At 68.6% G+C, this 230686-nt stretch carries 200 protein-coding genes, 6 tRNA genes and 1 riboswitch (2 of these 207 cut by a window edge); of the genes, 88 read left to right on the top strand and 118 right to left on the bottom strand.

All coding sequences use genetic code 11. From position 1 onward, the window contains the following. The 3 genes from ACZK4S_RS06690 to ACZK4S_RS06680 all read left to right on the top strand — a co-directional run. Positions 1-1500, top strand: partial view of an ABC transporter ATP-binding protein gene (locus ACZK4S_RS06690; protein ID WP_076062312.1) — the 3' portion only. Its footprint begins 81 nt before the window's first position; only the last 1500 of its 1581 coding nucleotides appear in the window; its start codon lies off the left edge, out of view; its stop codon occupies positions 1498-1500. Next, on the top strand, positions 1487-2323 hold the full coding sequence (locus ACZK4S_RS06685; protein WP_076062314.1) for an ECF transporter S component: 837 nt from the start codon (positions 1487-1489) through the stop codon (positions 2321-2323). The genes ACZK4S_RS06690 and ACZK4S_RS06685 overlap by 14 nt, the downstream gene beginning before the upstream one ends. A 142-nt stretch (positions 2324-2465) precedes the next feature. Beyond that, positions 2466-4025, top strand: coding sequence for a prenyltransferase/squalene oxidase repeat-containing protein (locus tag ACZK4S_RS06680; protein WP_463643784.1), 1560 nt, complete (start codon positions 2466-2468; stop codon positions 4023-4025). A gap of 62 nt (positions 4026-4087) precedes the next feature. Here the strand turns inward: ACZK4S_RS06680 and dprA are convergent, their stop codons facing one another. The 16 genes from dprA to ACZK4S_RS06600 all read right to left on the bottom strand — a co-directional run bounded on the left by dprA (position 4088) and on the right by ACZK4S_RS06600 (position 22843). Then, positions 4088-5188, bottom strand: coding sequence for a DNA-processing protein DprA (gene dprA, locus ACZK4S_RS06675; protein WP_463643783.1), 1101 nt, complete (start codon positions 5186-5188; stop codon positions 4088-4090). After that, entirely contained in the window at positions 5188-6720 is a 1533-nt protein-coding gene (locus tag ACZK4S_RS06670; protein WP_463643782.1) for a YifB family Mg chelatase-like AAA ATPase, read from the bottom strand. Before ACZK4S_RS06670 ends, dprA begins: the two co-directional genes overlap by 1 nt. Further along, complete coding sequence (locus tag ACZK4S_RS06665) at positions 6717-7085, bottom strand: YraN family protein (RefSeq protein WP_076062322.1); 369 nt, start codon at positions 7083-7085, stop codon at positions 6717-6719. Before ACZK4S_RS06665 ends, ACZK4S_RS06670 begins: the two co-directional genes overlap by 4 nt. Before the next feature lie 91 nt (positions 7086-7176). Continuing rightward, a complete protein-coding gene (locus ACZK4S_RS06660; protein ID WP_076062324.1) occupies positions 7177-7491 on the bottom strand; it encodes a DUF2469 domain-containing protein in 315 nt (104 codons plus the stop codon). Between the two features lie 12 nt (positions 7492-7503). Beyond that, positions 7504-8154 (bottom strand): ribonuclease HII, encoded by a 651-nt coding sequence (locus tag ACZK4S_RS06655; RefSeq protein ID WP_076062326.1) that lies wholly within the window; start codon positions 8152-8154, stop codon positions 7504-7506. Then, a complete protein-coding gene (gene lepB / locus ACZK4S_RS06650) occupies positions 8154-8963 on the bottom strand; it encodes a signal peptidase I (protein WP_083665562.1) in 810 nt (269 codons plus the stop codon). Before lepB ends, ACZK4S_RS06655 begins: the two co-directional genes overlap by 1 nt. Positions 8964-9086: 123 nt before the next feature. Next, a complete protein-coding gene (gene rplS / locus ACZK4S_RS06645; RefSeq protein WP_076062328.1) occupies positions 9087-9434 on the bottom strand; it encodes a 50S ribosomal protein L19 in 348 nt (115 codons plus the stop codon). Positions 9435-9655: 221 nt separating this feature from the next. After that, complete coding sequence (locus ACZK4S_RS06640; protein WP_076062330.1) at positions 9656-10411, bottom strand: succinate dehydrogenase/fumarate reductase iron-sulfur subunit; 756 nt, start codon at positions 10409-10411, stop codon at positions 9656-9658. Next, on the bottom strand, positions 10408-12426 hold the full coding sequence (locus ACZK4S_RS06635; RefSeq protein ID WP_463643842.1) for a fumarate reductase/succinate dehydrogenase flavoprotein subunit: 2019 nt from the start codon (positions 12424-12426) through the stop codon (positions 10408-10410). Before ACZK4S_RS06635 ends, ACZK4S_RS06640 begins: the two co-directional genes overlap by 4 nt. A gap of 23 nt (positions 12427-12449) precedes the next feature. Continuing rightward, on the bottom strand, positions 12450-13112 hold the full coding sequence (locus ACZK4S_RS06630) for a succinate dehydrogenase cytochrome b subunit (RefSeq protein WP_083665568.1): 663 nt from the start codon (positions 13110-13112) through the stop codon (positions 12450-12452). Between the two features lie 189 nt (positions 13113-13301). After that, positions 13302-14000, bottom strand: coding sequence for a tRNA (guanosine(37)-N1)-methyltransferase TrmD (trmD, locus tag ACZK4S_RS06625; protein WP_076062335.1), 699 nt, complete (start codon positions 13998-14000; stop codon positions 13302-13304). Further along, entirely contained in the window at positions 13997-14515 is a 519-nt protein-coding gene (gene rimM, locus ACZK4S_RS06620) for a ribosome maturation factor RimM (protein WP_463643781.1), read from the bottom strand. Before rimM ends, trmD begins: the two co-directional genes overlap by 4 nt. Positions 14516-14592: 77 nt before the next feature. Further along, positions 14593-14841: an RNA-binding protein gene (locus ACZK4S_RS06615; RefSeq protein WP_076062339.1), complete on the bottom strand. Its 249-nt coding sequence runs from the start codon at positions 14839-14841 to the stop codon at positions 14593-14595. Positions 14842-14843: 2 nt separating this feature from the next. Beyond that, positions 14844-15332 carry a 30S ribosomal protein S16 gene (rpsP, locus tag ACZK4S_RS06610; RefSeq protein WP_182764336.1) on the bottom strand — a complete coding sequence of 163 codons (489 nt, stop codon included), beginning with the start codon at positions 15330-15332 and terminating at the stop codon, positions 14844-14846. Between the two features lie 213 nt (positions 15333-15545). Then, positions 15546-16256: an FAD-dependent oxidoreductase gene (locus ACZK4S_RS06605; RefSeq protein WP_463643779.1), complete on the bottom strand. Its 711-nt coding sequence runs from the start codon at positions 16254-16256 to the stop codon at positions 15546-15548. 137 nt (positions 16257-16393) lie between these two features. Beyond that, on the bottom strand, positions 16394-22843 hold the full coding sequence (locus ACZK4S_RS06600; protein WP_463643778.1) for a discoidin domain-containing protein: 6450 nt from the start codon (positions 22841-22843) through the stop codon (positions 16394-16396). A 127-nt stretch (positions 22844-22970) separates the two neighbouring features. On the opposite strand from ACZK4S_RS06600, the gene ACZK4S_RS06595 reads away from it, so the two are divergent. Further along, complete coding sequence (locus ACZK4S_RS06595) at positions 22971-23318, top strand: metallopeptidase family protein (RefSeq protein WP_198928283.1); 348 nt, start codon at positions 22971-22973, stop codon at positions 23316-23318. On the opposite strand, the gene ACZK4S_RS06590 is transcribed toward ACZK4S_RS06595, so the two are convergent. Next, positions 23315-24526: a S49 family peptidase gene (locus ACZK4S_RS06590; RefSeq protein ID WP_463643777.1), complete on the bottom strand. Its 1212-nt coding sequence runs from the start codon at positions 24524-24526 to the stop codon at positions 23315-23317. The two genes, ACZK4S_RS06595 and ACZK4S_RS06590, sit on opposite strands and share 4 nt — an antisense overlap. Before the next feature lie 109 nt (positions 24527-24635). Here ACZK4S_RS06590 and ACZK4S_RS06585 point away from each other — a divergent pair, with 109 nt between their 5' ends. Next, positions 24636-25568 carry a hypothetical protein gene (locus ACZK4S_RS06585; protein ID WP_463643776.1) on the top strand — a complete coding sequence of 311 codons (933 nt, stop codon included), beginning with the start codon at positions 24636-24638 and terminating at the stop codon, positions 25566-25568. Here the strand turns inward: ACZK4S_RS06585 and ACZK4S_RS06580 are convergent. Together ACZK4S_RS06580 and ffh are read right to left on the bottom strand one after the other, a co-directional pair. Beyond that, entirely contained in the window at positions 25561-26634 is a 1074-nt protein-coding gene (locus tag ACZK4S_RS06580) for an amidohydrolase family protein (RefSeq protein ID WP_463643775.1), read from the bottom strand. The two genes, ACZK4S_RS06585 and ACZK4S_RS06580, sit on opposite strands and share 8 nt — an antisense overlap. 34 nt (positions 26635-26668) lie before the next feature. Then, positions 26669-28213: a signal recognition particle protein gene (gene ffh / locus ACZK4S_RS06575; protein WP_076062351.1), complete on the bottom strand. Its 1545-nt coding sequence runs from the start codon at positions 28211-28213 to the stop codon at positions 26669-26671. Positions 28214-28353: 140 nt separating this feature from the next. Here ffh and ACZK4S_RS06570 point away from each other — a divergent pair, with 140 nt between their 5' ends. The 3 genes from ACZK4S_RS06570 (at position 28354) to ACZK4S_RS06560 (ending at position 33569) form a co-directional block, all read left to right on the top strand. Further along, positions 28354-30495: a RecQ family ATP-dependent DNA helicase gene (locus tag ACZK4S_RS06570; protein ID WP_463643841.1), complete on the top strand. Its 2142-nt coding sequence runs from the start codon at positions 28354-28356 to the stop codon at positions 30493-30495. A 118-nt stretch (positions 30496-30613) separates the two neighbouring features. Beyond that, entirely contained in the window at positions 30614-32149 is a 1536-nt protein-coding gene (locus ACZK4S_RS06565; protein ID WP_463643774.1) for a Re/Si-specific NAD(P)(+) transhydrogenase subunit alpha, read from the top strand. A gap of 1 nt (position 32150) precedes the next feature. Next, complete coding sequence (locus tag ACZK4S_RS06560; protein WP_463643773.1) at positions 32151-33569, top strand: NAD(P)(+) transhydrogenase (Re/Si-specific) subunit beta; 1419 nt, start codon at positions 32151-32153, stop codon at positions 33567-33569. Here the strand turns inward: ACZK4S_RS06560 and ftsY are convergent, their stop codons facing one another. The 10 genes from ftsY to ACZK4S_RS06510 all read right to left on the bottom strand — a co-directional run bounded on the left by ftsY (position 33570) and on the right by ACZK4S_RS06510 (position 44595). Beyond that, positions 33570-34733 carry a signal recognition particle-docking protein FtsY gene (ftsY, locus tag ACZK4S_RS06555; protein ID WP_463643771.1) on the bottom strand — a complete coding sequence of 388 codons (1164 nt, stop codon included), beginning with the start codon at positions 34731-34733 and terminating at the stop codon, positions 33570-33572. Between the two features lie 57 nt (positions 34734-34790). Continuing rightward, the gene (gene smc, locus ACZK4S_RS06550) at positions 34791-38351 is read right to left on the bottom strand and encodes a chromosome segregation protein SMC (RefSeq protein ID WP_463643770.1); all 3561 of its coding nucleotides are present in this window, start codon (positions 38349-38351) and stop codon (positions 34791-34793) included. 1 nt (position 38352) lies between these two features. Beyond that, entirely contained in the window at positions 38353-38925 is a 573-nt protein-coding gene (locus ACZK4S_RS06545) for a GtrA family protein (protein WP_076062364.1), read from the bottom strand. Then, positions 38922-39761, bottom strand: a complete 840-nt coding sequence (gene mutM / locus ACZK4S_RS06540) for a bifunctional DNA-formamidopyrimidine glycosylase/DNA-(apurinic or apyrimidinic site) lyase (RefSeq protein ID WP_463643769.1) — start codon at positions 39759-39761, stop codon at positions 38922-38924. The genes ACZK4S_RS06545 and mutM overlap by 4 nt, the downstream gene beginning before the upstream one ends. Then, complete coding sequence (rnc, locus tag ACZK4S_RS06535; RefSeq protein ID WP_083665565.1) at positions 39754-40431, bottom strand: ribonuclease III; 678 nt, start codon at positions 40429-40431, stop codon at positions 39754-39756. The genes mutM and rnc overlap by 8 nt, the downstream gene beginning before the upstream one ends. A 23-nt stretch (positions 40432-40454) precedes the next feature. Continuing rightward, a complete protein-coding gene (gene rpmF / locus ACZK4S_RS06530; protein WP_076062368.1) occupies positions 40455-40646 on the bottom strand; it encodes a 50S ribosomal protein L32 in 192 nt (63 codons plus the stop codon). 26 nt (positions 40647-40672) lie between these two features. Continuing rightward, a complete protein-coding gene (locus ACZK4S_RS06525; protein ID WP_076062370.1) occupies positions 40673-41221 on the bottom strand; it encodes a YceD family protein in 549 nt (182 codons plus the stop codon). Positions 41222-41302: 81 nt separating this feature from the next. Beyond that, positions 41303-41776: a pantetheine-phosphate adenylyltransferase gene (coaD, locus tag ACZK4S_RS06520; protein WP_076062372.1), complete on the bottom strand. Its 474-nt coding sequence runs from the start codon at positions 41774-41776 to the stop codon at positions 41303-41305. 30 nt (positions 41777-41806) lie between these two features. Then, positions 41807-42382: a 16S rRNA (guanine(966)-N(2))-methyltransferase RsmD gene (gene rsmD, locus ACZK4S_RS06515; RefSeq protein WP_076062374.1), complete on the bottom strand. Its 576-nt coding sequence runs from the start codon at positions 42380-42382 to the stop codon at positions 41807-41809. Beyond that, on the bottom strand, positions 42379-44595 hold the full coding sequence (locus ACZK4S_RS06510; RefSeq protein ID WP_076062377.1) for an ATP-dependent DNA helicase RecG: 2217 nt from the start codon (positions 44593-44595) through the stop codon (positions 42379-42381). Before ACZK4S_RS06510 ends, rsmD begins: the two co-directional genes overlap by 4 nt. Before the next feature lie 38 nt (positions 44596-44633). Between ACZK4S_RS06510 and ACZK4S_RS06505 the strand changes: the two genes are divergently transcribed. Beyond that, positions 44634-45833, top strand: coding sequence for an MFS transporter (locus tag ACZK4S_RS06505; protein ID WP_463643768.1), 1200 nt, complete (start codon positions 44634-44636; stop codon positions 45831-45833). Positions 45834-45882: 49 nt separating this feature from the next. On the opposite strand, the gene rpmB is transcribed toward ACZK4S_RS06505, so the two are convergent. From rpmB to ACZK4S_RS06480, 5 genes are all read right to left on the bottom strand, one after another. Continuing rightward, on the bottom strand, positions 45883-46068 hold the full coding sequence (rpmB, locus tag ACZK4S_RS06500) for a 50S ribosomal protein L28 (RefSeq protein ID WP_076062379.1): 186 nt from the start codon (positions 46066-46068) through the stop codon (positions 45883-45885). Positions 46069-46163: 95 nt separating this feature from the next. Continuing rightward, a complete protein-coding gene (locus tag ACZK4S_RS06495) occupies positions 46164-47156 on the bottom strand; it encodes a ribonucleotide-diphosphate reductase subunit beta (RefSeq protein WP_076062381.1) in 993 nt (330 codons plus the stop codon). 28 nt (positions 47157-47184) lie between these two features. Next, positions 47185-49698, bottom strand: a complete 2514-nt coding sequence (locus tag ACZK4S_RS06490) for a ribonucleoside-diphosphate reductase subunit alpha (protein WP_463643767.1) — start codon at positions 49696-49698, stop codon at positions 47185-47187. A 95-nt stretch (positions 49699-49793) separates the two neighbouring features. Continuing rightward, positions 49794-49984, bottom strand: a riboswitch (cobalamin riboswitch). An 88-nt stretch (positions 49985-50072) separates the two neighbouring features. After that, positions 50073-53039: an Rne/Rng family ribonuclease gene (locus ACZK4S_RS06485; RefSeq protein ID WP_463643766.1), complete on the bottom strand. Its 2967-nt coding sequence runs from the start codon at positions 53037-53039 to the stop codon at positions 50073-50075. A 203-nt stretch (positions 53040-53242) separates the two neighbouring features. Beyond that, complete coding sequence (locus ACZK4S_RS06480; protein ID WP_076064208.1) at positions 53243-53947, bottom strand: TIGR03936 family radical SAM-associated protein; 705 nt, start codon at positions 53945-53947, stop codon at positions 53243-53245. Positions 53948-53966: 19 nt separating this feature from the next. Between ACZK4S_RS06480 and ACZK4S_RS06475 the strand changes: the two genes are divergently transcribed. The 6 genes from ACZK4S_RS06475 to ACZK4S_RS06450 all read left to right on the top strand — a co-directional run bounded on the left by ACZK4S_RS06475 (position 53967) and on the right by ACZK4S_RS06450 (position 60311). Beyond that, the gene (locus ACZK4S_RS06475) at positions 53967-55175 is read left to right on the top strand and encodes an AGE family epimerase/isomerase (protein ID WP_463643765.1); all 1209 of its coding nucleotides are present in this window, start codon (positions 53967-53969) and stop codon (positions 55173-55175) included. Further along, positions 55172-56359 (top strand): MFS transporter, encoded by a 1188-nt coding sequence (locus ACZK4S_RS06470; RefSeq protein ID WP_463643764.1) that lies wholly within the window; start codon positions 55172-55174, stop codon positions 56357-56359. Before ACZK4S_RS06475 ends, ACZK4S_RS06470 begins: the two co-directional genes overlap by 4 nt. A 73-nt stretch (positions 56360-56432) precedes the next feature. Beyond that, the gene (locus ACZK4S_RS06465) at positions 56433-57473 is read left to right on the top strand and encodes a glycosyltransferase family protein (protein WP_463643763.1); all 1041 of its coding nucleotides are present in this window, start codon (positions 56433-56435) and stop codon (positions 57471-57473) included. Next, the gene (locus tag ACZK4S_RS06460) at positions 57470-58513 is read left to right on the top strand and encodes a glycosyltransferase (RefSeq protein ID WP_463643762.1); all 1044 of its coding nucleotides are present in this window, start codon (positions 57470-57472) and stop codon (positions 58511-58513) included. Before ACZK4S_RS06465 ends, ACZK4S_RS06460 begins: the two co-directional genes overlap by 4 nt. Next, on the top strand, positions 58510-59484 hold the full coding sequence (locus ACZK4S_RS06455; RefSeq protein WP_463643761.1) for a glycosyltransferase: 975 nt from the start codon (positions 58510-58512) through the stop codon (positions 59482-59484). Before ACZK4S_RS06460 ends, ACZK4S_RS06455 begins: the two co-directional genes overlap by 4 nt. Further along, positions 59484-60311 (top strand): glycosyltransferase family 2 protein, encoded by an 828-nt coding sequence (locus ACZK4S_RS06450; protein ID WP_463643840.1) that lies wholly within the window; start codon positions 59484-59486, stop codon positions 60309-60311. Before ACZK4S_RS06455 ends, ACZK4S_RS06450 begins: the two co-directional genes overlap by 1 nt. A 14-nt stretch (positions 60312-60325) precedes the next feature. Here ACZK4S_RS06450 and ACZK4S_RS06445 read toward each other — a convergent pair whose 3' ends face one another. Then, complete coding sequence (locus ACZK4S_RS06445; protein WP_463643760.1) at positions 60326-61828, bottom strand: DUF1846 domain-containing protein; 1503 nt, start codon at positions 61826-61828, stop codon at positions 60326-60328. 62 nt (positions 61829-61890) lie between these two features. Here ACZK4S_RS06445 and ACZK4S_RS06440 point away from each other — a divergent pair, with 62 nt between their 5' ends. Beyond that, positions 61891-62649 carry an alpha/beta fold hydrolase gene (locus tag ACZK4S_RS06440; protein ID WP_463643759.1) on the top strand — a complete coding sequence of 253 codons (759 nt, stop codon included), beginning with the start codon at positions 61891-61893 and terminating at the stop codon, positions 62647-62649. A 33-nt stretch (positions 62650-62682) separates the two neighbouring features. On the opposite strand, the gene ACZK4S_RS06435 is transcribed toward ACZK4S_RS06440, so the two are convergent. The 5 genes from ACZK4S_RS06435 to ACZK4S_RS06415 are packed head-to-tail and all read right to left on the bottom strand — an operon-like array spanning position 62683 to position 67828. After that, on the bottom strand, positions 62683-64629 hold the full coding sequence (locus ACZK4S_RS06435; RefSeq protein ID WP_463643839.1) for a TIGR03960 family B12-binding radical SAM protein: 1947 nt from the start codon (positions 64627-64629) through the stop codon (positions 62683-62685). Positions 64630-64674: 45 nt separating this feature from the next. Next, entirely contained in the window at positions 64675-65709 is a 1035-nt protein-coding gene (locus tag ACZK4S_RS06430) for a CPBP family intramembrane glutamic endopeptidase (protein WP_463643758.1), read from the bottom strand. A 30-nt stretch (positions 65710-65739) separates the two neighbouring features. Further along, complete coding sequence (gene ndk, locus ACZK4S_RS06425; RefSeq protein ID WP_459397400.1) at positions 65740-66147, bottom strand: nucleoside-diphosphate kinase; 408 nt, start codon at positions 66145-66147, stop codon at positions 65740-65742. Continuing rightward, complete coding sequence (locus ACZK4S_RS06420) at positions 66144-66497, bottom strand: DUF4233 domain-containing protein (protein WP_076060610.1); 354 nt, start codon at positions 66495-66497, stop codon at positions 66144-66146. The genes ndk and ACZK4S_RS06420 overlap by 4 nt, the downstream gene beginning before the upstream one ends. Next, a complete protein-coding gene (locus ACZK4S_RS06415) occupies positions 66494-67828 on the bottom strand; it encodes a bifunctional folylpolyglutamate synthase/dihydrofolate synthase (protein WP_463643757.1) in 1335 nt (444 codons plus the stop codon). Before ACZK4S_RS06415 ends, ACZK4S_RS06420 begins: the two co-directional genes overlap by 4 nt. A gap of 159 nt (positions 67829-67987) precedes the next feature. Between ACZK4S_RS06415 and ACZK4S_RS06410 the strand changes: the two genes are divergently transcribed. Beyond that, a complete protein-coding gene (locus ACZK4S_RS06410; RefSeq protein ID WP_463643756.1) occupies positions 67988-68791 on the top strand; it encodes a DsbA family protein in 804 nt (267 codons plus the stop codon). Between the two features lie 109 nt (positions 68792-68900). Then, complete coding sequence (gene valS / locus ACZK4S_RS06405) at positions 68901-71459, top strand: valine--tRNA ligase (protein ID WP_463643755.1); 2559 nt, start codon at positions 68901-68903, stop codon at positions 71457-71459. 63 nt (positions 71460-71522) lie between these two features. Here the strand turns inward: valS and ACZK4S_RS06400 are convergent, their stop codons facing one another. From ACZK4S_RS06400 to tig, 6 genes are all read right to left on the bottom strand, one after another. Next, positions 71523-74750 (bottom strand): S41 family peptidase, encoded by a 3228-nt coding sequence (locus ACZK4S_RS06400; RefSeq protein WP_463643753.1) that lies wholly within the window; start codon positions 74748-74750, stop codon positions 71523-71525. Between the two features lie 10 nt (positions 74751-74760). After that, positions 74761-77604, bottom strand: coding sequence for an FG-GAP repeat domain-containing protein (locus tag ACZK4S_RS06395; RefSeq protein WP_463643752.1), 2844 nt, complete (start codon positions 77602-77604; stop codon positions 74761-74763). Positions 77605-77715: 111 nt separating this feature from the next. Continuing rightward, positions 77716-78996, bottom strand: a complete 1281-nt coding sequence (gene clpX / locus ACZK4S_RS06390; protein ID WP_463643751.1) for an ATP-dependent Clp protease ATP-binding subunit ClpX — start codon at positions 78994-78996, stop codon at positions 77716-77718. 140 nt (positions 78997-79136) lie between these two features. Then, complete coding sequence (locus ACZK4S_RS06385; RefSeq protein WP_369819256.1) at positions 79137-79787, bottom strand: ATP-dependent Clp protease proteolytic subunit; 651 nt, start codon at positions 79785-79787, stop codon at positions 79137-79139. Beyond that, a complete protein-coding gene (locus tag ACZK4S_RS06380; RefSeq protein WP_076060599.1) occupies positions 79784-80380 on the bottom strand; it encodes an ATP-dependent Clp protease proteolytic subunit in 597 nt (198 codons plus the stop codon). The genes ACZK4S_RS06385 and ACZK4S_RS06380 overlap by 4 nt, the downstream gene beginning before the upstream one ends. Positions 80381-80554: 174 nt before the next feature. Then, complete coding sequence (gene tig, locus ACZK4S_RS06375) at positions 80555-81907, bottom strand: trigger factor (protein WP_076060596.1); 1353 nt, start codon at positions 81905-81907, stop codon at positions 80555-80557. 103 nt (positions 81908-82010) lie between these two features. Here tig and ACZK4S_RS06370 point away from each other — a divergent pair, with 103 nt between their 5' ends. From ACZK4S_RS06370 to ACZK4S_RS06355, 4 genes are all read left to right on the top strand, one after another. Continuing rightward, positions 82011-82922, top strand: a complete 912-nt coding sequence (locus tag ACZK4S_RS06370; RefSeq protein WP_463643750.1) for a patatin-like phospholipase family protein — start codon at positions 82011-82013, stop codon at positions 82920-82922. Positions 82923-82972: 50 nt separating this feature from the next. Further along, a tRNA-Gly gene (locus ACZK4S_RS06365) sits at positions 82973-83043 on the top strand. 53 nt (positions 83044-83096) lie between these two features. Beyond that, a tRNA-Pro gene (locus ACZK4S_RS06360) sits at positions 83097-83172 on the top strand. Between the two features lie 169 nt (positions 83173-83341). Further along, positions 83342-83833, top strand: a complete 492-nt coding sequence (locus tag ACZK4S_RS06355; RefSeq protein WP_463643749.1) for a TspO/MBR family protein — start codon at positions 83342-83344, stop codon at positions 83831-83833. A gap of 1 nt (position 83834) precedes the next feature. Here the strand turns inward: ACZK4S_RS06355 and ACZK4S_RS06350 are convergent, their stop codons facing one another. Both ACZK4S_RS06350 and ACZK4S_RS06345 read right to left on the bottom strand, forming a co-directional pair. Continuing rightward, the gene (locus tag ACZK4S_RS06350) at positions 83835-86045 is read right to left on the bottom strand and encodes an MMPL family transporter (RefSeq protein WP_083665440.1); all 2211 of its coding nucleotides are present in this window, start codon (positions 86043-86045) and stop codon (positions 83835-83837) included. 50 nt (positions 86046-86095) lie between these two features. Beyond that, positions 86096-86566 (bottom strand): MarR family winged helix-turn-helix transcriptional regulator, encoded by a 471-nt coding sequence (locus tag ACZK4S_RS06345; protein WP_463643748.1) that lies wholly within the window; start codon positions 86564-86566, stop codon positions 86096-86098. 207 nt (positions 86567-86773) lie between these two features. Here ACZK4S_RS06345 and ACZK4S_RS06340 point away from each other — a divergent pair, with 207 nt between their 5' ends. Further along, positions 86774-87259, top strand: a complete 486-nt coding sequence (locus tag ACZK4S_RS06340) for a VOC family protein (protein ID WP_463643747.1) — start codon at positions 86774-86776, stop codon at positions 87257-87259. Positions 87260-87263: 4 nt separating this feature from the next. Here ACZK4S_RS06340 and ACZK4S_RS06335 read toward each other — a convergent pair whose 3' ends face one another. Further along, a complete protein-coding gene (locus ACZK4S_RS06335) occupies positions 87264-88367 on the bottom strand; it encodes a YihY/virulence factor BrkB family protein (RefSeq protein WP_463643745.1) in 1104 nt (367 codons plus the stop codon). A 389-nt stretch (positions 88368-88756) separates the two neighbouring features. Between ACZK4S_RS06335 and ACZK4S_RS06330 the strand changes: the two genes are divergently transcribed. Beyond that, positions 88757-89635 (top strand): cupredoxin domain-containing protein, encoded by an 879-nt coding sequence (locus ACZK4S_RS06330; protein WP_463643744.1) that lies wholly within the window; start codon positions 88757-88759, stop codon positions 89633-89635. A 425-nt stretch (positions 89636-90060) separates the two neighbouring features. Here ACZK4S_RS06330 and ACZK4S_RS06325 read toward each other — a convergent pair whose 3' ends face one another. The 7 genes from ACZK4S_RS06325 to ACZK4S_RS06295 form a co-directional block, all read right to left on the bottom strand. Next, positions 90061-90804 (bottom strand): SDR family oxidoreductase, encoded by a 744-nt coding sequence (locus ACZK4S_RS06325; RefSeq protein WP_463643743.1) that lies wholly within the window; start codon positions 90802-90804, stop codon positions 90061-90063. Between the two features lie 44 nt (positions 90805-90848). Beyond that, positions 90849-91469, bottom strand: a complete 621-nt coding sequence (locus ACZK4S_RS06320) for a response regulator (protein ID WP_463643742.1) — start codon at positions 91467-91469, stop codon at positions 90849-90851. Next, the gene (locus tag ACZK4S_RS06315; RefSeq protein ID WP_463643741.1) at positions 91466-92692 is read right to left on the bottom strand and encodes a sensor histidine kinase; all 1227 of its coding nucleotides are present in this window, start codon (positions 92690-92692) and stop codon (positions 91466-91468) included. The genes ACZK4S_RS06320 and ACZK4S_RS06315 overlap by 4 nt, the downstream gene beginning before the upstream one ends. Before the next feature lie 224 nt (positions 92693-92916). After that, entirely contained in the window at positions 92917-94212 is a 1296-nt protein-coding gene (locus tag ACZK4S_RS06310; RefSeq protein ID WP_463643740.1) for a hypothetical protein, read from the bottom strand. Then, a complete protein-coding gene (locus ACZK4S_RS06305; protein WP_463643838.1) occupies positions 94209-96686 on the bottom strand; it encodes a glycoside hydrolase family 65 protein in 2478 nt (825 codons plus the stop codon). Before ACZK4S_RS06305 ends, ACZK4S_RS06310 begins: the two co-directional genes overlap by 4 nt. Positions 96687-96712: 26 nt before the next feature. Continuing rightward, positions 96713-97426: an HAD family hydrolase gene (locus tag ACZK4S_RS06300; RefSeq protein ID WP_463643739.1), complete on the bottom strand. Its 714-nt coding sequence runs from the start codon at positions 97424-97426 to the stop codon at positions 96713-96715. Between the two features lie 73 nt (positions 97427-97499). After that, a complete protein-coding gene (locus ACZK4S_RS06295) occupies positions 97500-98312 on the bottom strand; it encodes an Fpg/Nei family DNA glycosylase (RefSeq protein ID WP_463643738.1) in 813 nt (270 codons plus the stop codon). Between the two features lie 32 nt (positions 98313-98344). Here ACZK4S_RS06295 and ACZK4S_RS06290 point away from each other — a divergent pair, with 32 nt between their 5' ends. Together ACZK4S_RS06290 and ACZK4S_RS06285 are read left to right on the top strand one after the other, a co-directional pair. Then, positions 98345-98506, top strand: coding sequence for a hypothetical protein (locus ACZK4S_RS06290; RefSeq protein WP_158069051.1), 162 nt, complete (start codon positions 98345-98347; stop codon positions 98504-98506). Positions 98507-98584: 78 nt separating this feature from the next. Continuing rightward, positions 98585-98758, top strand: a complete 174-nt coding sequence (locus ACZK4S_RS06285; protein WP_158069050.1) for a hypothetical protein — start codon at positions 98585-98587, stop codon at positions 98756-98758. Here ACZK4S_RS06285 and ACZK4S_RS06280 read toward each other — a convergent pair. Together ACZK4S_RS06280 and ligA are read right to left on the bottom strand one after the other, a co-directional pair. Then, a complete protein-coding gene (locus tag ACZK4S_RS06280; protein ID WP_463643737.1) occupies positions 98733-99179 on the bottom strand; it encodes a ribose-5-phosphate isomerase in 447 nt (148 codons plus the stop codon). The two genes, ACZK4S_RS06285 and ACZK4S_RS06280, sit on opposite strands and share 26 nt — an antisense overlap. Before the next feature lie 7 nt (positions 99180-99186). Continuing rightward, complete coding sequence (ligA, locus tag ACZK4S_RS06275) at positions 99187-101271, bottom strand: NAD-dependent DNA ligase LigA (protein ID WP_463643736.1); 2085 nt, start codon at positions 101269-101271, stop codon at positions 99187-99189. Positions 101272-101435: 164 nt separating this feature from the next. On the opposite strand from ligA, the gene pepN reads away from it, so the two are divergent. Next, positions 101436-104030, top strand: a complete 2595-nt coding sequence (gene pepN, locus ACZK4S_RS06270; RefSeq protein WP_463643734.1) for an aminopeptidase N — start codon at positions 101436-101438, stop codon at positions 104028-104030. A gap of 61 nt (positions 104031-104091) precedes the next feature. On the opposite strand, the gene ACZK4S_RS06265 is transcribed toward pepN, so the two are convergent. Then, positions 104092-104301, bottom strand: a complete 210-nt coding sequence (locus tag ACZK4S_RS06265; protein ID WP_076060554.1) for a hypothetical protein — start codon at positions 104299-104301, stop codon at positions 104092-104094. A 78-nt stretch (positions 104302-104379) separates the two neighbouring features. Between ACZK4S_RS06265 and pyrR the strand changes: the two genes are divergently transcribed. From pyrR to ACZK4S_RS06245, 4 genes are all read left to right on the top strand, one after another. Continuing rightward, positions 104380-104913 (top strand): bifunctional pyr operon transcriptional regulator/uracil phosphoribosyltransferase PyrR, encoded by a 534-nt coding sequence (pyrR, locus tag ACZK4S_RS06260; RefSeq protein ID WP_076060552.1) that lies wholly within the window; start codon positions 104380-104382, stop codon positions 104911-104913. Then, positions 104910-105839 (top strand): aspartate carbamoyltransferase catalytic subunit, encoded by a 930-nt coding sequence (locus ACZK4S_RS06255; RefSeq protein WP_463643733.1) that lies wholly within the window; start codon positions 104910-104912, stop codon positions 105837-105839. The genes pyrR and ACZK4S_RS06255 overlap by 4 nt, the downstream gene beginning before the upstream one ends. Before the next feature lie 3 nt (positions 105840-105842). Next, on the top strand, positions 105843-107117 hold the full coding sequence (locus ACZK4S_RS06250; RefSeq protein WP_463643732.1) for a dihydroorotase: 1275 nt from the start codon (positions 105843-105845) through the stop codon (positions 107115-107117). Positions 107118-107263: 146 nt separating this feature from the next. After that, positions 107264-112882 carry a beta-galactosidase gene (locus tag ACZK4S_RS06245; protein ID WP_463643731.1) on the top strand — a complete coding sequence of 1873 codons (5619 nt, stop codon included), beginning with the start codon at positions 107264-107266 and terminating at the stop codon, positions 112880-112882. A gap of 473 nt (positions 112883-113355) precedes the next feature. On the opposite strand, the gene ACZK4S_RS06240 is transcribed toward ACZK4S_RS06245, so the two are convergent. The 3 genes from ACZK4S_RS06240 to ACZK4S_RS06230 form a co-directional block, all read right to left on the bottom strand. Next, the gene (locus ACZK4S_RS06240) at positions 113356-114282 is read right to left on the bottom strand and encodes a carbohydrate ABC transporter permease (RefSeq protein ID WP_076060543.1); all 927 of its coding nucleotides are present in this window, start codon (positions 114280-114282) and stop codon (positions 113356-113358) included. Continuing rightward, positions 114282-115229 (bottom strand): carbohydrate ABC transporter permease, encoded by a 948-nt coding sequence (locus tag ACZK4S_RS06235; protein ID WP_076060541.1) that lies wholly within the window; start codon positions 115227-115229, stop codon positions 114282-114284. The genes ACZK4S_RS06240 and ACZK4S_RS06235 overlap by 1 nt, the downstream gene beginning before the upstream one ends. Positions 115230-115318: 89 nt before the next feature. Next, positions 115319-116659, bottom strand: coding sequence for an ABC transporter substrate-binding protein (locus ACZK4S_RS06230; protein ID WP_463643837.1), 1341 nt, complete (start codon positions 116657-116659; stop codon positions 115319-115321). 327 nt (positions 116660-116986) lie between these two features. Here ACZK4S_RS06230 and gnd point away from each other — a divergent pair, with 327 nt between their 5' ends. The 4 genes from gnd (at position 116987) to ACZK4S_RS06210 (ending at position 124956) form a co-directional block, all read left to right on the top strand. After that, positions 116987-118429: an NADP-dependent phosphogluconate dehydrogenase gene (gene gnd / locus ACZK4S_RS06225; protein ID WP_463643730.1), complete on the top strand. Its 1443-nt coding sequence runs from the start codon at positions 116987-116989 to the stop codon at positions 118427-118429. Beyond that, on the top strand, positions 118429-122994 hold the full coding sequence (locus tag ACZK4S_RS06220) for a DEAD/DEAH box helicase (RefSeq protein WP_463643729.1): 4566 nt from the start codon (positions 118429-118431) through the stop codon (positions 122992-122994). The genes gnd and ACZK4S_RS06220 overlap by 1 nt, the downstream gene beginning before the upstream one ends. Beyond that, positions 122987-123862 (top strand): DNA-formamidopyrimidine glycosylase family protein, encoded by an 876-nt coding sequence (locus ACZK4S_RS06215; protein ID WP_463643728.1) that lies wholly within the window; start codon positions 122987-122989, stop codon positions 123860-123862. The genes ACZK4S_RS06220 and ACZK4S_RS06215 overlap by 8 nt, the downstream gene beginning before the upstream one ends. Positions 123863-123933: 71 nt before the next feature. Further along, positions 123934-124956, top strand: coding sequence for a LacI family DNA-binding transcriptional regulator (locus ACZK4S_RS06210; protein WP_463643727.1), 1023 nt, complete (start codon positions 123934-123936; stop codon positions 124954-124956). Here ACZK4S_RS06210 and ACZK4S_RS06205 read toward each other — a convergent pair. The 5 genes from ACZK4S_RS06205 to ACZK4S_RS06185 are packed head-to-tail and all read right to left on the bottom strand — an operon-like array spanning position 124899 to position 129990. Further along, entirely contained in the window at positions 124899-125576 is a 678-nt protein-coding gene (locus ACZK4S_RS06205) for a YesL family protein (RefSeq protein WP_463643726.1), read from the bottom strand. The genes ACZK4S_RS06210 and ACZK4S_RS06205 overlap by 58 nt on opposite strands. After that, a complete protein-coding gene (locus ACZK4S_RS06200) occupies positions 125573-126805 on the bottom strand; it encodes an arabinan endo-1,5-alpha-L-arabinosidase (protein WP_463643725.1) in 1233 nt (410 codons plus the stop codon). The genes ACZK4S_RS06205 and ACZK4S_RS06200 overlap by 4 nt, the downstream gene beginning before the upstream one ends. Position 126806: 1 nt before the next feature. Next, positions 126807-127655, bottom strand: a complete 849-nt coding sequence (locus tag ACZK4S_RS06195; protein ID WP_076060522.1) for a carbohydrate ABC transporter permease — start codon at positions 127653-127655, stop codon at positions 126807-126809. A 1-nt stretch (position 127656) separates the two neighbouring features. Beyond that, positions 127657-128586 carry a carbohydrate ABC transporter permease gene (locus tag ACZK4S_RS06190; RefSeq protein ID WP_182765838.1) on the bottom strand — a complete coding sequence of 310 codons (930 nt, stop codon included), beginning with the start codon at positions 128584-128586 and terminating at the stop codon, positions 127657-127659. 60 nt (positions 128587-128646) lie between these two features. Then, positions 128647-129990 (bottom strand): ABC transporter substrate-binding protein, encoded by a 1344-nt coding sequence (locus tag ACZK4S_RS06185; protein WP_463643724.1) that lies wholly within the window; start codon positions 129988-129990, stop codon positions 128647-128649. A gap of 258 nt (positions 129991-130248) precedes the next feature. On the opposite strand from ACZK4S_RS06185, the gene arfA reads away from it, so the two are divergent. From arfA to ACZK4S_RS06165, 4 genes are read left to right on the top strand one after another with little or no spacing between them, the layout of a single operon-like run. Beyond that, positions 130249-131745 (top strand): arabinosylfuranosidase ArfA, encoded by a 1497-nt coding sequence (gene arfA, locus ACZK4S_RS06180; RefSeq protein ID WP_463643722.1) that lies wholly within the window; start codon positions 130249-130251, stop codon positions 131743-131745. Further along, positions 131742-132749, top strand: a complete 1008-nt coding sequence (locus ACZK4S_RS06175; protein ID WP_463643720.1) for an arabinan endo-1,5-alpha-L-arabinosidase — start codon at positions 131742-131744, stop codon at positions 132747-132749. Before arfA ends, ACZK4S_RS06175 begins: the two co-directional genes overlap by 4 nt. A gap of 8 nt (positions 132750-132757) precedes the next feature. Continuing rightward, complete coding sequence (locus tag ACZK4S_RS06170) at positions 132758-134269, top strand: alpha-N-arabinofuranosidase (RefSeq protein ID WP_076060510.1); 1512 nt, start codon at positions 132758-132760, stop codon at positions 134267-134269. A gap of 20 nt (positions 134270-134289) precedes the next feature. Then, on the top strand, positions 134290-136647 hold the full coding sequence (locus ACZK4S_RS06165) for a LamG-like jellyroll fold domain-containing protein (protein WP_463643719.1): 2358 nt from the start codon (positions 134290-134292) through the stop codon (positions 136645-136647). Positions 136648-136695: 48 nt separating this feature from the next. Here the strand turns inward: ACZK4S_RS06165 and ACZK4S_RS06160 are convergent, their stop codons facing one another. Further along, positions 136696-137544: an acyl-CoA thioesterase gene (locus ACZK4S_RS06160; protein WP_463643717.1), complete on the bottom strand. Its 849-nt coding sequence runs from the start codon at positions 137542-137544 to the stop codon at positions 136696-136698. Between the two features lie 4 nt (positions 137545-137548). Further along, positions 137549-139384, bottom strand: coding sequence for an AMP-dependent synthetase/ligase (locus ACZK4S_RS06155; RefSeq protein WP_463643716.1), 1836 nt, complete (start codon positions 139382-139384; stop codon positions 137549-137551). 109 nt (positions 139385-139493) lie between these two features. Here ACZK4S_RS06155 and ACZK4S_RS06150 point away from each other — a divergent pair, with 109 nt between their 5' ends. The 4 genes from ACZK4S_RS06150 to ACZK4S_RS06135 all read left to right on the top strand — a co-directional run bounded on the left by ACZK4S_RS06150 (position 139494) and on the right by ACZK4S_RS06135 (position 144328). Further along, positions 139494-139949, top strand: coding sequence for a MarR family winged helix-turn-helix transcriptional regulator (locus tag ACZK4S_RS06150; RefSeq protein WP_076060502.1), 456 nt, complete (start codon positions 139494-139496; stop codon positions 139947-139949). A gap of 63 nt (positions 139950-140012) precedes the next feature. Further along, positions 140013-142799 (top strand): FAD-binding and (Fe-S)-binding domain-containing protein, encoded by a 2787-nt coding sequence (locus ACZK4S_RS06145; protein WP_463643715.1) that lies wholly within the window; start codon positions 140013-140015, stop codon positions 142797-142799. 79 nt (positions 142800-142878) lie between these two features. Next, positions 142879-143370 carry an RNA polymerase sigma factor gene (locus tag ACZK4S_RS06140; protein ID WP_463643714.1) on the top strand — a complete coding sequence of 164 codons (492 nt, stop codon included), beginning with the start codon at positions 142879-142881 and terminating at the stop codon, positions 143368-143370. Then, on the top strand, positions 143363-144328 hold the full coding sequence (locus ACZK4S_RS06135) for a hypothetical protein (protein WP_463643713.1): 966 nt from the start codon (positions 143363-143365) through the stop codon (positions 144326-144328). The genes ACZK4S_RS06140 and ACZK4S_RS06135 overlap by 8 nt, the downstream gene beginning before the upstream one ends. 73 nt (positions 144329-144401) lie before the next feature. Here ACZK4S_RS06135 and ACZK4S_RS06130 read toward each other — a convergent pair whose 3' ends face one another. Continuing rightward, positions 144402-144890, bottom strand: coding sequence for a hypothetical protein (locus ACZK4S_RS06130; RefSeq protein WP_463643712.1), 489 nt, complete (start codon positions 144888-144890; stop codon positions 144402-144404). A 287-nt stretch (positions 144891-145177) separates the two neighbouring features. On the opposite strand from ACZK4S_RS06130, the gene pstC reads away from it, so the two are divergent. The 12 genes from pstC to ACZK4S_RS06070 all read left to right on the top strand — a co-directional run bounded on the left by pstC (position 145178) and on the right by ACZK4S_RS06070 (position 160703). Beyond that, positions 145178-146263, top strand: coding sequence for a phosphate ABC transporter permease subunit PstC (pstC, locus tag ACZK4S_RS06125; RefSeq protein ID WP_463643711.1), 1086 nt, complete (start codon positions 145178-145180; stop codon positions 146261-146263). Then, entirely contained in the window at positions 146256-147512 is a 1257-nt protein-coding gene (gene pstA, locus ACZK4S_RS06120; protein ID WP_463643710.1) for a phosphate ABC transporter permease PstA, read from the top strand. Before pstC ends, pstA begins: the two co-directional genes overlap by 8 nt. Next, positions 147509-149272 carry a phosphate ABC transporter substrate-binding protein PstS gene (gene pstS / locus ACZK4S_RS06115; RefSeq protein ID WP_463643709.1) on the top strand — a complete coding sequence of 588 codons (1764 nt, stop codon included), beginning with the start codon at positions 147509-147511 and terminating at the stop codon, positions 149270-149272. Before pstA ends, pstS begins: the two co-directional genes overlap by 4 nt. Then, positions 149259-152000 carry a type 2 periplasmic-binding domain-containing protein gene (locus tag ACZK4S_RS06110; protein WP_463643708.1) on the top strand — a complete coding sequence of 914 codons (2742 nt, stop codon included), beginning with the start codon at positions 149259-149261 and terminating at the stop codon, positions 151998-152000. Before pstS ends, ACZK4S_RS06110 begins: the two co-directional genes overlap by 14 nt. A 115-nt stretch (positions 152001-152115) precedes the next feature. After that, on the top strand, positions 152116-153234 hold the full coding sequence (locus ACZK4S_RS06105; protein WP_463643707.1) for a hypothetical protein: 1119 nt from the start codon (positions 152116-152118) through the stop codon (positions 153232-153234). Positions 153235-153258: 24 nt separating this feature from the next. Next, entirely contained in the window at positions 153259-154959 is a 1701-nt protein-coding gene (locus ACZK4S_RS06100; RefSeq protein ID WP_463643706.1) for an Ig-like domain-containing protein, read from the top strand. 121 nt (positions 154960-155080) lie between these two features. Next, entirely contained in the window at positions 155081-156184 is a 1104-nt protein-coding gene (locus tag ACZK4S_RS06095; RefSeq protein WP_463643705.1) for a COG1361 family protein, read from the top strand. Next, entirely contained in the window at positions 156181-157113 is a 933-nt protein-coding gene (locus tag ACZK4S_RS06090) for a magnesium and cobalt transport protein CorA (protein ID WP_463643704.1), read from the top strand. Before ACZK4S_RS06095 ends, ACZK4S_RS06090 begins: the two co-directional genes overlap by 4 nt. A 167-nt stretch (positions 157114-157280) precedes the next feature. Further along, positions 157281-158129 (top strand): sortase, encoded by an 849-nt coding sequence (locus ACZK4S_RS06085; RefSeq protein WP_463643703.1) that lies wholly within the window; start codon positions 157281-157283, stop codon positions 158127-158129. 326 nt (positions 158130-158455) lie between these two features. Then, positions 158456-159232, top strand: a complete 777-nt coding sequence (pstB, locus tag ACZK4S_RS06080) for a phosphate ABC transporter ATP-binding protein PstB (RefSeq protein ID WP_463643836.1) — start codon at positions 158456-158458, stop codon at positions 159230-159232. Then, entirely contained in the window at positions 159229-160146 is a 918-nt protein-coding gene (locus ACZK4S_RS06075) for a lytic transglycosylase domain-containing protein (protein ID WP_463643702.1), read from the top strand. The genes pstB and ACZK4S_RS06075 overlap by 4 nt, the downstream gene beginning before the upstream one ends. Positions 160147-160151: 5 nt before the next feature. Then, the gene (locus ACZK4S_RS06070) at positions 160152-160703 is read left to right on the top strand and encodes a hypothetical protein (protein ID WP_463643701.1); all 552 of its coding nucleotides are present in this window, start codon (positions 160152-160154) and stop codon (positions 160701-160703) included. A 41-nt stretch (positions 160704-160744) separates the two neighbouring features. On the opposite strand, the gene ettA is transcribed toward ACZK4S_RS06070, so the two are convergent. The 4 genes from ettA to ACZK4S_RS06050 form a co-directional block, all read right to left on the bottom strand. Then, positions 160745-162424: an energy-dependent translational throttle protein EttA gene (gene ettA / locus ACZK4S_RS06065; RefSeq protein ID WP_076060493.1), complete on the bottom strand. Its 1680-nt coding sequence runs from the start codon at positions 162422-162424 to the stop codon at positions 160745-160747. A 69-nt stretch (positions 162425-162493) separates the two neighbouring features. After that, entirely contained in the window at positions 162494-164104 is a 1611-nt protein-coding gene (locus tag ACZK4S_RS06060) for a GTPase (RefSeq protein WP_463643699.1), read from the bottom strand. Then, a complete protein-coding gene (locus tag ACZK4S_RS06055; protein WP_463643698.1) occupies positions 164104-165825 on the bottom strand; it encodes a GTPase family protein in 1722 nt (573 codons plus the stop codon). The genes ACZK4S_RS06060 and ACZK4S_RS06055 overlap by 1 nt, the downstream gene beginning before the upstream one ends. Beyond that, complete coding sequence (locus tag ACZK4S_RS06050) at positions 165822-167219, bottom strand: PrsW family intramembrane metalloprotease (RefSeq protein WP_463643697.1); 1398 nt, start codon at positions 167217-167219, stop codon at positions 165822-165824. Before ACZK4S_RS06050 ends, ACZK4S_RS06055 begins: the two co-directional genes overlap by 4 nt. Before the next feature lie 76 nt (positions 167220-167295). Between ACZK4S_RS06050 and ACZK4S_RS06045 the strand changes: the two genes are divergently transcribed. The 3 genes from ACZK4S_RS06045 (at position 167296) to ACZK4S_RS06035 (ending at position 169480) form a co-directional block, all read left to right on the top strand. After that, positions 167296-167892 (top strand): 2'-5' RNA ligase family protein, encoded by a 597-nt coding sequence (locus ACZK4S_RS06045; RefSeq protein ID WP_463643696.1) that lies wholly within the window; start codon positions 167296-167298, stop codon positions 167890-167892. A 120-nt stretch (positions 167893-168012) separates the two neighbouring features. Continuing rightward, positions 168013-168909 carry a metallophosphoesterase family protein gene (locus tag ACZK4S_RS06040; RefSeq protein WP_463643695.1) on the top strand — a complete coding sequence of 299 codons (897 nt, stop codon included), beginning with the start codon at positions 168013-168015 and terminating at the stop codon, positions 168907-168909. Between the two features lie 19 nt (positions 168910-168928). Continuing rightward, on the top strand, positions 168929-169480 hold the full coding sequence (locus ACZK4S_RS06035; protein WP_463643835.1) for a DUF1697 domain-containing protein: 552 nt from the start codon (positions 168929-168931) through the stop codon (positions 169478-169480). A gap of 15 nt (positions 169481-169495) precedes the next feature. Here ACZK4S_RS06035 and ACZK4S_RS06030 read toward each other — a convergent pair whose 3' ends face one another. After that, the gene (locus tag ACZK4S_RS06030) at positions 169496-169936 is read right to left on the bottom strand and encodes an alpha/beta fold hydrolase (protein WP_463643694.1); all 441 of its coding nucleotides are present in this window, start codon (positions 169934-169936) and stop codon (positions 169496-169498) included. A gap of 22 nt (positions 169937-169958) precedes the next feature. After that, a complete protein-coding gene (locus ACZK4S_RS06025; protein WP_463643693.1) occupies positions 169959-171029 on the bottom strand; it encodes an NADP-dependent oxidoreductase in 1071 nt (356 codons plus the stop codon). A 99-nt stretch (positions 171030-171128) separates the two neighbouring features. On the opposite strand from ACZK4S_RS06025, the gene ACZK4S_RS06020 reads away from it, so the two are divergent. Next, positions 171129-171551, top strand: a complete 423-nt coding sequence (locus ACZK4S_RS06020) for a winged helix-turn-helix transcriptional regulator (RefSeq protein ID WP_463643692.1) — start codon at positions 171129-171131, stop codon at positions 171549-171551. Between the two features lie 53 nt (positions 171552-171604). On the opposite strand, the gene ACZK4S_RS06015 is transcribed toward ACZK4S_RS06020, so the two are convergent. Next, positions 171605-171677 (bottom strand) — tRNA-Arg (locus ACZK4S_RS06015). A 60-nt stretch (positions 171678-171737) separates the two neighbouring features. Between ACZK4S_RS06015 and orn the strand changes: the two genes are divergently transcribed. Continuing rightward, the gene (gene orn / locus ACZK4S_RS06010; protein WP_463643691.1) at positions 171738-172409 is read left to right on the top strand and encodes an oligoribonuclease; all 672 of its coding nucleotides are present in this window, start codon (positions 171738-171740) and stop codon (positions 172407-172409) included. A 64-nt stretch (positions 172410-172473) separates the two neighbouring features. Further along, positions 172474-172546: transfer RNA gene (locus tag ACZK4S_RS06005), tRNA-His, on the top strand. A 133-nt stretch (positions 172547-172679) separates the two neighbouring features. Here ACZK4S_RS06005 and ACZK4S_RS06000 read toward each other — a convergent pair. After that, entirely contained in the window at positions 172680-173108 is a 429-nt protein-coding gene (locus ACZK4S_RS06000; RefSeq protein WP_463643690.1) for a DUF1801 domain-containing protein, read from the bottom strand. Positions 173109-173148: 40 nt separating this feature from the next. After that, on the bottom strand, positions 173149-173775 hold the full coding sequence (locus ACZK4S_RS05995; protein WP_463643689.1) for a trimeric intracellular cation channel family protein: 627 nt from the start codon (positions 173773-173775) through the stop codon (positions 173149-173151). Between the two features lie 35 nt (positions 173776-173810). On the opposite strand from ACZK4S_RS05995, the gene nadE reads away from it, so the two are divergent. The 4 genes from nadE to treS are packed head-to-tail and all read left to right on the top strand — an operon-like array spanning position 173811 to position 177997. Next, positions 173811-174635 (top strand): NAD(+) synthase, encoded by an 825-nt coding sequence (gene nadE, locus ACZK4S_RS05990; RefSeq protein WP_463643688.1) that lies wholly within the window; start codon positions 173811-173813, stop codon positions 174633-174635. Beyond that, positions 174632-175201: a cysteine hydrolase family protein gene (locus ACZK4S_RS05985; protein ID WP_076060453.1), complete on the top strand. Its 570-nt coding sequence runs from the start codon at positions 174632-174634 to the stop codon at positions 175199-175201. The genes nadE and ACZK4S_RS05985 overlap by 4 nt, the downstream gene beginning before the upstream one ends. Before the next feature lie 7 nt (positions 175202-175208). Further along, complete coding sequence (locus tag ACZK4S_RS05980) at positions 175209-176207, top strand: DNA topoisomerase IB (protein WP_463643687.1); 999 nt, start codon at positions 175209-175211, stop codon at positions 176205-176207. A 17-nt stretch (positions 176208-176224) separates the two neighbouring features. Further along, positions 176225-177997, top strand: coding sequence for a maltose alpha-D-glucosyltransferase (gene treS, locus ACZK4S_RS05975; protein ID WP_463643686.1), 1773 nt, complete (start codon positions 176225-176227; stop codon positions 177995-177997). Here the strand turns inward: treS and ACZK4S_RS05970 are convergent. Next, positions 177972-179411, bottom strand: coding sequence for a dihydrolipoyl dehydrogenase family protein (locus tag ACZK4S_RS05970; protein ID WP_463643685.1), 1440 nt, complete (start codon positions 179409-179411; stop codon positions 177972-177974). The genes treS and ACZK4S_RS05970 overlap by 26 nt on opposite strands. A gap of 80 nt (positions 179412-179491) precedes the next feature. On the opposite strand from ACZK4S_RS05970, the gene ACZK4S_RS05965 reads away from it, so the two are divergent. The 7 genes from ACZK4S_RS05965 to ACZK4S_RS05935 all read left to right on the top strand — a co-directional run bounded on the left by ACZK4S_RS05965 (position 179492) and on the right by ACZK4S_RS05935 (position 184673). Continuing rightward, positions 179492-179824 carry a thioredoxin family protein gene (locus ACZK4S_RS05965; protein WP_463643684.1) on the top strand — a complete coding sequence of 111 codons (333 nt, stop codon included), beginning with the start codon at positions 179492-179494 and terminating at the stop codon, positions 179822-179824. Between the two features lie 81 nt (positions 179825-179905). Next, positions 179906-179981, top strand: a tRNA-Lys gene (locus ACZK4S_RS05960). Positions 179982-180325: 344 nt separating this feature from the next. After that, a complete protein-coding gene (locus ACZK4S_RS05955) occupies positions 180326-181888 on the top strand; it encodes a carboxylesterase family protein (protein ID WP_463643683.1) in 1563 nt (520 codons plus the stop codon). Between the two features lie 112 nt (positions 181889-182000). After that, positions 182001-182243, top strand: coding sequence for a DUF2249 domain-containing protein (locus ACZK4S_RS05950; protein ID WP_076060440.1), 243 nt, complete (start codon positions 182001-182003; stop codon positions 182241-182243). 226 nt (positions 182244-182469) lie between these two features. Next, on the top strand, positions 182470-183357 hold the full coding sequence (locus tag ACZK4S_RS05945) for a serine/threonine-protein kinase (RefSeq protein WP_463643682.1): 888 nt from the start codon (positions 182470-182472) through the stop codon (positions 183355-183357). A 1-nt stretch (position 183358) separates the two neighbouring features. Further along, positions 183359-183787, top strand: a complete 429-nt coding sequence (locus tag ACZK4S_RS05940) for an HIT family protein (protein ID WP_459397338.1) — start codon at positions 183359-183361, stop codon at positions 183785-183787. Between the two features lie 25 nt (positions 183788-183812). Beyond that, on the top strand, positions 183813-184673 hold the full coding sequence (locus ACZK4S_RS05935) for an exodeoxyribonuclease III (protein WP_182765871.1): 861 nt from the start codon (positions 183813-183815) through the stop codon (positions 184671-184673). On the opposite strand, the gene ACZK4S_RS05930 is transcribed toward ACZK4S_RS05935, so the two are convergent. Further along, the gene (locus ACZK4S_RS05930; RefSeq protein ID WP_463643681.1) at positions 184670-185455 is read right to left on the bottom strand and encodes a TspO-related membrane protein; all 786 of its coding nucleotides are present in this window, start codon (positions 185453-185455) and stop codon (positions 184670-184672) included. The two genes, ACZK4S_RS05935 and ACZK4S_RS05930, sit on opposite strands and share 4 nt — an antisense overlap. Before the next feature lie 80 nt (positions 185456-185535). Next, positions 185536-186399 (bottom strand): MerR family transcriptional regulator, encoded by an 864-nt coding sequence (locus ACZK4S_RS05925; RefSeq protein ID WP_463643680.1) that lies wholly within the window; start codon positions 186397-186399, stop codon positions 185536-185538. A 139-nt stretch (positions 186400-186538) separates the two neighbouring features. Here ACZK4S_RS05925 and idi point away from each other — a divergent pair, with 139 nt between their 5' ends. Genes idi through ACZK4S_RS05910 form a run of 3 tightly spaced genes read left to right on the top strand, consistent with a single transcriptional unit; the run spans position 186539 to position 190547 of the window. Beyond that, a complete protein-coding gene (gene idi / locus ACZK4S_RS05920; protein ID WP_463643679.1) occupies positions 186539-188194 on the top strand; it encodes an isopentenyl-diphosphate Delta-isomerase in 1656 nt (551 codons plus the stop codon). Next, entirely contained in the window at positions 188191-189660 is a 1470-nt protein-coding gene (crtI, locus tag ACZK4S_RS05915; RefSeq protein WP_463643678.1) for a phytoene desaturase family protein, read from the top strand. The genes idi and crtI overlap by 4 nt, the downstream gene beginning before the upstream one ends. Then, on the top strand, positions 189660-190547 hold the full coding sequence (locus ACZK4S_RS05910; protein WP_076060422.1) for a phytoene/squalene synthase family protein: 888 nt from the start codon (positions 189660-189662) through the stop codon (positions 190545-190547). Before crtI ends, ACZK4S_RS05910 begins: the two co-directional genes overlap by 1 nt. On the opposite strand, the gene ACZK4S_RS05905 is transcribed toward ACZK4S_RS05910, so the two are convergent. Genes ACZK4S_RS05905 through ACZK4S_RS05875 form a run of 7 tightly spaced genes read right to left on the bottom strand, consistent with a single transcriptional unit; the run spans position 190548 to position 195315 of the window. Then, positions 190548-192056: an FAD-dependent oxidoreductase gene (locus tag ACZK4S_RS05905; protein ID WP_076060420.1), complete on the bottom strand. Its 1509-nt coding sequence runs from the start codon at positions 192054-192056 to the stop codon at positions 190548-190550. Beyond that, positions 192053-192769 (bottom strand): class I SAM-dependent methyltransferase, encoded by a 717-nt coding sequence (locus ACZK4S_RS05900; protein WP_463643677.1) that lies wholly within the window; start codon positions 192767-192769, stop codon positions 192053-192055. The genes ACZK4S_RS05905 and ACZK4S_RS05900 overlap by 4 nt, the downstream gene beginning before the upstream one ends. Then, a complete protein-coding gene (locus ACZK4S_RS05895) occupies positions 192766-193083 on the bottom strand; it encodes a lycopene cyclase domain-containing protein (RefSeq protein ID WP_463643675.1) in 318 nt (105 codons plus the stop codon). The genes ACZK4S_RS05900 and ACZK4S_RS05895 overlap by 4 nt, the downstream gene beginning before the upstream one ends. Continuing rightward, complete coding sequence (locus ACZK4S_RS05890) at positions 193076-193411, bottom strand: lycopene cyclase domain-containing protein (RefSeq protein ID WP_463643674.1); 336 nt, start codon at positions 193409-193411, stop codon at positions 193076-193078. Before ACZK4S_RS05890 ends, ACZK4S_RS05895 begins: the two co-directional genes overlap by 8 nt. A gap of 28 nt (positions 193412-193439) precedes the next feature. Continuing rightward, complete coding sequence (locus tag ACZK4S_RS05885; protein WP_463643673.1) at positions 193440-194621, bottom strand: cytochrome P450; 1182 nt, start codon at positions 194619-194621, stop codon at positions 193440-193442. 50 nt (positions 194622-194671) lie between these two features. Then, the gene (locus ACZK4S_RS05880) at positions 194672-194968 is read right to left on the bottom strand and encodes a GroES family chaperonin (protein WP_463643834.1); all 297 of its coding nucleotides are present in this window, start codon (positions 194966-194968) and stop codon (positions 194672-194674) included. A gap of 23 nt (positions 194969-194991) precedes the next feature. Beyond that, a complete protein-coding gene (locus ACZK4S_RS05875) occupies positions 194992-195315 on the bottom strand; it encodes a DUF3618 domain-containing protein (protein ID WP_463643672.1) in 324 nt (107 codons plus the stop codon). Positions 195316-195422: 107 nt separating this feature from the next. Here ACZK4S_RS05875 and ACZK4S_RS05870 point away from each other — a divergent pair, with 107 nt between their 5' ends. The 6 genes from ACZK4S_RS05870 to ACZK4S_RS05845 all read left to right on the top strand — a co-directional run bounded on the left by ACZK4S_RS05870 (position 195423) and on the right by ACZK4S_RS05845 (position 200017). Then, a complete protein-coding gene (locus ACZK4S_RS05870) occupies positions 195423-195902 on the top strand; it encodes a peroxiredoxin (protein ID WP_463643671.1) in 480 nt (159 codons plus the stop codon). A 7-nt stretch (positions 195903-195909) separates the two neighbouring features. After that, positions 195910-196548, top strand: a complete 639-nt coding sequence (locus tag ACZK4S_RS05865) for an IMPACT family protein (RefSeq protein WP_463643833.1) — start codon at positions 195910-195912, stop codon at positions 196546-196548. Positions 196549-196712: 164 nt separating this feature from the next. Continuing rightward, on the top strand, positions 196713-197486 hold the full coding sequence (locus ACZK4S_RS05860) for an amino acid ABC transporter ATP-binding protein (protein ID WP_463643670.1): 774 nt from the start codon (positions 196713-196715) through the stop codon (positions 197484-197486). Positions 197487-197528: 42 nt separating this feature from the next. Next, positions 197529-198386 carry a glutamate ABC transporter substrate-binding protein gene (locus ACZK4S_RS05855; protein ID WP_459397324.1) on the top strand — a complete coding sequence of 286 codons (858 nt, stop codon included), beginning with the start codon at positions 197529-197531 and terminating at the stop codon, positions 198384-198386. Between the two features lie 72 nt (positions 198387-198458). Next, positions 198459-199139, top strand: a complete 681-nt coding sequence (locus ACZK4S_RS05850) for an amino acid ABC transporter permease (RefSeq protein WP_459397323.1) — start codon at positions 198459-198461, stop codon at positions 199137-199139. Further along, positions 199136-200017 (top strand): amino acid ABC transporter permease, encoded by an 882-nt coding sequence (locus ACZK4S_RS05845; protein ID WP_463643669.1) that lies wholly within the window; start codon positions 199136-199138, stop codon positions 200015-200017. Before ACZK4S_RS05850 ends, ACZK4S_RS05845 begins: the two co-directional genes overlap by 4 nt. On the opposite strand, the gene ACZK4S_RS05840 is transcribed toward ACZK4S_RS05845, so the two are convergent. Further along, positions 199999-200080: transfer RNA gene (locus ACZK4S_RS05840), tRNA-Leu, on the bottom strand. The two genes, ACZK4S_RS05845 and ACZK4S_RS05840, sit on opposite strands and share 19 nt — an antisense overlap. A 21-nt stretch (positions 200081-200101) precedes the next feature. Then, positions 200102-200680, bottom strand: a complete 579-nt coding sequence (thpR, locus tag ACZK4S_RS05835; RefSeq protein ID WP_182765877.1) for an RNA 2',3'-cyclic phosphodiesterase — start codon at positions 200678-200680, stop codon at positions 200102-200104. 72 nt (positions 200681-200752) lie between these two features. On the opposite strand from thpR, the gene ACZK4S_RS05830 reads away from it, so the two are divergent. Together ACZK4S_RS05830 and ACZK4S_RS05825 are read left to right on the top strand one after the other, a co-directional pair. Next, positions 200753-202057: a DUF2254 domain-containing protein gene (locus ACZK4S_RS05830; RefSeq protein WP_463643668.1), complete on the top strand. Its 1305-nt coding sequence runs from the start codon at positions 200753-200755 to the stop codon at positions 202055-202057. Between the two features lie 80 nt (positions 202058-202137). Further along, positions 202138-202536, top strand: a complete 399-nt coding sequence (locus ACZK4S_RS05825) for a VOC family protein (RefSeq protein WP_463643667.1) — start codon at positions 202138-202140, stop codon at positions 202534-202536. Between the two features lie 15 nt (positions 202537-202551). Here the strand turns inward: ACZK4S_RS05825 and ACZK4S_RS05820 are convergent, their stop codons facing one another. The 11 genes from ACZK4S_RS05820 to clpS form a co-directional block, all read right to left on the bottom strand. Beyond that, the gene (locus tag ACZK4S_RS05820) at positions 202552-203919 is read right to left on the bottom strand and encodes a DNA polymerase IV (RefSeq protein WP_463643666.1); all 1368 of its coding nucleotides are present in this window, start codon (positions 203917-203919) and stop codon (positions 202552-202554) included. Between the two features lie 41 nt (positions 203920-203960). After that, positions 203961-204446: a dihydrofolate reductase gene (locus tag ACZK4S_RS05815; protein ID WP_463643665.1), complete on the bottom strand. Its 486-nt coding sequence runs from the start codon at positions 204444-204446 to the stop codon at positions 203961-203963. After that, a complete protein-coding gene (locus tag ACZK4S_RS05810; RefSeq protein ID WP_463643664.1) occupies positions 204443-205258 on the bottom strand; it encodes a DUF1707 SHOCT-like domain-containing protein in 816 nt (271 codons plus the stop codon). The genes ACZK4S_RS05815 and ACZK4S_RS05810 overlap by 4 nt, the downstream gene beginning before the upstream one ends. Before the next feature lie 23 nt (positions 205259-205281). Next, positions 205282-206094 (bottom strand): thymidylate synthase, encoded by an 813-nt coding sequence (locus ACZK4S_RS05805; protein WP_463643663.1) that lies wholly within the window; start codon positions 206092-206094, stop codon positions 205282-205284. A 1-nt stretch (position 206095) separates the two neighbouring features. Then, positions 206096-206704, bottom strand: coding sequence for an RdgB/HAM1 family non-canonical purine NTP pyrophosphatase (rdgB, locus tag ACZK4S_RS05800; RefSeq protein WP_463643662.1), 609 nt, complete (start codon positions 206702-206704; stop codon positions 206096-206098). Beyond that, on the bottom strand, positions 206701-207426 hold the full coding sequence (rph, locus tag ACZK4S_RS05795) for a ribonuclease PH (protein ID WP_076060371.1): 726 nt from the start codon (positions 207424-207426) through the stop codon (positions 206701-206703). The genes rdgB and rph overlap by 4 nt, the downstream gene beginning before the upstream one ends. 23 nt (positions 207427-207449) lie before the next feature. Further along, entirely contained in the window at positions 207450-207563 is a 114-nt protein-coding gene (locus tag ACZK4S_RS15510) for a DUF8730 family Cys-rich protein (protein WP_527252160.1), read from the bottom strand. A gap of 17 nt (positions 207564-207580) precedes the next feature. Beyond that, entirely contained in the window at positions 207581-208390 is an 810-nt protein-coding gene (gene murI, locus ACZK4S_RS05790) for a glutamate racemase (RefSeq protein ID WP_076060368.1), read from the bottom strand. 98 nt (positions 208391-208488) lie between these two features. After that, entirely contained in the window at positions 208489-209916 is a 1428-nt protein-coding gene (locus tag ACZK4S_RS05785; RefSeq protein WP_463643661.1) for a tyrosine phenol-lyase, read from the bottom strand. Between the two features lie 9 nt (positions 209917-209925). Beyond that, the gene (locus tag ACZK4S_RS05780) at positions 209926-210525 is read right to left on the bottom strand and encodes a DUF2017 family protein (protein ID WP_463643660.1); all 600 of its coding nucleotides are present in this window, start codon (positions 210523-210525) and stop codon (positions 209926-209928) included. Further along, positions 210522-210815, bottom strand: coding sequence for an ATP-dependent Clp protease adapter ClpS (clpS, locus tag ACZK4S_RS05775; RefSeq protein ID WP_076060360.1), 294 nt, complete (start codon positions 210813-210815; stop codon positions 210522-210524). Before clpS ends, ACZK4S_RS05780 begins: the two co-directional genes overlap by 4 nt. A gap of 21 nt (positions 210816-210836) precedes the next feature. Here clpS and ACZK4S_RS05770 point away from each other — a divergent pair, with 21 nt between their 5' ends. After that, on the top strand, positions 210837-212198 hold the full coding sequence (locus tag ACZK4S_RS05770) for a nicotinate phosphoribosyltransferase (protein WP_463643832.1): 1362 nt from the start codon (positions 210837-210839) through the stop codon (positions 212196-212198). Positions 212199-212203: 5 nt separating this feature from the next. On the opposite strand, the gene ACZK4S_RS05765 is transcribed toward ACZK4S_RS05770, so the two are convergent. Continuing rightward, a complete protein-coding gene (locus ACZK4S_RS05765; protein WP_463643659.1) occupies positions 212204-213073 on the bottom strand; it encodes a WXG100 family type VII secretion target in 870 nt (289 codons plus the stop codon). Next, a complete protein-coding gene (locus tag ACZK4S_RS05760) occupies positions 213070-213396 on the bottom strand; it encodes a hypothetical protein (protein ID WP_463643658.1) in 327 nt (108 codons plus the stop codon). Before ACZK4S_RS05760 ends, ACZK4S_RS05765 begins: the two co-directional genes overlap by 4 nt. A gap of 53 nt (positions 213397-213449) precedes the next feature. Here ACZK4S_RS05760 and ACZK4S_RS05755 point away from each other — a divergent pair, with 53 nt between their 5' ends. Beyond that, on the top strand, positions 213450-214079 hold the full coding sequence (locus ACZK4S_RS05755) for a YbaB/EbfC family nucleoid-associated protein (RefSeq protein ID WP_143570906.1): 630 nt from the start codon (positions 213450-213452) through the stop codon (positions 214077-214079). 9 nt (positions 214080-214088) lie between these two features. Here ACZK4S_RS05755 and ACZK4S_RS05750 read toward each other — a convergent pair whose 3' ends face one another. The 3 genes from ACZK4S_RS05750 to ACZK4S_RS05740 form a co-directional block, all read right to left on the bottom strand. Further along, positions 214089-214607 carry a hypothetical protein gene (locus ACZK4S_RS05750; RefSeq protein ID WP_076060348.1) on the bottom strand — a complete coding sequence of 173 codons (519 nt, stop codon included), beginning with the start codon at positions 214605-214607 and terminating at the stop codon, positions 214089-214091. A 74-nt stretch (positions 214608-214681) separates the two neighbouring features. Then, entirely contained in the window at positions 214682-216832 is a 2151-nt protein-coding gene (malQ, locus tag ACZK4S_RS05745) for a 4-alpha-glucanotransferase (protein WP_463643657.1), read from the bottom strand. A gap of 10 nt (positions 216833-216842) precedes the next feature. Then, the gene (locus ACZK4S_RS05740) at positions 216843-217694 is read right to left on the bottom strand and encodes an RDD family protein (RefSeq protein ID WP_459397307.1); all 852 of its coding nucleotides are present in this window, start codon (positions 217692-217694) and stop codon (positions 216843-216845) included. Positions 217695-217751: 57 nt separating this feature from the next. On the opposite strand from ACZK4S_RS05740, the gene ACZK4S_RS05735 reads away from it, so the two are divergent. Further along, complete coding sequence (locus ACZK4S_RS05735) at positions 217752-218873, top strand: serine/threonine-protein kinase (RefSeq protein WP_463643656.1); 1122 nt, start codon at positions 217752-217754, stop codon at positions 218871-218873. Here ACZK4S_RS05735 and ACZK4S_RS05730 read toward each other — a convergent pair. Further along, complete coding sequence (locus tag ACZK4S_RS05730; RefSeq protein WP_463643655.1) at positions 218855-220213, bottom strand: MFS transporter; 1359 nt, start codon at positions 220211-220213, stop codon at positions 218855-218857. The genes ACZK4S_RS05735 and ACZK4S_RS05730 overlap by 19 nt on opposite strands. A gap of 66 nt (positions 220214-220279) precedes the next feature. Here ACZK4S_RS05730 and ACZK4S_RS05725 point away from each other — a divergent pair, with 66 nt between their 5' ends. Continuing rightward, positions 220280-220522: a DUF3039 domain-containing protein gene (locus ACZK4S_RS05725; RefSeq protein WP_182764474.1), complete on the top strand. Its 243-nt coding sequence runs from the start codon at positions 220280-220282 to the stop codon at positions 220520-220522. A gap of 72 nt (positions 220523-220594) precedes the next feature. Here the strand turns inward: ACZK4S_RS05725 and ahcY are convergent, their stop codons facing one another. The 6 genes from ahcY to ACZK4S_RS05695 are packed head-to-tail and all read right to left on the bottom strand — an operon-like array spanning position 220595 to position 225464. Then, on the bottom strand, positions 220595-222064 hold the full coding sequence (gene ahcY, locus ACZK4S_RS05720; RefSeq protein ID WP_463643654.1) for an adenosylhomocysteinase: 1470 nt from the start codon (positions 222062-222064) through the stop codon (positions 220595-220597). Continuing rightward, positions 222030-222452, bottom strand: coding sequence for a type II 3-dehydroquinate dehydratase (locus ACZK4S_RS05715; RefSeq protein ID WP_463643653.1), 423 nt, complete (start codon positions 222450-222452; stop codon positions 222030-222032). The genes ahcY and ACZK4S_RS05715 overlap by 35 nt, the downstream gene beginning before the upstream one ends. Before the next feature lie 16 nt (positions 222453-222468). Then, positions 222469-223491 (bottom strand): SIS domain-containing protein, encoded by a 1023-nt coding sequence (locus ACZK4S_RS05710; protein WP_076060331.1) that lies wholly within the window; start codon positions 223489-223491, stop codon positions 222469-222471. Then, positions 223488-223676 (bottom strand): Trm112 family protein, encoded by a 189-nt coding sequence (locus tag ACZK4S_RS05705; protein WP_076060328.1) that lies wholly within the window; start codon positions 223674-223676, stop codon positions 223488-223490. Before ACZK4S_RS05705 ends, ACZK4S_RS05710 begins: the two co-directional genes overlap by 4 nt. A 26-nt stretch (positions 223677-223702) precedes the next feature. Next, complete coding sequence (locus tag ACZK4S_RS05700; protein WP_076060326.1) at positions 223703-225061, bottom strand: phosphohexomutase domain-containing protein; 1359 nt, start codon at positions 225059-225061, stop codon at positions 223703-223705. Positions 225062-225083: 22 nt separating this feature from the next. Further along, positions 225084-225464 carry a DUF3499 domain-containing protein gene (locus ACZK4S_RS05695; RefSeq protein ID WP_255362903.1) on the bottom strand — a complete coding sequence of 127 codons (381 nt, stop codon included), beginning with the start codon at positions 225462-225464 and terminating at the stop codon, positions 225084-225086. A gap of 37 nt (positions 225465-225501) precedes the next feature. On the opposite strand from ACZK4S_RS05695, the gene ACZK4S_RS05690 reads away from it, so the two are divergent. Continuing rightward, on the top strand, positions 225502-225939 hold the full coding sequence (locus ACZK4S_RS05690; RefSeq protein ID WP_463643652.1) for a metallopeptidase family protein: 438 nt from the start codon (positions 225502-225504) through the stop codon (positions 225937-225939). Positions 225940-225960: 21 nt separating this feature from the next. On the opposite strand, the gene ACZK4S_RS05685 is transcribed toward ACZK4S_RS05690, so the two are convergent. The 4 genes from ACZK4S_RS05685 to ACZK4S_RS05670 all read right to left on the bottom strand — a co-directional run. Then, positions 225961-227205 (bottom strand): DUF5719 family protein, encoded by a 1245-nt coding sequence (locus ACZK4S_RS05685; RefSeq protein WP_463643651.1) that lies wholly within the window; start codon positions 227203-227205, stop codon positions 225961-225963. Then, complete coding sequence (locus ACZK4S_RS05680; RefSeq protein WP_463643650.1) at positions 227202-230183, bottom strand: glycosyltransferase family 2 protein; 2982 nt, start codon at positions 230181-230183, stop codon at positions 227202-227204. The genes ACZK4S_RS05685 and ACZK4S_RS05680 overlap by 4 nt, the downstream gene beginning before the upstream one ends. 7 nt (positions 230184-230190) lie before the next feature. Next, complete coding sequence (locus ACZK4S_RS05675) at positions 230191-230445, bottom strand: WhiB family transcriptional regulator (RefSeq protein WP_076060315.1); 255 nt, start codon at positions 230443-230445, stop codon at positions 230191-230193. An 80-nt stretch (positions 230446-230525) separates the two neighbouring features. Further along, positions 230526-230686, bottom strand: the 3' end of a protein-coding gene (locus ACZK4S_RS05670; protein ID WP_463643649.1) for a hypothetical protein. The gene runs 322 nt beyond the window's last position; the window shows 161 of its 483 coding nt (coding positions 323-483); its start codon lies beyond the right edge, outside the window; it ends in the stop codon at positions 230526-230528.

Below are 230686 nucleotides of genomic sequence, written 5' to 3'. Positions count from 1 at the left end.
GAGGGCGAACTCTGCCTCGTGGTGGGGCCCACCGGTAGCGGCAAGTCCACGCTGCTGGGCTGCATCAACAACCTGGTCCCGCGCTTCACCGGCGGCATCCGCACCGGCCGCGTCTTCATCGACGGCGTGGACACCACGCTCCTGCAGCCCCGCGAGCTCGCCACCACCGTCGGCTACGTCGGCCAGGACCCGTTGGCGGGCTTCGTCACGGACACCGTGGAGGAAGAGCTGGCCTATTCGATGGAGCAACTCGGGTTCGCGCCTCCCGAGATGCGACGGCGGGTGGAGGAGACGCTGGACCTGTTGGGCATCGCGGAACTCCGCGACCGGAACCTACGCACGTTGTCGGGCGGCCAACAGCAGCGGGTGGCCATCGGCAGCGTGCTGGCGAGCTCCCCCAAGGTGCTCGTCCTGGATGAGCCGACCTCGGCGCTCGACCCCATCGCGGCTGAGGAGGTGCTGGCGATCATCAGCCGGCTGGTGCGCGACCTCGGCACAACCGTCGTCATCGCCGAACACCGGATGGAGCGCGTCATCGAGTTCGCTGATTCAGTGCTGCTGGTGGGCGATGAGGTGCGCCACGGCGACACCCGCGACATCCTGGCGAAGGCCAGCATCAAGCCGCCGCTCGTCGAGTTGGGCGCCCGCATGAACTGGTCGCCGCTGCCCCTCACCATCCGCGAGGGACGACGGCTTGCCAGCGAGCATCGTCGCGTCTGGGCCGAGGTACCGCCCGTCCTCCCCCTGCCGGCCCCCCGGACGGAGGCGGAACTCACCGCCCGCGACATCATCGTGCGCTACGGCTCGAAGGTGGCGGTGGCCGGCGTCGACCTCACGTTGCACGCGGGCGAGGTCACCGCGCTGATGGGCCGCAACGGGTGCGGCAAGTCCAGCCTCCTGTGGGCCCTGCACGGCGCGGGCAGGCGCGACGGCGGCTCCGTCACCATGGCCGCCCCTGGCCAGGTCTCCGAGGTGCCAGGCATAGCGCTGGTGCCCCAGACCCCATCGGACCTGCTCTACCTCACATCGGTGGCCGCCGAATGTGAGCAGAGCGACCGCAACGCCGGCCTGCCCTCGGGCAGCACCCTGGCGCTGCTGCGCAGGCTGGTGCCGGACATCGAGCCCGACGCGCACCCGCGCGACCTGTCCGAGGGCCAGAAGCTCGCCGTCGTCCTCGCTGTGGAACTGGCAGGCAACCCCCGGGTGGTGCTGCTCGATGAACCCACGCGCGGGCTGGACTACGCAGCCAAGCAGGCGCTCACGGAGATCGTGGCCGGGATGGCCGCCGACGGCCGCGCGGTGCTGATCGCCACCCACGACGTGGAGATGGTGGCCCAGACCTGCGAGCGGGTGGTGGTCATGGCCGAGGGCGAGGTCGTCTCCGACGGCCCAACGCGCGATGTCCTCGCGGGGTCCGCGCTGTTGGCCACCCAGGTGGCGAAGGTGGTCAACCCCGTTCCGCTGCTCACGGTGGAGGAGTTCGTCGATGCGGCCCGCTGACCCCACGTTGGAGATCCCGGCGCCTGTGGTGGGCGTCGCCATCGGCTGGCGCAGTTGGCTGGTCATGGCACTGTCCACCGTGCTGGGCCTGTTCGCCATCGGCTGGCCGCTCCTCATCCCGGCCGTCGGGGTCGCCCCCGAGCATGCCGACGACGCGCCCTTCGTCTTCGCGGCGCTCCTGCCGGTGATCCTGCTGCTCGTGATCGCCCAGGTCACCGAAGGCGGGCTCGACGCCCGCTCCCTGGCGGTGCTCGGAGTGCTCTCGGCCATCAACGCGGCCATCCGCCCTGCCCTGGGCGCGGGTACGGCCGGCATCGAATCGGTCTTCTTCCTGTTGATCCTCGCCGGCAGGGCCTTCGGCCCCGGCTTCGGCTACCTGTTGGGGTTCACGTCGCTCTTCGCGTCCGCGCTGCTGACGGCAGGCGTGGGTCCGTGGCTGCCCTTCCAGATGCTGTGCGCGGGCTGGGTGGGTCTGACGGCCGGCCTGCTACCCAAGCGCGTCAAGGGTGGCTGGGAGATCGCGATGTTGATCGCTCTGGGCATCCTGTCCGCCTACCTCTACGGGGCGCTGATGAACATGTGGTTCTGGCCGTTCATCACGGGTATCAATCTCGACGGCACCGGTGGGAGCCTCGACTACGTGCCCGGCGCCCCCATCCTCGAGAACCTGACCCGCTTCGGCTGGTTCACCCTCCTCACCTCGACGGCGGGCTGGGACACGGGCCGGGCCATCACCACCACCATCGCCCTGCTGATCGTGGGCCGCCCCGTGCTCACGGTGTTGCGCCGGGCCTCGGGGATGGCCAGGGTCCACACCGGTTGATAGGGTCAGGACCGTCGAGCGGAGAACGCCGGTGTGAATCCGGGACTGACGCGCAACCGTAACTCCAGTGGAGAAGTCGGACCGAAGCTCGTGCATGGATCACCCGCACACCGTGTGCGGGTCTTACGCGAAAGGATCCTCAGTGCGTATGCGCACCCGCCTGATGGCGCTCCCCCTGATTGCCGGCCTCACGTTGGGCCTCGGCTCCCTTGCCTCCGCAGACACCAGCAGCGACGCGCTTGCGGCGATGACCTGGGTGTCTGCCCAGAACAATCCTGACGGCACCCTGTCGTCCTATGAGGACTATCCGGACCCGGGCCTCGTGCTCGACGCAGTGCTGGGCGGCGTGGCGGCCGGGCTCCCTGATGCCACCATCGGCGCCTGGCTGTCCGCCATCGAACAGCTCTCCGGCCCGAGCTTCGCGGAGCGTGTCCTCGACGACGCCGAGTTGGGCACCAGCCGGGATCACGGCATGATCGGCAAGGCCCTGGTCGCCACGGCCGCCGCCGGCCACTCCACGTCCAGCTTCGCCGGTATCAACCCGCAGAACCTGGCCGCGGAGTCGTTCACCGACACGACGATGCCCGGCCACGCGGCCGGCACCAACGCGTTCGGTCAGGCCTACATCATGATCGGCCTGGCCCGCACCGGCACGCTGCCCGCCAACACCGTCACCTTCCTCGCCGGCCAGCAGTGCGCCAGCGGCGCCTGGCCCATGTACTTCGACGCCGACCCCGCGAAGCACTGCGACGTCGCGAAGAAGTCGGCGGACCCGGACGGCACGGCGATGATCGTCATGGCTCTGCGGGCTGCACAGGCCAAGGGCATCACGGCGGCCAAGGCTCCGCTCGACAAGGGCGTGTCCTGGCTGAAGTCCCAGCAACTGGAGGATGGCTCGTACACTGGCGCCCTTCCCTTCACGCCCTCGCCGAACACGAACTCCACCGGCCTCGTGGCCGCTGCCCTCGCAGATCTGGAGCCCACAGTGGTGAGCCGGATCGGTAACTGGGTGAAGACCCTGCAGCTGACCGGCGCGAACAACACCGGAGCGGTGGCCTACGACAAGCTGGCCTTCGACCGGGCAGTGGACGGCAACATCTCGGCCGTTGGACGCGGCCAGTGGATCCGCGCCACCTCCCAAGGCGCCTTCGCGCTGGCGCCCGTGGACTTCTACCGGCTCGGTGCCGTCGAGGCACCCGCTCCCACGCCCAGCCCCAAGCCGACGGTGACGCCGAAGCCCTCGCCCGCCCCGGCTGCGAAGTTCGTGCGCACCGCCCCCTACACGCTGGCCGGTGAGCACACCGTCAATGGCCGGCAGTGGAGGACACAGTGCGAGCCGTATTCGCGCACGGACCGCTGCCGCACGGACATCTGGGCGACGGTGGTGTCCATCGAGGACGGCCAGTTCGTCCGCAAGAACGGCTGGGTCTTCAACAACCTCACCTACCTCCCCTACATGACTGAGGCAGCATGGCAGGGCAACCCCCTCGCTGCGGACGATGAGGACGGTTTCACCTCTGGTGGCCGAAAGTGGCGCACTGAGTGCCATACCGCCCAGACCGGCACCGGCGCGTGCCGCTCCTACACCCTGACGACGGTGTACGGCGCCACGGCGAAGGCTGGCGGCGGCTACACGTTCAGCCAGTCCAACCAGTGGGTGTTCAACAACATCGTGATGTTCGGCGGCCCTGAGAAGCGCTGACGCGATCAACTGGACGAGGCCCCGGGCCTGCGGCTCTGCCGCAGCCCCGGGGCCTTGCCCATTCAGCGTCTCGCGGGCAGGGAGAAGAGCCCGCCCTGCTCGTCGAGCCATCCGGATTCCACGAGTTCGGCTGCGTTGGCCAGCGCATCCATCATCGCCTGGCCGGTACGGGCGGACAGTTGGGCGGCGCTCACGTGCTCCTTCGAGCCAACCGCCTCCCGGATCTCCATGAGCGGGAGCGGCAACTGGTCGATGGGCCGGCTCGCTCCACGGCCCGTGGGCTCGGCCACGGCGCCCAACGGGGACAGCACCGCTTGGACGTCCTCTGCACACGTGACGAGGATGGCCTCGCCGTCGCGGATGAGCTTGTGTGGAGTGGACGACAGGGACGACGTGATGGGGCCCGGCACCGCGAGCACCGGGCGGCCCAGCGAGTTGCCCCACGAGGCAGTGTTCTTGGCGCCGGATCGCGCGGCAGCCTCCACCACGATCACCGCGTCAGCCAGCGCCGCGATGATCCGGTTGCGTGCCAGGAAGGCATAGCGGGTGGGGCGGTAACCCGGCGGCAGCTCCGACACGAGCCCGCCTGACTCGATGATCCGATCGGCCAGGCGGCTGTTGGCCGCCGGGTACGGCTCGTCCACACCGCTGGCCAGCACCGCCACCGTGGTGCCACGCACCCCCAGCGCACCCCGGTGCGCGGCAGCGTCCACCCCGAAGGCGAGCCCGCTGATGACGGGACGATCCTGCATCGCCAGGTCTGCCGCCAGCGTCACGGCTGCGTGTTCGCCGTAGGTGGTGCAGGCCCGGGAACCGACGATGGCCACCCCTCCGGCCAGCCCGGTCAGCGGCCGTCCCCTGATCCACAGCCCGATGGGCTCCCCGGTCTGCTTGGCGACCTCCGCCGTTGCGAGGCCGGCCAGGGCGGACGGCCATTCGTCATCTCCCGGGATGATGAACCTGGACCCGCAGCGCTCTGTACTTCGCTGCAGCCCGGGCAGATCGATCGCCTGCGCCCGCCTTCCCCACGACGTATCCGGCTGGGAGAGAAACCCGCGCCAGAGTTCCTCGGCCCCGAACCGGGCGAGCGCCTTCACCACGTTGGGCTGCCCCAGAGGCGTGAGGGCGCACAGCGCCATCCGGGCCTCTCTCTCCGTGACCATCACGCCGCCCTCTCCTGGTCGCCTTGGCGAAGGTGCAGCGCGACGCGCAGCTCCCTGTCCGAGATCCCGCTGCCGCCGGCCAGGTCCGCCAGGGTCCAGGCCAGCTTCAGCACCTTGTCCACGCCGCGTGCGCTGATGGCGCCGCGCTGCAGTGCGCTGTTCAGCAGCCCCAGATCCAGCGGCAGCGGCAGCTTCTTGCGGAGGTAAGGCCCCGCCACTTCGCCGTTGGTGGTCCAGGGGGTACGGCGCAGCCGGTGGCGCTGGCGCTCGCGGGCCTCGAGCACGCGCTGCAGCACGACGGCGCTGGCCTCCGGCGCCGCGACATCTGAATCGAGCAGCACGCGGTTGATGCCCGCCATCTGGTGCCGGATGTCGATGCGGTCGAGGATGGGCCCGCTGAGCCGCTCCTGATATCTGCGCACCTTGACCGACTCGCAGGTGCAGTCCATCCCCGCTACCCCGAACCGTCCGCAGGGGCACGGGTTGGCCGCGAGGACCAGCTGAAAACGGGCTGGAAAGCGGGTGGACATGCGGGCACGGCTGACGTTGATCCAGCCGTTCTCCAGCGGGGTGCGCAGCGCATCCAACTTGCCGCCGAAATCCGGGCACTCGTCCAGGAAGAGCACGCCTCTGTGGGCCAGCGAGATGGCGCCCGGCTTCAGCTCCCCCGAGCCGCCGCCCACGAGCGCCACCTGTGTGGTGGAGTGGTGCGGGTCCGCGAAGGGCGGGCGGGTGATCAGCCCCGAGAGTTCGTGCCCCGCCAGCGAATGGAGCGCCGACACCTCCACCGATTCGTCGGGGTCCAGTTCCGGCAGGATGGAGGGCAGCCGCGACGCCAGCATGGTCTTGCCGACGCCTGGCGCCCCCGTGAGGAACAGGTGGTGCCGGCCCGCAGCCGCCACCTCGAGGGCGAACTTGCCGTCCTCATGCCCCACGACATCCGCGAGATCAGGGACGAAGACGGAGCTGGGTCCGGCCATGGGCTCTGACGGAGGGGCGGCCTCAGAAGGGTTGTCGACAGTGAGCCCGTTGACCAGCCTCACCACCTCGTCGAGGCGGCCCGCTCCGTCCACCGTGATGCCCGGCACCAGGGCAGCCTCCTCCTGCTGGCCGTAAGGGACGATGGCACGCTCGAAGCCGGCTTTCACTGCGGCCAACATGGCGGGCAGGATGCCCCGCACCCTCCGCACCCGCCCGTCGAGCGCCAACTCGCCGATCAGGACCGTACGCGCGGCCCGGCCGGGGCTGATGTAGCTCTGCGTGGCGAGCGCCGCCACGGCGATGGCCAGGTCATAGTGCGTACCCGCCTTGGGGAGGCCCGCCGGCGACAGGTTGATGGTGACCAGTTGCTCCGGCCACTTGAATTCGCACGCCCGCACGGCCGCCTTGACCCGCTCCTTGGCCTCGTTGAGGGCCTTGTCCGCCAGCCCTACGATCTGGGTGCGGGGCAGGCCGCCGCCCTCCGCCGCCTCCACCTCCACGGGATGCCCGTCGATGCCCTGCAGCGCCACTGACCACGACGACAGGCTCACCGCTCCTCGATCCCGCGGGCGTGCACCAGTTCGGAGCCGCCGTTCCGGGGCCACAGGATGCCGATGGCGTCCACCCTGAGCCGTGGCAGCCCCAGCTTGGACTGCCGGGCGTAGATGCCGGCCAGTTGCCGGAGCCGGCGTGCCTTCGCGTACGTGATCGTCTCCAGTGGCGAGCCGAACCCCAGGCCGGCCCGCGTCTTCACTTCGACGACCACCAGGGCCTGCGCGTCGGGGTCTATCGCAATGATGTCGGCCTCGCCCTCCGTGCAGCGCCAGTTGCGCTCAAGGATCTGCCAGCCGCATTCCAGCAGGTAGTCCGTTGCTCGTTGTTCTCCCAGACGCCCGAATGTCTGTTTGTGGTTCATGGGTCATCACCTCGGACCCATTTATGGTCAGAGGAGGTGGGCGATCACCGTTATCCACAGATTCCGGGGAACCGGGTGCAGCAGGAGGGGCTCAGTTCTCGTTGTCGGGCACCTGGAGATCCGAGTGCGCGATCTCCTCGATGGACACGTCACGGAACGTCAGCACCTTCGCCGACTTCACGAAGCGGGCCGGGCGGTACATGTCCCACACCCACGCGTCGCCCATGGAGACCTCGTAGTAGACGTCTCCGCCTTCGGTGCGCACCTTGAGATCCACCGCGTTGCACAGATAGAACCGCCGCTCCGTCTCCACCGCGTAGGTGAAGATGGACACGACGTCCTTGTACTCGCGGTACAGGTCAAGCTCGAGCTTGCTCTCGTACTGTTCAAGATCCTCGGCACTCATGGTTGCTCAACTCTAGCCTGATTCGGCCGCGGTAACATCTGCCCGCCTGGCACTGAGCCGGACGTTCTCGAAGCACCAGCGGTGGATGGGTGACGGCCCGTGCTCGTGCAGGGCGCCCTGGTGCAGCTTGGTGTTGTAGCCCTTGTGGATGGCGAAGCCATAGCTGGGGTAGGTTGCGTCGTATTCGGTCATGATGCGGTCTCTGGTGACCTTCGCGACGATGGACGCGGCGGAGACGCAGGCGGCCACCTTGTCGCCCTTCCACATCGCCAACCCCGGCACACCGAGGCCGTCCACGGGGAAGCCGTCGGTCAGCACGAACCCGGCCGCCACCTCCAGGCGCCCCACCGCTCGGCGAAGGCCGTGCAGGTCTGCCTGGTGCATGCCCAGCTCATCGCACTCCGCCGGCTCCACCAGCGACCACGCGACGGCGACCGCACGCTTGACGATCTCGTCGTAGAGCCGCTCACGGGCTGCGGCGGTGAGGACCTTGGAGTCGTCGAGGCCCTTGATGGGCCTGTCCGGGTTGAGGATGACCGCGGCCGCGACGAGGGGGCCGGCAGATGCCCCGCGCCCGGCCTCGTCGGCACCCGCGACGGGACCCAACCCGGCGCGTACCAACGCTCTTTCATACCCGTAGGGGCCCCGACCCGGCCGAATCATCAGCAGCCAGGCTCCACCCGGATGAGGTCCGGCTTCTCCGGCGCGGGGTCCGCAGGCGCCGGCACGCTCGCATAGGTCTCCGGCACGGTGAAGGTGGAAAGCCTCTGCAGCGGTGCGACGATGGCCACTGATGAACCCACCACCTTGCTGACCGGCACGAAGGCGCGCTCCCCCGGCACCTGCGACACGTCGCCCAGCCGGCAGCGGGAGTCGTTCGAGGCGTTGCGGTGGTCTCCCATCACGAAGATGCGGTCCTTCGGCACGATGATGTCGAACGGGACGGTGAACGGAGCCACCTGGACGCCGTTGGCGGCGTACAGGTACGCCGACTCCTCCAGCTGGTGGCCGTTGACCTCCAGGAAGCCGTCGTCCGTGGTGCGGACGTGGTCTCCCGGCATGCCGATGACGCGCTTGATGAGGTGCTCGGTGCCTGAGTTGGGCAGCACACCGATGAACTCGAGCGACTTCTTGACCGGGTTGTCCGTGGGGGTGCTGGGCGGCAACCAGTTGCCCGGATCCTCGAACACGACGACGTCCCCCCGCTGGAACCCGCCGAACTTGGCCACCAGCACCCGGTCATTGACCTGGAGCGTGTTCTCCATGGATCCCGATGGGATGACGAACATCTGCCCGACGAACGTGCGCAGGAGCGTGGCGATGACGACCGCCCCGACGATGATCAGGATGCCCTCCCCCAACCAGCCGAGCAGGCGACGGCCGAAGCCCGGCGGGGCGGGCTCGACATGCTCTGCCTGCGTCTGGGATGCCCCGACTGCGAACGGTTCGGTGGGCTCGGTGGTGGATGCCACGAATTCAGTCCTTAGAGGTCAGGCGGGGTCGCTCATCTGAGCATACCGCCGCCCACAGACGTGGATAACGCAGAACCGCCGGGCACAGGCCCGGCGGTTCATGCAGCTCTCAGGAGCAGGTGATCAACGCTTCTCGCGGATCTTGGCGGCCTTGCCGCGCAGGCCGCGGAGGTAGTACAGCTTGGCGCGACGAACGTCACCGCGACGCTCGACCTCGATCTTCTCGATGATGGGAGAGTGCAGCGGGAACGTACGCTCCACGCCCACACCGAAGCTCACCTTGCGGACGGTGAACGCCTCCTGCACACCACCGGCGTTGCGGGCGATGACGACACCTGCGAACACCTGGATACGGGAGCGGCTGCCTTCAACGACGCGCACGTGCACCTTGACGGAGTCACCGGCGCGGAACTGCGGCATGTCATCGCGCAGCGACGCCTTGTTGACCTCTTGGATGAGGGGGTTGGTCATGTTCAAACCTTTCCGTCAGCGCCACAGGTCACCGCGGTGTTGTCTGGCCCGGCAAACGCTCAGACGATCCCCCCGTGGCAGGAGCTGGCATTGCTGGGGTTGCCCAGGTGAGGGCAACGGCTACTCATTATGGCACCTTGGGCGCACCGTCGGAAATCAGGGTCCCACACAACGAGAGAGGGGCGGCGCCGAAGCGCCGCCCCTCCCTGTGTGGCAGATGACTACTTGCCGTCGCTCATGAACATCGCCTTGATGAGGTCGCGGTTCAACTGTGAGATCGACTCCAGCGGGATGCCCTTCGGGCAGACAGCGGCGCACTCACCGATGTTGGTGCAGTTGCCGAAGCCCTCTTCATCGTGCTGCGCCACCATCGACTTCACACGGCGGTACCGCTCAGGCTGACCCTGGGGCAGCATCGCCAGGTGCGTGATCTTCGACGAGGTGAAGAGCATGGCGGAGCTGTTCGGGCAGGCCGCCACGCAAGCGCCGCAACCGATGCAGGTGGCGTTGTCGAAGGCCAGATCGGCTTCGCGCTTCGGTGCCGGGGTTGCGTGGGCGTCCGGCGCCGAACCGGTGTTCGACGAGATGAAGCCGCCGGCGGCGATGATGCGGTCGAAGGCGGTGCGATCGACGGCGAGGTCCTTGATCACAGGGAAGGCCCCGGCACGCCAAGGCTCGATGTCGATCGTCGCGCCGTCCTCGAAGGAACGCATGTGCAGCTGGCAGGTGGTGGTGCGGAACTCGCTACCGCCGTGCGCGATGCCGTTGATGACGACGCCACACATGCCGCAGATACCCTCGCGGCAGTCGTGGTCAAAGGCCACCGGCTCTTCGTTGCGCTGCGTGAGCTGCTCGTTGAGAAGGTCAAGCATCTCCAGGAACGACATGTCCTCGGACACGCCGTCGAGGTCGTACTCGACCATCTTGCCGGCCGCCTGCGGACCGGCCTGGCGCCAGATACGTAGCTTGAGTTTCACTTGTAACTCCGTTGCTTCAGTTCGATTGCCTTGTAGATGAGAGGCTCGCGGTGCAGCACGGGCTTGCCGCCCTCGCCACCCCACTCCCAGGCGCCGACATACAGGTACTCGTCGTCGTTGCGCATGGCCTCGCCGTCCTCCGTCTGCGACTCGGCGCGGAAGTGACCGCCACACGATTCGCGACGGTGCAGGGCGTCGACGCACATCAGTTCGCCGAGTTCCATGAAGTCGGCCACGCGGCCGGCGCGCTCGAGGGCCTGGTTGAAGTCCTCGTTGACGCCCGTCACGCGGACGTTGGTCCAGAATTCCTCACGCAGCGCACGGATGAGGCCGATGGCCTTCGTGAGGCCCTCCTCGGTGCGCTCCATGCCGCAGTACTCCCACATGATGTGGCCGAGTTCCTTGTGGAAGGAGTCGACCGAGCGGGTGCCCTGGATGCTGAGCAGCTTCTCGATCCGGCCGCGGGCGGATCCGACGGCCTCGATGACCGCCGGGTGATCCAGTTCGACCTTCTCGAACGGGGCATCAGCCAGGTAGTCGTTGATGGTGTTCGGCAGCACGAAGTAGCCGTCGGCCAGGCCCTGCATGAGGGCCGAGGCACCCAGGCGGTTCGCCCCGTGGTCGGAGAAGTTCGCCTCGCCTGTCACGTACAGGCCGGTGATCGACGACTGGAGGTCGTAGTCCACCCACAGGCCGCCCATGGTGTAGTGCACGGCCGGGTAGATGCGCATCGGGGTCTCGTACGGGTTTTCGCCGGTGATCTGGGCGTACATGTCGAAGAGGTTGCCGTACTTGGTTTCGACGGCCTTCTGACCCAGGCGGTTGATGGCGTCCGAGAAATCGAGGTAGACACCGCGACGCATGTGCCGTTCGTTGCCCTCGGAGTCGCGCTCGGCGACGGCGGGGCCGACGCCGCGGCCCTCGTCGCACATGTTCTTCGCCTGACGCGACGCGATGTCACGAGGCACCAGGTTGCCGAACGCCGGGTAGATGCGCTCCAGGTAGTAGTCGCGATCCTCTTCGGCGATCTCACGGGGATCCTTGCCACAGTCTTCGGCGCGCTTGGGCACCCAGATGCGGCCGTCGTTGCGCAGCGACTCGGACATGAGCGTGAGCTTCGACTGGGTCTCACCGTGCACCGGGATGCAGGTGGGGTGGATCTGCGTGTAGCAGGGGTTGCCGAAGTAGGCACCCTTGCGGTGCGCGCGCCACGTCGCCGTGACATTGCAGCCCATCGCGTTGGTGGACAGGAAGAAGACGTTGCCGTAGCCACCGGTGCCCAAAACGACGGCGTCTGCGGTGAAGGCCTCGATCTTGCCGTTGATCATGTTGCGGGTCACGATGCCGCGCGCCCGGCCGTCGACGACGATCAGTTCGATCATCTCGTGACGGGCGTACATCTTGACCGTGCCCGCGGCGATCTGGCGCTCCAACTGCTGGTAGACGCCGATCAGGAGCTGCTGACCCGTCTGGCCACGCGCGTAGAACGTGCGCTGCACCTGCACGCCGCCGAAGGAGCGGGTGTCGAGCAGGCCGCCGTACTCGCGGGCGAAGGGCACGCCCTGGGCGACGCACTGGTCGATGATGTTGGCCGACACCTCGGCGAGACGGTGGACGTTGGTCTCGCGGGCGCGGTAGTCGCCGCCCTTGACCGTGTCGTAGAACAGGCGGTGCGTCGAGTCGTTGTCATTGCGGTAGTTCTTCGCCGCGTTGATGCCGCCCTGGGCGGCGATCGAGTGGGCCCGACGCGGGCTGTCCTGATAGCAGAAGTTCAGCACGTTGTAGCCGGCCTCACCGAGCGTCGCGGCGGCGGCGCCACCGGCGAGGCCGGTGCCGACGATGATGACGCTGAGCTTGCGGCGGTTGGCGGGGTTGACCAGGCGGGCCTGGAACTGGCGGGTCTTCCAGACCTCGTCGATGGAGACGCCCTGCGGCGCCTTCGTGTCGGAGATGTCCTGGCCGACGGTCCAGAAGTCCGTGGCCGCAGGCGTGGTGACGGCGGGCGCGGTCTCCACAGGAGCGGTTGCAGTGGTCTCGGTCACGAGATGACTCCCATCAGAACGGCGATCGGCATGACCATGAAGCCGATGAACAGGACAGCGGCGACGATGACGGACAGGATGTTCAGCCACTGGCGCGACTTGGCACTGGGGTTGCCGCCGAGGGTCGCGAAGGCGCTCCAGAAGCCGTGCCGGATATGCATGACGATGAGGACCATGCAGATGCCGTAGATGACGACCATCCACCACAGGCTGAAGCTGGCCAGCACCATCTCGTGGGGGTGTTCGCCGCTGCCACCGGCGCCGAGGGAGCCGGGGACGATCGTGAACTGGAGGAGGTGGAAGATCAGGAAGGCCGCGATGATGATGCCGCCCCAGCGCATGGTGCGCGACGAGTAGGTCTGGACCTTCTTCTTCGAGGTCACGTACTTGTCGCCACGCTGCGCGAGGGTCTTGGCGGACAGCGTAGCCGCCGACCAGATGTGCAGTACGACCGAAAGCACCAGGGCGAAGCGGAACACCCAGATGAAGGTACCGGCGGGCATGATCGGGTACAGGATGCCGCCATCGGGCGTCTTGCCCTTGAGCCATTCTGCGTAGTAGTCGAAGGCATGGAAGTTGTCCGCCGTGTAGAACATCTTCAGGTTGCCGTACATGTGCACTAGGAGGAAGGCGATCATGATGAGACCGGTCACCGCCATGATGACCTTCTTCACGACCGTGCTTCGCCTCGCACGTTGATGAATGGTGAGATTTGTTGCCACGGCGACACTCTAGCCAACGCGAATCACCTTGTGGGCCAAGGGGTCAGGTTAACCGACAGCCCGTCCTCATGCACTATTTACGTGCGTTTCAGCTCGCCAAATTCGCTGGAGGGGACCAGGTGGTTGTCAGCCCTCGTGGAGGAGGTCCGGGCGCCGTTCCCGGGTCCGTTCGGTGGCCTGTTCGAGGCGCCATTTCGCGATGTTCGCATGGTGTCCACTGAACAGGATCTCCGGCACTTCGCGGCCGCGCCAGAGCGGGGGCTTGGTGTAATTCGGGTACTCGAGCAACTGGTGCTCGGCAGAGTGGGATTCCTCGACGAGGGACTCGGGGTTACCCACGACGCCCGGCAGAAGGCGCACCACGGCCTCAGTGACGGCGAGCGCGGCCACCTCTCCCCCGTTGAGCACGTAGTCGCCCAGGCTCACCTCGATGACCTCGTAGTGCTCTGTGCAGTGGTCGATGACGCGCTGGTCGATCCCTTCGTAACGGCCGCAGGCGAACACCAGCCGCTCCTTGGCTGTGAGTTCGTAGGCCAGCGCCTGGGTGAACGGCCTGCCTGTCGGGGTGGTGACGATGACGGTCATGGGCCGGGGATCTGATTCCTCCAGCGCGTCGAACGCCTCGCCCCAGGGCTCCGGCTTCATCACCATGCCGGCGCCGCCGCCGTACGGCGTGTCATCGACGGTGTGGTGCCGGTCATGGGTCCAGGTGCGCAAGTCGTGCACGGCGACGTCGATGATGCCGCTCTCGATGGCCTTGCCCACCAGCGAGAGCTGGAGCGGTGCGAAGTAGTCCGGGAAGATCGTGACGTAGTCGAGCCTCATTCGATGTCCTCCAACAGCCCCGGCACATCGGCCAGTTGGACGTAGCCCGCCTCCACCTCGACGGTGGGCACCAGCGCCTCGACGAACGGGACCAGCCGCTCTTCGCCGTCGACGTCCAGCTGCAGCACGTCCTGCGCCGGGAGGTGCAGCACCTCCGTCACGGTTCCGCGTTCCGCGCCCGTGTGATCACGCACGACGAGGCCGACCAGGTGCCGGTCGAAGAACTCCTCGGGTTCGCTGGGTAGCTCGGACTCCGCAACCCGGTCGTAGAGCAACTCTCCGGTGAGCTTCTCGACGGCCGTGCGGTCCGGGGTGTCCGCGAAGCCGACCAGCAGCCTGCCGCGGTTCCAGCGGACGGATGCGAGCTTCACCGGGCGGCGCTTGTCCCCCATCTGCAGCGTGCCGCCGGCGATGAACCGGCGCGCCGGCTCGTCCGTGCGCACGTCGATGAACACCTCGCCCCGGAGGCCGTGGGCGCGGCCGACGCGGCCGACGATGACTTCAATCTCGCTCATGTCTTCATGTCCTAGATAGGCGATGCCCCGGGACTTTCGTCAAGTCCCGGGGCATTGCTCGGCTTGTGAGGCTGCTGTCAGCGGCGGCTGGGCCGGTCCACATCGACGAAGTCGACACGGACGCTCTCTTTGCCCGCCAGCGCACCGACCACGGTGCGCAGGGCCTGGGCGGTGCGGCCCTGACGGCCGATCACCTTGCCCACGTCGTCGGGGTGCACACGCACCTCGAGCAGACGACCACGGCGCAGATCCTTGTCCTTGACAGTCACGTCGTCAGGATTCGACACGATTCCAGCGACGAGGTGCTCCAGGGCTTCAGCAAGCATGCTCAGGCCTCTTCGGCGGGAGCCTCGGCATCTTCGGCCGGGGTGGCCTCTGCGGCCGGGGCCTCAGCGGCGGCGGCTTCTGCAGCAGCCTTCTTGGCAGCCTCCTCGTCGGCCTTCTTCTTGGCCTTCGAGATGGCCGGCGCGGAAGCGTCGGAATCCTCGGCGAGGGCGGCTGCGAACGCGGCGTCGCGGTCGCGCGGCTCACGCTGCGGCAGGACGCCGGACGGCGAGGTGTCGCCGGAGAACTGCTGCCAGTCACCGGTGCGCTTCAGGATGGCCACCACGGCCTCCGTGGGCTGCGCACCGACACCGAGCCAGTACTGCACGCGCTCGGAATCAACGCGGATGAGGCTGGGCTCGTTCTTGGGGTGGTACAGACCGATCTCTTCGATGGCCTGACCGTCGCGCTTGGCGCGCTCGTCGATCACGATGATGCGGTAGTGGGGCGAGCGAATCTTGCCGAGACGCTTCAGACGAATCTTGGTAGCCACGTGTGTGGGGTCTCCTGTTGTATCTGCCTCAGGGAGGCTGTGTCGAAAGGTGCCGCGCGACGTGTGGGGCACGTCGCACGTAAACCAAAGGGTCCTGCCGGGCGCGTGAGAGGGCACGCCTCGACGAGGTGCATCCGCCATTCTGCCAGAAATGATGCCTCTGGCCCAAACACCGCTTCCCGGTGCCCGTGGCCACATTCCCTGCGACGGCGGTCAGTAGCCCGAGAACTCCTCGGTGCGGATGTTGTCTTCGTCAGCGCCCGCTTCCAGAAGCAGGCCGCGCATGGCCTTGACCATACCCGCCGGACCCGACAGATAGTAGATGGGGGCGGCGACGTCTGCGACGTGGCGGCGCACCATCGCGCCGTCGATCCGGCCCACCTCCCCCGGCCAGTCCTCGGTCGGGGTGGAGAGGGCCTGGACGTAGGTGAAGTTGGGGTTCTCGGCCGCGAACCGTTCGAAGTCGGCGACGAACGGCGCCCCGCCGGCGTCCTCGTTCGCGTGGATGAGCAGCAGCTGGTGCCCGGTCCGGTCGTGGGTCGCCTGCGAGATGATGCTGCGCACGGGCGTCACGCCGATGCCGCCGATGAGGAAGACGGCCGGCGTCGACTCCTTCTTGTGCAGCCTGAAGTCACCCCAGGGCCCGTCGAACTTCACTTCGGTGCCGACGGGATATCCCCTGAGCACCCGCTTGAAGGCACTGTCCCGGAGTCTCGTGGCGAGGACCAGCTCGCCCTCATGCGGCGCCTGCACCAGCGAGAAGATGCGGGAGTTTCCCTCCTCGTCGGTTTCCGGAGGATCCAGGAGAGTGAATTCGCCGTATTGACCCGCGCGGAATTCAAAATCCGCGGGCTTCTCGAAATGGAAGGCCATGGTGCCCTCGGCAACCAGTTCCTTGCTCACCAACCTCAACTTTTCGACCATGAAAAGCCTCCGATCTTTGGCACATAGTAGGCCGGGATAAGAGGGTTGAACAGGGGCGCATGTCCCAGGACGGAGCACCGCCGGGAGTGGGGCTTGCCCACTCCCGGCGGTTCTCGTCGAGGATCAACCGGTCAGGGTCAGCGCCAGGACGGGTCTCCGAAGAGGACCATGTTGTTGAACACCCACCTGTTGGTCTGGCTGAAGGTATAGCCACCGCCAGCCTTCGCCGCGGCCGCGTACACCGTCGTCATCGTGTAGCTACGGCACGCGCCGCGACCGGTCGCGGCGGTGTCGCATTCGGTGCGCCACTGCCGTCCGGCTGACGAGAACACCCCGCCCGTGGTGGCGGAAACGTCACCGAGCGGGTTGCCCCGCCACGACTCGCGCGTCATGTACGGGAGGTAGGTGAGGTTGTTGAACGCCCACCCGGACTTCCGCACGAACTGGCCGTCCTCGATGACCACGATGGTCGCCCAGATGTCGGTGCGGCAGCGCTCCGTCTGCGAGTACGCCTCGCAGGTGGTCATCCACTCCCGGTTGTTGACCGTGTGCTTACCTGGTGCCGTGTACGGGGCGGTGCGCTCGTACTTCGGCGGCCTGGGCGGCGTCGTCGGCTTGGCGGACGGCGACGTCGAGGGCTTCGGCGACGTCGAGGGTTCGGGCGACGTTGACGCCGACGGAGTCGGGGATACCGACGGCGACCCCGACGGGGACGGTGAAGGCGAGGCCGACGGTGTCGGCGACGGCGAGGGTGATGGCGAGGCCGACGGCGACGGCGACGGCGAGGCCGACGGCGACGGTGACGGCGACGGCGAGGCCGACGGCGACGGTGACGGCGACGGCTTCGGCGACACTGTCAAGGTGAAGATCCGCGTGGACACATTGCCCGATGCGTCGGTGACCGTGACCGTGAGGGCCGAGGTGCCCACCGTCGTCACCGTGCCCGTGATCAGGCCCGTGGCGCTGATCGACAGTTCACCGTTGCCGGAGAGCGCGTACGTCATGGCCTGACGATCCGCAGCGGCGACCTGGATGGACACCACCGAGCCGGCCTGCACAGAGCGGTCGGTGATCACCGCGATGGCGGGCCCGGTGGTGTCCGACACCGCGATCGTGAACGTCTCCGTGTCGGTCCCCGCCGCATTGCTCGCCGTGACGGTCACGGTGACCGGGGCGGCCGTGACGGCCGTCGGGGTGCCGGCGATGACGGCCGTCGACGCGTTGAATGTCACGCCGACGGGCAGGCCCGTCACCTCGAGGGTGATCGGCGCCGTCCCCGTGGTGGACACGGTCACGGGGAGGATCGACAACCCCAGCTCGATGCTCTGGTCGGCGATCACCCCGATCAACGGCGCGGTCTCCGTAGCGGTCACGGCCACCTCCGCGGTGGCGAACGTGGTGCCGTCGGTGGCGGTCACGGTGGCCGTCCCTCCCGGCTGGTCCGCGGCGACCGACAGCGTGACGGCGATGGTGCCGTCAGCTGCGGCAGTGACGCTCTGGGAAGCGCTCCCCAGCGAGACGGTCACGGTGCCGCCGGCCGCGAAGCCTGCCCCGGTGACGCCCAGCGAAGCGCCGGCCTCCACCGTGGACGGGTCCACCACGAGCTTGGCGCCCAGGGGCACGTCGTCGAGTACCTCGGGCGTCTGGACCGTCGGCCCCGCCACCTTCAGTTCGGCGGCGTGCGCCCACGGCTGGCTGGTGCCGTTGGAGTTGGTGATGGCGGACAGCGACTTCAGCTTGAGGTAGCGCGTGGTGACCGGCTGGTCGAAGACGACCGTCTTGGCCGAATCGTTCGCCACGGAGAAGGTGCCCTCTGCCACCTTCGTGAAGGCGGCATCAGCGGGCTCCGCGAACGTGGTCAGCTTCAGTTCGGCCGGGGTGCGTTCCCCGAACGAACCGGTGCCGGCGTAGATCTCGTAGCCGGCGATCTGGCCGTTGCAGATAGGCGGTGCGACGGAGTTGCTGCACTCCGCGGAGGTGCGGGGCAGGTAGGTGAACGACGCCACTTCCTGCACGCTGCCCAGGTCGATCACCACATGGTGCGGATGGGTGGGGTTCGTCCCGTTCCACTGCGTGTGCCAGAACGTCGTCGGGTTACCGTCGACGGCAGCCGTGATGTAGCCGTTGGGAGACGCGGTGCCACCCTCGGCCGGTTCGGCCGAATCCCAGGCCACCGCACCCCCGATGGTCCGGACGGACGGGTCGTACAACGCGACGGTGAAGTCCACCGTTGAGCTCTTCCCGTCGAGCGCGGTGACCGTGGCGGTGATGACGCCCGACGTACCCGTGGCGGGTGCGCGGAGCGTCACGGTCGTGGAACCGTCACCGGGGGTCAGCCACTGCTCAGAGGGTGAGACCTGCCATCCCTCCGGCACCTCGACGCTCAGCACGCTGAACTCGAGGATGTCGGTGGTGGTGAAGGTGACCTCCGCGTCGCTCGACCACGCCATCGACGACGGCGCACTCTCGACGGCGATCTTCGGAGCCACCCCCACGCTCAGCGTGAAGGAGGCGGTGGACTGGTTACCGTTGGGGTCGGTTGCCGTGACGGTGACCTCGAAGAGGCCCTTCTCCGTCGGGGTGCCGACGATGGTGCCGGTGGTCTCCATCGTCGCGCCGGCCGGGAGGCCGGTGGCGGTGAACGACACCGGGGTGTTGCTGTCCTCGGCGGTGACGAGGATGTCGACCGGGTCGCCGAATTCGATGAATGCGTCAGCCACAGGAGCGATGACCGGGCCGGTCACATCCGTGGACAGTGAGTAGACGGCCAGCTCAGCGGCGTTGCCGAAGAACTTCCCCGAGCTGTCGGCGCGGGTGTGCGATTCCACCACCAGCAGCCTGGCGATGCTGCCCTCCACCGGCTGGTCGAGGGTGACGGTCTTCGTGCCGAAGGTCGCCGGCCAGGCGCCGGACGCCACCGTCGTGAAGGTGGTGCCGTCGGTGGACACCTGCCACTGGTACTTCGTGACGGTGCCGTTGGCCACCTCGGTCGCTCCGGAGATCTGTCGGGGCGTGTACGCGAAGCGCTGCATCTCGACGACCTCCGGCGAGGTCACCTGGATCCAGTGCGGCGGCGCTGCCGGGGCCGGCGAGTAGTCGGTGTGCCAGAAGGTGGCCGGGTTCTCGTCCAGCACAGACTGGGGGCGGCCGTTCGTCGGGAACTGCGACGAGGTCTCCCCGTTCTCCTCATAGCTGGAGGCCTGCGCCGTCCAGCCCGCGGGGGTGAGCTTGGTGCTGACGACCACGTTGAGGGTGAAGGCAGTGGTCGTGACGCCCTCGCGGCCGTCGTCGACGGTCACCGTCACCGGGTACGCACCCTCTGCGAGGGTGGAGCCGGAGATGACGCCGGTGGCCGCGTCGATGGTGACGCCCTCGGGCAGGCCGGTGGCGCTGTAGGTGAGGGTGTCGCCGTCCTGCGCAAGCACCGCGATGTCGACGGCACCGCCCCGCTCCGCGAAGGACGTGGGGATGTCGGTGACGACGGGAGGCACGTTCTCTTCGGTGACGTTGAGCGGTGCCCATCCGATGACGGAGCCGTTCGTGCCGCGCAGCTCGACGGTGTAGTCCCCGGGCGCGACCGCCGTCGGGATCAGCACCCGGCCGGTGATCTGCCCCTCGGCCGGCTTCATCCAGCCGATGTTGGTACGGACATCCGCGTCATCGGTGATGGTGACGTAGCTCCAACCGGCGGGGGCATCGGGCACAGTGAGGTGCCCGCCAGCGGGTGCCGTGAGCGCGTTGCCGTTGAGCAGGTGGTTGAACGTGCCGGCCGTGATGTCGGGCAGGGTGGCCGGGGCCGAGGTGGGCGCGGCGTCGCTGGCCGGGGGCGCGAACACGTTGATGTCGGCGGCCGAGGTGAAGCCTCCGACGCCGCCGGTGGGGGCGTTGAGCCTCAGGTAGCGGGCCGTCACCGGCTCGGTGAGGTTGACGGTCTTGGTGGTGTTGGTAGTGGCCCAGGTGCCGGAGTTGATGGTGGTGAAGTTCGTCCCGTCGTTCGACGTCTGCCACTCGTAGGCCCCCAGCGTTCCATTACCGGCGGACTCCGCGCGGGGCACGTAGTCGATGCGGTTGAAGGCGGTGGCCTCCCCCATGTCGATGGTCAGCCAGTGGGGTGCCGCCGTCTTGCTGGGGGTGTACTGGGTGTGCCACTTGGTGGAGCGGTTGTTGTCGAGCACGTTGCTGGCGCGGCCGTTCTCGCCGCTGACCTCCTGGCTGTTGGTGGTGGCCACCCAGGTGGTGGCATCCAGGCGGCCGTCCGACGGCGGTGGGGTCGCCGTCGACGCGGTGATCGCCTCGTTGGAGGCCTTCGCCTCGAACAGCAGCGTCTGGAACGGCTGCAGTTCGAAGGTGTGGGGGCGGAAGGCGTCAGCGGTGAACGGGGCGGCGTCGCCGTCGCGCTCAGTGAACGTGTAGCGGGTGGCCTGGTTCGAGGGCAGCTCGAAGGCCGTGGCCGGGTTGACGGTGAACGTTTTGGCCGACGCGGTGGGGTTGCGGAGCATCATGACGCCCTCCCCGTTGTTCTTCGGCCACCAGGATGCGGAGCCGTAGACGCCCACCATGGGGTCGGCGCCGATCATGCGCGCAGAGGTGAACAGTTGTTCGTTGTCGCGCGCCCACTTGGCGTAGTCCGCCAGGGTGTCCCACCACTCGACGGCGCCGGCCTTCTTGGCCTCGGTGCCGGTCGTGGGGTCGACCTCTGTGGACCGCACGTAGAGTTCCTGAAGCCCCAGACCCATGGAGAAGTAGGTCTTGATCGCCCGCTTCGCGTCGGCGAGCACCTCAGGCTTGCTGAGGTCGGTGTCGAAGTCGAAGTGCTGGGTGTTGGGGCGCGGCGAGAAGATCAGGCCGTGGTTCATCAGGCTGGTCTCGGGGAAGAGGCGGTTGCGCTTGGTGAAGTTGCGGTACTGCTCCTTGTCCCGGTAGGTCATGTACCTGTCGGTGGAGGATCCCTGCGCGCTGTTCCAATCTGCCGAGCCCTGGATGACGGCGTCGCCGCCGTCGCGCCAGATGGAGTCCACGTACCACAGCCAGTAGGGCGATCCCCAGGTGCCGACGGTGGCGTTGACGAAGACCTCCTGGTTGTGGTCGCGCATGTCGTCGAGCAGTTCCAGCATCGCCTCGTAGTCCGCGAGGTAGTTCATGTTGACGCCGGTCTGGTAGAGACCGCCGCCGATGCCGTCGAACTTGAAGCCCTGGACGCCGTTGTTGTCCATCATGTCGAAGACGACGTCGCGGAAGTGCTGACCGTAGCGGGCGCCGGCCAGCGAGAAGCCGGCTGCGTTGCGCTCCATCTGCTCCGCGACAGGCTTGGAGGCGTTCAGGTCACGTCGGCGCGAGGCGGACGGGTCGTAGCCGCCGAACGGCGACATCCACACCGACATCGACGCGCCGTAGCTGTCGGCGATGGTCTTCTGGGGCGCGAATCCCGTGGGGTACTGGGTGGGGTCGAAGGACCAGACCTTCAGGTTCGTCTCGTCCGCGACCTGTGGGTCACGCAGGTAGTCCCAGCCGTCGTCTACCCAGAACGAGTCCAGCTTGGCGCTGCGGCTGGTGAGCTCGCGGCCGAACAGGTCCATCGACTTCTTGAGGTTCTCGCCGTTGACCATCAGCGGGTTCGCGACGGCGCCGGCGTTGGGCTTGAGGTCGTACCAGGACTGGTAGTGGAGGTAGGTGCGGCGCTCATGGGCCCGCTCACGCTCCACGTAGTACTGGGCGGAGCGACGCAGCTGGCCCGGGTTGCTCACGCCGTAGACGACGGTGCCCTCGATGGTCGGGTTCGTCGTGGCCGAGTAGGTGCGGCGCGAAGGTACGACCTGGCGCACCACGTTGTCGGCGCCGATGGTGGTCTTGGCCATGGGGTGCTCCACCGAGGTGAAGAACGTCTCACGGGTGTTGATGCCCGAGGCCACCGGGGAGCCGTCGACCGGCGAGGTGGTGCGCGCGGCGGGCAGGGTCACCTCGAGCAAGCCGAGGTTGAGCGGATTGGCGCCTGAGGGGCCGACCGAGCCGGCCGTGATGTCCACTTTCAGGTGCTGACGCACATAGTTCGCGTCCTGGCGCAGTTCCGCAGTCCAGGTCACGTTCGCCGCGAAGCCGCTGGTGTTCGTCGCGGTGTAGGTGACGGCCACCTGCTTGCCGGGCAGCGTCTGGGCGATGCGGCTGGAGGTGGCATCTGCAGTGAGATCGGACACTGCGGGGGCCGCAGTCCGCGTCCACGTCAGCGCCCCGAGGTCGGTGGTGCCGTTGGCCGAATGCAGGAGGCGGCCCTGGTCGATGCTCTGAGGTGCGCCGGTGGCCTTGTTCAGGAAGGCGGTGACGTCCGGCACGGCGGAGACATCGAAAACGGCCTTCAGTGCCCCGTTCTCCAGAGTCACCACGTCTCCCGCGGCCGTCACGTTGGCAACGCCGGGCACAGGTCCGATGAACGCGACACCGGAGGCCTCGGCATACGTGGGCAGGGGCTGCAGGGTGGCCGCGATGGGATCTGGGGCCGCTTGGGCGGCCGGCGCGGCGAATCCGCCACCGGCCAGCAGCGCCAACGAGGCCACGATGCTCGTGACCCGGGCGGTGGGTGTGTTCAACTTCACTGGGGCTCCTCCACGGATGGGATCAGCGTTGATCTGCGTGCAACGTAAGGCTGTTAGCGCTAGCAGGGAAGGTTCCAAGCAGTATGAGTGCGCGCTTCCTTGGGCCCGCCCGCCTAGGATCGGGTCCGTGGAGATCAGTGGGGATGCGTTTGAGGGGCTCGTCGAGGAGGCGCTCGAGATGCTGCCCGAGCGTCTCACGGAGCATCTGGACAATCTCGTCTTCGTCATCGAGGACGAACCTGAGGACGGCTCGGACACGCTCGGCTGGTACGAAGGCACCTCGCTGACGGACCGTGGCGAGACCTACGGCTACGGTCAGCTACCCGACCGGATCGTGCTGTTCCAAGGCCCGCTGACCCGCCTCTGCGAGACGGAGGACGATCTCTACGAGGAGATCTGGATCACGCTCGTGCACGAGTTGGGGCACTACCACGGCATCGAAGAGGACTCGCTCCACGAGCTGGGTTGGGGCTAGCCGCAGACGGCGGCCAGTTCACCGGAGAACGCCAGCGGCTGTCCCCCGCCGCACAGGGCGCGGCTCACCGCCGGCACCATGCCTGGCCCCTGCTCGACGGCGGGAGCCTCACCGAAGGCCCGCTGGGCGCCCAGAAACGCTTCCCACGCCGTGGGTTGACGGGTGGCTTCGACGCGGGTGTTGTCCGGGTCCAGACCGGCGGCCTCCGCCGCGTGCCGGAAAAAGGCGTCGCGGCCCATGATGTCGTCGATGAGGCCGTGTTCCTTCGCCGTCTCCGGGTCGAACAGGTACGCCCCCAACTGTCCGGTGATCTTCTCTGCCGGGATGTCGCGATGCGTGGCCACGTGGGAGACGAAGTTGTCGTACTCGACGTCGAGGCCGGCCAGGTAGTGGGCCCTCTCCTCCTCCGTGATGGGGCGGAAGGGGTTGCCGAAATCTTTGCCCTTGCCCGCGGACAGGTATTCCTCGGTGATGCCGCCGGTGGTCGTGACGCCGGATTCGAGGATGGTGCCGGTGGTGGCCACCACGTCGGTGTACTCGCGCAACGGGCCGAAGATCACGCCGATGGAGCCGATGAGCGCGCCGTGGTCCGAGATGATCTCGTCTGCCGAGGCCGTGGCGTAGACGCCGCCGGAAGCAGACATGGAGGTGACGTGCACGAGCACCTTGTGGCCGGTGCGCTCCTGGTAGCGGTCGACGGCGTCGCTGATGGCGCGCGACCCACCGATGCTGCCGCCGGGGGTGTTGACCAGCAGCACCAGCCCAGAGGCGTCCTCCGCCGTCAGTTCGTCGATCTGGGCAGCCACCTCGTTGCCGAAGGTGCCCGCGGAGAGCAGCGCCCCGTCGGAGGCGTCGGACAGGATGGCGCCGGAGACGTTGACGGCGCGCAACGTGTCGGAACCGCTCCCCCACATCGTGGTCAGACCGGTGCTCGCGGAGCCCGCGGCTGACGGGGCGAGCGCCGCGAGGCTCACCACCATCATGAGGGTGGTGACCAGCGAGGTCACCAGCAGCATCCCGCCCAGACCCAGGCCGAGCCCGACCCCGCCGCCGAAGCCCCGTGCGAACGCCCCCTTCGCCGGGGACGGCCCCACCGGGACGGGCGGTGGCCCCTGCGGGCCCTGCCTGGGCGTGAGATGGGGCGACTGGATGTCGGCGCCGCGTTCGTGGGGTGAGGGTGGGGGAAAGTTGTGCCTGTCGTCGTTCACTGCCTGATGCCTCCTGATAAGCCTTGCCCACCCTAGTGGAGCGCCAGTCCGGTAGATTCAAGAACACCCCTCGCCGGCTGTGGTGGAGCCACGGATCAGGAGTAGTCAGATGAAGACCGTCACCCGTTGGGCAGCCGTGATCCTGAGTGCACTCGCGCTGGTCGGAGGTTCCGGCCCGGTGGCTGAGGCCGACTACCCCACCCCCACCTCCTCGGTCGGGCAGCACCTAGTGGACATCGTCAGCGGGTGGAACCAGATTTTCCCGGGCTCGGTCGACGCATGGGAACTCCACGGGTCGGCCGCGCACCTGGCCTACCTCGACAGTTCGGTCCTGACCTGGCCGAGCATGCAGGAGGATCTGCGCCAGAAGATGCGCAAAGCCGGCGCCACCACGGTGGGCTTCACCCCGGTTGCGATACCGTACTCCACCGTCGAGGCGGCCGTGGCGGCGCTCGAGAAGCGGTACTCGGCGGAGTTCACCAGCGGGGCGTTGGCGGCGATCTACCCCACCCCCGGCCTCGCGCAACGGTCCCTGCAGGTGGCTGGGGAAAGCGCCGGAGTCGCGCTGCTGCAGGCACAACTCGGCACCAGCTACCAGGGCCTGCCCGTGGTCTACCGCGTGGGCGCGCAGCCGGCACCCGCAGGCCTGGACGTCTACATCACCCCCGGCATGCACCTGCTGAACGGCAGGGAGTGGCGCACCCGATGCGAGCCCTACTCGCGAACCAAGCGCTGCCGCACCGAGATCAAGGCCACTACCATCCAGAACGCCAGCGGCAGTTACGTCCAGACCACCGGCTGGGTGTTCAACAACCTCACCTACGCCGCGTCGCCGCGTTCGCTGTGGAAGGGCAACCCCCTGGGTTACACCGTGCGCTGGTCCGCCGCCGACAGCCGGCAGTGGCGCACGGAGTGCGACACGGCGCTCACCGGTCGCAACGCGTGCCGCTCGTTCGTGATGTCGACGTTCATCGCGTTGGAGAACGGCCGGTTCGTGCAGAAGACGGACTGGCAGTTCAACAACATGGTGCGCTTCAGCTGAGGGCCACCCCGCGCAGCACCATCGCCAGCGGCCGACGGATGGTTTCGGCGCTGGTGCGCGGGTCCGCATCGAGCACGATGAGGTCTGCGCTGGCCCCCACCTCGATGCCGTCCGCGCCCAGCCATTCGCGGGCCGCCCAGCTGGCGGCGGCCATGGCGAACGCACGGCCCCCCACCTCTGCGAGGGCGTCGATCTCGTCGCGGATGCGGCCGTGTTCGACGACGGTGCCCGCGTCGGTGCCGGCGAAGACGGGCACCCCGGCTTCGATCGCCTTGCCGATGGTCTGCTTGCGGCGCGCGTGGAGGTCGTGCATGTGGGCGTAGTAGCTGGGAAACTTCTCCTGTGCCGGAGCGGCGTACATCGGGAAGTTCTCCAGATTGATCATGGTCGGCACCAGAGCCGTGCCCAGGCCGGCCATCTGCTCGATGCCCTCGTCGCTGAGGCCGGTGCCGTGCTCGATGCAGTCGATGCCGGCGGCAACGAGCTCATGGACGGCCTGCTCGCCGAAGCAGTGGGCGGTCACGCGGGCGCCCTCCTCATGGGCGGCGTCGATGGCCTGCTGCGCGATGTCCGCCGGCCAGAGCGGCGCGAGGTCTCCCACGCCGCGCTCGATCCAGTCGCCGACGAGCTTGATCCAGCCCTCGCCGGAGCGGGCCTCGTGCCGCACCTGTTCGACGAGCTGGTCCGGCTCCACCTCGACGCCGAGATAGCGGATGTAGCGCCGGGGGCGGGCGATGTGGCGGCCGGAGCGGATCAGCCGGGGCAGGTCGTGCTCGCCGTGCACCCACCGGGTATCCGACGGCGACCCCGCGTCGCGCACGAGCATCGTGCCGGAGCGCAGGTCCTCCCTCGCCTGCCGGCGGACCGTCTCCGGGCTGACCGCGCCTTCGACGCCCAGCCCGATGTGGGAGTGGGCGTCCACGTAGCCGGGCACGATGAAAGCGTTCCGGGCGACCATGGTGGAGTCGCGCACCGGTTCGTCGGTGAGGACGCCGTCGACGATCCAGAGGTCGCGGGGCTCCTCCTCAGGGAGGAACGTGCCATGGATGTGCAGGGGCTGGGTCACGGGTCGCTCCTCTGGCTGTCCTCAGGCTCGAGAATCAGAACTTCGGCTTGTTCTCGTTGAACATCTTCTGCAGTTCCGGCGGGAGCTGGAAGTCGTCGATGGTCTGGGGGATCTGCGGTGCGGCGGGATGGGCCGCCGGGCGGTTCGAGCCGGCGGGGCGTGCGGTGCCGCGGCGACCCTTCTTACCCTTCTGGTTCTGCTGCTTCTGCGGCTTGCGGCCACCGGGCATCCCAGGCATGCCGCCCATGCCGGGCATCCCGCCCATGCCCGGGAACTTGCCGCCAGCCATGGATTCCATCATCTTGCGGGCCTCGACGAAGCGGTTGACCAGCTTGTTGACGTCGGAGACCTCGACGCCCGCACCGCGGGCGATCCGGGCCCGTCGCGAGCCGTTGAGGATGGCCACGTCGTCGCGTTCCTTCGGCGTCATGGAGAAAATGATCGCCTCGATGCGGTCGATCTCCCGCTCATCGATCTCGTTGATGGCCTGCTTGAACTGCCCGGCACCGGGCAGCATGCCGAGGATCTTCGACATGGGGCCCATCTTGCGCAACTGCTGCATCTGGGAGAGGAAGTCCTGGAGACCGAACTGGTTCCGGCTCATCAGCTTCTCAGCCGCAGCACGCGACTCTTCGGCGTCGAAGGTCTTCTCCGCCTGCTCGATGAGCGTGAGGACGTCACCCATGCCGAGGATGCGCGAGGCCATCCTGTCCGGGTGGAACATGTCGAAATCTGCCAGCGACTCGCCGTTGGAGGCGAACATGATGGGCTTGCCCAGCACGCGGGCGACCGAGAGCGCGGCGCCACCGCGGGCGTCGCCGTCGAGCTTGGTGAGCACCACGCCGTCGACCCCGACGCCCTCGTCGAACGCCTTGGCGGTGTTGACGGCGTCCTGGCCGATCATCGCGTCGACGACGAACAGCGTCTCGTGCGGGTTCACAGCGGCCTTGATGTCCGCGGCCTGCTGCATCAGCTCCGCGTCGATGCCGAGGCGGCCGGCAGTGTCGACGATGACGACGTCGTAGAGCTTAGCCTCCGCGTGGGCGATGGAGCCCCGGGCGACCGCGATGGGGTCACCGACTCCGTTGCCGGGCTCCGGGGCGTAGACGTGCACTCCCGCGCGTTCGCCGACGATCTGGAGCTGCTGCACGGCGTTCGGCCGCTGGAGGTCAGCCGCCACCAACAGCGGGGTGTGTTTCTCCGACTTCAGCCAGCGGGCGAGCTTGCCCGCGAGCGTGGTCTTGCCGGCGCCCTGGAGGCCGGCGAGCATGATGACGGTGGGCGGCCGCTTCGCGAAGCGGATCGTACGCGCCTCCCCGCCGAGGATGGAGACCAGTTCCTCGTTGACGATCTTGATGATCTGCTGCGAAGGGTTCAGGGCCTTGGACAGTTCAACTTCCAGGGCGCGGGTCTTGACCGCTGCGACGAACTCCTTGACGACGCCGAGGTTGACGTCGGCCTCGAGCAGCGCGATGCGGATCTCGCGCATCGTGGCGTCGATGTCGGCCTCGGTCAGCCGGCCCTTGGCGCGCAGCCCCTTGAACACCGACGCGAGCCGGTCCTGCAGAGTGTCAAACACTGAGTCAATCCTTCTACGGTTGGAGGCAACTGAATCAGGATACCCAACGGTGCCCCGACCCTGATCCACGGCGGCGGATGCGGTCAGAGCCTGGGGCTGCTGTTGATAACTTTGGGGGCTTGTCCGACGGTCGTGCTTCCATGGTGGGCATGAGCGACGAAGCACTCGGCATCCTCCAGCAACTCACCGGCCGGCCGGACGCGCAGTTCCACCCGGGCCAGCGCGAGGCCATTGAAGCACTCACTGAGCACGGGCGTCGGGCGCTGGTGGTGCAACGCACCGGTTGGGGCAAGTCCGCGGTGTACTTCATCGCCGCCCTGATGAGGAGGAGGGCAGGCCACGGCCCGGCGCTGATCATCTCTCCCCTGCTGGCGCTCATGCGGGACCAGGAGGCGGCGGCCGAGCGGGCCGGCGTGCGCGCGGTGGCCATCAACTCCTCCAACGTCACAGACTGGGGCCAGATCGAGGAACGTCTCGCTGAGGACTCGGTCGACGTGCTGTTCGTGTCGCCGGAGCGCCTCGTCAACCCCCGCTTCCGCGCCGAGCAGCTCCCCCGGCTGATGGCCCGCACCGGCCTCCTGGTGATCGATGAGGCGCACTGCATCAGCGACTGGGGCCATGATTTCCGACCGGACTACCGCCGGCTGCGCACCCTCATCGCAGAACTCCCCGACGGCGTGCCCGTCCTGGCCACGACGGCCACGGCCAACCAGCGCGTCGTCGAGGACGTCGCCGAGCAGATGGCCGCAGGAGGACACGAGGTCTTCACGCTGCGCGGCGCCCTGGCACGCGAATCGCTGCGTCTCGGGGTGCTCGACGTGGGCACGTCCTGGCGCCGGCTGGCCTGGCTGACGCAGCACCTGGGGGACCTTCCGGGCAGCGGCATCGTCTACTGTCTGACGGTCTCGGCTGCGGACGACACGGCTGCGGCCCTCCGCGCCGCGGGGCACCAGGTGCTCGCCTACACCGGTCGCACGGACCCGGCTGACCGGGTGGCGGCCGAAGAAGCGCTCAAGAACAACGAGGTCAAGGCCCTGATCGCCACCTCGGCGCTGGGGATGGGCTTCGACAAGCCGGACCTCGGGTTCGTCGTGCATGTGGGGGCACCGTCGTCTCCGGTTGCGTACTACCAGCAGGTGGGCCGCGCGGGCCGCGCCACGGACCATGCGGAGGTGTTGCTCCTGCCCGGCACGGAGGACCGGGAGATCTGGCACTACTTCGCCACCAACGCGATGCCGACGGAGGCCAAGGCCGGCGCTATCCTCGACGCGCTCAATGCTGAGGGCCGGCCGCTCTCCACACCGGCGCTCGAGGCCCGTGTCGATATCCGCCGCTCGCAACTCGAACTGCTGCTGAAGGTCCTCGCTGTCGACGGCGCGGTGCAGGCGGTTCACGGCGGTTGGGAGGCGACGGGCCGGCCCTGGGTCTACGACCAGGAGCGCTACGACCGGATCGCGGCGGCGCGGGTTGCGGAGCAGCAGGCCATGGTGGAGTACCAGCGCCTGCCCGAAGGATCTTGCCGGATGGAGTTCCTCACCTCGGAGCTCGACGACCCCACCTCGGCGAGGTGTGGCCGGTGCGACACGTGCGCCGGGCCCTGGTATCCCACGGAGGTCACCGTCGAAGCGGCGGAGCAGGCGCGCTCGACGCTCGATCAGGTGGGCGTGCCCATCGCGCCGCGGGGCCAGTGGCCCTCCGGCCTGGACCAATTGGGCGTCACGGACGAGGACGGAAAGCCGATGCGCGGCAAACTGTCCGGCAACGAGACCCTCGACGAGGGGCGGGTGGTGGCCCGCCTGACGGACCTCGGCTACGGCAACGCGCTGCGCGAACTCTTCGCCCCGGGTCCTGACGGGCAGCCCCTCGACGGCGAGGTGCCGGCGGAGCTGGCCGGCGCCTGCCTGCGGGTGCTGAAGGAGTGGAGCTGGCAGGATCGGCCGACGGCGGTGGCGTGGGTGCCCAGCCTGTCGCGCCCGCAACTGGTGGAGTCGCTGGCCACGGGCATCGCGCGCGCCGGGAGGTTGACGTTGCTCGGGCCTCTGGATCTGAACCCCGGCGCTGAGGAGCTCAGCAGGTCAACCAACAGCGCCTTCCGGGTACGGGACGCGTGGCACCGGTTCCGCGTGCCCGCTGCCATGGCCGAGTCGCTGGCGGCTGGAGGACCGGTGCTGCTCATCGACGACCTGGTGGACTCGCGCTGGACCCTGACGGTCGCCGGCCGGTTGCTGCGCCGGGCCGGAGCCGGCTCGGTGCTGCCCTTCGCGCTGGCCAGCGTGGCCTGACACACCGGGGCTTCGTCGGCGCCCGTTAAAGGGACCCCTGCTCTTCCGCGCGGGGGGTTCCCCCAGTAGCCTTCCAGAAGCGAATCCGCTGCAAGTCAGGACAAAAAAGGAGGCAGCGGTGTTGATCGGTATTCCCAACGAGGCGCCGGAGGCGCGCGTGGCCGCCACGCCGAGCACCGTGACCCATCTGGCACGTCTCGGGTACGAGGTGGCCGTTGAGGCCGGGGCGGGCGCACGCGCCTCGTTCCCGGACCACGCCTTCGCCGAGGCGGGCGCTCAGGTGGTGTCAACCGAGGCGGTGTGGCAGAGCGACGTCATCGCCATGGTCGGCGCCCCCACCCCGGAACAGACCGCCCTCCTGCGGCCGGGCCAGACGCTCGTCGGGTTCCTGAATCCCCGCACAGACCTGTCGCTGACGGAGGCCCTCGCGGAGCGGGGCGTGACGGCGCTCAGCATGGACATGGTGCCGCGCATCTCGCGCGCCCAGTCGCTCGACGCCCTCTCCTCGATGGCGAACATCGCCGGTTACCGCGCCGTGATCGAGGCCGGTCACGCCTTCGGCCGGATGTTCGGCGGCCAGGTGACCGCCGCCGGCAAGGTGGCGCCGGCCAAGGTGTTCGTCATCGGCACCGGTGTCGCCGGGCTGGCGGCCGTGGGCGCGGCCCGCAGCCTGGGCGCTGAGACCTTCGCGACAGACGTGCGGCCGGAGACGGCCGAGCAGGTGGAATCCATGGGGGCGCGGTTCCTGCACATCGCCACGGCCAAGCAGGTCTCCGCGGACGGGTACGCCCAGGAGTCCTCCGCCGACGACGCGGACAGGGCCACCGCGCTGTACGCCGAGCAGGCCCACACCGTCGACATCATCATCACCACCGCGGCCATCCCCGGCCGCCCCTCCCCCAAGCTCATCACCGCCGACATGGTGGCCAGCATGCGTCCCGGCAGCGTCATCGTCGACCTCGCCGCGGCGGGTGGCGGCAACTGCGAGCTGACCCGCCCGGGCGAGACGTACACCACCGATGGCGGCGTGACGATCATCGGCTGGACCGATCTCGCCTCCAGGCTCCCCGGCCAGGCGTCCCAGCTCTACGGCACCAACCTGGTCAACCTGTTCAAGCTCCTCACCCCGCAGGGCGACGGTGCGCTCACCGTCGACTTCGACGACGAGGTGCACCGCCAGATGACCGTCACCCGCAACGGGGAGATCACGTTCCCCCCACCGCCCATCCAGGTGTCGGCAGTCCCCGCGAGGACCCCGGCGACCCAGGTGCCGGCCCAGGTCGCCAAGGCCTCCCCGCCCGATCAGTGGGCGCGGTTCCGCCGCCTGATGCTCGTGGTGGCCGCCTGGCTCCTGCTGGCCCTGCTCCTCCCTGGTGGGTTCCTCGGCCACATCCTGGTCTTCGGGCTCGCCTGCGTGGTGGGCTACTACGTGGTCTGGGGCGTGCAGCCTGCGCTCTACACCCCGCTGATGAGCGTGTCCAACGCCATTTCCGGCATCACGATCGTCGGGTCCATCACCCAACTCACGTCGCCCCTGTTGTACGTCCAACTGATCGCGTTCGTCGCCATCGTGCTGGCCGGTATCAACTGCGTCGGCGGCTTCGCCATCACCCAGCGGATGCTGGGGCTGTTCGCTTCGTCGAAGGAGGCCTGAGGTGCTCGACGCCTTTGTCTTCGGCTGCTACATCGCCGCCGCCCTGCTGTTCATCCTGAGCATCGTCGGACTGTCGAAGCAGACCACCGCCCGCTCCGGCAACGCCTACGGCATCGCCGGCATGACGCTGGCCGTCGTCGCCACCGTGGTCCAGACCTTCGCCACCCAATGGAACCTCCTCGGGTTCGCGCTGCTGGTGATCGCCCTGGTGATCGCCTTCGCAGTCGGGCTGCTCTACTCGGCCAGGGTCGCCATGACCGGCCTCCCCGGCCTGGTCGCCCTGTTCAACGCCTTCGGCGGTCAGGCGTCCGCGTTCGTGGGCATCAACGCGTCCCTGGGCGTTGAGAGCTACCCGGCGCTGACGGACCAGATCGTGCACGGCGTCGAGGTATGGGCCGCGGTGTTCGTCGGCTCGCTGACGTTCTCGGGCTCCATCGTCGCCTGGGGCAAACTCAACGGGAAGATCACCTCGAAGCCCACCGCGCTGCCCGCCAAGAACCTCGTCGTCGGCCTCCTGGTGCTGGGCCTGATCGGTTCCCTCGCCTGGCACCTCATCAGCCCCAACCTGTGGGCGCTCATCATCGCCCACCTCCTGGGCTACGCCTTCGGCATCATCATGGTGCTCGCCATCGGCGGCGCGGACATGCCCGTGGTGGTCAGCTTCCTCAACTCGTTCTCCGGGTGGGCCGGAGCCCTGTCGGGCTTCGCGGTGGGCTCTGACCTGCTGATCGTGGCCGGCACCATCGTCGGTCTCTCCGGCATCATCCTGTCCGTCGTGATGGCCCGTGGCATGAACCGCTCCATCACCAATGTGCTGCTCGGCGGGTTCGGCACCGGCGACTCCTCCGGCGCAGCGGTGGCGATCCTGGACGCCGACGGGAACCCGAAGCAGGCTGTCATCACCAACGTCGACGAGGTGGTGGGCTGGCTCACCGATGCCCGCCGGGTGGTCATCGCCCCCGGGTACGGCATGGCTGTCGCGCAGGCCCAGCACCCCGTCGCAGAACTGGCCAAGCGGCTGATCAGCAACGGCGCGCAGGTGCGCTTCGCGATCCACCCTGTGGCCGGTCGCCTGCCGGGGCACATGAACGTGCTGCTGGCCGAGGCGCACGTCCCGTACGACATCGTGCTGGAGATGGACGAGATCAACGACGACTTCCACGAGACCGACGTGGTGCTGGTGATCGGCGCCAACGACACCGTGAACCCCGCCGCCATGGAGCCGGGCACGCCCATCAGTGGCATGCCGGTGCTGCGCGTGTGGGAGGCCGACAGGGTGATCGTCTTCAAGCGTTCGATGGCCCCCGGCTACTCCGGGGTGGAGAACCCGCTGTTCTTCGAGGACAACGCCACCATGTTGCTGGGCGACGCCAAGGTGAGCTCCGACGCCCTCGTGGCGGCCATCCGAGCCCGCGTCTGACTACTCGCCCAGGATGCCCTGGACGAAGTTCTCGGGGTCGAACGGCGCGAGGTCGTCGACGCCCTCGCCCAGGCCCACCAGCTTGACGGGCACGCCGAGTTCGCGCTGTACCTGGATGACGATGCCGCCCTTGGCGGAGCCGTCCAGCTTGGTCAGCACGATGCCGGTCACGTTGACGACCTCCGCGAAGATGCGCGCCTGGGTCATGCCGTTCTGACCGGTGGTGGCGTCGAGCACGAGCAGCACCTCGGTGACGGGGGCCTTCTTCTCGATGACGCGCTTGACCTTGCCCAGTTCGTCCATGAGCCCGGTCTTGGTGTGGAGCCGGCCGGCGGTGTCGATGATGACCACGTCCACGCCATCGCGGGCACCTTTGTCGACGGCGTCGAAGGCGACGGACGCCGGGTCTGCACCCTCGCCGGAGCGCACGGTCTCGACCCCGACGCGCTCACCCCACGTCGACAGCTGCTCAGCGGCGGCCGCACGGAAGGTGTCTGCCGCCCCCAGGACCACGGACTTGTTCTCAGCCACCAGCACGCGGGCCAACTTGCCCACGGTGGTGGTCTTGCCGGTGCCGTTGACGCCGACGACCAAGACGACGGCCGGGTCACCGTCGTTTGCGGGGGTGAGGTTCAGCGACCGGTCGAGCGTGGGGTCCACCAGCTTGAGGAGTTCGGTGCGCAGCACGTTCTTCGCGCGGACGGGGTCTGCCACGCCGTCGATGGCGAGCTCCCTGCGGAGCGCCTCCGTCAGTTCGGTGGTCGGGCCGACGCCCAGGTCTGAGGTGATCAGTGTGGTCTCGAAGTCATCCCACACCTCCTCGTCGATCCGGTCCGCGCTCAGGAGGTCGCCCAGTGCGCGGGCCAGGGCGTTGTTGCTGGAGGAGAGCCGCCTGCGCAGCCGCGCCCAGCGCGTGCCCGGCGCTTCCGGGGCCTCGATGTCCGGCTCCACCACCACGGGTTCGGGTGCGACCACCGGCGGCGCCGGTTCGACCACGACCTCCTCGGGCGCGACGACCGGCGGTTCGAGATCGGTTGGTTCGATCTCCGCCCGGGTCTCGGCCTCGAGCCGGCGCTGCCGGCGTCCGTCGACGGTGATGATGATGCCCGCGACCACGATCGCGAGGCCGATGATCCCGATGATTACCCAGAAAAACCAATCCACGCGCTCATCCTACTGGGCACGCGCGTCCCGGCTGCGGGCGGCTGCGGGGAGCGGGGTTCAGCCGGCCTCTTCGGCGAGTCGCTGCGAGACGACCGTCGAGATGCCGTCGCCGCGCATCGTGACCCCGTACAGCGAATCCGCGATCTCCATGGTGCGCTTCTGGTGCGTGATGACGATGAGCTGCGACGACGCCCGCAGTTCCTCGTAGATGCCCAGGAGCCGGCCGAGGTTGGCGTCGTCGAGCGCCGCCTCCACCTCGTCGAGGATGTAGAAGGGGCTGGGGCGGGCGATGAACAGCGACACCAGGAACGCCACCGCCACCAGCGAGCGTTCGCCACCGGACAGCAGCGAGAGCCGCTTGACCTGCTTGCCCGCGGGCCGCGCTTCGACGTCGACGCCGGTGGTCAGCCAGTTGCCGGGGTCCGTGAGCACGAGCTTGCCCTCGCCGCCCGGGAACAGGCGGGCGAAGACCTTGTCGAAGCTCTCCTCCACGTCGCGGTAGGCGGCTTCGAAGACCTCCTGAACCCGCTTGTCGACCTCGGCGACGATATCGATCAGGTCCGTGCGGGTCTGGCGCAGGTCCTCGAGTTGCTCCGCCAGGAACTGGTGGCGGGCCGTCATGGCGTCGAACTCCTCGAGCGCCAGTGGGTTCACCCGCCCCAGCACGGCGAGGTTCCGCTCAGCGGCGCGCAGCCGGGAGGTCTGCTGATCCCTGTCGTAGGGCACCGGCTCGGGCTGCTCGTCGTCATCGCCCAGCGCCGTGCCATCGGGGCGCGTGATCACGGGTACCAACTCGTCCGGCCCGTACTCCGTCACCAGTTGCGCCGGCTCGAGGCCGAGTTCGCTCAGGGCGCGGTCCTCGAGTTGTTCGATGCGCATCCGGTGTTCGATGCGCACCATTTCATCGCGGTGGGCGCCGCGCACGATCTCGTCGAGACGCTGGGAGGCGGCCTTGGATGCATGACGTGCGCGCGTGGTGCCGGCTTCGGCCTCGCGTCGGGCGGCGTCCGCGGCGTCGCGCTGGGCGGCGGCCTTCTGACGGGTGGCCTCCACGCGCTCCGCGAGGATGAGGGCCGCGTCGTTGACCACGCGGGCGATCTCGCCCTCCCGACGCAGGTGCTCGGCCCGCTGCCTGGCCTTCGCCCGCGACTGGCGCTCGTGTTGCGCGGCCCGCAGCAGCGACTCGGCGCGGCCGGAAATGGCCTTGACCTGCTCCTCGACGGAGCGCAGTGCCAGCCGGGCGTCCATCTCGGCCTGTCGGGCGCGGCGTGCCTCGCCGGCTTTCTCGTCGCGCTCCGCCGGGTCCGGCTCCGTCACGTCCTCTTCGGTCGACGCGGCCTCCAGCCGCTCTGTCAGCTCAGTGAGTTGCTGTTCGTCGCGGGCGCGGGAGGAGCGCGCCGTGTCGATCGCCTCGGCGAGCCGCTCGGCCTCCTTCATGGCGGCGGCCTGCGATTGGCGGAAGGAGCCAAGCTGATCGGCCACGGCTGCGAGCTGGGCATCCGAATCGTGCAGGGCCGCCAGCGCGTCCGCCTCGGCGCGCCGCGCGGCGACGAGCCTCTCCTCCAACTCGTCCGCGGCGAACTTCAGGCGGTCGGATTCGTGCCCGGCGGCGGCCAACGCGTCCTCGGCCTCGGTGAGTTCGGCCTGCACCTCGAGCAACGACGGAGCCGCCGCGGTACCGCCCTCGACCAGCCAGGACGAGAAGAAGTCGCCGGCCCGGGTCACGGTGGTGAGGTGGGGATGCTCCCCCACCAGTTGCGCAGCATCCTCGGCCGTCTCGACCGCAACGGTGTCGCCGAGGAGGCGGCTGAGGGCAGCCGCGAGCGAATCCGGCGCCTCGACGAGGCTCAGCAGCGAAGTGCCCGGCGCGCCCTCCGTCCGAGCGTCGGGCGCCGGGCTCACGGAAGGGTCTGCCACGACCAGGGGCGCCCGGCCCAGGTCCTGGTCCGCCATGTGTCTCGAGGATGCCAGCGCCCCGTCGAGGCCCTGCACGACGACGGCCTCCGCCAACCCACGCAGCGCCGCCGACACGGCGGCCTCCCAGCCGGACGTGACCGTGAGCAGATCACTCAGGCGACCCACCACCTCGTCGCGGCCGGCCCCGAGCAGATCTGCTGAGCCGTCCTTGCGCTGGGTCAGCAGCCGCAGCGCGTCCACGCGCGCGTTCAGCCCGGCCCGCCGCCTGCCCACGTCCGCTTCCCGCGCCTTCAGTGCAGCACCGTCGGCCTCGAGCGCTTCCAGCGCGGCCGCGGCCTTCTCGTAGTCGGCATCGAGGTCCGACTCGGAGGCGCCCAGCCCCGCCAGGGAGGATTCAGTGTGGTGGAACTTCGCCGCAGCCTCTTCGGCGCGGTGCAGCGCCTCTGCCCGGCGGTTGTCGAGCCGGGCGATCTCCTCGTCGGAAGCCTCCAGGCGCGACTTGATCGAGTTCACGCGCCCCGTCAGCCGGGCCAGCCCCTCGCGCCGGTCCGCGATCGCCCGCAGCGCGGAGCTGTAGGCCTGCTCGGCGGCCGAATGTTCCTGCTCGGCGCCGTTGCGGCGCAGCGTCGCGTCCGTCAGGGCGCTGTTGGCCGCCTCCACCTCGCGGCGCAGCCCCTGCTCCTTGACGCGGATGTCTGCCGCCTCGGCCTCGAGGGCCTCGGGGTCGCGCCCGCCGACGTCGAGCGTGGGCTGGTTCTCACCGGCGCGCATGCGCTCTGCCGAGATCGAGATGGTCGTGGTGACGCGTTCGCGCAGGCCGGCCAGCGCGTACCACTGCTCCTGCGCTGCGTCGAAGTCTGTCGCTGCGGCCCGGAGCCGACGCTCGGCCGCTTCCTCCGAGGCCTGCGCCTCTGCCACGGCCTGCTCGGCGCGCGCCTTGGCCTCCTCGGCGGCCGCCTCGTCTGCCAGTTCGGCCTTCAGTTTTTCCTGCGCGGTCGACAGGTCGTCTGCCAGCAACCTGGCCTTCGCGTCGCGGAGTTCGGCCTGGATGACCGCCGCCTTGCGCGCGGCTTGCGCCTGCCGGCCGAGGGGCTTCAGCTGACGCTGGAGTTCGCCCACCAGGTCCTGCAGGCGCTCGAGGTTGGCGTTGGTGGACTCGAGCTTCCGCAGCGCCTTCTCCTTGCGCTTGCGGTGCTTGAGGACTCCGGCGGCCTCCTCGATGAAGCCGCGCCGCGACTCCGGGGTGGCCTGGAGGATGGCGTCGAGTTGCCCCTGACCGACGATGACGTGCATCTCGCGGCCGATACCCGAGTCACTGAGCAGTTCCTGGACGTCCAGGAGCCGCGCAGGGGTGCCGTTGATCGCGTACTCCGAACCGCCCGAGCGGAACATCGTGCGGGTGATGGTGACCTCGGCGTACTCGATGGGCAGGGCACCGTCGGTGTTGTCGATGGTGAGCTCCACCTCAGCCCGGCCCAGCGGGGCACGCTTGGCGGTGCCGGCGAAGATGACGTCCTCCATCTTTCCGCCGCGCAGCGTCTTGGCGCCCTGCTCACCCATGACCCAACTGAGCGCGTCGACGACGTTCGACTTGCCGGACCCGTTGGGCCCGACCACGCAGGTGATGCCGGGTTCGAAGACCAGCGTCGTCGCGGACGCAAAGGACTTGAAACCACGCAGGGTGAGTTTCTTGAGATACATGTCAGACGGTGGGTCTCTCTTCGACGGGAGCCTCTGCCACCGTCAGCTTAGAGGAGCGCACCGCCCTGAAGGTCCAGACCTTGTTCACGATGAAGTTGATCGGCATGGTGAGCATGATCGCGATCAGCTGTGCCCAGTATTCGCGGGAGTTGAGGCCCCGTTCCTCATGGAAGTAGGGCTCCGGCAGGTAGACCGGGCTCGAGGGGTTCGTGAGCAGGATCTTGATCACCAGGCCCACTGCGGCCGCCACGGAGCCGACGGCGAGGAAGGGCCAGAACTCGGCCCACCAGGTGGCGTGCTTCGTGCTCTGGAACGTCCACCAGCGATTGAGCTGGAAGTTGTAGAGGTTGGCCACCAGGAACGCCACGATCCACACCACAGCCGTGAAGCGCAGGTTGAACTCGCTGCCCGGGATGGACCAGACGATGTCCTGGGCGTTCTGGGAGCCGCCGTTGAGCCGGTTCATCACCACGGCCACCACCATGTTGATGAGGACGCCGGAGCCGCCGACGATGCCGAACTTCAGGAACTGCCCGATCGACCTTCGGTAGCGGGCTTTGTGAGAAGCGTTCACTGACGTCCTTTCGGGGCCTGCTGGCAGGCCGGACACAGGTAGGAGCTGCGGTTCATGAAGACCCGCCGCACGATGGGGCGGCCGCAGCGGCGGCACGGTTGGCCTTCCCGACCATAGGCGTTGAGGGAGCGGGAGAAGTAGCCGGACTCACCGTTGACGTTCACATAGAGACTGTCGAACGACGTGCCGCCCTGCTCGAGCGCCTCCGCCATGACCTCACCCGCGGCCCGGATCAGCTCCACCGCCTTGCGCGGCCCCAGATCCGGCGTCGGGGTGTCGAAGTGGACGCGGGCCCGCCACAGGGCCTCGTCGGCGTAGATGTTGCCCACCCCGCTGATCAGCGACTGGTCCAGCAGCGCCCGCTTCACCGTCGTGCGTCTGGCGCGCAGGCGGGCGGCGACGGCGCGGGCGTCGAAGCCGGGGTCGAACGGGTCCAGGGCGATGTGCGGCACGGGGCACGCGGCCAGTCCGGGACGGAAGTCCAGGCCACCGAACATGCGCTGGTCGACGAACCGCAGTTCGGTGTCGTCGTCCAGGTGGAACACCACGCGGGTGTTGCGCACCAGTTCGTCGCCCGGGGAGTTGAAGCGGAACTGGCCGCTCATCCCGAGGTGCGCCACGAGGGCGTCCTCACCGAGCACGGCCCACAGGTACTTCCCCCTCCGCCGGATCTCTTCGATCCGGCGCCCGGCCACGTCTGCACGGAACCCTTCGGGACCCACCGCGTGGTAGCGCACGGGACGCGGGTGGTGGACGGTCACGTCACTGATCGTGCGGCCGGCGGCGTGGCGGTGGAGGCCGAGGCGGACCACTTCCACCTCTGGCAGCTCAGGCACTGGTGAGCTCCGCCACGGCGAGCCGCGCGGCGATCTGTTCAGCGCGCTTCTTGCTGGGAGCCGTCCCCTCACCCACGGCGCGTTCCTGCACGTGCACCACTGCGGTGAATGTGCGCTGGTGGTCCGGGCCGGTGCCGTTCACGACGTACCGGGGCAGGCCCCATCCGTTGGCGGCGGTGAGCTCTTGGAGGACCGTCTTGTAGTCCGCGTAGTCACCGGACTGGGCGGAGGCTGCGATCAGAGGATCGAAGTTGTGGTGGATGAACCGTGCGGAGGCGTCCGGGCCTTCGGAGAGGTGGATGGCGCCGATGACGGCCTCCATCGTGTCCGCCAGGATGGAGCCCTTCTCCTGGCCGCGCGTGGCGATCTCCCCCTTCCCCAACCGCAGGTGCTCCCCCAGTTCCAGGGAACGGGCGAGTTCTGCCAACGGTGCGGAGCTCACTACGGAGGCGCGCAGCTTCGCGAGGTGGCCCTCGGCCAACTCGGGGTAGCTACGCACGATGTGCTCGGTCACCACGATCTGCAGGACCGCGTCGCCCAGGAACTCCAGCCGCTCATTCGAGGGCAGGGAGTTCTCGTAGGCGAAGCTGCGGTGCGTAAAAGACAACTCAAAGAGCTGGGCGTCAACCTCGACGCCCAGCTCCTTCAGCTGGTTTTCAAGCCTGCTCATCCCCTGGCTCGGGGAGAGCCCGCTCAGGCCTCGACGACCTGGCGACGCGCACCGCGGGGGCCGTACTGGCCACAGGCGGGGCACGCGGTGTGCTGCAGGTGCGGCTCACGGCAGGCGGGGTTGGCGCACACAACCGTGGGCACAACGCTCGTCTTCCACTGCGCACGGCGCGAACGGGTGTTGCTGCGCGACATCTTCCGCTTCGGAACTGCCATGATCTTCTCCTAGATTCTCAGCAAAGTCAGTTGTTGCTCTCGCCGCGCAGTCCAGAGAGGTTCTCCCAGCGGGGATCAATCTTCTCCCCGTGGCTGTGAGCGGGATCATCGTTGCGGTTGAAACCGCAATCGGGGCAGAGCCCGAGACAATCTTCGCTGCACAGTGGCGTGAACGGCAATTCGAGCACCACAGCGTCGCGCAGGGTTTCGTCCAGATCGATTGTTTCGTCGACCACGACGCTCTCGTCCTCATCGACCTCGCGGCCGGGATAGAAGAAGAGTTCCTGCAGATCGAAGGACTCTTCGTCCTCGATGTCATCCAGGCAGCGGGCGCATTGGCCGTGCAGTTGCACGGTTGCGGTTCCCGTCACCAGGATGCCTTCGACCACCGCTTCGAGCTTGAGATCAAGCTCGATATCGGAGCCCTGTGGCACTCTGATCACTTCGATACCAAGGTCGGCAGGCGCCGGAACCGTCTCGTGAATCACCTTCGTGGAGCCCGCGCTCCGACCAAGCTCATGCACCTCGAGAACAAGGGGTGAGCGACGATCGGGGTGCTGCTGTACCGGTGACACGTCGGATTCCCTTCGCCTAACCGTCCATGACCTCGTCATGACCGACTGCCAACTCTACCGAATCTCCAGGCTCGGGCCAAATCACCGTGCGCGTCTGGCCCGGAGCGCCGCCGCCACGTTCGCGGGCACGTACCTCGAGACGTCGCCGCCCAGGTTGTGGACCTGCCGGATGATCGTCGACGACATCGTGACGTGGTCACGCGCGGCCGGCAGGAGAATGGTGTCGAGGGCCCCCATGTCGTAGTTCATGTGGGCCTGCTGCAGCTCGAAATCGAAATCTGCGCCGAACCTGATGCCCTTGACCACTGCCCCGATCCCCCGCTCGCGGCAGAACTCGACGAGCAGCCCGTCCATCGCCTCGACGGTGATCCCGTCCACGCCGGTGGTGGCCCCCTGGACCAACGACACCCGCTCGTCGAACGAGAACAGGTACTTCTTCGAGGAGTTGTTGCCGATGGCCACCACCACCTCCCCGAACAGTGCCTGCGCACGGCGGATGATGTCGAGGTGCCCCACCGTGATGGGGTCGAACGAGCCGGGGCACAGAACCTTCATTCCGCAACCCTAGCGGGCCGGCCGCACGCCTCAGTCGACCGAGCCGTAGTAGAGCACCGTCTCGCCGTAGCGCTTCTCCCACGTCTCCGTGAAGGCCGGTGGCCAGATGGGCGCCCGATCACGTTTGGACCGCTCCACCACGACGAGCCCCCGCTCGGCGACGACACCCCGGGCGAGGCTGGCCAGCAGCTTCTCCACCTCTTCGGTGGTCAAGCCGTAGGGCGGGTCCATGATGACCACGTCGAATGACCTGTCCGTGCCGTCGACGAACGTCTGGGCCTTGGCGGTGCGCACGTCTGCCTCCACCCGGATGGCTCGGGCGTTGGCCGAGATCAGCCCCGCCGTCGCCCTGTCCGATTCCACCAGCACGACGGGGTGCGCCCCCCGGCTGGCGGCCTCGAGACCGATGGCGCCCGAGCCCGCGAACAGGTCGAGGACCGAGCATCCGCTGAGGTGCTCCGAGGCGTCGTGGTCCACGGTGTCGAACCAGTTGACCAGCGAGGAGAACAGGCCCTCCCGGGTGCGGTCCGTGGTGGGCCGCGTGTTGTCGCCCTTCGGCGTCTCCAGACGGCGGCCCTTCGCCCGGCCTGCGATGATCCTGCTCACGTCTTCTCCATCCACTCGGCTGCGGCCACCTCTTCGGCCTTGGCCATGAGGTCTGCCAGCAACGGGTCTGTGCCTGACCGCGGGTCCGCCAGGACCTTCTCGGCCAGTTTCCTGGCGCGCATGATGACCTCCGCATCATCCAACGCGCGCAACAACTTCAGCGAACCGGCTCCGGACTGGGCAGCGCCCAGCACGTCACCCTCGCGGCGCAGCCGCAGATCCAGTTCTGCCAGCTCGAAACCGTCTGTGGTGGTGGTCAGCGCGGTGAGCCGCGTGTGGGCGTCCAGGTTGTCGCCGATGGCCGCCAGCAGTAGGCACAGGCCCGCGTGGCCGCCCCGGCCGATGCGGCCGCGGAGCTGATGCAGCTGGGAGAGGCCGTAGCGGTCTGCGTCCATGATCACCATGACGGTGGCGTTGGGCACGTCCACCCCCACCTCGATGACGGTGGTGGCCACCAGCACGTCGAGGTCGCCCGCCGCGAACGCGGCCATCGCCGCATCGCGGTCCTGCACGTGTTGCTTGCCGTGCACGACGCCGATCCGGAGGCCTTCGAGCGGCCCGGAGGCCAGCAGCGGAGCGAGTTCCTCCACGGCGGTGAGCCCCTCCCCCTCCTTCGCCGTGATCGCCGGGCACACGACGAAGGCCTGGCGCCCCTGGCCGACCTCCTCGCGCACCCGCTCCCAGGCGCGCGTGACCCAGGTGGGGCTGCGGTGGGTGTCGACGAAGACTGTCTGCACCTCCGCGCGTCCCGCGGGCCGTTCGCGCAGTTCGCTGGTCTCGAGGTCACCGAAGACCGTCATGGCGATGGAACGCGGGATGGGGGTGGCGGTCATCACCAGGGTGTGCGGCTTGTGTTCCGCCTTGGCGGACAGCGCCGCCCGCTGCTCGACGCCGAAGCGGTGCTGTTCATCCACCACCACCAGGCCCAGGTCGAAGAACTCGACGGGATCCGACAGCAGGGCGTGCGTGCCGACGACGATGCCCGCCTCGCCCGTGACAATGGCGTTGAGGGCCTCCCTCTTGGCCTGCGTCGAGCGGGAACCGGTGAGCAGCACCACGCCCGTCGCGTCGGGATGGGCACCCAGGGAGCGGCCCTGGCCCAGGTCTCCCATGAAGCGCGTGATGGTCTGGAAGTGCTGCTTGGCGAGCACCTCCGTGGGGGCGAGCAGTACAGCCTGGCCGCCGGAATCCACCACCGCGAGCATGGCGCGCAGCGCCACCAGCGTCTTGCCTGAGCCCACCTCGCCCTGCAGCAGGCGGTTCATGGGGGCAGGGCGCGCCAGTTCGTCGAAGACCTGCTCGCCGATGGCGAGCTGACCCTTCGTCAGCGTGAACGGCAGCCGCTCGTCGAACGCGTCCAGCAGCCCACCCACCCGCCGGGGGCGGGGTGTGGCCAGTTCCCCGGCGTACTGGGCGCGACGGTGGGCCATGGCCAACTGGATGCCGAAGGCCTCGTCGAACTTGAGCCGCGCCTTGCCCACCTCCGCCTGCTGCCTGTCCGTGGGCTCGTGGACGGCGGTGAGAGCCTCCTGGAACGGCAGCACACCGGCCTCCTGCACCACCCACGGGGGCAGCGTGTCGCCGGCGACGGCGGGCAGTGCCATCTGGATGGCTTCCGCGATCACCCACGTGGGCAGCTTGCCGTGCGCCGGGTAGAGGCCCACCAGCGTGGAGCGCTGCACCGCACGGCTCATGGCGGCGCGGTTCTGCTGCTTCTCGGTCTTGGGATTGCGCACGGCGGCACCGTCCAGCATCACGAACTCCGGGTGCGTCAGCTGCAGTTGGTCACGGAAGACGCCGACCCTGCCGATGAAGATGCCGCGTCTGTCTCCAGAGAGCAATTCCTTCACCCACCAGTCCGCCATGTTGCTGGCGCGCCCGTAGGACGAGTTGTTCTTCACCCTCGGGGCGAAGAACGTGACGTCCACATCCGTCTGCCCGTCGGTGATGACCGCGTTGACGCGGAACTGGCCGTTGGATTCGGCCTTGGCGGCCCCCTTCACCTGGGCCACCAGAGCCGCGTCCTCGCCGACGCGCAGGCCGGAGAAATCCGACATCTCTGAGCCGGCCAGGTACCGGCGCGGCACGTGCCGCAGCAGGTCGTCGACAGTGTGGATGCCCAGCTTGGCGAATTCCTTGGCCGTGGGCCCACCGACCACGTCTCCGAGACGTCGGTTCAGTTCGCGGTAGAGGGTGGTGCGCCACATGCGCATAACCCTACCGAGCGCCGCGGACAGTACGATCGGCCATCATGTACCGCCTGATCTTCTGGCCGGTCCTCATGCCGTCCTTCCTGTTCGCGGTCGGCGCGGGGGCCATGCTGCCCGTCATGGTGTTGGCCCTGCTCCAGCTCGGCGCTTCGGAGTCGTTCGCCAGCGCCACCATGGCACTGTTCGGCGCGGTCGCGCTCATCGTCACCGTGCCGGTGGGGGCCGTCATCGACAAGGTGGGCGACAAGAGGGCCATGACGCTGGCCACGATCTCCTCGGCGGTCCTCTTCGGCCTCAGCGTGGTGGCGCTGGCCTACCCGTCGTCGTTCTCCCTGGCGCTGTTCGTGGGCGCGCTCGTATTGCAGACGCCCGCCGCGGTCGCGTGGAACCTGGCGCGCCAGGCGGTGCTGGCGGAGACGGTCCCGGAGGCCCAGCGTGGCCTCGCCATGACGGCACTGGGCGGCACCATGAGGGCCGGCAACCTCGTGGGCCCGCTGTGCGGAGCCCTCCTGCTGCTGTGGCTCCCCCTGTGGTCGGTCTTCGTCCTGGGCGCCGTCATGGCGGTGGTGGCCACGGGCATGCTGTACATCAAGAGGCTCAACCGCGACTTCGATGCCCAGGTCCAGCGCAACAAGGCGGCGCACCAGCAGGACGAGGCCACCGTCGGCGTGCGGTGGGCGGCAGTGAACCTGGCCGGCATCGCGATGACCACCCTGACTGTGGCCCGCATCGCGCAGCCCATCCTCATCGCCCTGTGGGGCGTCCACCTCGGCTGGAACGAGGCGCAGATCTCGTTCCTCGTCGCGATGGGCTCCGGCATCGAACTGCTGTTGATGATGCCCGGCGGCTACGTCAAGGACGCGATGGGCAGGGCCTTCACCCTGGTGGTGTGCCTGGTCGTCTACGGTTCCGGCTTCGCGCTTGCGGCGCTGTGGCCCACGTCGTTCGGCTTCACCGCGGCGGTGGTCGTCATGAGCGTCGGCAACGGACTGGGCGCGGGCATCAACATGACGATCGGCGCGGACCTCTCACCGGCGAGGGGGCGCGCGAAGTTCCTGAGCATCTGGGCGATGTTCAGCCAGGGCGGGGCGCTGGGTGGGCCGCTCTTGATCTCGGGGCTGCTCGCAGCGGCGTCCCTGCCGGTGGCGATGTTCAGCGTCGCCGCGGTGGCCGGGGCCGGCGCCGCGTGGATGGCCGCGTGGGCACGCGTCATCGGCCTGCCCGGCAGGCGGAGGCAATAGAGAACCGGCGGCCCGCTCAGCGGACCGCCGGTTGTCAGATTGTCTCAGCTCAGCGCGCGACCTTGCCGGCCTTCAGGCAGGAGGTGCAGACGTTGACGCGCATAGCGGCACCATTGACGGTGGCGCGGACGCGCTGAATGTTCGGGTTCCAGCGACGGTTGGTCTTCTTCTTCGACCAGGGCTTGTTGTGACCGAAGCCGGGTCCCTTGGCGCAAACTTCACACTTGGCAGCCACTGGAATCTCCTTGTTGGTTCGTTAGGGGTACCTTCAAAAAGGCAACCGCACAATGTTAACCCGTTGCGGACAGATTCGCCAAACCGGGGAGCGGTTCAGCTCTGCCGTCCGGTGGCCATCGCATTGACCTCGTAGGACGTGTTGGTGGCTTCGAAGAAGTTCACCAACTGCAGGGTGTCGTTGGCCGTGGCCATCCACTTTGCGGGGTTGGGCACATGATACTCGGGCGCGAAGCCGAGCTCCTCCAACCGTCGATCCGTGAGGTAGCGCACGTAGTCGTTGACCAGTTCGGCGTTCAGCCCCAGGATGCCGCGCGGGAGCAGGTCTCGGTTGTAGGCGACCTCCAGGTCCACTGCCGACAGGATCATCTCCCGGATCTCGGCCGCGAACTCCTCCGTCGCGATCTCCGGGTTCTCCTCGAGCACGGTCAGGATCAGATTGATGCCGAACTTGAGGTGGAGCGACTCGTCGCGCACGATCCAGTCGATCAGCGAGCCGAAGTTGCGCAGCAGGTTGCGCTGCCTGAACGACAGGGCCACCATGAACCCGGAATAGAACCAGATGCCCTCGAGGATCACGTTGTAGGCCACCAGGTTGCGGACGAAATCCTGCTTGCCGGCCACCGTCGAGATGTCGAGGGTGTCCTGCGTCATGCGCCGGATGTAGCGCACCTCGAACTCCTCCTTGGCGGCCATCGACGGCACGCTCACATGCGACTCGTAGGCCGCCTCCCTGTCGACGGGGAACGTCTCCAGGACGTACTCGAACGCCATGCAGTGGTTGGCCTCCTCCCACATCTGCTTGGCAAGGTAGAGATGCGCCTCGGCCGCGTTGACGTAGGGGTAGACGCCGAACGCGAGCGCCTTGTTCACCAGGAGTTCGTTGGGGTTGAAGTAGCTCATCAGATGGGTCAGGGCATGGCGCTCGTCGTCGCTCATGCGGTGGAAGTCGGCCAGGTCCTCCCCCAACTGGATCTCGTTGGGGAACCAGGTGTTGGCCACGGCCTGGTTGTACAGGTCGTAGGCCCAGGGATAGGTGACGGGTTTCAACAGGAGCCCGTCCTGGATGCCGGCGCCGAGGATGCTCATGGGTGTGTCCTTCGTGGGAGTGGGGTCGTCACTGGCAGGAATCGCACTGGAGGCGCTCCTGGGGGTCGACGGGGCAGGCGGCCCCGTCGACGATGTCGATCTCGACGGCGGGCCGGGCCACCGCCACCGCCGCAGCCACCGGGCGGGCGGCACCGAAGCCCCGTCGCGGCGCTCCCCCAGCGCCGGTCAGTTCAGCCGCCTTGTTGATCCTGACCGTGCTCTGCTCCGCGGTGTGGCGCGGCATCATGTGCAGGTAGTAGGTGGTCTTCACACCCATCCGCCAGGCGAGTTGGTAGAGGTCCTCCATGGTCGCCACGTCGCGGTCCGCGAGGTAGATGTTGCGGCTGATGGCCTGGTCGATCCACTTCTGCGCGCGGGCCGCCACCTGCACGTAGGCTGCGGGGTCCACCTGGAAGCTCGTCCGGTAGGTGGCCTTCAGGTGGGCCGGCACCGTGGGCAGCACGCTGAGGTCGCCCTGACTGCGCAGGAGGTCGTCGCGCACCTCCTCCCACAGGCCCAGGGCCTTGAGGTCGTCCACGAGGTTGCGGTTGACCTCCAGGAACTTGCCGGACGAGGTGGCCCGGCTGAACAACTGCGAGAACTGGGGATCGATGCCGGGAGTGGTGCCGGCGACCAGCCCGATGGAGGCGGTGGGCGCGATCGCCAGCAACGTGGCGTTGCGGATGCCCCCGCGGACCTTGGCCCGCAGCGCGTGCCAGTCCATGCGTTGCGTCCGGTCCACGGTGACGCGCACGCCCCGGTCCTCCTCGAGGGCGTCGAGCGAGTCGATGGGTACCCACCCCTGGGACCAGCGGGAGCCCACGAAATTGCGGTAGGGGCCGCGCTCGCGGGACAGGTCACAGGAGGCGTCGATCGCATGCCAGCTGATGAACTCCATCACCTCGTCGATGAGCTCATAGGCGGCCTCCGAGTCGTAGGCGTGGCCCAGCTTCTCGAGCACATCGGTGAAGCCCATCACGCCCAGACCGACGGCACGGTTGTCACGGTTGGCGCGCTCTGCCTCGCCCACCGACGAGATGGTGATATCGACCAGGTTGTCCAGTTGTCGCACCGCCGTGCGCACGGTGGCAGCCAGCCTGTCCCAGTCGAACCCGAGCCCCACGAGGTGCCGGGCGAGGTTCACCGACGCCAGGTTGCACACCGCGATGTTGTCGACGTCCTGCGGCAGGCAGATTTCGGTGCAGAGGTTGGACAGGTGGATGGTGCCGGTGTTGTTGTTCAGCGCGCGGGTGTTGATGGTGTCCTTCCACGTGAGCCACGGGTGCGAGGTCGTCTGCAGGGTCACCAGGATCTGGCGGTACTGCTCCCGCGCCCCGATCTTCCGGAAACGGCGCAGCTCGCCCGCCTCAGCCATCGCGACGTACTGGCCGTAGCGGGCGGAGAACGCGGCACCGTAGAGCTCGACGAGGTCCGGCGTGTCCAGCGGGTCGAACAGGTACCAGTCGGCGTCGTCGGCCACCCGCTTCATGAACTCGTCACTGATCCACACGGCGGTGTTGGCGGTGCGGACGCGGCGGTACGGGTCCCCCGAGTTCTGCTTCAGGTCGAGGAACTGGGGAAAGTCGAGGTGCCAGTTCTCCATGTAGAAGCACAGTGCACCGAACTTCTTCCCGCCGCGCGACACCGCCCGCAGCGTCGAGTCGATGGTGTGCATGAACGGGATGGGGCCGGTGGAGGTCGTCTGGTTGGACCGGATCGGGGACCCCTCGCAGCGCAGCTTCGACACCGACAACCCGATGCCGCCGGTGCCCTTCGTCAGCCACATCACGTCGCGCACGGACTTGCCGATGTGCTCGATCTCGTCCTCCATCTGCATCACGAAACAGTTGGACAGCTGTGCGTAGCTGGTGCCGGCATTGGCCAGGGTGGAGCCGGCCGCGAGGTAGCGCAGCCTGCTCATCGCCTCGTACAGCTCCAGCGCCACCGCGGTGGGGTCGGCCTCGTTCAGGCTGAGCCCCATCGCCACGCGCATCCAGAAGAACTGCGGCACCTCGAGCGGGCGACGGTGCTCACCGGCCAGCAGGTAGCGGTTGCGCATGGTGGTCACCCCGATGTGGCGCAGGAGGTCGTCGCGCTCGGGGCGCAGGGCGACAGCCAGCGCCTCCAGATCGAACAGCTCGACGAGCCGGGTATCGAGCAGCCCGCTCCCGACAGCCTTGGTGATCGTCGGGGCGAAGTGGGCCACGTGGAGTTGGCGGATGGTCTCCGGGCCGCCGTCGCCGAACAGGTCGTGGGTGTCACCGAAGACCAGCTTGTAGATGTGCTTGACCAGCAACCTGGCGGCGATGGTGTCGAAGGCCGGGTCGTCCTTGACGTTGGCCAGCGCCACCTGGATGACGGCCTCGTCGAGTTCTTCGGTGGTGATCTGGTCGAAGAGGGTGATCTCCACCTCGGAGCGGAGCTGGACGGCCCGCGTGAGGTCGTCGTCGAGGCCCCGGGCGGCGTCGGAGATGGAGGCGGCGACTTCGGCGCCGTCGTAGGGGACCAGGGAGCCGTCACGTTTGCGCACACGGATGGACATGGGTGTTTCCTCGCACTCGATGGGGAGTTCGAGAATGCGCGAAACACGATCCTGCGTACGGGCCGTTTCCACGCGGCTCTCGAACCGGACCCCGCGGATGCGGGGCCACGCAGGCAGGTCTTCGGACTCCTGAGCCACCTACTGGCCGTCGCTTCCCGGGGATCACCCAGTGCTGATGACGGCGGTCGTTCTCACTTACCGCTGCGGGACAGTTCCGGATTTGCACCGGATTCCCTCTTAGCCGACAACCCTGCGGTTGGCGGAACCTTGCGTTGCCGCAACCATATCTGGTGAATCACACGGATGTAAACACCATATATTGGGAACGCGAAAGGGGCGGGTGACACATCGTCACCCGCCCCTTCATGGCCTGATCAGCGGCCGCGGCCGCCGCGTCGGCGGTTGCCGCCCTTGCGCTCGCCACCGTCGGACGGCGCCTGCGAATCCACCGGCTCTTCGAAGCGGTGGTACCCGGCGCCGTCGCAATGCTCGCACGGCTCGGTGAAGGCTTCCTGCAGGCCGGTGCCGATGCGCTTGCGCGTGAGCTGCACCAGACCCAGGCTGGTGACCTCCGAGACCTGGTGCCGCGTCCGGTCACGGCTCAGGCACTCGACGAGCCTGCGCAGCAGGAGGTCGCGGTTGCTGGGCAACACCATGTCGATGAAGTCGATGACGATCATGCCGCCCAGGTCACGCAGCCGGAGTTGGCGCACGATCTCTTCCGCAGCCTCCAGGTTGTTGCTGGTGACCGTGGCCTCGAGGTTGCCCCCGGCGCCGGTGAAGCGGCCGGTGTTCACGTCGATGACAGTCATGGCCTCGGTGCGGTCGATGACGAGCGAACCACCCGATGGGAGGAACACCTTGCGGTCGAGCGCCTTGGCGATCTGCTCGTCGATCTTGAACTTCGCGAAGATGTCCTTGCCGTCATCCCCCACCTCGAAGCGCTCGAGGCGCTCAGCCAGGTGCGGGGCCACGTGTGACACGTAGGCCGCGATGGCGTCGTAGGAGTCCTCCGGGCCACCGTCGCCCTGGACGATGAGCTGGCCGAAGTCTTCGGTGAAGAGGTCACGCACGATCCGCAGGGTCAGGTCCGGCTCCGAGTACAGCGCCTGCGGGGCACTGCCCTTCTTGGACGCCTTCTCGATGACCTCCCACTGCGCCTTCAGGCGGTTCACGTCGCGGACGAGCTCGTCCTCCGGAATGCCCTCGGCGGCGGTGCGCACGATGACCGACTCGTTGTCGGAGATCAGCGAGCTGAGGATGCCGCGCAGGCGGTTGCGCTCGGTGTCCGGCAGCTTGCGCGAGATGCCGGAGAGGTGGCCACCCGGTGAGTACACGATGTAGCGGCCCGGCAGGGAGATGTGGCCGGTGAGGCGCGCACCCTTCGCTCCGACCGGGTCCTTGGTGACCTGCACCAGAACGGACTGGCCGGACTTCAGGACGTTCTCGACCTTGCGGTTCTCGCCGCTGACCTGGAAGGCGTCCCAGTCCACCTCGCCGGCGTAGAGCACGGCGTTGCGGCCACGGCCGATGTCGATGAACGCGGCCTCCATGCTGGGCAGGACGTTCTGGACCTTGCCGACGTAGACGTTGCCGATGAGCGACGCGGCCGAGGCCTTGTCCACGTAGTGCTCCACGAGGATGCCGTCCTCGACGACGGCCAGCTGCGTGTAGTCCTCCGACTGGCGGATCACGAGCTTGCGGTCCACCTGTTCGCGGCGGGCCAGGAACTCGGCCTCGCTGAGGATGGGTGCGCGGCGACGACCTGCGGCGCGGGACTCCTTGCGGCGCTGCCGCTTGGCCTCCATGCGGGTCGAGCCTTCGATGCCGGTGACCTCGTCCTCGTGACCGGTTTCACCCGAGGACTCTCCGTTGCGACGGCGACGACGGCGACGACGGCGCACTGTGACGCCTTCGCCATCCGCATCGTCGGCCGACTCGGGGCTGTCGGCGTGCTCGTCCGAATCAGCGGCGTCGGTGTCATCGTCGTCGGACTCGTCGGACGAGTCGTCGTCGCCCTCCGAATCCGCCCGGCCACCACGACGGCGGCGACGGCCACCACGGCGACGGCGGCGACGCGTGGGACGGTCGTCGTCTGCCGAGTCCTCATCGGATTCCTCGTCGGAATCGTCGTCGGAGGTTTCGTCGTCCTGGGTCTCGGACTCGTCGGTGTCGGTATCGGCTTCGGTGTCGACGGTTTCCTCGTCGTCCTCGTCCTCGTCGTCCGCAGTTTCGGCCAGTGCCGAATCCGCCGCGATCGCGCCGGCCAGGGCGGCCAACTGCGCGTCGCGGGCGGCGGCGGTCATGAAGGGGTCGCTCAGCACAGCCTTGCGGGCCTCGGCGATCTCCTCGGCCGCACGGAGCGCGGCGGCGATGGGGTCTTCGTCGGGATCTGCGGCGGTGCCGCGACGCTCAGGCGCTGCGGCCGGGCGGCTCACCCGACGACGGCGCCCCCTGGGCGCAGCCTCTTCGCGGGGGGTCTCCTCGCGGGGAGCAGCAGCTTCCTCCTGGGGCGCCTCAGCTTCTTCGGCGACCTCGGGGGTCGGGGTGCTCTCGATGGCGCGCGCCTCAGCGCGGCGGCCGAGGGCGCGTGACTGGCGGCCGCGGCCCAGGGCGGCGGGCTCGCGCTGCGGCTCGGGTTCGGCGTCAGCCTCGGGTGCGACGGCGGCCTCCGCGGTGGGTGCAGCCTCGGGGGCCGCGGCCTTGCGGGTGGCGCGCCGACGACGGGCGGGCTGGGCGGACTCGGTAGGCGCCTCGACGGGTGCCGGGGCCTCGGCCTGTACGGGCTGGGGCTCGGGTGCGGACTCGACGGCTTCGGTGGCGGTCTCGACGGGCGAGCTCGGGGCCTCCGAGGGGGCGGCGGCCGCGGTGCTGCGCGTGGCGCGGCGACGGGCGGGCCGCTTCTCGGCGACGGGGGCGTCGGGCTGGACGACCTCGGGCTGGACGACCTCGGGCTGGGCGGCCTCGGCCTGAGGCGACTCCGCCGGCTCACTGCCCTCGGCCTTCGGCTCCACGTCGACCTTGCGGCGACGGGTGGTGGTGGTGCGGGTGGTGGGCTTCGTCGAGGCGCGGCGACGCTTGGGCGCCAGGTCCTCGGCGGGCGCTTCGCTCGCGGCCTCAGGGGCGGCCGCGGGTGCGACCGGCTGGGAAGCGGCGGGGGCGGCCTCAGGAGTGGCCTGGGGGGTGGTGCTCTGGGGGGCGGCGGCCGGGGCCTCGACCTGCGCTTCCGGGGCGACCTTCGGGGCACCAGCGGGGCGGGAGGCAGCGCGACGGCGGCGCTGCGTGGGGGCGGGGGCGGCGCTTTCCGGCGTCACTTGATCATTGTTCTCTGATGTGAGCATGCGGCTCCTTACGCGCACTTGGCGCGGACCGGGCACAGCGGGCTGTGCCGTAAGACTCTGATCCTCTGAGGCCGGCGAGCAGTCGCGGAAGAATTGTGCCGCGGTGCAGTCTCACTGCCTCAGGGTGGCACCGGGCGGCGCCATGACCTTCGCTCATTGTTCCACACATCATGAAAAACCGTCGCACCGGGTGGTGCGTGTCGTCAGTTGTGCGGACGCAGGGGGTCTCCGATGTCGCCCTCGTTGAGCGGCCCCTGGCTGAGCCGGTTGAGCAACATCTCGCCGGGGATCGTCTCGTCGATGGTGCGCAGGGCGGCCACCACGTCGTCGGGTCGCACCAGCGGAGTGCCGATGTGGGAGCGCAGGCGCAACACGCCGTCGTCGACGACCTCGAGCGAGATGATGGCCTCCCGCACGTCGAAGGCGCGCATGCCGCGTTTGGTCATGCGCTCGACGGTGAGGTGCTCGCGGCTGAGCAGCTCGGCCACGGCGGCGCTCAGCACACCAGGGGCGGCGCTGAGCCGGATCTCCCAGTCCGAGGCTTGCAGGAGGTCCCCCAGCGACTCCTTGACGGCCACCGCAGCGTCGAGCATCTCGAAGCCCTGGGGCAGTACGTCGTTGAGCGCCCCGACCACCTTCGCCGGATCACAGGCCTCGCTGAGGCCGAGTTCCACGTACTCCGCCTCAGACGACGCGGAGGTGGGCGACGGGCTGGCGTACGAGATGCGCGGGTGCGGGTTGAAACCGGACGAGTACGCCATGGGGAGCTCCGCCCTGCGGATGGCCCGCTCCAGCGCACGCCCGAAGTCGCGGTGGGATGTGAAACGCGCGGGGCCGCGCTTGGCGTAGCGCAGGCGCAGTTTCTGCTCCGGGGGCGGCTGCTGTACAGGCGGTTGGCGAGTACTCATGGGGCGTAGTGTATGCGCCATGACTGACTGGCTGACCGCCCCCACTCATCGCGCCTGGCTGCAGCAGGAGACCGAGCGCCTCCTCGCGTTCGGGGCCGCCGCGCCGGTCGCAGGACAGGGCGCGGCCTACCTGGATGCCAGGGGCGTCCCGGACCCGACGAGGCCCATCGAAACCTGGGTGACCTGCCGCATGGTGCACGTGTACTCGCTCGGCCACCTGATGGGGGTCCCCGGTTCCCGACCCCTCGCCATCCGCGCGATGAGCGGGCTCACCGACGCCCTCCATGATGAGCGGCACGGCGGGTGGTTCCACACCTCCGCCAGGGACGGCGGCAAGCAGGCCTACGACCACGCGTTCGTGGTGCTGGCCGGCTCCTCCGCCACCGTCGCAGGCCTGCCCGGGGGGCGCGAACTGCTCGACGACGCCCTGGCGGTCCTCGACGAACGCTTCTGGGACGAGGCGCACGGCATGGTGGCAGATGCCGCCGAGCCGGACTGGTCGTCGGTGGATCCCTACCGCGGGATCAACGCCAACATGCACACCGTGGAGGCCATGCTCGCCGCCGCCGACGCCACCTGGGACCAGCGTTGGCTGGAACGGGCCGAGCGGATCGCCTCGTTCGCCCGCCACCAGGCCGCCGTCCACGACTGGCGCCTGCCGGAGCACTACGACGACACCTGGCAGCCGCAACTCGAGTACAACGATGCGCAGCCCGAGGACCCGTTCCGGCCCTACGGCGCCACCATTGGCCACGGGCTCGAATGGGCCCGCCTGTTCCTCCACCTCGAGGCCGCCACGAACAACACCGACGGCATCTGGCTCGACGCCGCCCAGCACCTCTACGACCGGGCGATCACGGACGGCTGGGGCCGCGACGGGGCCGAGGGTTTCGTCTACACCACCGGCTGGGACGGCACCCCCGTCACGACGGACCGGCTGCACTGGGTGGCCGCCGAAGCCATCGGTGCGGCGGCCGCCCTGTTCCACCGCACCGGCGACAAGCGCTACGCCGCGGACTACTCACGCTGGTGGGACCATGTGGCCGAGCACTTCATCGACCCCGAGCACGGCTCCTGGCACCATCAGCTCGACGGTGGGCTCCGCGTCGCCACGTCGGTGTGGCCCGGCAAGCCGGACATCTACCACGCCCTCCAGGCGACGCTGATCCCCCGCCTCCCCCTCGCACCGCAGATGGCCATGGCGTTGGCCCAGAGGCAGCTCGTTTGAGCGCGCTCCGTCGGTGGTGGCCGCTGATCGCGCTGCTGGCCCTGGCGTTCAATCTGCGCCCCGTCGCGGTCTCGGTCGGACCGGTCCTGACCGAGATCAGCCGCGACATCGGCCTCGACGGCTTCACCGCCGGTCTGCTCACGTCGCTTCCCACCCTCTGCTTCGCGATCTTCGGCGCCATGGCCCCCTGGATCGCCCGCCGCATCGGGGCGCACCGCTCGATCCTGGTCGCGCTCATCGCCCTGATCTTGGGGCAGGCGGGCCGGCTGCTGGTCGATGACTCGGCAGCATTCCTGGCGTTCTCCACCCTGGCGCTGGCTGGCATGGCGCAGGCGAACGTGTTGCTGCCCTCGCTGGTGCGCCGGCACTACCCCCACCAGGTGGGGACGGCCACGGCCCTGTACTCCCTCGCCCTGACCATCGGCGTGACGCTGGCCAGCACCGCCACCGTCCCCATGGCCCATGCCTTCGGGGGCTGGCGCGCCTCTCTCGCGGCCGGTGTGGTCATCGCCTTCGCCTCACTGCTGTGCTGGCTGCCGCTCGCGATCGCCGCCGGGCGGCCGAAGAAGGGCGGCGAGCGCGACATCACGCTCGCGGCCATCTCCCGTACCAGGCTGGGCTGGGCGCTCGCCATCATGTTCGGCGTCCAGTCGGCGCAGGCCTACTCGGTGTTCGGCTGGCTGCCCACCATCTTCCGCACGGCCGGCATGGACCAGACGACGGCGGGCTACATGCTCGGCATCGCCACCGGCGTCGGGATCGTCCCGGCCTTCCTCATCCCGGCCTACGTCGCCCGCACGCGCAACCCCAGCGCCCTCTTCCTGTGCCTGATGGCCTTCCTCATCACCGGCTACCTCGGGCTGCTGAACGCGCCGCTCGCCGCGCCCATCTTCTGGTCCATCGCCATGGCCCTGGGCACTGCGTCGTTCCCGCTCGTCCTGGCGCTGTTCGGCACCCGGGCACATTCCCCCGCGGCCACGGCGGCGCTCAGCGGCTTCGCCCAGTCAGTGGGCTACACCATCGCCACCCTCGGCCCGCTCAGCTTCGGCATCCTCTACACGTTGTTCGACTCCTGGACCCCTCCCATCATGCTGCAGCTGGGGTTGGCCGTCCCGATGACCATCGCCGGTCTGTACGCCTGCCAGCCCCGGATCATCGAGGACCAGCTCCCCCGTCCGCACTAACCCCCAAGGGGGTGGCGCGCCCGGTACGGCAAGCGCTCCAATAGGGACACGGCGTGGACGAAGGGGGATCGATGTGATCAGAGTCGCATCTGTACCCGAGGGGCACGTATACGTCAGGCATCTGGCTGACCCCTGCAACGGCCACGACATCGTGCGCCTCCCAGATCCGGGCGGGAAGGCGTGGCCCTCGGCGCTGCTCTCGCCCCAGTGGATCGACCAGAATGCTGAGAGCTTCGATGTGTTCCACATCCACTTCGGCTTCGACGCCCTCTCCACACGGGACCTGACCGACGTCCTCGAGGCGCTCGACCGCAACGACAAGCCGCTGGTCTACACGGTCCATGACCTGCGCAACCCGCACCACCTCGACCGGTTGGCGCACGACGAAGCGCTCGATGTGCTGATCCCGGCCGCAGCGGAGCTGATCACGCTCACTGCGGGGGCCGCGCAGGAGATCCGCCGGCGGTGGGACCGCGACGCGACGGTGCTGCCGCATCCCCACGTCGTGGACCCGGACACCCTGCACCGCCCCAGAAAGCAGCACGCCCGGCCCCGCGTCGGGGTCCATCTCAAGAGCCTGCGCGCCTCCATCGACCCGCTGCCCATCCTCGCCATCCTCGAGCGGGAGGTCCCTGCCCGCAGGATGGAGCTGGTGATCGACGTCCACACCGACGTCATGACGCCCGGTGAGCACCACCACGACGCCGAGGTGGCCGCCTACCTGAAGGGGCTGATGGGGAAGGACGGCGTCACGGTCCACGTGCACGACTACTACTCCGACGACGAACTCTGGGCCTACTTCCTCAGCCTGGACCTGTCAGTGCTCCCCTACCGGTTCGGCACCCATTCCGGGTGGTTGGAGGCCTGCTACGACGTCGGCACCCACGTCTTGGCGCCGCTCCTGGGCCACTACCACGACCAGCATCCCGGCATCTTCGGTTACCGCGTGGGCGACGACGGCCCCAGCGTCGTCGACATCGCCGCGGCACTCGACGCGCTGCCGGATGCCGCACCCTGGCGGGCCGATCCGGACGAGCGCCACGCGGAGCGACAGTTCCTCGCGGGCTGCCATGCAGACATCTACCGGCGGGCCATGGCCCGCGTGCGAACGTGAAGGTCGCGATCCTCGCCAACGACCGGTTCCCCATCTCAGCCCCGTTCGCAGGCGGCCTGGAATCGTTCACCTGGCACCTGGCGAAGGGGCTTCGGGAGCGCGGCCTCGAGGTCGTGCTGTTCGCGGGACCGGGCAGCGACCTGACGCTGGACTGCGAGGAACTCCCCGTCGCCCGGTTCGCCCTCAGCGACGACGCGCGCGGCGACATCGCCATGCCACCGGAGTCGCAGGTCACCGCCACCATCGCCTACGCCCACGCGCTGCGCACGCTCGCGGGTCGCCCCGACATCGACGTCGTGCACAACAACTCGCTGCACTACCTGCCGATCGTGTTGTCAGATTCGATCCCCCAGCCCCTCATCACGACACTGCACACCCCACCGCATCCCTGGCTCGAACCGGCCCTGCGCCTCACGCCACGGGCCAGGACTGTGGCGGTGTCGCACTGGGTGTCCGAGCGATGGGCCGGGTTCACCGCCGCCCAGGTCATCCACAACGGCATCGACCTCTCCGTCTGGCTGCCGGGCCCCGGCGGCGACGATCTCGTGTGGACCGGGCGGATCGCCCCGGAGAAGGCTCCCCACCGCGCCGTCCTGATCGCGCGCCACCTGGGGCGTCGGCTGCGGATCGCAGGTCCCATCGTCGACGTGGCGTACTTCCGCTCCGCGCTCCAGCCGCTCCTGGGCGACGACGTCAGCTACGAGGGCCACCTCGGGCCCTACGCGCTGCCCACGCTCGTCGGATCGTCGGCCGCGTGCCTGGTCACCCCCGAATGGGACGAGCCCTACGGGTTGGTGGCAGCCGAGGCCATGGCGTGCGGCACGCCGGTGCTGGCACTGGCCCGCGGCGGGTTGCCGGAGATCGTGCGCCCGCCGGGTGGGGAGTGCGTCGACCCGTCAGCGAGCCCGGAGGAGGCGGCCGTCGCCCTGGCCCGGGTGATCGGAATGGACCGCGCGGAGGTGCGCCGCCATGCCGAGGTGGCCTGCGGCCTCGACGCCATGGTCGACCACTACGTCGCCCTGTACGAGGAGCTCACATGATCGGTTGGTACGTGCATCACCAGGGGTTGGGGCACGCCACGCGAGGCACCCAGATCGCACGCCAACTCGGGCGCGAGGTACTGGGCTTCGGATCCATGCCCATCCCCGAGGGCTGGCCCGGAGCGTGGGTACAGCTCCCCTGGGACATCACGGATGAACCTGCGGACCCGACAGCCGGCGGCGTGTTCCACTGGGCTCCGCTCGACCACGCCGGGCACCGCGAGCGGCTGGCGCTGATCGCCGAGCGGCTCCGCGGCGACGTGTCCGTGATGGTCGTGGACGTCTCGGCGGAGGTGGCGCTCCTGTCCCGTCTCATGGGGGTACGCACCGTGGTCATGGGCATGCGAGGCGACCGCAGGGACCGCCCGCATGAGGCCGCCTACGATTCGGCCTCCCTGCTGATCGCACCCTGGCCCGAGAGCGCGCCGGAACCCACATGGCCCCTCCGGTGGCGCCGGAAGACCCGGTACGTCGGCGCCATCTCCCGCTTCGACGACCGCGTGCCACCGCCCCTGACCCGCAGCCGACGCCGCGTGCTGGTGGTGTGGGGCGCCGGCGGCACCGGCGTGACCGACGACGACCTCCGCGCCGCAGAGGCGGCCACCCCCGGCTGGGAGTGGAAGGTCCGCAGCCCCGGACGGGCGGGCTCCCCAGACGTCTGGGCGGACCTCGAGTGGGCAGACGTCGTCGTCACGCATGCCGGGCAGAACGCCGTGGCGGAGGTGGCCGCGGCCGGTCGCCCCGCGGTGGTGGTCGCCCAGCCCAGGCCGTTCGACGAGCAGCTGGGCACCGTCGAGGCGTTGCGGAACCTGCGGTGCTGCGTGGCCCTGCCGCAGTGGCCGGGTGCCCGTGAGTGGCCGGGGCTGCTCGACGAGGCCGCAGGCTCCTGCGGTTGGCACCGCTGGACCACCCGCGACGGGGCCGCCCGGGCCGCCGCCGCGATAGCCGCGCTCGCGGACGAGGTCCCGTGATGGAGCTCGCCATCGTCACCATCGCGCACGGACGCCACGACCACCTCACCCGTCAGCTGCGCTGGATCGATGCGCTCGATCCCCGGCCCCTCGTCCACGTCGTGGTGGCGATGGGCGACCCCGCCATCGCAGGCCTGATCGGCGGCAGGGAGCGGACGGTGCTCGTCGAGCTGCCGACCGACGGCGGACTACCCCTGGCCGGTGCCCGCAACCGCGGGGTGGCCGCAGCCGAGGAGGCGGGGGCGACGATGGTGGCGCTGCTGGATGTGGACTGCCTTCCGGAACCGGGATTCGTGGCCGACTACACCTCCCGTCTGCTGGACGCCGCCACGCAGCCCGGCCCCTCAGTGGTGACCGGACGGGTGAGGTATCTCCCGGAGGGACTCAGCGGGGACGACTACACCCCCGAACGGCTCGCGGAGGTCGGGCGCGACCATCCCGCCCGGACGGTGCCGGAGACCGACGACCTGCTGGCGGCCGATGTGAACCTGTTGTGGTCGCTCAACATCGCCACCAGCATCACCGACTGGCACCGCATCGGCGGTTTCGACGAACGCTACGTGGGCTACGGCGGCGAGGACACCGACTTCGGCCGCCGGCTGGCCGCGGCCGGAGGCCACCTGTGGTGGATCCGCGGGGCCGGGGCGTTCCACCAGTGGCACCCGTCGAGCAGCCCACCCGTCGAGCACGCGGCTGCGATCGCCCGCAACGCGAACCTGTTCCATTCCCTCTGGGGCGAGTACCCCATGCCGGGCTGGCTTGAGGCGATGGAGCAGTCCGGCCACCTGCTCCGGACAGCCGAAGGCTGGGCGCCTGCCGCGCCCTGAGCGTGCCCCAGCCGTCAGCCCTTCTTGTACAGCTTCTTGCTCTGGTAGACCGGCTCACAGGTGACATGCACCCCGAGGTTCCGGAAGATGGACTCGTCCACCGGGCCGAGGATGACGGAGGCGTGCACGTCGCAGCCGCGCAACTGCTGCAGTTCGGCCAGCGCCCGGCGGGCGTTCTCGTCGAAGCGGGCGCCGACGGACAACGCGATGAGCACCTCGTCGGTGTGGAGGCGCGGGTTGGCGCTGCCCAGGTGACGGGTCTTGAGGGTCTGGATGGGCTCGATGGTCTCCGGGTCGAGGAGGCGCACCTCATCGGGGAGGCCGGCGAGCATCTTCAGCGCATTGAGCAGCATGGCGGAACTGGCCCCGAGCAGCGCCGAGGTCTTGCCCGTGACGACGGCGCCATCGGGAAGCTGGATGGCGGCGGCCGGGCCCTTGGTGCGCTTCTCCAGTTCGAGCGCCGGCCCGACGACGGGGCGGTCGTCGCGCGTGATGCCGAGGGTGGACATGATCAGGGCGATGCGGTCCGACTGGTGGGGTTCGGACTCGTCGCGGCGTTCGGCCACGAGCGCCTTGAAGTAGCGCCGCAGCACCTCCTGCTTCGAGGCCTCGCGGCACACCTCGTCGTCGGAGATGCAGACGCCCGCCATGTTGACGCCCATGTCCGTGGGTGACTGGTAGGGGCTCTCCCCCGTCAACTGCTCGAAGAGGAGCTTCAGCACAGGGAAGGACTCGACGTCGCGGTTGTAGTTGACGACCTGCTCGCCGTACGCGGCGAGGTGGAAGGGGTCGATCATGTTGACGTCGTCAAGGTCTGCCGTGGCCGCCTCGTAGGCCATGTTGACCGGGTGGTCCAGCGGCAGGTTCCAGATGGGGAAGGTCTCGTACTTGGCGTAGCCGGAGGCGATGCCGCGCTTGTGGTCGTGGTAGAGCTGCGACAGGCAGGTCGCCATCTTGCCGCTGCCCGGGCCCGGGGCGGTGACCACGACGACGTCGCGGGTGGTCTCGATGTACTCGTTGCGGCCGTAGCCGTTGTCGCTCACGATCAGCGGGATGTCGTTGGGGTAGCCCTTGATCGGGTAGTGGCGGTACACCTTGAGACCCAGCCGCTCCAGCTTGCGCTTGAAGTTGCGGGCCTGGCGGTGGTCGTCGGCCATCTGCGTGATGACCACGGAGCCGACGTAGAGCCCGTAGGTGCGGAACTCGTCGATGAGCCGCAGCACGTCGGCCTCGTAGGTGATGCCGATGTCGGCGCGCACCTTGTTGCGGATGAGGTCGTGGGAGGAGATGACCATGACGATCTCGACCTCGTCGGCGATGGTGTTGAGCATCGCGATCTTGTTGTCCGGGGTGAAGCCGGGCAGGACCCGCGCGGCGTGGTGGTCGTCGAAGAGCTTGCCGCCGAACTCGAGGTAGAGCTTCCCGCCGAAGCGCTTGCGTCGCTGGTCGATGTGCTCGGATTGGAGGTCGAGGTACTTCTGACGGTCGAATCCGGGTTTGCGATTGCTCTGAGCCACGGACCGCCAGCTTACACGTTGTAGGCCGCTCGGCCCTGACCGGAAGGGGGTAGGTTCCTGTCATGGCGCAGCTCAACGTCCACGAACACGGCGACACCACAGCCCCACCGCTCGTCCTCGTCCACGGCCTGACCGACGACGGCACCTGCTGGCCGGATGCCGTCGCCCGCTGGGAATCAGACTTCCGCATCCTCGCCGTCGACCAGCGCGGGCACGGCCGCTCCCCCCGCTTCACCGACGAGGAGTTGGGCCGCGTCCCCGAAGTGCTGCGCGACGACGTGGCAGAAGTGCTGCGCGAGCTGGGCCGGCCGGCATTGGTCGTGGCGCATTCGCTCGGCGGGTTGGTCGCCGCCCGCGTCGCGCAGGCGTATCCGGAGCTCGTGCGCGCCCTCGTGCTGGAGGACCCGGCCAAGCCCGCCCCGCACTGGGAAGCGGCGGAGCGGGAGTTCGCGCGCCAGCAGCTCGCCTTCGTGGAGACGGTGACGGAGGACCCCGACGGCGAGGTCACCCGCATGCTGCAGGAGACGCCGTGGACGGACACCGAGCTGAAGCCGTGGGCGGAATCCAAGGCCCGTGTCGACCGTGAATACCTCCGACGGGGTCTCTACCTGGGCGACACCGCCTGGGAGGAGATGTTCACCGGGCTGAGCGTGCCGACGCTGATCCTGGTTCCCGTCAACGGCGAGATGGCCCCTGATCCCGCGAAGATCCACAACGACCTGGTGCGGGTGGTGGAGGTACCGGGCGCCGGGCACTGCATCCGCCGCGACCGCCCCGAAGCCTTCTACGAGCTCGTGGAGGCGTTCCTGCACGTGGGCTGAGCCACCCGACGACCCGGGGCGGGCCGGCGGGGGTCAGGCCAGGTTGGGCTTGGCTACGGTGAGCGGGAGCAGCACCTTGCCGGTGGGGCCGATCTGGATCTCGGTGTCCAGCTGCGGGCACACGCCGCAGTCGAAGCACGGGGTCCAGCGGCAGTCCTCGACCTCGCGGCCGTCCAGCGCGTCCTGCCAGTCCTCCCAGAGCCAGTCACGGTCCAGGCCGGCGTCCAGGTGGTCCCACGGGAGCACCTCTTCGTAGCTGCGTTCCCGCTGGGTGTACCACTCCAGGTCGATGCCGAATTTCGCCAGCTCGTCATTGGCCGAGGCGACCCAGCGCTCGTAGGAGAAGTGCTCGCTCCAACCGTCGAACTTGCCGCCCTCGCGCCAGACGCGCTCGATGACGCGTCCGATGCGGCGGTCGCCGCGCGACAGCAGCCCCTCGACCACGCCGGGCTCACCCTCGTGGTAGCGAAGACCGATTGCGCGGCCGTAGTTGCGGTCCTGCTTGATGGTCTCCTTGAGGAGCATCAGCCGGCTGTTGATGGTCTCGGAGCTCGCCTGACCGGCCCATTGGAAGGGCGTGTGTGCCTTCGGCACGAAGCCGCCGATCGAGACGGTGCAGCGGATGTCCTTGGTGCCGGACGCCTGGCGCCCGGTCTCGATGACGCGGCGCGCGAGGTCTGCGATGGCCAGCACGTCCTCGTCGGTCTCCGTGGGCAGCCCGCACATGAAATAGAGCTTGACCTGGCGCCAGCCGGAGGAGAAGGCGGCGGCGACCGTGTTGATCAGGTCCTCCTCGCTGACCATCTTGTTGATGACCTTGCGCATGCGCTCCGAGCCGCCCTCGGGCGCGAACGTGAGGCCGGAGCGCCGACCGTTGCGCGAGAGTTCGTTGGCGAGGTCGATGTTGAACGCGTCCACGCGGGTGGACGGGAGCGAGAGCGAGACGTTGCTGCCCTCGTACCGGTCCGCCAACTGGCGGGTGACTTCAGCGATCTCGGAGTGGTCCGCCGACGACAGCGACAGCAGCCCGATCTCCTCCAGACCGGTGGCCTTGAGGCCGCCCTCCACCATGGCGCCGATGGTCTCGATGCTGCGTTCGCGGACGGGCCGCGTGATCATGCCGGCCTGGCAGAAGCGGCAGCCCCTGGTGCAGCCGCGGAAGATCTCCACGGAGTAGCGCTCGTGGACCGTCTCCGCCATGGGGACGATGGGCTTCTTGGGATAGGGCCACGCGTCGAGATCCATGAGCGTGTGCTTGCGCACCTGGAACGGCACCTCGGGCCGGTTCGGGGCGACGCGCTGGATGCGCCCGTCGTCGAGGTAGTCGACGTCGTAGAACTTGGGCACGTAGAACGCGCCGGTCATGGCCAGGCGCAGCAGCAGCCCGTCGCGGCCGCCTTCGCGCCCCTCGGCCTTCCATTCCCGCACGATGTCGGAGATGTGCAGCGAGGCCTCCTCGCCGTCGCCGAGCACCGCGACGTCGATGAAGTCCGCGATGGGTTCCGGGTTGAACGCCGCGTGCCCGCCGGCCACGACGAGCGGCTCGTACTCACCGCGCTGGTCGGCGTGCAGCGTCAGGCCGGACAGGTCGATGAGGTTGAGCAGGTTCGTGTAACCCAGCTCCGTGGAGAACGAGACGCCCAGCAGGTCGAACATGCCGACGGGGCGGTGGGCGTCGAGCGTGAACTGCGGGATGTGGTTGTCGCGCAGCACCTTCTCCATGTCCGGCCAGACGGAGTAGGTGCGTTCCGCGAGGATCCAGTCCCGTTCGTTGAGGATCTCGTAGAGGATGGCCACGCCCTGGTTGGGCTGGCCCACCTCGTAGGCGTCCGGGTAGGAGAGGCACCAGCGCACGCTGACGCTGTCCCAGTCCTTCACGACGGAGTTGTGTTCACCGCCCACGTACTGGATGGGCTTGCTGACGCTCGCCAGCAACGGTTCGAGGCGGTCGAACACCGAGTGCGTGGGCAGAGTGGGCATCGTAGTCATAGCGTGGTCAAGGATATCTGCGGGGTGCGCTTTGGCCTAGCCCCGGCCGAGCGTCGCGAGTCGACGTCGCCGAGCCAACACGTCCAGCAGCACCACCAGGATCACCGAGGCGGTCAGCTGCCACAGGATCACGGGGCCGCCCGCGCCGACGGAGCGGTCGAACAGGCCGCTGACGTCCTGGAACGGCACGATGGAGAAGCCGATCATGTTGTTGACGATGTGGACGGCGGCCGCCGCCTCCAGCCCACCGGTGCGCCACGTCAGCCAGCTCAACAGGGCACCCAGGCTGAAGTAGAAGACGTTGAGCCACGGGTCTGCCGCGCCGTGCATCACCATGAACAGCGCCGAGTTCAGGACGGTACCGACGATGAAGGCCACGACGGGCAGCCTGAACCAGGAGCCCACGGTGCGGAAGACCACGCCCCGCAGCAGGTACTCCTCTGCCGCTGCCTGGAACGGCGTCACCAGCATCAGCCCGATGAGCAGCCACCAGGTGTAGGGCCGGATCTGCAGCTCCAGGTCCGCGGTCCCCGTCAGTGAGAGTTCGATGCCCATGTTGAGCCCGAGCACCACCAGCGACGCGGCGACGCAGATCCAGAACCAACCCCACCGCACCCGTCCGACCACTGAATGCAGGAAGCCGGGGCGTTGTTTCACGAGGTGGCCGGTCAGCAGCGCGAATGGCAGCAACAGGCCGATGGCGATGCTGTTGGCCAGCACCAGGCCCGGCGTGACACGGCCTTCCTCGAGCATCCCCATGAGGTCGTCCGGGTCCACCGCCCCGGTGGCCACCTCGACGCCCACGGCGGCCAGCGTGGCGAGCACAGCGAAGCCGAAGAACGCCACCGCCAGGATGAGCACCACGACGATGGGGCGCCACGGGGCGATCCCCGGCGCGCGCCAGAACTGGTGGTACCCGACCGGTGTCGTCGGCATCGACGGCGGGGCCGGGGTCCACGTCGGCGCAGGGAACGCCACGTCGCGTCGCTGCTCAGGCAGCGGCGGCGCCCATTGCTGTGGTGGCCCCCACTGGGGGGAGGGCTGTCGTTCGGGCGGGGGAAGCTGGCTCACAGCCCCACCCTAACCTCGTGGGGTTCCGGGTCAGAGGGCCGGGAACCAGAGCGCGATCTCACGCGCCGCGGACTCAGCCGAATCAGAGGCGTGCACCGCGTTGCGCGGGCCGCTGTCGCCGAAATCCGCCCGGATGGTGCCCGGCTCGGCCTTGGCCGGATCCGTGGCCCCGTTGAGCTCACGCACCTGGGAGACGCAGTCCGGCCCGCACAGGACGAGGGGGATCATGGGGCCGCTGGTCATGAAGGTACGCAGCTTCGGGTAGAAGTCCCGTGCCAGGTGCTCCTCGTAGTGCCGGTCCGCGAAGGCACCGTCGATGGTGCGCAGTTCCATGGCGACGATGGAGAGCCCGGCCTCCTCGTAGCGGGCCAGTACCTTTCCTGCGTTACCGGCCTCCACCACGTCGGGCTTGATGATGACGAGCGTCTTTTCGCTCACTGTGGGTTACCTCCATGCCGGTGGGCCTCAATCCTCTTGCCGAGGATCACACACGTCGCCCAGATCAAAGCGAAGATGATACCCATGGCGTACATCCACGGGGTGAGAACGCCCAATCCGATGAGGACGGCCTGGGCGGCCCATCCCGCCAGATAGCCCCAGCGCTTCCGAAGGCCGGCGAGGGCGCCGATGCACAAGAGCGTGGCCACTGCACTCCAGGCGGCCGCGACCGCGAGATCGACGCCCGAGACCTGGATCATGCCGATGTAGGCCAACCAGATGATGATCACCTCGAAGAGCAGCACCGACATGGCCGCGCTGCGCATGGGGTTGTCGGGCGCGAGGGTCACTGGGTGTCCTTCTTCTTCAACAGGTCGCGGGCCTCGCCCGCAGCGATGACGGACCCCGCGACGAGCACACCGGCCTGGACGCTGGCGGTGTCAGCCAGCATGACGGCCAGGTCCAGAGCCTCACGCATGCTGGGGGCGCGGTGCACCTTGCTGGTCTCCCACACCGTTTCGGCGACGGCGGCGAGGTCGTCGACGGGCCGAGCCCGGGAGGTCGAGGAGACCTGGGTGATGACCACCTGGTCCATCTTCTCCGCGAAGATCTCGAGCACCTCCGCGGCGTCCTTGTCCTGCATCATGGCCACGACACCGATGGTGGGCGCGAAGTCGAAGCTCTCCTCCACCGCGTCGATGGTGGCGCGGGCGGCCTGCGTGTTGTGGGCGGTATCGATCACGATCGGCGGCGAGGTGCGCACCAGTTCCAGGCGCGCCGGGGCCTCGACGGCACCCAGCCCCTCGACGATGATCTCCGGGTTGAGCGGCTTGCCGCCCAGGAACGCCTCGACCGCCGCCACCGCGAGCGCCGCGTTGCGGGCCATGTGTTCCCCGTAGAGAGGCAGGAAGACGTCAGCCACAGGGCCGCCGACGCTCTCGATGCGCAGCAACTGGCCACCCACGGCGAGGCCGCGCTCCAGCAGGCCGAAATCCGGACCCTCGGCCTTCATCGACGCGCCGGCCTCGACGGCGGCGGCCAGCAGCACCTTGGCGGCCTCGGGAGCCTGGCCGGCGAACACGGCGGTGCCGCCGGGCTTGATGATGCCGGCCTTCTCCCCCGCGATCTCCGTCAGCGTGTTGCCCAGGATGTGCGTGTGGTCCATCCCGATGGGCGTGACCACGGCGACCGCCGCGTCGGCCACCGACGTGGCGTCCCAACGCCCGCCCAGGCCCACCTCCATCACCGCGACATCGACGGGGGCGTCGGCGAACGCCGCGTACGCCATGCCGGTGATGACCTCGAAGAACGTCATGGCCACGCCGTCGAGCTGCTGCTCGTCCACCATGTCGACGTAGGGCTCGATGTCCGCCCACACCTCAGCGAAGCGTTCCTCGCTGATGGGTTCGCCGTCGATCACGATGCGCTCACGCACATCCGACAGGTGCGGGCTGGAGAACCGCCCGGTGCGCAGGCCCGCGGAACGCAGCAGCGTCTCGATCATGATGGCGGTGCTGCCCTTGCCGTTGGTGCCGGCCACCTGGATGACGGGATAGGCCCGCTGCGGTTCACCGAGGAGGTCCATCAGCGCGGCGACCCTGGTCAGGCTGGGCGCCACCCGGTGCTCGGGCCAACGGCTGGTCAGGGCCGCCGTCAACGCGGCGTGTGAGGTTTCAGTCATGGTGGGGCCAGCCTACTCGGCCGGGCACCGCCCAGGAGGATTCCGCAGTGTGTAGTAACTGATTCAACCACCTTGGGTGCGCTGGTTATCATTACTTCCGAAAGCGCAGCACCCCACGGTGCCCGCAGCCCCGCACTGGATTTCTGAAGGAGCACCTACATGGCCAACAACTCGAACCTCAGCAAGCGCGCCGCGCTGCGGCAGGCTCAGGAGATGGACGAACGCAACAAGCGCAACAAGCGCATCATGGGGTTCGGTTTCGGCCTGGCGGCCCTGGTTGTCGTCGTGGTGCTCGCCATCGTCATCGTGCAGGCCATCGGCAACCGCACCTCGGTGGCAGAAGAACAGCTGACGCCGCCCGCCGCCACCGAGGGCTACGGCATCCCGCTCGAAGGTAATGCCCCCAGCGCGGACAAGCCGCACCTCGTGCTGTGGGAGGACTACCAGTGCCCCGCGTGTGCCAGCGCCCACGCAACCCTCGGCCCGATCGTGGAGCAGCTGGTCGCCGACGGCTCCATCACCACCGAGATCCGCACCGCCCACTTCCTGGATCAGGCCCGCGAGGACGGCCCCTCGTCCCGCACCGCCGTGGCGGCCGCCGCTGCAGCAGAGGTGGGTGCGTTCGAGGACTTCCACCGTGTCGCGTTCGACTTCCAGGACACCGGCTACACGGACCAGGTGCTCCGCAACGACATCCCCCAGGCCGCGGGCATCACCGGTGAAGACCTGACCCGCTACGTCGAGCTGTACAACTCCCGCTCGTTCCAGGAGTGGGTCGACAACGCGGACCAGAAGTTCCGCGACGACGCCGTCGACGCGACCCCGGCCTACGTCGTCTCCGGCCAGCGCCTGGATCTCGGCTCCATCGAGCCCACCGCCGAGGGCTTCCTCAGCGCCGCGACCGCCGCCTGGGAAGAGGGCGGCAAGGAGATCGATGTCAAGCCTGAGCCCTACCAGCGCTGATCGCCTCACCCCACACACCAGCAGCCCGGACGTCCACCGTCCGGGCTGCTGCCGTTTGAGGCCCTTCCCCGGATCGGCACCAGTGGCGAATCTCGCTAAGATCAACCGCATGACTGACACCACCGCGCCCAAGGGTGCCCTGCCCGACAAGCCCGTCCTCGAAGGACTGGAGGCCAAGTGGGGCGAGGTATGGCAGACAGAGGGCACCTACGCCTTCCGTCGGCCGTCGTCGCGCGACGAGGTGTTCAGCATCGACACTCCCCCACCCACCGTGTCCGGCTCGCTGCACGTGGGGCACGTCTTCAGCTACACGCACACCGACACCATCGCGCGCTACCAGCGGATGCGCGGCAAGGAAGTCTTCTACCCCATGGGCTGGGACGACAACGGCCTGCCCACCGAGCGCCGGGTGCAGAACTTCTACGGCGTGCGCTGCGACCCCTCGCTGCCCTACGACGCCGGCTTCCAGCCGCCCGCCAAGCCGGATCCGAAGCGGCAGATCCCGATCAGCCGCCGCAACTTCATCGAGCTGTGCCAGGAACTGACGCAGGTGGACGAGCAGGTCTTCGAGGACCTGTGGAAGCAGCTCGGCCTGTCGGTGGATTGGAACACCCTCTACACCACCATCTCGCCCGAGGCCCAGTCCGTGGCGCAGCGCGCGTTCCTGCGCAACCACGCCCGTGGCGAGGCCTACCTCGACCATGCGCCCACCCTCTGGGACGTGACGTTCCAGACGGCCGTCGCGCAGGCCGAGCTCGAGGCCCGCGACTACCCCGGCCACTACCACCGGGTCGCCTTCCACAAGCCGGACGGCGAGCCGGTGTGGATCGAGACGACGAGGCCCGAACTCATCGTGTCGGTCTGCGCCCTCATCGCCCACCCGGACGACGAGCGCTACCAGGACCTCTTCGGCACGACGGTGACCTCGCCCATCTTCGGCGTCGAGATCCCGGTGCTGGCCCACGCCGCGGCCGAGCCCGACAAGGGTGCCGGCATCGCCATGTGCTGTACCTTCGGCGACCTCACCGACGTGCTGTGGTGGCGTGAGCTGAACCTGCCCACCCGCACCGTCATCGGCCGCGACGGCCGTTTCCAGGCCGAGACGCCGGAGTGGATCGTCAACACGGAGGCCTATGAAGGGCTGGCGGGCAAGACCGCCTTCTCCGCCCGCGAGGCCACCGTCGCCCAGCTGCGCGAGCAGGGCGACATGCTGGAGGACCCCAAACCCACCACCCGCATGGCCAACTTCTACGAGAAGGGCGACAAGCCCCTCGAGATCGTGGCCACCCGCCAGTGGTACATCACCAACGGCGGCCGCGACGAGGAACTCAAGGCCACCCTCCTGGAGCGCGGCCGGGCCCTCGAGTGGACCCCCGAGCACATGAAGCACCGCTACGACAACTGGGTCTCGGGCCTCAACGGCGACTGGCTCATCTCGCGCCAGCGCTTCTTCGGCGTGCCGTTCCCCGTCTGGTACGAGCTGGACGCCGACGGTGAGCCGCGGTACGAGAGCCCCATCGTGGCCGACGAGGCCTCGCTGCCCATCGACCCCATGACCGACACCCCGGAGGGCTTCTCGGAGGAGCAGCGCAACCAGCCCGGCGGCTTCATGGCGGACCCCGACGTGATGGACACCTGGGCGACGTCGTCGCTCACCCCGCACCTGGCCACCGGCTGGGAGCGCGATGAGGAGCTGTTCAACCTCACGTTCCCCATGGACATGGCCCCCCAGGCCCACGACATCATCCGCACCTGGCTGTTCAGCCGCGTGGTGCGCGCGCACTTCGAGAACGGCACGCTCCCCTGGAAGCGCGCCACCATCTCGGGCTTCGTCGTGGACCCAGACCGCAAGAAGATGTCGAAGTCGAAGGGCAACGTGGTGGTGCCCACCGACATCCTCGTCAAGTACGGCTCCGACGCGGTGCGCTGGCGCGCCGCCATGGCCCGTCCCGGCCAGGATTCACCGTTCGACGAGACCCAGATGAAGGTGGGCCGTCGCCTCGCGATGAAGATCCTCAACGCCGGCAAGTTCGTGCTGTCGATGCAGGACGCGCCCGCCACGCTGGACGCCGTGACGAACCCGGTGGACAAGGCTCTGCTGCGCGGCCTGACCGTCGTCGTGGAGAAGGCCACTGAGGAGTTCGAGGACTACGACTACAGCGGGGCGCTCGAGGCCACGGAGACGTTCTTCTGGTCCTTCTGCGACGACTACCTCGAACTGGTCAAGGAACGCGCCTACACCGGCAGCGACGAGGGCAAGAAGTCGGCGCAGGCCGCGTTGGCCATCGCGCTCAGCGTGCAGGTGCGCCTGTTCGCGCCCTTCCTGCCGTTCGTGGCGGAAGAGGTGTGGCGCTGGACCAACGACTCGTCGGTGCACCGCTCCGCCTGGCCCACCGCGGAGGAGCTGTCGATCGACGGCGACGCCACGCTGCTGGCAGATCTCGCGGAGGCGCTCATCGCCATCCGCGGCGCGAAGTCCAACGCGAAGGTCTCCATGCGGGCAGAGGTGGCGAAGGCCGTCTTCCGCGGGCCGGCGGGCTCCGTCGAGCGGTTGAAGACCATCGAGCCGGACCTGCGTGCCGTGGGCCGCCTGGTGGGCGACGTGGAGTGGGTCGAGGACGGCCAGCACATCGTCGCCGACATCGAACTGGCGCCCGTCGCCGGCTGATAGTTCCCTGCAGAGGAAGAAGGCCTCGAAGTCGCGCGACTCCGAGGCCTTCTTTACACCCGCTCAGAAGCGCGGTGGCGGGAAGCTGGGCGCCACCGCTGCCGGAGTGCCGTTGAGGCGCTGAAGCGCCTCGTCCACCGCCGCGTCGAGCTGCTTGTCGCCGTCGGATTCCCAATCAGCCGGCCCCACCTCCACCACGATGTCGGGGTCGACGCCGTGGTTCTCGAGCCCGAAGCCGTGCTGGTCGAAGGCGATCCAGTAGCGCGGCTGTGTCACCTCGGTGCCGTCCACCAGGGTGAACCGGCCGTCGATGCCGACCACGCCGCCCCAACTGCGCTCGCCCACCACCGGACCGAGGCCCAGGTTCTGTGCGGCGGCGGTCACGATGTCGCCGTCCGAGCCGGCGAACGGGTTCGTGAGGAACACCACGGGGCCCCGTGCGGCCTGGCTGGGGTAGGTGCTCGCCCCGTCGTGGTGACGGGCGCCGACCCAGCCGATGGCCCGGCGCGTCAGCCGCTCGATGACCAGTTCTGAGGTGTGGCCGCCGCCGTTGAAGCGCACGTCCACCACCACCCCGTCACACGCCATCGCGGCGTCGATGAGCCTGTGGAACTCCGCCCAGCCGCGGGCCACCATGTCCGGTACGTGCACGTAACCGATGCGTCCGCCGGAGCGTTCCCGCACATACTCCACGCGGCTGGTCACCCACTGGTGGTACCGCAGCGGCGACTCGTTGCTCGTGGGCACGACGGCGACCCGACGCTTCTGGCGCCCCCGGGCCAGGGTCAACTCGACGACCTTCTCCGCCGCACCCTGGAGCAGCGCTCCGATGTGCGGTGCGTCGGCGGTGGGCCTGCCGTCGACGGCGACGATGACGTCGCCAGGCTCAGCGGCGACACCGGCCGCCCTCAGCGGCGACCGCGCCGTGGGGTCCGACGTTTCGCCGGGCAGGATGTCGGCGATGACCACTTCGCCCTTGGCATTGCGGGTGAAGGTGGCGCCCAGGTAGCCGACAGAGGGACCGTCGTCGTCAGGAGGCGACACATAGGCGTGCGAGGTGTTGAGCTCGCCGACGGTCTCCCAGAGCACGTCCAGGAGGTCGTCGTGCGTGGCCACGACGTCGAGCAGCGGCCGGTAGCGCGCCACCGCGGCAGACCAGTCCGTGCCGTCGAAATCCGGGCGCCAGAAGTGGTCGCGCATCAGGCGGGAGTTCTCCTCGAACATCTGCCGCCACTCGGCGCGGGGATCGATCTCGCGGCGCAGCCGGCTCAGGTCGACGGCGACCCGGGCGTCCTCGTCGTCGCCGGGGGCCTGCTCGGCACTCTGCACCCAGACCTCGTCTCCGTTGCGGACGACCAGACGCTCGCCGTCGCCGCTGACGCCGGCCCCGTCGCAGCCCTCGACCACCGTGGTGACCTTGCGGGTCTTCAAGGAAAAGTGCTCCACGACGTCCTTGACCTCGCCTTCGACCCCGGCGCGCAGGGCGCCGAGTTCGCCCACGGAGCGAAGCGACTGCCACACGAACCCGTGCTTGGTCGCCTGGAGGTGCACGTAGCGGCCCGACGGCACGGGGAACGGGACCATCCGGTCCTCTACTCCCCCGACGTCGAAGACGACCGAGACCTGCTCGGACTCCTTGCCGTCCTTGCCCTTCTTGCCTTCCTTGCCCGACTTCCCGGAGTCGTCATCCTTCTCGTCGTCCTCATCGGCTTCACTGATGGCCCAGCCGTCCGGCGACGGGCCGAACGGGGCAGGCTCTGCCGCGCTCAGAGGCACCAGCCACGGACGCACGGTGTTGGTGAAGGAGAGGTCGAACGTCAACTCGTCGTAGGTGGGGTCGATGGTGCGGCTCGACAGGAACACGAGGTACTTGCCGTCGGCGGTGAACACCGGCGAGAAGTCGTTGAACTGGCCCCTGGTCAGCGTGAACGCGCGCTTCTCGGTGACGTCGTAGCCCACGAGCTGCCCGAGCATCCCCTCCTGCGCGATGGCGTTGCGCCACACGAGGTAGCGGCCGTCCGGAGACCAGGCGAAGCCCGACGCCTCACCGACGGTGGAGCGGCCGATGTCCTTGACGTTGCCGCGCGCCACGTCGACGAGGTACACCGTGCCGTCGTGGCTGCCGACGGCGATCCGGGTGCCCTGCTCGTTGGGCTCCAGCGTCATGACGCGGCCGAGGCGGCCCGCTCCGATGCGGCGGGCCTTGTCGCCGCCCTCCAACAGGCGGATCTCGAGGGCGTCCTCACCCTCGGCGTCCGTCACCCACACCGCCTTGCCGCCCGTGTGGTCAAGGAAGCGCGGCTCCCTGACCCGGACGCCGGCGTTGTCCGCGAGGGCCCGGGCAGGGCCACCGCGGTGCGTGAGGTAGTAGGCGGCACCGCGCCATTCCAGCAGCGACCCGTCGCCGCCGTTGTCCGGCACGATCGCCTCGAGCCTGTCTGTGGGGTGCACCTGCACCGGCGACGGCGCCCCGATGCCGGTGGCCAACTCGATGAGTTGGGGCTCAGCCTTCAGACTGGCGAGGTGGAACAGCTGGCCGCGCGAGTGGTAGACGACGCCCTGGCCGTCGCTGGTGGCGTCGCGGATGTAGCCCTCCTCGGCGGTGTGGGAGGTGTGGTTGCGCAGGTCCATGCCGTTCAGGTCCACGGACCACACCTGCGCCTGCACGTCCGGCGCGTCGCCAAGATCCGAGGTGAAGACGAGGCGGTCCCCCACCCAGGTGGGGTGGTGCAGGCCGGCCTCGATCTCCGGCAGGACCCGGATCCAGTCGCCCTGGCCGTCGCCGATGTGGAGGCGCGCGGCCATGCCGCCGCGGTAGCGCTTCCATCCCGAGGGATCGCGGTGGTTGATGGACGCGACGGCCACCCTGCCGCTGCTGTGCACGGTCGCCGAGGTGGCGCCGCCCCAGGGCAGCCGGGTGAGCTCACCGTCGAGTGAGAGCGAATACATATAGGTGTCGACCCGGTGGAGGCCCTCGTGGTCCGAGCTGAGGAGGACGTGCTGGTCATCCAGCCACCCTGAGATGACCAGCCTGCGCGTCCCCAGCCAGGTGAGCCTCCGGGTGCCGCCGTCGAGGTCGACGACGTAGGCGTCCCACCGGCCGTGGGTCGTTGCCGCGTAGGCGACCTTCGACCCGTCCGGGGAGAACCGTGGGCTGCGGGGCGTGCCTTCCGCCACGGTGATGCGTGCGGCGCGGCCGCCCGAAAGCGGCCCCAACCACAGGTCGTCGTCTGCGACGAAGACGACCTCATCATGATGCAGGTGCGGGAAACGTCGATAACCTCGGCTCACCCGCCCAACCTTACGCGGCCCGGAACATCACTATGTTGTTGAACACCCACTGGTTGGACTGCGAGAAGGTGTATCCACCCCCAGCCCGTGGTGTCGCGGCGTAGACCGTTGCCAGGATGTAGCTGCGGCACCCGCCGCCGCCGGTCTGCGCAGTGTCGCATTCGGTGCGCCACTGCCGCCCGGCGGAGGTGAAACCGGTCTCGTAGTTGTGGTTGGCCAACGGGTTAGCACCCCACTGCGTACGCGTCATGAACGGCAGGTAGGTGAGGTTGTTGAACATCCATCCGCTCTCCCGGATGAACTTCCCGTCCTCCATGTGGACGACGGTGGCCCAGATGTGGGTGCGGCACCTCTCGGTCTGCGAGTAGGGCTCACAGACCGTGTTCCAGTCGCGGCCGTTGAAGTCGCGGTGCAGGCCGGGCTTCGTGTACGGGATCGTGCGCACGTAGTCGTCGTCCACCGGGGAGGAACTCGGTGGCGGCGAACTGGGCTGGGGCGACGACGGAGCCGGGGAACTCGGCGGAGGCGACGACGGAGGCGGCGAACTCGGCGGAGGCGACGACGGAGGCGGCGAACTCGGCGGAGGCGACGACGGCGGCGGGGTCACGATCGGCTTCTCCGCCTGCAGGGCCGCGGCGTACTGCCCCAGCGTCATGAACACGGCCCCTGTCCGCTCCGCGAGCGCCTCCAACTCGTCCAGCGTGCGCTGGAAGCCGGCGAAGGCCACGGGGTCGAGGGTTCCGGTGGCGAAGTCGGCGTCGTAGCTGGTCAGTTCGAACAGCACGCTGCAGACGCCGTAGCGCCCGAAGTCGCTTTCACAACGATCTGCCAGCGACGTGGCGGCGTGGGTCTCCCAGTTCGTGTAGTCCTTCCCGTCACGCGTCGGCATGCAGTCCGCCGGATCATCGCAGTCCACCCCCGAGTGCGAGGTCAGGCCCGTCTTCGCACCGCCCTGGCAGTCGGTCCAGGTGGCCGCACCGTTGCCGCAGGCGATCTGGGACCAGGGCACATGCACCAGGCCGGCGTCGTCGACGTAGGCGAAGTCCGGGCGCTCCGCCGGCTCGGCGTACCACGCGGAAGCCACCCACGAATACCCGAGCGCCCGGATGGCCTCGCTCGCCGCCGCGTCGAACGCGTCGGTCGGCGGGATGAACCCGGTGAGCTGATGCGAGGCAGTGTCCATGTCGAGGGCCCCGAGCATGGAATCCTGACCGACCCGCATCAGGTTGACCGACTCCGCGACGGGCATCCCGCAGTCGAACTCGGCGGAGCTGGCCCCGAACTCCTCCAGGTACGGCGTGTAGACGCACGCGTGGTAGGTGCCGTGGTTGACGACCTCGAAGTCGGGGTCGGGTAGCACGGTGTTCAGGTACTCGTCCGTGGCGGACGCGGTCAGCCTGGGCTCGTCCCAGGGGATGAGCGCCAGCGAGAACGGCAGATCGCGGCCGAGTGCCTCGTTGGTCAGGGCCTGCGCGATCCCGGAGCGGTAGCCGGTGGACATGGCGTCGGCGCGCAGGACGATCACGGGCTTCTCGCCCCAGTCGATCCGCTCGGCCATCGCGTACTCGTACGACCCTTCTGCGGGCTCGCCGGGACGGTCGTCACGCGGATCGGCCGCGTCGCCGCGGGTGTCGCCGTCGACATCGGACTGGTCCGGGTTGTGGGTCCAGGGGGCGTTGTCCGGCGCGTTGAGCACTCCGTCGCCGTCCCAGTCGTCGTCGCAGGCGTCGCCCGCGCCGTCGGCGTCCGTGTCGACCTGGACCGCGTTGACCTTGTCCAACATGATCGTGGCCGGGTTGGACACCGCCGGGCAGTTGTCGAAGGAGTCCGCCACCGCGTCGCCGTCGGTGTCCGGGCCGGTGCCGTGGATCAACGACACGGGTGTGCCGACGAAAGTGGACTGGAAGCCGCGGACGAAGTCGAGCCGGCCGTCACCGTCCCAGTCCGTCGCGTCGACGGCGTTACTGACCAGGCCGGGCAGGTTCAGCTGCGTGCAGGAGTTGGTGACAGGAACCTCGCTCGTCCCGGCGTTGAGGCACTGGAAGAGCTTGAACTCGCTGACGTTCTCGATGCGCGAACCGGCGATCAGGAGGTCGAGCAGGCCGTCGTCGTTGATGTCGGCGACGGCGGGCTCGTAGTAGCTCTCGGCGCCGAGGCCGGTAGTGGCCTGGGAGACAACCCACTGGGGCGCGGCGAAGGCAGCGCCGCCCAGGTTCTCATACAAGCGCACGCCCTTCTCCGCGGCGCTGGCGCCCGTGCCGATGAGCAGGTCGAGGTCGCCGTCTGCGTCCCAGTCCACAAGCTCCGGCGATACGTAGGCGATACCCGAGACGGTGGTGGCGCCCACCAGGGCCCCCGCGCCGTCCCTCAGGACGGTGCACGCGGCGGGGTCGATGGCGCCACCGTCCGGGTTGAGGCAGAGCCTCACACCGGCGTTCGACGACCAGGAGCCGAGCACCAGGTCTGCCGTGCCGTCGGCGTCGACGTCACCCACGGCGGGCCGCAGGTACGTCACGGCGGTGCCGGCGAACGCGATGTCGGCGTTGCCGGTGCTGAAGATGCTGGTCAACTCCCCCAGCGAGCCGTTCTCGGCGCGCAGCGCCACCGCCACGCCCGAATAGAGACTTGAGTTGAGGAAGCCGACGATGAGGTCGTCGTCCCCATCACCGTCCCAGTCAGCCGCCACCGGAGCGGGAGCGTGGCCCTTGGTCAGCGGAACCAGGTCCACTGTGGCGTCGTACGTCCAGGGATAGGGGGCTGCCTCGGCCGGCGTGGACGCCGCCGGAATGAGGAGCGCTGCCGCCAGGGCGATCACAGCGGTGGCACTCCGGCTGGTGGGACGCGTCGTGGTCATGGGGATCCTCCTCCGCCGACAGCTCTGACGGCTTGGGGAGAATGTAACTCCTTGACACGGCGCTATGGAAGGACCCCTACGGGTGGTGGCCGGTTGCCCGGGGCGACAGGATCAGGCCGACAGGTCCCGCCGACGCGCCACCTTGGCACGCGGGACGAGCGTGGGCGACTCCTCGCCGAGCACCGATTCCTTGGTCACGATCACCTGGGCAACGTCCTCGTCGGAGGGCACGTTGAACATCACGTCGAGGAGGAGTTCCTCGAGGATGGCCCGGAGCCCGCGGGCACCGGTACCGCGTTCCAGCGCCAGACCCGCGATGGCGGCGATGGCCCCGTCCTCGAAATCCAGTTGCACGCCATCCAGCTCGAACAGCTTCTGGAACTGGCGCACCAACGCGTTCTTGGGCTCCACCAGGATGCGGGTGAGCGCCTCCTCGTCGAGGGGCGAGACGCTGGTCAGCATGGGCAGGCGGCCGATGAACTCCGGGATGAGGCCGAACTTGTGCAGGTCTTCGGGACGCACCTGGGAGAACGGGTCCGCCTCAGGCATGCGGGCCTCGGCCTTGTTGTTGAAGCCCAGGGGGCGACGACCGACGCGCTGGTTGATGATCTCGTCGAGACCCGCGAACGCGCCGCCGACGATGAACAGCACCTTGGTGGTGTCGATCTGCAGGAAGTCCTGGTGGGGGTGCTTGCGGCCACCCTGCGGCGGGACGGCGGCGACGGTGCCCTCCAGGATCTTGAGCAGCGCCTGCTGCACACCCTCGCCGGACACGTCACGCGTGATCGAGGGGTTCTCCGACTTGCGGGCCACCTTGTCGATCTCGTCGATGTAGATGATGCCGGTCTCCGCCTTGGCGATGTCGAAATCCGCCGCCTGGATCAGCTTCAGCAGGATGTTCTCGACATCCTCCCCGACGTAGCCGGCCTCCGTCAGGGCGGTGGCGTCCGCCATCGCGAACGGCACATTCAGCATGCGCGCGAGGGTCTGGGCCAGGTAGGTCTTGCCGCAGCCTGTGGGCCCGATGAGGAGGATGTTGGATTTGCCGACCTCGATGTCGTCAGAATCCGAACGGCGACCCCGGCCGCCGTGCTCGGCCTGGATGCGCTTGTAATGGTTGTACACGGCCACCGACAACGTCTTCTTCGCGCTGTCCTGGCCGATGACGTAGGTGTCGAGGAAGTCGCGGATCTCGCGCGGCTTGGGCAACTCCTTGACCAGACCGGTTTCGGGGGCGTCCGGGAACTCCTCCTCGATGATCTCGTTGCACAGCCCGATGCACTCGTCGCAGATGTAGACGCCAGGGCCGGCGATCAGCTTCTTCACCTGCTTCTGCGTTTTCCCGCAGAAGTTGCACTTGAACAGGTCGCCGGATTCACCGATACGAGCCACGACGTCCACCTCCCATCAACAGTTCCTGATTGTCTGCCTTGTTTTCACCACCCTACCCGGCAGGCGGGGCGGGAGAAGAGCGAACCGCCGGGCATCCGGGTCGCATTGACCCAGTGGCCCGGCGGCCCCGGTCTGAGCGGTCAGAGACCCTTCAGCGACGGCAGGATGTCGTCGATGATGCCGTACTCGATCGCCTCCTGGGCGGTCAGGTACTTGTCGCGCTCGATGTCCTTGCTGACCTTGGCCACTTCCTGGCCGGTGTCGACGGCGAGCATCTCTTCCATGAGGGCGCGGATGCGCAGGATCTCGCGGGCCTGGATCTCCAGGTCCGAGGACTGACCGTAGCCGCCCTCGGTGGCCGGCTGGTGGATGAGGATGCGCGAGTTGGGCAGCGCCAACCGCTTGCCCTTGGTGCCGGCGGCGAGGATCACGGCGGCGGCCGAAGCCGCCTGGCCGAGACACACCGTCTGGATGTCGGGCTTGATGTAGCGCATCGTGTCATAGATGGCGGTCAGCGCGGTGAACGAGCCGCCGGGCGAGTTGAGGTAGATCGAGATGTCGCGCTCGGGGTCCATCGACTGGAGCACCAGCAGCTGCGCCATGACCGCGTTGGCCACGTCGTCGTTGATGGGGGTGCCGAGGAAGATGATGCGATCCTCGAAGAGCTTCGTGTACGGATCCACGCGGCGGATGCCGTAGCTGGTGCGCTCCTCCCACTGCGGGATGAAGTAGTTCATGTCCGGGCCGACGGGGGCCGCGCCCTGGGGCAGGGCGAACGTGTTGTTGATCATTGGTTGGGGGCCTCCGTCTGGATCTGCGACGCGCGCTCATACACGTGGTCGATGAAGCCGTACTCGAGCGCCTGCTCGGCGGTGAACCAGCGGTCGCGGTCTGAATCAGCTTCGATCTGCTCGATGCTCTGACCCGTGTGCTCAGCGATGAGGTTGGCCATGGTCTTCTTGATGTGCAGCGACTGCTCCGCCTGGATGCGGATGTCTGAGGCGGTGCCGCCCAGACCACCCGAGGGCTGGTGCATCATGATGCGGCTGTGCGGCAGCGCGAAGCGCTTGCCGGGGGTGCCCGCCGAGAGCAGGAACTGGCCCATCGAAGCGGCCAGGCCCATGGCGACGGTGGCCACATCATTGCTGATCCACTGCATGGTGTCGAAGATCGCCATGCCGGAGTCCACCGACCCGCCGGGCGAGTTGATGTACAGGTAGATGTCCTGGGTGGGGTCTTCCGCGTTGAGCAGCAGCATCTGCGCGCAGATCGCGTTGGCGTTCTCGTCGCGCACCTCGGAACCGAGGAAAATGATGCGGTTGGCCAGCAACGAGGAGTACACGTTGTCTGTCATGCCGAGGCCGGCGCCTGCGGGCCCGGCCATCCGGATCGGGTGGATTGGAGTTTGAGTCACACCAATAACCTACCGGGTGATTCAGACAACCGAAGCGAAGCGCGGCCTGTTCGCGCACAGCGTGCACCGGCGGGAACAGCAACGCCGCCGGTCCCCTGCGGGACCGGCGGCGTTGGCGTTGCGCTTATCGCGAGGCGGCTGGGATCACTCCCCGGCGTCCTCGGTCTCCACGGAGGCGAGCGACGTGTCGACGGCGTTGCCCTCGGAATCCTTCACGGTGGCCGCGGCGCAGATCGAGGCCAGGGCCTTGCCGCGCCGGATCTCGTTCATCCACTCGGGCATGTGGTTGTGCTCCATCATGTGGTTGATCTCATCCTGGGGCGAGGAGCCGGACTGCTGCGCCTTACGGAAGATGAGTTCGGTGAGCTCCTGCTGGGAGACGTCGATCGAGTTGGCCTCGGCGTAGACGTCGAGCACGATCTGGGCGCGCAGCGCATCCGTGGCGCGCTTGTCCATCTCGGCCCAGAACTCTTCGACCGTCTCGGCCTCTTCCTCTTCGGTCTGCTCCAGGTACTGGTCGACCGTCATGCCGCCGCGGGCGAGCTGGCGCTCGATGTCGGCACGGCGGGCTTCGAGTTCCTTCTTGAGGACGTTCTCGGGCAGTTCGAAGTCGACCTTCTCGAGGATCGCTTCGAGCACCTTGTCGCGGGCGTCGGCGATCTGGTCGGCGTTCACCTGCTGCTCGGCGCCGGAACGCAGGTCGGCCTTCATCTCCTCGACGGTGTCGAACTCGGAGATGAGCTGTGCGAAGTCGTCGTCGACCTCCGGCAGTTCCTGCTCGGAGACGGTGACGACGGTCACCTCGATCTCGGCCTCTTCACCGCGGTGGGCGCCGCCCACGAGGGTGGAGGTGAAGGTCTTGGACTCGCCGGCCTTCAGGCCGGTGACAGCCTCGTCCAGGCCGTCGAGCATGCCCTGGTCGTCGCCGACCACGTAGGAGATGCCTTCTGCGGTGGCGTCGTCGAGTTCCTCGCCGTCCTTGGTGGCCTTGAGGTCGATCTTCAGCAGGTCACCCTCGGCGGCGCCGCGCTCCACCTCGGTGGTGGTGGCGAAGCGCTTGCGGAGCAGTTCGATGCGCTCTTCGACGAGTTCGTCGACGGAGGATGCGCCCTCGACGGTGGCCTCGATGGTGTTGAAGTCCGGCAGCTCCACCTCGGGGCGGATCTCCACCTCGGCGGTGTACTCCACCACGTCCTTGTCTTCGAGCTTGGTGATGTCCACCTCGGGCTGCGCCATGGGGTAGATCTTGTGCTCGTCGATGGCCTGGTTGTAGGTCTCCGGGATGGCCTCGTTGATGGCCTCCTGCAGGACCATGCCGCGGCCGAACCGCTGGTCGATGACCGTGTTGGGCACCTTCCCCTTACGGAAGCCGGGGATCGTCACCTGTTCGGCGATCTCCTTGTAAGCCTTGTCAAGGTAGGGCTTGAGATCAGCGAAGGGGATCTCGACGGTGAGCTTTACCCGGGTGGGCTTCAGCTTCTCAACGGTGCTGGGCACGAGTGGACTCCTGAGGTGTCAATTTTCGAATCGCGCGTCAGTCTATCGGTCGATGCTCCGGCCACCAACACGCGGGCTCCCGCGCCCGGCTAAAGTCGGGGCCGTGAGCGAGCTGACCAGCAACGTGACCGACACCGCCCTCATTTTCGAGGGCGGCGGCATGCGCGCATCGTTCTCCTCAGGGGTTGTGAGCGTCCTGTTGGAGGCCGGGATCCACGCAGACTGGGTGGGCGGGATCTCCGCCGGTTCGAGTTGCGTGGCCAACTACGTCTCGCGGGACGCCCCGCGTGCAGAGAAATCCTTCGTCGACTTCGCGGCCGAGCCCGAGTTCGGCAACTGGCGCACCTGGCTGCAGGGCAAGGGCATGTTCAATGCCGAATGGATCTATGAGCGCACCTCCCTCCCCCATCAGGCGCTCCCCTATGACTGGGAGACGTTCCAGGGGAACCCGGCGCGCGTGGCGATCGGGGCGATGCGCTGCCACGACGGCGAGATGGTCTACTGGGGTCGCGAGGACATCCATCGCATGTATGACCTGATGAAGCGCGTCCGCGCCTCGTCGACGATGCCGTTCTTCATGCCGTTGGCCACCGTCGACGGCGAGGTCTACTGCGACGGCGCGCTCGGCCCCACCGGAGGGTTCGCCCTGGATGCTGCCAAGGCGGCCGGCTTCGAGAAGTTCCTCGTCGTCATGACCCGCACCCGTGGGTACCGCAAGCCGCCCGCCCGGTTCCCCCACGGCTATCGCCGGCTGTTCCGCCAGTATCCGTCGATCGCACGCGGAGTGTTGGAGCGGCCTGCCAACTACAACCGCACCCTCGGGGAATTGTTCGAGCTCGAACGGCAGGGGCGCGCCTACCTGGTGTTCCCGGAGCGGATGCCGATCAGTAACTCCGAGCGTCGGGTCCCGGTGTTGCGCTCAGTCCTCGACGCGGCCCGGGAACAGACCCAACGCGAACTGGACGCCATCCGGGACTTCCTGGGCCTGGAGGGCGCCGGAGACGGTGGCCGATGAGCAGGTTTCCAGGCTTCGGTCAGATCGCTGATACACTCGTCTGCGGTTCTGCGGATGTAGCTCAATGGTAGAGCCCTAGTCTTCCAAACTAGCTACGCGGGTTCGATTCCCGTCATCCGCTCGATGCAGTGATCCACCTGGCCGGAAGCTTCTGGCTAGGTGCTTCCCTGCTCACGGGGCGTAGCGTAGTGGCTAGCGCGCCTGCTTTGGGAGCAGGAGACCGCAGGTTCGAGTCCTGTCGCCCCGACCATTGTGATGTCTCAGGACATCGACGACCCTCCTCCCTCTACGCGAACGCTGAAGCTCGTTGGTCTGCCTCCGCACAGTGGCAAAGCGACCCGACGGTAGGGTGGAGGCAGCGGCCACGGCCAGCCACGGTGCTCCACTGAGGCATGCCGGGCCCCTCCGGAAGGACATCCATGGCGACGAGGAAATGGTTCGAACGACCCCTGGCATTGACCAGCGCGCTGACGGCCGTCACCGCCCTCTCCGGGTCGCTCGCGACCGACCCCGGTTCGGCCTGGTATCGAGCCTTGGACCGGCCCGGGTGGAAACCCCCGAGCTGGGTGTTCCCCATCGTCTGGACCGCCCTCTACACCGACATCGCGCTGACCAGCGCCAAGGTCATCGAAGACCTCGAGGCCCAGGGCGACCCTGCGTCCGCGGATCGATACCGAAACGCCTTGGTGCTCAACCTCGCCCTCAACCAGGGGTGGAGCTGGGCGTTCTTCCGGGCCCACAGGTTGGGCTCCGCGACCGTTCTGGCCGGGCTCCTGGCTGCCAGTTCGTGGGACCTGGCCCGCCGAGCAGGGCCATCCGGCAGCAGCCGGATGGCCGCGCTGGCGCCCTACGCGGCGTGGTGCAGCTTCGCGACATTCCTCACCGCGGAGATCCGCCGCCGCAACTCCTAGGTCAGCCCACCATTTCCGGTTCCCTCGGCTTCATGGAGTCGACCTGGCCACTGACGTCCGCCGGGGCGGTCGCCGGGTGAGGTGATCGCGTCCGCCGCGGCCACCAGAATGCGTCACCGAGGAGGACCGCAATCGCGGGGACCAGGACAGTGCGCACGAGTAACGTGTCCAGCAGGACGCCGACCCCGATGACGACACCGATCTGGGCCAGCACCACCAGCGGGAGAACGCCCAGCACCGCGAAGACTGCGGCGAGCAGGATCCCTGCGCTGGTGATGACGCCACCGGTGGCCGTCAGAGCCCTCAGCATTCCGCGCCTGCTGCCGTGGTGCCTGCCTTCTTCCCTGGCCCTCGTGACCAGGAAGATGTTGTAGTCGATGCCGAGCGCCACCAGGAAGAGGAAGGTCAGCAGCGGCACGCTGGAGTCCAGTCGTTCGAAGCCCAGCACCTCCACGAAGAGCACCCATGAGGCACCGAGCGCCGCGACGTACGTGCCGACGACGGTCGCCACGAGCACGAGTGGTGCGACCACGGACCTGAGAAGGACGAAGAGGATGCCCAGCACCAGCGCGAGGATGAGCGGGATGATCGTGCGTTGGTCCTCCGCGGCCCCGTCCAGACTGTCGACGGACTGGGCCTCCGTTCCGCCGACGAAGGTCGGCGCGAGGCCCTCGAGAGCCACCCTCAGGTCGCGAACGACCTGACGCGCTTCGTCGCTTCCAGGCTCGGGTTCGAGCACCACGCGCAGCTGGGTGAGGTTCTCTGCGGTCCCTGCAGGAGTGGCAGACACCACCCCGGGGACGCCCTCAGCAACTTCTGCCACGCGCGTGGCGTCCTCTTCTGTGATGACGATCGCGGGGTCGGACTGGCCCGCCGGGAACGACTCGCCGAGGCGCTCCAGCGCCACGATCGCCTCCGGCTTGCGGAGGAACTGGTCCGACGGGCCGAGGCCGGTCTCGATCCGGAACAGCCCGCCACCGAGTACGGCGAGCAGCGCGACGCTGGCCAGCACGAAAACAGTGGGGCGGCGGGCCACCTGGGCCCCGACCCGCGCCCAGACGGAGCGGCCGCTGTCGACCAGGGCCGGTTGCCCCACACGGGGAACGAGTGGCCAGAAGACCCAGCGGCCGAACAGGACGAGCACCGATGGCAGCACGACGAGTGCATAACCGGCCGCGATGACGATGCCGACCGCGCTGGCGAGACCAAGGCCCCGGGTTGCCGGGAAGACCGACAAGAGCAGCGTCAGCACGCCCAGCACGACCGTGGACGCGCTCGTGAGTACGGCCTCGCCGGAGTGTCGCAGTGACGTACGCATGGCCTGGAAGCGGTCCTCGCTGCTCCGGAGTTCGTCGCGGTAGCGCGAGATCAACAAGAGGGCGTAATTGGTGCCCGCGCCGAACACCAGTACGGACAACACGCCGATGGTGGATTCGTCCCACGGGACGCCGGTCAGGCGCAGGGTGTGCGTGGCCAGGATGGCGGCAAGCCTGTCAGCCAGGCCCACGACGACCAACGGGATGATCCACAGCACCGGGCTGCGGTAGGTCAGCAGGAGGAGGATGGCGACCACCGCGGCGGTAGCGGCGAGCAAGCGGAAGTTCGCCCCGCTGAAGACGGCTCCCAGGTCCGCGCGGATGCCCGCTGGCCCCGTCACCTGCACGTCGACGCCCTCCGCGGCCTCGTCGCGGAGTTCCGCGCGCAACACCTCGACATCGTCGCGATTTTCGGTGGAGGAGTCCGCCTCGACGCTGATCGTCCCGAAGGCGGCTGTGCCGTCCTCACTCACGAGGGGCAGGGGCGGAGGCCCCGAAGGTGGCCCCCCAGCAGCGCCGGCGTCAGAGCCGGTGACGCCGGGAGGTGGCCCGGCGCCGTCCGGAGCGCCCTCGCCGGGCTGCGGCCCTGCGGAACCCGCGTCCCCGGACAGGCGGCTGAGGAGAGACTCGCGGGCGGAGGCGATCTGCTGTTCGGTCAGCTTCCCCCCATCCGTGGACGTCCACAGGATCAGGGCTGTGGCGTCCCCCTCCTGCGGAAACTGCTCCGACAACTCCACCACGCGGGTGCTGTCGAATCCCTGGGCCAGGGAGTCGGTCGGTGAGGCGTCTCGTTCAGCCTCTGGGACGAGGCCGACGACAAGGCCTGCGAGGAGGACGAAGAAGATCGCCACGATCCACGAGCGTCTCCTTCCGATGTACAGGGAGGGGATGGACATGGTGGTCTCCTGAGCTGGTTGGCGGCTGAGTGGCCGATACGACGTGGGGGTCACTGGGCGGATTCGAGGGTGGCGAGCGCTTCGAGCCGCTCAGCCAGGCAGGTGTTCATGAAGCGGAGGAACGCGCTCACGGCTCGCACTTCATCGGCGTTGAGCGCCTTCAGGTGGTCGTCGGTGGCGTCCATGAGCGGCCGCATCAACGCCATGATCCTGGTCCAGCCGAGAGGGGTGGTTTCGAGGGTCACCTGACGACGGTCGACCTCGCCTCGACGTCGCACTACGTAGCCCGCGCGCTCGAGCCTGTCCACCAGAGCGGAGGTCGTGGCGGCGGAAGTGCCGAGGGCTCCCCCAAGGTCGCCCAGGGTGACGGCCTTGTCGCGAGGAAGTTGCTGGAGTGTCGAGAGCGCCCGGTAGTCGGTCGCGTTCAACCCGAGCAGCCGCGCGAGTTGCCGCTCAAGGCCGTTCGACAGGGCGATGATCGCCTGCATCGCATACGCATCGGGATGGTAGGCCTGCGCCATGGTTCTCCTTTCCTCAGTACGAATATTACTTCAATGGAGTGAAATGTCAATCGTAATTGAATATATACGTCGGGCCGGTTTGCCTGACGACGCGCTGCGGGCCACCGTGCGGCTCGTGTCGGGTGGCCAGCCCACTTCCGTCCACTGTTGTCCCCGCCACTTAGCAGCGTTAACGTGACGCTCAGTCGACATCGAAGGAGTCACACGATGGCAACCCCCAAGAACACGATCTGTCTGTGGTTCGACAAGGATGCGGAGGCGGCCGCAGAGTTCTACGCCTCCGTCTTCCCCGACAGCGAGGTGCTGGCCGTGGAGCGGGCCCCGGGCGACTACCCCAGTGGTAAGGAGGGCGACGTCCTCACCGTGGCGTTCACGGTCTGCGGGATCCCGTGCATAGGGCTGAACGGCGGACCCGAGTTCACGCAGAGCGAGGCCTTCTCCTTCCAGATCGCCACGGCCGATCAGGCGGAGACCGACCGCTACTGGAACGCCATCGTCGGTAACGGCGGCCAGGAGAGCGCCTGCGGCTGGTGCAAGGACCGCTGGGGCGTGTCCTGGCAGATCACGCCCACGGCGCTCAGTGACGCCATGAAGTCAGACGACCCCGGCGTGCGGCAGCGCGCGTTCGCTGCGATGCTCACCATGCAGAAGATCGACATCGCGGAGATCGAGCGCGCCGCCGCAGGCAACTGAGCCCTCAGCGCTCCTTGGACCGGCCGCGGCCGTTCTCGAGTCGTAGCTCCCTGCCCCGCGTGACGAGCTTGCTGTGCCTGTCCGCGAGCTTCTCCGACGCGCGGGTGTCGCGCGGGGGCAACTTGATCGTCTCCTCCGCCTCGATGCCACCCTGGAGTTGCCTGCCCCGCTCGATCTCCGCGTCGACCTCAGCACCGAACAGGAGCACGGTGTTGAGGATCCACAGGCCCAGCAGCAGGACGATGAACGAGCCGATGATGCCGTAGGTGGCGTTGTAGGACGCGAAGTTGGAGACGTAGATCGAGAAGGCGGCCACCGCCACGGCGGCCACCACGAGTGCCAGCACGGCGCCGACGCTGATCCAGCGCAACCTGGGCTGCTTAACGTTGGGGGTGTAGTAGTACAGCATCGCGATGACCAGCACCGCCAACGCCACGATCACCGGCCACTTCGCGATGTTCCACACAAGAACCGCCGTGTCTCCGAGGCCGATCAGGTCGCCCACCGACTGCGCCAGGGCCCCTGACAGAACCATGGCGAAGACGATCACGGCCAGGATGACCACCAGCACGAGGGTCAGCAGCAGCATCTGTGGCTTGTGTTTCCAGAAGGGCCGGCCCTCCTCCACCTCATAGATCCTGTTCATCGCCCGCGAGAAGGCACCCACGTACCCGGAGGCCGCCCACAGCGCCAGGACGAGACCGGTCACGAGCGCCAGGCCGGCGCCCGTCTGCTCAGCCAGCCCGCTGACGGTGTCCCCCAACAGGCCGGCGAGTTCCTCCGGGGCGTACTGATCTATGAGGGTTCTGATGCCCTGCGCCGATTGCTCGCCTTGGCCGAAGACGCCCAGTAGCGAGACCAGTGCCAGGAGCATCGGGAACATCGAGAGGACGGCGAAGTACGTGAGGCTCGCCGCAAGGTCGGTCACGTGGTCCTTCGAGAACTCCGACAGTGACCGCTTGAAGGCGTACGTCCAGGACGTCTTGTGCAGGTCCGGGGGTGAATCCGGCTTGCGCGAGTCGTCGGGTCCGGGGGCGCTGGCCGCCTTGTCCCGGGTCTGCTCCACTGACTCTGGTTGTGAGGCACGTTCGGCTTCGTGGTTGGGCATCCTGCTGCTCCTTCCGCCGGCAGGCCAGTCGCGAGGAGTCGGGTGCTATGCCCCGATTCCACCGGGAAGGTGGGAGCTCGTGGCCAGGTCTCACATCGTAACGGCCAACCCTTGACTATGGAATGGGTGACAGTTAATGTCCCGATCAGACGCTCCGCGCCAACGACGACGCGGCGCGTCGCCCGTCCAGCATGCGAGGTTCCCCCATCCGCAGCACGACGACCGGCCTGCAGCACGCCCTAGCGCGAGGCTCGCCCGGCCCCACTTTCGTGGCCCACCCCTCGAGGCAACGCCGCCTTGAACCGTGCCCGCCACGCATCCACCCTGCGCTTTTCACGGAGGAATCTCATGCTGTCTCGCCCACGGACGGCAGCGCTGGCGCCTGTCCGATGCCTGAGGGCGCCAGCCTGGCCGACTCCACGGCGAAGGAAGCCGCCGGTCTCCCGATCACGGCGTTCGCGCCGTCGGGTGAGCCGATCGACGTGGTCAACCACTTCGTGAACTTCGGCTGGGAGTATGTCCTCCACTGCCACATCCTCAGCCACGAGGAGATGGACATGATGCGCACGCAGGTGGTGGGTGTGAGCCCGATCGCCCCGACGTTCGTCTCGGCCGTGCGCACCGGCAACGGCCGATCCCAGAGCTACACGGTCAACTGGTTGGACAACTCGAAGAACGAGACGGCGTTCGTCATCGAACGCAGGGTTGCGGGGTCCACCGAGCCCTGGGTCACCGTGGCCACCGTCCGGACTGAGGTGCTCGGCACACTGGATTATGTCGAAGGTACCGGCGCCGCCGCCGGCCCGGCGAGCTACTCCGATCCCATCGGGAACACCAAGCAGCTGTTCGAGTACCAGGTGTATGCGGTCAACACGGTGGGCGACGTGTGGGACTACTCCAATCCCGCGTTCAACCAGATTCCGCCCGGCGGCGGCTTCCCGACGTTGACGCTGGACAGCCGAGGCGGCGCTGAGGCCACCCTCGCGGCTCCCACCGGGCTGACGGGCACGTCGGCCGTCAAGAACAAGAAGACGGCCAGCGTGAACCTGACGTGGACCGACACGACCACCACCGAGGCCGGCTTCCTGATCCAGAGGGCCGACAACGTCACCTTCACGACAGGCGTGGTCAACGCGACGGTGGGGGCCAACATCACGTCGTTCAGCCAGCCGGTCACCCCCGCGAAGACCTACTACTACCGGGCCCTCGCGTTCAACAACACCATCCAGTCGCCGTGGTCGAACACCGCCACGGTCGTCGTCCCGTAACCCACGGGCAGGCACACGACGATGGACCCCGAAGCGTTCTCCGCTTCGGGGTCCATCGGGTCTGTGCCGGCCAACAACTTACGCATACCCACCCGAGGGGCGGGGCGCGACGGGCGGCAGGGCGCCGCTGTGGACGCGTCGGATGAAGTAGGTGATCAGTGAAGCGAAGGAGCGCTTCGGCTCGGTCGGCGATTGTGGTCGCTCAAGCTCAAGGCGTCGGAGGGTGGCCTCCCGCTCGAGCTCCGCTGCGCGTTCCTGATGGATCGCGTATGGAACGTGGTAGTCGTACATTGTGGTCCCCCGGTCTCGCGGACCCTGCTCCGGATCCGCGCTATTGCTGACAGGTCTAACTGTCCGCCGGAGGGACACCCCGTCGCATCGGGCAGATGCCCTAACCTGTCTCCGCGCCCCATGCCTGGAGCCCATCAGTCATGCGGCACGTCCTCGTCGACCCCCTGCAGGAACGGACCCTGCGGGCCCACCCCCTCCGTGAGCGCGTTCACCGTCTGCCCGCTGTTCCGGCGCACCAGCGAGTCCAGCGCCAGCCCGACGGGATGCACGCCGTCGCGGAACCTGATGGTGATGCCGGGTAGATCCGCCCGGCCGACGACGGCAGCGAGCACCTGGGCGACATTGCCGCGGGAGGTCAGCCCCGAAAGCACGTGGTCGCCGTACTCGATCTTCCCCGTGGCCGGTTCCTCCGTGAGCTGTCCGGGCGCGACGATCGTCCAGTTGAGCGACGACGCCCTCAGGTGCTGGTCAGCGTCGGCCTTGGCCACCGCATAGTGGTGGAAGGGGTTGTCCTCGGGTACGTCATCGACGCCGGAGCTCACATAGGAGACCATCACGAACCGCCAGACCCCCGCCTGCTGGGCGGCGTCGACCGCGCGCATGGCCGCGTCCCTGTCGACGGCGTAGGTGCGCTCCGGATTGCCGCCGCCGGCGCCTGCCGACCAGATCACGGCGTCGAAACCGTCGAGCTGGGCAGCCAGGGCGTCGGTGTCGAGGCTCTCCACGTCGGCCACCACAGCGCGGGCCCCCGTCTCCTCCACGTCGCCCACCTGGGCCGGGTTACGGATCAACGCCGCAACCTCGTGGCCGCCCTGCACCAGGAGGGGATGCAAGAGCAGAGCGATCTTTCCGTGTCCACCGATGATGCAGATCTTCATGCCACCGACCCTACGTGGGTTCCGCGACGTCCGGAAGGGCCTTGTCAGAGCCAGCCGTTGTCAGTTGCGGTGCGGAGCGCCTCAGCGCGGTTGCGGGCGCCGAGTTTGCCGATGGTGGAGCTGAGGTAGTTGCGCACCGTCCCCTCGGACAGGTAGACGCTCTGCGCTATCTGGGCCGTGCTCGCGCCGCCGGCCGAGGCGGCCAGGACCAGGGCCTCCTTCTCCGTCAGCGGGGAGCGGCCGATGCTCAGCGAGGCGGCGGCCAACTCCGGGTCCACCGTGCGGAGCCCCTCCGACACGCGTCGGATGGATTCCACGAGCCTGTCGACGGGGGTGTCCTTCACCAGGAATCCCACCGCTCCCCGTTCCAGTGCCCGGCGCAGGTAGCCGGGCCGGCCAAAGGTTGTCACGACGATGATCCTGCTCTTGGGGGCGACGTCGAGCACGTGCGGGATGGCTTCGATGCCGTCGTCGACACCCAGCCCGCCGTCGGGCATCTGCACATCGAGGAGGATGACCCCAGGTTGCGTCTCCAACGCCCGGTGCACCACCTCTGCACACGTGCTGGCCTGACCCACCACCTGCAGGTCGTCCTCCAGCGCGAGCATCGTGGCCAGCGCCGTCCGGATCAGCGTCTGGTCATCCGCGATCAGCAACGTGGTCATGCCACGCCCTCCGGCACTGTCGGCGTCCCGCTGCGGGACTGTGAGTAGGACTCGATCTTCGACAGACACGACGCCCGCAGGGACACGTCGGCCACGGTGGAGGACGCCCCTGTGGAGGCCACCACGGTGGTGCCCACTCCGTCGGCCACCACCTCGAGCCGACCTCCGGCTTCCGCCACGCGGGCGCGCAGACCGCTCAGGCCTGTGCCGTTCCGCTCCCGGTCGCCGATCCCGCGGCCGTCGTCTGACACGGTGAGCACCCCGTCGCTGTAGCAGATGGTGCAGGTGGACGCTCCGGCGTGCCGCACGACGTTGGTCACGCTCTCCCGCACCACGTAGCCGAGCAGCTCCGACGTCCGGTCGTCCAGGGCAGGCAGGGCCGTCGGGATGACCGCCTCGATGCCGGCTGCGGTCAGCACCGAGCGTGCCGAGGCGATCTCGCTCGCGAGGCGCACCTTGCGCATCCCGGAGGCAGTCGCCCGGACGTCGGAAAGCGCCTGCCGGGCGATCTGGGCCAACTCGGCCACCTCCGCGCGGGCGGCAGTGGCGTCGCGGTCGATCAGGCGTTCTGCCAGATCCGCTTTGACCGCCACCGCAGTCAGCGAGTGCCCGAGGATGTCGTGGAGATCACGTCCGATCCGCTCCCGCTCCGCCGCGACGGCCAGCACCGCTGTGCGCTGCTCCGACAGCCGCAGCCTGTCGCGGGTGCGGCTCGTCTCCAGCGCCAGCGCGATCACCAGGCCCATGGCCAGCGCCAGGGCGCCCATCACCACGATCTGCAGGTTCCGCTCGACCAGTGCCGTCAGGATGGCGACCGCGGTGGTCACGAGGATCACGACACGCGAGTGCCGGAACGGCAGGAGCACGGCGGCCGTGGTGGTGATGTAGGGCACCTGGTAGATGGGCATCGTCTCCCCTGGCGACAGCGCCATCAGCCCGACGGTGCCGAGAACCGCCGCCATCCAGAGCCACCGGCCGCGAGCGTTCCAGTGGGCGATGGCGGTGGAACCCACCACGAGGAACGCCAGCAACAGGGACGTCGCCACCACGAACAGCCAGATGTGCAGCGGCGCCCCGGAGGCAAACACAATGGGGATGAGGACGAAGGCAGCACCCGGTGCGATGTACAGGCCGCCCTGCATCACCATGCGTCGGTACCACGGCAAGCCATCTGCCGCCGGTTGGTGGGCCGGGGCCCGGCTTTCGTCGAGAACGCTATCCATTTACAACCTTCAGGGGTCAGGGCGCGACCTGCGCACAGCCTGACCGTAGCCGAGTCCACAGTGCGCGACGAGTGAGGCCATCATCGCGAAGCCGGTCATGCCCCCAAGGGCCGTGTGGCACAACATCACCGACGCCGCGACGACGAATGGACGTGTCCCATCCTCCGTGCTGGCGGAGGGCGGCGCGAGGAGGCGATGTCACCACTCTGGGATGACATCTGTCATCAACCGACGGACAGCCAGGCCAGATCCACCGGCGACTGCTGCGCCGACAGCCAGCACAGGAGCCGGTGCTCGGCCATCATCGCGCACGACGAGGCGCGCAGGCCCTGCTCCGTCTCCCCCAGCCCTGCGGCGAACAACTTGGCCACCGCCACGTCACGGCCCCTCATCGGAGCACCGGCCGAGCGGACGCGGCCGTAGCCGATGCGCGACATCGCCTCGATCCCCAGTTCCCGGAAGTTGCCGACCGGCCAGGCTCCGCCGGCCAGGTCGATGGGCACCATGCCGTGCATCGTCAGCACGATCACCTCGTCGACGCGGCCCCGCGACAGCACCTGGGTGGCCGCCTCCTGCGCCTCCTGCTCCAGCGGGAGGCCGAGCTGGGTGGCGAGGTGCGCGGCGACGGCGCCCCACGCCGTCGGCTTCTCGAGCACCTGCCCGAGCACGAAGTCGACGCGGTCCACCAAGTCATCCGGGGTCCAGCTCTCCATCATGTGCCGCACGGCGACATAGGCCCAGGCGTCGTCCACCAGACGCTCAGCGGCCAGCTTCTCGCGGAGCTGCGCCGGGTCGAGGTGGGAGCCGATCTCCAGCAACGTCCGGCCGCCGGGGCCCCATACCCCCACCGTCGACAGCCCGGGCGGCGGGTACAGCTCGAACTCGCCGTCGGTGTCCGTCACCCGGACGCTCTCATCGGCGACCACCAGGCCGTCGGGGACGCTCAACTCGACGCCGTGCCCGACGCCGGGATAGCGCTCGAACGGGAACCACGACGGTTCCAGAGGCATGTCCAGGATGTCGCCCTCGAGGGCCTCATAGGTCCATGCCGACGAAAGGATGCTCTTCGGCCGCAGCAGCGGCTCCGCCTCCAGGAGGTATGCGGTGCCCGGCTCGGGGCCGTCGCTGCACAGCCCGCGTCGCTGCGTGAGCAGCCCAGGGCCGTGTTCCGACGGGAGGACGATCTCGCCCGACGCCTCGGCAAGCCAGCAGATGGGGTTCTGCTCCCCCACCACCCGCAACAGGGGGCCGGGGACGGTGACGGTGTCGTCGATCTCCGAGGTGAGGTTGACCTGCAGCCGCAGGCGGGGCCCCGACGACAGCCGCACGGAGCCTGTCACGCCCGACGTGTGCCGCAGCTCGGCGCCCGCGTCGTCGACGGTGTCGTCGAGCAGGGTCCAGCCGTCACCGAATTCGACGCTCAGGTGACGCAGCCGGCCGTCCCCGCTCATCTCGAAACCGTCCGCCCGGGGGCGCGTCTCGAAGTGTTCGCTGGCGACCCCTGTGAGTTCCAGGCTCATGATGTCTCCTCGGCGATCTCCTGCGGGTGCGATTCCGGAAGCACCGCCTGGACGACGGAACCGTCCTTGCGACGACCGCCCACCAGAGGGTGACTCCCCTCCAACGATGGCAGGAGGGGGCCCTGCCCGTCGAGCGGCACCGCCACCGGACTTCCGGGCAGCACCGTCAACGGCCTCCCGCGCACGGCCAGTTCGACCGGTCCGCCCTCCTCCACGTCGAAAGCGATCGAGGTGCGCTCAAGGCGCACGCGCAGGCGCGACCCGTGCACGGTGATGGAGAAGGTCAGCGACGGCCAGTCCTGGGGCAGGCGTGGGTCGAACGTGAGTTGCCCGTCGTGGTCGCGCAAGCCGCCGAAGCCGTGCACGAGCGCCTTCCACACACCGGCGGTCGACGCGATGTGCACGCCGTCGCGGGCGTTGGAGTGCAGGTCCGCGAGATCCACGAACAGCCCGGACGTGAAGTACTCCATGGCCATGTCCTGGTACCCCACCTCCGCCGCGAGGATGGACTGCACCACGCTGGAGAGGGTGGAGTCGCCAGTGGTGATGGGGTCGTAGTACTCGAAGTTCGCCTTCTTCTGCTCCGCCGTGAACTGGTCACCCTGGAGGAACATCGCCAGCACCACGTCGGCCTGCTTCAACACCTGGAACCGGTAGATCACCAGCGGGTGGTAGTTCAGCAGCAGCGGCCGCTTGTTGTCAGGGGTGTTCTCCAGGTCCCACATCTCCGAGTAGAGGAACTTCTCGTCCTGAGGGTTGATCCCGAACGTCTCGTCGAAGGGGATCACCATGCCCTTGGCGCAGGCCTCCCACTCGAGCACCTCCTCGTCGGTCAGGCCCAGGTCCTCCACCACGCGCTGGTACGCCGCCTCGTCCATGTGGCGCATCTCGCGGATGAGGGAGACCGCGTAGTTGAGGTTCGCGCGGGCCATGACGTTGGTGTAGAGGTTGTTGTTGACCACGGCCGTGTACTCGTCCGGCCCCGTGACGCCGTGGATGTGGAACCTGTTCGCGCCCTCGGCGTCGGTGCGCCAGAAGCCGAGATCTGCCCACATGCGCGCGGTCTCCACCAACACGGCGGCACCGTCGCGGTACATGAACCTCTGGTCTCCGGTGATGTCGCGGTACTTCTCGAAGGCGAAGGCCACGTCGGCATCGATGTGGTACTGGGCGGTGCCCGCTGCGTAATACGCCGACGCCTCCTCACCGTTGATGGTGCGCCACGGGAACAACGCACCACGCTGTGACAGCACCGCCGCCCTGTCGCGGGCCTGCGGCAACATGATCACCCTGGAGCGCAGCGCGTTGCGGGCCGCGCGCGGCGAGGTGTACGTGAGGAACGGCAGCAGGTAGATCTCCGTGTCCCAGAAGTAGTGACCCTCGTAGCCCGAGCCCGTCACGCCCTTGGCGGGGATGCCCAACTGGTCCGAGCGGGCCGACGCCTGCGCCAACTGGAAGAGGCACCAGCGCACGGCCTGCTGGATGGCCGGCTGACCCTCGACGACCACGTCGGAGTCGCGCCAGAAGTCGTCAAGCCAGTGCCGCTGCTGGTCGTAGAAGTAGTCGAACCCCTTGTCACGGACGCGGTCGAGCGTGCGGCGACAGCGGTCCGAGAGTTCCGCCACCGGCACCCCGCGGGAGCTGTGGTAGACCACCGCCTTGGAGATCCTGATGGGCTCGCCCTGCTTCGCGTCGAAGCGGTACACCTGCTTGCCCACGTCTTCGGTGGTGGAGATCACCGCCTCGTACAGGTTCCCCGTCTCGAGGCGGTGGTCTGCCGCAACGGCGAGGGTCATGCCTGAGCGCGCCGTCTGGTAGCCGAGCATCATGCGGTCGCCCTTGCTCCAGTTGAGTTCCGGGTTCAGCACCCGCTCCTGGAACTTGCTCGTGCGCCGCGGGTCGAAGCCCTCCGCCTGCTCGGTCGCCCGGTAGTCGGAGTACCCGTCCTGCCGGTTGACGATCTGCGAGCTGACCACGACGGGGGCCTCACCCCCCTCGAGCAGGGTGATCTCGATCTGCATGAGGGCGAGGTGACGGTCGGTGAACGAGACCATGCGGCTGCTCCTGATCTCCACCACCTTGCCCGAAGGGGTGCGCCACACCACCTTGCGGCTGAGGCGGCCGGAGCGCAGGTCGAGGACCCTCTCGTAGTCGTCGAGGTCTGCCACCGTGAGCGTCAGCGGCTCGTCGTCGACGTAGACCTTGAGCAGCTTGGCGTCCGGCACGTTGACGATCGTCTGGCCGGTGTGGGCGAACCCGTAGGCAGCCTCGGCGTGCTCAATGGGCCACGTCTCGTGGAAGCCGTTGATGAACGTGCCGTTGGCATAGCTGACCCGCCCCTCCTCCGGGTTCCCGCGCATGCCGAGGTAGCCGTTGCCGACGGCGAAGAGTGACTCCGTGGTACCCACGTCCTTGGCGCTGGGCTCCACCTCCACCAACCGCCACGGGTCCACCGGGAAGCGCGAGCGGTTCATCGGGTCGCTGGTGATCTCCCGGGTCTTCACGCCGTCAGCTCCCGGAGGTCGTCGACGACGAGGTCGGCGCCGGCGACGAGCAGCGCCTCGTGCCCGACGCCGCGGTCCACCCCGATGACGAGGCCGAAATCCCCGGCCGCACCCGCGGCCACGCCGGAGATCGCGTCCTCCACGACGACGGCGCTGCGGGTGGGCACGCCGAGCATCTGGGCGGCGTGGATGAAGGTGTCCGGAGCCGGCTTGCCGGCGATGTGCGCCCGGGCGGCGACGTTGCCGTCCATCACCACGGGGAAGTAGGAGGCGAGCCCCGCGCCGCGGAGGATGGCCGGCGCATTCTTCGACGACGACACCACCGCGAGCTTGAAACCGCCGGCCGTGAGCTGCTCGACCAGGAGTTTCGAGCCGGGATAGGGGGCCACGCCGTCGCGCTCGATGATGGTGTTGAAGGCCTCGTTCTTGCGGTTGCCGAGCCCGCACACCGTCAACTGGCTCGGGTCGTCCGTCGGCCGGCCTTCCGGCAACACGATGCCGCGGGACAGGAGGAAGTCGCGCACCCCGTCGTAGCGAGGCTTTCCGTCCACGAACGCGAAGTAGTCGTCGTCGGTGTACGGCAACTGGCCGCTGCGGGTGCTGAGGAAGCCGTTGAACATGTCGGCCCAGGCGTGCATGTGCACCTCAGCGGTTGGGGTGATCACTCCATCGAGGTCGAACAGGACTGCTTGGTAGTCGCTCCACTCCATGGGCCCACCCTATGCGGCGCCGGTGGCCGCCGAGCGGATGCGCGGCCGGTCCCGGTGTTTACCGCGCCGGTGCTCAGCGACCGACCCGCTTCCGGCGCTGACAGCGACCGCACCAGTACATGTTGCGACCCTCCATCATGGCGGTGCGGATCTCGGAGCCGCACACCAGGCACGGCTGCCCGGCCCGGCGGTAGACGTAGACCTCCCCGCCGTGCCGGTCCACCCGCGGGTCACGGCCCTGGGCCTCCGGGCCATGCTCGTCGCGCACCGTGTCGATGCGGCCGGCGCCGACGGCGTAGTGCATCAGCTCGACCAGGTCCTCCCAGATGGCGTCCCAGGTGCGGCGGTCGATGTCGCGGCCGGGCACGGCGGGGTCGAGGCGGTGCCGGTAGAGCACCTCCGCGCGGAAGATGTTGCCCACCCCGGCGGCGACTCGCTGGTCCATCAACAGGGCGGCGATCGGCTTGCCGGAGCGCCGCACTCGTTCGAAACCCCGAGACGGATCGGCGTCGGCGCGCAGCGGGTCGGGGCCGCTCGAGGCGACCACGGCGTCGCGCTCCTCCGGGGTGATGATCCGGCACCATTGCGGTCCCCGCAGATCCGCGACGGTGACGCCGTTGTGGACGCGCAGCCGCACCTCGCCGACCGGTGGGGCCAGGGGCTCGAAGCGGATCTTGCCGATCAGCCCCAGGTGGATGTGCACGACGTCGCCCGTGGCGAAGTCGAGGAAGAGGTGTTTGCCGACTGCCTCGCCGTGGTTGAACACGGAGCCGTCGAGCGGTGTCGCGTCGAAACGGCCCTGCGGGGAGGTGACGGAGACCTCGACCCCGCCGAACGTGGCGGTGTATTCCGACGCGAGCCGGTGAATGACGTGACCCTCAGGCATTTCGCCACCTTAGCTCTACGTACACTTCCGGCATGAGCGAAGAGCAGCGGCGGGAGTTCGGACGCGACGGCGTCTCCGGCCTGGTCGATCGGGAGCGGGCCCTGCGGGCGAAGTTGCTCCCCCGCCGGGACCGCAGCACAGAGGACCAGCAGAAGTACCGGCGGCTCAGGGACCGCCCCGCGCAGGAAAGTTGAGCGATCAACGCTGTGACAAGGGTCGCCGCGCCCATGGACCTCTAAGGTTTTTGGACAAACTGCGCATAGACTCTGCACATGTCTCTGACCGACCCGACCAAGGGCGCACTGCGTAAGCCCCGGCGGGCCAACGTGCGCATCGACTCAGCGCTCGTTCTCCCGCGCCTCATCGAAGCCCAGCGACGGATGCGTCAGCAACGCGTCGCCCGGCGTCAACTCCGCAGGCTCAGCGGCTCTCGTATTCCAAAATGAGGTCGATGCGGCGCTGATGCCGGTCCTCCCCCGGGAACTGGGTGGTGACGAAGGTCTTGACGATGTCGTAGGACTCGTCCAGGGACTGCATCCGGCCACCCAGTGAGATGACGTTGGCGTCATTGTGCTCGCGCGCCAGCCTGGCCAACTCCACGTTGTAGGCCAGCGCCGCGCGCACGCCCTTCACCTTGTTGGCCGCGATCTGCTCACCGTTGCCGGAGCCGCCCAGCACGACGCCCAGGGAACCTTCTTCCGCGACGACTGCCTCTGCGCAGGGGATGACGAAGGGAGGGTAGTCGTCCAGCGCGTCGTACTCGTGCGCGCCGTGGTCGACGACCTCGAAGCCGTCCTCCTGAAGCCGCTCGACGAGGTAGTTCTTCAGCTCGAAGGCCGCATGGTCAGTGGCAATGTGGATTCGCATGGGTCAACTATCCCAGCCCTGCGGGGCCGCTGCTCAACAGGGTGACGAATCCGGCCTCGTCCAGGATGGGCAGCCCAAGCTCCTCCGCCTTGGCGGCCTTCGTCCCCGCGTTGGCCCCCACCACGACGTAGTCGGTGTTCTTGCTGACCGAGCCCGCGGCCTTGCCGCCGCGGCTGATGATGGCCTCCTTCGCGCCGTCCCGGGTGAAGCCCTCCAGCGAGCCGGTCACCACCACTGTGACGCCCTCCAGTGTGCGGGGCTGCGACTCGTCCACCTCGTCAGCCATCCGGACCCCGGCGGCCGCCCACGTGTCGACGATGGCGACGTGCCAGTCCACGTCGAACCAGTTCTTCACCGACTCCGCGATCACCCCGCCCACGCCCTCCGTCGAGGCGAGCTCCTCCAGCGAGGCGGCGCGGATGGCGTCGAGCGACGCGAACCTGGCGGCCAGCGAGCGGGCGGCCGTGGGGCCGACGTGCCTGATGGACAAGGCCACCAGGACGCGCCAGAGGGGCTGGGTCTTGACGGCCTCGAGGTTGGCGAGGAGCTTCTCCCCCACCGTCGACAACACGCGGCCGTTGCGGTTGGGCGCGTCGGCGTCTGCGGGCTTGGCCAGCCTCGTGTAGAAATCCGTGGCGAGCAGGTCTTCGGCCGTCAGGTCGAAGAGGCCCCCCTCGTCCGTCAGCAGGCCGGCGCTGAGCAGCGCGTTGGCGCCCTTCTCGCCGAGCGCCTCGATGTCGAACGCACCACGGGACGCCAGGCTGAACAGGCGTTCGCGGAGCTGGCTGGGGCAGGTGCGGGAGTTGGGGCACCGGATGTCCTTGTCGCCCTCCTTCTCCGGCCGCAATGCGGTGCCGCAGGAAGGGCAGTGGGTGGGCATGACGAACGGTCGCTCCGAGCCGTCGCGCAGCGCTACGACGGGCGCGACGATCTCCGGGATGACGTCGCCGGCCTTCCGGAGGACGACGGTGTCGCCGATGAGCACGCCCTTGCGCTCGACCTCGAACGGGTTGTGGAGGGTGGCCATCTCCACCGTCGAGCCACTGACGAAGACGGGCTCCATGATCCCGTACGGGGTGACGCGCCCCGTGCGGCCCACGTTCACCCGGATGTCGAGGAGCTTGGTGTTGACCTCCTCCGGTGGGTACTTGTAGGCGATGGCCCAGCGGGGCGCCCTCGACGTGGCCCCCAGCCTGTCCTGCTCCGAGAGCTTGTCCACCTTCACCACGACGCCGTCGATCTCGTGGGTCAGGCCGTGGCGGTGTTCGCCGTAGTGGGCGACATACTCCGCCACGTCCGCCCGCGATTCCAGCACCTTGTAGGCCGGCGACACCGGGAGACCCCACTCCTTCAACTGCGCATAGGCATCTGACTGGGACTCGAAGGCGGCCCCCTCCACGGCGCCGATGCCGTGCACGATCATCTGCAGCGGGCGCGACGCGCTCACCGCGGGGTTCTTCTGGCGCAGCGAACCCGCCGCGGCGTTGCGCGGGTTGGCGAAGGGCGCCTTGCCGTCCTGGACCAGCGACTCGTTGAGCCGCTCGAAGCCGGCGACGGGGAAGAAGACCTCGCCGCGTACCTCCAGCACGGCCGGGGCCGCGCCCTCCAGCCGCCGCGGGATGCCCTTGATAGTTTCCACGTTGGGTGTGACATCTTCGCCCACGCGCCCGTCGCCGCGCGTGGCCGCGACACTCAGGCGGCCGTCGAGGTAGAGCAGGTTGACGGCGAGCCCGTCGATCTTCAGCTCGCACAGGTAGCGGTCTGCCGGGGTGCGGGTCAGCCAGGCAGTGAGTTCCTCGTCCGAGAACACGTTGTCGAGGCTGAGCAGGCGACGGCGGTGCTCCACGGGCTTGAAGTCCGTGATCCGCGCGGTGCCCACGCCTTGGGTGACGGAATCAGGCGTGACCAGCGACGGGTGGGTGTCCTCGAGCGCCTGGAGCTCACGCATCGCCTCGTCGTACTCCGCATCCGACATGGTGGGCGAATCAGCCCCGTAGTAGGCCTCCTGCGCCTCCGTCAGGCGCGCGTTGAGGTCAGTCCACTGGCGGCGCAACTGCGGGGATTCCACTGCGGCCCGGCTCTCTTCACTCATAGGTTTTATCGTTGCATACGCTGGTGACACCACCCAGATCTACGGTGGCGGAATCATTTGCTCCCAGGAGCGCCCTAAATCCCACCGCCCAGGGCAGTTCAGTAGAACAATGCAGGAAACCCTGATGAGGGCGGACGACATCGACACAGGAGAATAAACACCCCATGGCTACGGCGAACATCACGCGCGACGAGGCCGTCGCACGGTCCCAGATCATGACCACCGAGGCCTACCGTGTTCTCGTCGACCTCACCGGTCGTGAGGTCGAACAGCCCGCCCGGCAGTTCGTCTCGACCACGCACCTCACCTTCTCCTCCGCGGGCGGCTCGACCTACCTCGACCTCATCGCCGACGACGTGCGTGAGGCCACCCTCGACGGTGAGGCGTTCGACACCTCGTCCTTCGACGGCTACCGCCTCCCCCTCCCCGAGCTGGCGGAGGGCAGGCACGAGGTGCAGGTCGTGGCCACGTGCCGCTACTCCAACACCGGCGAGGGCCTGCACCGTTTCGTGGACCCGGCCGACGACGCGGTGTACCTCTACACCCAGTTCGAGACGGCCGACGCACGCCGCATGTTCGCCAACGCCGAGCAGCCGGACCAGAAGGCCACCTTCCAGCTGACCGTGCTGGCCCCGAGTGAATGGGTGGTGTTCACCAACTCCGCCCGCGTGGAGCCGCACGACATCGGCGACGGTTTCGGCCGCTTCGAGCACGAGCCCACGCCGCCGGTCTCCACCTACATCACCGCGCTGGTCTGCGGCGAGTTCCACGTGGTGGAGGGCACCATCACCACTGACGGCAAGGAGATCCCGGCGTCGGTGGCATGCCGCCGGTCGCTGGCCCAGTACCTGGACGCGGACCGCATCCTCACCACCACGCAGCGCGGTTTCGAGGTCTTCGAGGACTCCTTCGGCGTGCCCTACCCCTTCTCCACCTACGACCAGATCTTCGTGCCGGAGTTCAACGCCGGGGCCATGGAGAACGCCGGCTGCGTCACCTTCCGCGACGAGTACCTGTTCCGCTCGCGGGTGACGTCGCGGGAACTGGACGCCCGCGACAACACGATCCTCCACGAACTGGCCCACATGTGGTTCGGCGACCTCGTCACCATGCGCTGGTGGAACGACCTGTGGCTCAACGAATCCTTCGCCGAATGGGCCTCGCACTACGCCAACGACGAGATCTCGAAGCGCTACGACACCGGCACCAACTCCTGGGCGTCGTTCAGTAACGAGCGCAAGGCCTGGGCCTACCTGCAGGACCAGCTCTCCACCACCCACCCCATCGCCGCCGACATGAGCGACCTCGAGAAGGTCGAGCAGAACTTCGATGGCATCACCTATGCCAAGGGCGCCTCCGTCCTGAAGCTGCTGGTGTCCATCGTCGGCCGCGAGGCGTTCCTGGCCGGCGTGCACGAGTACTTCCAGAAGCACGCGTGGGGCAACACCGAGCTCTCGGACCTCCTCGTCGAGCTGGAAGCGGCCTCCGGCCGCGACCTGTCGTGGTTCTCCGCGCAGTGGCTGGAGACGGCAGGCGTCAACACGCTGGCCCCCAGCTTCGACCTGGACGACGAGGGCCGCTTCACGCGCTTCGACGTGGTGCAGACCGCCCACCCGGGCTGGCCGACGCTGCGGACGCACCGCCTGGGCATCGGCATCTACAGCATGGGCGAGGACGGCCTGCTCACCCGCAGCCACTACGTCGAGACCGACGTCGACGGCGAGCGCACCGCCATCGAGGACCTGGTGGGGGTGCACCGCGGCGACGTCGTGCTCCTCAACGACGGCGACCTCACCTACGCCAAGGTCCGCTTCGACGACGACTCGGCCGCCGCGCTCGTGGAGCACATCGGCGCGCTGACAGATCCCCTGGCCCGCGCCGTCTCGCTCACCGCCTTCTGGGAGATGACGCGCGACGCGGAGTTCCCGGCACAGCAGTACAAGCGCCTGGTGCAGGCCGCGCTCCCCTCGGAGAACGACATGGCAGGCGCCTCGACGCTGCTCGCGCAGGCCAGCAACGCCGCCCTCGCGTTCACGGCGCCGGAACTACGTGACGACCTCAACACCCGCTGGGTGGCGGGGCTGGCGCAGCTCCTCAAGGAGACCGAGCCGGGCTCCGACAAGCAGGTGCTGATCGCCAAGGCGCTCATCGGGAATGTGCGCTCCGAGGAGGGCATCGAACTGATCCGCGGGTGGCTCAACGGTGAAGAGGTACCCGAGGGCCTGGCCATCGACACCGGCATGCGGTGGGCGATCACGGCGGCCCTGGCCAAGCTGGGCGCTATCGGCCACGATGAGATCTCCGCCGAACTGGACCGCGACAACACCTCCGCCGGCGCCGAACAGGCCGCCGGCGCGGGGGCCGCGCTCCCGGACGTGGACTCCAAGTCGCAGGCGTGGGCGCTGGCCACGGACGACCCGGACGTGCCCAACGAGACCCACCGGTCCATCTGCATGGGCTTCTGGCGCTACGGCCAGGACGAGGTGCTGGAGCCCTACCCGGCCGCCTACCTCGATCTGCTCGGCCGCATCTCGCGCCGCGAGGGCACGTGGGCCGACAGGGGCTACGCCACCGTCGGCACCGCGCTGCGTTGGCTGTTCCCGACGCCGCTGGTGACGGAGTCGCTGGTGGCCACCATCCAGGCGTGGCTCGACGACAACGAGCCCAGCGAACAGGTCCGCCGCTCCGTCACTGAACGCCTCGACGAGGCACGCCGCTCGCTGAGGGCCCAGGAGCGCAGCCGCCTCGACGCGTCCTGAACAACGACGAAAGGGCCGCCGGGCAACAATGCCCGGCGGCCCTTTCGTCGTTCAGGTGCGGTCAGTTCGGACGGGTGTTCTCCAGTTCGGTGCTGCTGGCCTTCAGCTCGCGCTCGCGGCGTTCGCGCGCCAGCTTGGGGCCGAAATAGAGCAGAGCCACGATGACGCCGAACCCCAGCGGGCCTAGCACCATCAGGAACATCAGGAGCATGTCAGAGACGGGCTCCGGCTGGGGCCAGCCCGGAAGGACCTCGAGTGGGAGCAGGTTCATGGCAGGCACTCTATACGGAACTGGCGTGTGAGAGGAGTCAGTCCGTACGGTAGATTGAGCCGACCACGGGAGGAAACCATGGAGCCACGCGCCGTAGTAGATGGCGACGAGATGCAGTGGGCGTTGAACCGCATGACGCACGAGATCCTCGAAAAGAACCACGGCAGTGATGACGTGATCCTGTTGGGCATCATCACCCGGGGCGCCCCTCTGGCGGAGCGGATCGCCGCCATCGCCGAGGCGCAGGGGCACGCCATCCCTGTCGGCCAACTCGACATCACGATGTACCGCGACGACCTGCGCCGCAACCCCACCCGCATGCCCAGCCCCACCGTCCTGCCGGAGGAGATCGACGGCAAGGTCGTGGTGCTGGTGGACGACGTGCTGTTCTCCGGACGCACCATCCAGGCCGCGCTGCTCGCACTGGCAGACCTGGGCCGGCCACGCTCCATCCAACTGGTGGCGCTCATCGACCGCGGTGGACGCGACCTGCCCATCCAGGCGGACATCGTCGGCAAACTCATCCCGACGGCCCGCGACGAACGGGTCCGCGTGAACCTCACCGAGACCGACGGCCAGGACCTCATCACCATCGAACGGAGCGGCCAGTGAAGCATCTCCTCGGCATCGCCGATCTCAGCGAAGAGGAGATCTGGACCATCCTCGACACAGCCGAGGAAATGCACGACATCCAGTCGCGCCCCATCAAGAAGCTGCCCGCCCTGCGCGGCCGCACCATCGTCAACCTGTTCTTCGAGGACTCGACGCGCACCCGCTCATCCTTCGAGTTGGCGGCCAAATGGCTGTCGGCAGATTCCATCAACGTCGCGGCCAAGGGGTCGTCGGTGTCCAAGGGCGAGTCCATGAAGGACACGCTGCAGACCCTCGACGCCATGAGCGTCGACGCCATCGTGATGCGGCACGCCGGCTCCGGCTCGGTGGCGCAGGCGGCCGGCTGGGTCCGCGCGTCGATGATCAACGCCGGCGACGGCATGCACGAACACCCCACCCAGGCGCTCCTTGACGCCCACGCGATCCGTCGGCACCTGCGCGCCAACAACCTGGGCGACCTGTCGGGCAAGCGCATCGCCATCACCGGCGACCTGCTGCACTCCCGCGTGGTGCGCTCCAACGTGCTTCTGTGGGAGAAGGTGGGCGCCAGCATCGTGCTGGTGGCTCCCCCGACGCTGATGCCGCCCGGCGTGGAGACGTGGGGCGTGGAGACCACCGCCACCTTCGACGAGGTGCTGCCGGAAGTGGACGTCGCCATGATGCTGCGCGTCCAGCGCGAGCGCATGCAGGGTGGGTTCTTCCCGTCCGAGCGCGAGTACATCGACGCCTACGGCCTCACCCCCCGCCGCCTCAGGATGCTGAAGGACGGCGCCTGCATCGCGCACCCCGGCCCGATGAACCGGGGCCTCGAAATCTCGTCAGCCGCCGCCGACGCCGCGCGCTCGATCATCCTCGACCAGGTCTCGGCCGGTGTCGCGGTGCGGATGAGCGTGCTCTACCACCTGCTTGCCGGAGAGGAAAAGTAGTAGATGACCGCCACCACGCTCCGAGGGGTGCAACTGCCGGACGGCACCCGCACCGACCTCCACCTCGCCAACGGCGTCATCGCCGAAGCAGCACCGGCCGACGCTCAGGTCATCGACTGCGACGGCCTCATCGCGCTGCCGGGCCTCGTCGATCCCCACACCCATCTGCGTGAGCCTGGCCGCGAAGACGCCGAAACGGTGCTGAGCGGCACCGAGGCCGCCGCCCGCGGCGGCTTCACCGCGGTGTGCGCGATGGCCAACACCCAGCCCGTCACCGACACCGCGGAGAAGGCCGAGCACGTTCTCGACCTCGGCCTCAGCGCCGGTCTGGTGGACGTCGTCGTCATCGGCGCCATCTCCAAGGGCCTCAAGGGCGAGGAACTCGCCGAACTGGGCCTGATGAACCGTTCCCGCGCGCGGGTGACGATGTTCTCCGACGACGGCATGTGCCTGATGAACCCCCAGCTCATGCGCCGCGCGCTGGAGTGGGTGCGCCCCTTCAACGGCGTGGTCGCCCAGCACTCGCAGGATTCGTTCCTGGCCGGCCCCGGCGCCTGCTGCCACGAGGGCGAGTTGTCCGGGCGCCTCGGCCTGGGCGGCTGGCCGCCCGTAGCGGAGTCGACGATCATCGCCCGCGACGCCATGCTGGCTGAGGCCACCGGTTCCCGGCTGCACGTGTGCCACATCACCACCGCCGAGGGCGTCGAAGTGGTGCGGTGGGCCAAGCAGCGCGGCGTGCAGATCACGGCTGAGGTCACGCCCCACCACCTGCTGCTGGGCACCGAGGAACTCACCGGCTACGACACCGTCTACAAGGTGAACCCGCCGTTGCGCACCCCCGAGCACATCGAAGCCCTGCGCGCCGCGCTGGAGGACGGCACCATCGACGTGGTGGGCACGGACCATGCGCCCCATGCGCCGCAGGACAAGGACCATGCCTTCGTCGACGCCAGGCCCGGCATGCTGGGTCTGGAGCAGGCGCTGTCCGTCGTCATCGAGACCATGGTCAAGCCAGGGCGTCTCACCTGGGCCCAGATGGCCGAGCGGATGAGCCACGCTCCCGCCCGGCTGGCGTCCCTGGCGGATCAGGGGCGCCCGCTCCGGGTCGGCGAGCCCGCCAACATCGTGCTGGTCAACCCTGATCGGACCGCGACGGTGGACAGGGCTCAGTCGAGGTCGCTGAGCCGCAACAACCCGTACCACGGACGCACCCTGCCGGACCCCGTGGAGGCCACCTTCCTGAGGGGTCGCCAGACTTTCGCGCGCACCGATTCCTGAGGGGTCCCCGCGCTGGGGGGCCTGATCCGGCCGGGGCGTTCTCAAACGCTCGTTGAGAACGCGTGATCGTCAGAATTCTTTGCTACTGAACGCTCCGCCTTGCGACACTCACCGGACCTGCACTGTCGCACGGAAGGCCCCCCAGCGTGAATAACCGCTTGTCAAGAAGATTTCTTGCCATCCTCGCCGTGATCGCCCTCGCGATCACCGGCTTCGTAGCACCCGGCACGGCGAAGGCCGTCGACCCGCCCGCCCACCAGGGCAACAAGATCACGTTCCCCGGCAACGATGGCCAGGAACATGCCGTCTCCTGGGACGGCCATTCGTTCCAGATCGACGGAGAGCGCCTCGTCATCTGGTCCGGCGAACTCCACCATTGGCGGGTACCGCACGAGGACGGATGGCGCGACGTCTTCCAGAAGCTGCGCGCGGCAGGCTTCAACGCCGTCTCGCTCTACTTCTTCTGGGGCCTGCACCAGTCGGAAGAGGGTGGCGCGTTCGACTTCAGCGGCCCGCGTGACCTCGACAGGCTACTGACGCTGGCGGCTGAAGAGGGCCTCTACGTCATCGCCCGCCCCGGGCCGTACGTCAACGCAGAGATCTCGATGGGCGGCCTGCCCGCGTACATGGTCAACAAGTCGGCCTGGTCGCTGCGTTCCACCGATCCCTCGGTGCTCGAGCCCTCGAAGGAGTGGCTGAGCGCGTTCAACGACATCGCACGCAACCACCAGGTCACCGACGGCGGCGGCTCGCTGCTGCTCTACCAGGTCGAGAACGAGTTGATCTCCGACGACGCCAACCGGCGCGCGTTCCTGAAGGCCCTGACCGACCATGTCTCCGCGGACGGCATCGACGTGCCGCTGTTCCACAACGACTACGGCCTGGGGGGCAGGTTCCGCGACGTCGCGAACGTCGGCACCGACTTCTACGCCTACGACTCCTACCCGTTGGGCTTCTCCTGCGACGGGAACCGCGGTTCCATCAATGATCAGGAGGCGCAGTTCAGGAACTTCGCCCCCAACTCCCCGCACTTCATCACGGAGGCGCAGGGCGGCGCATTCTCCCCGTGGGGCGCACCGTGGACCGAGAACGACAAGTGCATGGACTACGTCGATCCCGAGTTCACCCGGCAGTGGGGTGTCAACAACATCGGCCAGGGCGTGACCGCGTTCAACTACTACATGATCATCGGCGGCACGAACTGGGGCTACACCGGCGCACCCGGCTCCGGTTTCACCAGCTACGACTACGGCGCGGCCCTCAACGAGGACCGCACGATCACCGGCAAGCTGGCCGTGCAGAAGGAGCTGGGCTACTACCAGCGCGCCCTGCCGGAGCTGGGCTCAATGGCGCCCGCCGCGCGGCCCACGGCCACGACCGTCGAAGGCTCCCCCGTCAACGTCTACCAGCGCATCGCCACCGACGCCTCAGACCAGGCCAACTCGGTCACCGGCAACGGCCCGCGCTTCATCGGCGCCCGACTCGGCAACTCCAACACCACCACCGACACCACCTTCACGTTCCCGCTGAGCCTCGGCGAGGAAACCGGCCCGGTGACGGACCAGTTCACAGACGACGACCGCTCGCCCCGCATCACCTACTCCACAGGCTGGAGCCAAGTGGCGGACGCGTCGGCCTACAAGGGCACGCTGACCCGCTCGTCGACGATGGGCGCGACGGCGACGATCACGTTCACGGGCACGGGGCTCGACGTCGTCGTCCCGACCGGCCCCAGCTACGGCAAGGCCACGCTCACGGTTGACGAAGGCACCCCCGTCCAGATGGACGCGTCCTACAACACCGAGCAGAACGCGCCGGTGCAGCAGGTGCGCGGCTCCGTGACCGGCCTGTCCGACGGGACCCACACCGCGGTCATCCGCGTCAGCGGCCAGCCCGGCGCCAACGCCACCGGCACCGCCTTCGCGATCGACGCCCTCCACGTGGCCGGCTCCGGCACCCCAGCCACCAGCACCGTGTACAACGACTCGGACACCAACTTCTTCACCTACACCCCTGCCCCCGTGAACTACTCGCCCGCGGGCGGCGCGGAGTCCGCGCGATGGACCCACGCCTCCGGCTTCAACTGGACCGCAGGTGACCTCCAGGGCGACGAGACCTACACGCGCACGAAGGGCGACTCGGTCGAGTTCACCTTCACCGGCACCGGCTTCGACGTCATCGCGGCCCACTCGGAGAACCACGGCCCGGCCGATGTCTTCATCGACGGCGTGCCCGCCGGCCAGACCAGCGAGGAAGTGGTCACCACCGGGGCGGTCCCGCAGCAGGTCATCTTCTCCAAGAAGGGCCTCACTGACGGCGAACACACGGTCAAGCTGGTTCACACCGGCGAGTTCTTCCCCGGCGCGACCGACACCCGCGGCGCCTACTTCTCGCTCGACGCGGTGCGCGTGTACACCGGTGGCACCACCACCGAGCCCACGCCGGCGCCGACCGGCGAGATCGCCTGGGCACGCATCCCGCAGCAGGCGGGCACGACCCTGCGGATCCACGGCCGTGACGCGCTGATGGTGACCGCAGACCTCAAGCTCGGCGGGGTCCACGACCTGTACTACACGACCTCGCAGCTGTTCGACCAGCCGCTGGCCACCAGCACGGGCCTCGTTCAGACCCTCGTGGGCCACGCCGGCGACGCGGGCGAGACCGTGCTCAAGGTCCCGGCCGGGTACACCGTCGTGGCACCCGCGGCCGTCACGCAGAACTACGACGCCGCCAAGCAGCAGCTGAGGCTGAACTACACCCACGGCGCATCGCCGGTGGACATCACGGTCACCCGCGCCGACGGCGAAAAGCTCGTGCTGCGCGTCATGGACCGTGCGACGGCGGCCACCACGTGGCACGTCGAGGGCGTCCGGGGCTCCGGCAACGACTCTGTGTTCGTGCGTGGCGCGTACCTCGTGCGCACGGTGAAGTTCGACGGCACCACCGCGCACCTGACGGGCTCGATGGCCGCGGGCGGCACGCTGCACGTCACCCTCCCTGAGGGCATCACCTCCTACACCTGGAACGGCCAGGCGCTGACCAGCGGCGCGGCTCCCGGTCCGGTCGCGCAGACCGCGCCGACACTGAACTGGGTGAAGAAGGCCGAGCCCCTGCCGGTCGCCGTCGACTACGACGACTCCGACTGGACCGTCGCCAACGCCCGTACCCCGCTCAACTCACAGCAGGGCCCCGGCACCAATGGTGTGGTGCTCGACTCGAACCGCTACGGCTTCCACAACGGTTCCGTCTGGTACCGCGCCGAGTACACGGCAGCCGACACTGCACCGACGAGCCTGTCGTTCCGCGGTAACGCCGGCACGTTCGGCGCGCAGCGCAAGGCGCCGGGCTTCTTCCAGGTCTGGGTCAACGGCCAGTACGCCGGTGCCCGCACCCTCAACGGCTCCACCCAGAGCGTCCAGGTGCCTGCCGGGTCCATCGTCGGAGGCCAGGACGTCGTCGTCACGGTGCTGGCCAACAACCTGGGTCTGAACCTCGACTGGTCGGATGACGGCCTGTCGCGACAGAACCGGGGTCTCTTCGAGGCCAACCTCGGTTCGAAGGTCGGCACCGAGACCTGGAAGTTGCAGGGCTCCGCGGACGCGTTCGGCCATTCCGACGCCATGCGTGGCATGTACAACACCGGCGGCAAGATCGGTGAAATCGAGGGCTGGCACCTACCAGGCGTCGACACCACTGGCTGGACCGCCGCGTCCACGATGAAGGCCACCGAGGCCGGCACCACCTGGTACCGGACCAAGGCCACCCTCAACGTGCCCGAGGGCCAGGACACCGCTTGGCGCCTGGTCATCGACGCCGACAACTTCGGCGGTACCGCCGCCACGCGCACCAACGGCAGCCAGGTCGACCTGTACGTCAACGGCTGGAACGCCGGCGTGTTCATCGGCGACGTCGGCCCGCAGTCCCAGTTCACCATCCCTGCGGGATGGCTGAACCCGCGCGGCGAGAACGAGATCGCCGTGTCCGTGGTCGCGAAGTCTGCGGGCCAGGGCCCCACCACCATCCGTCTGGTCCCGGTGCACTCCACCACCGGCGCCCCGGCGGACTGGCAGCCCTATACCGCCGCCAACCAGGCGCAGTACCTGAGCGGCATCCTCACCGCGCCGTCGATGACGGTCACCTCGGCCCCTGCCGAACTGACCTGGGGCGCCAGCAGCACCGTCAGCTTCACCATGATCAACGTGCCTGCGGGCAGCACGTTCACCGTCGACGCCCCCGCGGGCTGGACGGTGACGCCTGCGACGCAGACCACCACCGGTGACACCGCGTCGGTGACGGTGAAGGCCCCGCTGGCCGGCACTTCGGGCACCATCCGCGCGGTGGCCAGGCTCGAGGACGGTCGCACCACCAGCGTCTCCACCGCGATCCGCTTGATCGACCCGTCGGTCCTGGACATCGCCGGCGTCGTGGCCTGGAACTCCGCCGAGCCGAACGAAGGCGGCGGCAGCGGCTACGTCACGGCGTTGGCAGACGGCAACCCGAACACGTACTGGCACACCCGCTGGAACGGCGGCACCACGCCCTTCCCGCACTACGTGGTGCTCGACCTGGGCGAGGTCAAGGACATCGCCTCGTTGACCTACCTTCCGCGCCAGAGCAGCGCCAACGGCCTCATCGGTGACTACCAGGTCCACGTGGCCGCCGCGGGCGACTTCGGCGTCCGCACCGACGAGCAGCTCAAGCAGTTGGCGTACCCCGAGCCGGCCGGTGTCCAGTACACCAAGGTGGCCGAGGGCACGTTCAGCGGCGGCCTGGGCCTGAAGACGGTCGAGATCCCCGACGGCCCCGTGGAGGCGCGCTACGTGAAGTTCGTCGCCGTTCGGCCCCAGACCACCGCGCACAACTGGACGACCGTGGCGGAACTGACCGTCTCGGGGGATGCTCCGGTGGCGGTGGCCCCCACCGTCGCCGCCATCCCGGCGCAGGCGGGCACCGTCGGCACGACGGTGTCGATCCAGCCGACGGCCACCGGCACCGCCCCGTTCACCTGGGCCTCCGCCGGCCTGCCGTCGGGCGTCACCATCAGTGCGGCCACCGGTCTCATCTCCGGCACCCCCACCGTCGACGGCACGTTCCCCGTCACGGTGACGGTCACGGACGCGACAGGCCTCAGCGGCACCGCCAGCTTCACGCTGACGGTGGCGAAGAAGGCCACGGCCTCGCCGAGCCCGTCGGTCTCGCCTTCGCCGAGCGTTTCCCCGAGCCCCTCGAAGTCGCCTTCGGTGAAGCCCTCGGTGTCGCCTTCGGTGAAGCCCTCGGCCAAGCCGTCGGCGACCCCGACCAAACCGTCGGACACGTTCGTCCGGACCGCGCCCTACACCGAACCCGGCAAGCACGACTTCAACGGCCGTCAGTGGATGACCATCTGCGAACCGTATTCGCAGACCGAGCGCTGCCGCACCGAGATCTGGGCCACCGTGGTCAAGATGGAGAACGGGCAGTTCGTCCGCAAGTCGGGGTGGGCGTTCAACAACCTGACCTACCTGCCGTACATGACGCGTCAGGCCTGGAAGGGCAACCCCCTCGGTGACCTGGGCTCCACCACGAACGGCGTGTTCACTTCGGCCGGTCGGCAGTGGAAGACCGAATGCGACACCGCCGCCACCGGTCGGGGCGCGTGCCGCTCCTACACCTGGACGACGGTGTACGCCGCCACCGCGAAGCCCGAGGGCGGCTACACCTTCAGCCAGGAGAACCAGTGGGTGTTCAACAACATCGTGATGTTCGGAGGACCCGAGAAGCGTTGATCCGTTCCCGAGCCGGGCGCGCAGTGCCCGGTCGAAGGGGCGGTGAGGTGACTCTCCGCTGAAGTGGGCCCCCGGGCTTCCAAGCAACCTGCTTGGAAGCCCGGGGGTTCTTCGCGTGTGCGCTGGTGCACACCGTGGGCGAAGGCAGCCAACGCGCCAGCTGGGTTGGACCCGCCGTCGTCCGGCAACGAAGCTGCGATTCCTGCTGGGTCGGCGCTGTCGACGGCGCCACACTCAGCAGTGAAACGGGGCTGGCTGTTCAATGCTGGGTTTGATGCCAAGGACGGCATCAAACCCAGCACTCGTGTGACATCTGAAGTCCGCCCAGGCGCGTGGCCTCGTGCTCAGCCGCGGCGTAACTGCCCTGCCCAGCGCCGGCATCCCGCACCCAGGACCCGGCGCCCACCCGCCGTACACAACGACGCGGGGCCGGGCGCAATGCCCGACCCCGCGTCGAATGATCCGGTGGTGGATCAGCCCTTCACGGAACCAGCCGCCAAGCCGGCCTTCCAGAAGCGCTGGAGGAAGAGGAACAGCGCGATCAGCGGGATGACGCCCAGGAGCGACCCGAGCATGACGGCGCCCCGGTTGGGGTCGAAGTAGCTCATCATTCCGTAGAGGCCCAGGGTGACGGGTTTCAGCTCCGCGGAGCTGATCATCATCAACGGCAGGAGGAAGTTGTTCCAGGTGGCGACGAAGATGAACAGGAAGACCGTCACCATCGCGGGTGAGAGGAGACGCAACACCATCGTGAAGAAGATGCGCGCCTCACCGGCGCCGTCGATGCGGGCGGCTTCGAGCAACTCCGTGGGCACCGACGTGGCGGCGTACACGTTGCCGAGGAACACGCCGAACGGCGACACCATGCACGGGATGAGGATCGACCAGATGGTGTTGGTGATTCCCATCTGCGTGAACAACAGGTACATCGGAACCGTCAGCAGAGCCACGGGCATGAGCAGGCCGGTCATGACGGCGCCCAGCATGATGCCTCGGCCGGGGAACGTGAACTTGGCCAGAGCGTAGCCGCAGGCCACCGAGAGGAGCGTCCCGACGGCTGCGGACACGGTGGAGTAGAACACCGAGTTCGCTACCCAGCGGGGAAACAGGTCCTGCGTCCACGACATCAGGGCGCTCCAGTTGGCCCCCCAGCTGACGTCGTTGCCGAACCAGAAGCCGAAGGTGCCCAGAAGGTCACCCTTGGTCTTGGACGACGCGAAGATCACCCAGACAATGGGCAGGAGGAAATACAACCCGATGAGGGCGAGGACCACCGTCGTGAGGTTGCGAGCCGTCTTGCTCGGCGCGATGGCACGCGGGGGCAGACCGTCGATCGACGGGCGGTACACCAACCCGTCCGGAGTGGTTTTCGTCTTGGGGTTCGTGACCCTGGTGAACATCACTTCTGAAGCCTCCGCTGCGCGAGGAAGTAGACGATGGCGAGTGAGCCGGCGATCAGGGCCATCAGGATGGAGATGGCGGACGCCATTCCAGCGCCGCTCGGGGTGATCTGACCCATCATCGTGTTGTAGGCCATCATCATCGGCGTGTAGCTGTTGGGCATCCAGGTGGCCAACGTCTGCACGACTGCGGGCTCGTTGAACAACTGCACCGTGCCGATGATCGACAGCAGCACTGCCAGCAGCGCTGCGCTGCCCACCATGGGGATCTTGATCTGCGTGGTGATCTTCCAACCCGAGGCGCCATCGATGCGGGCAGCTTCGTACAGGTCTCCGGGGATCGCCTGCAGAGCGGCCAGGAAGATCAGCATGTTGTAGCCCGTGTAGGTCCACGTGGTCATGTTGGCCATGGACCACAGCACCACTGGGGGCGACAGGAAGAAGGGGGATCCCTGAACACTGCCGAAGGCATCCGCGAAGGGCGACACCTCGGGGATGTAGAGGTATCCCCACACGATGGCGGCGATCAAGCCCGGGATGGCGTAGGGCAGGAAGTAGGACAGGCGCCAGAGGCCCGGGCGGCGAACCAGGTACGAGTCGAGGAGCAGCGCCAGGAGGAGCGCGACTCCGATCATGACGGGAATCTGCACCAGGCCGAACAGCATGACGCGTCCGACACCTTCCCAGAATGCAGGGTTCGACGCCGCGACCCGGAAGTTCTCCAGACCGACGAACTGCTCCGTCATCGTGCCACCACCGTAAAGGCCCCCGCTCGCCTTCATGGTGAACAGGGCCGAGCGGGCAGACGAGACGATGGGAGCGATGAAGACGAGGCAGAACGCCAGGAAGAACGGCAGTGCGAACGCCCAACCGCTGATCGCTTGATGCCTAGCCTGTCGGCTCCACCTTCTGCGTTTCGGCTCAGCTGTAGTGCTGGGCGAGGACATATTCTCTCCTATTAATCTTGTGCGGACGGAAACCGGGCCTGGGTGCGGAGGCTCCGCTCCCAGGCCCGGGTCCACTGGATCATCGACGATCAGCTGGCAACCGAAAGACCAGCATCCTGCAGGGCAGCGATGGATGCCGCCTGCGCAGCCACGAACACATCAGCGACCTTGCCGGAACCGTTGGCGGCGGCAGCAGCTGCCTCAGCCATCTTCGGACCCACGGCGGAGAAGCCCGGGATGTAGCCGAACTCGGTGCTCATGCGCTCGTTGGCCTTCACCAGTTCAGCCATGACGTCCTGGCCACCGAACTGGCGGCTCATCTTCTCGGGCGTCGCGGCGACGGCGGTGGCGGCGGGAACGAGGCCCTGCTGCGCGAGGTCATCGACCTGGGTGTTGAACCAGGCGTTGAACTCCATGGCCTCAGCCGGGTTGGCGCAGCCCTTCATGACCGCCACGCCAGAGCCGCCGTTCGGGCCGGTCAGCTCGGAACCGTTGATGGCGGGCATCTGAGCGACGCGCCACTGGCCCTCGAAGGCAGTCCCGTCCAGGGCATCGAGTGCGAAACCCGTCTCCCAGGCGGCGGCGATGTTGCCGATGAGGCTGCCGTCGACCAGGGCTGCGCCGTAGGCGTCGCCCCAACGGTCGTGCGTGAGGACGGCCTTGTTGTCCAGCAGTTCCTGCCACATGGCAGCGACGGCCTGGGATTCCGCGGTGTCGGTCTTCACGACCCACTGATCGTTCTCAGCCCCGTACCAGACGGCGCCGGCGCCGGCGGCCTGGCCGGACAGCCAGTACTGCGCCTCGTCAGGGGTGAAGTCAGCGATGTACTTGCCTGCGGCAGCAGCCTTCTTGGCGGCCTCGACGAACGACGCGGAGTCGGTCGGGACCTCGATGCCGAGCTTCTCGAACTCAGCCTCGTTGTACAGGTAGACGAGCGGGCCCGAATCCTGCGGCAGGCCCACCATGGTGCCTCCGACCGACATCTGGCCGAACGCGCCGCCGAAGTCACCCTCGTACTTCTCGGCCTCTTCAGTGACGTCCTCGACCAGGCCCTTGACGAACATCTCGGGAACTTCGGCGTAACCGAGTTGCGCGAGGCAGGGAGCGTTGTTCGCGTTGACGTCCGTCTCGAGCTTGGTGATCATCTCTTGGGCCTTGCCATCGAACTTGGTGGCGGTGACCTGGATGTTCGGGTTCTCGTCGTTCCAACGCTGAACGATCTCGCTGACCGGGGTCATGCCCTCGCCGTCGGGGAGACGGTGGAGGTACTGGATCTCCACGGGCTCACCGGCAGGCTCTTCAGCGGGCGTGCTTTCCTCGGCAGGGGCGGTGCTGGCAGCGGGGCTTTCCTCAGCGGCGGGTTCGGTGGTGCCGGTGCCACAGGCACTCAGGCCCAGGGCTGCGACGGCCAGCACTGCGCCAGCCTTCATGTAACGCTTGAAAGTCATTAATCCTCCGGATCTACTTCGACAGGAGCTGTTCCTAGGGACAGACCGTACACTCGCTCACTCGGCGCCCCGCCATTGGACGCGGTAACGCTCACAGCGAACGACTGATTGATCGGTTAAGGTGAGCGATCCGTGATCAACCCGTGACCAAGTCCTCGTGAGTGAGCGTGGGCAGTCGCAGGGTGACAGGAAATCATCTTGACGTCAAGAATTATCTGGAGTTCTTTGGCGCTGCGACCGCTCAGACGGGCTCCCCCTATTCGCCCCGCACCACTAGGCTCGGGGGGAACGAACGTGAGGAGAACTTCCATGAGCAATCTGGCAGCTGTCGGCGTCATCGGAATGGCGGTGATGGGCTCGAACCTGGCCCGGAACCTGGCACGCAACGGCCATCGTGTGGCCGTGTGGAACCGCACCCCCAACAAGACCAACGAATTGGTGGCCGAACACGGCCATGAGGGCGACTTCGTCCCCGCCGTCGAGCTGGCAGATTTCGTCGCCTCGATCGAGCGTCCCCGCCGCATGATCCTGATGATCAAGGCCGGCGCCCCCACGGATTCCACCATCGACCTGCTGGTTCCGCTGCTGGACGAGGGCGACATCGTCGTCGACGGCGGCAACGCCCACTTCGAGGACACCCGCAGGCGTGAGCTCAAGCTGCGCGACCTCGGCCTCCACTTCGTCGGCGCCGGCATCTCCGGTGGCGAGGTGGGCGCGCTCGAAGGCCCCTCGATCATGCCCGGCGGCTCCCCGGAGTCCTACGAGGCGCTCGGGCCCATTCTCGAATCCATCTCCGCCAAGGTCGACGGCGAACCCTGCTGCACCTACATCGGGCCGGATGGCGCGGGCCACTTCGTGAAGATGGTGCACAACGGCATCGAGTACGCCGACATGCAGTTCATCGGCGAGGCGTACGAACTCCTGAAGGCCGTGGGGTTCTCGCACGACGAGATGGCCGACGTGTTCGCCACCTGGAACACCGGGGACCTGGACTCCTACCTCATCGAGATCACCGCCGAGGTCCTCCGCAAGAAGGATCCCCGCACCGGCCGCCCCCTCGTCGAGGTGATCGTCGACGCCGCCGGCATGAAGGGCACCGGCACCTGGACGGTGCAGTCGGCCCTCAACCTGGGTACCCCGGTCAACACCATTGCCGAGTCCGTCTTCGCCCGCGCGATCTCGTCGGCCCCCGAACTGCGCCAGGCGGCGCAGGCTGCGTTGCAGGGTCCCGACGCGACCATCCAGGTGGCGGACCGCGAGGCGTTCGTCGAGCAGATCCGCCAGGCGCTGTGGGCCTCCAAGGTGGTCGCCTACGCGCAGGGTCTCGACGAGATCCGCATGGCCGGGGCCGAATACGGCTGGGACATCAACGTCGGCGAGGTGGCCAAGATCTGGCGCGCCGGCTGCATCATCCGCGCGAAGCTGCTCGAGCGCATCCGCTCGGAGTACGCGGACAGGAAGCTCGCCACGCTGCTCGAGGCGCCGTCCGTGGCTGAGGGCCTGGCCAGCTCGCAGGACGCGTGGCGCGAGGTGGTGTCGGTGGCCGTCAAGGCCGGCGTCCCCGTTCCCGGCTTCGCGGCAGCCCTGGCGCACTACGACCAGGCGCGCGCACCCCGTCTCAACGCGGCTCTCACCCAGGGTCTGCGCGACTACTTCGGCGCCCACACCTACCGCCGCATCGATGCCGACGGCGCCTTCCACATCAACTGGAGCACCGACGGCACCGAGGAGCCCGCGGACACCGCTGGCTGATGACCGCACCTGACCCGCTGGCGAACTTCTCCGCTCCCACGCGCGAGTGGTTCGCCAGCGTGTTTTCGGCCCCCACCGCCGTCCAGGCCGAGGCCTGGACGGCGATCGCGCGGGGCGAGCATGCGCTCGTCGTCGCGCCCACCGGCTCCGGCAAGACGCTGTCGGCCTTCCTCTCCGCCATCGACGGCCTGGCGACGCGGCCCGAGAGGCTCCCGACGGCCGGGACCAGCGTCGTGTACGTCTCGCCGCTCAAGGCGCTGGGCGTCGACATTGAACGCAACCTGCGCGCGCCACTCACCGGCACCCGATTGGCCGCTGAGCGCCTCGGCGTCCCGTGGAGCGAGGTGTCGGTGGGCGTGCGCTCCGGCGACACACCGCAGCGGGAGCGCGCCGCCCTCATCCGGCGGCCGCCCGACATCCTGATCACCACGCCCGAGTCGCTGTACCTGATGCTGACGAGTTCGGCCCGGCGCACGCTGACCTCCGTCGAGACCGTGATCGTGGACGAGATCCACGCCGTCGCGGGGACGAAGCGTGGCTCGCACCTGGCCCTGTCCCTCGAACGGCTGGACATGCTGGTGGGACGCGACGTCCAACGCGTGGCGTTGTCCGCGACCGTACGCCCCATCGAGCAGGTCGCCTCGTTCCTCGGCGGCGACAGGGCCGTCACGGTGGTGGCCCCGCCCGCCCACAAGTCGTGGGACGTGACCGTGCGCACCGCGGTGGAGGACCTTACCGACATCCCGGATCCCGACGCAGGCGACGGCACCGCAGGCGACCTGTTGGACCTGCTGCGCGGCGGCCCGGCCACGAACGGCTCGATCTGGCCGCATGTGGAGCGGGAACTCTACGACGCCGTCAAACAGGGCCGCTCCACCCTGATCTTCACCAACGGCCGCCGCTCGGCCGAGCGCATCACCGGTCGGCTCAACGAGATGTGGGCCGAGGAGAACGACCCCGACACGCTCCCGCCCATCCCTGCGCGCCCGCCCGCCCAGGTGATGGCTCCCGTGGACACGGTCCGGGGAGCGCCGCTGGTCATCGCGCGCGCCCACCACGGCTCGGTCAGCAAGGAGCAGCGCGCCGAGATCGAGGGCGCGCTGAAATCCGGCGAACTCAAGTGCGTCGTGGCCACCAGTTCGCTCGAACTCGGCATCGACATGGGGGCGGTGGACCGGGTCCTCCAGGTCGCCTCTCCCCCGTCGGTGGCCAGCGCCCTGCAACGCATCGGGCGCGCGGGGCACGTGGTGGGAGCCACGTCCGTGGGCCAGGTCTTCCCGTTGCACAGGGGCGACCTCGCCTCGGCCGTCGTCACGACGGAGCGGATGCTGGCCGGCGACATCGAGGAGCTCCACATTCCCCAGCACCCGCTGGATGTGCTGGCCCAGCAGACGGTCGCCGCAACGGCCGCAGAGGGCGACGAGGGGCTGGACGTCGACGGGTGGTTCACCGCCGTCACGCGCTCGCGGCCCTACTCGGATCTGGACCGGTCGCTGCTCGATTCCGTGGTGGAACTGCTCACGGGCGCCTACCCCTCAGCCGACTTCGGCAACCTGCGCGCCAGGCTGGCGATGGGCGAGGACAACCGGCTCTACCCCAGGCCGGGCGCGCTGCGGGTGGCCGCCACCTCGGGCGGCACCATCCCGGACCGGGGGATGTTCGGCGTATTCCTCGCCGGCGAGGAGGCCGGTGCCCGGCGGGTGGGTGAACTCGACGAGGAGATGGTCCACGAATCACGGGTGGGCGACGTCTTCACGCTGGGCGCGTCGTCCTGGCGCGTGGAGGAGATCACGCGCGACCGGGTGCTCGTCACGCCGGCCCCGGGCAACACCGGCCGCTTGCCGTTCTGGCGCGGCGAGGATGAGGGGCGGCCCGCGGAGCTGGGCAGGAACATCGGCCGCCTCCAGCGGGAGGCCTCGCGCAATCCGGAGCGGCTGGACCGCCCCTTCCTGGACAGGAACACCCGCCGCAACCTGGAGCGCTACCTGGCTGAGCAGCGCACGGCGACGGGGTCGGTGCCGGACGAGCACACCGTCGTGCTGGAGCGGTTCCGCGACGAGCTGGGCGACTGGCGCGTGGTCATCCACTCGCCGCTGGGCCGACGGGTGCTGGGCGCGTGGTCGCTGATCATCGCGGACGCGCTGTCGCGGGAGGTCAGCATCGACGTGGTGCCCGTGGCCGGCGACGACGGCATCGTGCTGCGCCTCCCTGATTCCGATCTGGTCGAGCGCCTCCCCGAACTCCTCCTGACCGACCCCGACGACGTGGGCCGCATCGTCGTCGAGCAGGTGGGCGGCACGGCCCTGTTCGCAGCGCGCTTCCGCGAGTGCGCCGCCCGGGCGCTGCTCCTCCCCCGGCCCAACCCGGGCCGGCGCGCGCCGCTCTGGCAGCAACGGCAGCGTTCGGCCCAACTCCTGGAGGTGGCCAGGCACCACCCGAGGTTCCCCATCATCATCGAGACGGTGCGCGAGGTCACGCAGGACGCCTACGACCTGCCCGGTCTCGTCGAGCTCATGCGCGGGCTGCGCTCCGGCGCGGTGCGGCTCGTGGAGGTGGTCACCGATCAACCCAGCCCGTTCGCGGCCACGCTCCTGTTCCGCTATCCCGGGGCCTTCATCTACGACGGCGACGCGCCGCTCGCGGAGCGCCGCGCCGCGCTGCTCGCCATGGACCCGGAACTCCTCGCCGCCGCGCTCGGAACGCTGGACCTGCGCGAGGTGCTCGACCCGGACGTCGTGGCCGAGGTGGTCGCCGAGCTGCAGCGCACCGCGTCGAACCGACGGGCGGGCCACGACGACGCGGTGGCCGCGCTGCCGCGGGAACTGGGGCCGGTTCCCCTCGTCGAGCTCGAGGGGAAGGTGTCGCCTGAGTGGTGGGCCGCCTCCGTCGCCACCGTGGCGGAGCGGCTCAGCGAGGTGGTGGTGCTCAATCTGGCAGGGCGCCCGCACCTGGTGGCGGTCTCGGATCTGGCCCTGCTGCGCGACGCGCTCGGGATCCCGGTACCCGCCGGGTACGCCGCGCCTCAGGTGGAGGGCCGCGACCCGCTGACCCAGCTCATCGCCCGCTACGCCCGCACCCACGGTCCTTTCAGTGCGCAGGAGGTGGCCGACGCGTTCGGGCTGGGGGTGGCCACCGTCGGGTTGGTGCTGGAGCGGGAGCGGGTGGCAAAGCGCCTGGTGGCCGGGCGGTTCACCGCCACGGAGCCCCAATTCGTGGACCCGGAGGTGCTCCGCCGGCTGCGTAGCCGCTCGCTCTACAAGGCGCGATCGGAGCTGCAGCCCGTCTCGCAGGAGGGCTTCGCCCGCTTCTTGGCGGCATCACACCACGTCGACGACAGGCCTGTGTCCAGCCCCGACGAGGTGCTGCTCGCCCTGCAACGGCTCGCCGGAGCCGCGCTCCCCGCCAGCGCCTGGGAAACCCACGTGCTGCCCGCCCGTCTGGCGGGCTACCAGGCAGCGCACCTCGACGCGCTGCTCGCCGAGGGCGAGGTGGTGGTCCGTCTGCGTGGCTCCGCAGGGCCGAACGACCCGCTGGTGGCGTTGGTCCCGGCGGACGACCTCGACCTGCTCGGGCCACCGGACCAGCCGCCGTCGGAGGAGGCGCTCGCCGTGGCCGCCCGGCTCGCGGAGGGTGACGGTACGTTCGCGTCGATCCACGGCTCTGAGTCCGCTGTGGAACTCGCGGACGCACTCTGGCACGCGGCGGAGGAGGGCGCGATCGCCCCGGCGTCGATGGCTCCCGTGCGGGCCCGTATCGGCGGCGCCGCCCGGGGAGCGCACAAGGCCAGCCGCCCCTCGCCCCGACGGCGTGCCCGACTCCCCCGCCCGTCTCGCGCGCTGTTGAGCGGGCAGGGATCGCTGACCCCACCGCAGGTCTCGGGCCGGTGGTACCGGGTGCGGGACACCCAGCCCACCCCTGCCGAGGCGGCCTTGGCGTTGGCGTCCTCGTGGCTCGAGCGCTTCGGCGTGATCACGCGCGGTGGGGTGACGGCTGACGGCACGCCCGGCGGTTTCGCCGCCGCCTATCGGCTGCTGTCCAAGCTGGAGGAAGCCGGCAAGATGCTGCGCGGCTACCTCGTGGAAGGCCTGGGCGGCGCGCAGTTCAGCACGCCTGACCTCATCGAGCAGCTTCGCTCGCACGAGAATCGGGGCCCGGCCGTTCCCGAAGGGCTGGCGGTCGAGGGGCCCCGCAGCCTCCAGGTCCTGGCGGCCCTCGACCCGGCCAACCCGTACGGCTCGATCCTCCCTTGGCCCGCGCACCCGACGGCCCACCCTTCGCGCGCGGCCGGCGCCCTCGTCGTGCTGGCCGACGGCGTCTGCCTCGCCCACCTCACCCGCGGGGGCCGCATCCTCACCCTCTTCGGCGGCTCCGAGCACCGCGAACGCCACGCCACCCTGGTCATCCACGCCCTCGTGCGCGCCGTGGGTGAGGGAAGGATGGGCAGGCTCCGCATCGAAGAGGTCGACGGCGAACGGGTGGGTTCGTCGAGCCTCGAGGCCACGCTGCTGGCCGCCGGTGCACGGCTCACGCCGAAGGGCATCACGGTGGAGGCGCCCCGTGCCTGAGGGCGACACCGTCTGGCAACTGTCGCAGCGGCTCCAGCCCCTCGTCGGGCGGACGATCGAGCACAGCGACTTCCGCGTGCCCGCGCTCGCGACTCAGTCCTTGGTGGGCACCACGATCGACCGCATCTGGCCCTACGGCAAGCACCTCTACTGGCAGTGCGCGGACCGCATCCTGCACACGCACCTCCGCATGGACGGCACCTGGCGCATCCATGCGGTCGGGGCGAAATGGTCGGCGCCCGCCCATACCGCCCGCCTGGTGATCCGGGTCGACGGCGGGGTCGAGCTGGTGGGGCATTGGCTCGGCGTGGTCGAGCTCTGGCCCGCGAGGGAGTACGACCGACGCACCGCGCACCTCGGCCCTGACGTGCTCGCCGACGACTGGCACTCCCCCGGCCGCTGGGAGCCCACGGGGCGCGACGAGGCGGTCCGCCGGGTGTCGTCCCGCCCCGAGCGGACCATCGGCGAGGCGCTGCTGGACCAACGCAACCTGGCGGGCCTCGGCAACGAGTACCGCGTCGAAGTCTGCTTCCTGCAGGGCCTCCACCCGACGACATCGGTGGCCCTGTGCGACGTCCCCGCCGTCGTCGACCTGGCCGCGAAACTGATGCGCGGGAACCTCACGAACCCCGTCCGGACGTTCACCGGGATCCACCGGCGAGGAGAGAACACGTTCGTGTTCGGGCGCCGGCACCGCCCGTGTCGCCGATGCGGCACACTGATCGAGGCCTCGGAACTGGGCGGCGGCAGGTCCGTCGCCGACGCCGACGTGGACCAGCAGCGCGTCATCTGGTGGTGCCCCACCTGCCAGCCCGCGCCACAGCAGGGCCATCGCTTTCCTATCGATGGAATGCGTGTGGAACAATGAAGTTGCGCTGAATTCATCCGCTCCTCCAGAGCAGAATCACCGCGGGGAAAGGACTCGAAGTGGCCGCTACGATGCAGGATGTTGCGAAGCTTGCCGGCGTTTCGGTCAAGACCGTTTCCAACGTCGTCAATGAATTCCCACATGTGCGTCCGGAGACCCGCAAGCGGGTTGAGAATGCCATCGAAAAGCTCGGCTATGAGGTGAACTTCACCGCCCGGAACCTCCGTCGGGGACGGACGGGCCTCATTGGGCTGGCACTGCCCGAATTGAAGCTCCCCTACTTCGCGGAACTCGCTGATTCCGTCATCGTGGAAGCTGAGAAGGCAGGCCTGCGCGTGCTGATCGAGCAGACCAACTCGGATCGGAACCGCGAGATCGACGTCCTGCATGGGCCGCTCCGCACCATGACCGACGGCACCATCTTCTCGCCGCTGGCCCTCGGGCCGGAGGACATCAGGCTGTTCACCGTCGACTTCCCACTCGTCCTGTTGGGCGAGCGCGTCTTCGGTTCCCCGAACGACCACATCACGATGAGCAACGTGGAGGCCGCCGCCGCGGCCACCCGGCACCTCATCGAGCAGGGCCGGACCCGCATCGCCGTCGTCGGGGCGCACCCCGGCGAGGTGGTCGGGTCCGCAGCACTGCGTGAGCGCGGGTTCCGCCGGGCCATGGGCGAGGCCGGGTTGCCCGTCCGGGAGGAACTGATCCGGCCCACGGGGCTGTGGCACCGCAACACCGGAGCGGAGGCGACCGATGAACTCATCGAGTCCGGCGCGGAGTTCGACGGCGTCGTCGCCCTGAACGACACGCTCGCGCTGGGCGTGCTCCACTCCCTGCATTCACACCGGATCGACGTGCCCAGCCAGGTGGCGGTCATCGGCTTCGACGACATCGAGGATGCCGCCTTCACGCGCCCCACCCTCAGCACCGTGTCTCCGGGACGCCAGCAGATCGCCCGGGTGGCGGTGGCGATGCTGGAAGACCGCGTCCGTGAGGCAGCCACTCCCCTGAAGGACCGGCTGCCCGTGCGCCACCTCTATGCAGACTTCACCATCGTCGAGCGCGAGTCCTCCGGGGCGAAGACCCCGGTCTGATCCAGGCGCCGGCGCATCAACCACGCGGTGAGCAGCGCCAACAACCCCGGCACGGCCAGTGGGACCAGGACCGGGAAGCGCCAGGCGACGACGGCCAGGCCTGCGGCGCTGACCGCCCAGGCAGCCGCCGTCGCCGGCGACACGAGGCAGACGCCCAGCGCGGCACGCCACAGCGTGAGCACGGGGACGCGACGGCCGCGCTCGTCGGCCAGCATGGCTACGACGTAGGCCAGCCCCAGCGACAGGCACGCAGCGACGCACACCGTGACCACGAACATCGGGGCCATCCACGGCTCATCGCCGCGGCTCAGCACCCAGCCGTTGAAGCCCAGGACGACGAGGGCAAGCGTCGCCGGCCAGCCGACCACGGTGCTGCGGACCAGGGTGGCGCGCCAGGCGCGGACGAAGTCACCGAGCGGACGGGTGCTGGCGTCGTCGGTGCCCAGCCTGCCGAGAACCGACACGGCGGCCACGCTGGCGGGCAGGTGGCCGAACAGGATCAGGCCGAGCAGGGTCGCCACCCACCAGGCGAGGCTGACCTCCACCACCTGGGTGCCGGTGCCGAGCCAGCGCATGGCTGTCTCCGCCCACCAGCCGCCCGTGCGAGGCGACCGCTTCACGCCTTGATGCCCCACACCGTCACTCCCTGCTCGTCGATTCCCGCGAACGCGAGTTCCCCGTCATGGGCGAAGCACACCGCGTCGACGACCTGCCCCGCCAGCGACACGCTCCCGCGGCCCGCCGTGGCGAGTGCCGCCAGATCTGCACCGCTGAGCTCCACCCGCGTGGGGCGCACGGGAATGGGGGCCGACGCCTCCAGCCGGTAGACGAGCCAGTGGCCCGCCCACGCGGCGCCCTCGGGCACGTCGTGCCCGGGTGCAGGCAGCGGGTTGGCCACCGGCCAGCCGCCGGCGGTCCACTTCAGCGCCCGGAGGTGCGCCGTGTGGCGGGTCGGGTCAGCGCCGTCGCGGACGTGGTGCACGAGGACCAGCCCCGAGGGCGTCACCAGGTGCGAACTGTGCCCGGGCGCGGCCCAGATGGTGCCGTCCGGCGCTTCGTAGCTCGTCAGGATCAGGGTCCCTACCTGAGCAGGCGGCTCCGAGTCGTCGATGAGGCCGGCTCCGGTGGCGTCCACGTACGGGCCGGTGATCGTATCCGAGGCGGCGACGCGAACGTTGTAGGTGTCGAAGAGCGAGTCGAACGAGCAGAACAGGAAGTACCGCCCCCGTGCGGCGATGATGTGGCCGCCCTCGACGGCGCCGTTGATCGACGCGGCCCGGTGCACGACGGGCTCCCCCAGATCACCGGGTTCCAGCGGGAACCCCGCTTCGTCCAGCGGGAGGATCCGCAGGCCACCGAAGAACGAGCCGTACAGCAGCCAGTCGTTGCCGTCGGCATCGGTGGTCACTGCGGCGTCGATGGCGTTGACATCGTCGGCGTCGTGCCGCGTCGACACGACGATGGCCCGGTGTTCCCAGGGACCGGCGGCATCAGGGGCCGTTGCCAGCGAAATCGCCGAGGTGCGGGAGCCGAAGGAACTGGCCGAGTAGTACATGCGGTACTCCTCGCCACGCCGGATGACCTCCGGGGCCCAGATGCCGTGGGCACCCGACCACTCGGCGGCGGGACCGGGCACCCCGCTGAAGGCGTGCCCGAACCAGGTCCAGGTCTCCAGATCCCAGGATTGCCGGATCTGGACGCCTGCACCGGGAGAGCCGGCCACGGCGGTGTCCGTGGACATCATCAGCCACCGGCCGTCCCGGGCCCGGACGACGGTGGGGTCATGGGCGCCCCAGAGACCGGGATCGGTGTGGGAGACGGCCTTCACAGCCAGGTAGTCGGGTCCCATGTCAGCCCTTCGTCCCGGTGAGTGCGACGGATTCGATGATCTGCTTCTGGAAGGCGACGAAGATCACGAAAACCGGCACGAGTGCGATCACCGAAGCGGCCATGATCAACGGATAGTCGGTCTGAATGGCGTAATTGGCATTGAAGTTGGCAATGACCACCTGAAGCGTCTGTTTCTCTGGGCTGTTGAGGTAGATGATCGGCGCCAGGTAGTCATTCCACACCGCCATGAACCAGAGGATGAATTGCGCGGCGATAGCGGGCCGAATAAGAGGCAGCACTATGGAGCCGAAGATCCGCAGATAACCGGCGCCGTCAATCTTGGCGGCCTCTATGAGGGAATCCGGCACGCTGTGCAGGTATTGGCGGAGGAAGAAGATCATCATGATGTTGCCGAACAGGCCCGGAACGATCAGCGGAAGCAGGGTGTCGATCCAACCCAGCTTCGAGAACATCACGAACTGGGGAATCATCAGGGTGGGGAACGGGATCATGATGCCGGCGAGCATGAACAGGAAGATCGCGTTCTTGCCGGGGAGGCGGAGCTTGCTGAAGGCGAACGCCGCCAGCGTCGAGGTGATCGAGCCCACGATGGTCACCGTCAGCGACACGATCAGCGAGTTCTTGATGCCACTGGCCAACGGGCCCGCATCCCACACCCGCAGGTAGTTCTGCCATTGCGGCAGTGGCGGGATCCACTCCGGAGGGAGGGAGAAGACGCCGTCCTGCGTCTTCAGCGAGGTCGACACCATCCACAGCAGCGGAGCCACCATCACGATGCCGCCGATCAGTAGCAGTACCGCGACGATGATGTTGCCGGTGCGATAGCGGGTCTTGGCTGTCGACGCCATGTCACTCAGCTCCTTCGTGGCCGTGCCTGGCGTTGAACCAGAACTGCAGGGCCGTGATGATGAAGACGAGCAGGCCGAGGAGGACCGCCATCGCCGACGCGTAGCCCATCTGCAGGTTGGCGAAAGCCTTCTGCCAGATGTACCAGACGATCGACGCCGACGAATATTCCGGGCCGCCCGTGGGGGTCATGATGTTGATCTCGGTGAAGATCTGGGAGCCGCCGATGACGCCGGTGACAACCAGGAAGAAGGTCACGGGCTGGACCATGGGCAGCGTGATGTGCCAGAACCTGCGGAAGGAACCGGCGCCGTCGAGTTCAGCCGCCTCCATCAGCGAGGCCGGCACGCTCTGCAGCGCTGCGAGGTAGAGCAGCATCGAGTAGCCGAGGCCCTTCCACACGGCCATGATGATGAGGGCAGGCTTGACGGTGGCGGTGTTCTGCAGCCAGTTGGGGCCGTCGATGCCGACGAGCTCCAACACCTGGTTGACGAGGCCGAAGTCACCGTTGTAGGCCCATTGCCACAGGATCGAGACGGCCGCGAGCGAGCTGACCACGGGCACGTAGTAGATCGAGCGGAACAGCGCCCGGCCGGGCATGCGCCGGTTCATGGCCAGCGCGAGGGTCAGGGCCAGCACCAGGCCGATCGGGATGCCGATCATGTAGAAGAAGGTGTTGCCCAGCGACGTGAGGAAGTAGGGGTCGTTGAAGGCGGTGATGTAGTTCTGGAGGCCGACAGGCTGGGGGTCGCTGAGCATGTTCCAGTTCGTGAACGACGCGTACACCGCGTACAGGAACGGCCCGATGGCGAACACCAGGAAGCCGAGCAGCGGCAGGGCGATGAAGGCCGCGGCGACCCAGTGCTCCCGTCGGTACAGATGGGTCTTTCGCGTGCGGGCCTTGTGGCCGGCGACGTTGACGCTGGTGTGCACAGTGCTCTCCCGTCATGGGGGTGGGACGGGGCAGGAGCCCCGCCCCACCGTCGAAGGTGATCAGATACCGGCGGCCTGGTTGGCGGCGTCGAGCTTCTGCTGCATGCGCGGCTGGACGTCCTTGCAGTAGTCCGCCGCGCTGATCTTCCCGTCGAGCACCGGCTGGATGCCCACCCAGAACTCGTCGTACCACTCGCCGGACCAGGTGGTGGCGGCGGGCAGGGCGCGGCCGTACTCCTCGGCGATCTGGACGAACTCGATCTTGTTCTCGGGCATGCCCTCGGACTCGGCGTATTCGCCGTGGGCCATGTCCACCAGGTTGGGGATCTGGACGCCGGCCTTGTACAGCTGGCGCTGGGTCTCCTCGTTGGCGGAGAGGAACATCGCCAGTTGGGCCGCGAGCTCGGAGTTCTTCGTCTTCGACGACACCGCGATGCCGAGCGAACCCACCCAGGTGGCGGTCTTGCCGGTGGAACCCACCGGGTAGGGGATGAGATCCCAGTCGAAGGGCAGCTTCGCGTAGGTGGAGACGTCCCAGGGGCCGACGGGGAAGAACCCGATCTGGCCGCGCATCCACCGCTGGTAGGTGTCCATGGTCTGGGCCTGCTCGACCGACGGCGTGGACTTGTCGACCAGCTGGATGTCGGCGAAATCTTGGAAGGCTTCGGCGAACTCGGGGGTGTCGACGGTGACATTCCGGCGGTCAGCATCGGCCCAGTCGCCGCCGTTGGACCACACCCACGCCTGGAGGTTCCAGGTGACGTTGAGGCCGGTGCCCCACTGTTCGCCCGTGGTCAGTTGCTTGGCGACGTCGCGGAACTCGGCCCAGGTGTAGGGGGTGTCCTTGTCGGGCAGCGCGATGCCGGCCTTCTCGAACATCGTCTTGTTGTAGCCGAAGGAGAAGGGACCGATGTCCTTGGGCAGCCCGTAGAGGGCGCCTTCGCCCACCTTGGACCCGTCGAAGCGGTAGGAGTCCACGCCGTACTTCCAGACCTTGTCCACCTCGATGCCGGCGGTCTCGATGTCGGCGGTGATGTCCTTGACGACGCCGTTCTTCGCGAACGCCATCACGGCGCCCTGTTCGAGGTAGAAGACGTCCGGCGTCTGGTTGCCGGTGATGGCTGCCTGCAGCTTGGTGCGGTACGAGTCGGCGTCGGTCACGATGACCTTCACCTTGGCGCCCGTCTCGTCTTCGAAGGCCTTGATGGCCTGGTCGTATGCCTTGCGCTCGTCCTCACCGCCACGGAACATGTAGGTGAGCTCGACGCCGGAGCCGGAGCTCCCGCCGTTGCCGCCTGAGCCGGAAGCCGAGTCGTCGCTGCCTCCGCAGGCGGCGAGCGTGGGGGCTGCGAGGGCTGCGCTGGCGCCGAGAAGGAAGTTGCGGCGGTTGAAGTTGCCAAACATTTCTGGCCCTTTCGTCTCTTGGGGGGCCGGGACCCACGCACCCTCGGTCGTTGAGAGGCGTCACGTTCCCACCCTGGAACTGGTAGCCAGGAAACTACACTTACATCGATGTACACGCAACCGCCGTTATCGAATCGTGACCTTTAGGGGACTCTTCACGCTCAGGAACGACAGTCGCGGCCAGGCCTTGACCTTCCACCGCACCAGATGACATGCTGGATTTCTATCGATGTACAGTTTCAGCAAAGGGGCTCAGGCATGCATCATGCCCATGTGGTCATCAATCCAGCGTTCCGGGTCGGCCCGGTGCGCCGACGGACATTCGGCTCGTTCGTCGAGCACCTCGGACGATGCGTCTACACCGGCATCTACGAGCCGGGGCACCCGACGGCCGACGAGAACGGGTTCCGGGGCGACGTCCTCGACCTGGTGCGTGAGCTCGGGGTGTCCACCGTGCGCTACCCGGGCGGCAACTTCGTCTCCGGGTACCGCTGGGAGGACGGCGTGGGGCCCGTCGAGGAGCGGCCGCACCGGCTGGATCTCGCCTGGCACTCCTCGGACCCCAACACGTTCGGCACCGACGAATTCATGGCCTGGGCGCGGCTGGCCGGGATCGAGCCGATGATGGCGGTCAACCTCGGCACGCGTGGCACGCAAGAGGCCCTCGACCTGTTGGAGTACTGCAACGTGCCCGGCACGTCCCACTTCGCGGAGCAGCGTCGGGCCAACGGCGCTGACGAGCCGTACCGGGTCCGGATGTGGTGCCTCGGCAACGAGATGGACGGTCCCTGGCAGATCGGTCACAAGACCGCCGAGGAGTACGGCCGCATCGCCACCGAGACGGCCCGCGCCATGCGGATGATCGACCCCTCCCTCGAGCTGGTCGCGTGTGGCTCCTCGCAGCGCTCCATGCCGACCTTCGGCGAGTGGGAGCGCGTCGTCCTCACCGAGGCCTGGGACCACGTGGACATGATCTCCGCGCACGCCTACTACTGGGAGGGCGAGCACGGTCTCCAGGAGTTCCTCGTGTCCGCCGAAGACATGGACCGCTTCATCAGCCAGGTGGGCGCGACGATCGACGCCGTCGGTGCCGCCCGGAAGAGTGACAAGAAGATCGGCATCTCCTTCGACGAGTGGAACATCTGGTACCAGGACCGCACGCCGTCGAGGCCGCCCGCCGGCGACGACTGGCCCGTGGCACCCCGACTGCTCGAGGACAACTACTCGGTGGCCGACGCCGTCGTCTTCGGGAACCTGCTCATCTCGCTGCTGCGCCACACCGACAGGGTGTGGTCGGCCAACCTGGCGCAGCTCGTCAACGTCATCGCGCCGGTGATGAGCGAGCCCGACGGCCCCGTCTGGAAGCAGACGACCTTCCACCCGTTCGCGCTCACCTCCAGGTACGCCCGGGGCGAAGTGCTCCGCGTCGTCATCGACTCCCCCACGATCGCGAGCCACGCGTTCGGCGCTGTTCCCGCGGTGGACGCCGTCGCGACGTGGGACGAGTCGGCCGGTGCGCTGTTCCTCGTCAACCGCTCCGAGAGCGAGACCATCGAGGTGGTGGTCGATGTCCCCGCCGGCGTGTCCCTGACCGAGGCCGTCACCCTGCACCACACCGACCCCCGGTGGCAGGCCGGCGTCGACGACGACAGCACCGTGGCACCGCGCCCGAACGAGAGCGCCACGCTGACCGAACGCTCCCTGGAGATCTCGCTTCCGCCGATCTCCTGGACGATGGTGAGGTTCGCCGGATGACCGTCAGGTGGGTCGCGGGCGTGGTGGCTGCCCTCCTGGTGGCCGGCTGCCAGGCGGGCTCGCCCGTGGCGGAGGAACTCGACGTGTCGGGTGACCTCCGCACGCACGATCCGGGCCTCGTCGTCGGCACCGACGACCACCCGTGGCTCGTGTTCTCCACCGGCGACCCCCGCGTCGCCCAAGGGGCGATCCAGGTCCGCACCTCGACTGACGGGCGTGAATGGCGCTACGCCGGTGAGGCGTGGGGGCCCGACACCGCGCCCCAGTGGGCCGTCGAGGAGATCGCCGGCGTGGAGAACTTCTGGGCTCCAGAGGTGGTGGAGCACGAGGGCACCTGGTACCTCTACTACTCCGCCTCCACGTTCGGCTCCAACACATCGGCAATCGGCCTGCTGACCAACGACGAGCTCGATGCCGAGGATCCGTCGGCGGGCTGGACCGACCGGGGCCAGGTGGTCTCGTCCGACGGCTCCAAGGACTACAACGCCATCGACCCGGCCGTTCTCGTCGACGAAGAGGGCCGGGGCTGGATGGCGTTCGGGTCGTTCTGGGGCGGCATCCAGTTGGTGCCGCTGGATCTCCCCTCCGGCACGGTCGTGGAGGGAGCCGAACCCGTGACCATCGCCAGTCGCCAGACCGCCACCAACGCCATCGAGGCGCCGGCGCTTCTGTACCGCGACGGCTGGTACTACCTGTTCGTCTCGTTCGACTCGTGCTGCCGGGGTACCGCCAGCACCTACAACATCAACGTCGGGCGCGCCAGGTCACCTGAGGGGCCCTACCTCGACGCGGAGGGGGTCGATCTCGCCGAGGGCGGCGGCACGCTGCTGCTCGAGACCATCGACAACCGCATCGGCCCCGGCGGCCAGTCCGTCTCGGGTGACCACATCGCCTACCACTACTACGACGCCGACCTCGGCGGCGACTTCCAGCTGGCCATCCGCAGGTTCGGTTGGCGCGACGGTTGGCCCATCCTCCGGACCGAGTCCGAGACCACGAAGTAAGGAGACCCATGCTCACCACCGCCGTCATCAACCTCGACGTCCCCGGCCCCAGGATCAGCCGACACCTCTACGGGCACTTCGCCGAACACCTGGGCCACTGCATCTACGAGGGGATCTTCGTCGGCGAGGATTCCCAGATCCCCCACACCCGCGGCATGCGCACGGACGTGGTGGAGGCGTTGAAGGCCCTGGACATCCCCAATCTCCGGTGGCCCGGCGGCTGCTTCGCCGACGAGTACCACTGGCGCGACGGCGTCGGCCCCCGGGACCAGCGCCCCACCGTGGTCAACACCCACTGGGGAAACGTGGTGGAGGACAACTCCTTCGGCACCCACGAGTTCATGGACCTGTGCGACCAACTGGGCACCGAGCCGTACATCTGCGGCAACGTCGGTTCCGGCACCGTGCAGGAGATGGCTGACTGGGTGGAGTACCTCACCCGCTCCGGCGACGCCCCGATGTCGAAGCTGCGCCGCGAGAACGGGCGCGACGAACCGTGGCGCATTCCGTTCTGGGGCGTGGGCAACGAGTCCTGGGGTTGCGGCGGCAACATGCGCGCCGAGTACTACGCCGACCTGGCCCGCCAGTACTCGACCTACTGCCGCGAGCACGACGGCAACAAGCTCTACAAGATCGCCGGCGGCGCCAACGTGGACGACTACCACTGGACCGAGACGCTGATGAAGACCCTCGGCGACCTGGGCTGCGGCTGCAACCCCCGCCACTTCTTCGACGCCATCTCGCTGCACTACTACACCTACCCGGGCGAATGGCCGCCCACCTACAGCGCCACCGAGTTCAGCACAGACGTGTACTACGACACCATGCGCTCGGCGTTCCGGATCGAGGAACTCCTCACGCGGCACGGCACCATCATGGACGCCTACGATCCCGGCAAGCGGATCGGCCTCGTGCTCGACGAGTGGGGCACCTGGTTCGCAGCCGAACCCGGCACCAACCCCGGCTTCCTGTTCCAACAGAACACCATGCGCGACGCGCTGGTGGCGTCAGTGCACTTCGACTCCTTCCACCGCCACGCCGACCGCCTGGTCATGGCCAACATCGCCCAGGTGCTCAACGTCCTGCAGGCTGTCCTCCACACCGACGGCGACCGCCTGGTCAAGACGCCCACCTACCACGTGTTCGAGATGAACAAGGGGCATCACGACGCGGACTCGCTCGCGGTGTCCTGGATCGGCGAGCCGGTCAGCACCCGTGAGGTGGGCAAAGCCACCGTGCCGATGGTCTCGGCATCGGCCTCCACCAAGGACGGCGCGGCGCTGGTCTCCCTGAGCAACATCGACCTCGAGGCCGCCACCACGGTGCGGCTGGCGCTGCGCGGCCGGCCCGTCACAGCGGTGACGGGCCGGATCCTGACCGCCCCGTCGATCAGTGACCACAACAGCCCCGACGTGCCCGACGCGGTGGCCCCGTCGTCGTTCGAGGTCGGCCTCCCGGCCGACGGCGTCCTCGAGGTCGAACTTCCGCCCCACTCCTTCGTCACCCTGTCCCTGACCTGATACCCACCTGAGGAGCAACAATGTCGTCTCTCCGCTCTCCCCTGTCTTTGTCCGTGGCGCTGGTGGCCACTCTGTCGCTGATCGCCGCCTCACCGGCCGAGGCACGGCCGCCCGAGGCACCCCAGCTGCCCACGCCCACGTTCGCGGACGCCACGGTGCACGACCCCGACCACATCAAGGTCGACGGTGTGCATTACGTGTTCGGCTCCCACCTCCAGGCAGCCTCGAGCACCGACCTGGTCCAGTGGGAGCAGATCGCCGCCGACGTGACCCCCGAGAATCCGTTGTTCGACGATGTCACCGCCGAGCTCTCCGAGGCGCTCACCTGGGCGGAAACCGAAACGCTGTGGGCACCGGACGTGATCCAGCTGGCCGACGGCCGCTTCTACATGTACTACAACGCCTGCCGCGGCGACTCGCCCCGCTCCGCGATGGGCATCGCGGTGGCCGACGAGGTCACCGGCCCGTACGAGGATCTCGGCCTCATCCTGAAATCCGGCATGTGGGGCCAGCCCTCCGAGGACGGCACCATCTACGACGCCACGGTGCACCCGAACGTCGTCGACCCGGATGTCTTCTTCGATGCCGACGGCCGTCTCTGGATGGTCTACGGGTCCTTCTCAGGAGGCATCTTCATCCTGGAGCTGGACCCCTCCACCGGCTTCCCTCTGCCGGATCAGGGGTACGGCAAGCACCTCTGGGGCGGCAACCACGCCCGCATCGAGGGGCCGGCCGTCAGCTATGACCCCGCCACCGGCTTCTACAACCTGTTCGTCACCTACGGCGGGCTGGATTCGACGGGTGGCTACAACATCCGCGTCGCCCGCGCCACCAGCCCGGACGGGCCGTACCTCGACGCGGAGGGACGCGACATGGCCGAGGTCAAGGCGGATCCGGCCAAGCCGCTGTTCGACGACGCCTCCATCGCGGAGTCGGCCGTGAAGTTGTTGGGGAACCACGAGTTCCAGCGGCTGCCCGGTGACCCGGGAGCGGGACGCGGGCTCGGGTACGTCTCCCCCGGCGGCAGTTCGCCGTTCGTCGACGAGGCCACCGGCCAGCAGTTCCTGGTCTTCCACACGCGCTTCCCCGGCCGCGGGGAGGAGCACCAGATCCGCGTGCACGAGATGTACACAGATGACGACGGGTGGCCGGTCGTCGCGCCGCTGCGCTACGGAGGCGCCACAGCCAGGGACGTCAAGAGGCACGACGTCGTCGGCACCTACGCGGTGGTGGCCCACGCCCCGCGCACCATCGACACCGACATCCATCAGGCCGTCTCCCTCGAGTTGACGCAGCAGGGTCAGGTCACCGGCGCCATGAGCGGCACGTGGGAACGGGACGGCCGGTCGCGCCTCATCCTGCGTCTCAGCGGAACCACGTACGTGGCAGAAGTTGCCCGCAAGTTCGACCCTGATCAGGGGCGATGGGTCACCACCTGGAGCGCGCTGGCACCCGACGGGGCGGCGGTGGGTGCCATTCAGCGGCTGCAGGTCGAGCCGGACGAGGCGGTGGAGCGGGTGCTGGCCGACCTCACGGTGCCGGCCACCGCCATCAGCGACCTCGCTCTGCCCACCGCCGGCACCCAGGGGTCGACCATCGTGTGGACCAGCTCGGCCGAATCGGTCATCGCCGCTGACGGTTCGGTCGTCCGGCCCACGGCCGGGGAGCCCGACGCGACGGTGGAGTTGACCGCCACCGTCACCAACGGCGTCGTCACCGGCTCGCGGCAGTTCACCGTCGTGGTGCCCGCCCGCGTTGAGGGCGGGCTGGTGGCGAGCTACCCCTTCGACGGCGACCTCCACGCCGCCGACGGGCAGACCGCAGGCACGGTGAGCGGCCCGCGGATCGGTGCCACCGGCGGCAGCATCACGTTCGGCGAGGGGGTACAGGGCCAGGCTGCAATGTTCGACGGCGGCTCGGGCGTGCGGCTCCCCGATGGCCTCGTCTCCGGGCCCACCTGGTCGGTCTCCCTGTGGTTGAAGCCCACCGTGACCACGCAGTTCACCCCCACCTTCTTCGCCGCGCGCGACGAAACCTCCTGGGTGAGCCTGCTGCCGTCCGGACACGGCGGCGTGGGCGGTGGCTCGATGATCTGGTCCGGTTCGGCCTGGTACGACGCCGGCTTCGGGCAGAAGCTGCCCGTCGGCGCCTGGTCCCACGTGGCGTTCACCGTCGACTCCGGGAAGCTCACGGCCTGGGTGGATGGCACCCGCGTCTTCGAGGGCACCGGGTTCCCGGACGTGCTCACCACCACCGACGGGGTCTTCAGCTTGGGCGTCAACTGGTGGGACGTCCCCTACTCGGGCGCGATGGACGAGCTACGGGTCTACAACGCGCCGCTGTCCGACGCAGAGGTGGTGGAGTTGGCCGAGCGCTGACGCACCGCAGTGGTGGCTCCGCGAAAGGTTCGCGGAGCCATCATCGCGTCAGGACACCAGGCGGCTCTCCAGGTTCGTCCGCAGCGACCCGGGCAACGTCGACTTGTTCAGCGCCTGATCGGCCACCACCAGGATGGTCCGCGCCCGGTTGTGCACCGTGCCCGTCGCCGGGTCGACGATCTCCGAGGCAAGCACGATCGACGACGACCCCAGCTGCACGGGCGCGACGCGCACCTCGTACGGCGCCGGGCGGTGTTCGAGCTGCGCCAGGTAGTCGACGTCCTGCCGGGCGACGAGCCACATGTGCTCCGCGCCTTCCGAGCCGGCCCGGGCCATCGTCGGATCCCACTGCGTGGTGGCCTCGATGCGCGCCTGTTGCAGGTAGTCGTAGACCTTCGCGTTGTTGACGTGCCCGTAGCTGTCCAGATCCGTCCAGCGCACCGGCAGCGACACCGGGGTGCCTGCGCCCTCCAGCGACGGCGCCCTCAGGTCGCGCAGCGGCTCCACCTCCCTGCGGTGGGTGTCGAAGAACTCGCGGTACGCGGGCTTCAAGCGGATGGGCCGCTGCTCCTCGAAGCTGAAGGCGCACAGCATCGTGCGCGCCACCAGGGCGGCCTCACCGCCCTGGGACACCTCATAGGCCAGCTCCACCCGCGACGCCCCCAGCCGCGACACCCCCAGCTCGACGATCACCTCAGCCCCGTCGTAATGGAGGGGCCGGCGGTACTCCACCTGGTGGCTGACCACGACGATGCCCTCGTCGAGCAGTGCCGACGCGGCGCCGCCGCGCAGGAAGACGACGCGCGCCTCCTGCAGGTAGTCGACCATCACGGCGTTGTTGATGTGCCCCTGCGCGTCCATGTCGGACCAACGCAGGGGGCACTTCCAGCGGAACAAGGGGTCAGTCCTCCCGCGGGTACAGGGTGTCGACGACGTCGGCGTACTTGTCGGTGACCGCACCGCGACGCACCTTCATGTTGGCCGTGACGCCCGCGTTCTCGACGGTGAGCTCGTGGTCCAGGATGGCGAACTGCTTCACCGTCTCCCACTTCTCGAGCCGCTCGTTGACCCGGCCCATCCACTTCTCGATGGAGGCCCTGATCTCGGGCCGCTGCGACTGCTCGGCGTAGCTGAGGTTCCCGAGATCGCGCTTGTCGGCCCACTTCTGCAGCATCACCGGGTCCAGCACGATGAGGGCGGCCACGTACTTGCGCCCCTCGCCCACCGCGATGGACTGCGACACGTAGGGGATGTTCGCCTGGATGGCGCCCTCCACCTTCTGCGGAGCCACGAACTTGCCGCCGGAGGTCTTGAACAGGTCCTTCTTGCGGTCCGTGATCTTGACGTGGCCGGTGGGGGCGATCTCGGCGATGTCGCCGGTGTGGTACCAGCCGTCGTCGTCGATCGCCTCAGCGGTCTGGTCTGGCAGGTTGTGGTAGCCGGGCGTGATGATGGGGCCGCGCAACAGCAGTTCGCCGTCCTCGGCCAGCTTGCTCTCGACGCCCGGGACGATGGCACCGACGGTGCCGAAGTGCGGGTCCGCCGGCAGGTCGACGGCGGCGATGGCGCTGGTCTCCGTCGCGCCGTAGCCCTCCACGATGAGGATGCCCGCGCCGTAGAACCACTTCTGGATCTGAGGGCTGAGCTTCGCGGAGCCCGAGATCATGAACTTCATCTGGCCGCCGAGGCGTTCCTTCAGCTTGGAGAACACCAGCTTGTCGGCGATCTTGTACTGCACCGCGAGCGCACCCTTGAGCGGGCGGCCGGCGAGCCGGTCGTCGATGGAGCGGTAGCCCACGGAGAACGCCCAGCGCGCGATCTTCCCCTTGACGCCGGTGCTGCTGGTGAGGACGGCGGCGCGCACCTTCTCGAAGATGCGCGGCGCGCCACACATGAAGGTGGGGTGCACCTCTCCAAGTCCTTGGACGATCTTGTCGATGCGGCCGTCGACGGCGGACGCGAAACCGTAGTCCAGCTGCGCGGCGATCAGCGCCTTGCCGAAGACGTGGCTCAACGGCAGCCACAGGAACTGCAGCTCGTCCGGGCCGATGATCTCGAGGTACTTGGTTGCCGCCCCCTCGTACACCCAGGACAGGTGGTTGAGCCGCACGCCCTTGGGGCGGCCGGTGGTGCCGGAGGTGTAGATCAGCGTGGAGAGGGTGTCGTGGTTCGTCGAGGCGATGGATTCGTCCAGCGCGTCGGGGTTCTCCTTGAGGTGGGCCTCGCCCAGTTCCATCAACTTGTCGTAGGAGATGATGCGGTCGTCGAAGGTGACGCCGGTGCCGTCGATCACGACGATGGTGTGGATCTGCTGATCGAAGTCAGAGGTGTCCTGCACCTTGGCCAACTGTTCGGCGTTCTCCGCCACGAAGACGCTGGAGCCGGAGTCGCTGACGATGTAGTGCACGTCGTCAGGGCCCGTGTTGGGGTACACCGTCGTGGTGGCTCCTGCCGCGACCGCGATGGCGAGGTCAAGGAAGATCCATTCGACGCGGGTGCTGGAGCAGATGGCCACGCGGTCCTCGTACTTCACGCCGCGGGCGAGGAGTCCGGCGCCGAGCCTCTCGATGATCTCGTGGGATTCGCGCCAGGTGAGGCGGCTCCAGGTGTTGGGGCCCTCCGCCTTGCCGTCGGGGTACATGAACGCCAACTTGTCGGGCGTCTCCGCCACACGCCGCCGCAGCATTGCGCCGACAGAATCGGCCGAGCGCGACATGATCTCTTCACGAAGTCCCATGGGGTCCCTTTCAACGGTTGCAGGCAAGGTTAACGTGCCGCTGCGGCGTCGGCTAGGGATTTGGCGGACCAACTACTTGAATCCTCAACCATTGTGCTATCCTGGTCACATGACAGAACCAGTTGCAGGCTGGCTCACGGAGAGCCAGCAACGTGTCTGGCGGAGCTACCTCCTGGCCAACACGCATATCAATGAGTATCTCGACGAGGCGCTGAGGCAGTTTAACCTCTCTCTGCCCGAATATGAGGTGTTGGTACGGCTCAGCGAGTCCCCCAACCACACGCTGCGCATGGGCGAGCTCGCCTCCTCGGTGGGCCATTCCCGTTCCCGGTTGACGCACACCGTCAAGAGGATGGAGCGGATGGGCCTGGTCTCGCGCAATTCGTGCGATTCCGACGGCCGCGGCGTGCAGGCCACCATGACGGAAGAGGGCTTCGACCTCCTCAAGCGGGCAGCGCCGCACCACGTGGATTCGGTGCGCCGGGTCTTCGTCGACGCCATCAACCCTGAGGATTACGCGGCCCTTGGCCGCGCGATGCAGTCAGCACTCGCCGTCACGGACTGATCCGCCGGGAGGCGTCGGTGGATACCTTTCGACATTCTTCTCCCGACGCACGAAACTAGGGGGGTGACCGTCGACACCGCTGCCCCCCACGCCCGGCTACTGAGTGAGCTGGGTGAGCTCGCCAGCATCGTCGACACCTCCACGCTGACGCGCGCGCTCTATTCCTCGGATGCCTCGCTGTACCGCGTCGAGCCGCTGGCCGTCGCCCACCCGCGCACCTCCGACGAGCTGATCGCCCTCGTGCGCGCCTGTCTGGCCACCGATACCCCCATCACCGCCCGCGGCGCGGGTACATCCTGCGCGGGCAACGCCGTCGGGCCGGGGCTGGTGATCGACGTGGCGAAGCACCTCCACACGATCCACTCCATCGACCCCGTGACCGGCACCGCCGTCATCGATCCGGGTGTGGTGCAGGATCAGCTCCAGATCGCCGCGCGCCCCTACGGCCTGCGACTCGGGCCCGATCCGTCCACCTCCAGCCGCTGCACCGTCGGCGGCATGATCGGGAACAACGCCTGCGGCCCCCGCGCCCTGGGCTACGGTCGCATGTCCGACAATGTCGTCTCCCTCGACATCATCACCGGCACCGGCGAGCTACTGACGCTCGGGGTCGACGACGTGCCTGAGCTCCGCACGCTCGTCGCCGCCAACCTGGGCGTGATCCGCACGGAGTTCGGCACGTTCATCCGTCAGGTCTCCGGCTACTCGCTGGAACACCTCCTTCCGGAGAAGAAGTTCGACCTGCCCAAGTTCTTCGCCGGCACCGAGGGCACGTTGGGTGTGATCGTGCGCGCCACCGTGCGGCTGGTCACCGACGCCCCGGTCAGCGTCATGGTGGCGTTGGGCTACCCCACCATGCCGGACGCGGGCGACGACATCGCCAACCTGCTGCGCTTCAAGCCCACCGCGTGCGAGGGCATCGACAGGCGCATCGTCGACGTGGTCATCGCGAAGAACGGGCCGGAGGCCGTGGGAGAACTGCCTGCCGGCGACGGCTGGATGTTCCTCGAACTCGTCGGCGACGACCGCGCCGAGGTGCTGGAGCGCGCCCACGCCGTCGTCGCCGGATCCGCCGCGACGGAGGGCTGGGTCGTCGACGACCCCGCCCGAGCCAACAGCCTCTGGAAGATCCGTGCCGACGGCGCCGGCCTGGCCGGCGTGAGCCTCGAGAGGCCCGCCTACGGCGGCTGGGAGGACGCGGCCGTCCCGCCGCAGCACCTGGGCGAGTACCTGCGTCGCTTCGACGAACTCCTCGGCCGGTACAACCTGCACGGGCTGCCGTACGGCCACTTCGGCGACGGGTGCGTGCACTGCCGGATCGACTTCCCGCTCACGGAGCCGGACGGCGCCGAGCGCTACAAGGCCTTCGTCGAGGAGGCCGCACAACTGGTGGCGTCCTTCGGCGGCTCCATGTCCGGCGAACACGGCGACGGCCGCGCCCGCTCCGCCCTGTTGCACCACATGTACTCCCCCGAGGCGCTCGGCCTGTTCCGCCAGATCAAGAACGTCTTCGACCCGAAGGGCCTGCTCAACCCCGGCGTCCTCGTCGATCCTGCCCCCATCGAGGCGGATCTGCGGATGGTGGCGGCCAGCAGGTCGCCGTTGTCGCTGAGCGATGCAGATTTCGTTGAGGCCGTGCACCAGTGCTCCGGCGTGGGCAAGTGCCTGGCGAACTCGACGGCGGCCGGCGGCGTGATGTGCCCCAGCTACCAGGCCACCCGTAACGAGAAGGACTCGACGCGCGGCCGGGCGCGCGCGCTCCAGGAGATGGTCAACGGCTCCCTGATCACCGGGGGGTGGCGCTCCCCCGAGGTGCACGCCGCGCTCGACCTCTGCCTCAGCTGCAAGGGTTGCGCGCGCGACTGCCCCACCGGCGTCGACATGGCGGCGTACAAGGCGCGCGTGATCCACGAGACGTACAAGGGTCGCCTCCGTCCCCGGGCGCACTACGCGCTGGGGTGGCTGCCGCGCTGGGGTCGCCTCATCACGCGCGTCCCCGGCCTGGGCAGACTGGTCAACCTCGTCGGCGGGGCGCCCGTGCTGGGCCGGCTCCTGAAGTTCGCCGCCGGCGTCGACGGCCGCCGCCAGATCCCCCGCTTCGCCTCGAAGACCGCCCGAAGCTCCCTGAGCCTGGGCGCCGTCGAAGGCGCCAAGGGCCGCGTGCTCATCTGGGTGGACTCCTTCTCGGACTGCTTCGAATCCACCTCCTTCGCCGCCATGGTGCAGGTCCTCGTCCGCCTCGGCTACGAGCCCGAGGTCCTCGAGGAGACCGCGTGCTGCGGCCTCACCTGGATCTCCACCGGGCAACTCGACGGCGCCCGCCGCCAACTCACGAACGCCGCGGCCGTGCTCGCCCGGTATGTCCGCGACGGCGTGCCCATCGTCGGCGTGGAACCCTCCTGCACGGCGGTGTGGCGCAGCGACGCCCCTGAACTGCTCCCCGAGGACGAGAACGTCGCCGCGCTCAACGGCAAGGTCCTCACCCTGGCGGAGTTCCTCACGGCAGACCCGGATTTCACGCCGCCGGATCTCAGCGGCCACACCATCGTCGCCCAGCCGCACTGCCACCACGCCTCCGTGATCGGGTGGGCGAAGGATCAGGCGATCCTGCTGCAGACCGGCGCGGACCTGGTGCAGGTGGGCGGCTGCTGCGGCCTGGCCGGCAACTTCGGCGTCGAACGCGGCCACCACGAGGTGAGCGTCAAGGTCTTCGAGCACGATCTGGGCCCCGCCGTCGAGGCGCACCCGGACGCGATCGTGCTGGCCGACGGCTTCTCCTGCCAGACGCAGCTCACCTCGCTGGCCGGCCGCTCCTCGATGTCGCTCGCGGAGCTCCTCGCCACCCACTGATCGAAGCTGCTCCAGAATTGATGCAACCGAACTCAGGGGCCGTGCGTATTCACAGCAGAACACGCTGAGAGGAGGCGCCATGGACGAGGCACAGTTCGACCGGTTGTACACCGGGTCGTTCCAGAAACTCGTCGGCCAGATCTACGCGATGTGCGGCAATCTGACCGAGGCGCAGGACTGCGTCCAAGAGGCGTTCATCCGCGCCTGGGACCATCGCAGAAAACTTGACTGGGACCAGAACCCCGAGGCCTGGATCCGCACCACCGCGTACCGCCTGGCCGTCAGTCGCTGGCGCAAGGCCCGCCGGGGATTCCGCCAGGCCGACCGTGCCGTCGAACCGGCGCGCACCTACGAGCCGAGCCCGGACAGGGTCGCGATCAACAGGGCGCTCGACCAACTGCCCGACGACCAACGCCGCGCCATCGTGCTGTATCACCTCTGCGACATGAGCGTGTCTCAGGTGGCGGACGAGGTGGGCTCACCCACCGGGACCGTCAAGGCCCGGCTCGCCCGAGGCCGCGCCACGCTGGCGCGTCTTCTCAACACTGACTTGGAGGTCCGACATGCCTGATCGCATTCCTGAGCTGGACCGCCTGGCCGCCGATGCCAAGAAGGTCGACATGCTTCCCCCGTCCGAGATCCGCCGCCGCGGCAACCGCCGCCGCACCGCCCGCCACGTGTCCGTGGTTGCAGGGGTCATGGCGCTGGTGTTGACCGCCGGTGTGGGTATCTGGCAGAGCCCGCTGCTCGACCAGCTGCGCACCCCCCAGTGGGCCAACACCGCCATCCCCCAGACGCCGTCCCCCACGGCCTCCGACGGTGCCACCGAGGTGCCCACGCAGTCGCCGTCGCCCTCACCCACCCCGCAACCCACCGAGACCGTGACCTCGGGTTCCCCCGTGGTGCCGCCCACGGACCCGACGGTGGCCCCGCCCTCGTATGCGAACCTGCCCACGGCGGAGATGCTGTTCCTCGACCAGTCCCCCGGCGTGATCAAGAACGAGTTCGAAGGGCTCGGTGTCTCGTCGCTGTGCGTGCCGGGTGAGGTCGGTGCTCCGATCACCGTCCTCAGCCGCGAGTACGGCAGGGAGGGCGACTGGCCCGCCTACATCAGCGCCGCGGTGCTCGGTTACGCCACCCCGGAGGAGGCCTCGGCCGGGTTCGACCTGCTGAAGGCTGATTCCCTGACGTGCGCCGACGTTGATCCCAAGTTCGGGGCCCCGTCGGAGGTCACCACGCGGGATCAGACAGACGAGGTACCGTTCGACGATTCGGCGGTGGACGCCTCTCCGGCCCGGATGAGCTACGTCACCGGCCTCATGATCCTGACCGAGCCGGAGAAGGAGGGCTTCGGCGTCTTCACCGACACCGTCGTTGTCCAGGCAGGGGAACGCGTGTTGTTGCTCACTTCGGCATTCAAGGGCATGGACAACAACTGCGAGCCCAGTGGCGAGGATCCGGACATCGGGCAGTGCCAACTTCCCGCCGCCATCCCAGAGGCGATCCAGGCACTGGTGGAGCCCAGTTGACGGCAACCTCGCCGGCCCCGAATGGAGCCCCCGGGCGCTCAAGCCACCCTTCTTGAGCCGCCTGGGGGCTCCGTCACGCCGTGGGGGCCTTCCGCCACTTCCTGACGGCCCTCTCCCCCTCGACGATGATCGACGCCAGCAATGTGACGTACAGCACCGGAATGAGCCAGAAGAGAACCGCCGACAGGCCGTTGGCGAAAGCGCTCCCGAACAGCCCCATCAGCACCGAGGGATAGACCTCGCCCGGACGCGACTCCGGCAACGCCAAGGCCAGCACCACCCAGGCCACGTAATAGATGAAGGACAACCGTGCCGCCATCGGCCCCAGCCAGTGCCGCCACTGCCGACGGCGATACGTCCAGGCCAGCAGCCCCGCGATGACCTGGCCGGCGACGATGGCCGGCAGCCCGATGATGGTGAAGAGAGCGAACGTCATGTCCGTTGGAGCGGCTGCGAACCGGACCACCGCCAGCAGCAGCGGGAGCAGCACACTGCCCCACCCCAAGCCCTGATACGCATACTCACCCAAGGGGTACCTCGGGACCGGCGTGTGCGAAGGCATGGATTCCAGCCTACCCCGGGGCCCCTCTGCAGCAGCCGGTTGAGGGCCCCTGCGGCAGGCTTTTTCACCCGACGTCGGATTTCCCTGCAGCCGCCCTTGAACGTGCAATTCCACCTGATCCGCCTTGACCGTTCACGTTGTGGTCACCCAAACCCACTCGCCGTTTGCCAGATCACCAATTGTTCATCTTGGGTTGCGGGGGCGTTTACCGAACAGGTTGGTACCGGGTCCCCGACTGGAGAAGCATGAGCCCCGGATCACTTGGGGATCGTGAAAAGGGGTACGCGGTGAGCGCGGATGTTGGGCTGACGGCCCTCCTGACACAGGAGGCTGAGGTTGCCGCCTCGTCTCCTGAGCGAACGCCGAAGACCCCTGATGCCCCCGCCCCGGAACCTGAGCGACGCGGCCGTCGCGAGCTCGCCGGGCGCCAGTCCACCGTCGATCGGGTATTCCGGTCCTCGGCGTACGCAGCGGGGGCCATCACGGTGGCGATCATGCTCGCCGTCGGGCTCTTCCTCTCCATCCGCGCGGCGGACGCGCTGAGCAAGACCGGCGTGAGGTTCCTCACGGAGCAGCAGTGGTCGCCGGAGACAGGCGAGTTCGGCGTCGCGGCCATCCTCTTCGGCACCATCACCATCGCGTTGATCGCGCTGGTGGTGAGCGTGCCCATCTCGCTCGGCACGTCGCTGCTCCTCTCCGAGGTGGTCTCCGGCCAACTGCGCCAGTTCCTCGTGACGCTGGTTGACCTGATGGCCGCCGTGCCCAGCATCATCTTCGGCCTCTGGGGCGTCTACTTCCTCCAGGCAGAGATCATCCCGGTGTCGGAGTGGATCTCCACCTACTTCCACTGGATCCCGATGTTTGCGGTGACCGACGCCGACGGGGTCGCCTTCACGGACGCCAGTGCCTTCACCTCGTCGGCGTTCCTGGCCGGCATCGTCGTGGGTCTCATGGTGGTGCCGACGATGACCGCGATCATGCGCGAGAGCTTCTCCCGCGCCCCCGTCGGCGAGCGGGAAGGCGCCTACGCGCTGGGCTCCACCCGGTGGGGCATGATCCAGGCGGTGGTGCTGCCGTTCGGTAAGGGCGGCGTCATCGGCGGCGTCATGCTGGGGCTCGGGCGCGCGCTGGGCGAGACCATCGCGGTCTACATGATCATCAGCCCCATCACCACCATCAACTGGCAGGTGCTGAAGACCGGCACGAACTCCGTCTCCGCACTGATCGCGCTGCGCTACGGAGAGGCCAGCGAGTTCGGCCTCTCGGCCCTCATGGCGGCCGGCCTCGTGTTGTTCCTGCTGACACTCGTGATCAACTTCACGGCCTCGTCCATCGTGGCCCGTTCCCGGTCGGGTGCTGATTCGGATGGCTGACACGCTCTTCCGCTCCGCAACCGCGGCGCAGCTCCGCACGTCGCTGCCCGCCGTGACCAAAGGCAAGGACGGGCCGCGTCGCGAGGTGCGTGGAGCCACGTTCCGCGAACGCTACGACCTGATCGGGGCCGGTGCGGGCGCCCTCGCCCTCGCCACCCTGCTGTTCGGCTGGTTCGCGCCCCTGTCGGGCTACATCGGCTGGGTCGTCGTGGCGTTCCTGTGCTTCCTCCTCCTCTACTCGCTGTTGGTGTCGCTGGACAACAACCGCCTCGATGTCGCCGACAAGGTGATGACCGTGCTGTTCGGCAGCGCCGGCTTCCTGGTGTTCAGCTCCCTGCTGTTCATCGTGGGGTACACGCTGCTGCGCGGCACGGACGCGCTGCAGCACCTGAACTTCTTCACGGAGACCATGAAGCTGTCCGGCCCGCTGGAGCCGCTCACGCAGGGCGGCATCGTGCACGCCATCGTCGGCACGCTGATCCAGATCAGCATGGCGCTGGCCATCACCATCCCGCTGGGGGTGGGCACCGCGGTGTTCCTCAACGAGGTGGGTGGCCGCTTCGCCCGGTTCGTGCGCACCATCTCCGACGCCATGACGGCGCTACCGTCCATCGTGGCGGGCCTGTTCGTCTACGCCGCAGTCATCCAGGGCGTCACGCACGAGCGCAACGGTCTGGCAGCCTCCATCGCCATCATGGTGATGATGCTGCCGGTTGTCATCCGTTCGGCCGATGTGGTGTTGCGCCTGGTGCCGCAGAACCTCCGCGAAGCCTCCTACGCCCTGGGCACGTCCCGCTGGAACACCGTGCGCTTCGTGGTGCTCCCGACGGCGAAGTCCGGGCTGGTGACCTCGGTCATCCTCGGCACGGCCCGCGGCATCGGCGAGACGAGCCCCGTCCTGCTGACCTCGGGTATCACCGCCGCGATGAACTACAACCCGCTGAGCGGGCCGATGGTGTCGCTGCCCCTGCAGGTGTTCGACTTCGTCCGCTCCCCGGAGCCGGCGATGATCGCGCGCGGCTTCGGCACCGCTGCTGTCCTGATGCTGCTGGTGCTCGTGCTGTTCGTGGTGGCCCGCGCCCTCGGCGGCCGGGGCCCAGGCGAGCTGACCCCACGCCAGGCGCGCGCCGTCAGGGCCGCGTCGAAGCGCGACGTCGCCCGGTTCGCCGCAAGGCAGGCGCAGGTCACCGTCATCGAGCCCGCGGCCCTCACCCTCTCCCCCTCCCGCGACGTCAAGGAGTCCTCATGAAGCGACGCGCACTCTTCCTCACCCTGGCACTGCTGATGGTGACGATGACGCTGCCCGCGGGCACCGCTCGTGCCGAGAGCTTCTACCCCATCACGGGTACCGGTTCCACGTGGTCGCAGAACGCTCTCGATCAGTGGCGCGCCAACGTGGCCCGCAACTACTCGATGACGGTCAACTACACCGGCGACGGCTCCACCCGTGGCCGGCGCGACTTCATCGACGGCTCCGTCGACTTCGCCATCTCGGAGATCCCGTTCCAGGCGGCCCCGGAAGACGGTTCGGCGCCTGAGAACCCGCCCGTGGCGTTCTCCTACCTGCCCATCGTGGCCGGTGGCACCAGCTTCATGTACAACCTGAAGATCAACGGCAAGCGGGTCACGAACCTGCGGCTCTCCGGCGAGACCATCACCAAGATCTTCACCGGCGCGATCGTCAAGTGGAACGACCCGGCGATCGTGGCTGACAACCCGGGCCTCGTGATGCCGGACCGCGCCGTCACCCCCGTGATCCGCTCCGACGGCTCCGGCACCAGCGCCCAGTTCACCCTCTGGATGTCGAAGCAGTACCCCAGCTTGTGGACCCGGGGCATGCTCTCGCAGTACCCCAGCTTCGGCAACGCCAAGGCGCAGAAGGGCTCCGACGGCGTGTCTGGCTACGTCGCACAGAACTACGGCGAGGGTGCCATCACCTACGTGGAGTACTCCTACGCCAAGAAGGCCGGCTTCCCCGTGGCGAAGGTGCTCAACAAGAGCGGCCACTACGTCGAGCCCACCGCCTTCTCGGTGGCCGTGGCGCTGACGAAGGCCAGCATCAACTCCGACCTCACGCAGAACCTCGACGGTGTGTACAACGACACCGACCCGCGTGCCTACCCCCTCTCCAGCTATTCGTACGCGATCGTGCCCACCGAGGTGAAGCCCGGCCGCGACATCTTCGACGACAACAAGGGCAAGACGCTCGGCGCGTTCCTGCGCTACGTGCTGTGCGAGGGCCAGCAGCAGGCAGACACCCTGGGCTACTCCCCGCTGCCGATGAACCTGGTGATGGCCGGCTCCGAACAGATCAAGCGCATCCCGGGCGCCGGAGCCGCCGGCATCGACTTCAACGGCTGCCGCAACCCGACGTTCAAGGCGGGCGACTCGCCCAGCAAGAACCAACTCGTGCTGGTCGCGCCGCAGCCCGCACCCTGTGACAAGAAGGGCCCCACGCAGTGCACCACCGGCACCGCCGGCGCCCCGGCTGACACCCCGGTGAAGCCCGAGGCGCAGAACCCGGGGACCGCTCCCGGCGGCAACCCGAGCGCGCCGGGCGCGCCCGGCCAGACCCTGGCTCCGGGGCAGGCCCCCGCCCCCGGGCAGACCCTCGCTCCGGGGCAGACCCCCGCTCCCGGTCAGACCGCAGCACCTGGCCAGACCGGTGGCCCGAGCCAACCGCTCAACCCGGGTGGCGTGGATCCCGCCGCCCCGGGCCAGCCAGGGGCGCCCGGCGACCCGGCTGCGGCCGACCCCGCTGCATTGGTTCCCGTGTACGACGAAGAGGGCAACGTCATCTACGACGCGGCCACCGGCGTCGACGGCGGGGTCCCCGGCAGCAACGGCGCCGTGGCGCGCGCCCAGGCCAGCCCCTTCACGCTCCCCGAGCGGGGCATGGGCACAGATCAGTGGCTGATGATCGCCGCCGTGGTGCTGCTGCTGGGCGCCGTCGTGGTGCCGCCGCTGGTCGGCTCGAAGCTGAAGGGGGGCTCTGGTGTCGGCCTCTAGCGGGACCATCGCGAAGCGCCGTTTCGCCGCCGCACTGGCGCTGCTGGCCGTCGGCGTGGCCACGGTGCCTTTGGCCGCACCGGGCGAGGCCGCGGCGGATGACGCTGCGACGTCATCGGCGGTCACCGTGACGAATAGGGGCTACGCTCTCAGCCCCGACGATGCCCCCTTCCCGGATCTGCAGGTCACCGTCTCCCAGACGAAGGACCTGATGGGCCAGGGCATCCGAATCACGTATTCGGGCGGATCCTTGTCCTCACCGCCGCAGGGCTCCGTGGGCGGCGCCAATTTCGTGCAGATCATGCAGTGCTGGGGAGACGACCCGGACAATCCGGGGCATCCGGATCGACGCACCTGTCAGTACGGCGGCACGAACATGTACGGCGCCCGCCGCGACGGTGGCCGCGAAGCAGAATCGACCAGGCCCCAGGATGAGCGGTTCACCGCTGCGGGTCAGTGGAGCGACTGGACGGCCATGCCGTTCGTAGCGTGGAACGAAGAGCAGATCGTGGACGAAGCCCTGGCTCCGGCAGACAAGGTGCTCAGCAACCTGATGGCCGGCACCGATGGCTCGGTGAAGATGAAGCCCGAGAAGGACTGGGTCAACCTAGCCACCAACCGGTACTTCAACGCCTCCTCCACCAACGAGATCAGTTGGGCGCCGTTCGGGCCGGACGGTTCGGGATCGATTCCCTTCGAGGTGCAGACCGCTATGGAATCCCCCGGCCTGGGTTGCGGCAACCAGGTGGGCGCCGAAGAGGCGAAAACCGGCGCGACGTGCTGGTTGGTGGTCATTCCCCGCGGTGGTGCAGACAACGGTGCCGTCGACATCAGTGCCCAGACATCCGGGCTGTGGTGGGACGCGTGGGAGCACCACCTGGCCGTGAAACTGGATTTCAAACCTCTGGGCTCGCGCTGCCAGTTGGGCGCGGAGGAGCGTCAGCTGGCCGGCAGCGAACTCGCGGCTTCCGCCATCGCCTCCTGGCAGCCTGTCGTGTGCAAGCAGGAGGGGGGCTCGCCGTTCACCCTTGCTCAGGTGCCGGAGACCGACGCGCTGCTCTCCGCTGCCGGCTTGCAGCCCAGCGCGCTGGCCCTCGCGTCCCGACCCTTGGACGTTGACAACCTCGGCTGGGAGCGCGATCCGCTGGCCTACGCCCCCGTCGCGCTCGGAGGCGTTTCGGTCTCCTACGTGGTGGACGCCTCTCCTCACCCGCAGAACGCGAAGGAGGAGTACCTCATCCGTCGTGGATTGCCTTTGCCGCAGATGAAGCTGACACCCAGGCTGCTGGCGAAGTTGGTCACCGCCTCGTATCGCCACGCTGTCCCCACGCGCACGGACGTCGAACATCTCGGCAACAACCCACTCACCATTGTCTACGACCCGGATTTCCACCAGTTCAACGATCCGGAGTGGGCCGCGCAGACCATCACCGACATGTCTGTCGCTGATGCGCTCATGCCGTTGGGCCGCTCGGACCTCGCTCGGCAGGTCTGGGAGTACATCCTCGCTGACCCTGAGGCGAAGGCGTGGCTCGACGGTGAGCCCGATCCGTGGGGCATGAAGGTGAACCCCTGGTACTCGACCAACGCCGAGCTGAACCCGAGCGGCGTTCCTCTGGAGCTCCCGGCCGACTCGTTTCCGAAAGCTGACCCCATCGAGAGGCCTGACAACACCGACACCGAACCCATCAACGGGACCGGTGCTGTGAACCTCGTCACCTGGCGCCCCTACACCGGCAGTTTCGCCGAAGGCGCTCGGAAGGTGCTGCGCGGCGACGGCATGATCCTGGGCGACTGGGACAGGTTGTCGCGCCCACCGAAGTTCGGCAGTTCGCAGCGACAGCTTCCGGGCAGCCAGCATGTGCTCGGATTGAGCTCCACTCCGGCCGCCCAGCAGTACCAGACCACCACCGCCCTGTTGCGCAATCCTGCCGGCCAGTTCGTCGCCCCTTCCTCCCCCGCGCTGGCTGCAGCCGCGGCCGCGATGGAACCTGCTGGGGGGAACGGGCAGGTGCTGCGCTTCAACCCCGCTTCGGCCACGGCGAAGGCCGCGAAGGCGGCCTACCCTTTGACGTTGCCGGTCTATGCCGCGCTGAACCCGCAGCAGACCGACGCGGAACTGCGTGGGGCCTACTCAGACCTCATCGAATACGCAGTGACTCACGGGCAGCAGCCTGGCACCTACGACGGGCAACTGCCTCCTGGCTACGCACCGCTCCCCGAGGCGTGGCGGAAGCAAGCTCTGGCCGCTGCAGCGGCCATCGACGCGGGCGGGTGGCCCCAGCCTAAGCCGACTCCGACACCCACCGCGTCTCCGAAGCCATCTTCTTCGGCGCCTGCTGCACCCGGTGCGAGCCCGTCTCCGAGTGTCGTCTCAAGGCCCACCGCCGCAGCTACTCCCAGCGCCGCTCCGACGAGCACCACCCCCGGGGCATTACCGCCCATTACTTCAGCCACCACGCCGCCCCCATTTCCGCAACCGCCACTCGCCGCGGCCAGCGATCCGGCGAGCGCGCCTCCGGCTGCTGACGGAGCCAGCCCCGCACCCGCCGCTGCCGGTGCAGACCCCGCCGCCAGCGGCGCCCCTGCGGGCGCACTAGTGGGGGCCGAAACTCCTGCTGACCCGCCGCTGGGGCCCATCAGCGCTGTAGTTCCGGCCACCGGTCTGGTCGGCCTGGCAGCAGCGCTGGGTATTCCCGTGATCTCCCGCATCCGGCGGCAGCCGTGAGCAGCGGGTTCGCCCCACAAAGCTTCAGGCCGGGAGCCTTGCCCGCTCCCGGCCTGAGGGGACAGCCGCAACCGCAGCCGTCCTTTCTTCATCGTGTTGAAAGGAAACACTTTCGATGAAGTCTAGCAAGGTCTCCAAGGCTGTCGCGCTCTGCGCGGCCGCCGGCCTCGCCCTGTCCACCGTCGTCTCCACCAACGCCGCTGCGGAGCCCGTCTCCAACAGCTTCGCCGTCGTGGGTTCGGACACCCTCCAGGATGTCCTGAACGCCTTGGCCAACGGCACGAGCATCTCGGGCGGTACCGTTCGCTCGACCGCCGGTGACCAGACCGTCGGGTCCTTCGACGCCACCGGTTCCACCTGGATCCAGACCAAGACCAACGGTCCTCGCTTCGGTCGCCCGAACGGCTCCGGCGATGGTGTCAAGGCGCTGAGTCGCTCCATCGATGGCGCGCCCTACACCTCCGGCACCCCCGGCGGCCCGTCGAACGTCGTCATCACCGGCCAGGTGGACGTCGCGCGTTCCTCTTCCGGCCCCGGCTCGAACGCTAACCCCACCGGTCCGCTGCTGTACATCCCCTTCGGCCGCGACGCCCTGACCTACGCCCACTCCGGCGGCGCCAACGCGGCGTTCTCCAGCATCGATCAGGCCACGCTGAAGGGCCTGTTCGATTGCTCCATCACCACCGTCGGTGGCGCAACCGTGGTTCCTGTGATCCCGCAGGCTGGCTCGGGCACCCGCGCCGATTGGCTCTCCAAGATTGGTTTGACCGAAGCGACGCTGGGCGCCTGCGTCAAGGTGGGCCAGGAGCACGACACGGCAAACCTCTCCGACGGATCGGTCTTCCCGTCCAACGCCGTCACCCCAATGTCTGCTGCCCAGTGGGTTGCGCAGAACACCGGCGCCGGCATCGACCGTCGCGGAGCAGGCGTCCAGGTGGGCTCGCCCATCGCCGGTACCCCGGCTGTCACTGGCGCTGGCACCGCCATGGTGCCGAATGCCGCCTTCTACGCGAATAACACTTGGGGTCGCGACACCTACATCGTGGTCGAGAACGCGCGAGTCACGGTCGGCGACGCCAAGTACGACGCCAGCCTCGCCAACCTTGTGAGTTCCGCAGGACAGAAGCTGGGCAATACCCAGAGCGCCGTCCCTGTTCAGGCTGGCTCGGTGAAGAAGAAGTTCGGCTTCCTCGCGCCCTCCACCACCACCCCGCAGCGTTCCAACCTCCGCTGACCACCGTCACAACAAAGGACGAAAATGAGCATGAATCGTAAGCGCGCGGCGGTTGCCGGCGTACTGAGCTTGGCCCTACTCGCCACCGCAAACCTGTCAGCCAACGCTGCCGAAGGCGCCCCACTCAACCCTCAGCCCGCCGGCTCGAGTGCAGAGGGCTCGAAGGGTGGCTTCTTCCTGTATGACGCCGACTTCCAGCCCGTCCCCAATGTCTCCTCGAGGATTTTCTCGCGTAGCGAAGATCTCTATGCCGCAGCCAGCCCTTCTGACTACCTGGCAGAGATCAACGCGCCTGTGGATGGAGTCCGTCCCGTCACGGGCACCGACTCGTTCACGGGCATCTACCGCTTCCTGGCGGAGAAGAACTCCACGGACGTGATGGGCGGCACTAACACCTGGAACGCATGGGCGGTTGACTCCGCCGCAGGCCCCAACGGCGGCACGCTGATGCCTTTCATGGGTCTGGACAGCGTCAACATGGGTCCCGGCGGCATCGCCGACGACATCGCGGCTGGCGGCTCGTACTGGCTCGGCGTGGCCTACACCATCAATAACGGCGTCACCGTCGTCGGTGCGACCTACCGTGAGGTCATCATCGAGGCTGGTACGGGCAACATGACAGTGTCTCCAATGGCCCTTGAGGGTCCCGCCGCGATTACCACGACGACCTCCCTCATCTCGTCGGCCTCCTCGGCCTTCGTCGGTGACATCGTCGACCTCACGGCCACCGTCGCTGCCTCTGACTCGTCTGCAGTCACCGGCAACGTCACCTTCTACAACGGTGAGATCTCCGTGGGCACGCAGGCCGTCGCTGGTGGCTCCGCCACGATCACCACCTCTGCACTGGCCGAGGGCACGCACAACTTCCGCGCCGTCTTCACCCCCAGCGACGCTGCCTACAACGGCTCCGAAGGTGCCGTCACGGTAACCGTTTCTTCAGCCGCGGCTCCCACCGCCACCCTGGACGCCACCAACTCCAACGGCGTTACCGGTACGGCTGACCCGAAGACCAACACGGTCTCCCTCAACATCACCACCTCCGCTTCGTCGGTGAACGTGTGGGCCTACAACGGCACCGCTTACGTCTCGCTCGGTGAGCGCGTCGTCACGGATGGCGTCGTCACTGCCTCCTACCAGGGCCTCAACCTGACCGGCGACGTCGACTTCGTGCTCGCCGACAACGCCGGCAACGTGCTCGGCTGGGCAAGGATCAACGTGCCGGCCGGCCAGTCGGCATCCGCTGATCTGATCGCCAACGTCCAGGGCAACGGTGACTTCATCCTCGTCGACCGCACCATCAAGGCCAACGAGCTGACCCTGGGCCAGCTGGTCAACGGCAAGTCCCGCTCCACCGGCAAGCTCGGCGAGATCGAGGTCATCGACCAGCGCTACCTCACCCTCGAGGGCTGGACCCTGACCACGAACGTCAACGAGTTCGTCCACGCCAACGGCACCGACCGCATCGTTGCTGCGGCCCTGGGCCTCAAGCCTCTGGTCGTGACCCAGGCCCCTGCGGCCGTCGATGCACCCAACTACGCTGCCGCTACCCTCGGCGCGGATCAGCAGCCTGGCACCGCTACCTACGCCTCGACGTTCGCTGAGGCAGCCGCCGGTACCTACTCCGAATCCACCGTCATGAACGCGGACCTGACCTTCGACGCGCCGGAAGGCTCGAAGAAGGGCAAGTACTCCTCCACCCTGACCCTGACCCTCGTCTCCAAGTGATGATCGGTCGGGTCCTCCGCTGAGGGCCCGACCGCGCACCCTCACGAGCAGGAAACCCGGGTGCCGGGGCGAGCATCGCCCCGGCACCCCCTCCGTACTCCACCCCCTCATCGAAAGCACCATGATGAACGCTCTGGTCCCCACCACCTCCCGCATCCTCGCGGCCCTAGGTCTTGCTGCCCTTCTGGCCTTCGCACCCACTGCACGCGCCGAGGACCCTGCGCCGGGCGCCGACGAGACCATCGGAATCGCGCTCAACCCCGTCGACCCCAAGGGCGTCATCACGGAGCGCACGCGATTCAGCTATCAGGTGGAGCCGGGTCAGGAGATCAAGGATCAGGTGCGAATCGCCAACGCGGGCAATACTCCCCTGACACTGACGGTCTTCGCCACCGATGCATTCAATGACAACACCGGCCACTTCGCGCTGCTCAACACCGACGACGAGCCGAAGCAGGCGGGTTCCTGGGTCAGCTTCGACGGCCAGCCCCGCGTCGAGATCCAGCTCGCACCTCAGGAGGCCAGGGTCATCCCCTTCACCGTCGTGGTGCCGCCAACCGCTTCCCCCGGCGATCATCCCGCAGGCATCGTGGCCTCGGCATTCCGGGAAGGGGACATCAGCCGCGAGAACCGCGTGGCGGGCCGAATGTACGTGCGGGTGGCCGGCGACCTCGTCGCCAACATGACCATCAGCAGCTTCTCCGCCGCTCACTCCGGCGACCTCAACCCGTTCGACGGCTCCATCACCGGCACCGCCACGGTCAGCAACAACGGCAACATCGCCCTGTCGGGCCGTGTCACCCTCTCCGGCACCACGTGGTTCGGCGTGCCCGTCGGCCAGGAGACCTTCGAGGTCCTCGACGAGGTGCTGCCGGGCAACACCCGCACCGTCGACTTCACTCTGGAAGATGTGCCTTCCGTCGGCTTCGCCAACGTCAAGTGGCTGCTCCAGACGCAGACCGACGGCGACGCCCTCCTGCCGCCCACGCTTCCCGTCGTCGAGCGCGAGGCGTTCGTCTGGGCACTGCCGCTGCTCGCCGTGATTCCGCTGCTCCTGATCATCGGCGGCATCGTCTGGTGGCGCTGGCGCCGGAAGGCAGACGCCAAGCGCGCCGCCGAATGGATCGCCTACACCGAGGCCGAAGCCGCCCGCAAGGCCCAGGAGGCCACGGACCAGGCGCATTCGGCTGAGGCTCAACTCGTCGAGAGCGGCACCAACTCATGAACTTTCCCTTCGGACGCGTCCTGACGGTGGTCCTCGCCGCACTGGCGGTGGCCGTCGTCCAGGCGGCCGTTCTTGGGCATCCCGGCTCCGTAGCGGTAGCCGAGGGGACGGGCGACGGCAGCGGCATCTCGGTCTGGGTGCTGGAGACCACGCCCAGCCCTTCACCGTCGCCGTCCGGCACCGCCAAGCCCAAGCCGACGGGCAAGCCGTCAGTGACCCATACCGCCAGCGCCAAGCCGTCGACGGTGCCGCCCACCCACACCGGCGGCCCGTCAGTCACGCCACGGGCGACGCCCACCGCCAGGCAAACGTCCCGGTCGGACAGCCGCACCACGCGGCCGTCCAAACCCATCCGGACGCGCAACTCGAACTCTACGCAAGACAACGCCCCTGACAGCACCGACTCCGCCTCGCCTGTGCCCACCACTCCCGCGGCCTCAGTGCCGCCGGAGAAGGAGGAAGAGGTCTCCATCGGCGGCCTGCTCTACGTGAGTGGGCTAGCGGGGAACACGGAGCTGAGCCTCAACCCGTGGGGCGGCACCCACACGATGCGCTTCACAGTGCGCAACGCGTCGAACGCCACGGTTGACGCGTCGGCCACCTTCCGCATGCTCAACCTCTTCGGCAACCAGCTCGGCCCCGAGATGGCCGTCGAGATCAAGGACCTGGAGCCCGACGAGGTGCGCGAGGTCGCCGCGGCAATGACGGGGCTGGGCCAGTGGACCCTGGTGAAGGCGGAGAGCGTGTTCACCCCGCCCGAGAAGCTCGGCGACACCGAACTGTCCCCCGTGAAGCGCGACCAGTGGGTGTTCTTCATCCCCTGGTACCTCCTGGGCGGCGCCGGCCTCGCCGTCTCCGCCATCAGCTTCGGCCCGCGCCTCGTCCGCATGGTCGCCGGGGCGTCGCTGTCGCCGGGGGTCGCCGGGTGACCCAGCTGAGCGTAGGTGCCGTCGCGAAGAAGCCGAAGTTTGCTGCTCCGCCGGTATCCCCGTCCCCTCTCCCCCGGAAGCCGCGGCGCGGTAGGCCGGGGCCGGCCCCGGCAGGGCCCGTGCCGCCCCGCCCGCCGAAGCGCCTGCCGCCACCGCCCCGACCGCCCATGGCGGCCCGGGAGCTCATGATCCGCGGCCTGCTCGTGATGATTCTGGTGGTGCTCGTCGGCTTCCTCGCCAACATCCTCCTGCTGAGCCACCTCCAGCACATCGTGTCGCAGCACCAGCTGCGCCAGACCTTCGCCGAACAACTGGCGCTCGGCACCGCGCCCGTCAGCGAGGGCAACTTCGAAGACGTCCTCCTCTACGACGGTGAACCCGTCGCGAGGATCGAGATCCCGACGATCGGGGTCGACGAGATCGTCGTCGAAGGAACGAACTCCGGCACCCTGATGGCCGGCCCAGGCCACCGTCGTGACACCAGCCTGCCGGGCCAGGCAGGCGTCAGCGTGCTGATGGGCCGAGGGTCGTCGTACGGCGCCCCGTTCTCGCGGATCCAGGAACTCGCCCCGGGCGAGACCATCAGCGTCGTCACCGGCCAGGGCGAACACATCTACGAGGTGATCGGCGTGCGGCAGGCGGGAGACCTCGCCCCGCCCCCGATCACGCGCGGCGAGGCGCGCCTCACCCTCATGACCACCCGCGGTTTCCCCTACATGCCGGTGGGTCTCACCAGGGTCGACGCCAAACTGGTCACCCCCGTGCAGACGCCCGGCCTGCGCGACACGACGTTCCGCACCCTCCCGCTCGAGGACAAGGAACTGGCAGGCGACCTCTCCACCGTCTGGGCGCTGGTGTTCTGCCTCCAGGGCCTCGTCGCTGCGGAGATCGTCGCGGTCTACACCTGGCGCCGTGTCGGCCCCAGCAAGACGTGGATTGTCGCGATGCCCGTCTTCCTGTTCCTCGGCATCCTCACGTGTTCCCAGATCGTCAAACTCCTACCCAACCTCCTGTAGCCATGAATCGAGCCACTGACATGAGCGACGACCCGATCGACGCCACCAAGATCATCCCGCCGGAGCACCAGGACTTCACCGGGCCGTCACCCTGGACGAAGGACCCCGATGAGGAGCTCCAGGAGCTGACCGCGCAGCACGACGCGATCCTCGACACCACCGTGATGCCGCCGGTAACCGCCTCGCGCGAGGAGGTCGACTCCGTGGTGGGCTCCTTCGCCCGGCCCATCGGCCAGACGCCGGCCCGGGCCGCGTCCCCGTCACCCAACTCCGCTCCTGCCCGGCCGGAGATGCAGGCACCCGCCGCCGTCGCCCGGCCGAGCAAGGTGCTGTCGACGCTCACGGCCAACAACATCTCGGCCTGGTTCGGCGAACACAAGGTGCTCGAGCAGGTCTCCCTCACCATGCACGCGGGCCAGGTGACGGCGCTGATCGGCCCGTCGGGCTGCGGCAAGTCCACGTTCCTGCGCATCCTCAACCGGATGCACGAACTGGTGCCGTCGGCCTCGCTGGCCGGCGAGGTGCTGCTCGACGGCGACGACATCTACGACCGCCGCAAGAAGCTCCAGGACGCGCGCAAGCACATCGGCATGGTCTTCCAGAAGCCCAACCCCTTTCCGGCGATGAGCATCTACGACAACGTGGTGGCCGGGCTGAAGCTCACCGGCGTGAAGGCCTCGAAGGAGACCAAGGACGAGCTCGTCGAGCGGTCGCTGACCTCGGCGGGCCTCTGGAAGGAGGTCCGCACCCGGCTCCGCGCCCCCGGTGGCGGCCTGTCCGGCGGCCAGCAGCAGCGCCTGTGCATCGCCCGCTCGCTGGCCATCAAGCCCAAGGTGCTGCTGATGGACGAACCGTGTTCCGCGCTCGACCCAACCTCCACCCGTGTCATCGAGGAAACCATGGCGGAGCTGCAGAAGGAGGTCACGATCGTCATCGTGACCCACAACATGCAGCAGGCCCAGCGCGTCTCCCAGCAGTGCGCGTTCTTCCTCGCCTCGCAGGGCACCCCGGGCGTGATTGTCGAGCACGGCGACACCGACGCGATGTTCAGCAACCCGCAGGACCCGCGCACCAACGACTACGTCAACGGGCGCTTCGGATGATCAACGGCACCCACGCCATCGACTCCGAGGAGCACTGGCAGGAACCCTGGTGGCGCACCTGGGGCTACCGCGTGCTGTCCGCGACGGTGTGCCTCCTCGTGCTCGCCGCGCTGTTCAGCGGCTGGGGACTTTCGCAGCTCTCCGCAGCCCAGGGCCGCGTCGGCCATCCCGCCTACGTGCCGCAGCCCGCACCCAGGCCCCAGGCCGGCGCCGGTCAGCAGCAGCCGGAGCCCCAGCCCGCTCCCCTTCCTGCGGCGCCCGCGGTGCCGGAACCGGTCGTCGCGGAACCCGTCATCGCGGAGCCGGTAGTCGGCGACGAGCCGGTGCAGCCTGCGCAGGCGCCACGGCCCGGCGGGGTGGACCCCGCGTGGGCAGATCGCACCGCCGCCCAGACGGGCATCCCGCGGCGCGCGCTGGTGGCCTACGGTGCCGCGACCCTCGCCGCCGCGGCCGAGCAGCCCGAATGCGGTCTGGCGTGGAACACGCTGGCGGGCATCGGTTGGGTGGAGTCGCAGCACGGCTTCTTCCGCAGCTCACAGCTCGGCGACAACGGCTACCCCGCTCCCCCCATCCGCGGCATCGCCCTCAACGGCGACGGCGTGAAGGCCATCGTCGACACCGACGGCGGGGCCTGGGACGGCGACACCGTCTGGGACCGCGCCGTCGGCCCCATGCAGTTCATCCCGTCCACCTGGGCGGAGTGGGGCGCGGACGGCAACGGTGACGGGTACGCGGACCCCAACCAGATCGACGACGCGGCGCTGGCCGCCGCCCGCTACCTCTGCCACTCCGGCCCGATGACCTCAGCCGAAGGCTGGCGCGATGCGATCTTCAGCTACAACCGCCTGGACAGCTACGTGCGCACGGTCGCCGAGACCGCCAACGCCTACGCAGAACGGGCGGGGGCTCGGTGAGCGCCGTGGCCGTTGACCGTCCCGCCCAGCCCAGACGCCCCGGGAAGCGCAAAGGACGGGTGCTGCCGTCGGCCGTTCGGATGTTGGATGCCGCGCATGACCGGAGGCAGTACCTGGGCCGTGCGGCGATCTGTCAGCATGTGCTCCAACTTCAGCCCGCAGATCAGGAAACCCCTGGCGAACTGGCAGCCCACGCCCGCTCCCGCGCGGAGACCTGGTTCGACGTGGCCGAAGAATTCAGCCTCGACACCAACGGGCGGCAGGGCGGGTTCGCCTGGGCCATCGTGGCACCCAACCAGTTGACGTTGGGGCTCAGCGCCCGCGCCTTCCCGACGGAGGACGAGGCCCGCGCCGACGCCGCCGCGTTGCTGGCCAACGCCGACGCGCTGCGGACCGTCCGCGTCCAGGATCCGGTGACGCACCACAACGCCATCTGGCTGGTATCGGACGACGAAGTGCTGCTGGTGAGCGCCCGCCTCTGGCGCCGCGCGGACGCCTCAATAGAAAACGCCCTGTGGCGCGCATTGCGCCGACAGGGCGTTGACGTGGTCGGTTGAGCCGGGCCGCGACTCGTCGCTGAGCCCGGCTCAACCTGCGATCAGCGGGTGAGGCGGCGGTGGGCCGTCGACTTCGGGCGCGACGCCATGGGGCCGAGTCGCTCGACCTTGTTGACCTCGTAGTCGGCGAAGTTGCCCTCGTACCAGAACCAGTTGGCCGGATCCTCGTCGGTGCCCTCCCACGCCAGGATGTGCGTGGCGACACGGTCCAGGAACCAGCGGTCGTGGGAGATCACCACGGCGCAGCCGGGGAAGTCGAGCAGCGCGTCTTCGAGCGACTGCAGCGTCTCCACGTCCAGGTCGTTGGTGGGCTCGTCGAGCAGGAGGACGTTGCCGCCCTGCTTCAGTGTCAGCGCCAGGTTGAGGCGGTTGCGCTCACCACCGGACAGCACGCCGGCCAGCTTCTGCTGGTCCGGGCCCTTGAAACCGAACGACGCGACGTAGGCGCGCGACGGCATCTCGAAGTTCGCGACCTTGATGTGGTCGAGCCCGTCGGAGACGACCTCCCACACGTTCTTCTTCGGGTCGATGCCCGAGCGGCCCTGGTCGACGTAGCTGAACTTCACGGTCTCGCCCACCTTCACCGTGCCGGAATCAGCTTCCTCCTGGCCGGTGATGGTCTTGAACAGCGTGGTCTTGCCGACGCCGTTGGGGCCGATGATGCCGACGATGCCGGCGCGCGGCAGGGTGAAGGACAGGCCGTCGATCAGCACCCGATCGCCGAAGCCCTTCTTGAGGTTGCGCACCTCGAGGACGACGGAGCCCAGGCGCGGGCCCGGCGGGATGTTGATCTCGGACAGGTCGACGGCGCGACCCCGCTCGGCCTCGGCCGCCAGTTCCTCGTAGCGGGCCAGGCGGGACTTGCTCTTGGCTTGGCGGGCCTTCGGGTTGGAGCGCACCCACTCGAGTTCCTTTTCGAGGATCTTGGCGCGCTTGGCGTCCTTCTTGCCCTCGATCTGCAGGCGCTCACGCTTGCTCTGCAGGTAGGTGGAGTAGTTGCCCTCGTACGGGTGCAGGCGGCCCCGGTCGATCTCACAGATCCACTCTGCGACGTTGTCGAGGAAGTAGCGGTCGTGCGTGACCGCCAGGACGGCGCCCGGGTAGTTCTTGAGGTGCTTCTCCAGCCAGTCGACGGATTCGGCGTCGAGGTGGTTGGTGGGCTCATCGAGGAGCAGTAGATCGGGCTCTTCGAGCAGCAGCTTGCACAGCGCCACGCGGCGTCGCTCGCCACCGGAGAGCACGTTGACCGGGGCGTCCGGCGGCGGGCACTGGAGCGCGTCCATGGCCTGCTGCAACTTGGAGTCGAGCTCCCACGCCTCGCGGTGGTCGAGCTCCGTCTGGAGAGTGCCCATCTCTTCGAGGAGCTTGTCGAAATCTGCGTCCGGCTCGCCCATCAGGGCGCCGATCTCGTTGAACCGGTCCATCATCGCCTTGGTTTCGGCGACGGCCAGTTCGACGTTCTCGATGACGGTCTTGTCCTCGTCGAGGGGGGGCTCCTGGAGCAGGATCCCGACGGTGGCGTCCTTCTTGAGGGCGGCTTCACCGTTGTTGGGCCGCTCGAGGCCCGCCATCACCTTCAGGAGGGTGGACTTGCCGGCTCCGTTCGGACCGACGACACCGATTTTGGCGCCTGGCAGGAAGTAGAGGGTGACGTTATCCAAAATGACCTTTTCACCGGCGGTCTTCCGGACGTTCTGCATGCTGTAGATGAACTCAGCCACGTGTATCGGTTTTCCCTTCGTAACGGACCGCGGGCCAGTCTATGCGGGAATGCGGACAACCCAGAAACGCTAGCTGAGCCGATCCAGGGCGGAGCGGGCCTGCACGTAGCGCTGGACCTCCGCCTCGGCGGGGGCCACGACGTGCTCGCTGCCCACCTCCGCCACCGACGCGTTGAGCGCCTTCCTCGCGCGCTTGGCCGCGCCCTTCGCGGCGGCGCTGATCGCGAGGCCGGACAGGGCCGACAGCACGATCCCGGCCACCACCCCGCCGATCACCATCAGCGTGGGCACCGGCAGTTGGAGCCCGCCGTCGGGGCCCATGGGATACACGTCCACCTTCGGCAGACCGAAGTAGCTCAGCACCACGTTGAGCGTCAACCACAGGGCACCCGCCACGACGGCGACGATCAGTACCCACTGCAGGGCCCTGATCAGCTGCCACCACACGGGCGTGCGGTCCACCTTGAGGTCGGTGGCGACGACGGCGCGGTCGAGCTGGTCCGGCAGCGTCGCCTCCGACGTGTGCACCGCGCGGCTGATGGCGTCGCGCCAGCCGGGGGGCATACCGTCGCCGAGTTCGTTGGCGAGGCCACGCAGGCCAGTGGAGAGGTGCGACGACGCCGCGGCCGAGCGCGCCGGCAGCGAGCTGCGCGTCAGCCCGCCCTGCGGTTCCAGCTCAGCCGGTGCCGCGCCGCGCTTCGCCCCGAGGCGCAGCCGCTTCAACGGATCCGGCTTCAACCCGCCGATCCACTTCACCAGCGGCCAGCCCGTGGCCAGGCGACCCCGGTGCTTCACCGAGTTGCGCACCGCGTCGACCACGATGGGCACCCCCGCCGCGGCGGACAGTTGGGCGTTGAGCCGCTGGACGGTGTCCTTGCTCACGCCGCGGGTGACGGCGCGGCCCATGGCCGCGTCGAGTTCCCGGGCGGCGACGGCGGCGTCTGCCTGGAGCCGGGTGGTCGTTGCGCGCTTCCCGGTGGCCAGCTTCGCCAGGCGGCCCCGGAGGTCGTCGATCCCCATGCCGGTGACCGCCGACGTGGCGAGGATGGGCACGTCGTGCAGCCCGTCGTCGTCCAACAGCCGGCGGATGTGCGCGAGGCAGCGCGCCAGGTCCTCGGGAGACAGCTTGTCGGCCTGGTTCAGCACCACCGTGATGACCTCGCGGTGCCTGGCCAACGGCCGCAGGTAGCGCTGGTGGAGGGCTGCGTCGGCGTACTTCTGGGGGTCGAGCACCCAGATGAACTGGTCGACGAGCGCCACGAGGCGGTCCACCTCGTCGCGGTGGGCCGTGGCGGTGGAGTCGTGGTCCGGCAGGTCGAGCAGGATCAGGTCCTGCATGCCGTCTGCGGGCGGCTCCACCTCGTGGCGGCGCGCCACCGCCAGCAGGTCCAGCAGGCGGCTGTTGGTGGCGGAGAAGCTGGCGGCCATGGTGAGCGCCGTCGTGGGCCTGCGGGGGCCCTGCTCTGCCAGGCGGGTGCCGGTGAGGGCGTTGAAGAGGCTGGACTTGCCGGATCCGGTGGCGCCCGCGATGGCGACGACGGTCTGGGCGCCGGCGGCCAGCCTGCGGGGGGCGTGCGCCAGGACGGCGCGGGCGCGCGCCTCCGCCTCGGCTGGGATGCGGCCCTGCGCGAGGTCGAGGACCTCGGTGAGTGCTGCGAGGTGGTCGGCGATCAGTGACATCACAGCTCCGGGGCGGTCAGGTCGTCGAACGCGCTGCGCGCGGCGTCCCGGAGGGTGACGGCGGCGCTCTCCAGTTGGGCGGTGGCGCCGTCGTCGACCGCGAGCGAATCGAGGATGGCGCCGTAGCGCGAGAGTTCGACGGACAGCACGCCCTGGACGCGGGCCTCGAGGTCTGCCTGGGCCTGTTCGGCGAGCTTCCGGACGGCGCCTTCGCCGAAGACGGCTTCGAGCAGTCGCTGGGCGAGCACCGAGGCACCGCCGGCGATGCCCACCTCAGCGCCGGTGAGTCCGCCGGTGGCGGCGAACACGACGATCATCAGGGCCAGCGCGAGGATGTTGGTGCCCAGCGCGAGGAAGCGGGCCTTCATGCGTTTACCGCGGCCCTGCTCCTCGACGAGGCGCATCACGTCGGACTGCCAGGCGCGGATGGCGGCGGTGGCCGCGGCGCCGAAATCCGGCGACGGGTGGGCGAGGCCGGGCTCGGCGACGATGATGTCGCGGCCCCAGCGGGTGCGTGACCACTTGACGGCCACCTGTTCCGCGGCCCACTGGCCCTTCTCCTGGAGGACGGCGGCGAGGTTGTCGGAGATGGCGACCTCGACGGCGCGCACCTCGGGTTCGCCGCGGAACCAGCCGGTGAGGCGGTCGCGGAAGGCGCTGATGCGCTCCTCGATGGAGCGCATGAACTCGCCGGTGCCGACGAGGTCCTGCCAGCGGCTGAGGATCTCACCGCGCAGCATGGTGCCGTCGCCAGCGGCCTCGGCGACGTCGACGACGGCCTGGCGGTAGGTGCTGACGGATTGTTCGCGCAGCTCCTCGATGGCCTCGTTCTGGCGGTGGATGCCGCCGATGAGTTCGTGGAGCTGCGGGTCCAGCGAGCGCACGGAGCCGGCCAGCGACTGCACCGCCACCTGCGCCCGGGCCTCGGTCTGCGAGGCGAGCTGCCCCAGCCACTGCCGCAACCCGCCCACATCAGGCAGCGGGAGCATCCCGTCGTGCCCCAGGGCGCGCTCGACGATGGCGAACAGCTTGGCCGACGCCAGGCCACGCTCGGCGAGCATCTGGGCGAGGTGCCCGGCCACCTGGGCGATCGCGCCCGGTGGGCAGCGGTTGACGACCACCGCCAGCATCGTGTTGCGCTCCTGCGCCTGGTGGAGGTAGTCCCAGGGCACGGCGTCGGCGTAGCGGGCGGCGGAGGTGACGAAGACCCAGAGGTCTGCCGCGAGGAGGAGTTGGCGGGCCAGCGCCCGGTTGGCGTCGTCGACCGAATCGATGTCGGGTGCGTCGAGCAGAGCCAGGCCCGGGGGCAGGTCGGGGAACGCGACGATGTGCAGCGCCCGGGAGTCGTGGAGTTGGGTGTCGGTGCGCACCAGCCCGGGCAACACCTTGTCGGAGCGGAACCACTCCTCGTCGTCGGGGTGGCAGATCAACACAGGCGACTTCGTCGTCGGGCGCAGCACACCCGGGCGCGTCACCTCGGCCCGGAGGAGCGAGTTCACGATGGTGGACTTGCCTGCGCCCGTGGAGCCGCCGACCACGGCGAGCAGCGGCGCGTCGAGCCGGGAGGCGCGCGGCAGCAGGTAGTCGCGGACCTGGTGCGCCAGCGAACCCGCGAGACTACGCAGGGATTCGGCACCGTCGAGGGGAAGCGGGAACTGCGCCGACGGCAACGTGGCGTCGAGTAGGTGGAAGGCGTCGACGAGCTTCTGGGATCCGCTCATGAACGCACAGGATAGTTGCCGCCGACGCCGGCCGGGCCGGGCGCGACGGGTTGGGCATAGTTACTGGTGAGCGGCCCACCAGGCCCGGCTTCGGGTGGCGGGGGCAGTTCGCTGGCCTTCTTCTTGCGCGGCGGGATCATCGGCTGGCCCGCGTAGTCGCTGAAGGTGATCTGCTGGAGCGAGTGGATCTCTGTGATCAGTTGGTGGGCGCGGTCGTCGCCGGCCTCCGAGACGAGGCCGCGCGTCATGGCGTTGCGCAGGTACGCCAGTTCCGTGACGCGACGCACCAGCTTCGAGGTGCGCCACCAGATGCGGGGGCCGCGGAACAGGGCGTAGAGCAGCAGCTTGGCGCGGCGGAGGGGGCGGCCGTAGAGCTCGACGTCGCGCTCGGTGAGCCAGCCGGCGTGCTGGTAGTCGCCCAGGCGGGCCCGGATGATCTGCGCATTGCCGATGATGCTGACGATCAGGGAGATGACGATCACGGCCACCAGACCCAGCGCCATGTACCACTGGATCATGAGGTTGTCGATGGAGTTGGTGGACGACAGGCCGTTGAACAGCATGTGGCCCGCGCAGGCGAGCAGGTAGCCGCCCACCGGCGCCATGACCCGGACCCACTTCGAGCGGGCGCCCAGCCCGATCGCGAGGCCCGCGGCGGTCATCATCGTGAACAGCGGGTGGCCGAACGAGGTATAGACGCCGCGCAGCATCACCAGTTCCATGAAAGACTCCGCGGGTTCCGCGATGGTGATGTCGTGCGTGGCCTGCATCCAGACGCGGCCGTAGTAGATGATGTTCTCGGTGAACGCGAAGCCGACGGCGGACAGCCCGGCGAGCGTGATGATGGAGAGCCGCGACACGATCTTGTTGCGCCAGAGAATCACCAGCAGCACCAGGATGGTGGCCTTGGCGAACTCCTCCACGAACGGAGCAGAGAAGATCGCGGCGCGCGACCCCGCGTCGGAGTTGGCCTGGGTGGTGGCCATGGCCTGGCCCATCCAGGTGTTGACGTGGATGGAGAACCAGGTGGAGGCGCAGGCTCCCCAGCCGAGCGCCAGTAACCAGACGACGGGGCTCGAAGCCCGGAACCGGTCGAGCAGGATGAACAGCGTCGTGTACGCGAGGCCGGTCCACATGGCCCAGTAGGCACCGAGCTTGAGGGCCTCGTTGCTGATGCCCAGCGAGCGGGTGCCGTCCTCGAACGTCTGCTCGGGATGGAGCATCCAGTACTGGTCGTAGAGCGCCCAGAAGTACAGCGGGAACAGGATCAGCGCCAACCAGAACAGTGGGCTGCGCAGGAGCCGCAGGTACCAGGGGCGCCTGGGCCCGTCCTGCGGCAGGCCGTTCAGCCAACGGCCGCGCGTTGTGGGCTGGCTGATCTGCGCTGTACTCATAGTGCGCCCAGACTACCGGCCGATCGTCCTGCGCCCGAGGATCCGCCGCTCGCTTCCCATCGCTAGGCTCAGCGCCATGCGCAGCTTCTTCGAGCAGATGATCCCCTGGACCCAGAACGACGGGTCGCTCCACGTGTACGCCCTCCCCACAGACGACGTCCAGGACCGCCTAGACGAGGCCGCGTCCCGTCTCGACGGCCTGCCGAACCTTCCTCTGATGCCCGCCTCGTGGAGGCACTTCACCGTGCGCCGGCTGGCCCAGTTCGACGACCTGAAGCACGCGGACCTCAGCCGCCTCGCGCAGCACCTGACCGACGAGCTCGACACCGTCCGCGCCTTCGACCTCCACCTGAGCGCGCCGCAGCCCCAACCTGTCGCCGTGGAATGCGTCGCGGACTCGACTTCAGCGTGGGTGTCGCTGGTCGAGGCCGTCGGCCGTGCGGCGGCCAGTTTCGGCGGCGACGTCCTCGGGGCGCCGTACGGCCCCCACATCTCCCTGGCTTATGCCACCGGTGATGTCGACGACGCGGAGCTCCTGCACCGACTCGAGGGCGCCCCCGAGGTGGGTCCCGTGCGCATCGGTTCCGTCCATCTGGTGTCCGTCACGGTGCGCCCGGAGTTGGGCTGGTTCGACTGGATCGAGCTCGCCAACTGGACCCTCGACGCTGATTGAGGGCGGTTCAGACCGCTCTGAGGCTCGCCCGGTTCGGCAGTGGCCCGTCGAGAAATCGGGGACGACGGCAGCAGCGCAGACCTATGATCGAAGAGAAGCCAGCGAAGGGCGGTGATTCCCGTGAAGACGATGACACGTCTCTCGGAGGCCTACAGAGATGCCCGGATTGAGTTGATCGACGACACCTCGCGCTACGTGATCATGAGCGACTGCCATCGCGGGGACGGCTCGAAGTCCGACGAGTTCCTGAAGAACAAGAACACGTTCACGGCAGCGATGGACTACTACTGGCGCAACGGGTTCACCTATGTGGAGGCCGGTGACGGCGACGAGCTCTGGGAGCACGACTACAAGCACATCATCAGAGCCAACCGCGCCGTGTGGGAACAGGTGCTCCAGTTCCACCGTGCCGACAGGTATATCCGGATGTGGGGCAACCACGACATTGTGTTGAAGGAGCCCCACTACGTTCGCGAGCATCTGTGGACCGCGAAGGACGTCGCCACCGGCGAGGTGGAGCCGTTCTTCGACGGCTTGGAGCCGGTGGAAGCGGTCGTGTTCCGGCACAAGCAGACGCACCAGGACATCCTGCTGGTGCACGGGCACCAGGGTGACCTTCCCAACGACCAGGCATGGCGATTCAGCCGGTTCATGATGCGCGCCTTCTGGAGGTATGCGCACGCCTTCGGTTTCCACAGCCCCACGAGCCCGGTGGCCAACGCGGACAAGCGGCACAAGGTGGAGCGCAACTACGCGAAGTGGATCCGTCAGAACCGGACGGCGCTCATCTGCGGCCACACCCACCGCGAGAGGTTCCCCCGCGAGAGCGGTGTGCCCTACTTCAACTCGGGCAGCTGCGTCTACCCGTCCCACATCACCGCCTTGGAAATCACGGGTGGCACCATCGCTCTGGTGCGCTGGCGCGTGGATCCGAACGAGGACGCGCTCCTGCAGGTCACCCGCCGGGTGATGGCGGGACCCGAACCGCTGTCGAAGTTCGATCTCCGCCACAGCTGAACGCGATGGGCACGTGAGCATGGAGGTGGCGTTCTTCCGGAACATGAACCTCGGCCAGGCGCGGAGCCGGTCACCGCGCAGCCCCGAGCTGTTGGATGCCTTCGCTGCGGCCGGCGCGACCCGTGCCGTGAACTTCCAGACGAACGGGACCGTGATCTTCTCCGGCGACGAACCCGCTGCACTCGCGGAGTCCGTGGTCGCCCGCCTCACAGCTGTCACGGGCTACTCCGACCTTGTTGTGGTCCGCTCAGCGGACTGGCTCATCGACACAGTTGGGCACCTCACTCCCGACCTACCTGGCGGCGAGTTCACCCTCTTCAACGCCGCCAGCGTCCCAGAACTCGTGCTGCCTCACGTCGAGCGCGTTCCCACCGGTGAGCTCGTTGTGCACGAACTCACCTGCGATCACGCGGTCACGAGCGCCACCGGTTCAGGAATCTCCGCCGGCCCGGAGCTGACCCGGTTGCTCGGCGTCCCCGTGACCTGCCGTGGAATCCCCACGATGCAGCGACTCGTCGCACGGTTGACGATCCTCACCGGGATCTGCCGGGGTAGGGATGGACCAGACTGAGCTCGTCCATGTCGATCACGCCCCCAGGGATGTTTGCTTGAGCGAGCGTCCTAGGAACCGGGGATACGGCGGACAAGCCGCGCCAGCGCCAACGAGGCGCCGCACGAGCTCGGGCGCGTCGAGGGCCACCTGTTGGGCGATGAACCCGCCCAGCGAGAACCCGAACAGGTCGATCCGGTCCAGGCCCAGAGTGGCGACGAGGGCGCGCACCGTGTCGGCCATGCCCTGGATGCTCCAGCGGCCGGTGGCGTCTCCCGCCCCGGGCAGTGCCCCCAGCGCGATGACGCGATGCTGCTGGGCGAGGGCGTCAACCACGCGGGGATCCCACTCGTCCAGGGTGGCCCCCAGGTGGGTGAGCAGAACCACCGGCGTTCCACCGAGCGGCCCGAGGTCGCGATAGGCCAAGGAATCGCCGCCGACGCTGTGGCGGCGGGTGGGGGTGGTGACCCAGGTCATGGGACGATCCGATAGAGAGGTCTCAGGCATCGGGGGTGGTCTCTCGACGTGGGTCGAGGCCAAGTCCGTGCTGCCTGGGTTGGTGCAGGTCGGGCTGGGTGGTGACGACGACCTTGCCGCGGGTCCCGCCGGCCAGGACCTGCTTCAGCGCCTCGGGGGTCTGGCCGAACGGCAGGACCCGGTCGATGACCGGGCGCAGCGCGCCCTGGTCGACCAGGGCGGCGATCGTGCGCAGCGCCTGGCCGTCGGGGTGGATGAACAGGAACCGGTAGGAGACGCCGAGTTTCTTGGCCCGTCGGCGAAGCGGCAGGCTCAAGGCGGCCAGGGCCAGCTTGACGAGTTTGCCCGCGCCGGCTTGGTCGGCCAGGTGTGGGTCGGGGGTGCCGGCGATCCCGATGACGGTGCCGCCGGGGCGCAGCACCTGGAGCGACTTGGTGGTGATGTCGCCGCCCTGGGTGTCCAGGACGAGGTCCACGGGGTTGTCTGCGAGGCGGGCGACGAAGTCTTCGGTGCGGTAGTCGATCACCTCATCAGCGCCCAGTTCGCGCACGAACCCGGCATTGCCCGCCGAGGCGGTGGTGATCACGGTTGCGCCGAGGTGCTTGGCCAGTTGGATGGCCACCGATCCGACACCGCCGGATCCGCCGTGTACCAGTACCCGCTGCCCGGGCTGCAGGTGTCCGAGCTCGACCAGAGCCTGCCAGGCGGTCAACGCCACCACCGGCAGCGACGCCGCCTCAGCCAGATCAGTGGACGCCGGCTTCGGGGCCAAGGCGTCGACATCGACGGCAACAACCTCAGCGAAGGTGCCCATCGCGATCACGCCCGTGTAGGCGTAGACCTCGTCCCCGACGGTGACCTCCGTCACCTGCTCACCGACCGCGACCACCTCACCGGACAGTTCCCCACCCATCACCTGGGGCAGGGCGAGCCGGAACACGGCCTTGAACTCCCCCGCACGGCTGCGCTCGTCGGCGTGGTTGACGCCCGATGCAACCATCCGCACCAGCGCCTGCCGGGGGCCCGGGGCAGGCACTGGGATCGACACCTCCCGCATGGGCGCGCCGTACTTCTCCAGGACGAATGCCTTCACGATCTGCTCCTCGTTGCGAACCAAGTAGTTCTTGTTTGTTACTACTTCGCTAGCGTAGACTCACTGATAACAGAACGCAACTACTGGACTGGAGGCGCGATGATCCCCGATCCACGCTCGGACTGCCCCATCAACCGCAGCCTCGAGATGTTGGGCGACCAGTGGAGCCTGCTGATCCTGCGCGACATCGCACTGCACGACCGCCGCTCGTTCCGTGAGCTGCTCACCGGTAGCGACGAAGGCATCAGCGCCCCCGTGCTGTCCCGGCGACTGGCAGACCTCGTGGCGTCAGGCTTCCTGACCAAGACCGCCGTCGCGCGCGGCAAGCAGGGCCGCTACTCACTCACCGAGCTCGGGCTGTCCACGGTGCCGCTGCTGGTTGAGCTGGGCCACCTGGGCGCCCGAATCGACCCCTCTACAGGTCGCTACGCCCCCGCCCTGGGCAACAGCACCCAGGAGCAACAGGCCCACCTCGACGCGCTGCGCCACGCCCACCTTGCAGCCCCGACCATCGACAGCTAGCCGCCCCCCGATCCGCAGCCAAGCCACTGTCGCTCTCCCGGCGGGATGTGAAGCGCCCCAGGCAGGAATCGAACCTGCGCACTACAGATTAGAAGGCTGTTGCTCTATCCGCTGAGCTACTGGGGCTTCGGCCAAACAGTGTAGCCCGTTGGCGTGCAGGTGGCCCGGAGTCATAGGTTGGTGCCCATGAGCGAAAAACTGGTGTGGATCGACTGCGAGATGACGGGTCTCGACCTCGGGGCCGACGCGTTGATCGAGGTCGCCGCCCTCGTGACCGACGGCGACCTCAACGTCCTCGGCGACGGCGTCGACGTGCTCATCAAGCCGTCCGACGAGCAACTCACCGCCATGGGCGACTTCGTCCGCGAGATGCACACCAAGTCCGGCCTCCTCGACGAACTCAACGCCGGCACCACCATGGACGACGCCATGGCGCAGGTGCTCGACTACGTCCGCACCCACGTGCCCATCGCCCGCAAGGCGCCCCTCGCGGGCAACACCATCGGCACCGACCGCGCCTTCCTCGCCCGCGACATGCCGGAGCTCGAGCAGTGGGTGCACTACCGCAACGTGGATGTGTCCTCCATCAAGGAACTGGCCCGCCGCTGGTACCCCCGGGTGCAGTACCTGGCCCCCGTGAAGTCCGGCAACCACCGCGCCCTGGCCGACATCCAGGAATCCATCGAGGAACTGCGTTACTACCGCGACGCGCTGTTCGTCCCCCGCCCGGGCCCCACGTCGTCACAGTTGCGAGAGATCGCCGCCCGCCACCGCGGGGCGCTCACCGGCGCCACCGGATCCACGGCCGTCTCTCCCCCCGTCGAGACGCCCGTTGAGGCCTCCGTCGACGAGGTCTGACGCTCGATTCGCGCTGACCAATCGCATCCGCTACGATTAGTGGCTGCCGGATCAACCGGCGATGGTGGGTATAGCTCAGCTGGTAGAGCACCTGGTTGTGGTCCAGGAAGTCGCGGGTTCAAGTCCCGTTACTCACCCCGAAGTAAATCGGCCCCGGCTTCTGCTGGGGCCGATTGCTTTGCCGCTGAGTTGCGGATGACCCTCACCGTCGACGACCTCCCGGCCGCGCAGACCGCCACCAGCTGGCGCCTCTGCGGACTGACCCCCGGCCTACATCCGTTCGCCGGGCAACTTGCTCGCCTGCTCGATCCAGGACCTCAGCTGGGCCTCGTCCAGGTCGTCGTCCTCATGGACGTCCAGGTAGCGCACCTCCGCATGCTTCGATTCCTTCGGCGGCATGGGCTCCAACGAGGTGCCCTTGAGGAACTGCACCTGGACGTACTTCGTGTAGCAACGAAACGACAGGAACCAGCCGTCCCCCTCGTTCCCGTAGTGGGGCTGGTTCCACTTCACGGCCTTGCGGACGTCCGGAACCGCCTCGGCGATCAGCTCGTCCAGGCGTTGCCCGATGGGCTGCTTCCAGCCGGGCATCGCGGCGATGTAGTCGCGCACCGGGCCGGGTCCTTCGCCCTTCGGGATCTGCGGGTTGCCGCCAGAGAGCAGCTTCGGGCCGTCCTGGGTATGTGCAATGTCCTCCATGCCCCATCCTCACCCGGCCTGCGACAAATGGCCAGCACTTTCAGCGGGCCTCGCCCTTCTGGGGCAGCGTCCACCGGTAGCGGTGCGCCAAGAGCCCCAGCACGGTGCACGTCAGGATCGACGCCGCCATGCCCAGGTTCGGGTACCCCAGCTGCGTGAGGATCAGGCTCTCCGCTGCCCCGATCACCGCCACGGAGGCGTAGAGCGTGTTACCGCCGAACACCACCGGGATGCGCCCCGTGACGACGTCGCGGATCATCCCCCCGCCCACGGCAGTCAGCACGCCCAGCAGAATGGCGGGCAGCGGGTCGAGCCCGAAGCCCAACGCCTTGATGGTGCCGGTGGCGCTCCAACAGCCCAGCGCGAGCATGTCCAGCGAGGTCAGCAGCCGGCTCATCCATCGGCCCCTGAACGTCAGCAGGTAGGCGACCCCCGCGGCGCTGACTGCGCCCACGAGGTACAGCGGGTCGATGAACGCAACGGGACGGGTGGTCAACAGCACATCGCGGAGCATGCCCCCTCCCAGGCCAGTGAGGATGGCGAGGAACAGGAAACCGATGATGTCGAACCGCAACCTGCGCGCCACAAGGGCCCCGAGTAGCCCGTTGGCGACCACACCCGCCACGTCAACGACCCGGAAAAGCACCGAGGGATCGAACGCATCCACGGGCCAATGGTGCCACCATCCAGCACAATGGGGTGATGCGTGAACTTCAGCAGACCATCATCGAAGAGTTCGGTGTGCGGCCCGAGATCGATCCTGCGCAGGAGATCGAGCGGCGCATCCAGTTCCTCGTTGACTACCTCGCCGCCTCCCACACCCGTGGCTACGTGCTCGGCATCTCAGGCGGCATCGACTCCACGCTCGCCGGGAGGATCGCGCAACTCGCCGCGGAGCGGGTGCGCGCGCAGGGCGGCGACGCCACCTTCTACGCCATGCGGCTGCCCTACAACGTGCAGCACGACGAGGCCGACGCGCAGGCCGCGATGGACTTCGTGGGCGCGGACCGCGACCTCGCCTTCAACGTCGGCCGCGCCGTCGACGGCTTCGAGGACGAGTACGCCACGGCCGTCAGCGAGGAGATCACCGACTTCAACAAGGGCAACGTCAAGGCCCGCATCCGCATGGTGGCGCAGTACGCCGTGGCAGGCGACAACAACGCGCTCGTGCTGGGCACGGACCACGGCGCGGAATCCGTCATGGGCTTCTTCACGAAGTTCGGCGACGGCGGCGCGGACATCCTGCCGCTGTTCGGCCTCAACAAGCGCCAGAACCGTCAGCTCCTGAAACACCTGGGTGCGCCTGAACAGCTGTGGGGCAAGGTGCCCACCGCAGATCTCCTCGACGACAAGGTGGGCCAGCCGGACGAGGTGGAGCTCGGCGTCCCCTACGACGACATCGACGACTACCTCGAGGGCCGCGAGGTCCCTGCGGCCTCCGCGGAGCGGATCGAGCAGACCTGGCTGCGCAGCCGGCACAAGCGGACGGTGCCGGTGACGATCTTCGACACCTGGTGGCGGGGATGAGCGGCGACGCCGGACTGGCGCTGGTGGTCATCGACCTCCAGAAGTCCTACTTCGAACTGCCCGGCCTCGCCGGCAAGGAGGAACTCCTCCTGCCGCCCACCAACGAGCTGATCGCCTCGGCCCGCGCCAACGGCCGCCCGGTGATCCTGGTGCGGACCCAGCACGAGCCCGACAAGTCCACCTGGACCCTCAACATGCTGGAGGACGACCAGGGCTTCGCCTTTCCCGGCAGCGAACAGGCGGAATTCCTGGACGGCCTCGACACCACCGACTGCGTCGAGATCGTCAAGACCCGCGACAACGCCTTCTTCGGCACCAACCTGAAGGAACAACTCGACTTCCTCGGCATCGACCGCCTGCTGATCTGCGGGGTGTCCACCCACAGCTGCGTGGCCCAGACCGCCATCGGCGCCTTCGCGCACAACTTCCGCGCCTACGTCGCCGGTGACGCCATCGCGTCGGACCATCGTCCGCTCGCCGAAGCCCTACTCGACTTCCTCCGCGAGGAGATGCGCCAGCCGGTGCTCACCCAGCGCGAGAGCCTCGACCTCCTCGCTGGGTCCTGAGGTCCTCATGGTCAGGCTCCGTCGGGTCAGCCCCCGCATGATGGGCTTCACGCGCCGCAAGCGCGGCAGTGGCTTCAGCTACACAGACGCAGACGGCAACCCGCTGCCCAAGGACGAGGTGGAGCGCGTCAAGGCGCTGGCCATCCCGCCCGCCTGGACCGACGTGTGGATCTGCCCCCACCCCAACGGCCACCTGCAGGCCGTGGGCACCGACGACGCCGGCCGTCGCCAGTACCTCTACCACCCGGACTGGCGGTTGAAGCGCGACCGCTCCAAGTTCGAGCGCATCACGGCCGCGGCCGAGATGCTGCCGTCAGCCCGGCGTCGGATCTCGGCAGACCTGGCGCTCGGGAACTCGTCGCCGGAGTGCGTCTGCGCCACTGCCGTGCGGCTGCTGGACATCGGCTACTTCCGCATCGGCAACGACGCCTACACCGACGCGCACGGCTCCTTCGGGCTCACCACCCTGGAGCGGCAGCACGTCCGCCGACGCGGCGACGATCTGGTGTTCTCGTTCACGGGGAAGTCCGGGATCGCGCACACCATCGCGGTGGACGACCAGCCGGCCATCACGGTGCTGGAGAGACTGCGCAAGCGCAACGACGACTCCAAGCGGCTGCTGGCCTACCGGAGGGACGGCCAGTGGCACGACCTCAGCAGCGCAGACGTCAACGCCTACCTCTCCGACCTCTTCGGCGGCGCGCTCACCGCGAAGGACTTCCGCACCTGGCACGCCACGGTGATCGCGGCGGAGTCGCTGGCGCTGACCGAGGAGCCGGGCACTTCGAAGGCGTCGCGGCAACGCGCGATCAGGCAGGCGGTCCAGGAAGTGGCCAGCTACCTCGGCAACACGCCGACGGTGGCGCGCTCGTCATACATCGACCCGCGCGTGCTCGACGCCTACGAATCCGGCGACACCATCGCCGAGGCCGCCCGGAAGAAGTACAGCTCGGCCAACGCGCGCCAGACGGGCCTGGAGAAGGCCCTCCTTGCGTTGTTGGAGTGATGGGCAAGGATGAAACCATGACTGACGCTCCGGGGATCATCCCCCAGCCGACGGTGGGCAACCCCTCGCCCGCGACCACCACGTGGACGGCCGCCGGCCCCGCTGTGCCGAAGCCTGACGGCCCGCCGCCCGCCCAGTCCCTCAACGACGACCCCTGCTGGTACATGAACGCCGTCTTCTACGAAGTGTGGGTGCGCTCGTTCTCCGACAGCACCGGCACCGGCGCAGGCGACCTCAACGGCCTCATCAGCAAGCTCGACTACCTCCAGTGGCTCGGCGTCGACTGCATCTGGATCCCGCCCTTCTTCCCCTCCCCGCAGCGCGACGGCGGCTACGACGTGCACTTCTTCACCTCGGTGCAGGTGGAGATGGGCACCAAGGAGGGCATGAAGAACCTGCTGGCCGAGGCGCATGCCCGGGGCATCCGCGTGGTCAGCGACTTCGTCCTCAACCACACGTCGTCAGACCACCCGTGGTTCCAGGAGTCGCGGAAGAACCCCGACGGGCCCTACGGCGACTACTACGTCTGGCGCGACGACGACCGCGGCTATCCCGACGCCCGGATCATCTTCCTGGACAGCGAGAAGTCCAACTGGGAGTTCGACCCGGTGCGCAAGCAGTTCTACTGGCACCGGTTCTACCGGCACCAGCCGGACCTCAACTACGACAACCCGAAGGTGCTCGAGGAGATCCTCGACGCGCTGCGCCACTGGCTGGACCTCGGTGTCGACGGCTTCCGCCTCGACGCCGTCCCCTACCTCGTCGAGGAGGAGGGTACCAACTGCGAGAATCTGCCAGGAACGCACGAGATCCTGCGCAGAATCCGCGCGATGGTTGACGAGGAGTACCCCGGCCGGATGCTGCTCGCCGAGGCGAACCAGTGGCCCCACGACACCGTCGAGTACTTCGGCGAAGGCGACGAGTTCCACATGGCCTTCCACTTTCCGCTCATGCCCAGGCTGTTCAAGGCCCTGAAGCAGGGTTCGCGGTTGCCGATCGCCGAGATCCTGTCCGACACCCCCGCCTTGCCGGAGGGTTGCCAGTGGGCCACGTTCCTGCGCAACCACGACGAAATGACGCTCGAGATGGTCACCGAGGAGGACCGCAAATACCTGTGGAACGAGTACGCCCCGGTGCCGCGGATGCGGCTCAACCTGGGCATCCGCCGTCGGCTCGCGCCGCTGCTGGACAACGACGAGCGCCAGATCCGGTTGATGCATGCGCTGTTACTGGGGCTGCCGGGGTCGCCGGTGTTGTACTACGGCGACGAGATCGGCATGGGCGACCACATCTGGCTGCCGGACCGCGACGCCGTGCGCACCCCCATGCAGTGGACCCGCGAGATGCCGGGCGCCGGGTTCTCCGACGCCAACCCGTACCTCTTCGACAAGCCCATCCCCGCCACTCCCCCGTACGGGCCGGAGCAGGTCAATGTCGCCGATCAGCAGGCCAACCCCCAGTCGCTGTTGAACTGGCTGCGCCACACCTTGGCCCAGCGTCGCAAGTACGAACTGTTCGGCGTCGGCAGCTTCCGTGAGCTTGACGGGCCTGAAGAGGTGTTCTCGTTCGAGCGCCAGCAGGGCACCAATCTGGTGCTGTGTGTCAACAACCTCACCGCGTGGCCGCAGATGGTGGAGGTGGAACTGCCGGGCCTGGACGGCCGCACCCCCGCAGTCCTGTCGGGCACCGTGCCGGAAGCTCCGCAGGTGATCGGCGACCAGTACCGGATCGAGCTGCCGCCCTACGGCTACGCCTGGCTGCTGTTCAAGGATGTGCCGGCGGATTCCTGAAGTCGGCGCCAGCCGCCTCCAGCAGACGCAGCCACACCTCGCTCATCGTCGGATAGGCCGGCACGGCGTGCCACAGTCGCCGCAGCGGCACTTCCCCCACGACGGCGATCGTCGCCGCGTGCAACAACTCGGCCACGTCGGCGCCGACGAAGGTCGCGCCCACCACGGTGGAGCGGTCCTCGTCGATGACCAGGCAGACCCGGCCGTCGTAGCCGTCGGCGTGCAGGCTCGCCCCAGCGACGTCGCCCAGGGCGTACTCCACGGTGCGCACCCTGACCCCGGCATCCCGCGCCGAATCTGCAGTGAGACCGACTGAGGCGACCTGCGGGTCGCTGAACACCACCTGCGGCACCGCCCTGTGGTCGGCGGTGGCGACGTGCCTGCCCCAGTCGTCATCGTCGACGGGGTGGCCGCCCGCGCGGGCGGCGATCACGTCACCGGCGGCCCGGGCCTGGTACTTGCCCTGGTGGGTCAGCAGGACGCGGCCGTTGACGTCGCCCACCGCGTACAGCCACTCGTGTCCCTCGACGCGCATGGTGTCGTCGACGGCGAGGTACTCGCCCGGCTCCAACCCGACCGTCTCCAGCCCGAGGTCGCCGGTCCGGGGTCGCCTGCCCGTCGCCACCAGCACTTCGGCGGCGACGATCCGGCCGTGGTGGCCGGCCGCGACGGTGACCTCGCCGCCCGACCTGGTCACGTGGCTGACCCGCGCGTCTGTCAGGACCTGAACCCCACGCTCCCGCAACCGGCCCTCCACGGCCTCTCCCGCGAACGGCTCCATGGAGCCGAGCAGCCCGCTTCTGGCGATGAGGCTGACTTCGGCACCGAGGTCGGCGAACGCGGAAGCCAACTCGCAGGCCACCACCCCGCCGCCGATGACCACCAGGCTCTCGGGTACCCGCTCGGCGCCGGTGGCGTCCTTGCTCGTCCACGGCCGCGCGTCACGCAGCCCTGGGATGTCGGGGACCAGCGGTTCGGTGCCCGTGCAGACCGCGACGGCGTGCCGGGCGCGCAGTACGCGGCTCCCCTCGTCGGTGTCGACGGTGACCTCGCGCTCGCCGGTCAGGCGCCCCTCCCCCCGCACCAGCGTGGCGCCGATGCCCTCGACCCACTCCACCTGGCCGGTGTCGTCCCAGTGCGAGGTGAACGAATCCCTCCGTTCCAGCACGGCCCCGACATCCAGCGGGCCTGTGACCGCCGTCGACGCCCCCGCGACCGCCCTCGCTGCCCGGAGCGCCTCGCCGGGCCGGATGAGCGCCTTGGAGGGCATGCAGGCCCAGTAGGAGCAGTCCCCGCCCACGAGGTCGCTCTCCACCACGGCGACGCTGAGGCCACCCGCGACGGCGCGATCTGCGACGTTCTCGCCGGTTGAGCCGGCGCCGATGACGATGAGGTCGAAGTCCGTTGTCTCCATGGGCACCATCCTGCGCCGGATGGTGGGGCAATGTGGCCGATCTCCGGCTTCCGGCCGGGGAGGTCGCCTAGCCTGGGGACATGACTCTCGGCTACCAGGATGAACAGCCCACACGGGAAGAGATCGATGCAACGCGCGGCCTCGTCGCGTTGGAGTTCGGCCAGAACTGGTGCGGCTTCTGCGCCCGGTCCGCCCCGGCGCTGAACGAGGCGTTGGGCAATCGGCCGGACGTCGAGCGCATCAGGGTCGCCGATGGGAAGGGCCTTCCGTTGGGGCGCTCGTTCAAGGTGAAGTTGTGGCCCACGATGATCCTGTTGCGCGACGGCCAGGAGGTCGCCCGGGTGGTGCGGCCGGACTCGCCGCGGGAGATCGACGAGGCGCTGGACCGCGCGCTGCCGAACATCATTGAATAGGCGTCTCACAAGGGGCTTACTTCACCACGAGACCCCGATTGGACAAGCCGAACGGGGAGGGTCTAAAGTTATTCCTCGCGCGCACCACTAGCTCAACTGGCAGAGCAGCTGACTCTTAATCAGCGGGTTCAGGGTTCGAGTCCCTGGTGGTGTACCAAGCCAAAGGCCCCGACTTCGGTCGGGGTTTTTTGGTTTCCCAAGGCCCTGCCCGACTCGCCGGCGGCCTCCCGCGAACCCTTCGTGGACAAACAAGACCAGCCCCATGACCAACTCCGAAAATCCCGTCGATTCTTTTGTTGTGCGTCACTACTAATGACCCCATCGATGGTTAGCATCAGTTCGTGACCGGTCACTGTCCAGTGCCGGATCACCGCCGACGGCGCCGCGAGGAGGCGGCGAGGCCTCGGCGAAGTGCGTATTCGGGGGAAACGACAGGTAACGAACCACACACACAGAGAGATCACAATGAAGAGATTCCTCACAGTCGCCATCTCACTTCTGATGGCATTCACATTCATCGCCCCAGCGCGGGCGCTCGACATCCCCACCAGCAACAACGTGCACACCCTTCAGGCCGGCGACTTCGGCTCCCTTGATGGCTGGTACTCCGGCGAGATCACCGTCGGCTGGCACGGCAATGCCAACAACTCGGCGGAGCTCACCTGGTCGGGCAACGGCGGCGACGTCGTCGTCGCTCCGTACGCCATCGACAGCAACAAGCAACGCGACGGCGTCCTGGACGTGCGGATTCAGCAGACCACCCAAGAACAGAGCGTCGTGTTCACGATCACGAAGGTCAACGGGAAGACCATGAGCGCCACTGTTGTCGTTCCGCCGCTGTACAGCGGACCGATCGGCTACGAGGCGCTCCGCACGTCGAGCAACCCGGGCTACTACTACTCGGGCGCCATCATCGACCTCGGCGCAACCGTCAGCGCCGATGCGATCGACAAGGACACGTTCTCGGCCAAGGCCAGGATCACCGAGGCCGACGGCAGCGTCCAGGGCGGCTTCGGCAACTTCGGCTGGGATCCGGAGAAGGAGAGCTATGCGCTCGGCGACGGCTGGGCCCAGTGGAACATCCTCGACGCCTACGTGGTGGACGCTGACGGCAACCCCGCCGAAGAGGGCCAGTACGTGAAGCTGGAGATCGAGTGGAACACCCGCACCGAACCGAGCGGCGCCAGCAGCGCCAACCGATACGACGTGCCGGCCACGCGGGCGGCCTGGTACACCATCAACGGGTTGATCGCGTTCGCCAGCATCGAGTTGGACATCACGCAGCAGAACGCCATCGCTGGTCTTCACGAGAATGATTACGTGCAGGGCGACACCCGTCACGATCCCATCTTCGACCGGTTCGAGGTCGCGGATGCGCCGGGCGGCGGCACCTACTCGCTCTTCACCCCGGCCAACGCGAGCGAGGAGAACCTGCGCCCGCTGTTCGTCTGGTTCCACGGCACCGGTGAGCGCTTCCACGGCACCAACCCTGGCGCCAACCTGATCGGCAACCGCGCGCTCGCCTTCGCCGACACCGAGTTCCAGGACACTCTCGACGGGGCCTACGTGTTGGCTCCGCAGTCCACCACGACGGGCTGGGGCGCGCACAGGCTGGCCGACATGGAGGCCCTGATCGCCACGATCATCGCCGACAACAACGTCGACCCCGACCGGGTCTACGTGGGCGGCTTGTCCATGGGCACCGCGATGACGACACCGCTCATCACGTCGCAGACCGAGAACCAGCTCGACTTCGCCGCCGCCATTCTCACCTCCGGCGGCAACCTCAATGCCGAGCAGGCCGCGACCGTCGCAGCCAAGGGTTTCCCCGTCTACCTGGTGGGCAACACGTCCGACTGGGCCGCCGCCTCCCAGCCCGCCACGCTGGCGAACCTGCTGGCCGCCGGCGTGGACGCCCAGATGGCCCGCTACCCGGCGGGCCCCGTGTACGACGGTGAGCACTACTTCGGCGCTCACGACTCGTGGAACTACGTGTACAACAATCTCGTGGTCGACGATGAGGGCGAAACCATCTTCGAGTGGATCGCCAAGCAGAGCCGATGAACCCCGAACGGCCGGCCAACCATCACCCCCGAGATGGCTGGCCGGCCGTTCCTCTGCTCGAAACCGCGGACCCCCCTGCATTGATACCAGCAACCTGTACTAATCTCGGGACATGACGCAAACACCCGATCTGGACGTCCGCGAACTCGCCCCCGCCCAGCGCCACTCGACCATCTTCGGCACCTGGTCCGCACTGCCTCCCGGCGAGGCCTTCATCCTCGTGAACGACCACGACCCCAAGCCGCTCTCCTACCAGTTCGCCGCTGAGCACCCGGGCGAGTACACCTGGGACTACCAGGAGAACGGCCCCGAGGTGTGGCGCGTGAAGATCGGCAAGACCGACAAGAGCGCCTGACTCGGCAGTCCGGAACACACGGGGAGATTCCTGCCACATCGCCAACATATGGTCCGATGTGGCAGAAATCCCCCTCCGAATTTCAGGACTTGTTGTCCGGCGCAACAGCGGCTGACTAGCGAGAAGAGAACCGGGACTCGCTGACAGAATGCAAGTGAAAACACCCCTCCGGGTTATACTCAGGAAGATCCGATACCTCGCCGCGAGGGTGGGTCGGGGAGGTGTCGTGCAACGACTACGGCCGGGACTGGTGCTCTCGGAGCGCTATCGATTGATCGGCCACGTCGCGTCAGGCGGCATGGGGCAGGTCTGGGAAGCTTTCGACGACGTTCTTGAACGCCGACTGGCACTGAAGATCATGCACCCCCACACCCAGGAAGAGCTTGCGCTCGTGGAACGTTTCCGCGACGAGGCGCGCTTCGCCGCGCAGCTCACCCACCCCAACATCGTGACCATCCACGACTACCTCGAGGAAGACGGACTGTCTTGCCTGGTGATGGAGTTCGTCGACGGACCCACCCTGTACCGCATGCTCTCCGACGGTCCGCTGTCCCCGGAGATCACCCGAACCATCCTCTTCGAGCTGGCCTCGGCGTTGACCGTGGCCCACGAGGCCGGCGTCATCCACCGCGACATCAAGCCGGCCAACGTGCTGGTCCCGGAAACCGGGGCCAAGCTCACCGACTTCGGCATCGCCCGTTCGATCGACCGCGATTCGCGCACCCTCACCGGGCAGGTCCTCGGCACCGCCCACTACCTGAGCCCGGAGCAGGCGCTCGGCCAGCAGGTTGGCCCCGCGTCGGACATCTACGGGCTGGGCGTGCTCGCCCACGAGATGCTCACCGGCAAGAAGCCCTTCGACCGCACGAGCCCCATCGCCACCGCGCTGGCCCACGTGCAGGATCCGCCGCCGCCGCTGCCCGAGGGCACGCCGCCTGATCTCGAGTCGCTCATCACCGCCTGCATGGCGAAGGAGCCCGAGGAGCGGCCCACCGCTGCCCTGGTGGCGAAACTGCTCGAGCCGGAGACGGTGCCGGTGGCCGGCGAAGAAGAGTTCGACCCCGACGCCACGGCGGCCCTCCCCGCCCTCCCGCGGCGCGCCGTCACCATCTGACATGGTCGCCTCCCCGGGCGTCGACATCGTGTGCGGCCTCGCGGCTGGGCAGGTCGAGGCGGAGGTGGTCTACCGCGACGAGGGCATCATCGCCTTCCTCGACCACAGGCCGGTGTTCAAGGGCCATGTTCTCGTGTGCCCCGTCAAGCACGTCGAAACGCTTCTGGAGCTGCCCGGGGACGAGATCGCCCCCCTCTTCGCCGCCGTGCAGCGCGTGGCACGAGCGGTGGTCGAGGCCCTCGGCGCGCAAGGCAGTTTCACCGCGATCAACACCGTCGTCAGCCAGTCGGTGCCCCACCTGCACGTGCACGTGGTGCCCCGCACCAAGGGCGACGGACTCCGGGGATTCTTCTGGCCTCGCACGAAATACGCCGAGGGCGAGGCCGCCCAGTACGCGGAGCGCCTTCGCGCCGCGCTCACCACCTCGTGACGCACGGCGGAGGTAGCCTCGAGGGGTGAGGATCGCCACCTGGAACGTCAACTCCGCCAAGCAACGGATGCCGCGGCTGCTGCCCTGGCTGGAGGCCCGCCGGCCCGATGTCGTCTGCCTGCAGGAGACCAAACTGACCGACGACGCCTTCACCGATCTCTTCGCCGCTCCCCTGGCCGAACTGGGGTACGAGGCGGCCCACCACGGGCTGGGCGGGTTCAACGGCGTCGCGGTGTTGTCCCGGGTGGGTCTGGAGGACGTGGAGCGGAACTTTCACGGCCAGCCCGACTATCTCGGCGCGACGGAGGGCCGGGCCATCAGCGCAACCTGCGCCGGCATCCGCATCCACAGCCTGTACGTGCCCAACGGCCGCACCGTGGGCTCAGACCACTACGCCTACAAGCTCGAGTGGCTCGACGCGCTGGCGGCCGTCGTTGCCGCCGGACCCACGGAGGTCGCGCTGTGCGGCGACATGAACGTGGCCCCCAGCGACGTCGACGTGTTCGACCCCTCCGCCTACGTCGGACACACCCACGTGACCCCGGCCGAGCGTGCGCGGATCGACGCGTTCAGGCTGGTGGACGTCGTGCGGGCCCGCTGGCCCGAGCACGAGCGCCTCTTCAGCTACTGGGACTACCGCGCCGGGATGTTCCACCAGGACCTGGGCATGCGGATCGATCTGGTGCTCGCGTCCCAGCCGGTGGCGGACAGGGTCGCGGCCGCCTGGGTGGACCGCGCCGCGCGGAAGGGCAAAGCGCCCAGCGACCACGCCCCCGTCATCGTCGACCTCGACCAGGCCTACGACGGCGACATCGGCCCCGTGGTGCCCCCGCCGTCGAACCCGAAGCGTGTGGGCAGGACGAGGCTGCCCCAGTCGCGCGACTAAGCTGCCGACGTCCTGAGCACGGGCCGGCGACGCAGCAGGAAGGCTGCCGCGACGACGATCAGCGCAGCGACGACGGCGGAGATGCCCACCAGCGTCGACTCGGGCGCATCGCCGAGGCGGGCGATGGCGATCCACGCCAGACCCCAGCCGGCGGCCGCAGCGACGGCCAGGCGGCCACCGAACTGCCACGCGAACAGGGCGCCGAGACCGGCGGCAGCGGCGAGCACGATGACAGCGATCACCTGGTCTGCCAGCGCACCCACGGACCAGCCGGAGGCATCGCCCGCGGCGGCGACGTTGGCGCAGGTGGCGACGGTGACCCAGCCGAGGTAGAGGCCGAAGGTGCCGTCGACGACGATCCGCTCGGCTGTGCTGGCGGCCGGAAGAGCCGTGAGGTTACGCACGATGAAGCCCAGCACGAGAGCCAGGACGGCGATCACCAGCACGCTCACCCAGATCCAACCGACCTGCGTCACGAGGATCCACGCGGCGTTGAGCAGCATCGAGGCCCCGGCGAGCAAGCCGGTGGCGCGGGCCCGCTCAGACGTCTTGTTGGCCGGGAGCCACTGCCAGGTGGTGTACGCGAACAGGCCGAGGTAGATCACCGACCAGATGGAGAAGGCGGCGCCACCGGGCGCGAGCAGGGTCGCGTCGGCCGACAGCGCACCACCCGATGACTGCTCGACGGGGGTGCCGACGACGCCGAAACCGAGCAGCGTGCCGTACACGCAGAGTACGGCGGAGACGGTGACCCAGAGTTGACGGAGAAGGTCGCGGTTCATGATGTGTCCTCGTTCTGTGGGATGGATGTCACCACAGTAGCCCAACGGGTGCATTTTGTTCAATGTTTGTCTAAGGTTGCCTACGCTCGGCCGGCCAACAGCGCCCTGTGCAACACCTTCGCCGCCTCGGAGGGCGCGTCCGGCAGCGACTCGGCCCCCTCCACCTCCGAGCGCCGCGAGCCGCCGGCCCAGACGCTCACGGGCGGGGCGATCCCAGCCAGGCGACTCACCACCTCCTGCGCACCATCAGCAGGTTTCAGTACCGACGTGACGCCCACGACGGCGGCCCGGGCCCGGTGCTCGCGTGCCGCCCTCTCCCATTCGACCGCGGGGACGTCGGCACCCAGGTAGACGACATCGGCGCCCAGCCGTCGCAGGCAGGCCGCGAAGGCGAACAACATCAGCTCATGACGCGCGCCGGGCGGCAGGCCCACCAGCACCTTGCCAGGGGCGGTGGCCGGGCCGGCCGCGTCGAAGGCGGCGGCGATGGTGCGCATGAGGGCAGCGCTGGCGAAGTGCTCCCCCGCGACACCCAGCTCACCGCTGGCCCAGGCCTCCCCCAACTCCCGGAGGCCATCCGGCAACCACACGTCGGCGAACGCCTCAAAACCCTCGACGGGGGCCGCAGCCGCGATGGCCGCCTCCATCGCTACCGGGTCGAGGCGCGCGGCAGCCTCCACCATGCCCGGCCCATCATGGAACGCCCCGACAGCAGCCGCCGCATCCGGCACCTCCGCCAGCAGCGTGGCCGCCGCCCGGGAGGCGGGCACCCCGGCCCCCACGAGCGCCGCCATTTCGCGCAGCACAGCCACCTGCTCGTCGCTGTACAGGCGGTAGCGACCCTCGGATCTCGAAGGTTGCACGATGCCGTACCGGGACTCCCAGGCACGCAATACCGCTTCCGAGACACCAGTGAGCCCGGAGACCTGTTTGATTGTGTACACCTCTGCTCCAGACTGAGGAGGAACGCTTGTCGAACATAACGCTAGCAAGCCTTGGACAAACATTGAACACCGGCCTTGCCTGCATCTCACTTTCCCGTTAGAGTTCCATCAACCTTAGACAAACGTTAGACAGGTCGCGATGTCAATTCACACTTCGGCTGAGAGCACGTCGAGCCCCTCCAATCCGGACGAGGTCATCCTCCTCGACGAGGCGGGCCGCGCCGTCGGCAGCGCAGACCGCCTCACCATCCACACCGACTCCACGCCTCTGCACCTGGCCTTCTCCACGTACCTGTTCAACGCCGCCGGGCAGGTCCTCGTGACCCGCCGCGCGCTGTCGAAGAAGACCTGGCCAGGCGTGTGGACCAACTCGGCCTGCGGTCACCCCCGGCCCGGCGAGCAGATCGAGGACGCCGCCCGACGCCGGATCCGCGAGGAGATCGGGCTGCACGTCGGTCCCCTCGTATCGCTGCTGCCGCAGTTCCGCTACCAGGCCACGGACGCATCGGGCATCGTCGAGAACGAGATCTGCCCCGTCTTCGCCGCCTTCGTCGGCGACGAGGACCCCGTGGCGAACCCCGAGGAAGTGGCCGAGTGGGCCTGGATCGACTGGGCAGACCTGCACCGCGCGATCGAGGCGACCCCCCACGTCTACAGCCCGTGGGCTGCTCTCCAGGTTCCGGAGATCAACACCCTCTTCCCCGGTGCCCACGGCCTGCAGCACCGCTCCACCGCCGACCCCGACGCAGCGGTGGCCGAGGTCGACCAGCTCATCGCCGCCGAACTCAACGCACTCGGCACCGAATGGGGCGCCCTCATCGGCGACCTCGGCGTCGACATCCTGGCCGACGACCTCCCCCAGTGGCTGGCCCGGCTCAGCTCGGGCGGCAAGCGCATCCGCGTGCGGCTGGCGTACTGGGGCTTCATCGCCGGCGGCGGCGCCCACGGCAGCGAGTCCTACCTGCGCCTCCTGCGCATCACCGCGGCGCTCGAACTGCTGCACCTCTTCGCTCTCATCCACGACGACGTGATGGACGAGTCTGATTCCCGCCGCGGCCACCCCTCTGCCCACATCGAGGCCGCGAGCTGGCACCGCAACAGCTCCGCCGTCGGAGAGGCACGACGCTTCGGCGAGAGCCTGGCCGTCCTGTTGGGCGACCTCGCCCACACCGTCGCCGACCGCCTGGTCGACGGGCTCCCCCGCCGCCTGCGCGAGACGTGGTACCGGCTCTCCGTGGAACTCATCGCCGGGCAGCGCGCGGACCTCACCGGCGCCGTAGCCGGCCGCTGGGACCGCCACCACGCCGAATCCGTCGCCCGCCTGAAGTCGGGGCGCTACACGGTGATGCGGCCGCTCCAGTTCGGCGCGATCGCCGCCGGCGCCTCCGCCGAGGCCGAGCAGGCACTGCTGGCCTGCGGCGAACTCCTCGGCCGCGCCTTCGCCCTCCGCGACGACTACCTGGGCGTGTGGGGAGACCCGCGCATCACCGGGAAGCCGGCCGGAGACGACCTCGTCGACGCGAAGGCCACCGTGCTGCTCTCCATCGCGCGGGAACGGCTCACCGGCCCCAGCCGCGACACTCTCGAAGCGCTCGGCACCGACGGGTTCGCCCGCAGCGACGCCCCGAAACTCGCACAGGCCATGCGCGAGGCCGGCGTCGACGTCGAGCTGGAGAAGCTGATCGCCGACGACCTGGCCGCCGCCCTCGCCCACCTCGACGACGTGGGTCTGGCCCCCGCCGGCGTCGAGGGACTGCACGACGCGGCCCGCGCCGTCGCTTGGCGGGACGCATGAGCAAGAACGTAGTGATCGTCGGCGCAGGCCTCTCCGGCCTGTCCGCAGCCCTCCATCTGGCCGGCGCCAGCCACCGCGTCACCCTCCTGGAACGCGACGCGGTCCCCGGTGGGCGCAACGGGATCCTGGAGCGTGACGGCTTCCGGTTCGACACCGGGCCGGTGGTGTTCACCATGCTCAGCCTGCTCGAGGAGGCCTTCGCCGCCGTCGGGCGCAGCAGCCGCGACTATGTGAAGATGGCGCTGCTCGACCCCGCGTACCACGCCTTCTTCGCCGACGGCTCGCAGCTGCTGGTGCGCCCCGGCCATGAACTGATGCGCGAGGAGATCCTCGCCCAGTGCGGCCCGAAGGACGCCGCGGCGTTCGACCGGTTCGTCGCCTGGCTGAAGCGGCTCAACGACGTGGAGGTGCCCAACTTCATCGACACCAACTTCTCCTCCCCGCTGAGCCTCCTTCGCTCCCCCGCCGCGGCGCTGGAGTTGCTGCGGCTCGGGGCGTTCGGTCGCCTCGGCCCGGCCGTCTCCCGTCGCTTCGACGACGAGCGCCTCCACCGCGTGTTCAGCTTCCAGGCGATGTACGCCGGCCTCGCGCCGGCCCAGGCCTTGGCGCTGTACGCGGTGATCACGTACATGGATTCCATCGAGGGGGTGTGGTTCCCGGAGGGCGGGATGCACGCCGTCCCGCGCGCCATGGCCGCGGCCGCTGTCGACGCCGGGGTCGAGGTGCGCTACAACGCCACCGTCGAACGGGTGCTGCGCGGAGCCGACGGTGCCGTGACCGGGGTCCGGCTGGCTGACCACGAAGTGGTGCCCGCGGAAGCCGTCGTCGTGACGGCAGACCTCCCCGTCGCCTACGAGCGGCTGCTGCCCGACCTCCAGGCCCCGAGGGTCGCGCGGCGGGGCAAGTTCTCGCCGTCGGCTCTGGTGTGGCACCTGGGCGTGAAGGGCGACCTCCCTCCGCAGGCGGGCCACCACAACATCCACTTCGGACGCGCGTGGGACGAGGCCTTCACAGACCTCCTCAAGCGAGGCGTGCCCATGGCGGACCCCTCGCGCTACGTGGCGGTCCCGACCGTGCACGCCCCAGACGCCGCGCCCGCAGGTCACCACACGCTCTACGTGCTGGAGCCGGTGCCGAACCTGCAGGTGGGCAATCTGGACTGGGCGCTCGAAGGCCCCCGCCTGCGGGAACGCATGCTGCGTTTCCTCGAAGACGCCGGCTACCCCGTCGACATCGTCACCGAGGAGTTGGTGACCCCTGCGGACTGGGCGGCCCAGGGGATGGCGGCGGGCACTCCGTTCGCGCTGTCGCACGTCTTCTCCCAGACCGGTCCGTTCCGCCCGCGCAACGTGGACAAACGTGCACGGGGGCTCATCTTCGCGGGCTCCGGCACCACCCCCGGCGTGGGCATCCCGATGGTGCTCATCTCCGGCAAACTCGCCGCCCGACGTGTGGAGGAACTCTGATGGACCAGATGCTCGAGGCCGGCTACCGGCGATGTGGTGAACTGACCCGTCAGTACGGCACCACCTACTACTGGGGAGCGCTGCTCCTGCCTCCGTCGCAGCGCCGCGATGTGTACTCCGTCTACGCGCTGTGCCGGTTGGCCGACGACATCGTCGACGAGCCGGAGAGGGTGGACCTGGCGGTACCGCAGGACGGCACGCCTCCCGAGCGGCTCGACGCGTTCCGGCAGGTGTTCTTCACGGCACTGGCCTCCGGGAAGTCGTCGGATCCGGTGATGGCCGCGATCGCGGACAGCATCCGCCGCCGGGGCACGGACCCCGAATGCTTCGAGCGCTTCTTCGACGCCATGGCCCTGGACCTGCACACGGAGACGTGGCCCACCTGGGAGCGCCTCCGCGACGGCTACATGGAGGGCTCGGCGGCCGTGATCGGCGAGATGATGCTGCCGGTGCTCGAGCCGTACACCGTCGAGGCGAGGGAGCCGGCGCGCGCGTTGGGTCACGCTTTCCAGCTGACGAACTTCCTCCGCGACATCGAGGAGGACCTCGACCGCGGCCGCGTCTACCTGCCCCAGGCAGACCTGGCGAAGCACGGCGCAGATCCCTGGCTGCGCCGGGTCACTCCGCAGTGGCGGGCCATGATGGCCGAGCAGTTCGAGCGCAACCGCGCCCTCTACGCAGAAGCGATGACCGGGCTGCCCATGCTGCCGCCGGCGTCGCGCCGCTGCGTCGGCACAGCCCTGGTGCTGTACAGCCGCATCCTGGACCGCATTGAAGCCCGCGGCTACGACGTCTTCTCAGGTCGGGTCCGGGTGCCAGTGGGCGAGAAGCTCGGCGTGGTGGCGCGCACGCTCACCGTCGGCCTCCCCCAACCGACGCTGGCCTAGTCAGCGGCGGGCGCCGAGGAGCCCGCGCATCGGCACGGTCCACACGTCGTGGCCGGCTGCACCCCAGCCGGCCAACAGCTCGTTGGCAGCCAGGAAGCCCGTCGTCGCGGCCCGCTCCATGAGGGCCACCGGGTAGTCGCAGCGGAGCCAGTCGCCCGCCAACACGAGCCGGGAGTCCGGCGTCGTGACGCCTGGGCGCTCGCTCCAGCCCGAGGGGCCGATCAGCGTGCAGTCGTCGCGGATGAGCACCTCACGGGCCACCACCCCGGCCGTCGCCGTTTCGGGGAACACCCTGTGCAGTTCCGCCTCCAGCCGCTGCACCACGTCGTCGGCAGCGGCCCGGTCCTCCATGACGGCCGGGTCGCAGGCGTAGGCGTGCAACTCGACGACGGAACCGCCGTTGCTCTGGGCCCACTTCGCGGCACCGTCCTCGAAGCGTTCCAGCACCGAGACGTTGTCGAGAGGGCCGTAGCCCGACGTGCCGAGGAACGCGGGTCGGGTGGCCAGCACGGGCGTGTCGAGCCACAGGCGGACGACGGCGAAAGGCGGCGCGTTGTACGTGGCGGCCACGGAGTCGCGCCAGCCGGCGAGCCCCTCGCCGTCGACGGTCGCGGCCAGCGCGCGGGCGGCCCGTGGGTCAGCGGCGATCACGACGGCGTCGCCCTCGATGCGCTCAGACCCGACGGTCACGGCCGCGCCGTTGTCGCCCAGCTCGATGGAATCGACGGCGGCGCCGAACCGGACGTCGACGCCAAGGCCGCCGAGCACACGGGCCAGCGGGGCCCACAGGGCGGTGTCGTAATCGTCGTCCGGCACGTCGAAGAGCAGGCCCTCGGCGGAGCCCAGGAAGTAGGTGTGGAACATCGCCACCAGTTCCCCGGCGCCGAACTCGCGGGGGTCCGCGAAGAAGGAGCGCGCGAACACCTCGAGCGCCAGGTCGCGGGCCCCGTCGGGGAACCGGAGCCGGTCCAGGAAGGCCGCGGCGGATTCGCCGTCGTAGCGCTCATAGGTTTCGGGGAACTGCACCTGGAGCAGCTCGAGGGCCGCCGGGATGTGCACCTTGGCCAGCCCCTTGAGTGAGAAGGCGGGGCTGCGGGCGACAAACTGCAGCACAGACCACGGCGGCGTCTTCGCCAGGCCGGTGAACGAGTCGCGCAGCCCGTCCGGCCGCTGCAGGGGGTAGTCGTCGATGGGGACGAGGAACGACAGGTCGACATCTGCGCGGCGCAGCAGCCGGCGCAGGTTGTAGTACTGGCGGAAGAACGCGTGGAAGCCGCGGCTCATGGTGCGGCCGTCCTCCAGCGGCCAGGCGGCGACGCGCCCGCCCAGCCTGTCTCCGGCCTCGAACAGCGTGACGCGCACCCCTCGCTCAGCCAGCGCGGTGGCGGCCGCGAGGCCCGCGATGCCGCCGCCCACGACGATCGCGTGGCGGCCGCCGTCGAGATGACGGGCGCCGGCCTGCCCGGGATGGCGGACGGCGCGCTTGTCCCTGCCGGGGCGTTGGCTCATGGGGTTTCCTCCGGTTTGCGGGCGATGAAGGTGTGGAGCACTCCGCGCTGCCACCCTGCGGCCGTGCGGTGGGCGACATCGACGAACCCGGCAGCGCTCAGCCTGTCGGCGAACGTGGCCAACGAATCGAAGTCGATCACGCTGCGCCACAGGTAGCGGTACAGCGTCGGGTTGCCGTCGATGACGGAGCCCAGCGGGATGATCACCCCGCGGCTCACCGCGTCCCACACCCGACGCGCGGCGTTGTTGCCGTCCACCGAGTACTCCTGCACGCACAGCCAGGCTCCGGGGCGCAGCAGTTCGAACACCTCGGCCACCGCGCCGTCGCGCTGCTCCTCGGGCACGTTGCGGAACAGGTAGCAGGCCAGTGCGCCGTCGAAGGTTCCGCAGGCCCACCTGTCCAGGTTCAGCTCGCCGATGGTGGCCCGTTCGAACCGGACCTGCGGGGGCCAGCGCTTGGCGCGGGCGCGCTCCAGCATGCCGGGCGACGCGTCGAGGCCGAGGATGTAGGACCCCTCGGGGGCCGCCTCTGCCAACGCCTGCGTGGAGGCGCCGGAGCCGCAGGCCAGATCCAACAGGGCCTGGGGTTCACCGTCGAGCCGCGACGTCAGGGCCTCGGCCGCGCGGCGCAGTTCGCGGTGGTAGCCGGGGTTGAGCCGCACCATGAGGTCATAGCGGCGGGCACCGCGGTCGAAGGCCTCCGCCATGTTCATCCGGGCTCTCCCTTTCGTCGACCGAGCGTCACCCATACGAGCATTGTGAGGGTGAGCATGGTCCACCCGAAGCCGAAGTCCTCAACTGGGATGTCCCAGGGGAACCGGATGCCGGAATGGTGCGCCGGGTTGTAGAGCACGATGGGGTCTGAGAGCTTCGTGAGCCAGCCGTCGACCAGGCCCTGGAAGAAGAAGATGATGGCCATGGAGATCCAGTACTGCAGCGAGCGGAAGAGGCCGGTGCGCAGCCAGAACACCTCCAGCGCGATGACCGCGAGCATCCCGATAACGGTGAGGACCGTGTACTCAGGCATCGTCGTTCCTCCTGCGGAGGCGGCCAAGGACGTAGCCGACACCTTCGTACGTCAGCAGCCCGCAGATGGGGATGACCAGGAAGAACAGCAGTTCCTCGAGCGGAAGCACTCCGAGCATGATCCCCGTGGTGAAGCGCTCGCTGTAGGTCCAGTGGTCGCGCAGGATGCCCAGCACGTCCCAGGCGAGGAAGACCACGAGCATGGGGAGCATCGCGAGCAACAACCGGAGGGGACGCCGGTAGACGCGGGCGCGGAGCACGAACTCGAGCGGCAGGGTGATCGCCACGCACGCGCCCATCAGGATCAGGTACTGGTAGCTGTCAGGCATCACTGTCACCCTAGAGGTTCGACAAACTTTACACAAGCAGTCTGAGGCCACGGAGTACGTAACCCTCGATGAGGTCGTCCCAGGTCAGCGTCGGCTCCTGCACGAGACGGGGGCGGCGGGCCAGGAGACGCGTGAGCAACTCGTCGGTCTCGAAGATCGCCAGGGGCTGGCCGGGGCACCGATGGGCCCCGTCCCCGAAGGTCATCACCGCCTCATCCACCCCGTGCGGGAGCTCGCGGGAGGGGCGGAGGGCGAGCGGCCGCTCCCCCACAGCCTGGGCGTCGGCGTTGACCTGGCGGACGCACACGTCGACCAGGTCGCCTGGGGCGATGGTGGCGCGCTGCTCACCGTCGGTGATCTCGATCTCCTCCTGCGCCCGCCGGTAGAGATGCCCGACGACGGGCTCCAGCCGGATGATCTCGTTGAGGATGGCGTGGCGCTCCACGCCCCCCGCGACCAGGTAGCGCTCCAGCAGCGCCGGGGTGGTGAGGAGGTGCCAGGCGGCCATCGTGATGAACTCGCGGGTGGTCACCATGCCCGCCGTGCCGTAGGTGACGCACTCCACCAGGATGTCGGCGTTGGTGTAGCCCTCGTCGATGAGGTGGCTGATGACATCGCCCTGGCGTTCCCGCCGACGGCGGCGAACCGCCGGCCGCACGTCTGCCCCGTAGAACCTGGCGACGGGCACGAGCCCGCGCCAGGCGGCCTGCATCCATTGGCGACGGGTGCGACCCAGGTCCTTGCGGGTGATGTCGAGGGGCGGTTGGCGGAAGAACGAGACGAGCCGGGTGGCCATCTTCTCCACCGGCGACTCCGTCAGCCCGACGATCCGCGACGTCACCTCGACGCTGTAGAGGAGCGCCAGGTCGTCGAGGACGACCTCCCCAGAGAGGCCGTCGACGTGCCGCGCGGCCGCCAGGGAGATGTGGTCGCCGTGGCGCTCACGCACCACCTTGGGCGCGAAGAACCGGCCCACCTTCGAGCGCTGCTCGTCGTGCAGGGGGCCGTCCGACATCAGGATGGGGTGGTGCTTGAGCACGCCCTTGGGGATGTACTCCGCGGTGAAGCCCGCCTGGGTGGTGGCGTGGCGGGCGCGCAACACCTGGCGGGCTGCTTCGAGGGAGCGGATGCGCCAGAGGTCTCCGACGCGCTCCAACCTGGGTTCGGTTGGCTCGCCCGGCTTGTGGGCGCGGCGCTGGTCGTCGGTCATTGCACCTCCTGTGACCTCAGCCTAGGCGGCCGACGGGCCGCGGGCGCAGGTCAGAGGTAGAGGCCGGTACCACCGTCGGCCACGGAGGTGGAGGCGACGGCGTGGATGTCGCGCTCCCGCAGCAGCACGTAGGTGCGCGCCTGGAGTTCGACCTCCGCCCGGTCCTCGGGGTCGAAGAGCACGCGGTCGTCGGTCTCGACCGCGCGCACATTGGGGCCGATGGCCACCACCTTGGCCCAGGTGAGTCGCCTCCCCATCTGCACGGTGGCAGGAATGAGGATCCCCCCGCCGCTGCGTCGCTCACCGGACACCGCGTCGACATCGACGAGGACCCGGTCGTGCAGCATGCGGATGGCCAGGTTGGGTTCGCTCACTTCTCGATCGCCCGACGCGCCTGAGAGGCCAGGCTGCGTCTGTTCGCCACCGACGAGACGGCCATGAAGAACACCACCGCGCCCACGACTGCGCCGCCGATCATCAGCAGACGGTCTGTGCGCCAGGCGCCGGTCTCGTCCTTGAACGACGACGTGGCGGTCTCGAACTCGGTCTTGGCGAACTCCTTGACCTGAGACACCGATTCGCGGGCGATGTTCTTCGGCTTCATCGACTCGACGGCCTCGGAGGTGGCGTTGGCCAGCTTCGCGCGGTTGGCGGCGAGGTCGACGCGGATCTCATCGACTGAACGGGTGCTCATAGAGTGCTCCTCGGTAGGTTCTCTGCCCTCCAGCCTATTGACACTGGGGCTCTCACGCCAGAAGACGCGGAGAACGGGCGCGGCGCCGCCGCACTACACTGGCGGCCATGACCGCACGTTTGACCACCGGAACGCCCGCTCCTGACTTCACGCTGCCCGACGAGGCCGGCAACGACGTCTCGCTCAGCAGCTTCGCGGGACGCTCGGTCATTCTCTACTTCTACCCCGCCGCCATGACGCCGGGCTGCACCACGCAGGCCGTCGACTTCTCGGCCTCGCTGCACGCCTTCCAGGACGCCGGTTACACGGTGCTGGGCTGCTCGCCGGACGGCGTGGAGCGGCTGGCGAAGTTCAAGGCGAACTCCGACATCGAGTTCACGCTGCTGGCAGACCCGGAGAAGAAGGTGCACAACCTCTACGGCGCCTACGGGGTGCGCAAGCTGTACGGCAAGGAGATCGAGGGCGTGCTCCGCTCCACCTTCGTGATCGACGTCGACGACGAGGGCAACGGCCTGGTCCGCGTCGCGCAGTACAACGTGAAGGCCACCGGACACGTGGCGAAGCTGCGCCGCGAACTGGGTGTCTGACCACTTCCTGACCATCGACGCCCCGCCGGGGCACGGCGTCGACGTCGAACTCGAGATCAAACGCTCCCGCTTCCTCACCCGTCTCAGGCGGGTGACAGCCGAGGACGAGGCGCGCGCCGTCATCGAGGAGCGCCGCTCGGTGCACTTCAGCGCCAGACACAACTGCTCGGCGTTCGTGCTGGGCCCCGATGCCCGCACCGCGCGCAGTTCTGACGACGGCGAGCCCGCCGGAACCGCGGGGATACCGATGCTGCAGGTGCTGCAGAAGAACTCACTGACAGATGTCGTGGCCGTGGTCACCCGCTACTTCGGGGGGATCAAACTCGGCGCCGGGGGTCTCGTGCGGGCCTACTCCGACGCGGTCGCCCAGGCCGTGGACGCCGCGGGGATCCGGACGGTCCAGCTGTGCCGTCTGCTGCAGATCGACGTCGACTTCGCGTCCGTCGGCGGCATGGAGGACCAGCTCCGCGGCCTGGTGCTGCCGTCGGGCGAGGCGGTCGTCGTTGACGGCGTGGAGTGGAGCGACAAGGCGCACATCCGGGTGGCGGTGAGCGCTGGGCACGAAGGGGAACTGGCGACGGCGCTGGCGACGATGTCGGCAGGCGCCCTCACGGCAACCGGCATCGGCGAGCGCTGGGTCGGCTGAACAGACTGCCGTTCCTCTACCCACATAGGCGGAAGATCGATCAGACGGCCAGCCCCAGCCCGCGGAGGCACTGCCGTGCCCCCCGCCCGCGGACCAAGGTCACGATCCCGTTACAAACACGGCCTATGCCTGCGAGTGACCGGCTAGGCAACTAACTTGCCTCCATGACCGACACCACTTCGACACGTAACCCGGGGCTCGGCCAGCCCCTCGTCGTGCTCAAAGACGTGAACAAGCACTTCGGCGAACTGCACGTCCTCAAGGACATCAACCTGTCCGTCCGAGAGGGCGAGGTGGTCGTGGTCATCGGCCCGTCCGGCTCCGGCAAGTCGACCCTCTGCCGCACCATCAACCGCCTGGAGACCTTCGAATCCGGATCCATCACCGTCGAAGGCACGGAGTTACCTGAAGAGGGAAAGGCCCTGGCGCAACTACGCGCCGACGTGGGCATGGTCTTCCAGAGCTTCAACCTCTTCCATCACAAGACGATCCTCGAGAACGTCACGATGGGCCCCATCAAGGCTCGGGGCGTCAAACCCGCCGTCGCGAAGGAGCGGGCGATGGAACTGCTCAAGCGGGTCGGCGTCCAGGAGCAGGCCCACAAGTATCCGGCGCAACTCTCCGGCGGCCAGCAGCAGCGTGTCGCGATCGCCAGGTCGCTCGCCATGGAGCCGAAGGTGATGCTCTTCGATGAGCCCACGTCGGCGCTGGACCCGGAAATGATCAATGAGGTCCTCGACGTCATGACCAAACTGGCCCAGTCAGGGATGACGATGATTGTCGTCACCCACGAGATGGGCTTCGCCCGCAAGGCCGCCGACAGGGTTGTCTTCATGTCGGACGGCGCAATCGTAGAGGAGAACACCCCGGAGGAATTCTTCACCAAACCCCAGTCAGCCCGAGCCAAGGATTTCCTCGGCAAGATCCTCACACACTGAGAACCCTTCCCTTCACCACAGCCTTTCAAAGGAGAAAGATCCATGCGTAGGACCACTTACCGAATCGCCGCCATCGCGGCGGCGGCAGCGCTCGCCCTCACCGCCTGCGGCGGCGACGGCAATGACACCGGGACCGACACCGAAACCGGCGGCGACGGCGCAAGCAGCGGCACCATCAAGATCGGCACCAAGTTCGACCAGCCCGGTCTCGGCCTCCAGGAGGGCGGCGAGATGTCCGGCTTCGACGTCGACGTGGCCAAGGCCGTCGCCGAGAAGCTCGGCTACGCCGAAGACCAGATCGAATGGACGGAGTCGCCGTCACCCCAGCGCGAGACCATGCTGGAGGCGGGCACCGTCGACTTCATCGTCGCCACCTATTCGATCACCGATTCCCGCAAGGAACGCGTCCAGTTCGCCGGCCCCTACCTCGTGGCAGGCCAGGACCTGCTGGTGAAGGCCGACGACGACACCATCAACGGCCCAGACGACCTCGAGGGCAAGATCCTCTGCTCGGTGTCGGGTTCGACGCCGGCTGAGCGCGTGGCCGAGGAATACCCGGGCGTGCAGCTGCAGGAGTACGACACCTACTCCTCCTGCGTGGATGCCCTGGCATCGGGCAGCGTCGACGCGCTGACCACCGACGATTCGATCCTCGCCGGCTACGCCGCCCAGGAGCAGTGGGCCGGGCAGTTCCGCGTGGTGGGCCAACCCTTCAGCGAGGAGCTGTACGGCATCGGGGTGGCCAAGGAGAGCGAGCTCTGCGAGCAGATCAATGAGGCGCTCGTCGAGCTGTTCGAGGAGGGCGCCATCGACGAGGCCATCGAGAAGAACCTGGGGCCGGCGAAGTACACGCCGAACCCCGACACCAACCCCGCTGAGCCGGGCGGCCACTGCGACTGACGCGTGACCGGGCGCGACGGGTGCCCCACGCACCCGTCGCGCTCTCCCATCCACATCTGACGAGGAGGTGCCATGCTGGAACTCATCGAACGCTTCAACTTCCTGGGAGCGGTCTGGCTGACCCTGCAGCTCACCCTGTGGGGCGCGTTGCTGGCGTTCGTGCTCGGCACCATCGTCGCCGTCATGCGGCTGACGCCCGTACGGGCGTTGAACTTCGCCGGCTCGGTGTACGTCAACGTGTTCCGCAACACCCCGCTGACGCTGATCGTGATCGCGGCGAACCTCATCCTGTGGAACCAGTTGGGCCTGCAGCTCGCCTCCCGCGAATCGGCCACCTACATCATCGACACCAACATCCGGCTGGCCATCATCGCGCTGGCGGTCTACCACGCGGCGTTCGTGTGTGAGGCACTTCGCTCCGGCGTCAACACCATCCCCGTCGGGCAGGCAGAGGCGGCGCGTTCCATCGGCCTGACCCTCAGTCAGAACCTGCGCCACATCATCCTCCCCCAGGCGCTGCGCGGCGCCATCACCCCGCTGGGCAACGTCCTCATCGCGCTCACCAAGAACACGACGGTGGTGACGGCCATCGGTGTGGCCCAGGTGTCGCACTCCATGGCGCGCATGATCGAGTTCCGCTCCGACGTGATCATCCTCATCTTCGGCCTGGTGGCCCTCACCTTCGTGGTGCTCACGCTGCCGATGGGGCTGCTGACAGGTTGGCTTTCGAAGAAGCTGGCGGTTCGCCGGTGAACAGCGCAGCCGCCCTCTTCGACCCGCCCGGCCCCAGCACCCGCCGTCGGCACTTCATCTACGCCTCCATCGGCGTGCTCATCATCTTCGGCGCCGGCGCCTGGATAGTGCTGACCCTGTGGAACGCCGGCCAGATCACGCCAGACCGCTGGCTCCCCGTGTTCACCGTCGAGGCGTGGCAGCAGTACTTCCTGCCCGGCATCCAGCAGACCGTGCTCGCCGCCGCCCTCAGCATGGTGTTGGCGTTCATCTTCGGGCTGATGTTCGCGATGGGTCGCATGTCGGACCTCAAGGTGCTGCGGTGGCTCTCGTCGGTCATCGTCGAGTTCTTCCGCGCCGTGCCCGTGCTGATCATGATGCTGTTCGTCTTCTACCTGCTGACCTACAACACGGACCTGGCGGGCCCCTCGCTCAGCTTCACCGCAGTGGTGGTGGGCCTCACCTGCTACAACGGCGCGGTGATCGCCGAGGTGGTGCGCAATGGCGTCGGCTCCCTCCCCTCGGGCCAGCGTGAGGCGGGCCTGTCCATCGGGCTGACATCCAGCCAGACCCGCCGCATGATCCTGGTGCCGCAGGCCCTGACGGCGATGATGCCCACGCTCCTCAGCCAGCTCGTCGTCGTCCTCAAGGACACCGCGCTGGGCTACATCATCCTGTACCCCGAGCTGCTGAACCGGGTGCGCCAGATGGGCAACCGGTTCGGGAACCTGACGGTGACGTTCGTGGTGGGCGCGGTGCTGTTCATCCTGCTCAACCTGCTGGTGACCAGCCTGGCCCAGTTGGTGGAGAAGCGGCTGAAGCAGCGCGGCAAGACGGCCGGGGGCATCACCGCGGCGCAGCCGGCGGCCACGGAACTGAGTACGCAAGAAGGGACTTGAACCCTCACGCCCGAAGGCACAGGAACCTAAATCCTGCGTGTCTACCAATTCCACCACTTGCGCAAGCGAGCTAGATTCTAGCCGCTATGCGTAGGGATCGGCCACGGGCCGTCCCAGCGCGAAACGCGCGGCCACCTCATAGCCGAAGCCGTACCCGGTGCTCCGGGATTCGATGAGCACCAGCTCGTCGGCCGTCCAGGACCAGCCGGGGAACGAGTCCAGCACGGTCAACCAGCGGGTGGCCTGTACCCCGCGACTGTTGCGGGCCAACGTCAGATGCCCGACGAATCTGCTGCCGTCGACGTCGATCCCCGCCCTGGAGGCGGCTGTGCGGCAGTGCGCGGAGAGCGACGCCAGCGGCTCGTGGCCCACGGGCACCCCGAGGCCGATGATGCGGGCCCTGACCGGGTTCGGGAACGCGATGCCCCCGGCGATGCGCACCTCGAACGGTTGTGTCCCCGCCGCGACCTCCGCCAGATGGTCCTCCAGGTATTCATCGCGCCCGACGCCCACGTGACCCATGAACGACGTCGTCAGGTGCCACCCCTCGGGGCGGGTCCAGCGCAGGTCACGGTCAGCCTCGCGACGCGGGGCGACGTAGCTGTCCAGCTCCTGGATCACCTCTGGCGGCGGCAGCACGGCCGTGAACATCCGCTTCGACATACCCCAACGCTACTTGGCCTCCCCTGAACCTGTCTGCGGTAGCGTCGAACGACGACGACGAGGAGGACTCCGGTGGGCCGAATACGAGCGTTCCTGACCAGCATCCCGCAGCGCTTCTGGTTCGTGCCTGCCCTCTTCATCGCCGCCGCAATACTGGTGGCGCAGACCCTCGTCGCCGCAGATCGCGCCTCGCTCGAGCTTCCCGGCTTCATCCGGAGCTTCCTCTTCGACACCGGCGTCGACGGCGCCCGCGCCCTCCTCGCGTCAGTGGCGGCGTTCCTGGGCGTGGCCGGCACCGCGTTCTCCATCACGATTTCGGTGATCAGCACCGCGTCCACCACCTACGGGCCGCGCCTGGTGCGCAACTTCATGCGCAACCGCGACAACCAGGTGGTGTTGGGAGTGCTCACCGCCACCTTCGTCTACACGCTGCTGGTGCTGCGCACCATCCGTTCGGACAGCGACGACGGCACGGTCTTCGTGCCCCATCTCGCCGTCAACGCGGTGATCCTGCTGGGCATCATCGACGTCTTCCTGTTCGTCTGGTTCATCCACCACATCGCGAGCTCCGTGCAGGTCGAAACCATTTCTGAAGGCGCCCGCCTCGACTTCCAGCGGGCGGTGGGGCACAACTGGCTCGACCCGGAAGCACCGGAGTACGACACCATCGACGCCCCCACTGAGGGCGGCTCGGTCCTCGGCTCCCCCGTCGGCGGCTACCTCACCCATATCGACGGGCGCGCGCTCGCGGACGCCGCCACGGAGGCCGGGGTGTCGGTCCGGCTGCTGAAGCGGGCCGGCGACCAGGTGATCGAGGGCGAGCCCATCGCCCAGGTGTGGCCGGCAGATCGCGCTGAGCGAATTGAGCCACACCTGACGGACCACCTCCACGCCGGGCCCAGCCGCTCCACGGAGCAGGACGTGCGCTTCGCGGAGCAGCAGATCGTCGAGCTGGCCGTCCGCGGCCTGTCGCCGGGCAACAACGACCCCTACACCGCCGTCAACGCCATCCAGCAGGTGGCCTCCGGAGTGACAACCGCCGTCAGCCGCGCCGAGAGCGCCAACGTGCTGGTCGACGAGGAGGGCGTGCCCCGCGTCTACCTGCGCCCCGTGACGATCGGGGAGATCGTCGACACGCCCTTCGACCACATCCGCCCCTACGCGCTCGGTGCCCGCATCGTGTTGGAAGCGCTGGTGGACCTGGCTGCCCGGATCCGGGTGGCCGCCGTCGATCCCGAGGTCGCCAGCCGGGCTGACCGCCACGTCGACACCATCCTGAGCGAGGCGGAGTTGGGCGCGCGTGACACCGCCGTGCTGCGGAGCTACGTGGAGACCAGCCGGGCGGAGAGCACGCTCACGCCGCCGACCCAGCTTTGACCCGGGCCGCCTGAAGGAATCATGGCGCCTGAACCCCAGGGCGTCGTAGCGTTGGAAGCCCCATCCGGAAGGAACCGTCCATGCTTCGAATGAGCCCGTACATCGCGTTCAACGGCCAGGCCACAGCCGCGCTGGAGTTCTACCAGTCTGTCTTCGGCGGCGAACTGACGACCACCCCGTTTGCGGACTACAGCGCCGCCCCTGAACTTGAGCACAAGATCATGCACGGCCAGCTCGACACCGAGGGGTTCACCCTGATGGCCGCAGACACCCCGACGAACGATGCTCCCGAGGAGAAGGGCAACACCACCATCGTGATCTGGGGCGAGGACGCCGAGACCGGTCGCCGGTGGTTCGACGCGCTGGCCGAGGGCGGCACCGTGGGCACGCCGTTCGAGCAGCAGATGTGGGGCGACCACTACGGCGACCTCACGGACCAGTTCGGCGTCGAGTGGGGCATCAACATCGGCGCCAGCTAGGCAGCTGCCGTCCCCTCAATCAGCGTCCTCGTCCGGCAACGGGAAGGCGAGCGGCTCGGGGTCTGCCGGGTGCAGTGCCGGATCGTCGACGGCGAACGTGGCGATGCGGCCGCGCCCACTGTGTCGCGACTCGAACCGCACCGTCACCCGCCCCAGGCCGGATCCCCAGACCCAGCCGCGGCCGTGCTCGTCGTGCTCGACGTCGGCGCCCGGGTAGAAGCCGCCCTGCCCGCGCACCCCGCTGAGGGGGATCGCCTCTGGGTCCTCATTGGCCACTGTCTGTTCGGTGACGTCGACGGGGCCACTGGCGCCAGCCGTGGACCCGGGCCCGAGGTCGAAGAGCTTCTCCTGCGCGGCGGTCACGAAGTTGGACACACCGATGCCCAACAGGCGCACGCCCGCGCGGATGTCGACATCGCTGAGCAGGCTGATGCCTTCGGCGGCGATCTCCGCGCCGTCGGCCGTGGCGCCCCCGAGGCTGCGGCCGATGGTGCGGGTGGTGAAGTCGGCGAACCGCACCTTCAGGGTCACGGTCCGCGCGAAGAACCCGGCCCGGGTGAGCCGTCGGGCCACGTCCGCCGAGTCGCGGCGCAGGATCTGTTCCAGTTGGCCGCGGTCGGTCAGGTCGACGGCGAACGTGTCCTCGGTGGAGATCGACTTCGGGTCGCGTTGCGGTTGCACCCGCCTCGGGTCGCGGCCCCAGGCGAGTTCCGCGAGGCTCTCCCCCGCCGACTGGCCGAGTTCCCTGACCAGTTCTTTCCGGTCTGCGCCGCGCAGGTCCTCGATGGTGTGCAGGCCGATGCCGACGAGCCGCTGCTCCGTCGCCGGGCCCACCCCAGGGATGGCCCGCACCGCCAGCGGCGCCAGGAAATCCAGTTCCTCCTCGGGCCGCAGGATCCGGTGGCCGTTCGGCTTGGCGGCCTCGCTGGCCAGCTTCGCCAGGAACTTCGCGGAACCCACCCCCACCGAGGCGGTCAGCCCTTCCGTCCGCCGCTCCAGCTCGGCGCGCAGCCACTCGACGCGCTCCCCCAGTTCGTCGTCGGGCCAGCTGCTGGGTTCGAGATCGACGAAGGCCTCGTCCAGGCTCAACGGCTCCACCAGGGGCGACACCTCGCGCAACAGCCCCATCACCACCCGCGACGATGCCCGGTAGGCCTGGAACCGGCCGCCGAGGAACGCTGCGTGGGAGGCGCGCCGTCGCGCCTCCGTGCCGGACATCGCGGAGCGCACGCCGAACTTCCTTGCCTCGTAGCTCGCCGTCGCGACCACACCTCGCGGCCCGGAGCCGCCGACGACGACGGGCTTGCCCCGCAGCGACGGCTTGTCGCGCTGCTCCACCGCCGCGAAGAACGCGTCGAGGTCAAGGTGGAGGATGCGGCGCATGGAGATCCTCAGGGGTCTCTGACCAGCCGGCGACGGCTGGCTCAGGAACCGGCGGACGGGGTCGGGCGGTACTGGGCGAAGTCGTAGCCCTGGTGCACCTCGCGGCTCACCTCGGTCCATTCGTTGCGGGAGATCAGCGGGAACTTGGCAACCCCCTCAGGCTCCTGGTGCACGTGCGTGATGTCCAGCTCCGTGAGGTACGGCCACGCCCCCGCGTAGATCTCGCTGCCCCCGCCGACATAACAGATCCGCTCCGGCGTCTCCGCGGCCAGGTCGAGCGCCTCGGTGATGGAATGGGCCACCTCCACGCCGTCGTCGCTCCACTCTGGATCCCGCGTCACGACGATGATCCGGCGGTCCGGCAGCGTCCGCCCGATCTGCTCGTGCGTCCTGCGCCCGAAGATCAGCGTGTTGCCGCTGGTGACGGCCTTGAAACGGCGGAAGTCCGGCGGGATGTGCCACAGCATGTCGTCACCGGAACCGATGACCCCGTTGTCTGCCACTGCCGCGATAGCGACGATTCTCACGGGATCTCCTCCAGAGCGATCAGGTTTCCGTCAATGTCGTACTGAGCGGTGCCCAGTGGGTGTGCGTCCTCAATGGCGAGCACCGTCACCAGCGCCGTGGGGTTGCCGCGGTCGGTGAACACGAGCTCGACGCGGTCAGCGTGGCCGTTTCCGCCCAGGTCCATCGGCGCCTGTTCGATGCTCGTCATCACCAGCGACTGCCAGGGCTCCAGCTCCACGGCGGGCGGCACCTCGCCCTCCGACCCCTCAGAGATGACCATGGGCCGGTCGATCCGCCGGCTGAAGGTCCGCAGTTCACCAGGCGACCTCGGCGACATCGCAGTGCCCGTCACCCCGCCGATCTCGACGGTGAACTCACTGATCAACGTCAGGCCACGCTCCTGCAGCGTGAAGAAGGTCTCCTCGAGAGCGCCGTAGTCGATCGCGTAGGTCTCGACGTCCCCACCGCCCATGGAGGGCTGGGGCCAGACCTCTTCCATCATCGGTCCCCCCATCATGGGGGAACCCAACCGGGCGCCGAACACCAAGGCCGCGATGCCACCGACGCCGACCACTGCAGCCGCGGCGAGCCCGCCGATCAGCAGCCCCCGTCGACCCAGGCCGGCCGGCCGTCGGGTGCTGGTGCCTTCCCGGTAACGCGGCTGCGGCAGCCCGTCGAAGGCGCGCAACGCGTCTCCGTGGCTGGCCGACTGGAGCACCATGTCGCGGCGGGCCTCGAAGTCGGCGTCATCCAGGAGTCCGTCGGCGTAGTGCTGCGCCAACCGGTCGAGATAGGCGTCGCGCTCCGGGAAGTGGGGGCGCAGTTCACTCATGCGAGAAGGGTAGCTCAGCGGGGTCACACCGCGATGGGTGCCTTGATCGCGGGATGCGGGTCGTAGCCCTCCACCACGATGTCGCCCAGTTCGAACGCGTCGATCTCACGCACATCGGGGTTGAGGCGCAGGGTCGGCAGCGGCCGGAACTCCCGCGCCAGCTGCTCGGCGACCTGGTCGAAGTGGTTGGAGTAGATGTGGGCGTCGCCGAAGGTGTGGACGAACTCGCCCACCCGCAGGCCGGTGACCTGGGCCACCAGGTGCGTGAGCAGGGCGTACGAGGCGATGTTGAACGGCACGCCGAGGAATACGTCGGCCGAGCGCTGGTACAGCTGGCAGCTCAGAGCACCCGGGCTGCCGTCGGGCGACGGCGCGACGTAGAACTGGAACATCGTGTGGCACGGCGGCAGCGCCATGTCGTCGACGTCCGCCACGTTCCAGGCCGACACGATGTGGCGACGCGAATCCGGGTTGGTGCGCAGCGACTCGATGACCTTGGCGATCTGGTCGACGTGTCTCCCATCCGGGGTGGGCCAGGAGCGCCACTGGTAGCCGTAGACGGGCCCGAGGTTCCCGTCGGCGTCCGCCCACTCGTCCCAGATGGTGATGCCGTTGTCGTGCAGCCAGCCGATGTTGGTGTCGCCGCGCAGGAACCACAGCAGCTCGCCGAAGACGGAGCGGGTGTGCACCTTCTTGGTGGTGAGCAGGGGAAACCCGTCGCGCAGGTCGAAGCGCAACTGGTGGCCGAACACCGACCGGGTGCCCGTGCCGGTGCGATCGGACTTGTCCACGCCGGTGTCCATGATGTGCCGCAGCAGTTCGTGGTACTGGCGCATGTCAGCCGAGTTCCCTGAGGTAGTCCACGAACGCGCGGACGGCGATGCCGCGGTGCGAGATCGAGTCTTTCTCCTCCGCCGTCAGCTCACTCGACGTGGCGGTCATCCCGGCGGGCACGAACAGCGGGTCGTAGCCGAAGCCGTTCTCCCCCGCGGGCTGGTCGTTGATCCGGCCCGGCATGCGGCCGTGCCACACGCGGCGCTCGCCATCGGGCGCGACCATGGCCAGGGCGCAGACGAACCGGGCGGAGCGACGCTCGTACGGCAGCCCGTCGAGCTGTGCCAGCAGCAGCGCGTTGTTGTCCTCGTCATCGCACGCGGGGCCGGCCCAGCGTGCGGAACGCACCCCGGGCATGCCGTTGAGTTCGTCGACTTCCAGGCCGGAGTCGTCTGCGACGGCGAGCAGCCCCGTCGCGCGCATGGCCGCCTCGGCCTTGAGGAAGGCGTTGCCCTCGAACGTGCGCTCCGTCTCCTCGGGTTCGGGGTAGCGCTCGAAGTCGCCCAGGCCGAACACCTCGATGTCGAGGCCGGCGCCCTCGAGGATGCGCCGCAGTTCCCTGAGCTTCTTCGGGTTGTTGGTGGCCAGCACCAGCTTGTCAGGGCGGGTCACGCCAGCGCCTCGCGCTGAATCCGGGTCAGTTCGGCGCAGCCGACGGTGCCGAGGTCGATGAGCTCCCCCAACTCCTCACGGCTGAACGGCACGCCCTCAGCGGTGCCCTGCACCTCGATGAACTTGCCGGAGCCGGTCATCACGATGTTCATGTCGGTCTCGGCGGCCACGTCCTCGTCGTAACAGAGGTCCAGCAGCGCGGTGCCCGCCTTGTCGAAGCCGACGGAGACCGCGGCAACGGAGTCGGTCAGGGGTTCTCCGGCCAGGGCGCCGAGGCCGCGCAGATGGGCGACGGCGTCCGCGAGGGCCACGTAGGCGCCGGTGATGGCAGCCGTGCGGGTGCCGCCGTCGGCCTGGAGCACGTCGCAGTCGAGGACGATGGTGTTCTCGCCCAGCGCCTTGTAGTCCACGACGGCGCGCAGCGAGCGGCCGATGAGGCGGGAGATCTCGTGGGTGCGGCCGCCCACCTTGCCGCGGATCGACTCGCGATCCGAGCGGGTGTGGGTGGCGCGGGGCAGCATGGCGTATTCGGCGGTCACCCAGCCGAGGCCCGAACCGGAGCGCCAGCGCGGCACCCCGACGGTGACGGATGCTGCCACCAGCACCCGGGTGCGGCCGAACTCGACGAGCACGGAACCTTCCGCGTGGTCCAGCCAGTTTCGGGTGATGCGCACCGGGCGCAGTTGATCAGTGGTGCGGCCGTCGATGCGGGTCACAGTCATGGGCTCCAACTTAGCTTCTCTGGTCAGCGGGGGCAGTCGCAGCGCTCGGGCACGGGGACGCCCTCGAGGGCTTCTTCGATGTGGGCTCCGCAGCCCTGCCAGGTGGGCTTTTCACACCTGGGGCAGGTGACTTTCATGCACATGGCGTGTCTCCTCAATCGTGGTCGATGACGACGGTGGTGGCGTCCGTGACGAAGCCACCCAATAATCTACGCCCGATTCCCTGGAAGTTATGGGCGTCTCCCGTGGTGAGGAAGATGCGCTCCGCCTCCCGTGGCTGGTGGTGCAGCAGGCCCGCCTGGGTGAGCTGCGAGTAGGTCGACTGGGCGCAGGCCTCCGCCGACGAGACCAGTGTCACGCCGGTGCCCAGCACATAGCCGATGAGGCCCTGGAGCAGCGGGTAATGCGTGCAGCCGAGGATCAGGGTGTCGACCTGGGCCTTCTTGATGGAGGCCAGGTACTCCTCCGCGATGCCCAGCAACTCGTCGCCGCCGGTGATGCCCGCTTCCACGAACTCCACGAAACGCGGGCAGGCCTGCGGGGTCAGGGAGATGTGGGGCGCGATGGCGAAGGCGTCCTCGTAGGAGCGTGAGTTCACCGTCGACTGAGTGGCGACCACGCCGACCCTGCCGTTGCGGGTGGCGGCGACCGCGCGGCTCGCTGCGGGTAGGACGACCTCGGTGATCGGCACGTCGTAGCGTTCGCGGGCGTCGCGCAGCACGGCGGAGGATGCGGAGTTGCAGGCGATGACGAGCGCCTTGACGCCGCGCTCCACCAGGTGGTCCAGCCCCTGGAGCGCGAACCTGCGCACTTCTGCGATGGCGCGGGGGCCGTACGGCGCACGCGCGGTGTCGCCGAGGTAGACGAAGTCTTCGTTGGGCAACTGCTCGACCAGCGAGCGGAGGACGGTGAGACCACCGAATCCGGAGTCGAAGACGCCGATGGGTTGTTCGATGCTGGTCACGAGCGGTGATTCTAGCCCTCTGCCCCAATCCTCCAACTATGTGGGTGTGCAGGGCCCTTCCCTGGACCGAGGCTTGCACGCCCACATCGTTGGGGAACTCAGAGGGGTTCGAAGCGAGCCTGGAAGAAGCGCAGGTACCGGGGCTCGTAGACCATCCTGAGCCCACGCACGGATTCGCGGTGGTCGAAGCAGGCCTTCACCGATTCGGCCACCACATCCATGTGCGCCTGCGTGTAGACCCGCCGCGGGATGGTGAGGCGTGTCAGCTCCAGCTTCGGACGGTGGTTCTCACCGGTCACGGCGTCACGGCCGGCCGACACGATGCCCCGTTCCATGGCCCGGACCCCGGACTCGAGATACAGCTCCGCGGCCAGGGTCTGGGCGGGGAACTGGTCCTGCCCGAGATGCGGATAGAAGTCGCGCGCGTCGAGGAAGATGGCGTGGCCTCCCACCGGTTTCACGAACGGGACGCCCCAATGCTCCAGGAGGGCGCCGAGGTACCGGACCTGGCCGACGCGGCTCTTCATGTAGTCGTCGTTGAGCGCCTCGCGGATGCCGATCGCCATGGCCTCCATGTCGCGTCCAGCCATCCCGCCGTACGTGTGGAGGCCCTCGTAGACCACCACCAGGTTGCGCGCCTCCTCGAAGAGTTCGCGGTTGTTCGTGCTCAGCCAACCACCGATGTTGACCAGCGGGTCCTTCTTGCCGGACATGGTGGCGCCGTCGGTGTGCGAACAGAACTCCCTCAGGATCTCGGCGATCGGTTTGTCCGCGTAGCCCTCCTCGCGCTCCTGGATGAACAGTGCGTTCTCCATCGCCCGGGTGGCGTCCAGGTAGATCGGGATGCCGTGCTGCTGGGTGAGTTCTCTCACCGCACGCAGGTTCGCCATGGAGATGGGCTGCCCGCCGGCCATGTTCACCGTCGCCGCGACGCACACGTACGGGATCTTGTCGGCGCCCACCTCGTCGATCAGCGAAGAGAGCTTCTCCAGGTCGACGTTTCCCTTGAACGGGTGCAGCGAGTGCGAGTCATGCGCCTCGTCGATGATGATGTCGTGGAACGTGGCGCCGGCGCGCTCCTGATGGAAGCGGGTGGTGGTGAAATACATGTTGCCGGGCACGTGGTCGCCCGGCTTGATGAGGCTCTGGGAGAGCAGGTTCTCCGCGCCGCGCCCCTGATGGGTCGGCACCAGGTACTCCCAGCCGTAGCATTCCCGCACGGTCTGTTCGAGGTGGTAGAAGTTCTCGCTGCCGGCGTAGGCCTCGTCCCCCAGCATGATGCCGGCCCACTGGCGGTCGCTCATCGCGTTGGTGCCGGAGTCTGTCAGCAGGTCGATGTACACGTCCCGCGAACGTAACAGGAAGGTGTTGTACCCGGCCTCAGCGAGCGCCGCCTTCCGCTCCTCGGCGGTGGTCATGTGCAGCGGCTCGACCATCTTGATCCGGTAGGGCTCAGCCCAGCTGCGGCGGTCCTGCTGCTGCCCCATGGTGTGCAGGGAGGTGGGTGGTTTCGCGGCTCCTGGCATCCACCGATACTAGGCGTCTGGGCCTGTCAATGGTTCGTAATCGTCGGGGTCGTACACGGACCCGGTACGCAGGCAGCGCTCCCGCGAATCGATGAGGTCCTCCAGGATGTAGCCCAGCCATTCGACGAGGTCCACCAGGCCGGGGTTCGCGGACGCGACCGCCGGCGTGGGCTGGGCCAACCGCTCCGTGCCGGCCAGTTCGGCCCACCAGAACAGCCGCAGCGCACCCAGGGTGCGGGCCCAGTCGTCGACCGCGCCGAGCGTCACCGGGATGTAGTCGTGGTAGGCGTCCAGATTGTCCACGACCACCTGGGCCGCCTCGATCCGCGCCCTCGTCTGGGCGTGGATGGAGTCGCGCCAGAACTCGTCGGTCTGCTTCGCGTCGCCCAGGGCGGCCGGGAACAGCCGGGCCAGGCGGGGGTTGGCCAGCATCCGGTTGGTGGGGTCGTCGGACATGTCGGCGACGATCTGCTCGAACGGGTCGTCGCTCTCGGCGGGGAGGAGCTCCTCCAGGTGCTGGGTGTAGAACCGCACCATGGAGGCCAGCCCCTTGTCGCGGCCGTCCGCGCCGTCGAATTCCCAGACGATGTCCTCAGGCTCCAGGGTCACGACTGCTCCATCGTGGCCCACAGGTTGTACCCCTGCATGGCCAGCACGTCGCGTTCCATGGCTTCGCGGTTGCCGGTGGAGACCACAGCCTTGCCTTCGTGGTGCACGCGCAGCATGAGCTCCTCCGCCTTCTCCAGCGGGTACTTGAAGTACTCCTGGAACACGTAGGTGACGTAGCTCATCAGGTTGACTGGGTCATCCCACACGATGGTGACCCACGGCGCGGCGCTCAACGGCGTCTCCGTGGGTTGCTCGACGACCTCAACCCCTCCTGCTGGTGCTTGGCTCATGCCCCCTACTCTGCCACTACGCTGAAGCGCATGACCACAGCCCTGCTGACCGATCATTACGAGCTGACGATGGTGCAGGCGGCGATGAACGCCGGCACCGCGCAGCGGCGGAGTCTGTTCGACCTGTTCACCCGTCGCCTCCCCGAGGGCCGCCGCTACGGCGTCGTGGCCGGCCTGGGGCGTGCGATCGATGCCATCGAGAACTTCCGCTTCGGCGACGAGGAGCTCAGCTTCCTGTTGGGGAAGAACATCATCCACGACGAGTTGGCCGAGTACCTGGCCACCTACCGGTTCACCGGCGACATCTGGGGCTATCCCGAGGGTGAGGTGTATTTCCCCGGTTCCCCGGTGCTGTCCGTCGAGGGCACCTTCGCCGAGGCGGTGCTCCTGGAGACGGTCCTGCTCAGCATCTACAACCACGATTCCGCCATCGCCGCCGCAGCGTCGCGCATGACGGCCATGGCCGGCAACAGGGCGTGCGCGGAAATGGGCGCCCGCCGAACGCAGGAATATTCCGCCGTCGCCGCCGCCCGTGCCGCATACGTGGCGGGCTTCGCGTCCACGTCGAACCTGGAGGCGGGCCGCACCCACGGCATCCCGACGATCGGCACCGCCGCCCACTCGTTCACGCTGCTGCACGACACGGAAGAGGACGCGTTCCGCGCCCAACTGGCCACGCTGGGCGACAACACCACGCTGCTCGTCGACACCTATGACGTGGAGGCCGCCATCCGGCTGGGCGTCGAGCTGACGGAGGGCCGGCTCGGGTCCATCCGCCTGGATTCCGGCGACCTCGCCATCATGGCCCGCCAGGCGAGAGACCTCCTCGACGACCTCGGCGCCACGGCCACCAAGATCATGGTCACCTCGGATCTCGACGAGTGGCAGATCGCCCAGTTGCAGGGCTCCCCCGTCGACGGGTACGGCGTCGGCACGTCGCTGGTGACGGGCTCCGGGCACCCCACGTGCGGCTTCGTCTACAAGCTGGTGGCCCGCGCCGAATCCGAGGCGCCCGACGCCCCGTGGGTGCCGGTCGGGAAGAAGTCCAAGGGCAAGAACACGCTGGGCGGCCGCAAGTTCGCGATGCGCCGGCTGGGCCCCGACGGGCGGGCCGAATCCGAGGTGATCGGGCTGGGCACCCCGCCGGTCAACGACGGCAACGACCGCGAACTCCTGGTGCCCATCTACCAGGGCGGCGAGCTGGTGCATCACGCCACGCTCGACGACGCCCGACGCCGCCACCGCGAGTCCCTGGCTGAGCTGCCGATGTCCGCCCTGCGGATCTCGAAGGGAGACCCGGCGCTGGAGACCGTCATCCTGGACGCCGCCGGCGATGTGACGACCAACCCGTACCAGGCGGCACCGATCGTCACGAACCTCTGACGCGGTCAGCGCGCGGCACCCACCGCCTCGTTGGAACTTCCGACGGCGTCGGTGGCGTCACCTCCGGCGTTGAGCACCTCGCCAACGCCGCCGGGCATCGACAGGCCCGGCACCCCGGTCACGGCGCTGACCCCGCCGAGCGCGGCGTTGCCCGCCAGGTTGGTGGGGATCTTGATGGGGGCGGCCAGCGCGGTGAGCACTGCCTTGTCCACCAGCCCGGTGCCCTTCTTGGCCTTCTCGATGGCCAGGAACAGCTCGCGGATGGCTTTGAGGACGTCGGCCACCTTCTTCATCACGGCCTGAATCTTCGTCAGGGCCCGCGCCAGCGCCTGGAGCACCTTGGCGGCCCGCTCGACCCCCTTCAGCACGCTGGCCAACGCCTGCGCACCCTTGGCCAGGTTCGCGGCTACCCAGGCGACCGCGGACGCACCGGCCGTGAAGACGGCCAACGCGCCCGCCACCGCCAGCGATGACACCAGGAACTCGATGACGCCGCGGATGATGTCGAGGATCAGGTTGGCGCAGCTGACGCTCGTCTCCGCGGCTGAGCGCAGGATCTCCTGCGTCTGCGAGATGGCCGGCGCCAGTGACTCGAGTCTCTGACGCACCTGCTGCATCTTCGCGTCGAACGCCATCCGGGCCTGGCCGTCCCACATCCCGATGCCGGCCCGGGCCGATTCCACCTCCGCCGCCAACTGCTGCACCCGCTGGGCGATGGCGTCGTAGGTGGGCGCGTGGCCGGCGACCATGTTGGGATCACCCGTGATCCAGCGCAGCGCCTCAGACGTCTTCTGGTAGGGCCATTCGAGCACCTGCTGCACCGGCCACGGGCACTGCTGGTACCAGGAGTCCAGGGAGTTGTTGTACTCGGTCACTGCCCGGCCTCCCCGAAGAAGTTGTTGATGGCCTCAGTGGCGGCGGCGTCGATGGCCTCGTACGACTCTGCGCACAACTCGAGCCCATCGGACGTGGAGCCCAGCACTTCTGCCAGTTCCTGCAGGACCGTGGTGCACTCGGCGGTGTGCTCCTGGAATGCCTCGAAGATGCGCGTCTGCAACCACGGGACGCGTCCGAAGTCTGCCTGGGTCAGCTGCACCGAGCCCAGCGTCGACACCTGGTCAGCTGCTGTGGTGTGCATCTCGCCGAAACGCTCTCCGGCGGCGCGTAGGTCCGGGTAACTCACCGCGAAATCTGTCACCGGCCCAACCTACGTCACGCAGGGTCCACCCCTGGTCATGCTTCAATTCCTTCATGTCTGATTTCCCACGCGACGCTCTCGACAGCCCCCAGTTGAGGGAACTGATGGCACTCGCCGAGGCCACCTACACCGGGCACAGCCAGGACGGCACGGCCACGGCCGTCGTCGACGGCGGCCTGTCGGTGCTGTCCACCGACGCCGGGCCGGTGGAACGGCCGGCCCAGGCCGGGACCGCCCTCGTGCAGGCCATCAACGACGCACTGGCCCACGCCGAGCGCGACATCGAGAGCCGCGTCGCATCCGGCAGCCTGCTCTCCCCGCAACTCCGGGCGGTGCTCGAGACGGGGGTGCTCCCGGATGACGATGCGCCTCCGGCGGGAGACGTGCTGCGCACCTTCGAGGGAGCCTCTGACGACGGCGCGGTGGTCATTCAGGTCGACGCGAGGACGCGCCGTCTCACGGCCTGCTACGTACAGGACGTGCGGCCGGAGACCCTGGCCCAGGTGCCCGCGGCCACGAACCGGGCGCTCGCCTCGTCGCAGGTGGGGCGCGACGACGCCCAGCCGCTCAGCGAAACCCTGGACAAGCTGCTCAGCCACTTCGACACGGACATGACCGCCCTGGAAGGACGCCTCGCCGCCGTCGACGACCAGCTCGACGAGATCCTGCGCAAGCTCAGCTAGCGCAGCCTGTTACCGCGCGAGGCCGACAAGCTCACGCCACGCCGTGACGAGCCGCTGGGCGCGCCGCCAGAAGAACAGGCCTGCGACGAGCCGCACCATCGAGCCGTCTGACATCGTGAGCCGCAGCCGGCCGTGCTGCCCCAGCCGTGGGTCGTGCCGGATCTCCGCCACCGCATCGAGCGGCCAGGCGCCCTTGACGACGGGGGTGCCGTTCACCGGCAGGTCGACGGCGAGCACCCGCGCGTCGGTCAACACCAGGTGGGCGTGTCCGTCGAAAGCCCGTGCCACGCCCGCGGCCAGGGATGCCTGCGAGCCGTTCAACGTCAGGCCCGAGATGGCGGATTCGGCGGCCCGATTCCACTTGGGCACCGTCAATCCGTCGATGATGTCGAACGTGACGACATTGTCCTCGGGGCCGGTCTGCTCCCTACCCGCCATGTAGGCGACGTACGGCGCGGCCACGGTGCGTTCCCCCGGCTCGAGGACCTGGGCGAACTCGTCCGCGTAGATCTTGACGGGATCAAACATGGGGCACCTTCCTCAACGACTGGCCCGAGTATGCCGCACCGCAGGGCGCAGGACGCCGCCTCACCCGGGCGGGGTCAGCCCCAGCGCGACTCGGGCTGGCTGTCGAACCCGTTCATCACCGCGGCCAGGCGCCGGGGCAGCTCGGCCTGGAAGATCTCCGCCAGATCCAGCCGCTTCCCGGCGGCGTCGCCCAACGGGACCCGCCAGTTCGGGTACTCGTTGATGGTGCCCGGCTGGTTCTGGGCCCGGCGCTCCCCCACCGCGTCCGCGAGGGCTGCCAGCAGCACCTTCGACGGGGTCCGCAGCAGGAACTTGTGCAGCGCGAGCATCACCTCGACGGGGTCGTCGCGGTGCGCGGGATCCAGCAGTCCGTCGACGATGAGCTTGGTCACCCAGTCCGCCTGCTCCTGCTGCGCCCCCGCGAGTTCGGTCTCGAGCGGCTCCGTGAGCAACCCCAGGTCGTGGCGGAGCCGGACGTGGTCGCCGGCGAGGTAGCCCAGCGTCGGCGGCAGGTCGTGGGTGGTGACGGAGGCCATGCAGTACTCGCGCCACCACTGCGCGTCGAGCGGCTCCCCCTGAAGCCCCGCTTCAAACCACAACACCGAGGTGCCGAGGAGCCCGCGGCGCGAGAGGTAGTCGCGCACCCAGGGCTCCACCGTGCCGAGGTCTTCCCCGACGACGAGCGCCTGGGCGCGCTGAGCCTCCAGCGCCAGGATGCCGATCATGGCCTCATGGTTGTTGCGCACGTAGGTGCCGGCGGTGGGGCCCAACCCCTGCGGCACCCACCACAGGCGGAACATGCCGATGATGTGGTCGACCCGCAGGCCACCGACGCGGCGCAACGCCGCCGCCACCATGGCGCGGAACGGTTCGTAGGCCAGTTCCTCGAGTCGGTCAGGGCGCCAGGGCGGCTGACCCCAGTCCTGCCCCGACTGGTTGTACTGGTCCGGCGGCGCTCCGACGCTCATGCCCTGGGCGAACACGTCAGGCATCATCCACGTCTCCGCGCTGTAGCGGTGCACGCCGACGGCGAGGTCTGTGACGATGCCCACCGGCATGCCCACCTCGTCGGCGACGGTCTGGGCGGCGGACACCTGCGTCTGCGCCACCCACTGCAGCCACTCGAAGAAGTCCACCTCCTCGGCGTTCGCCTCCGCGAAGGCAGCCACCGCGGGCGACGAGGGCGAGCGGTAGGCCTCCGGCCACTCCGCCCATAACTGACCGAACTCGATGCTCAGTGCGCTCCAGAGTGCGAAGAACCGCAGGCCGATGCCCTCGCGGCCGCGGAAGTCCTGGAACGCGATGTGCCTGGCCGGGCGCATGCCCGCCCCGTGGATGATCCGCAGGGCCTCGAGCTTCAACGGCCAGATGGCGTTGCGGTCCACGATGCCGGAGGTGTCGGCCGCCTCCTGCGCCTGCTCCAGCAACAGCTTGATCCGCTTGCGCTCGTCCTTGCCGAGGGTGGCGTACTCGGGGATGGATTCGGGGTGGATGTAGATGGGGTTGATGAACCGGCGGCTGGCGGGCAGGTACGGCGACGGCTCGATCGGGGGTGCCGGCTCAGCCGCGTGGAGCGGGTTGATCAGCACGTAGCCGGCGAACTGGCGCGTGCCGGACCAGGTGATGAGGTCTGCCAGGTCGCCCAGGTCGCCGATGCCCCAGGAACGCGAGGAGGTGACCGAGTACAGCTGGGTGCCGTAGCCCCAGATCCGGTTGCCGCGCATGCGCGTGGGGAAGCCGACGAAGCTCGGCGTGATGATCAGCGACGACCGGTGCGTGCCGGCGACGGTGTGCGCCACGATCTCGTGGTAACCGATGGGCAGGTCGTCGCCCAGCCAGAAGGTCGCCTCCCCGATGGGTGCACCGTCGACCCACCGGTCCGGTCTGGCGTTCTCCGACTGCCACGTGCTGCGGGTCTCGCCGGATTCCAGCCGCACCGAGATCTCGACGGAGGTCCCGGCGGGGACGTGCACGTCGACGTGGATGCCCTGGCCCTCTTCCGCCACGGTGCACGCGGGGAGGGTGCGGCGCCAGCGGTCGTCCTCCAGCCGGGTGAGCGCGTCATCGGCCGCCTGCGGGGTGGAGGCGTCGATCTCGAAGGCGCGGAGCACCTCGATGATGGTCTCGGCAGGAATGGCCTGGTGGCGGCCCTTCCAATCCCAGAATTCCTGGGCGATGCCGAACTTCTCCGCCAGCTGGGCAAGCCCTGGGTACACGTCGCTCACCGCAACGACCCTATCGGATCTTCAGGACGACGGTGCGCGCGATGAGGTCTGCGAGTGTCTGCTTGCGCGGGGTGAAGGCCGCGAAGAGCCCGTTGATGAGCCCGATGAAGGACAGCGCGTAGAGCACGGGCGACACGATGGAGCGCAGGACGATCGTGCCCCAGCCCATCTTGGCGTCCGGGTTGGCGGCGGGCACCGTGCGGGCACCGATGGCCATCTGTCCGAGCGTGGCGCTCTTCCAGGCGTACATGGCGATGCGGTACACCGCCCACACCGCCACTTGGATGAGGGACAAGATGAGGACCGCCTCATTGAAGTCCGCCGGGAGATCCGGCGGCGCTGTGGTCTGGCTCTCGGACCAGACCATCAGGTCGCGGAACCACTGCTCCATCGCGCCCGTGGCGCGGGCCGTGATGCCGGTGGCAGCACCCACCAGCCAGTTGGGGATCATGATGACGAGGCCGTCGAGGATGAAGCCCAGCACGCGCCACCAGAAACCGGCCGGACGCGGGAGCTGCTGCGCTCCGTAGCCGGCGCCGTAGCCCTGCACGCCGCCGTAGGGCTGCTGCCCGTACTGCGGTTGGTAGGGCTGCTGTCCGTACTGGGGCTGCTGCCCGTAGGGCTGCTGGCTGTACTGCTGCTGGGGCTGCTCTCGCTGCTGTGGGGGGCCGGCGTAGGACTGCGTCGCGCCGTAGCCGGACGCCCCGGCCGACCCACCGGGGGCTGCGCCCGGCGCTGCCTCGGGAGCCGCCTTGTCCCGGGTGGACTGCGACCATGCAACGCCGTCCCAGAACCTCTCACCCCCGGATCCGGCGGGATCCGGGTACCAACCGGCGGGGGGCTGCTGCGGGGTATTCGTCATGGTTCCAAGGATGCCAGAGATCAGCGGACTTCCCCGGCGGCTTGTTTTTAGGGGAGAATGCTTATCGCAATGGAGATGATCGGGCGCTACAGGATCACCGGACGTATCGGGTCCGGGTCTTTCGCCACCGTCTACCGCGGCCAGGACGACACGCTCGACGTGCCGGTGGCCGTCAAGGTGCTCGCCGATAACTGGGCCACCAACGACGATGTGCGCGCCCGTTTCCTGGCGGAGGCGCGCCTCCTGCGCCGGATCTCGGATGAACGCATCGTGCGGGTCTACGACATCGGCACCACGGACCGGGGGCAGCCCTACTTCGTGATGGACCTCGCCAACGGCGGGTCGCTGGAGCAGTTGCGCAAGCGCATGGTGGCTCCCGGCCTGGCGCTACGGCTCTGCGCCGAGGCCGCCCGCGCGCTCGAGGTGCTGCACCGCAACCAACTGGTGCACCGCGACATCACGCCCGGCAACATCCTGCTCACGAACTCGTCTGGCGGCGTGCGGGTGATGCTCGCAGATCTCGGCGTGGCGAAGTCGCTGCTGGACGAGTACCGCGACACCATGACGGCCGGCACCCCGGCCTACATGGCGCTGGAACAGGCCAACTCGTCGCAGCTGGACCAGCGCTCGGACATCTACTCGCTGGCCTGCGTCACCTACGCCCTGCTGACCGGACGTCCGCCGTTCCCGGTCAAGACGCTCGCGGAGTTGCTCAGCCGCAACCACACCATCGGCCCGGCCGCCATCGCGGACCAGATCGGCGCGCCGGAACTGCTGGACCAGCTGATGGCCTCTGCCCTCTCGCCGGATCCCAACCGGCGCCCCCAGACCGCCGCCCAGTTCGCGGAGGTCCTGGACCGCTTGGCGGACAAGCTCCCCGGCGGCGACTCGTACCAGCCGCGGCCCATCACCTCGACGACGGCGGTGATCGGGCAGATGCCCTCCGCGCCGCAGCCCATGGGCGCCCTGATCAGCGGCGGCAGGCAGAACGGTGGCAGTCTCCCTTCGCGCAGCGAGACCCCGGCCTCCATGCTGGACAACTACATCGGCCGCGGTCGCTACGCCCCGAAGAAGTCGGTCGAGACACACTCGCCGTGGTTCTACGTGTGGGTCACCAGTTCCGCCATGCTCCTGCTCGGCCTGACGATCTGGCTGACCATCTACGTGCTCACGCGCTGAGCACGCAACTCGTTCTCGATCCAACCGATGCGTCGGCTGAGCGCAATGGCCGCCACCGCGAGGAGCAGCACCGCACCGAGTGACACCGTGTAGCTGAGCTTCCTCGGCTCCACAAACAGCAGTGCGGTGTAGATGCCGCCGGCGACCGCGGTCACCACGGAGTTACCGACCGATTCGGCCAGTTGGAGCGACGACTGGTGCCGCCCCTGCTCGAACTGCGACGACAACCCCATCACCGCCACGGAACTGCTGGGCATCGTGAGCCCCATGCCCAGCCCTGCGACGATCCACCCGGCCAGCGCGGCCGCCAGCGGCATCCCGGGGAACCAGGCGAAAGCCACCAGCGTCGCGATCCCGAACGCCGAGAGTGCCGCCCCCAGCGTGATGAAGGCGTCTCGGCTGAGGGGCACCCAGCGCTGCGCCTGCAACCACGACGCGAGGGTCCACCCGAGGCTGCCGACGGTGAGCGCGAGGCCCACCTGGAACGGCGTGTAGCCGCGCAGGTGCTGGAGCGTGACCAGCACGATGGTCTCGGCCGCGAAGAAGGCGCCCGCCTGGGTGGCGCGGGCCAGGACGATGCTCGGGATACCGGGCCCGAAGCCCAAAGCCTTGGGCGCGATGATGCGCTTGAGCCCCCAGGCCAACGCGGCCACACCCGCGATGGCAGAGACCCAACGCCAGAGCCCCAGCGGCTGGCCGGCGAGCAGGATGAACGACGGCGCCAGCGTCACCGCGATGGTGGCGGCGACCGGGACGGGCGGCACGTCGCCGTCGCCGTGGAACTCCGCCTGGACGCGCCGCAGCCCGGGCAACGTGATGGCGAACGCGATGACCATCAGCGGCACCATCACGGCGAAGACCAGCCGCCAGTTGGTCAGCGTCAGCCAGGCGGCGATGGGCGGGCCGACGAAGGCCGGGAGCAGCCAGCAGAACGACACCAACGCCATGGCCTTGGGGCGGTCCTCGGGCCGGAACCCGTGCGCGACGATCACCATCAGCGTGAGGTTGAGCGCGCCGGCACCCAGGCCCTGGACGACGCGGCCGGCGAGCAGCACCCATACCGACGGAGCGAGCCAGCCCATCACCAGCCCGATGCCGAACAGCGCGAAGCCCACATAGATGGGCAGCGACGGGCCGCGCCGATCCGTGACCCGGCCGGCCACAATGACGGCCAACAGCATGCCCGACACGAAGGTGGTGAAGGCCCAGGGGTACAGGACGGCGGCGCCCAGGTCCTCCATGACGGTGGGCAACGCCGTCGCGATGCCGATGGCCTGGAAGGCGACCGCGAAGACGCTCAGCATGATGCCCACGATGAGCGCCCACCGTCCCTGCGTCATGAAACCTCCTTGGCCGCGCCCCATTGTGCCGCACGTGTCTCTGCGCGGCCACGTAGAATCTGTCGCATGAGTGAACTGGCCCCCGGATCCCAGACGGTTGTTGACGAGCGCACGGAGCTGTTCGAGGACGGCGACCAAGACCGCTTCTCGCACTACGTGCCCAAGGACAAGCTGATGAAAGCCATGGTCACCGGCACGCCGGTCGTGGCGTTGTGCGGCAAGGTCTGGGTGCCCACCAAGAACCCCGACAAGTTCCCGGTGTGCCCTGAGTGCAAGGAGATCTGGCAGACGCTGAGGCCGGGCGAGTAACACCAACTGTTGGGCAAAGGAATCGCCGGCGAGCAGGTGCTCGCCGGCGACTCGTTTCGGTAGCGGGTTCGCTCAGTAGCGGTAGTACTCGGACTTGTACGGGCCGGCGACGTCCACACCCAGGTAGGCGGCCTGCGCAGCGGACAGTTCCGTGAGCTTCACGCCCAGCGCGCCCAGGTGCAGGCGCGCCACCTCCTCGTCCAGCTGCTTCGGCAGCACGTAGACGCCCACCGGGTAGTCGGCCGGCTTGGTGAAGAGCTCGATCTGTGCGAGCACCTGGTTGGTGAACGAGTTGCTCATCACGAACGACGGGTGGCCCGTGGCGTTGCCCAGGTTCAGCAAGCGCCCCTCGGACAGGACGAGGACGGAGTGGCCGTCGTCGAAGCGCCACTCGTGGACCTGCGGCTTGATCTCCACGCGCTGCACATCCGTGCGCGATTCGAGGCCGGCCATGTCGATCTCGTTGTCGAAGTGGCCGATGTTGCCGACGATGGCCTGGTGCTTCATGCGGGCCATCTGCTCGTGCGAGATGACGTTGAGGCAGCCGGTGGCGGTGACGAAGATGTCTGCGGTGTCCACCACGTCGTCGAGCGTGGTGACCTGGTAGCCGTCCATCGCGGCCTGCAGCGCGCAGATGGGGTCCACCTCCGTCACGACGACCCGGGCGCCCTGGCCGCGCAGCGACTCCGCACAGCCCTTGCCGACGTCGCCGTAGCCGCACACGACGGCGACCTTGCCGCCGATCAGCACGTCGGTGGCGCGGTTGATGCCGTCGATGAGCGAATGACGGCAGCCGTACCGGTTGTCGAACTTCGACTTGGTCACCGAGTCGTTGACGTTGATGGCCGGGAACAGCAGCGTGCCGTTCTTCGACATCTCGTAGAGGCGGTGCACGCCAGTGGTGGTCTCCTCGGTCACGCCCTGGATCGACGCGGCGAGGGCCTCCCAGTCCACCTTGCCGAACGCGTCGCGCAGGGTCTGCTTGACGACGCGGAACTCGTGCGAGTCGTCGTCGGCGTCAGCCGGGGCCTCGCCCGCGCGCTGGGCGCCGACGCCCTGGTGGACGAGCAGCGTGGCGTCGCCACCGTCGTCGAGGATCATGTTGGGGTGCCGGCCGTCCGGCCATTCGAGGATCTGGCGGGTGCACCACCAGTACTCCTCCAGCGTCTCGCCCTTCCACGCGAACACCGGGACACCCTGCGGGTTGTCCGGCGTGCCGTCCGGGCCGACGGCGATGGCCGCGGCCGCGTGGTCCTGGGTGGAGAAGATGTTGCACGAGGCCCAGCGCACGTCGGCGCCCAACGCGACGAGGGTCTCGATCAGCACCGCCGTCTGGATGGTCATGTGCAGCGACCCGGCGATCCGGGCGCCCTTCAGCGGCTTGGAGTCACCGAACCGTTCGCGCATGGCCATCAGGCCGGGCATCTCATGCTCGGCGAGGGTGATCTCCTTGCGGCCGAAATCGGCCAGGGACAGGTCAGCTACACGAAAATCCACGGGCCCAACTCTACATGGCGGCCACGTGGGCCAACGCGAGGTCATATCCGCCCACGCCGCAGCCGATGATGATGCCGGCCGCCTTCGCCGACAGCACGCTGTGGTCCCGGAAACCCTCGCGGGCATGCACGTTGGAGATGTGCACCTCCACGTACGTGGTCAGCGCCGCAGCATCCGCGATGGCATACGAGTAGTGCGTCCAGGCCCCTGCGTTGAGGACGACCGGGAGGTCACCGTCGGCAGCCTCGTGGAGCCACTCGATCATCTGGCCCTCGTGCTCCGTCTGCCGGACGTCCACCTCGAGGCCCATGCCCTCACCGGTCTCGACGAGGTGCTCGGCGAGGCCGGCGTACGTCACCCCACCGTAGATCTCCGGCTGACGGGTACCGAGCCGGCCGAGGTTGGGGCCGTTGAGGACGAGAACCTTGCGCATGCGCTGAGGATATCGGTCACTCGGTGGCGGTCAGGCCGATCTCCAGGTAAGCGGCGCCGTAGAGGCCCTTCTGCAGCAGCGTCATGTAGCGCTCGACGTCCGTGGCGGCCAGGTCCGCGTCGCCGGACGAGACCCGGGCGACCCGCAGGCCGCGCGATTCGGCCACGTCCGCCAGATCCATCGCCACGCCGGACACCCGATCCGGGAGCTTGTCGTCGTCGAGGAGGACCAACACCGGCTGGGTCTCGGAGTCACCGTCGAAGGGGTCTGCGAACGGGTCACGGATGGGGGCGGACGTCAGCAGGGTGCGGATCTCCGACGCATCGGCGGCGAGCGCGGGGCGGCCACAGGCGCGGCGGACCGCCTCGGCGATGCGCCGGGACGCACGCGCGGCCAGCGTGGTGCCACCCCAGATCAGCGGCAGCCTGTCTGCCAGCGCGAGCGCCAGTTCCTTGCCCGGGTTCTCCGACAGGTCGTTGCTGGGCGCGCACGCCTCGGCCACGAGGTCTGCCGCATCTGCCACGTGTTCGGGGTACACCAGCGGCCCGAGCCCCAGCGCCCCCAGTTGGGCCAGCACGGAGACAGCGGCCGCCACGGGGTCGTTCTCCTCCAGCGCGATCAGCGTGGTGGAGTTGGAGCGCGTCGCCTCCGTCAGTTCGCAGCCCTCAGGGGCGGCGACGATCAGCGTGGCGCCACGACGATTGGCCTCCGCGGCGCACTGCACCACCCAGCTGGGAGTGTCCGTCGTGCCGAGGATGACCGCGAGGTCCAGCGGACCCACCCAGGCGGGCAGCCCGGGGCCCGGCCAGGCCATGAACGGCACCGGGCAGGCGGGTTCGAGCACCGCACGCACGAGCCTGGACTCGGCGCCCATCGCCAGTACGCCCCGGGGGCGGTCTGCCCTTTCGAGGTGCCCGTGCGGCTCGGTCAGCGCGGCGCGCCGGATACGGGCACCGGCCATGGCCAGGGCGCGAAGACCCTCGTGCTGCTCGAGATCAGCAGCTTCGAGGCGCGAATCGTCGAACTGGGGGCCGTTCACTGCGTGCTACGGGCCTGGTCGATGAGCAGCACGGGGATCCCGTCGCGCACCGGGTAAGCCAGCGCACAGGCGTTGTTGGTGCACACGAGTTCCTGCTGGTCGTAGTCGACGGCGAACTTGGCGTGGCACGCGGGGCACGCGGCGATCGCCATGAATTCGGGCGACAGCTCGAGAGTTTCGGCCATGGTTCCTCCTCAGTGGTGAAGTCAGCTTAGTTCGGTTGCCCGGCCCGGACGAGGGTGAGGACCTCGTCGCGCAGGGCTTTCATCGTGGCCTGCTGGCGGGCCTCCACGTTGAGCCGCAGGAGCGGTTCGGTGTTGCTGGGCCGCAGGTTGATCCACCAACCCTCTGCGGGGTTGCGGACACTCAGCCCGTCGAGCCGGTCCGCCTCTCCCCTGCCCTCGAACGCGGCCGCGACCGCGTCCATGCAGGCCTCCGCGTCGTCGACGGTGGAGTTGAGCTCGCCGGAGCGGCGGTAGGAGTCGTAGACGGCGGCCAGCTGCGACAGCGGCCTGTCCGCGGAGCGCAGGAGTTCGATGACGTGCAGCGCGGCGAGCATGCCGGTGTCTGCCGACCAGAAGTCGCGGAAGTAGTAGTGCGCGGAGTGTTCCCCGCCGAAGACGGCGCCGGTTTCGGCCATCAGGGCCTTGACGTAGGTGTGGCCCACACGCGACTGCCGGATGGCGCCGCCGGCCGCCTCCACGGCCTCGCCCACGCCCCAGGAGGTGATGGTGTTGGTCACGATGGTGGAGCCCGGATGCTTCACCAGCTCGGCCACCGCGATCATGGCCGTGATGACCGAGGGGTCCACCACTTCACCCTGCTCGTCGATGATGAAGCAGCGGTCCGCGTCGCCGTCGAAGACCAGGCCGAGGTCGGCGTCGTTGTCGAGGACGGCGCGCTGCGCGTCGACGAGGTTCGCCGGTTCCAAGGGGTTGGCCGGATGGTTCGGGAACGAGCCGTCCAACTCCAGGTAGAGGCCGACGATGTCGAGCGAGCGCCCTGCCAACGCGGTCAGCGCGGTGTGACCGGCCATCCCGTTGCCGGCGTCGAGGACGACGGTGAGTTCGCGCTCCCCGGTGGCCGGGACCAGGTCACCCAGTTTGTCCGCGTAGTCCTCCAGGCAGTCCAGTTCGCGGATCTCGCCCCGCACCTCCCCGCCCAGTTCGACGGAGGCGGCCAGGTCACGCAGCCGGTTCATGAAATCCGGCGGCACTGGCCTGGCGTCCGCCAGGCAGAACTTGATGCCGTTGTACTCGGACGGATTGTGGCTGGCGGTGAACTGCACACCCGGCAGGCTCAGATGGCCCGACGCGAACCACAACTGGTCTGTGGAGCTGAGGCCGATGTCCACCACGGAGGCGCCGGCGCGGCGGGCCCCGTCGATGAAGGCCCAGGAGAGTTCGCGGCCCAGCACCCGCATGTCGCGGCCGAGCACGAACTCCTCGGGGCCCAGCAATTCGACGAAGGCGGCGCCCAGCGCGCGGGCCCCGTCCAGGTCCCACTGCGGTTTGTCGCCGACGACGATGCCGCGGATGTCGTTGGCCTTGAAGATGTCTCGCTCAAGCACCTGATCAGGGTAGCGAACCTGGTCACTCACCCGTCGGGACGAGCCGCAGGTGGCCGCCTCGGGCCGGGTCAGGCGCAGTGGCGACGGCGGGGATGACCACGCTCGTCAGCGGCGGCGCGATGTCGTCATGCCGTAGGCCGATGGCCCGCACCGCGTCCGCCAACGCCATGAGGTCGTCTGACGCCTCCTGGACGGGCGCGGGGGCGGAGCCGTTGAGCGGCAGCCGGATCATCTCCCAGCCGTTCGGCGGGCTGGTGCGCTCCGCGTGACGCTGGCACAGGTCGTAGATACCCGGCTCCGGCGTCAGCGACAGGGGCCCCAGGACCGCCGTGGAGTCTGCATAGACGTACGTCATCGTCGCCACCGCTGGGGCGGCACACGCGGTACGGGAACAGGAACGCACCCGAGCAAGGTATCTCACCCGCTACTAGAGTGGCGACATGCCACGCAGAAGAGACCGACATGACCGCGGAATGCGGGGCCCGTTGGCCACGCCCAACCCGCTGTCGGGCAGGCCTGTGCCGCTTGGCCGCCCCACACGGGTGGACTACTTCAACGAATGCGTCACCAACGCGATGGTCGACATCGCCGGCGCCTGCCCCGATGCGCTGAACGGTATCATCGTGGGCGTCGAGGAGGTGCCCCACCTGCGCGGCGGCTGGACGGGAGACCGCGTGCCGCTCTCCGCCGCGATGGAACCCAGCCGGGGCCGGAAGGCGCAGATCGTGATCTTCGAGCGCCCGCTCGAGCACCGCGCCTCGTCGCGCGGAGAGCTGCGCCGCCTGGTGCACCGCACCATCGTCGAGCAGCTGAGCACGCTCACCGGCCGGAGCATCGAAGACCTGGGCGGCGACGAGAACTGGGACGACTGGGACTGACCCCAACCCCACCCAGGCGCCTCACCTCAGGTGGGCGTCCAGTTCCGCCGTGCCCGCCGAGCGCGGCTCATCGACCACACCGCCCAACGGCACGATGATCGTGCCCGTCGCTTCGGACGTGGCGGCAGATGCGATCACCGGGCCGTCCGCCGTCAGCGTGATGAGCTGCTGGGCGGCCAGCGGGAGCACCTGCACGACGGTGGTCCCAGGCGACACCGTCAGCTCGAGCTCCTCCCCCGCAGACACCTTCACCTCGACCGGGTTCGTGCCCGGGTTCGTGATCTGGAGCGCGCCGCCCATCGTGGTGGCCGCCAGCTCCGGCGCCGCCTCCACGTCGACCAGCGTGGCGGGGCTCCCCGTCGGGCCGCTCACCACCACTCCTGCGGCCACCTCCTGGGTGGATTCAACGCGGATGGCGCTCGCCTCGCCGCCCAACGAGTCCGCGATGGGCACCACGACGCTGGACATGGGCTCCACGCTCAGGTCTGCGGTGGCGGCGAGTTCGTAGGACGACGTGGCGCCGAGCGCGGTCACCGTGATGTCGGCGCGTTCCTCGCGCGGGTTGCTGATCACCAGCTGCACGGCTGAGGCCCCCGGAGGCACGCCCCCGATGAGGTGCTCCAAGGCGGGGCGCGTGGGTGCCACGTACCGCGCGGCGCGTCCCTCGACGTTGACCGCAGCCATGGCCACGCGCCCCTCGCTGGCCCTGAACGACACGCCGACCGGCCCCTCCGGGGACAGCACGGACAGCGCGATCCTTCGGGACACACCGGGGGCCACCGCGATGCCGCGGGCCCCGATGGCGGCCACCTCACCGTCCGGGCCGAGGAGGGTGAGGTCCACGATGGCCTCGTTGGCGTCGCTGTTGGTGATCAGCAGTTCGGCGTCGCCCGGCTCCGTGACCACGATGGTGCCGGACGTCGCCGCGGGCGCGCAGGGCGCGAACGTGCGCGCCGGCCCGGCCGCGTAGATGCCGGCGACAGCAAGCGCATCGGCGCCGATCACGAACGGCCCGTCCACCTCGGCGAACAGGCCCGACCCTGTGCCGGAGAACACCTCGTCGCCGGATTCCGTGGCCGCGGCGGTCATCGTCCCGGTCGAATAGGCCAGCGCGTCGCCGGACTGCAGGCAGGTCATCCGCGTGGTGCGGGGCAGGTCAACCGTCGCCGAGGCCGGCACCCGGGCCGGGGTCAGGAGCGACAGCCCCACCGCGATGCCGCCGATGATCAGGAACGCCACGAGGGTCACGAGAATCCGCCTGATCATTCCTGCCCCCTCCGGGCTGCCGTGGCGGCGCCCAGGGTTGGCGCGGCGAGCAGCGCGAGGCCCAGCATCACCAGGAGGTGGAGCACGAACCTGCCCTCGCGCGGCGCGGGTTCGACGACGAGCTCACCGGCCTCGGCGCCCGCGTCGAACGTGAGCATCTCGGTGTCCAGGGCCGCCCAGGAGAACCCGCTGGTGCGCTCGAGCTCCCGGCCATTGAGCGTGGCCACCCAGTCTGCCCCCGCCGGTTCGGCGACGACCAGCTGGCGTCCCGCTCCACCCTCCGCAAGATGACCGTCGGTGACAGGAATCAGCTCGTCCTCCATGAAGGTCACGCGCGAGACCAGCCCGCTGACCGTCCAGACGACGGAGCGGTCGTCCGCGGCGGCCCCCACCAGACCCTCCAGATTGTCCATGGCGGCCCGCTGGTCCTCGTCGAAACCGCGCAGCCACACGTGGGACACGCCCATGAGCCGCAGCCGCTCAGCCAGGTCGTCCGGCACGGAACCGCTCGCGATGGCGTGCACCAGCGTGTTGAACTGGCCGGCGAAGGACCCCGCCGGATTGCGTTCCGCGGAACCCCAGCGCGGCTGGCGAGCGTCCACGACGTTCCAGTCCACGGTGCCGTCCGGCGACAACTCGGCGGTCAGGGCTCTGGTGTCACGCGGGGAGAACATCACGTCGCGGACATAGCCCGGCAGCACGCTGGTGGTGGAACGGACCGGGCCGGCAAAGCCCACCCAGCCCCAGGTGCCGAAGGCCAGCAGGGCGGCCAGCACCAGCGCCAGCAGCGCCGCTACCCGTGTGCGGCCCGCGTCCCGTTCGGTGAACACGACGGGTGCCAGCAACGCCGCCACCACGAGCAGCGCCCACGGCGAGAGGAGCGCGCGGGCCGTGCCCCCGTCGACCTCGAGCGTGAGCCGCGACAGGAGCGTGCCCACCACCAGGGGCGCCCCGATGCCCACCAGCGCCCAGAGCCACTGGCGGTACCTGAGCCCGGCGACGGCGAACAGCGCCACGAGACCCAGCACAGCGAAGAAGGCCACGTTGGCCCACACCGGTAGGCCCGACGGCAGGATGCGACCCACGACCAGCGCGTACGAGGCGGGCGGGAAATCCGGCCACGCGAGCGGGTCCACCCCCGTCAGCAGGCGGCCCGGGAAGCGCGCGAGGGTCGGCAGCCAAGGGGCGAGGAAGACCCAGGCGGGCAGCACCCCCACCACCACGTCGACGACGCGGTGGCGGTGCCGCGTGCCCCAGACGACGCCCGCGATGGTCACGAAGAGGAGAGCGGCGGGCCACACCGAGGCCACCACGATGAGCCAGAAGCCGGCGCCCGCAGGCGCGCGGAGCCGTTCGGCCCCGCTGGCCTCGTTGCGCACCACGGCGAGCACCGCCCGAGCGAACAACGGCCCGGCCACCGAGAGCACCATGCCGCTGACGTCGCCGGCCGTCACCAGGCCCAACAGGATGGTGGCGCCGGCCCAGACCGCGCTCACCGCGGCAGCAGGCCCCGCGGCGAGCCCCACGCGCCGCAGCAACGCGAGAGCGGCCAACCCGGCCAGCAGCGGTGTCAACAGCACGGCGAGGAACGCGAACCAGCCGGGGCTGCCGAGCCCGCCCAGCGATGCGAACGCGGCCAGGCCCAACCAGGGGGCCTCGCCCGTGAGGTAGGCCTTCCAGGCGGCACCGAGGGACGACGGCGCGGGCAGCAGGCCGCCCCCAGAAACGGGGCCGGCGCCGAGCAGGGTGCGGCCGGCGATGAAGGCCGCGACGAGCAGGACGACAACCAGGGCGGTCACCGGTGAGAAGACCCTGCGGCGGATCTGCCCGCCGGCGAAGTCGTCGCCGGTGAGTTCGTCGATCGAGGTGTCCGCCGAGACGTCCGTGAGGTTGCGGTAGCGTTCGGACAGCCCGTGGCCCACCTTGTCCGCAGCGTTGCGTACCGGCCACCAGCGGTTGGGCAGCAGGTCCGGGGGCGTCATGTCCTCTGCGGGGAACCGGTCCTTCAGCGACTGGGTGAGGGACGAACTGCGCTGGTACCTGCTCAGCGCGCGCATCTCCGCAGCGGCGAACGACGGCGACTTGCCCAGCAGGAAGCCCAGCGCCCGGAACACCGAGGCCGCCGCCAGCCCGAATCCCGAGGCCCCGCGGGCGCCGGCGATGCGGAGCGCGGCCAGCCTGTCGTCGAGGTGGGGATGCTGTTTCGAGGGCCGCTCCCCCGTGTGCCCCACGCGCCGGTGGTGCAGCGAGGCCGCCGGCCACGTCAGCACGCGGAAACCGAGCGCGTTGGCGCGCCAGCAGAAGTCCACGCCGTCGCGGTGTCGTTCCACCTCCGGGGCGAGGCCACCCACCTCGCGCCAGGTGCCGCCGCGGATCAGCAGACCCGCGGTGGAGGCGCCCAGCACGTCGCGCGGCTCGGTTTGCCCCTGGTCGACGTCGCCAGCCTCCACCATGGGGACCCGGAGCCCGCCCGGGGTGATGGCCTGGCCCACCTCGGAGAGGGTCTCGGGATAGTTGCGGCGCTTGGGCTGCAGGAGTTTCGGCACCACGACGTCGGCCTGGCGGGCGCCCTCCAGCAGATGCGCCAGAGCGTCCTTGTGGGGTGCGGAGTCGTCGTGGAGGAGCCAGACCCACTCCGGTTCGGTGTTCGCGAGCGCCGTGCGGACCGCGCCACCGAACGTGGTGGTGGCGTCGGCTCTGAGGAAGTCGTCGATGACGCCCTCGTCCAGCGCCCGCGCCACCAGTTCGGGAGTCTCATCAGTGGAGCCGGTGTCGACGACGACGATCCGGCCGGGCCGGGTGCTCAGCATCGCGACGGACAGCAACTGCCGGGGCAGCCATTCAGCAGCGTTGTGGGTCACCATGACGGCGACCACAGAAGAAGGATCGATCTCGGGGACGTCGGCGACGGGGTCTTCGTGTTCGATCCACGACCACAGGTCGTCGTCGATCACCCCGCGCTGCGGTTCCTCGGTCACGAGGTGCTCAGCCGGCAGCGCGCTTGAGCTTGCGGCGCTCCCGCTCAGAAAGCCCGCCCCAGATGCCGAAACGCTCGTCGTGGGCGAGGGCGTATTCGAGACATTCGGTGCGCACCGTGCAACTCAGGCAGACCCGTTTCGCATCACGGGTCGACCCACCCTTCTCAGGGAAGAAGGCTTCCGGATCGGTTTGGGCACACAGCGCTTCAGCCTGCCATGCAAAAGCCCCCTCATCGGCGAAAAGCTCCCATGTCTCGTCCATGTACCCCTCCTTTCTTGACTTGAATTACACACGAGTGATTTTGATCGGTCAAGCGGAAGGCGGATATCCGTCGAAACTATTCACGCATTGCGGTTGTTCACCCTGGACGGCGGACGGATCAGGGTGCCGTTGGGATCCTCTTCGTCGGCGCGGGGCCAAGGGGTGGTCGAGGTCGACCATGTGCCGGGGGGCCGCTGCGACTGCTGTTCCGACGGTGTCTGGGGCGATCCGGCGGGTTCCC

Source organism: Tessaracoccus zhenghani, assembly GCF_055326325.1.
Note: the sequence above shows the minus strand (reverse complement) of the source record. Positions and strands in the feature narration are given on the sequence as shown.

Bases quoted from the DNA above. Each gene is read 5' to 3' on its own strand.
- ACZK4S_RS05705 (WP_076060328.1), bottom strand. From the start codon at position 223,676: ATGGCCGAAACTCTCGAGCTGTCGCCCGAATTCATGGCGATCGCCGCG.
- pepN (WP_463643734.1), top strand. From the start codon at position 101,436: ATGGCTACGGCGAACATCACGCGCGACGAGGCCGTCGCACGGTCCCAG.
- ligA (WP_463643736.1), bottom strand. From the start codon at position 101,271: ATGAGTGAAGAGAGCCGGGCCGCAGTGGAATCCCCGCAGTTGCGCCGC.
- ACZK4S_RS05880 (WP_463643834.1), bottom strand. From the start codon at position 194,968: ATGCTGCACGACCGGGTCCTCGTCGATGTCGACGCGGTGTCCGGTGAG.
- ACZK4S_RS06295 (WP_463643738.1), bottom strand. From the start codon at position 98,312: ATGCCTGAGGGTCACGTCATTCACCGGCTCGCGTCGGAATACACCGCC.
- ACZK4S_RS15510 (WP_527252160.1), bottom strand. From the start codon at position 207,563: ATGAAAGTCACCTGCCCCAGGTGTGAAAAGCCCACCTGGCAGGGCTGC.
- ACZK4S_RS06095 (WP_463643705.1), top strand. From the start codon at position 155,081: ATGATGAACGCTCTGGTCCCCACCACCTCCCGCATCCTCGCGGCCCTA.
- rimM (WP_463643781.1), bottom strand. From the start codon at position 14,515: ATGAGCGAGATTGAAGTCATCGTCGGCCGCGTCGGCCGCGCCCACGGC.
- ACZK4S_RS06355 (WP_463643749.1), top strand. From the start codon at position 83,342: ATGGCGACGAGGAAATGGTTCGAACGACCCCTGGCATTGACCAGCGCG.
- ACZK4S_RS06230 (WP_463643837.1), bottom strand. From the start codon at position 116,659: ATGAAGGCTGGCGCAGTGCTGGCCGTCGCAGCCCTGGGCCTGAGTGCC.
- ACZK4S_RS06200 (WP_463643725.1), bottom strand. From the start codon at position 126,805: ATGGGACCCGACTACCTGGCTGTGAAGGCCGTCTCCCACACCGATCCC.
- ACZK4S_RS06105 (WP_463643707.1), top strand. From the start codon at position 152,116: ATGAAGTCTAGCAAGGTCTCCAAGGCTGTCGCGCTCTGCGCGGCCGCC.
- ACZK4S_RS06075 (WP_463643702.1), top strand. From the start codon at position 159,229: ATGATCAACGGCACCCACGCCATCGACTCCGAGGAGCACTGGCAGGAA.
- ACZK4S_RS06335 (WP_463643745.1), bottom strand. From the start codon at position 88,367: ATGCCCAACCACGAAGCCGAACGTGCCTCACAACCAGAGTCAGTGGAG.
- ACZK4S_RS06195 (WP_076060522.1), bottom strand. From the start codon at position 127,655: ATGGCGTCGACAGCCAAGACCCGCTATCGCACCGGCAACATCATCGTC.
- ACZK4S_RS06655 (WP_076062326.1), bottom strand. From the start codon at position 8,154: ATGATTCGGCCGGGTCGGGGCCCCTACGGGTATGAAAGAGCGTTGGTA.
- ACZK4S_RS05850 (WP_459397323.1), top strand. From the start codon at position 198,459: ATGCTGGAACTCATCGAACGCTTCAACTTCCTGGGAGCGGTCTGGCTG.
- ACZK4S_RS05890 (WP_463643674.1), bottom strand. From the start codon at position 193,411: ATGCCTGACAGCTACCAGTACCTGATCCTGATGGGCGCGTGCGTGGCG.
- ACZK4S_RS06130 (WP_463643712.1), bottom strand. From the start codon at position 144,890: ATGCCTTCGCACACGCCGGTCCCGAGGTACCCCTTGGGTGAGTATGCG.
- ACZK4S_RS06450 (WP_463643840.1), top strand. From the start codon at position 59,484: ATGGAGCTCGCCATCGTCACCATCGCGCACGGACGCCACGACCACCTC.
- ACZK4S_RS06210 (WP_463643727.1), top strand. From the start codon at position 123,934: ATGCAGGATGTTGCGAAGCTTGCCGGCGTTTCGGTCAAGACCGTTTCC.
- ACZK4S_RS06410 (WP_463643756.1), top strand. From the start codon at position 67,988: ATGGCCAACAACTCGAACCTCAGCAAGCGCGCCGCGCTGCGGCAGGCT.
- ahcY (WP_463643654.1), bottom strand. From the start codon at position 222,064: ATGACCTCGCGTTGGCCCACGTGGCCGCCATGTAGAGTTGGGCCCGTG.
- ACZK4S_RS05750 (WP_076060348.1), bottom strand. From the start codon at position 214,607: ATGTTTGATCCCGTCAAGATCTACGCGGACGAGTTCGCCCAGGTCCTC.
- ACZK4S_RS06165 (WP_463643719.1), top strand. From the start codon at position 134,290: ATGTCGTCTCTCCGCTCTCCCCTGTCTTTGTCCGTGGCGCTGGTGGCC.
- pstS (WP_463643709.1), top strand. From the start codon at position 147,509: ATGAAGCGACGCGCACTCTTCCTCACCCTGGCACTGCTGATGGTGACG.
- treS (WP_463643686.1), top strand. From the start codon at position 176,225: ATGACTGACGCTCCGGGGATCATCCCCCAGCCGACGGTGGGCAACCCC.
- ACZK4S_RS06665 (WP_076062322.1), bottom strand. From the start codon at position 7,085: ATGAACCACAAACAGACATTCGGGCGTCTGGGAGAACAACGAGCAACG.
- ACZK4S_RS05820 (WP_463643666.1), bottom strand. From the start codon at position 203,919: ATGCGCCGCATCCTCCACCTTGACCTCGACGCGTTCTTCGCGGCGGTG.
- ACZK4S_RS06330 (WP_463643744.1), top strand. From the start codon at position 88,757: ATGCCTGAGGGCGCCAGCCTGGCCGACTCCACGGCGAAGGAAGCCGCC.
- ACZK4S_RS05755 (WP_143570906.1), top strand. From the start codon at position 213,450: ATGTCTGATTTCCCACGCGACGCTCTCGACAGCCCCCAGTTGAGGGAA.
- ACZK4S_RS06250 (WP_463643732.1), top strand. From the start codon at position 105,843: ATGACCGCCACCACGCTCCGAGGGGTGCAACTGCCGGACGGCACCCGC.
- ACZK4S_RS06030 (WP_463643694.1), bottom strand. From the start codon at position 169,936: ATGACCTGGGTCACCACCCCCACCCGCCGCCACAGCGTCGGCGGCGAT.
- ACZK4S_RS06570 (WP_463643841.1), top strand. From the start codon at position 28,354: ATGGTGGGCATGAGCGACGAAGCACTCGGCATCCTCCAGCAACTCACC.
- ACZK4S_RS05825 (WP_463643667.1), top strand. From the start codon at position 202,138: ATGCTTCGAATGAGCCCGTACATCGCGTTCAACGGCCAGGCCACAGCC.
- ACZK4S_RS06495 (WP_076062381.1), bottom strand. From the start codon at position 47,156: ATGAGCATCCTCGGCGCCGGCATCCAGGACGGGCTCCTGTTGAAACCC.
- ACZK4S_RS05980 (WP_463643687.1), top strand. From the start codon at position 175,209: ATGGTCAGGCTCCGTCGGGTCAGCCCCCGCATGATGGGCTTCACGCGC.
- ACZK4S_RS06485 (WP_463643766.1), bottom strand. From the start codon at position 53,039: ATGCTCACATCAGAGAACAATGATCAAGTGACGCCGGAAAGCGCCGCC.
- ACZK4S_RS05870 (WP_463643671.1), top strand. From the start codon at position 195,423: ATGACCGCACGTTTGACCACCGGAACGCCCGCTCCTGACTTCACGCTG.
- ACZK4S_RS06350 (WP_083665440.1), bottom strand. From the start codon at position 86,045: ATGTCCATCCCCTCCCTGTACATCGGAAGGAGACGCTCGTGGATCGTG.
- ACZK4S_RS06285 (WP_158069050.1), top strand. From the start codon at position 98,585: ATGTCTCTGACCGACCCGACCAAGGGCGCACTGCGTAAGCCCCGGCGG.
- ACZK4S_RS05970 (WP_463643685.1), bottom strand. From the start codon at position 179,411: ATGGAGACAACGGACTTCGACCTCATCGTCATCGGCGCCGGCTCAACC.
- ACZK4S_RS06155 (WP_463643716.1), bottom strand. From the start codon at position 139,384: ATGGGACTTCGTGAAGAGATCATGTCGCGCTCGGCCGATTCTGTCGGC.
- ACZK4S_RS05715 (WP_463643653.1), bottom strand. From the start codon at position 222,452: ATGCGCAAGGTTCTCGTCCTCAACGGCCCCAACCTCGGCCGGCTCGGT.
- rph (WP_076060371.1), bottom strand. From the start codon at position 207,426: ATGACTGTGACCCGCATCGACGGCCGCACCACTGATCAACTGCGCCCG.
- ACZK4S_RS06340 (WP_463643747.1), top strand. From the start codon at position 86,774: ATGGCAACCCCCAAGAACACGATCTGTCTGTGGTTCGACAAGGATGCG.
- ACZK4S_RS06280 (WP_463643737.1), bottom strand. From the start codon at position 99,179: ATGCGAATCCACATTGCCACTGACCATGCGGCCTTCGAGCTGAAGAAC.
- coaD (WP_076062372.1), bottom strand. From the start codon at position 41,776: ATGAAGGTTCTGTGCCCCGGCTCGTTCGACCCCATCACGGTGGGGCAC.
- arfA (WP_463643722.1), top strand. From the start codon at position 130,249: ATGCATCATGCCCATGTGGTCATCAATCCAGCGTTCCGGGTCGGCCCG.
- ACZK4S_RS06320 (WP_463643742.1), bottom strand. From the start codon at position 91,469: ATGACCACGTTGCTGATCGCGGATGACCAGACGCTGATCCGGACGGCG.
- clpS (WP_076060360.1), bottom strand. From the start codon at position 210,815: ATGAGCCAAGCACCAGCAGGAGGGGTTGAGGTCGTCGAGCAACCCACG.
- ACZK4S_RS05900 (WP_463643677.1), bottom strand. From the start codon at position 192,769: ATGAACATGGCGGAGGCCTTCGACCGCGGTGCCCGCCGCTATGACCTC.
- ACZK4S_RS05730 (WP_463643655.1), bottom strand. From the start codon at position 220,213: ATGACGCAGGGACGGTGGGCGCTCATCGTGGGCATCATGCTGAGCGTC.
- ACZK4S_RS06035 (WP_463643835.1), top strand. From the start codon at position 168,929: ATGGAGGTGGCGTTCTTCCGGAACATGAACCTCGGCCAGGCGCGGAGC.
- pyrR (WP_076060552.1), top strand. From the start codon at position 104,380: ATGGAGCCACGCGCCGTAGTAGATGGCGACGAGATGCAGTGGGCGTTG.
- ACZK4S_RS06660 (WP_076062324.1), bottom strand. From the start codon at position 7,491: ATGAGTGCCGAGGATCTTGAACAGTACGAGAGCAAGCTCGAGCTTGAC.
- ACZK4S_RS06290 (WP_158069051.1), top strand. From the start codon at position 98,345: ATGAGCGAAGAGCAGCGGCGGGAGTTCGGACGCGACGGCGTCTCCGGC.
- ACZK4S_RS06490 (WP_463643767.1), bottom strand. From the start codon at position 49,698: ATGTCCATCCGTGTGCGCAAACGTGACGGCTCCCTGGTCCCCTACGAC.
- ACZK4S_RS06085 (WP_463643703.1), top strand. From the start codon at position 157,281: ATGGCGGCCCGGGAGCTCATGATCCGCGGCCTGCTCGTGATGATTCTG.
- ACZK4S_RS05905 (WP_076060420.1), bottom strand. From the start codon at position 192,056: ATGAGCCAACGCCCCGGCAGGGACAAGCGCGCCGTCCGCCATCCCGGG.
- ACZK4S_RS05875 (WP_463643672.1), bottom strand. From the start codon at position 195,315: ATGAGCACCCGTTCAGTCGATGAGATCCGCGTCGACCTCGCCGCCAAC.
- ACZK4S_RS06090 (WP_463643704.1), top strand. From the start codon at position 156,181: ATGAACTTTCCCTTCGGACGCGTCCTGACGGTGGTCCTCGCCGCACTG.
- ACZK4S_RS06605 (WP_463643779.1), bottom strand. From the start codon at position 16,256: ATGGTCGAAAAGTTGAGGTTGGTGAGCAAGGAACTGGTTGCCGAGGGC.
- ACZK4S_RS06020 (WP_463643692.1), top strand. From the start codon at position 171,129: ATGATCCCCGATCCACGCTCGGACTGCCCCATCAACCGCAGCCTCGAG.
- trmD (WP_076062335.1), bottom strand. From the start codon at position 14,000: ATGAGGCTCGACTACGTCACGATCTTCCCGGACTACTTCGCACCGCTC.
- ACZK4S_RS05895 (WP_463643675.1), bottom strand. From the start codon at position 193,083: ATGCCTGAGTACACGGTCCTCACCGTTATCGGGATGCTCGCGGTCATC.
- rnc (WP_083665565.1), bottom strand. From the start codon at position 40,431: ATGAGCAGGCTTGAAAACCAGCTGAAGGAGCTGGGCGTCGAGGTTGAC.
- rpmF (WP_076062368.1), bottom strand. From the start codon at position 40,646: ATGGCAGTTCCGAAGCGGAAGATGTCGCGCAGCAACACCCGTTCGCGC.
- ACZK4S_RS05860 (WP_463643670.1), top strand. From the start codon at position 196,713: ATGACCGACACCACTTCGACACGTAACCCGGGGCTCGGCCAGCCCCTC.
- pstA (WP_463643710.1), top strand. From the start codon at position 146,256: ATGGCTGACACGCTCTTCCGCTCCGCAACCGCGGCGCAGCTCCGCACG.
- ACZK4S_RS05930 (WP_463643681.1), bottom strand. From the start codon at position 185,455: ATGAACCGCGACCTTCTCCGTCAACTCTGGGTCACCGTCTCCGCCGTA.
- ACZK4S_RS06100 (WP_463643706.1), top strand. From the start codon at position 153,259: ATGAGCATGAATCGTAAGCGCGCGGCGGTTGCCGGCGTACTGAGCTTG.
- idi (WP_463643679.1), top strand. From the start codon at position 186,539: ATGTCAATTCACACTTCGGCTGAGAGCACGTCGAGCCCCTCCAATCCG.
- dprA (WP_463643783.1), bottom strand. From the start codon at position 5,188: ATGGTCACGGAGAGAGAGGCCCGGATGGCGCTGTGCGCCCTCACGCCT.
- ACZK4S_RS06615 (WP_076062339.1), bottom strand. From the start codon at position 14,841: ATGCTTGCTGAAGCCCTGGAGCACCTCGTCGCTGGAATCGTGTCGAAT.
- ACZK4S_RS06220 (WP_463643729.1), top strand. From the start codon at position 118,429: ATGACCGCACCTGACCCGCTGGCGAACTTCTCCGCTCCCACGCGCGAG.
- ACZK4S_RS06050 (WP_463643697.1), bottom strand. From the start codon at position 167,219: ATGAGTACAGCGCAGATCAGCCAGCCCACAACGCGCGGCCGTTGGCTG.
- ACZK4S_RS05690 (WP_463643652.1), top strand. From the start codon at position 225,502: ATGCCACGCAGAAGAGACCGACATGACCGCGGAATGCGGGGCCCGTTG.
- ACZK4S_RS06435 (WP_463643839.1), bottom strand. From the start codon at position 64,629: ATGCCCACTCTGCCCACGCACTCGGTGTTCGACCGCCTCGAACCGTTG.
- ACZK4S_RS05940 (WP_459397338.1), top strand. From the start codon at position 183,359: ATGGTCGCCTCCCCGGGCGTCGACATCGTGTGCGGCCTCGCGGCTGGG.
- ACZK4S_RS06235 (WP_076060541.1), bottom strand. From the start codon at position 115,229: ATGTCCTCGCCCAGCACTACAGCTGAGCCGAAACGCAGAAGGTGGAGC.
- ACZK4S_RS06345 (WP_463643748.1), bottom strand. From the start codon at position 86,566: ATGGCGCAGGCCTACCATCCCGATGCGTATGCGATGCAGGCGATCATC.
- ACZK4S_RS05965 (WP_463643684.1), top strand. From the start codon at position 179,492: ATGACTCTCGGCTACCAGGATGAACAGCCCACACGGGAAGAGATCGAT.
- ACZK4S_RS05685 (WP_463643651.1), bottom strand. From the start codon at position 227,205: ATGATCAGGCGGATTCTCGTGACCCTCGTGGCGTTCCTGATCATCGGC.
- ACZK4S_RS05910 (WP_076060422.1), top strand. From the start codon at position 189,660: ATGGACCAGATGCTCGAGGCCGGCTACCGGCGATGTGGTGAACTGACC.
- ACZK4S_RS06480 (WP_076064208.1), bottom strand. From the start codon at position 53,947: ATGAGTACTCGCCAACCGCCTGTACAGCAGCCGCCCCCGGAGCAGAAA.
- thpR (WP_182765877.1), bottom strand. From the start codon at position 200,680: ATGTCGAAGCGGATGTTCACGGCCGTGCTGCCGCCGCCAGAGGTGATC.
- ACZK4S_RS06585 (WP_463643776.1), top strand. From the start codon at position 24,636: ATGAAGACCGTCACCCGTTGGGCAGCCGTGATCCTGAGTGCACTCGCG.
- ACZK4S_RS06305 (WP_463643838.1), bottom strand. From the start codon at position 96,686: ATGAACCGCTCGCGCTTCCCGGTGGACCCGTGGCGGTTGGTGGAGGTG.
- ACZK4S_RS06310 (WP_463643740.1), bottom strand. From the start codon at position 94,212: ATGAGCCTGGAACTCACAGGGGTCGCCAGCGAACACTTCGAGACGCGC.
- ACZK4S_RS06240 (WP_076060543.1), bottom strand. From the start codon at position 114,282: ATGTTCACCAGGGTCACGAACCCCAAGACGAAAACCACTCCGGACGGG.
- valS (WP_463643755.1), top strand. From the start codon at position 68,901: ATGACTGACACCACCGCGCCCAAGGGTGCCCTGCCCGACAAGCCCGTC.
- ACZK4S_RS05810 (WP_463643664.1), bottom strand. From the start codon at position 205,258: ATGAGTGAACTGCGCCCCCACTTCCCGGAGCGCGACGCCTATCTCGAC.
- ACZK4S_RS05805 (WP_463643663.1), bottom strand. From the start codon at position 206,094: ATGCGCCAGTACCACGAACTGCTGCGGCACATCATGGACACCGGCGTG.
- crtI (WP_463643678.1), top strand. From the start codon at position 188,191: ATGAGCAAGAACGTAGTGATCGTCGGCGCAGGCCTCTCCGGCCTGTCC.
- ACZK4S_RS06685 (WP_076062314.1), top strand. From the start codon at position 1,487: ATGCGGCCCGCTGACCCCACGTTGGAGATCCCGGCGCCTGTGGTGGGC.
- ACZK4S_RS06045 (WP_463643696.1), top strand. From the start codon at position 167,296: ATGCGCAGCTTCTTCGAGCAGATGATCCCCTGGACCCAGAACGACGGG.
- ACZK4S_RS06415 (WP_463643757.1), bottom strand. From the start codon at position 67,828: ATGACTGAAACCTCACACGCCGCGTTGACGGCGGCCCTGACCAGCCGT.
- ACZK4S_RS06300 (WP_463643739.1), bottom strand. From the start codon at position 97,426: ATGGAGTGGAGCGACTACCAAGCAGTCCTGTTCGACCTCGATGGAGTG.
- ACZK4S_RS05985 (WP_076060453.1), top strand. From the start codon at position 174,632: ATGAGCGGCGACGCCGGACTGGCGCTGGTGGTCATCGACCTCCAGAAG.
- ACZK4S_RS05885 (WP_463643673.1), bottom strand. From the start codon at position 194,621: ATGACCGACGACCAGCGCCGCGCCCACAAGCCGGGCGAGCCAACCGAA.
- ACZK4S_RS05735 (WP_463643656.1), top strand. From the start codon at position 217,752: ATGCTTATCGCAATGGAGATGATCGGGCGCTACAGGATCACCGGACGT.
- ACZK4S_RS05855 (WP_459397324.1), top strand. From the start codon at position 197,529: ATGCGTAGGACCACTTACCGAATCGCCGCCATCGCGGCGGCGGCAGCG.
- ACZK4S_RS06510 (WP_076062377.1), bottom strand. From the start codon at position 44,595: ATGCGCATGTGGCGCACCACCCTCTACCGCGAACTGAACCGACGTCTC.
- smc (WP_463643770.1), bottom strand. From the start codon at position 38,351: ATGTATCTCAAGAAACTCACCCTGCGTGGTTTCAAGTCCTTTGCGTCC.
- ACZK4S_RS05785 (WP_463643661.1), bottom strand. From the start codon at position 209,916: ATGCCAGGAGCCGCGAAACCACCCACCTCCCTGCACACCATGGGGCAG.
- ACZK4S_RS06455 (WP_463643761.1), top strand. From the start codon at position 58,510: ATGATCGGTTGGTACGTGCATCACCAGGGGTTGGGGCACGCCACGCGA.
- rplS (WP_076062328.1), bottom strand. From the start codon at position 9,434: ATGACCAACCCCCTCATCCAAGAGGTCAACAAGGCGTCGCTGCGCGAT.
- ACZK4S_RS06150 (WP_076060502.1), top strand. From the start codon at position 139,494: ATGACAGAACCAGTTGCAGGCTGGCTCACGGAGAGCCAGCAACGTGTC.
- ACZK4S_RS05950 (WP_076060440.1), top strand. From the start codon at position 182,001: ATGACGCAAACACCCGATCTGGACGTCCGCGAACTCGCCCCCGCCCAG.
- ACZK4S_RS06000 (WP_463643690.1), bottom strand. From the start codon at position 173,108: ATGGAGGACATTGCACATACCCAGGACGGCCCGAAGCTGCTCTCTGGC.
- ACZK4S_RS06630 (WP_083665568.1), bottom strand. From the start codon at position 13,112: ATGGCGGTGACCGGTCTCATCATGATCGCCTTCCTCCTAGTGCACATG.
- orn (WP_463643691.1), top strand. From the start codon at position 171,738: ATGAGCGAAAAACTGGTGTGGATCGACTGCGAGATGACGGGTCTCGAC.
- ACZK4S_RS06315 (WP_463643741.1), bottom strand. From the start codon at position 92,692: ATGGATAGCGTTCTCGACGAAAGCCGGGCCCCGGCCCACCAACCGGCG.
- ACZK4S_RS05675 (WP_076060315.1), bottom strand. From the start codon at position 230,445: ATGGACGAGACATGGGAGCTTTTCGCCGATGAGGGGGCTTTTGCATGG.
- ACZK4S_RS06170 (WP_076060510.1), top strand. From the start codon at position 132,758: ATGCTCACCACCGCCGTCATCAACCTCGACGTCCCCGGCCCCAGGATC.
- ACZK4S_RS06440 (WP_463643759.1), top strand. From the start codon at position 61,891: ATGGCGCAGCTCAACGTCCACGAACACGGCGACACCACAGCCCCACCG.
- ACZK4S_RS06505 (WP_463643768.1), top strand. From the start codon at position 44,634: ATGTACCGCCTGATCTTCTGGCCGGTCCTCATGCCGTCCTTCCTGTTC.
- ACZK4S_RS06395 (WP_463643752.1), bottom strand. From the start codon at position 77,604: ATGACCACGACGCGTCCCACCAGCCGGAGTGCCACCGCTGTGATCGCC.
- ACZK4S_RS06325 (WP_463643743.1), bottom strand. From the start codon at position 90,804: ATGAAGATCTGCATCATCGGTGGACACGGAAAGATCGCTCTGCTCTTG.
- ACZK4S_RS06265 (WP_076060554.1), bottom strand. From the start codon at position 104,301: ATGAACCTGCTCCCACTCGAGGTCCTTCCGGGCTGGCCCCAGCCGGAG.
- ACZK4S_RS06140 (WP_463643714.1), top strand. From the start codon at position 142,879: ATGGACGAGGCACAGTTCGACCGGTTGTACACCGGGTCGTTCCAGAAA.
- gnd (WP_463643730.1), top strand. From the start codon at position 116,987: ATGAGCAATCTGGCAGCTGTCGGCGTCATCGGAATGGCGGTGATGGGC.
- ACZK4S_RS06475 (WP_463643765.1), top strand. From the start codon at position 53,967: ATGACTGACTGGCTGACCGCCCCCACTCATCGCGCCTGGCTGCAGCAG.
- ACZK4S_RS06185 (WP_463643724.1), bottom strand. From the start codon at position 129,990: ATGTTTGGCAACTTCAACCGCCGCAACTTCCTTCTCGGCGCCAGCGCA.
- ACZK4S_RS05955 (WP_463643683.1), top strand. From the start codon at position 180,326: ATGGCATTCACATTCATCGCCCCAGCGCGGGCGCTCGACATCCCCACC.
- ACZK4S_RS06135 (WP_463643713.1), top strand. From the start codon at position 143,363: ATGCCTGATCGCATTCCTGAGCTGGACCGCCTGGCCGCCGATGCCAAG.
- ACZK4S_RS05725 (WP_182764474.1), top strand. From the start codon at position 220,280: ATGAGTGAACTGGCCCCCGGATCCCAGACGGTTGTTGACGAGCGCACG.
- ACZK4S_RS06055 (WP_463643698.1), bottom strand. From the start codon at position 165,825: ATGAGCGGATCCCAGAAGCTCGTCGACGCCTTCCACCTACTCGACGCC.
- ACZK4S_RS06175 (WP_463643720.1), top strand. From the start codon at position 131,742: ATGACCGTCAGGTGGGTCGCGGGCGTGGTGGCTGCCCTCCTGGTGGCC.
- ACZK4S_RS06380 (WP_076060599.1), bottom strand. From the start codon at position 80,380: ATGGCCGGGCCCGCAGGCGCCGGCCTCGGCATGACAGACAACGTGTAC.
- ACZK4S_RS06060 (WP_463643699.1), bottom strand. From the start codon at position 164,104: ATGTCACTGATCGCCGACCACCTCGCAGCACTCACCGAGGTCCTCGAC.
- ACZK4S_RS06385 (WP_369819256.1), bottom strand. From the start codon at position 79,787: ATGATCAACAACACGTTCGCCCTGCCCCAGGGCGCGGCCCCCGTCGGC.
- nadE (WP_463643688.1), top strand. From the start codon at position 173,811: ATGCGTGAACTTCAGCAGACCATCATCGAAGAGTTCGGTGTGCGGCCC.
- ACZK4S_RS05740 (WP_459397307.1), bottom strand. From the start codon at position 217,694: ATGACGAATACCCCGCAGCAGCCCCCCGCCGGTTGGTACCCGGATCCC.